At 67.7% G+C, this 229,790-nt stretch carries 204 protein-coding genes and 1 tRNA gene (1 of these 205 running past the window's edge); 102 read left to right on the top strand and 103 right to left on the bottom strand.

Going from position 1 to position 229,790, the window contains the following annotated elements; genetic code table 11:
- The 5 genes from gltB to AC1DW4_RS10065 form a co-directional block, all read right to left on the bottom strand.
- Positions 1–472, bottom strand: the 5' portion of a protein-coding gene (gene gltB, locus AC1DW4_RS10085) for a glutamate synthase large subunit (RefSeq protein ID WP_477017127.1). The gene continues 4,040 nt to the left of window position 1, outside the view; only the first 472 of its 4,512 coding nucleotides appear in the window; it begins with the start codon at positions 470–472; the stop codon falls past the left edge of the window.
- A complete protein-coding gene (locus AC1DW4_RS10080; RefSeq protein ID WP_477017126.1) occupies positions 469–1,899 on the bottom strand; it encodes an NAD(P)-dependent oxidoreductase in 1,431 nt (476 codons plus the stop codon). The genes gltB and AC1DW4_RS10080 overlap by 4 nt, the downstream gene beginning before the upstream one ends.
- A gap of 272 nt (positions 1,900–2,171) precedes the next feature.
- Positions 2,172–3,614 (bottom strand): efflux transporter outer membrane subunit, encoded by a 1,443-nt coding sequence (locus AC1DW4_RS10075; RefSeq protein ID WP_477017125.1) that lies wholly within the window; start codon positions 3,612–3,614, stop codon positions 2,172–2,174.
- The gene (locus AC1DW4_RS10070) at positions 3,611–6,868 is read right to left on the bottom strand and encodes an efflux RND transporter permease subunit (protein ID WP_477017124.1); all 3,258 of its coding nucleotides are present in this window, start codon (positions 6,866–6,868) and stop codon (positions 3,611–3,613) included. The genes AC1DW4_RS10075 and AC1DW4_RS10070 overlap by 4 nt, the downstream gene beginning before the upstream one ends.
- Positions 6,869–6,878: 10 nt before the next feature.
- Positions 6,879–8,093: an efflux RND transporter periplasmic adaptor subunit gene (locus AC1DW4_RS10065; RefSeq protein WP_477017123.1), complete on the bottom strand. Its 1,215-nt coding sequence runs from the start codon at positions 8,091–8,093 to the stop codon at positions 6,879–6,881.
- Positions 8,094–8,254: 161 nt separating this feature from the next.
- Here AC1DW4_RS10065 and AC1DW4_RS10060 point away from each other — a divergent pair, with 161 nt between their 5' ends.
- From AC1DW4_RS10060 to AC1DW4_RS09995, 14 genes are all read left to right on the top strand, one after another.
- The gene (locus AC1DW4_RS10060; RefSeq protein ID WP_477017122.1) at positions 8,255–8,824 is read left to right on the top strand and encodes a TetR/AcrR family transcriptional regulator; all 570 of its coding nucleotides are present in this window, start codon (positions 8,255–8,257) and stop codon (positions 8,822–8,824) included.
- 103 nt (positions 8,825–8,927) lie between these two features.
- Positions 8,928–11,324, top strand: coding sequence for a M1 family metallopeptidase (locus tag AC1DW4_RS10055; protein WP_477017121.1), 2,397 nt, complete (start codon positions 8,928–8,930; stop codon positions 11,322–11,324).
- Between the two features lie 50 nt (positions 11,325–11,374).
- Positions 11,375–11,854, top strand: coding sequence for a DUF6702 family protein (locus AC1DW4_RS10050; RefSeq protein WP_477017120.1), 480 nt, complete (start codon positions 11,375–11,377; stop codon positions 11,852–11,854).
- A 127-nt stretch (positions 11,855–11,981) separates the two neighbouring features.
- Entirely contained in the window at positions 11,982–12,134 is a 153-nt protein-coding gene (locus AC1DW4_RS10045) for a hypothetical protein (RefSeq protein ID WP_477017119.1), read from the top strand.
- Between the two features lie 100 nt (positions 12,135–12,234).
- Positions 12,235–13,974: a dihydroxy-acid dehydratase gene (ilvD, locus tag AC1DW4_RS10040; RefSeq protein WP_477017118.1), complete on the top strand. Its 1,740-nt coding sequence runs from the start codon at positions 12,235–12,237 to the stop codon at positions 13,972–13,974.
- A 3-nt stretch (positions 13,975–13,977) separates the two neighbouring features.
- A complete protein-coding gene (gene ilvC / locus AC1DW4_RS10035; RefSeq protein ID WP_477017117.1) occupies positions 13,978–14,988 on the top strand; it encodes a ketol-acid reductoisomerase in 1,011 nt (336 codons plus the stop codon).
- 26 nt (positions 14,989–15,014) lie between these two features.
- Positions 15,015–16,736 carry an acetolactate synthase 2 catalytic subunit gene (ilvG, locus tag AC1DW4_RS10030; RefSeq protein ID WP_477017116.1) on the top strand — a complete coding sequence of 574 codons (1,722 nt, stop codon included), beginning with the start codon at positions 15,015–15,017 and terminating at the stop codon, positions 16,734–16,736.
- Positions 16,736–17,002 (top strand): ACT domain-containing protein, encoded by a 267-nt coding sequence (locus AC1DW4_RS10025; protein ID WP_477017115.1) that lies wholly within the window; start codon positions 16,736–16,738, stop codon positions 17,000–17,002. Before ilvG ends, AC1DW4_RS10025 begins: the two co-directional genes overlap by 1 nt.
- A complete protein-coding gene (locus AC1DW4_RS10020; protein ID WP_477017114.1) occupies positions 16,999–18,216 on the top strand; it encodes a 2-isopropylmalate synthase in 1,218 nt (405 codons plus the stop codon). Before AC1DW4_RS10025 ends, AC1DW4_RS10020 begins: the two co-directional genes overlap by 4 nt.
- The gene (gene leuC / locus AC1DW4_RS10015; RefSeq protein WP_477017113.1) at positions 18,203–19,675 is read left to right on the top strand and encodes a 3-isopropylmalate dehydratase large subunit; all 1,473 of its coding nucleotides are present in this window, start codon (positions 18,203–18,205) and stop codon (positions 19,673–19,675) included. The genes AC1DW4_RS10020 and leuC overlap by 14 nt, the downstream gene beginning before the upstream one ends.
- On the top strand, positions 19,668–20,258 hold the full coding sequence (gene leuD, locus AC1DW4_RS10010; protein ID WP_477017112.1) for a 3-isopropylmalate dehydratase small subunit: 591 nt from the start codon (positions 19,668–19,670) through the stop codon (positions 20,256–20,258). Before leuC ends, leuD begins: the two co-directional genes overlap by 8 nt.
- The gene (gene leuB, locus AC1DW4_RS10005) at positions 20,258–21,358 is read left to right on the top strand and encodes a 3-isopropylmalate dehydrogenase (protein ID WP_477017290.1); all 1,101 of its coding nucleotides are present in this window, start codon (positions 20,258–20,260) and stop codon (positions 21,356–21,358) included. Before leuD ends, leuB begins: the two co-directional genes overlap by 1 nt.
- A gap of 192 nt (positions 21,359–21,550) precedes the next feature.
- Complete coding sequence (locus AC1DW4_RS10000; RefSeq protein WP_477017111.1) at positions 21,551–22,903, top strand: ammonium transporter; 1,353 nt, start codon at positions 21,551–21,553, stop codon at positions 22,901–22,903.
- A gap of 84 nt (positions 22,904–22,987) precedes the next feature.
- Entirely contained in the window at positions 22,988–23,674 is a 687-nt protein-coding gene (locus AC1DW4_RS09995; RefSeq protein ID WP_477017110.1) for a TorF family putative porin, read from the top strand.
- A 49-nt stretch (positions 23,675–23,723) separates the two neighbouring features.
- On the opposite strand, the gene AC1DW4_RS09990 is transcribed toward AC1DW4_RS09995, so the two are convergent.
- On the bottom strand, positions 23,724–25,346 hold the full coding sequence (locus AC1DW4_RS09990) for an alpha-amylase family glycosyl hydrolase (protein ID WP_477017109.1): 1,623 nt from the start codon (positions 25,344–25,346) through the stop codon (positions 23,724–23,726).
- Between the two features lie 180 nt (positions 25,347–25,526).
- Between AC1DW4_RS09990 and AC1DW4_RS09985 the strand changes: the two genes are divergently transcribed.
- Both AC1DW4_RS09985 and AC1DW4_RS09980 read left to right on the top strand, forming a co-directional pair.
- On the top strand, positions 25,527–26,822 hold the full coding sequence (locus tag AC1DW4_RS09985; RefSeq protein ID WP_477017108.1) for a sugar MFS transporter: 1,296 nt from the start codon (positions 25,527–25,529) through the stop codon (positions 26,820–26,822).
- Positions 26,823–26,922: 100 nt separating this feature from the next.
- On the top strand, positions 26,923–29,217 hold the full coding sequence (locus AC1DW4_RS09980; protein WP_477017107.1) for a glycoside hydrolase family 3 N-terminal domain-containing protein: 2,295 nt from the start codon (positions 26,923–26,925) through the stop codon (positions 29,215–29,217).
- Here AC1DW4_RS09980 and AC1DW4_RS09975 read toward each other — a convergent pair.
- Entirely contained in the window at positions 29,204–30,100 is an 897-nt protein-coding gene (locus tag AC1DW4_RS09975) for a WecB/TagA/CpsF family glycosyltransferase (RefSeq protein WP_477017106.1), read from the bottom strand. The genes AC1DW4_RS09980 and AC1DW4_RS09975 overlap by 14 nt on opposite strands.
- Before the next feature lie 143 nt (positions 30,101–30,243).
- On the opposite strand from AC1DW4_RS09975, the gene AC1DW4_RS09970 reads away from it, so the two are divergent.
- The gene (locus AC1DW4_RS09970) at positions 30,244–31,422 is read left to right on the top strand and encodes a TMEM43 family protein (RefSeq protein WP_477017105.1); all 1,179 of its coding nucleotides are present in this window, start codon (positions 30,244–30,246) and stop codon (positions 31,420–31,422) included.
- Between the two features lie 4 nt (positions 31,423–31,426).
- Here the strand turns inward: AC1DW4_RS09970 and AC1DW4_RS09965 are convergent, their stop codons facing one another.
- From AC1DW4_RS09965 to bchF, 16 genes are all read right to left on the bottom strand, one after another.
- Positions 31,427–32,212 carry a DUF2189 domain-containing protein gene (locus AC1DW4_RS09965; protein WP_477017104.1) on the bottom strand — a complete coding sequence of 262 codons (786 nt, stop codon included), beginning with the start codon at positions 32,210–32,212 and terminating at the stop codon, positions 31,427–31,429.
- A 125-nt stretch (positions 32,213–32,337) separates the two neighbouring features.
- Positions 32,338–33,297, bottom strand: coding sequence for an alpha/beta fold hydrolase (locus AC1DW4_RS09960; RefSeq protein WP_477017103.1), 960 nt, complete (start codon positions 33,295–33,297; stop codon positions 32,338–32,340).
- 27 nt (positions 33,298–33,324) lie between these two features.
- On the bottom strand, positions 33,325–34,542 hold the full coding sequence (gene hemA, locus AC1DW4_RS09955; RefSeq protein WP_477017102.1) for a 5-aminolevulinate synthase: 1,218 nt from the start codon (positions 34,540–34,542) through the stop codon (positions 33,325–33,327).
- A 25-nt stretch (positions 34,543–34,567) separates the two neighbouring features.
- Positions 34,568–35,392: a putative photosynthetic complex assembly protein PuhE gene (gene puhE / locus AC1DW4_RS09950; RefSeq protein ID WP_477017101.1), complete on the bottom strand. Its 825-nt coding sequence runs from the start codon at positions 35,390–35,392 to the stop codon at positions 34,568–34,570.
- Between the two features lie 2 nt (positions 35,393–35,394).
- The gene (acsF, locus tag AC1DW4_RS09945) at positions 35,395–36,516 is read right to left on the bottom strand and encodes a magnesium-protoporphyrin IX monomethyl ester (oxidative) cyclase (RefSeq protein WP_477017100.1); all 1,122 of its coding nucleotides are present in this window, start codon (positions 36,514–36,516) and stop codon (positions 35,395–35,397) included.
- Positions 36,513–36,800 carry a hypothetical protein gene (locus AC1DW4_RS09940; RefSeq protein WP_477017099.1) on the bottom strand — a complete coding sequence of 96 codons (288 nt, stop codon included), beginning with the start codon at positions 36,798–36,800 and terminating at the stop codon, positions 36,513–36,515. The genes acsF and AC1DW4_RS09940 overlap by 4 nt, the downstream gene beginning before the upstream one ends.
- Entirely contained in the window at positions 36,797–37,270 is a 474-nt protein-coding gene (gene puhC / locus AC1DW4_RS09935; RefSeq protein WP_477017098.1) for a photosynthetic complex assembly protein PuhC, read from the bottom strand. Before puhC ends, AC1DW4_RS09940 begins: the two co-directional genes overlap by 4 nt.
- Before the next feature lie 24 nt (positions 37,271–37,294).
- Positions 37,295–37,984: a photosynthetic complex putative assembly protein PuhB gene (gene puhB / locus AC1DW4_RS09930; RefSeq protein ID WP_477017097.1), complete on the bottom strand. Its 690-nt coding sequence runs from the start codon at positions 37,982–37,984 to the stop codon at positions 37,295–37,297.
- Positions 37,981–38,754, bottom strand: coding sequence for a photosynthetic reaction center subunit H (puhA, locus tag AC1DW4_RS09925; RefSeq protein WP_477017096.1), 774 nt, complete (start codon positions 38,752–38,754; stop codon positions 37,981–37,983). Before puhA ends, puhB begins: the two co-directional genes overlap by 4 nt.
- A 24-nt stretch (positions 38,755–38,778) precedes the next feature.
- Positions 38,779–40,206, bottom strand: coding sequence for a BCD family MFS transporter (locus AC1DW4_RS09920; protein WP_477017095.1), 1,428 nt, complete (start codon positions 40,204–40,206; stop codon positions 38,779–38,781).
- 50 nt (positions 40,207–40,256) lie between these two features.
- Positions 40,257–40,967 (bottom strand): magnesium protoporphyrin IX methyltransferase, encoded by a 711-nt coding sequence (gene bchM / locus AC1DW4_RS09915; protein ID WP_477017094.1) that lies wholly within the window; start codon positions 40,965–40,967, stop codon positions 40,257–40,259.
- Positions 40,964–41,872: a ferredoxin:protochlorophyllide reductase (ATP-dependent) iron-sulfur ATP-binding protein gene (bchL, locus tag AC1DW4_RS09910; RefSeq protein ID WP_477017093.1), complete on the bottom strand. Its 909-nt coding sequence runs from the start codon at positions 41,870–41,872 to the stop codon at positions 40,964–40,966. The genes bchM and bchL overlap by 4 nt, the downstream gene beginning before the upstream one ends.
- A gap of 9 nt (positions 41,873–41,881) precedes the next feature.
- Positions 41,882–45,655 carry a magnesium chelatase subunit H gene (locus tag AC1DW4_RS09905; protein WP_477017092.1) on the bottom strand — a complete coding sequence of 1,258 codons (3,774 nt, stop codon included), beginning with the start codon at positions 45,653–45,655 and terminating at the stop codon, positions 41,882–41,884.
- Entirely contained in the window at positions 45,630–47,195 is a 1,566-nt protein-coding gene (gene bchB, locus AC1DW4_RS09900; RefSeq protein WP_477017091.1) for a ferredoxin:protochlorophyllide reductase (ATP-dependent) subunit B, read from the bottom strand. The genes AC1DW4_RS09905 and bchB overlap by 26 nt, the downstream gene beginning before the upstream one ends.
- Positions 47,195–48,517 (bottom strand): ferredoxin:protochlorophyllide reductase (ATP-dependent) subunit N, encoded by a 1,323-nt coding sequence (locus tag AC1DW4_RS09895; RefSeq protein ID WP_477017090.1) that lies wholly within the window; start codon positions 48,515–48,517, stop codon positions 47,195–47,197. The genes bchB and AC1DW4_RS09895 overlap by 1 nt, the downstream gene beginning before the upstream one ends.
- On the bottom strand, positions 48,514–49,164 hold the full coding sequence (bchF, locus tag AC1DW4_RS09890; RefSeq protein WP_477017089.1) for a 2-vinyl bacteriochlorophyllide hydratase: 651 nt from the start codon (positions 49,162–49,164) through the stop codon (positions 48,514–48,516). The genes AC1DW4_RS09895 and bchF overlap by 4 nt, the downstream gene beginning before the upstream one ends.
- A gap of 349 nt (positions 49,165–49,513) precedes the next feature.
- On the opposite strand from bchF, the gene AC1DW4_RS09885 reads away from it, so the two are divergent.
- From AC1DW4_RS09885 to AC1DW4_RS09860, 6 genes are all read left to right on the top strand, one after another.
- Positions 49,514–50,398 (top strand): cobalamin B12-binding domain-containing protein, encoded by an 885-nt coding sequence (locus tag AC1DW4_RS09885; RefSeq protein ID WP_477017088.1) that lies wholly within the window; start codon positions 49,514–49,516, stop codon positions 50,396–50,398.
- Positions 50,399–50,429: 31 nt separating this feature from the next.
- Positions 50,430–51,854 (top strand): transcriptional regulator PpsR, encoded by a 1,425-nt coding sequence (gene ppsR / locus AC1DW4_RS09880; RefSeq protein ID WP_477017087.1) that lies wholly within the window; start codon positions 50,430–50,432, stop codon positions 51,852–51,854.
- 174 nt (positions 51,855–52,028) lie between these two features.
- On the top strand, positions 52,029–52,943 hold the full coding sequence (chlG, locus tag AC1DW4_RS09875; protein WP_477017086.1) for a chlorophyll synthase ChlG: 915 nt from the start codon (positions 52,029–52,031) through the stop codon (positions 52,941–52,943).
- Positions 52,940–54,265, top strand: a complete 1,326-nt coding sequence (locus AC1DW4_RS09870; protein WP_477017085.1) for a BCD family MFS transporter — start codon at positions 52,940–52,942, stop codon at positions 54,263–54,265. Before chlG ends, AC1DW4_RS09870 begins: the two co-directional genes overlap by 4 nt.
- Positions 54,252–55,469: a geranylgeranyl diphosphate reductase gene (locus AC1DW4_RS09865; RefSeq protein ID WP_477017084.1), complete on the top strand. Its 1,218-nt coding sequence runs from the start codon at positions 54,252–54,254 to the stop codon at positions 55,467–55,469. Before AC1DW4_RS09870 ends, AC1DW4_RS09865 begins: the two co-directional genes overlap by 14 nt.
- A 10-nt stretch (positions 55,470–55,479) precedes the next feature.
- The gene (locus AC1DW4_RS09860) at positions 55,480–55,731 is read left to right on the top strand and encodes a hypothetical protein (RefSeq protein ID WP_477017083.1); all 252 of its coding nucleotides are present in this window, start codon (positions 55,480–55,482) and stop codon (positions 55,729–55,731) included.
- A gap of 62 nt (positions 55,732–55,793) precedes the next feature.
- Here the strand turns inward: AC1DW4_RS09860 and AC1DW4_RS09855 are convergent, their stop codons facing one another.
- Entirely contained in the window at positions 55,794–56,327 is a 534-nt protein-coding gene (locus tag AC1DW4_RS09855; protein WP_477017082.1) for a c-type cytochrome, read from the bottom strand.
- Between the two features lie 109 nt (positions 56,328–56,436).
- Complete coding sequence (locus AC1DW4_RS09850) at positions 56,437–57,726, bottom strand: DUF3422 family protein (protein WP_477017081.1); 1,290 nt, start codon at positions 57,724–57,726, stop codon at positions 56,437–56,439.
- Between the two features lie 91 nt (positions 57,727–57,817).
- Between AC1DW4_RS09850 and bchI the strand changes: the two genes are divergently transcribed.
- Entirely contained in the window at positions 57,818–58,828 is a 1,011-nt protein-coding gene (gene bchI / locus AC1DW4_RS09845; RefSeq protein WP_477017080.1) for a magnesium chelatase ATPase subunit I, read from the top strand.
- Complete coding sequence (locus AC1DW4_RS09840; RefSeq protein WP_477017079.1) at positions 58,825–60,606, top strand: magnesium chelatase subunit D; 1,782 nt, start codon at positions 58,825–58,827, stop codon at positions 60,604–60,606. The genes bchI and AC1DW4_RS09840 overlap by 4 nt, the downstream gene beginning before the upstream one ends.
- A gap of 7 nt (positions 60,607–60,613) precedes the next feature.
- Here AC1DW4_RS09840 and AC1DW4_RS09835 read toward each other — a convergent pair whose 3' ends face one another.
- Positions 60,614–60,781: a hypothetical protein gene (locus tag AC1DW4_RS09835; protein ID WP_477017078.1), complete on the bottom strand. Its 168-nt coding sequence runs from the start codon at positions 60,779–60,781 to the stop codon at positions 60,614–60,616.
- Positions 60,782–60,864: 83 nt separating this feature from the next.
- Between AC1DW4_RS09835 and bchO the strand changes: the two genes are divergently transcribed.
- Positions 60,865–61,761: an alpha/beta fold hydrolase BchO gene (gene bchO / locus AC1DW4_RS09830; protein ID WP_477017077.1), complete on the top strand. Its 897-nt coding sequence runs from the start codon at positions 60,865–60,867 to the stop codon at positions 61,759–61,761.
- Positions 61,762–61,871: 110 nt separating this feature from the next.
- Here bchO and AC1DW4_RS09825 read toward each other — a convergent pair whose 3' ends face one another.
- Both AC1DW4_RS09825 and crtD read right to left on the bottom strand, forming a co-directional pair.
- Positions 61,872–62,753, bottom strand: coding sequence for a hydratase (locus AC1DW4_RS09825; protein ID WP_477017076.1), 882 nt, complete (start codon positions 62,751–62,753; stop codon positions 61,872–61,874).
- Positions 62,754–62,788: 35 nt separating this feature from the next.
- Positions 62,789–64,291, bottom strand: a complete 1,503-nt coding sequence (gene crtD / locus AC1DW4_RS09820; protein ID WP_477017075.1) for a 1-hydroxycarotenoid 3,4-desaturase CrtD — start codon at positions 64,289–64,291, stop codon at positions 62,789–62,791.
- An 87-nt stretch (positions 64,292–64,378) separates the two neighbouring features.
- On the opposite strand from crtD, the gene AC1DW4_RS09815 reads away from it, so the two are divergent.
- The 13 genes from AC1DW4_RS09815 to AC1DW4_RS09755 all read left to right on the top strand — a co-directional run bounded on the left by AC1DW4_RS09815 (position 64,379) and on the right by AC1DW4_RS09755 (position 78,127).
- A complete protein-coding gene (locus tag AC1DW4_RS09815) occupies positions 64,379–65,473 on the top strand; it encodes a methyltransferase (protein ID WP_477017074.1) in 1,095 nt (364 codons plus the stop codon).
- 99 nt (positions 65,474–65,572) lie between these two features.
- Positions 65,573–66,496, top strand: a complete 924-nt coding sequence (gene bchC / locus AC1DW4_RS09810) for a chlorophyll synthesis pathway protein BchC (RefSeq protein WP_477017073.1) — start codon at positions 65,573–65,575, stop codon at positions 66,494–66,496.
- Positions 66,493–67,485: a chlorophyllide a reductase iron protein subunit X gene (locus AC1DW4_RS09805; RefSeq protein WP_477017072.1), complete on the top strand. Its 993-nt coding sequence runs from the start codon at positions 66,493–66,495 to the stop codon at positions 67,483–67,485. The genes bchC and AC1DW4_RS09805 overlap by 4 nt, the downstream gene beginning before the upstream one ends.
- Before the next feature lie 5 nt (positions 67,486–67,490).
- Complete coding sequence (bchY, locus tag AC1DW4_RS09800; protein WP_477017071.1) at positions 67,491–69,014, top strand: chlorophyllide a reductase subunit Y; 1,524 nt, start codon at positions 67,491–67,493, stop codon at positions 69,012–69,014.
- 64 nt (positions 69,015–69,078) lie between these two features.
- Positions 69,079–70,557, top strand: a complete 1,479-nt coding sequence (bchZ, locus tag AC1DW4_RS09795; protein WP_477017070.1) for a chlorophyllide a reductase subunit Z — start codon at positions 69,079–69,081, stop codon at positions 70,555–70,557.
- A gap of 141 nt (positions 70,558–70,698) precedes the next feature.
- Positions 70,699–70,839 (top strand): light-harvesting antenna LH1, beta subunit, encoded by a 141-nt coding sequence (gene pufB / locus AC1DW4_RS09790; RefSeq protein WP_477017069.1) that lies wholly within the window; start codon positions 70,699–70,701, stop codon positions 70,837–70,839.
- A gap of 82 nt (positions 70,840–70,921) precedes the next feature.
- Complete coding sequence (gene pufA, locus AC1DW4_RS09785) at positions 70,922–71,092, top strand: light-harvesting antenna LH1, alpha subunit (RefSeq protein ID WP_013270447.1); 171 nt, start codon at positions 70,922–70,924, stop codon at positions 71,090–71,092.
- Positions 71,093–71,218: 126 nt separating this feature from the next.
- On the top strand, positions 71,219–72,043 hold the full coding sequence (gene pufL / locus AC1DW4_RS09780) for a photosynthetic reaction center subunit L (protein WP_477017068.1): 825 nt from the start codon (positions 71,219–71,221) through the stop codon (positions 72,041–72,043).
- Between the two features lie 14 nt (positions 72,044–72,057).
- The gene (pufM, locus tag AC1DW4_RS09775; RefSeq protein ID WP_477017067.1) at positions 72,058–72,978 is read left to right on the top strand and encodes a photosynthetic reaction center subunit M; all 921 of its coding nucleotides are present in this window, start codon (positions 72,058–72,060) and stop codon (positions 72,976–72,978) included.
- Between the two features lie 291 nt (positions 72,979–73,269).
- On the top strand, positions 73,270–74,961 hold the full coding sequence (locus tag AC1DW4_RS09770; RefSeq protein ID WP_477017066.1) for an alkaline phosphatase family protein: 1,692 nt from the start codon (positions 73,270–73,272) through the stop codon (positions 74,959–74,961).
- A gap of 113 nt (positions 74,962–75,074) precedes the next feature.
- Complete coding sequence (pyk, locus tag AC1DW4_RS09765) at positions 75,075–76,511, top strand: pyruvate kinase (RefSeq protein ID WP_477017065.1); 1,437 nt, start codon at positions 75,075–75,077, stop codon at positions 76,509–76,511.
- A gap of 180 nt (positions 76,512–76,691) precedes the next feature.
- Entirely contained in the window at positions 76,692–77,726 is a 1,035-nt protein-coding gene (locus AC1DW4_RS09760; RefSeq protein ID WP_477017064.1) for a DNA adenine methylase, read from the top strand.
- Positions 77,727–77,779: 53 nt separating this feature from the next.
- Positions 77,780–78,127: a hypothetical protein gene (locus tag AC1DW4_RS09755; protein WP_477017063.1), complete on the top strand. Its 348-nt coding sequence runs from the start codon at positions 77,780–77,782 to the stop codon at positions 78,125–78,127.
- 4 nt (positions 78,128–78,131) lie between these two features.
- On the opposite strand, the gene AC1DW4_RS09750 is transcribed toward AC1DW4_RS09755, so the two are convergent.
- The 5 genes from AC1DW4_RS09750 to AC1DW4_RS09730 all read right to left on the bottom strand — a co-directional run bounded on the left by AC1DW4_RS09750 (position 78,132) and on the right by AC1DW4_RS09730 (position 81,796).
- Entirely contained in the window at positions 78,132–78,731 is a 600-nt protein-coding gene (locus AC1DW4_RS09750; RefSeq protein WP_477017289.1) for a ribonuclease HII, read from the bottom strand.
- Positions 78,732–78,769: 38 nt separating this feature from the next.
- Positions 78,770–79,357 carry a DNA-3-methyladenine glycosylase I gene (locus AC1DW4_RS09745; protein ID WP_477017062.1) on the bottom strand — a complete coding sequence of 196 codons (588 nt, stop codon included), beginning with the start codon at positions 79,355–79,357 and terminating at the stop codon, positions 78,770–78,772.
- Between the two features lie 78 nt (positions 79,358–79,435).
- Entirely contained in the window at positions 79,436–80,425 is a 990-nt protein-coding gene (locus AC1DW4_RS09740; RefSeq protein ID WP_477017061.1) for a ferritin-like domain-containing protein, read from the bottom strand.
- Positions 80,426–80,540: 115 nt separating this feature from the next.
- The gene (gene ygfZ / locus AC1DW4_RS09735) at positions 80,541–81,350 is read right to left on the bottom strand and encodes a CAF17-like 4Fe-4S cluster assembly/insertion protein YgfZ (protein WP_477017060.1); all 810 of its coding nucleotides are present in this window, start codon (positions 81,348–81,350) and stop codon (positions 80,541–80,543) included.
- A 29-nt stretch (positions 81,351–81,379) separates the two neighbouring features.
- A complete protein-coding gene (locus AC1DW4_RS09730) occupies positions 81,380–81,796 on the bottom strand; it encodes a hypothetical protein (RefSeq protein ID WP_477017059.1) in 417 nt (138 codons plus the stop codon).
- Between the two features lie 117 nt (positions 81,797–81,913).
- On the opposite strand from AC1DW4_RS09730, the gene AC1DW4_RS09725 reads away from it, so the two are divergent.
- A complete protein-coding gene (locus tag AC1DW4_RS09725) occupies positions 81,914–82,864 on the top strand; it encodes a glycosyltransferase family 9 protein (RefSeq protein WP_477017058.1) in 951 nt (316 codons plus the stop codon).
- Between the two features lie 42 nt (positions 82,865–82,906).
- Positions 82,907–84,241 (top strand): dihydroorotase, encoded by a 1,335-nt coding sequence (locus tag AC1DW4_RS09720; RefSeq protein WP_477017057.1) that lies wholly within the window; start codon positions 82,907–82,909, stop codon positions 84,239–84,241.
- Here AC1DW4_RS09720 and AC1DW4_RS09715 read toward each other — a convergent pair.
- Genes AC1DW4_RS09715 through AC1DW4_RS09705 form a run of 3 tightly spaced genes read right to left on the bottom strand, consistent with a single transcriptional unit; the run spans position 84,238 to position 87,019 of the window.
- On the bottom strand, positions 84,238–85,197 hold the full coding sequence (locus AC1DW4_RS09715; protein ID WP_477017056.1) for a DUF6999 family protein: 960 nt from the start codon (positions 85,195–85,197) through the stop codon (positions 84,238–84,240). The genes AC1DW4_RS09720 and AC1DW4_RS09715 overlap by 4 nt on opposite strands.
- A complete protein-coding gene (locus tag AC1DW4_RS09710; RefSeq protein ID WP_477017055.1) occupies positions 85,194–85,877 on the bottom strand; it encodes an iron-containing redox enzyme family protein in 684 nt (227 codons plus the stop codon). Before AC1DW4_RS09710 ends, AC1DW4_RS09715 begins: the two co-directional genes overlap by 4 nt.
- The gene (locus AC1DW4_RS09705) at positions 85,877–87,019 is read right to left on the bottom strand and encodes a beta-ketoacyl-ACP synthase III (RefSeq protein WP_477017054.1); all 1,143 of its coding nucleotides are present in this window, start codon (positions 87,017–87,019) and stop codon (positions 85,877–85,879) included. The genes AC1DW4_RS09710 and AC1DW4_RS09705 overlap by 1 nt, the downstream gene beginning before the upstream one ends.
- 118 nt (positions 87,020–87,137) lie before the next feature.
- Between AC1DW4_RS09705 and AC1DW4_RS09700 the strand changes: the two genes are divergently transcribed.
- Entirely contained in the window at positions 87,138–87,518 is a 381-nt protein-coding gene (locus AC1DW4_RS09700) for a VOC family protein (RefSeq protein ID WP_477017053.1), read from the top strand.
- Here the strand turns inward: AC1DW4_RS09700 and AC1DW4_RS09695 are convergent.
- On the bottom strand, positions 87,515–88,666 hold the full coding sequence (locus AC1DW4_RS09695; RefSeq protein ID WP_477017052.1) for an acyltransferase family protein: 1,152 nt from the start codon (positions 88,664–88,666) through the stop codon (positions 87,515–87,517). The two genes, AC1DW4_RS09700 and AC1DW4_RS09695, sit on opposite strands and share 4 nt — an antisense overlap.
- A 119-nt stretch (positions 88,667–88,785) precedes the next feature.
- Here AC1DW4_RS09695 and fliQ point away from each other — a divergent pair, with 119 nt between their 5' ends.
- From fliQ to flhB, 3 genes are read left to right on the top strand one after another with little or no spacing between them, the layout of a single operon-like run.
- Positions 88,786–89,049: a flagellar biosynthesis protein FliQ gene (gene fliQ, locus AC1DW4_RS09690; protein WP_013270426.1), complete on the top strand. Its 264-nt coding sequence runs from the start codon at positions 88,786–88,788 to the stop codon at positions 89,047–89,049.
- A 7-nt stretch (positions 89,050–89,056) separates the two neighbouring features.
- Positions 89,057–89,836, top strand: a complete 780-nt coding sequence (gene fliR / locus AC1DW4_RS09685) for a flagellar biosynthetic protein FliR (RefSeq protein WP_477017051.1) — start codon at positions 89,057–89,059, stop codon at positions 89,834–89,836.
- On the top strand, positions 89,829–90,917 hold the full coding sequence (gene flhB, locus AC1DW4_RS09680; RefSeq protein ID WP_477017050.1) for a flagellar biosynthesis protein FlhB: 1,089 nt from the start codon (positions 89,829–89,831) through the stop codon (positions 90,915–90,917). The genes fliR and flhB overlap by 8 nt, the downstream gene beginning before the upstream one ends.
- 16 nt (positions 90,918–90,933) lie before the next feature.
- Here flhB and AC1DW4_RS09675 read toward each other — a convergent pair whose 3' ends face one another.
- The gene (locus AC1DW4_RS09675; protein ID WP_477017049.1) at positions 90,934–92,148 is read right to left on the bottom strand and encodes an FAD-binding domain-containing protein; all 1,215 of its coding nucleotides are present in this window, start codon (positions 92,146–92,148) and stop codon (positions 90,934–90,936) included.
- A 121-nt stretch (positions 92,149–92,269) separates the two neighbouring features.
- Here AC1DW4_RS09675 and cckA point away from each other — a divergent pair, with 121 nt between their 5' ends.
- The 3 genes from cckA to AC1DW4_RS09660 all read left to right on the top strand — a co-directional run bounded on the left by cckA (position 92,270) and on the right by AC1DW4_RS09660 (position 95,821).
- The gene (gene cckA, locus AC1DW4_RS09670) at positions 92,270–94,348 is read left to right on the top strand and encodes a cell cycle histidine kinase CckA (RefSeq protein ID WP_477017048.1); all 2,079 of its coding nucleotides are present in this window, start codon (positions 92,270–92,272) and stop codon (positions 94,346–94,348) included.
- A gap of 154 nt (positions 94,349–94,502) precedes the next feature.
- Positions 94,503–95,108 (top strand): hypothetical protein, encoded by a 606-nt coding sequence (locus AC1DW4_RS09665; protein WP_477017047.1) that lies wholly within the window; start codon positions 94,503–94,505, stop codon positions 95,106–95,108.
- Positions 95,109–95,173: 65 nt separating this feature from the next.
- Positions 95,174–95,821: a L,D-transpeptidase gene (locus tag AC1DW4_RS09660; protein WP_477017046.1), complete on the top strand. Its 648-nt coding sequence runs from the start codon at positions 95,174–95,176 to the stop codon at positions 95,819–95,821.
- A gap of 195 nt (positions 95,822–96,016) precedes the next feature.
- Here AC1DW4_RS09660 and AC1DW4_RS09655 read toward each other — a convergent pair whose 3' ends face one another.
- From AC1DW4_RS09655 to AC1DW4_RS09625, 7 genes are all read right to left on the bottom strand, one after another.
- The gene (locus tag AC1DW4_RS09655; protein WP_477017045.1) at positions 96,017–96,574 is read right to left on the bottom strand and encodes a CarD family transcriptional regulator; all 558 of its coding nucleotides are present in this window, start codon (positions 96,572–96,574) and stop codon (positions 96,017–96,019) included.
- Positions 96,575–96,879: 305 nt separating this feature from the next.
- Positions 96,880–97,221 (bottom strand): ferredoxin FdxA, encoded by a 342-nt coding sequence (gene fdxA / locus AC1DW4_RS09650; protein WP_477017044.1) that lies wholly within the window; start codon positions 97,219–97,221, stop codon positions 96,880–96,882.
- A 163-nt stretch (positions 97,222–97,384) separates the two neighbouring features.
- On the bottom strand, positions 97,385–97,678 hold the full coding sequence (locus tag AC1DW4_RS09645; protein WP_477017043.1) for an RNA-binding S4 domain-containing protein: 294 nt from the start codon (positions 97,676–97,678) through the stop codon (positions 97,385–97,387).
- Entirely contained in the window at positions 97,675–100,158 is a 2,484-nt protein-coding gene (locus AC1DW4_RS09640) for a helicase-related protein (protein ID WP_477017042.1), read from the bottom strand. Before AC1DW4_RS09640 ends, AC1DW4_RS09645 begins: the two co-directional genes overlap by 4 nt.
- Positions 100,159–100,235: 77 nt before the next feature.
- Positions 100,236–100,835 carry a DsbA family protein gene (locus AC1DW4_RS09635; RefSeq protein ID WP_477017041.1) on the bottom strand — a complete coding sequence of 200 codons (600 nt, stop codon included), beginning with the start codon at positions 100,833–100,835 and terminating at the stop codon, positions 100,236–100,238.
- Entirely contained in the window at positions 100,832–101,566 is a 735-nt protein-coding gene (locus AC1DW4_RS09630; RefSeq protein ID WP_477017040.1) for an SDR family NAD(P)-dependent oxidoreductase, read from the bottom strand. The genes AC1DW4_RS09635 and AC1DW4_RS09630 overlap by 4 nt, the downstream gene beginning before the upstream one ends.
- A gap of 39 nt (positions 101,567–101,605) precedes the next feature.
- Positions 101,606–102,043, bottom strand: coding sequence for an ABA4-like family protein (locus AC1DW4_RS09625; protein ID WP_477017039.1), 438 nt, complete (start codon positions 102,041–102,043; stop codon positions 101,606–101,608).
- A 245-nt stretch (positions 102,044–102,288) separates the two neighbouring features.
- Between AC1DW4_RS09625 and AC1DW4_RS09620 the strand changes: the two genes are divergently transcribed.
- A tRNA-Arg gene (locus AC1DW4_RS09620) sits at positions 102,289–102,365 on the top strand.
- A 5-nt stretch (positions 102,366–102,370) separates the two neighbouring features.
- Here AC1DW4_RS09620 and AC1DW4_RS09615 read toward each other — a convergent pair.
- A complete protein-coding gene (locus AC1DW4_RS09615; RefSeq protein WP_477017038.1) occupies positions 102,371–102,787 on the bottom strand; it encodes a DUF983 domain-containing protein in 417 nt (138 codons plus the stop codon).
- Positions 102,788–102,898: 111 nt separating this feature from the next.
- Between AC1DW4_RS09615 and AC1DW4_RS09610 the strand changes: the two genes are divergently transcribed.
- Positions 102,899–105,814, top strand: coding sequence for a tetratricopeptide repeat protein (locus AC1DW4_RS09610; protein ID WP_477017037.1), 2,916 nt, complete (start codon positions 102,899–102,901; stop codon positions 105,812–105,814).
- A gap of 10 nt (positions 105,815–105,824) precedes the next feature.
- Here the strand turns inward: AC1DW4_RS09610 and AC1DW4_RS09605 are convergent, their stop codons facing one another.
- The 3 genes from AC1DW4_RS09605 to AC1DW4_RS09595 form a co-directional block, all read right to left on the bottom strand.
- Positions 105,825–106,103, bottom strand: coding sequence for an HU family DNA-binding protein (locus AC1DW4_RS09605; RefSeq protein WP_298162342.1), 279 nt, complete (start codon positions 106,101–106,103; stop codon positions 105,825–105,827).
- 115 nt (positions 106,104–106,218) lie between these two features.
- Entirely contained in the window at positions 106,219–107,001 is a 783-nt protein-coding gene (fliP, locus tag AC1DW4_RS09600) for a flagellar type III secretion system pore protein FliP (RefSeq protein WP_477017036.1), read from the bottom strand.
- 203 nt (positions 107,002–107,204) lie between these two features.
- Positions 107,205–107,474: a FliO/MopB family protein gene (locus AC1DW4_RS09595; protein ID WP_477017035.1), complete on the bottom strand. Its 270-nt coding sequence runs from the start codon at positions 107,472–107,474 to the stop codon at positions 107,205–107,207.
- Between the two features lie 179 nt (positions 107,475–107,653).
- Here AC1DW4_RS09595 and AC1DW4_RS09590 point away from each other — a divergent pair, with 179 nt between their 5' ends.
- Genes AC1DW4_RS09590 through fliE form a run of 3 tightly spaced genes read left to right on the top strand, consistent with a single transcriptional unit; the run spans position 107,654 to position 108,811 of the window.
- On the top strand, positions 107,654–108,070 hold the full coding sequence (locus tag AC1DW4_RS09590) for a flagellar basal body protein (RefSeq protein ID WP_477017034.1): 417 nt from the start codon (positions 107,654–107,656) through the stop codon (positions 108,068–108,070).
- Complete coding sequence (flgC, locus tag AC1DW4_RS09585; RefSeq protein ID WP_477017033.1) at positions 108,067–108,501, top strand: flagellar basal body rod protein FlgC; 435 nt, start codon at positions 108,067–108,069, stop codon at positions 108,499–108,501. Before AC1DW4_RS09590 ends, flgC begins: the two co-directional genes overlap by 4 nt.
- A 10-nt stretch (positions 108,502–108,511) precedes the next feature.
- Positions 108,512–108,811: a flagellar hook-basal body complex protein FliE gene (gene fliE / locus AC1DW4_RS09580; RefSeq protein ID WP_477017032.1), complete on the top strand. Its 300-nt coding sequence runs from the start codon at positions 108,512–108,514 to the stop codon at positions 108,809–108,811.
- 8 nt (positions 108,812–108,819) lie between these two features.
- Here fliE and AC1DW4_RS09575 read toward each other — a convergent pair whose 3' ends face one another.
- Complete coding sequence (locus AC1DW4_RS09575; protein ID WP_477017031.1) at positions 108,820–109,209, bottom strand: HesB/IscA family protein; 390 nt, start codon at positions 109,207–109,209, stop codon at positions 108,820–108,822.
- Between the two features lie 62 nt (positions 109,210–109,271).
- Here AC1DW4_RS09575 and AC1DW4_RS09570 point away from each other — a divergent pair, with 62 nt between their 5' ends.
- From AC1DW4_RS09570 to AC1DW4_RS09530, 9 genes are all read left to right on the top strand, one after another.
- Positions 109,272–110,450 carry a deoxyguanosinetriphosphate triphosphohydrolase gene (locus AC1DW4_RS09570; RefSeq protein ID WP_477017030.1) on the top strand — a complete coding sequence of 393 codons (1,179 nt, stop codon included), beginning with the start codon at positions 109,272–109,274 and terminating at the stop codon, positions 110,448–110,450.
- Between the two features lie 78 nt (positions 110,451–110,528).
- On the top strand, positions 110,529–111,281 hold the full coding sequence (locus AC1DW4_RS09565; protein WP_477017029.1) for an SPOR domain-containing protein: 753 nt from the start codon (positions 110,529–110,531) through the stop codon (positions 111,279–111,281).
- A gap of 4 nt (positions 111,282–111,285) precedes the next feature.
- Positions 111,286–112,332: a beta-N-acetylhexosaminidase gene (gene nagZ, locus AC1DW4_RS09560; RefSeq protein WP_477017028.1), complete on the top strand. Its 1,047-nt coding sequence runs from the start codon at positions 111,286–111,288 to the stop codon at positions 112,330–112,332.
- 42 nt (positions 112,333–112,374) lie between these two features.
- Positions 112,375–113,205, top strand: a complete 831-nt coding sequence (locus AC1DW4_RS09555) for a segregation and condensation protein A (protein WP_477017027.1) — start codon at positions 112,375–112,377, stop codon at positions 113,203–113,205.
- Positions 113,202–113,858, top strand: coding sequence for an SMC-Scp complex subunit ScpB (gene scpB / locus AC1DW4_RS09550; protein WP_477017026.1), 657 nt, complete (start codon positions 113,202–113,204; stop codon positions 113,856–113,858). The genes AC1DW4_RS09555 and scpB overlap by 4 nt, the downstream gene beginning before the upstream one ends.
- Before the next feature lie 79 nt (positions 113,859–113,937).
- Positions 113,938–114,216, top strand: coding sequence for a hypothetical protein (locus AC1DW4_RS09545; protein WP_477017025.1), 279 nt, complete (start codon positions 113,938–113,940; stop codon positions 114,214–114,216).
- A 157-nt stretch (positions 114,217–114,373) separates the two neighbouring features.
- Positions 114,374–114,499 carry a type B 50S ribosomal protein L36 gene (ykgO, locus tag AC1DW4_RS09540; RefSeq protein ID WP_008263184.1) on the top strand — a complete coding sequence of 42 codons (126 nt, stop codon included), beginning with the start codon at positions 114,374–114,376 and terminating at the stop codon, positions 114,497–114,499.
- 158 nt (positions 114,500–114,657) lie between these two features.
- Positions 114,658–114,933, top strand: a complete 276-nt coding sequence (gene gapR / locus AC1DW4_RS09535) for a nucleoid-associated protein GapR (protein WP_269514654.1) — start codon at positions 114,658–114,660, stop codon at positions 114,931–114,933.
- Positions 114,934–115,088: 155 nt separating this feature from the next.
- A complete protein-coding gene (locus AC1DW4_RS09530; RefSeq protein ID WP_477017288.1) occupies positions 115,089–115,346 on the top strand; it encodes a hypothetical protein in 258 nt (85 codons plus the stop codon).
- Here AC1DW4_RS09530 and AC1DW4_RS09525 read toward each other — a convergent pair.
- The gene (locus tag AC1DW4_RS09525; protein WP_477017287.1) at positions 115,343–115,951 is read right to left on the bottom strand and encodes a TetR/AcrR family transcriptional regulator; all 609 of its coding nucleotides are present in this window, start codon (positions 115,949–115,951) and stop codon (positions 115,343–115,345) included. The two genes, AC1DW4_RS09530 and AC1DW4_RS09525, sit on opposite strands and share 4 nt — an antisense overlap.
- A 76-nt stretch (positions 115,952–116,027) precedes the next feature.
- Here AC1DW4_RS09525 and AC1DW4_RS09520 point away from each other — a divergent pair, with 76 nt between their 5' ends.
- On the top strand, positions 116,028–117,143 hold the full coding sequence (locus AC1DW4_RS09520; protein WP_477017024.1) for an aldo/keto reductase: 1,116 nt from the start codon (positions 116,028–116,030) through the stop codon (positions 117,141–117,143).
- Here AC1DW4_RS09520 and AC1DW4_RS09515 read toward each other — a convergent pair.
- From AC1DW4_RS09515 to AC1DW4_RS09500, 4 genes are all read right to left on the bottom strand, one after another.
- Positions 117,140–119,905, bottom strand: coding sequence for a TonB-dependent receptor (locus tag AC1DW4_RS09515; protein WP_477017023.1), 2,766 nt, complete (start codon positions 119,903–119,905; stop codon positions 117,140–117,142). The two genes, AC1DW4_RS09520 and AC1DW4_RS09515, sit on opposite strands and share 4 nt — an antisense overlap.
- A 180-nt stretch (positions 119,906–120,085) precedes the next feature.
- Positions 120,086–121,531 carry a sigma-54-dependent transcriptional regulator gene (locus AC1DW4_RS09510; RefSeq protein WP_477017022.1) on the bottom strand — a complete coding sequence of 482 codons (1,446 nt, stop codon included), beginning with the start codon at positions 121,529–121,531 and terminating at the stop codon, positions 120,086–120,088.
- Between the two features lie 124 nt (positions 121,532–121,655).
- Entirely contained in the window at positions 121,656–123,443 is a 1,788-nt protein-coding gene (locus AC1DW4_RS09505) for a DUF4153 domain-containing protein (protein ID WP_477017021.1), read from the bottom strand.
- Between the two features lie 42 nt (positions 123,444–123,485).
- Entirely contained in the window at positions 123,486–123,971 is a 486-nt protein-coding gene (locus tag AC1DW4_RS09500) for a DUF1203 domain-containing protein (RefSeq protein WP_477017020.1), read from the bottom strand.
- Between the two features lie 102 nt (positions 123,972–124,073).
- Here AC1DW4_RS09500 and AC1DW4_RS09495 point away from each other — a divergent pair, with 102 nt between their 5' ends.
- The 7 genes from AC1DW4_RS09495 to AC1DW4_RS09465 all read left to right on the top strand — a co-directional run bounded on the left by AC1DW4_RS09495 (position 124,074) and on the right by AC1DW4_RS09465 (position 129,962).
- Positions 124,074–125,882, top strand: coding sequence for a M3 family oligoendopeptidase (locus AC1DW4_RS09495; RefSeq protein ID WP_477017019.1), 1,809 nt, complete (start codon positions 124,074–124,076; stop codon positions 125,880–125,882).
- Positions 125,883–125,953: 71 nt separating this feature from the next.
- On the top strand, positions 125,954–126,229 hold the full coding sequence (locus tag AC1DW4_RS09490; protein ID WP_477017018.1) for an aa3-type cytochrome c oxidase subunit IV: 276 nt from the start codon (positions 125,954–125,956) through the stop codon (positions 126,227–126,229).
- A gap of 126 nt (positions 126,230–126,355) precedes the next feature.
- Positions 126,356–127,495, top strand: coding sequence for a Re/Si-specific NAD(P)(+) transhydrogenase subunit alpha (locus AC1DW4_RS09485; protein WP_477017017.1), 1,140 nt, complete (start codon positions 126,356–126,358; stop codon positions 127,493–127,495).
- Positions 127,495–127,836: an NAD(P) transhydrogenase subunit alpha part 2 gene (locus AC1DW4_RS09480; RefSeq protein ID WP_477017016.1), complete on the top strand. Its 342-nt coding sequence runs from the start codon at positions 127,495–127,497 to the stop codon at positions 127,834–127,836. The genes AC1DW4_RS09485 and AC1DW4_RS09480 overlap by 1 nt, the downstream gene beginning before the upstream one ends.
- Positions 127,833–128,138 carry a hypothetical protein gene (locus AC1DW4_RS09475; protein ID WP_477017015.1) on the top strand — a complete coding sequence of 102 codons (306 nt, stop codon included), beginning with the start codon at positions 127,833–127,835 and terminating at the stop codon, positions 128,136–128,138. The genes AC1DW4_RS09480 and AC1DW4_RS09475 overlap by 4 nt, the downstream gene beginning before the upstream one ends.
- Positions 128,139–128,148: 10 nt before the next feature.
- Positions 128,149–129,564 (top strand): NAD(P)(+) transhydrogenase (Re/Si-specific) subunit beta, encoded by a 1,416-nt coding sequence (locus tag AC1DW4_RS09470; RefSeq protein WP_477017014.1) that lies wholly within the window; start codon positions 128,149–128,151, stop codon positions 129,562–129,564.
- Positions 129,561–129,962, top strand: a complete 402-nt coding sequence (locus tag AC1DW4_RS09465; RefSeq protein ID WP_477017013.1) for a hypothetical protein — start codon at positions 129,561–129,563, stop codon at positions 129,960–129,962. Before AC1DW4_RS09470 ends, AC1DW4_RS09465 begins: the two co-directional genes overlap by 4 nt.
- A gap of 42 nt (positions 129,963–130,004) precedes the next feature.
- Here AC1DW4_RS09465 and AC1DW4_RS09460 read toward each other — a convergent pair whose 3' ends face one another.
- The 4 genes from AC1DW4_RS09460 to AC1DW4_RS09445 all read right to left on the bottom strand — a co-directional run bounded on the left by AC1DW4_RS09460 (position 130,005) and on the right by AC1DW4_RS09445 (position 133,140).
- Entirely contained in the window at positions 130,005–131,318 is a 1,314-nt protein-coding gene (locus AC1DW4_RS09460) for a UDP-glucose dehydrogenase family protein (RefSeq protein WP_477017012.1), read from the bottom strand.
- 101 nt (positions 131,319–131,419) lie between these two features.
- The gene (locus tag AC1DW4_RS09455) at positions 131,420–132,043 is read right to left on the bottom strand and encodes a DUF1190 domain-containing protein (RefSeq protein WP_477017011.1); all 624 of its coding nucleotides are present in this window, start codon (positions 132,041–132,043) and stop codon (positions 131,420–131,422) included.
- A gap of 8 nt (positions 132,044–132,051) precedes the next feature.
- Positions 132,052–132,465 (bottom strand): DUF350 domain-containing protein, encoded by a 414-nt coding sequence (locus AC1DW4_RS09450; RefSeq protein WP_477017010.1) that lies wholly within the window; start codon positions 132,463–132,465, stop codon positions 132,052–132,054.
- 12 nt (positions 132,466–132,477) lie between these two features.
- Complete coding sequence (locus AC1DW4_RS09445) at positions 132,478–133,140, bottom strand: YjfK family protein (protein WP_477017009.1); 663 nt, start codon at positions 133,138–133,140, stop codon at positions 132,478–132,480.
- 95 nt (positions 133,141–133,235) lie between these two features.
- Here AC1DW4_RS09445 and AC1DW4_RS09440 point away from each other — a divergent pair, with 95 nt between their 5' ends.
- The 3 genes from AC1DW4_RS09440 to AC1DW4_RS09430 are packed head-to-tail and all read left to right on the top strand — an operon-like array spanning position 133,236 to position 135,841.
- Positions 133,236–133,910 (top strand): YjfI family protein, encoded by a 675-nt coding sequence (locus AC1DW4_RS09440; protein ID WP_477017008.1) that lies wholly within the window; start codon positions 133,236–133,238, stop codon positions 133,908–133,910.
- A 14-nt stretch (positions 133,911–133,924) separates the two neighbouring features.
- Positions 133,925–134,668: a PspA/IM30 family protein gene (locus AC1DW4_RS09435; RefSeq protein ID WP_477017007.1), complete on the top strand. Its 744-nt coding sequence runs from the start codon at positions 133,925–133,927 to the stop codon at positions 134,666–134,668.
- Positions 134,669–134,680: 12 nt separating this feature from the next.
- The gene (locus tag AC1DW4_RS09430) at positions 134,681–135,841 is read left to right on the top strand and encodes a glutathionylspermidine synthase family protein (protein WP_477017006.1); all 1,161 of its coding nucleotides are present in this window, start codon (positions 134,681–134,683) and stop codon (positions 135,839–135,841) included.
- Positions 135,842–135,881: 40 nt separating this feature from the next.
- Here the strand turns inward: AC1DW4_RS09430 and AC1DW4_RS09425 are convergent, their stop codons facing one another.
- From AC1DW4_RS09425 to AC1DW4_RS09395, 7 genes are all read right to left on the bottom strand, one after another.
- Entirely contained in the window at positions 135,882–137,936 is a 2,055-nt protein-coding gene (locus AC1DW4_RS09425) for an LVIVD repeat-containing protein (protein WP_477017005.1), read from the bottom strand.
- A gap of 23 nt (positions 137,937–137,959) precedes the next feature.
- The gene (locus AC1DW4_RS09420; RefSeq protein WP_477017004.1) at positions 137,960–138,649 is read right to left on the bottom strand and encodes a DUF305 domain-containing protein; all 690 of its coding nucleotides are present in this window, start codon (positions 138,647–138,649) and stop codon (positions 137,960–137,962) included.
- A gap of 81 nt (positions 138,650–138,730) precedes the next feature.
- Positions 138,731–140,260, bottom strand: coding sequence for a UxaA family hydrolase (locus AC1DW4_RS09415; RefSeq protein ID WP_477017003.1), 1,530 nt, complete (start codon positions 140,258–140,260; stop codon positions 138,731–138,733).
- 38 nt (positions 140,261–140,298) lie between these two features.
- Positions 140,299–143,670: an error-prone DNA polymerase gene (locus tag AC1DW4_RS09410; RefSeq protein ID WP_477017286.1), complete on the bottom strand. Its 3,372-nt coding sequence runs from the start codon at positions 143,668–143,670 to the stop codon at positions 140,299–140,301.
- Positions 143,671–143,675: 5 nt separating this feature from the next.
- A complete protein-coding gene (locus tag AC1DW4_RS09405) occupies positions 143,676–145,241 on the bottom strand; it encodes a Y-family DNA polymerase (RefSeq protein WP_477017002.1) in 1,566 nt (521 codons plus the stop codon).
- Positions 145,132–145,920: an ImuA family protein gene (locus AC1DW4_RS09400; protein WP_477017001.1), complete on the bottom strand. Its 789-nt coding sequence runs from the start codon at positions 145,918–145,920 to the stop codon at positions 145,132–145,134. Before AC1DW4_RS09400 ends, AC1DW4_RS09405 begins: the two co-directional genes overlap by 110 nt.
- 91 nt (positions 145,921–146,011) lie before the next feature.
- Positions 146,012–147,811 carry an IlvD/Edd family dehydratase gene (locus AC1DW4_RS09395; RefSeq protein ID WP_477017000.1) on the bottom strand — a complete coding sequence of 600 codons (1,800 nt, stop codon included), beginning with the start codon at positions 147,809–147,811 and terminating at the stop codon, positions 146,012–146,014.
- Between the two features lie 161 nt (positions 147,812–147,972).
- On the opposite strand from AC1DW4_RS09395, the gene AC1DW4_RS09390 reads away from it, so the two are divergent.
- On the top strand, positions 147,973–148,728 hold the full coding sequence (locus tag AC1DW4_RS09390; RefSeq protein WP_477016999.1) for a FadR/GntR family transcriptional regulator: 756 nt from the start codon (positions 147,973–147,975) through the stop codon (positions 148,726–148,728).
- Between the two features lie 5 nt (positions 148,729–148,733).
- On the opposite strand, the gene AC1DW4_RS09385 is transcribed toward AC1DW4_RS09390, so the two are convergent.
- The 10 genes from AC1DW4_RS09385 to AC1DW4_RS09340 form a co-directional block, all read right to left on the bottom strand.
- On the bottom strand, positions 148,734–149,603 hold the full coding sequence (locus AC1DW4_RS09385) for a rhamnogalacturonan acetylesterase (protein ID WP_477016998.1): 870 nt from the start codon (positions 149,601–149,603) through the stop codon (positions 148,734–148,736).
- A 35-nt stretch (positions 149,604–149,638) separates the two neighbouring features.
- On the bottom strand, positions 149,639–150,700 hold the full coding sequence (gene pelA / locus AC1DW4_RS09380; RefSeq protein ID WP_477016997.1) for a pectate lyase: 1,062 nt from the start codon (positions 150,698–150,700) through the stop codon (positions 149,639–149,641).
- On the bottom strand, positions 150,697–151,569 hold the full coding sequence (locus tag AC1DW4_RS09375; protein ID WP_477016996.1) for an aldose 1-epimerase: 873 nt from the start codon (positions 151,567–151,569) through the stop codon (positions 150,697–150,699). Before AC1DW4_RS09375 ends, pelA begins: the two co-directional genes overlap by 4 nt.
- Positions 151,566–152,420, bottom strand: coding sequence for an SMP-30/gluconolactonase/LRE family protein (locus AC1DW4_RS09370; protein WP_477016995.1), 855 nt, complete (start codon positions 152,418–152,420; stop codon positions 151,566–151,568). The genes AC1DW4_RS09375 and AC1DW4_RS09370 overlap by 4 nt, the downstream gene beginning before the upstream one ends.
- A gap of 3 nt (positions 152,421–152,423) precedes the next feature.
- Positions 152,424–153,866: an aldehyde dehydrogenase family protein gene (locus AC1DW4_RS09365; protein ID WP_477016994.1), complete on the bottom strand. Its 1,443-nt coding sequence runs from the start codon at positions 153,864–153,866 to the stop codon at positions 152,424–152,426.
- 63 nt (positions 153,867–153,929) lie between these two features.
- A complete protein-coding gene (locus AC1DW4_RS09360) occupies positions 153,930–155,363 on the bottom strand; it encodes a sugar porter family MFS transporter (protein ID WP_477016993.1) in 1,434 nt (477 codons plus the stop codon).
- Between the two features lie 44 nt (positions 155,364–155,407).
- Positions 155,408–156,166, bottom strand: a complete 759-nt coding sequence (xylB, locus tag AC1DW4_RS09355) for a D-xylose 1-dehydrogenase (RefSeq protein WP_477016992.1) — start codon at positions 156,164–156,166, stop codon at positions 155,408–155,410.
- Positions 156,163–157,290, bottom strand: a complete 1,128-nt coding sequence (locus AC1DW4_RS09350) for a fumarylacetoacetate hydrolase family protein (protein WP_477016991.1) — start codon at positions 157,288–157,290, stop codon at positions 156,163–156,165. The genes xylB and AC1DW4_RS09350 overlap by 4 nt, the downstream gene beginning before the upstream one ends.
- A gap of 64 nt (positions 157,291–157,354) precedes the next feature.
- A complete protein-coding gene (locus AC1DW4_RS09345; protein ID WP_477016990.1) occupies positions 157,355–158,359 on the bottom strand; it encodes a LacI family DNA-binding transcriptional regulator in 1,005 nt (334 codons plus the stop codon).
- 61 nt (positions 158,360–158,420) lie between these two features.
- Positions 158,421–161,429, bottom strand: a complete 3,009-nt coding sequence (locus AC1DW4_RS09340) for a DUF6298 domain-containing protein (protein WP_477016989.1) — start codon at positions 161,427–161,429, stop codon at positions 158,421–158,423.
- A gap of 220 nt (positions 161,430–161,649) precedes the next feature.
- On the opposite strand from AC1DW4_RS09340, the gene AC1DW4_RS09335 reads away from it, so the two are divergent.
- Both AC1DW4_RS09335 and AC1DW4_RS09330 read left to right on the top strand, forming a co-directional pair.
- Positions 161,650–163,143 carry a pectate lyase gene (locus tag AC1DW4_RS09335; protein ID WP_477016988.1) on the top strand — a complete coding sequence of 498 codons (1,494 nt, stop codon included), beginning with the start codon at positions 161,650–161,652 and terminating at the stop codon, positions 163,141–163,143.
- 58 nt (positions 163,144–163,201) lie between these two features.
- A complete protein-coding gene (locus AC1DW4_RS09330) occupies positions 163,202–164,824 on the top strand; it encodes a family 43 glycosylhydrolase (RefSeq protein ID WP_477016987.1) in 1,623 nt (540 codons plus the stop codon).
- Positions 164,825–164,957: 133 nt separating this feature from the next.
- On the opposite strand, the gene AC1DW4_RS09325 is transcribed toward AC1DW4_RS09330, so the two are convergent.
- From AC1DW4_RS09325 to AC1DW4_RS09300, 6 genes are all read right to left on the bottom strand, one after another.
- Entirely contained in the window at positions 164,958–168,392 is a 3,435-nt protein-coding gene (locus tag AC1DW4_RS09325) for a TonB-dependent receptor domain-containing protein (RefSeq protein WP_477016986.1), read from the bottom strand.
- A gap of 220 nt (positions 168,393–168,612) precedes the next feature.
- Complete coding sequence (locus AC1DW4_RS09320; protein WP_477016985.1) at positions 168,613–169,935, bottom strand: MFS transporter; 1,323 nt, start codon at positions 169,933–169,935, stop codon at positions 168,613–168,615.
- A 64-nt stretch (positions 169,936–169,999) separates the two neighbouring features.
- Positions 170,000–171,505: an aldehyde dehydrogenase family protein gene (locus AC1DW4_RS09315; RefSeq protein ID WP_477016984.1), complete on the bottom strand. Its 1,506-nt coding sequence runs from the start codon at positions 171,503–171,505 to the stop codon at positions 170,000–170,002.
- A 43-nt stretch (positions 171,506–171,548) separates the two neighbouring features.
- Positions 171,549–172,418 (bottom strand): bifunctional 5,10-methylenetetrahydrofolate dehydrogenase/5,10-methenyltetrahydrofolate cyclohydrolase, encoded by an 870-nt coding sequence (locus AC1DW4_RS09310; RefSeq protein ID WP_477017285.1) that lies wholly within the window; start codon positions 172,416–172,418, stop codon positions 171,549–171,551.
- Positions 172,419–172,420: 2 nt separating this feature from the next.
- Complete coding sequence (purU, locus tag AC1DW4_RS09305; RefSeq protein WP_477016983.1) at positions 172,421–173,281, bottom strand: formyltetrahydrofolate deformylase; 861 nt, start codon at positions 173,279–173,281, stop codon at positions 172,421–172,423.
- A gap of 28 nt (positions 173,282–173,309) precedes the next feature.
- Positions 173,310–174,191 (bottom strand): methylenetetrahydrofolate reductase, encoded by an 882-nt coding sequence (locus tag AC1DW4_RS09300; RefSeq protein WP_477016982.1) that lies wholly within the window; start codon positions 174,189–174,191, stop codon positions 173,310–173,312.
- Positions 174,192–174,297: 106 nt separating this feature from the next.
- On the opposite strand from AC1DW4_RS09300, the gene AC1DW4_RS09295 reads away from it, so the two are divergent.
- Positions 174,298–175,041: an alpha/beta fold hydrolase gene (locus AC1DW4_RS09295; RefSeq protein ID WP_477016981.1), complete on the top strand. Its 744-nt coding sequence runs from the start codon at positions 174,298–174,300 to the stop codon at positions 175,039–175,041.
- Positions 175,042–175,067: 26 nt separating this feature from the next.
- Positions 175,068–176,468, top strand: coding sequence for a syringate O-demethylase (gene desA, locus AC1DW4_RS09290; protein ID WP_477016980.1), 1,401 nt, complete (start codon positions 175,068–175,070; stop codon positions 176,466–176,468).
- A 22-nt stretch (positions 176,469–176,490) separates the two neighbouring features.
- Here the strand turns inward: desA and AC1DW4_RS09285 are convergent, their stop codons facing one another.
- The 8 genes from AC1DW4_RS09285 to ligK all read right to left on the bottom strand — a co-directional run bounded on the left by AC1DW4_RS09285 (position 176,491) and on the right by ligK (position 185,790).
- Positions 176,491–177,288 carry an IclR family transcriptional regulator gene (locus tag AC1DW4_RS09285; RefSeq protein ID WP_477016979.1) on the bottom strand — a complete coding sequence of 266 codons (798 nt, stop codon included), beginning with the start codon at positions 177,286–177,288 and terminating at the stop codon, positions 176,491–176,493.
- A 63-nt stretch (positions 177,289–177,351) separates the two neighbouring features.
- Complete coding sequence (locus AC1DW4_RS09280) at positions 177,352–177,756, bottom strand: nuclear transport factor 2 family protein (RefSeq protein WP_477016978.1); 405 nt, start codon at positions 177,754–177,756, stop codon at positions 177,352–177,354.
- Between the two features lie 54 nt (positions 177,757–177,810).
- Positions 177,811–180,237, bottom strand: a complete 2,427-nt coding sequence (locus tag AC1DW4_RS09275; RefSeq protein WP_477016977.1) for a TonB-dependent receptor — start codon at positions 180,235–180,237, stop codon at positions 177,811–177,813.
- Between the two features lie 79 nt (positions 180,238–180,316).
- Positions 180,317–181,921 carry a benzoylformate decarboxylase gene (gene mdlC, locus AC1DW4_RS09270; protein WP_477016976.1) on the bottom strand — a complete coding sequence of 535 codons (1,605 nt, stop codon included), beginning with the start codon at positions 181,919–181,921 and terminating at the stop codon, positions 180,317–180,319.
- A 135-nt stretch (positions 181,922–182,056) separates the two neighbouring features.
- On the bottom strand, positions 182,057–183,190 hold the full coding sequence (locus AC1DW4_RS09265; protein WP_477016975.1) for a cobalamin-independent methionine synthase II family protein: 1,134 nt from the start codon (positions 183,188–183,190) through the stop codon (positions 182,057–182,059).
- On the bottom strand, positions 183,190–184,071 hold the full coding sequence (locus AC1DW4_RS09260; RefSeq protein WP_477016974.1) for an amidohydrolase family protein: 882 nt from the start codon (positions 184,069–184,071) through the stop codon (positions 183,190–183,192). The genes AC1DW4_RS09265 and AC1DW4_RS09260 overlap by 1 nt, the downstream gene beginning before the upstream one ends.
- Positions 184,068–185,123: a 4-oxalomesaconate tautomerase gene (locus AC1DW4_RS09255; RefSeq protein WP_477016973.1), complete on the bottom strand. Its 1,056-nt coding sequence runs from the start codon at positions 185,121–185,123 to the stop codon at positions 184,068–184,070. Before AC1DW4_RS09255 ends, AC1DW4_RS09260 begins: the two co-directional genes overlap by 4 nt.
- On the bottom strand, positions 185,116–185,790 hold the full coding sequence (ligK, locus tag AC1DW4_RS09250) for a 4-carboxy-4-hydroxy-2-oxoadipate aldolase/oxaloacetate decarboxylase (protein ID WP_477016972.1): 675 nt from the start codon (positions 185,788–185,790) through the stop codon (positions 185,116–185,118). The genes AC1DW4_RS09255 and ligK overlap by 8 nt, the downstream gene beginning before the upstream one ends.
- Positions 185,791–185,886: 96 nt before the next feature.
- On the opposite strand from ligK, the gene AC1DW4_RS09245 reads away from it, so the two are divergent.
- The 17 genes from AC1DW4_RS09245 (at position 185,887) to AC1DW4_RS09165 (ending at position 205,633) form a co-directional block, all read left to right on the top strand.
- Complete coding sequence (locus AC1DW4_RS09245; protein ID WP_477016971.1) at positions 185,887–187,092, top strand: LysR family transcriptional regulator; 1,206 nt, start codon at positions 185,887–185,889, stop codon at positions 187,090–187,092.
- A gap of 56 nt (positions 187,093–187,148) precedes the next feature.
- Complete coding sequence (locus AC1DW4_RS09240; protein ID WP_477016970.1) at positions 187,149–188,030, top strand: NAD(P)-dependent oxidoreductase; 882 nt, start codon at positions 187,149–187,151, stop codon at positions 188,028–188,030.
- Positions 188,027–189,052 carry an amidohydrolase family protein gene (locus AC1DW4_RS09235; RefSeq protein ID WP_477016969.1) on the top strand — a complete coding sequence of 342 codons (1,026 nt, stop codon included), beginning with the start codon at positions 188,027–188,029 and terminating at the stop codon, positions 189,050–189,052. The genes AC1DW4_RS09240 and AC1DW4_RS09235 overlap by 4 nt, the downstream gene beginning before the upstream one ends.
- Positions 189,049–189,462, top strand: a complete 414-nt coding sequence (gene ligA / locus AC1DW4_RS09230; RefSeq protein WP_477016968.1) for a protocatechuate 4,5-dioxygenase subunit alpha — start codon at positions 189,049–189,051, stop codon at positions 189,460–189,462. Before AC1DW4_RS09235 ends, ligA begins: the two co-directional genes overlap by 4 nt.
- Positions 189,462–190,349, top strand: coding sequence for a class III extradiol dioxygenase subunit beta (locus tag AC1DW4_RS09225; protein ID WP_477016967.1), 888 nt, complete (start codon positions 189,462–189,464; stop codon positions 190,347–190,349). Before ligA ends, AC1DW4_RS09225 begins: the two co-directional genes overlap by 1 nt.
- Positions 190,346–191,290 (top strand): Gfo/Idh/MocA family oxidoreductase, encoded by a 945-nt coding sequence (locus AC1DW4_RS09220; RefSeq protein ID WP_477016966.1) that lies wholly within the window; start codon positions 190,346–190,348, stop codon positions 191,288–191,290. The genes AC1DW4_RS09225 and AC1DW4_RS09220 overlap by 4 nt, the downstream gene beginning before the upstream one ends.
- A 19-nt stretch (positions 191,291–191,309) precedes the next feature.
- On the top strand, positions 191,310–192,536 hold the full coding sequence (locus AC1DW4_RS09215) for an MFS transporter (RefSeq protein ID WP_477016965.1): 1,227 nt from the start codon (positions 191,310–191,312) through the stop codon (positions 192,534–192,536).
- A gap of 198 nt (positions 192,537–192,734) precedes the next feature.
- Positions 192,735–194,219 (top strand): carboxylesterase/lipase family protein, encoded by a 1,485-nt coding sequence (locus AC1DW4_RS09210; protein WP_477016964.1) that lies wholly within the window; start codon positions 192,735–192,737, stop codon positions 194,217–194,219.
- Positions 194,220–194,229: 10 nt separating this feature from the next.
- Positions 194,230–195,003 (top strand): SDR family NAD(P)-dependent oxidoreductase, encoded by a 774-nt coding sequence (locus AC1DW4_RS09205; RefSeq protein WP_477016963.1) that lies wholly within the window; start codon positions 194,230–194,232, stop codon positions 195,001–195,003.
- The gene (locus AC1DW4_RS09200) at positions 195,000–195,917 is read left to right on the top strand and encodes an ROK family protein (RefSeq protein WP_477016962.1); all 918 of its coding nucleotides are present in this window, start codon (positions 195,000–195,002) and stop codon (positions 195,915–195,917) included. Before AC1DW4_RS09205 ends, AC1DW4_RS09200 begins: the two co-directional genes overlap by 4 nt.
- Positions 195,918–195,988: 71 nt before the next feature.
- Positions 195,989–196,789, top strand: coding sequence for a helix-turn-helix domain-containing protein (locus tag AC1DW4_RS09195; RefSeq protein ID WP_477016961.1), 801 nt, complete (start codon positions 195,989–195,991; stop codon positions 196,787–196,789).
- A gap of 10 nt (positions 196,790–196,799) precedes the next feature.
- Complete coding sequence (locus AC1DW4_RS09190; protein WP_477016960.1) at positions 196,800–197,540, top strand: FadR/GntR family transcriptional regulator; 741 nt, start codon at positions 196,800–196,802, stop codon at positions 197,538–197,540.
- A gap of 108 nt (positions 197,541–197,648) precedes the next feature.
- On the top strand, positions 197,649–199,769 hold the full coding sequence (locus AC1DW4_RS09185) for a TonB-dependent receptor (RefSeq protein WP_477016959.1): 2,121 nt from the start codon (positions 197,649–197,651) through the stop codon (positions 199,767–199,769).
- Positions 199,770–199,791: 22 nt separating this feature from the next.
- Positions 199,792–201,195 carry an FAD-linked oxidase C-terminal domain-containing protein gene (locus tag AC1DW4_RS09180; protein ID WP_477016958.1) on the top strand — a complete coding sequence of 468 codons (1,404 nt, stop codon included), beginning with the start codon at positions 199,792–199,794 and terminating at the stop codon, positions 201,193–201,195.
- On the top strand, positions 201,192–202,157 hold the full coding sequence (locus tag AC1DW4_RS09175) for an alpha/beta hydrolase (protein WP_477016957.1): 966 nt from the start codon (positions 201,192–201,194) through the stop codon (positions 202,155–202,157). Before AC1DW4_RS09180 ends, AC1DW4_RS09175 begins: the two co-directional genes overlap by 4 nt.
- Before the next feature lie 19 nt (positions 202,158–202,176).
- Positions 202,177–203,511: an MFS transporter gene (locus AC1DW4_RS09170; RefSeq protein WP_477016956.1), complete on the top strand. Its 1,335-nt coding sequence runs from the start codon at positions 202,177–202,179 to the stop codon at positions 203,509–203,511.
- 82 nt (positions 203,512–203,593) lie between these two features.
- Positions 203,594–205,633 (top strand): TonB-dependent receptor, encoded by a 2,040-nt coding sequence (locus tag AC1DW4_RS09165; protein ID WP_477016955.1) that lies wholly within the window; start codon positions 203,594–203,596, stop codon positions 205,631–205,633.
- A gap of 73 nt (positions 205,634–205,706) precedes the next feature.
- On the opposite strand, the gene AC1DW4_RS09160 is transcribed toward AC1DW4_RS09165, so the two are convergent.
- On the bottom strand, positions 205,707–206,138 hold the full coding sequence (locus tag AC1DW4_RS09160) for a DUF488 domain-containing protein (protein ID WP_477016954.1): 432 nt from the start codon (positions 206,136–206,138) through the stop codon (positions 205,707–205,709).
- Positions 206,139–206,242: 104 nt separating this feature from the next.
- On the opposite strand from AC1DW4_RS09160, the gene AC1DW4_RS09155 reads away from it, so the two are divergent.
- Positions 206,243–207,910 carry an amidohydrolase gene (locus tag AC1DW4_RS09155; protein WP_477016953.1) on the top strand — a complete coding sequence of 556 codons (1,668 nt, stop codon included), beginning with the start codon at positions 206,243–206,245 and terminating at the stop codon, positions 207,908–207,910.
- 5 nt (positions 207,911–207,915) lie between these two features.
- Here the strand turns inward: AC1DW4_RS09155 and AC1DW4_RS09150 are convergent, their stop codons facing one another.
- The gene (locus AC1DW4_RS09150) at positions 207,916–208,506 is read right to left on the bottom strand and encodes a type II secretion system protein GspJ (RefSeq protein WP_477016952.1); all 591 of its coding nucleotides are present in this window, start codon (positions 208,504–208,506) and stop codon (positions 207,916–207,918) included.
- A gap of 32 nt (positions 208,507–208,538) precedes the next feature.
- Between AC1DW4_RS09150 and AC1DW4_RS09145 the strand changes: the two genes are divergently transcribed.
- Positions 208,539–209,294, top strand: coding sequence for a hypothetical protein (locus AC1DW4_RS09145; protein WP_477016951.1), 756 nt, complete (start codon positions 208,539–208,541; stop codon positions 209,292–209,294).
- Between the two features lie 10 nt (positions 209,295–209,304).
- Here the strand turns inward: AC1DW4_RS09145 and AC1DW4_RS09140 are convergent, their stop codons facing one another.
- From AC1DW4_RS09140 to gspL, 4 genes are read right to left on the bottom strand one after another with little or no spacing between them, the layout of a single operon-like run.
- On the bottom strand, positions 209,305–210,528 hold the full coding sequence (locus AC1DW4_RS09140; RefSeq protein ID WP_477016950.1) for a type II secretion system F family protein: 1,224 nt from the start codon (positions 210,526–210,528) through the stop codon (positions 209,305–209,307).
- The gene (gene gspE, locus AC1DW4_RS09135) at positions 210,528–212,015 is read right to left on the bottom strand and encodes a type II secretion system ATPase GspE (protein WP_477016949.1); all 1,488 of its coding nucleotides are present in this window, start codon (positions 212,013–212,015) and stop codon (positions 210,528–210,530) included. Before gspE ends, AC1DW4_RS09140 begins: the two co-directional genes overlap by 1 nt.
- Positions 212,012–212,503 (bottom strand): type II secretion system protein GspM, encoded by a 492-nt coding sequence (gene gspM, locus AC1DW4_RS09130; RefSeq protein WP_477016948.1) that lies wholly within the window; start codon positions 212,501–212,503, stop codon positions 212,012–212,014. The genes gspE and gspM overlap by 4 nt, the downstream gene beginning before the upstream one ends.
- Positions 212,500–213,558, bottom strand: a complete 1,059-nt coding sequence (gspL, locus tag AC1DW4_RS09125) for a type II secretion system protein GspL (protein WP_477016947.1) — start codon at positions 213,556–213,558, stop codon at positions 212,500–212,502. The genes gspM and gspL overlap by 4 nt, the downstream gene beginning before the upstream one ends.
- A gap of 176 nt (positions 213,559–213,734) precedes the next feature.
- On the opposite strand from gspL, the gene gspG reads away from it, so the two are divergent.
- The 5 genes from gspG to gspD are packed head-to-tail and all read left to right on the top strand — an operon-like array spanning position 213,735 to position 218,033.
- Positions 213,735–214,199, top strand: coding sequence for a type II secretion system major pseudopilin GspG (gene gspG, locus AC1DW4_RS09120; protein WP_477016946.1), 465 nt, complete (start codon positions 213,735–213,737; stop codon positions 214,197–214,199).
- Positions 214,199–214,693: a GspH/FimT family pseudopilin gene (locus AC1DW4_RS09115; protein ID WP_477016945.1), complete on the top strand. Its 495-nt coding sequence runs from the start codon at positions 214,199–214,201 to the stop codon at positions 214,691–214,693. The genes gspG and AC1DW4_RS09115 overlap by 1 nt, the downstream gene beginning before the upstream one ends.
- Entirely contained in the window at positions 214,690–215,073 is a 384-nt protein-coding gene (gene gspI, locus AC1DW4_RS09110; protein ID WP_477016944.1) for a type II secretion system minor pseudopilin GspI, read from the top strand. The genes AC1DW4_RS09115 and gspI overlap by 4 nt, the downstream gene beginning before the upstream one ends.
- Complete coding sequence (locus tag AC1DW4_RS09105; protein WP_477016943.1) at positions 215,070–215,972, top strand: type II secretion system protein N; 903 nt, start codon at positions 215,070–215,072, stop codon at positions 215,970–215,972. Before gspI ends, AC1DW4_RS09105 begins: the two co-directional genes overlap by 4 nt.
- A 9-nt stretch (positions 215,973–215,981) precedes the next feature.
- The gene (gspD, locus tag AC1DW4_RS09100; protein ID WP_477016942.1) at positions 215,982–218,033 is read left to right on the top strand and encodes a type II secretion system secretin GspD; all 2,052 of its coding nucleotides are present in this window, start codon (positions 215,982–215,984) and stop codon (positions 218,031–218,033) included.
- Here the strand turns inward: gspD and AC1DW4_RS09095 are convergent.
- From AC1DW4_RS09095 to AC1DW4_RS09065, 7 genes are all read right to left on the bottom strand, one after another.
- Positions 218,030–218,743 (bottom strand): hypothetical protein, encoded by a 714-nt coding sequence (locus AC1DW4_RS09095; protein WP_477016941.1) that lies wholly within the window; start codon positions 218,741–218,743, stop codon positions 218,030–218,032. The two genes, gspD and AC1DW4_RS09095, sit on opposite strands and share 4 nt — an antisense overlap.
- Before the next feature lie 147 nt (positions 218,744–218,890).
- Positions 218,891–221,542, bottom strand: coding sequence for a TonB-dependent receptor domain-containing protein (locus AC1DW4_RS09090; protein ID WP_477016940.1), 2,652 nt, complete (start codon positions 221,540–221,542; stop codon positions 218,891–218,893).
- Between the two features lie 80 nt (positions 221,543–221,622).
- Positions 221,623–223,143: a hypothetical protein gene (locus AC1DW4_RS09085; RefSeq protein WP_477016939.1), complete on the bottom strand. Its 1,521-nt coding sequence runs from the start codon at positions 223,141–223,143 to the stop codon at positions 221,623–221,625.
- Positions 223,144–223,401: 258 nt separating this feature from the next.
- Positions 223,402–224,232 carry a type II secretion system minor pseudopilin gene (locus tag AC1DW4_RS09080; protein WP_477016938.1) on the bottom strand — a complete coding sequence of 277 codons (831 nt, stop codon included), beginning with the start codon at positions 224,230–224,232 and terminating at the stop codon, positions 223,402–223,404.
- Between the two features lie 72 nt (positions 224,233–224,304).
- On the bottom strand, positions 224,305–225,618 hold the full coding sequence (locus AC1DW4_RS09075; RefSeq protein ID WP_477016937.1) for an alpha/beta hydrolase family protein: 1,314 nt from the start codon (positions 225,616–225,618) through the stop codon (positions 224,305–224,307).
- Between the two features lie 25 nt (positions 225,619–225,643).
- Positions 225,644–228,784, bottom strand: coding sequence for a TonB-dependent receptor domain-containing protein (locus AC1DW4_RS09070; RefSeq protein ID WP_477016936.1), 3,141 nt, complete (start codon positions 228,782–228,784; stop codon positions 225,644–225,646).
- Positions 228,785–228,829: 45 nt separating this feature from the next.
- Positions 228,830–229,790, bottom strand: a 961-nt coding sequence (locus AC1DW4_RS09065; RefSeq protein WP_477016935.1) for a cation:dicarboxylate symporter family transporter, incomplete at its 5' end; no start/stop codon positions are given.

Genomic DNA, 229,790 nt, shown 5'->3' with positions numbered 1-229,790 from the left:
GCTCGATCTCGGGCCGGGTCGCATCGGCCTTGGAGCCGACGACGGCGAGATCGATCGGCGTCTGACGCCAGCCATAGATTGAGAAGCCGGCGCGCAGCACCTCGGTCTCGACGATGGCCCGGGCACGATCCTGGGCCCCCAGGTCGGTGCGGGGCAGGAAGATCTGGCCGATGGCGATGGGGCCTGGGCGCAAGGTCTGGCCGATGATCCGGACCTGTTCGGCGAAGAAGGCCTGGGGCGCCTCGACCATCAAGCCCGCCCCATCCCCGGAAAGCCCGTCGGGATCGACCGCGCCCCGGTGGGCGACGTTCTTCAGCGACTTGATCGCCAGTTCGACCACCTCGCGGCGCGGCACACCGTCTATGGCGGCGACCAGGCCGACGCCGCACGCGTCCTTTTCCGACGAAGGCTCATAGGCGTGGGCGTCGATCAGGCGCTGACGGTCTTGTTGATACTGTGTCAGCCAGGTCATGCGGCCTGCTCCTGGGTGCGGGCCTTCAGATAGCGGTCGATCTCGGCGGCGGCGTCCTGACCGTCGCGAACGGCCCAGACGACGAGGGAGGCGCCACGCACCGCATCGCCGGCCGCATAGACGCCGGGCAGGCTGGTGGCGAAGCCCGAGCGGGCGGTGGCCACCGTGTCCCATTCCGTCAGCGACAGGTCATCGTGATGGGCGGCGAACCTTTCGGGCTCGAAGCCCAGCGCCTCGATGACCATGTCGGCGGGCAGGTCGAAGTCGGCGCCGGGGACGGCGACGATGTCGCGGCGCTTGCCGAATTCGGGTTCTGACAGGGTCATGCGGGCGGCGCGGACGGCGGACACCGACCCGTCTCGCGACATCAGGGCCTTGGGTGCGGCGAGCCATTCGAAGCGGATGCCTTCTTCCTCGGCATTGGCGACCTCGCGGGCCGAGCCGGGCATGTTCTCGCGGTCGCGTCGGTACAGGCAGGTGACCGAGGCCGCGCCCTGACGGATCGCGGTGCGGACGCAGTCCATCGCCGTATCGCCGCCACCGATGACGACGACGTTCCGGCCGCGCGCGTGATGCCAGGTATCGTTGTCCGCCTCGCCGAGGTCCCGGCGGTTCTGGTGGATCAGGAAGTCGAGGGCGGGGATGGTGTCGTCGGGGCCAGCGCCGGGAACCTGCAACGCCCGCGCCTGATAGACGCCCATGGCCAGCAGCACCGCGTCGTGCTTCTCGCGCAGTTCGGGAAGGGTGATGTCGGTGCCGACGTCGCAGTTCGTGACGAAGGTAACACCGCCGTCGATCAGGCGATCGATCCGCCGCTGGACCGCCCGCTTCTCCAGCTTGAAGCCGGGGATGCCATAGATCAGCAGGCCGCCGGGACGGTCGTGGCGATCATAGACGGTGACCTGATAGCCCTGTTCCCGCAGCCGGTCGGCGGCGGCCATGCCGGCGGGACCGGCGCCGACGATGCCGACGCTCTCGGCCCGCTCATGCAGCGGCCGGATCGGCTCGACCCAGCCGTTGTCGAAGGCGGTATCGCCGATGAAGGCCTCGACCGAGCCGATCGTCACGGCCTCCCAGCCCGACTGGTTCAGGGTGCAGGAGCCTTCGCACAGACGGTCCTGCGGGCAGATGCGGCCGCAGATCTCGGGCATGGTCGAGGTGGCGGAGGCGATCTTCCACGCTTCGCGCAGCTCGTTCTCGGCCGACAGGCCGAGCCAGTCGGGGATGTTGTTCTGCAACGGACAGGCGGTCTGGCAGAAGGGCACGCCGCAGTCGGTGCAGCGTCCGGCCTGGGTCTCGAGATTCTCGGGCGTCGGTTTGACGATGATCTCGCCGAAATCCTGCACGCGCACGGACGCCTCCGCCTTGGGCAGGCGGCGCGGTTGAACGACGAACCCTTGGGGTCCGGATGGGCCTTTCTGTTGCATGGCAACATATAACGACAAGCCAGGCCGTCAGCGCAAACGATTTCCCCGTTCTGGGTCGGATCATGCGTCATGAGCATGAAATGTGCGCGTCATAGGGACGGGGCGCCGTTTTCGTCTCCCCGCTGCGCCGAAGGCGTGGGGAGTGGCTCGTAGCGAAGCGAAGACACGGAGGGGTTCTTGCAGCGTGCACGAAGACCCCCTTCGTCAGCTCGCAAGGGCTCGGTGCCACCTCCCCATTCGCGAAGAGGCGAACGGGGAGGAGACGCGGCTCCTCAGCCTTGGTTCCAGCCCCCGGCCAGCGCCTTGAACAGGGCGATCTGGTAGGTGGTGACCAGGGCGTCCGACTGGGCCAGGGCGGCATCGGCCGAGGCCTCTGTGCGCTGGGCATCGAGCACGGTGAACAGACTGTCGGCCCCGGCATCGAACCGCAGGCGGGCCAGGCGCGACGCATTGGCCGCCTGATCCCGGGCCTGGGTCAGGGCCGCGCGGCGGTCCAGCTCGTTGGCGTAGTTGGTCAGGGCGGTTTCCGTCTCTTCGAGCGCGGACAACACCGTCTGGTCGAAGGTGGCCAGCGCCGCGTCGGTGCGGGCGTCCGCCGCCTCGATCCGGGCGCGAGCCGCCAGCACGTTGGGGAAGCTCCAGCTGATCAGCGGTCCGAACGAGAACCGGTAGGAGCTGTCGTCCGAGAGGTCCGAGGCGTCCAGCGCCGTCGAGCCGATCGACCCGCCCAGGGAGATGGTCGGAAACAGGGCGGCGGTGGCCACGTTCACGCGGGCGGCGGCGGCGGCCAGATTGCGCTCGGCCTGGCGGACATCGGGGCGCCGGGCGAGCAGGGCCGCGCCGTCGCCGACCGGAATCGGCTGGGTCAGTTTGGGTGGACGCTGACAGGCGCGGGCGGCTGTACTGGCCTCGGCCGGGGTGACGCCGGTCAGGGTGGCCAGGCGGAACAGGGCCCCGTCGCGCTGGGCCCGCAGGCTCGGCAGCTGGGCGCGGGTCGAGGCCAGCTGGGCCTGGGCGCGCGAGGTGTCGAGCGCCGTGCCGGCTCCGCCTTCCAGCAGGCGCTGGGTCAGGTCGGCGGTGTTCTGCTGCAGGCCCAGGGTGCGCTCGGCGACCGCGATCTGGGCATTGGCCGAACAGGCGTCGGCATAGGCGCGGGTGGTCTCGGCGGCGACGGACACGCGGATGATATCCAGCGCGGCGGCCTGGGCATCCGCATCGGCGCGGGCGGCGCGGATGGTGGAGGCGACGCGGCCGAACAGGGCGATCTCGTAGGAGGCGTCGAGGCCGACGTCATAGATGTCGATCTCGGGCGCATCCTGACCGGCGGGCAGGCCCACGGCGGTGGCCGACGAGGACTGGCTGCGCGTGGCCGAGGCCGAGGTGTTGGTGGTCGGCAGCAGGCCCGACCGAGCTTCCGACAGGCTGGCCCGGACGGCCCGCAGATTGGCGACGGCGGCCTCCAGCTGGTTGTTCTGCGCGAAGGCCTGTTCGATCAGGCCGTCCAGGGTCGGGTCGGCATACAGCCGCCACCAGTCGCTGCGCGCCTCGGCCGAGGTGGTCGCGCCGGCGGCGGACCCGAGTGGAGAACTCACGAAGGCACCCGACGCGAGGGGGGGGAGAGTGGCGTCGGGCGCCTTCGGCCCCACCGCGCACGCCGCCAACAGGGCGGAGGCCGCGCAGGCGGTCAGGAGGGGGGAAAGACGGGTCGAGATCATGTGGCGTCTCCCGTGCGGGGTGCCGAAGGCACCGGGCCGGAGGGGGCGTTGACGGGTGGGTGGTCCTGACCATGCAGGTCGGTCTTGGATGGGCTGTGCGGGATACGCGCGGCCAGACCCCGGCAGATCACATAGAAGACCGGCGTGAACAGCAGGCCGAAGACCGTCACCCCTATCATGCCGAAGAAGACCGCGGCCCCCAGCGATCGGCGCATCTCGGCCCCGGCGCCCTCGGCCAGCACCAAGGGCAGCACGCCCAGGATGAAGGCGAAGGAGGTCATCAGGATGGGCCGCAGGCGGATGCGGGCAGCCGCGACGGCGGCGTCCCAGCGGTTCATGCCGTGCTCCTCCTGCTGCTTGGCGAACTCCACGATCAGGATCGCGTTCTTGGCCGCGAGCGCGATCAGCACCACCAGCCCGACCTGGACCAGGATGTTGTTGTCGAGCCCCAGGGCGTTGACCCCCAGCATGGCGGCCAGCAGACACATCGGCACGATCAGGATGACGGCCAGCGGCAGGGTGAAGGCCTCGTACTGGGCGGCCAGCACCAGGAAGACCAGCAACACCGCGACCACGAAGATGATCGTCGCGCCGCCCGCGGCCTGTTTCTCCTGATAGGCCAACCCGGTCCATTCGTAGGAGAAGCCGGGGGGCAGGGCCTTGGCCGCCATGTTCTCCATGATCGTCAGGGCGGAGCCGGAGGACACCCCGGGCGCGCCCTGACCTTGCAGCTCGGCCGCCGGGAACAGGTTGTAGCGGACGATCCGCGACGGACCCGAGCTTTCGCGCAGCGTGGCGACCGAACCCAGGGGCACCATGGCCCCCGAGGACGACCGGACCTTCAGATTGCTGATGTCGGCCATGTCGTCACGGTAGGCGGGTTCGGCCTGGGCGACGACGCGGAAGGTCCGGCCCAGCATGTTGAAGTCGTTGACGTAGGACGAGCCGAGATAGATCCCCATGGTCTCGAAGACGGCCGAGGGCTGGACGCCCATCATCAGGGCCCGGTCACGGTCGACGTCGGCCTCGATGCGGGGCGAACCGGTGTTGTAGGTCGAGAAGACCTGGGTGACCTCGGTCGGAGCCTGGGCCGCCGCGCCCATCATGGCGAAGGTGGCACCCTCCAGCGCGCCATAGCCGGCGGCCGAGGTGTCCTGGATCATCATGGCAAAGCCGTTGCCGGTGCCCAGGCCCTGAACGGCCGGGGGCGCGATGACGAAGATGTTGGCGTTCTGGATGCCCGAGGCGGCCCCGGTGATCGCGCCGGCCAGGGCCGTGGCCGTGGTCTCGCGCGTCGTCCGGTCCTCATAGTCGTTCAGGCGAACGAAGATGGTCGCGGCGTTGGACCCGAACGAAAAGCTGGTGCCGTCCAGACCGGCGAAGGCCACGGTGCCGTCGACACCCTCGGTGCCCTCGATGACCTTGCGGGCCCGGTCCATGACCGCGTTGGTGCGCTCCAGCGACGACCCGGCGGGCAGCTGGACGACGCCGATCAGGAAGCCCTGGTCCTGGTCCGGGATGAAGCCGGACGGCGTGTCGATCAGCCGCCACGTCGTCAGGCCCAGCAGGCCAGCATAGATGATCAGCATGACGGCCACTGTGCGGACCAGACGACTGGTCACGCGACCATAGCGGTCGGACAGCCAGTCGAAGCCCTCGTTGAACTTCCGGCCGGCCCAGCCGGCATAGTAGCGCGCCTGACCCAGGCGCGTCCGGGGCCGGGCGGCCTCCTCATCGTGATCCTTGTGCGGCTTCAGCAGAAGGGCCGCCATGGCCGGGGACAGGGTCAGGGAGACGAACAGCGAGGTCACCGAGGCCGCCGCGATGGTCACGGCGAACTGGCGATAGAAAATGCCCGGTATGCCCGGCACGAACATGGTGGGGATGAACACCGAGACCAGCACCAGGCCGATGGCGATCAGGGCCCCGGACACCTCCTGCATGGACTTGTAGGCGGCATCCTTGGGCGACAGGCCCTCTCGGACATATCGCTCGACGTTCTCGACCACGACGATCGCGTCATCGACCACGATCCCGACCGCCAGCACCAGCGCCAGCAGGGACAGGGAGTTGATCGAATAGCCGAGCGCCAGCTGCACCGCGAAGGTGGCGACCAGGGCGATCGGGATGGCGACGATCGGGATGATCGCGGCGCGCCACGACTGCAGGAAGATCAGGACGACCAGCACGACCAGGATGACCGCCTCGATCAGGGTGTGCTGAACCGACTCGACCGAGGCCGCGACGAATTCCGTCGGGTTGTAGGGAACGCCGATGTCCAGGCCTGCGGGGGCTTCGGTCTTCAGCTTCTCGACCTCGGCCAGCACGCGGTCGGCGGTGCCCAGGGCGTTCGCCCCCGGCTGCTGGACGATGGCGATGCCGACCCCGCGGACCCCGTCGAAATAGCCCTGGATGCCATAGTCCTGCGCACCCAGTTCCACCCGCGCGATGTCGCGGATACGGGTCACGCGACCGTCGGCGTCGGTCTTGACGGCGATGTCGGAGAATTCTTCGGGGCTCGACAGGCGGCCCTGCACCTGGATGGGCTGCTGGAAGGCGGCGGCGTTGGTGGCGAACGGCGGCTGGCCGATCGACCCGGCGGCGGCCTGGATGTTCTGGCCGCGCAGGGCCGTGGTGATGTCCGACGCATTCAGACCGCGCGCGGCGGCCTTGGCCGGATCGATCCAGACCCGCATCGAATAGTTGCCGCCGCCGAAGATGGTGACGTTGCCCACGCCCTCGATCCGCAGCAGGCGGTCCCGCAGGGTCGAGTTGGCGTAGTTGCCGATATAATCGCTGTTCAGGCTGCCGTTTGGCGAGGTCAGGCCCAGGATCATCAGGAAGCCGGATTCCTGCTTGTTTACGATGACGCCGACCTGGCGCACGGCTTCCGGCAGGCGGGGCTCGGCCAGGGCGACCCGGTTCTGGACCAGCACCTGGGCGTTATCCAGATCGGTGCCGGGCTGGAAGGTCACGGTGATGGCCACCGTTCCGTCCGAGGTCGAGGACGAGGACAGATACAGCATCCCCTCGACGCCGTTGACCTCCTGCTCGATCGGCGCGGCCACCGTCTCCGCCAGGGTTTCGGCCGAGGCACCGGCATAGGCGGTGTTGATGGTGATCGTGGGCGGCGCGATGTCCGGATACTGCGCCAGCGGCAGCAGCGGATAGGCGAAGATGCCGACCAGCGTGATGAACACCGACAACACGGCCGCGAAGATCGGCCGGTCGATGAAGAAGCGCGAGATGTTCATGCGTCGGGCCTCAGTCGCCGATGGCGACGGATTGAGTCAGGGCGGCGGCGGAGGTGCCGGTCGCGGCGGGCGGCGCGGTGGTGACCGGCACGGTCTCCTGACGCGGCTGGCGGGCGATCCGGCCGTTGGTCGGCTTGACCTTCATGCCCGGCATGGCGCGCTGCAGGCCGTCGATGATGATGCGATCCGTCGGCCGGATGCCGGATCGGATGACCCGAAGGCCATCGACCAATGGTCCCAGCTGGACCGGCGTCGGCGTGACCGAGCCGTCGGCGGCGACCACCGAGACGACGCGGCGGGCCTGATCCGTGCCGATGGCCGAATCCGGCACCAGCAGGGCGTCATAGGCTCCGGCTCCGGCGACACGGCCTTGCGCGAACATACCGGGCTTCAGGAAGCCGTCGGCGTTGGGGATGACGGCGCGCAGGCGGATGGTGCCGGACGCCGGATCAATGGCGTTGTCGGTGAAATCCAGCGTGCCGGAACGGGTGAAGTCGCTTTCGTCCTGAAGCCGGATGCGGACCGGAGCCGAGCGACCGGCCCGCGCGTCGCGCTGGTATTTCAGCAGCAGGGCCTCGGACCCCTCGAACACGAAATAGATCGGCGAGGACGAGACGATCGTGGTCAGCAGGTCGCCGGCGGACGATCCGCCCGCGACGACATTGCCCGGATCGACGCGGCGATCCGAGACGCGGCCAGACGCCGGGGCCGTGACGCGGGTGAACTCCAGGTCCAGCTGGCGGGCACGGACGGCGGCCTGGGCCGATGCGACGGCGGCCTCGGCCTGCTGAACGGCTCCGCGATTGGTGTCGACCTCGGCCTGGCTGACGGCCTGGCTGGCCAGCAGCCCTTCGGACCGGGTCAGGTTGGTGCGGGCCAGCGACAGCTGGGCCTGCGCCTGGGTCAGGGCCGCGCGGGCGGCGGCCAGCTGGGCCTGGGCTGGACGAGCATCCAGGGTGAACAGCAGCTGGCCACGCCGGACGTAGTCGCCGTCACGGAAGTGAACCGCCTGGACGAAGCCGCCGACCCGCGCGCGAACCTCGACCTGGCTTGTGGCCTCGAACCGGCCGGTGAAGTCGTCCCAATCGACGACGCGTTCGGCCAGCGGCACGGCCACGGTGACGGGTGCCGCCGGGGGCGGTCCCTGGGCCTCCGATCGTTGCGAACAGCCATAAAGCGCGCCCGTCACGAGGACGGACACGGCGACAATCTTCAGCCTGCGCATGCGCGCACTCTCCCGGTTGGGTAGAAATCCCTGTCATGGCGCGACCGGATGCATGTGGGGGAGCCACGGTCATCGCCTGTTGACTTAGATGCGGTGAACGGCCTTGCTTGTCAACAGACGATGACATGTCCATAGAGGGGGTGGGGCTAAAGGAGATCACATTGAGTTTCGTCGCCTGCCATCGACCGCGAAACGCCGCCGCCACGCGAGAGGCGATCCTGAGCGCCGCGACTCGTCAGTTCACGGCCGAAAGCTACGATCAGGTCGGCATTCGCGACGTTGCGGGCGAGGTTGGCGTCGATCCGGCCCTGATCTCCCGCTACTTCGGATCCAAGGAGGAGCTGTTTCGCGCGGTCATCGACGACTGCGGTAGCGGCACCGACATCACCGAAGGCGACCGGGCCACGTTCGGCGAGCGGATCGCGGACGACATCGTCTATGGCGAGCGCAAGGAGAGCAAGCTGGCCTGGCTGCTCCTGATGCTTCGCTCTGCGTCCTCGGCCAAGGCGTCCGAAGTGATCCAGAAGGCCTGCACCGAATCCTTCTATCAGCCCTTCACCGAGTGGATGGGCGGTCGCGACGCGGCCGTGCGCGTCCGGATGGCGGCGGGGCTGATGATGGGCATGACCGTAGGCCGCGATCTTGTGGGCGGCATGCAGTTGACGCCCGAGGAATGCGCCAGTCTGAAGACCCGCCTGGCCAGGGTCCTGCAGGATCTCGTCGACGAGTGATCCGCCGACGCACATTGCCATTCCGTAATCCAGTGGTGCTTGCGCCGCGTCGTTCGATCCTTAAGGTCGGGACCGGCTGTTTCGGATACTGACGGGGTTGCGGATGCGTGGATTGTTTCTGGCGGCGATGAGCCTGGTCGCGGCCCTGTCGGCCGGTGCCGCCTTCGCCCAGGTCAGCGTCGGGCCGGTCCAGCAGACCACCGGCACGTTCGAGGACAAGTTCCGCCAGTTCGAAGGCGAGGACTGGCCCAGCCCCACTGACTATCGCGCCGCGTCCGGCGCGCCCGGCTTCCGCTACTGGCAGCAGAAGGTCGATTACGATATCGACGTCTCGCTGGACGAGCCGACCCGGACCCTGACCGGTACCGAGACCGCCACCTACACCAACAACTCGCCGGACCGGCTTGGCTATCTGTGGCTGCTGCTGGACCAGCAGAACTATCGGCGGGAATCGATCGCCGAACGCACCCGCACGGTCGGTGACGCGGCCACCGTCAGCGCCAATGAGGTCCTGCGCGTGCAGCGCTTCCAGGAATGGGAGGGTGGCTTCAACGACCTGAAGATCACAGGTCCCGACGGCCAGAACCTGACCTATACGATCACCGACACACTGCTTCGCATCGATCTGCCGCAGACGCTGGGGACAGGCGAGAGCTTCACCTTCACCATCTCCTTCACCCTGCCTTTGCCCGAGACGAACGTGGTCGGCGGGCGATCCGGCTATGAGTGTTTCAACAAGGCGTGGGAGGACGGCAACTGCATCTTCCTGGCCGCGCAGTGGTTCCCGCGCCTGGCGGTCTATTCCGACTATGAGGGCTGGCACCAGGCGCAGTTCCTGGGGTCCGGCGAGTTCACGCTGGAGTTCGGCGACTACGACGTCTCCATCACCGCTCCCTCCGATCACGTCGTGGCCGCGACGGGCGAACTGGCCAATCCCGAAATCCTGTCCGAAGCCCAGCGCTCGCGCCTGGCCCAGGCCCGCACCGCCGACGAGCCCGTCTATATCGTCACCCCGGCCGAGGCCGCTGCGGCCGAGGCCTCGCCCGCGCGATCAGGCACCCGCACCTGGCATTTCGTGGCCGACAATGTCCGCGACTTCGGCTGGGCCGCCAGCCGCAAGTTCGTGTGGGACGCCATGGGCGTGGATCAGGATTCCGCCGAACATCCGGTCGTCATGGCCATGTCGTTCTATCCGAAAGAAGCGCGCCCGCTGTGGGACGCCTATTCGACCAAGGCCATCGCCCACACCCTGGACGTCTATAACCAGTTCGCCCTGACCTATCCCTATCCGACGGCGCAGTCGGTCAACGGTCCGGTCGGCGGGATGGAATATCCGATGATCACCTTCAACGGGCCGCGCCCGGTGCGAGGCGACGACGGGTCCCTGACCTATACCGAGCGCGCCAAGACCGGCCTGATCGGCGTCGTGATCCACGAGGTCGGCCACACCTATTTCCCGATGATCGTCAACTCCGACGAGCGTCAGTGGACCTGGATGGACGAGGGGCTGAACAGCTTCCTGCAGTTCGAGGCCCAGAAGCTGTGGGATCCGGACTTCCCCTCGCGCGGCGAGCCCCGCGATATCGTCGAATACATGATCAGCCAGGACCAGGTGCCGATCATGACGCAGTCGGATTCCCTGCTTCAGTTCGGCAACAACGCCTATGCCAAGCCGGCGACGGCCCTGGTCATCCTGCGCGAGACCGTCATGGGCCGTGATCTGTTCGACCGGGCTTTCCGCGAGTACGCCCAGCGCTGGATGTTCAAGCGGCCGACGCCCTACGACTTCTTCCGGACCATGGAGGAGTCGTCGGGCATGGATCTGGACTGGTTCTGGCGCGGATGGTTCTACACCACCGACCACGTCGACATCTCGCTGGACAACGTGGTGCGCGTGAACCTGCAATCCACCGACCCGGACGAGCGCGCCCGGGCCGACCGCGAGCGGTTCCAGCAGCAACCCGTCAGCCGCACCGCCGCCGTCAATCAGGAGGCCGGCATCCAGACCGTCATCGAGCGCGATAGCGGCGTGCTGGACTACTACGACGAAACCGACGCCTTTACCGTCACCGCCGCCCAGCGCCGCGACGCCGCCTCGGCCGCCGCTCGGGCCGACGCCGACCGCCAGCGCGCCCAGGGGTTCCGCGACAACATCTATCGCATGACCTTCTCGAACGTCGGCGGACTGGTCATGCCGGTGATCGTCAAGATGACCTTCTCGGACGGCTCCAACGAGACGGTCCGCATCCCGGCCGAGATCTGGCGTCGCAATAGCCAGCGGGTGATCTGGCAATACACATCGCCCAAGACCCTGGTGTCGGCCGAACTGGACCCGCTGTGGGAAACGGCGGATTCGGACCGCTCCAACAACGGCTTCCCGCAGTCGATCGTGCCCTCCGTCGTGCCGCTGGCCCCGGTGGGACCGCAGGGTCAGAACCGGATGCGCGACGACGATCGTCGGGTCAGCCCCGACAGCCTGCGCACCCGTCCGGCCTCGTGATGGCGGGTGCGGGCTTCAGGATCGGGCGACGCGCGCTGATGGGCGGGCTGATGCTCATGGGCGGTCTGATCGCCGCGCCCGCCTCTGCGCATCGCGGCCATGCCGGGCTGACCGTGGTGGAGATTGATGCCGCGACGGGTGCGGTGCGGGTCACCCACCGCTTCTATGCCCACGACGTGGAGCCCGCCCTGGTCTCCATCGCGCCCGAGGCCCAGCCGTCGCTGGACGACCCCCGGGCTGTCGCCGATCTGGAGGCCCACCTGGGCGCGCGTTTCCGGCTGGACGTCGATGGTCACGGCGTGGATCTGACGCATGACGACACCCTGCTGGCGGGGGACACGGTGCGCGTCGGGTTCTCGGGCATCGCGACGGCCGAACCGGCGGTGCGCGCTGTCACCGTGGATCTGGATTTCTTTCCCGGCGTCTTCGACGACATGGAGCAGCAGGTGAATGTGCGCACCGGGGGTGTGACCCGCACGGTCCTGTTCCGTCCCAACTCGGCGGTGCAGACGGTGCGCTTCGGAGGCTAACCCTACCGCAAGGGTCGAAATTGCCCTGTAAGCGGCCATCGCGTCTTTTTTTGGAAATTTTTACCGGTTTGCGGTTGTGCGGCGCAGCGTTCTCTGCGCTTATGTCGGGGTAGCCAAGGAGGCGGCCGTGAGCCACTCGACCCGTCACACCCCGATCCGTTCGACCGCCCGTGCGGTCGCGACCCCGCGCGCCAATGTCGCGCCCGCTGCCCTGGCCACCCTCATCCTCAGCGTACTCGTACTCCTGCTCTCCGGAGCGGCGTGGATGCAGCTGACCTGAACCCAATCAAAATCAGGACCGCAAGCCGCCACCCGCTCCCGCAAGGAAGCGGGTTTTTTCATGCCCGAAGCAGACCCCTCTTTCAGATCGCTCCGCTCCCATGACGCAAGATTTCACCCCGGAAGACACCGCGCCTTCACCCCGGCGACGTAGCGCCGCCGTGACCGGTGGAGCCAACCGCGCCGCCGCCCGCAGCTATCTGCGGGCCGCCGGCATGGACGACGCCGATTTCGACAAGCCGATGATCGCGGTGGTCAACACCTGGTCTTCGGTGACGCCGTGCAACATGCACCTGGACCGTCTGGCCAGGGACGTGCGCGCCGGCATCGTCGCGGCGGGCGGGTTTCCGATCGACTTCAACACCATCGTCGTCACCGACGGCATCTCGATGGGCACGCCGGGCATGAAGGCTTCTCTGATCTCCAGAGAGGTCGTCGCCGACTCGATCGAGCTGGCGGTCCAGGGGCACCAGCTGGACGGCGTCGTCTGCATCGTCGGCTGCGACAAGACGATCCCGGCGGCCGCCATGGCCCTGGCCCGGATGGATATCCCCGGGCTGGTCTATTACGGCGGCACCATCATGCCGGGCCGGATCGGATCGGCCGAGATCTCGATCCAGGACGTGTTTGAGGCGATCGGTGCCCATGGCGCGGGCACCATCGACGACGCGCAGCTGAAGATCGTCGAGAGCGCGGCCTGTCCCGGCGCCGGAGCCTGTGGCGGTCAGTTCACCGCCAACACCATGGCCATGGCCCTGTCGATGATGGGCCTGTCGCCGATGGGGGCCAACGACGTGCCCGCGGTCGATCCCGCCAAGGGTGCCGAGGGTGAACGCTGTGGCCGCATGATCGTCGAGCGGGTCTTCGCGGGCGACACGGCGCGGAAATACATCACCCGCGCCAGCCTGAAGAACGCGGCCGTCGCGGTTTCGGCGTCGGGCGGATCGACCAATGCGGTCATGCACCTGACCGCCATCGCGGCCGAAGCCGGTATCGAGTTCGGCATCGAGGACTGTCACCAGGCCTGCGCCGAGGCCCCGGTCATCTGCGACCTGAAGCCCGGCGGCCGCTTCCTGGCCTCGCACCTGTATGCGGCGGGCGGCACGCGCCTGGTGGCCCAGCGACTGGCGACGGCCGGCAAGATCGTGAACACGCCCACCGTCAGCGGTCGCAGCCTGTTCGCCGAAGCCGCCGAAGCAGAAGAAGCGCCGGGCCAGCAGGTCGTGACAACCATCGACGCCCCGGTCATGGCGCGCGGCTCCTATGCCGTCATCCACGGCGACCTGGCCCCCGAGGGCGCGATCATCAAGCTGGCCGGCCACGCCATCGACGTGTTCGAGGGCCCCGCCTGCGTGTTCGATTCCGAGGAAGACGCTTTCCACGCCGTTCAGGACGGATCGGTCGGCGAGGGCGACGTCATCATCATCCGCTACGAGGGGCCCAAGGGCGGGCCGGGCATGCGCGAGATGCTGCAGGTCACGGCGGCGCTGAAGGGCCGTGGCGTCCAGAACGTCGCCCTGCTGACCGACGGCCGGTTCTCGGGGGCCAGCTATGGCTTCGTCGCCGGGCACATCTCGCCGGAAGCCGCCGTGGGCGGGCCGATCGCCCTGGTCCGCGACGGCGACATCATCACGATCGACGTCACCAACCGCCGCATCGACGTGGCCGCCGATCTGACGCTGCGCCGCGCCGCCTATTCCATTCCGCCCCTGAAGCCCGCGACCGGCGTCTTCGCCAAATATCGGGCCCAGGTCGCCTCGGCCTCGCAGGGTGCCGTCACCATTCCCAACCCGCCGCCGGCTCAAGTTCCGGTCCACGCCAAGCAAACCCAGGAAGCCTGAGCCATGCAAATCTATACCAACGACGATATCCGTCCCGGCGCCATCGCCGGTCAGCGCATCGCCATCATCGGCTACGGCTCGCAAGGGCGCGCCCATGCGCAGAACCTGAAGGAGTCGGGCCACGACGTGATCGCGGGCGTTCGTCACGGCGGCAAGGGCTGGAGGCATGCACAGGCCGACGGCATCGTCACCGCCGAGCCCGCCGATGCCGTCAAGGGCGCGGACATCATCGCCATCCTGACCCCCGACATGGCCCAGGCCGAGATCTACAAGACGGTCATCGAGCCCAACGCCAGGAAGGGCGCAGCCATCCTGTTCGCCCACGGCTTCTCGATCCTGTACGGCCGCGTCGCGCCGCGTAAGGACATGGACGTGATCCTGGTCGCGCCCAAGGGTCCGGGCGATCTGGTCCGTCGCGAATACGCACGCGGCCGCGGCGTCCCCGCCCTGTTCGCGGTCGAGCAGGACGCGACCGGCAAGGCGCGCGACCGGGCCATGGGCTATGCCAAGGGCATCGGCGGCGCGACCGGCGGCCTGCTGGAAACCTCGTTCAAGGAAGAGACCGAGACCGACCTGTTCGGCGAACAGGCGGTCCTGTGCGGCGGGGCCAAGGAACTGGTCATGGGCGGGTTCACCACTCTGGTCGAGGCCGGCTACCAGCCCGAGATCGCCTACTTCGAATGCATGCACGAGCTGAAGCTGATCGTGGACCTGTTCTACGAAGGCGGCATCACCAAGATGAACGAATTCATCTCCGAGACGGCCAAGTGGGGCTCGGTCTCGTCGGGTCCGCGCGTCATCAACGCCGAGACCCGCGCGCGCATGAAGGAGATCCTGAACGAGATCCAGGACGGCACCTTCGCCCGCGAATGGATCGCCGAGAACGAGGCTGGTAAGGGTGCCTACGATGCTCTGGTCAAGGCCGACGGCGATCATCTGATCGAGTCGGTCGGGGCGGGCCTGCGCGAGCGCATGGCGTGGCTGCACGCGCCCAAGACCGCCGAAGCGGCCTGAACGCGCGAGAGCCTGAGTACACGCTGATGACCGCCGCCGCCGCCCTGATACCCACGACCGACACCGCGCCCCGGAGCGGTGCGCGGCTGCTCGTCCAGACCCTGGAGCGGCTGGGTGTGGACGTGGTGTTCGGCTATCCCGGCGGCGCAATCATGCCGGTCTATGACGCCCTGACCGGTTCGGGCCTGAAGCATATCCTGGTCCGTCACGAGCAGGGCGCCGCCTTCGCCGCCGACGCTTATGCCCGGGCGACCGGCAAGGTCGGGGTCTGCATGGCGACCTCGGGTCCGGGGGCGACCAACCTGATCACCGGCATCGCCAATGCGATGATGGATTCGGTGCCGATGGTCTGCATCACCGGCAATGTCGCGACCCATCTGATGGGCACCGACGCCTTTCAGGAGATCGACATCCTGGGCGTCACGCTGCCGATCGTGAAGCACTCGTGGGTCGTTCGCGACCCGGCCGACGTGCCCGCCGTCATCGAGGAAGCCTTCCACGTCGCGCGGTCGGGTCGGCCGGGTCCTGTGCTGGTCGATCTGCCCAAGGACGTTCAGGTCGGCATGACCTCGGACGACTTCGGCTTTCATTATCCGAACGATATCGCGCCGCTGGACCACGCCGCCATCGCAGAGGCCGAGACCCTGATCCGCGCGGCCGAACGCCCGCTGATCTACATCGGCGGGGGGATAAAGATCGCGGGTGCCGTCGAGGCGTTGCGCGACTTCGCCGAGCGGACCGGCATCCCCTCGGTCTCGACCCTGAACGCCCTGGGATCCGTCCGTACCGACGCCCCGGGCTTCCTGGGCATGCTGGGGATGCACGGCACCAGGGCCGCCAACGAGGCGGTGCAGGACAGCGATCTGCTGATCGTCTTCGGTGCCCGGTTCGACGACCGCGCGACAGGCAAGCTGAACGCCTTCGCCCCCCATGCGAAGGTCGTCCACTTCGACATCGACCCGGCCGAGATCGGCAAGCTGCGCGCCGTCCACGTCCCCGTCATCGGCGACCTGAAGGCGGGCCTCGAGGCGCTGACCGCCCGCGTCGCCACCTCGCATCTGGCGATCGATCCCTGGATTATCCGCTGCACGTCGTCGGCCAGACGCAACGCCTTCCGCTACGACGCGCCGGGCGAGGGGGTCTATGCGCCCGCCCTGCTGAACGAACTGTCCAAGGCTGCGGGCGACCGCTTCGTCGCCGCCTGCGACGTGGGCCAGCACCAGATGTGGGTAGCCCAGCACTGCGAGTTCGCCTGGCCTGAAGCGCACCTGACCTCGGGCGGTCTGGGCGCCATGGGCTACGGCCTGCCCGCCGGCCTGGGGGCCAAGATGGCGAACCCGGACGCCCACGTGGTCACCATCTCCGGCGACGGCAGCTTCATGATGAACATCCAGGAGCTGGCGACCCTGCGCCGCTATGGCGTCGCGCTGAAGATCGTCCTGCTGGACAACGCCAGCCTGGGCCTGGTGCGCCAGTGGCAGGAGCTGTTCTTCGCCGAGAACTATTCCGAGGTCGATCTGTCGGACAATCCCGACTTCGTCGCCGTGGCCCAGGCCTTCGGCATCGAGGCCTTCATGATCGACCGTCGGGATCAGGTCACCGACGGCATCGCCCGTCTGCTGGCCGCGCCGGGACCGTGCCTGATGCACGTCCTGATCGACCCCAAGGAAAACGTCTGGCCGCTTGTCCCCCCGGGCAAGTCCAACGGCGAGATGATGCACGACACGCGCTTCGAAGGAGACATGTGATGACCGACACCATCCAGATCCAGATCGACCGGGCCGACGGCTCGCTCCAGCGCCTGATCGGTCTCGTGGAGCGTCGCGGTTTCCATATCGACGGCATGTCCCTGTCGGACGAAGGCGCGATGCGCCGGGTTCAGCTGCAGGTTCGCGGCCGTGACGCGGGCCGCTGCACCGAGAACCTGGGCCGCCAGATCGACAAGCTGATCGGGGCGACGCGGGTCGGCTTCGCACCGGTCGCCTACGCCTATCGGGACAGTGTGGCGGCATGACCTCCGAACCTCGAGTACCGCACGATCCGAATCGCGTGGTGGTCTTCGACACCACCATGCGCGACGGCGAACAGGCCCCGGGCTTCTCGATGTCTCCGGCCGACAAGGTCCGCATGGGCCGCCAGCTGAAGGCCCTGGGCGTCGACGTCATGGAGGCCGGTTTCGCCGCAGCCTCTCCGGGGGACGAGGACTGCATCCGCGCCGTGGTCGGCGAGATGGCCGAGGACGACTCCGGCCCGGTGTTCTGCTCTCTGTCGCGCTCGAACGAGGCCGACATCGACGCCTCCTATCGCGCCCTGCGGGGAACGAAGCGCCGGCGCTGCCACGTCTTCATCGGCACCAGCCCGATCCATCGTGCCGCCAAGCTGAAGATGACGCCCGATCAGGTGCTGGCCCAGGCCGTGCGGTCGGTCGAATACGCCCGCACCCATTTCCACGACGTCGAGTTCTCGGCCGAGGACGCGATCCGCACCGAGCCGGAGTTCCTGGCCGAGGTGCTGGAGGCTGTCAGCGCGGCGGGGGCCTCGACCCTGAACGTGCCCGACACCGTCGGCTATGCCACGCCGGACGAGATCGGTGCGCTGTTCCGGTTCCTGATCGCGCGGATCAGGCCGCGCTCCCCGCACGTCGTCTTTTCGGCCCACTGCCACAACGACCTGGGTCTGGCCGTCGCCAACAGTCTGGCGGCGATCGAGGGCGGGGTGCGGCAGGTCGAATCGTCCATCAACGGCATCGGCGAGCGGGCCGGCAATGCGGCGCTGGAAGAGGTCGTCATGGCGCTGCGCACGCGCGCCGAACGCTATGGCGTCACAACGGGCATCGACGCGACCAGACTGCTCGAGACCAGCCGCCTGCTGAGCGAGATCACTCATTCTCCGATCGTGCGCAACAAGGCCATCGTCGGCATCAACGCCTTCGCTCACGAGGCCGGCATCCACCAGCACGGCATGTATGCCGATGCGCGGACGTACGAAATCATGCGTCCCGAGGACGTCGGCTTCTCCGGCAGCTTCTTCGTGCTGGGCAAGCACTCGGGCCGCACGGCGGTGCAGAAGCGGGCCGAGGTCCTGGGCTATCCCCTGGTCGGCGACCACCTGACCGACGCCTTCGCCGCGTTCAAGACGCGCGCCGACGAGATCGGCGAGATCGACGACAAGGCGCTGATCGCCATCTGCACGGCGACGCAGAGAAGGGCCGAGCATGTCGCCGCCTGACTCGCGCGCGGCCCGCACCCTGTTCGACAAGGTCTGGGACCGGCACGTCGTCGTGCCCGAAACGGCTGAGACGCCGGGCGTTCTCTATGTCGATCTGCATCTGGTCCACGAAGTCACCAGCCCCCAGGCCTTCACCGAGATCGAGGCGCGGGGCCTGAAGGTGCGGCGTCCGGACCGGACCTTCGCCACGCTGGATCATTCGACGCCGACGCTTCCGGCCGGGCTGAACGGGCTGAAACCTTATGTCACCGCCGAGGCTGAGGCTCAGGTGCATCGGCTGGAGGCCAACTGTGAAAGGCACGGCATTTCGCTGGCCGGATGGGAGTCTTCCGAGCGCGGGGTGGTCCACGTCATGGGGCCGGAGCTGGGCCTGACCCAGCCGGGCATGACCGTCGTCTGCGGCGACAGCCATACGGCGACCCACGGCGCCTTCGGGGCCCTGGCCTTCGGCATCGGCACCTCCGAAGTCGGCCATGTGCTGGCGACCCAGTGCCTGTTGCAACGCAAGTCCAAGGCCATGCGCGTGACCGTGAACGGCGCCCTGACGCCCGGCGTCTCGGGCAAGGACGTGGCGCTCGCTGTGATCGCCCATCTGGGCTTCGGCGGCGGCACGGGCTTCGTCATCGAATATGCCGGCGAGGCGGTCCGGTCGCTGGACATGGAAGGGCGAATGACCCTGTGCAACATGTCGATCGAGGCGGGTGCCCGCGCGGGCATGATCGCGCCGGACGCCGTGACCATCGACTGGCTGCGGGGACGCAAGCACGTCCCCGTGGACTATAAGGCGAAGGCTGCCGAGTGGCTGACGCTGGCGACCGATCCGGGCGCGGTGTTCGACGCGGAAGTGACGCTCGACGGTGCCGCCATCCGCCCGATGGCGACCTGGGGCACGACGCCGGACGCCGCTTCTCCCATCGGATCGCGTGTGCCGGAGCCACGGTCGGACAGCGACCGCAAGGCCCTGGCCTATATGGGCTTCGAGGCCGGGCAGGCGACGACCACTCAAGCCGTCGATGTCGTGTTCATCGGCAGCTGCACCAACGGCCGTCTGTCCGACCTGCGCGCGGCCGCCCAGGTGCTGCGCGGGCGCCAGGTGAAAGCCGGCCTTCGCATGCTGGTCGTGCCGGGCTCCGAGGCGGTGCGTCGCGACGCGGAAGCCGAGGGCTTGCACACCGTCTTCACCGAGGCCGGCGCGGAATGGCGCATCCCGGGCTGTTCGATGTGCATCGCCATGAACGGAGACATCGTCGCGCCAGGCCAGCTGGCCGTGTCGACCTCGAACCGCAATTTCGAAGGCCGTCAGGGCAAGGGCGCGCGCACCATCCTGGCCAGTCCGGCGACGGCGGCGGCCTCGGCCGTGGCCGGGGTGCTGACCGATCCGCGCGTCTATCTGGAGGAGGCGGCCTCCCTCAAGCAGTCGAGCGCCGCGCGCGAGACGGTAGGGAGCTACAATGCCTGAGCCGCTGAAAGTTCTCACGTCCCGGACCCTGGTCCTGACCCAGGCCAACATCGACACCGACCAGATCATTCCGGCGCGGTTCCTGACCACGACCGAGACGACCGGCCTGGGGGCGAAAGCCTTCTACGACTGGCGTTACGAGGCCGACGGCTCGGCGCGGCCCGAGGCGGTGCTGAACCGCATCGATCCCGCCGACCACCGCATCCTGGTGGCCGGCGACAATTTCGGCTGCGGGTCGTCGCGCGAGCACGCGCCCTGGGCGCTCTACGACTACGGATTCCGCGCGGTGATCTCGACCTCGATCGCCGACATCTTCACCTCGAACGCCCTGAAGAACGGCTTCCTTCCCGTCGTCGTCGATCTGGCGACCTGGGAGGATCTGGTCGCCAATCCCGAACAGGTCGTCACCATCGACCTGGAGGCGGGCGAGGTCCGTCGCGGCAACCATCCGCCGGTCGCCTTCACCGTCGAACCCTTCGCCCGCCAGTGCCTGCTGGACGGCGTCGACACGCTCGGCTGGCTGCAGAAGTCCATGCCCGCCATCGAAGCCTATGAACGAACTCACTTTCCGGAGACAGCATGATGTCCAGCCCCAAGTCCTACACCATCGTCCTGTTGCCCGGTGACGGGGTCGGCCCAGAGGTTACGGCGGCGGCGCGCGACGTACTCCGCGTCATCGGCGACTTCTATGGCCACAGCTTCACCTTCGCAGAGCATCTGATCGGCGGCGCGGCGATCGATGCGACCGGCGATCCCCTGCCGCCCGAGACGGTCGCCGCCTGTCAGGCGGCGGATGGCGTTCTGCTGGGCGCGGTGGGTGGGCCCAGATGGGACGGCGGCGCGCGGCGTCCCGAAGAAGGTCTGCTGGGTCTGCGCAAGGTCCTGGGTCTGTTCGCCAACCTGCGTCCGTTGCAGGTCTCGCCCGTCATGGCGCACCGGTCGCCGCTGAAAAGGGAGATCGTCGAGGGCGTCGATCTGATCGTGGTCCGCGAACTGACGGGCGGGGTCTATTTCGGCGAGAAGACCCGCACCGACACCATGGCTTCGGACCTGTGCATCTACAGCGTCGCCGAGATCGAGCGCGTTACGCGCGCCGCGTTCAAGATGGCCCTGCAACGTCGCGGCAAGGTCACCTCGGTGGACAAGGCCAATGTGATGGAGACCAGCCGGCTGTGGCGCGAGGTCGTGACCCGCATCCACGCCGAAGAATTCCCGCAGGTGACGCTGGAGCACGCCCTGGTGGACTCCATGGCCATGCATCTGATCCGCAAGCCCCGGGACTACGACGTCATCCTGACCGAGAACATGTTCGGCGACATTCTCTCGGACGAGATTTCGGTCCTGGGCGGATCGATCGGCCTGCTGCCCTCGGCGTCGCTGGGCGAATCCGGCCCCGGCCTGTTCGAGCCGATCCACGGGTCCGCCCCCGACATCGCGGGTCAGGACCTGGCCAATCCGGTCGGCACCATCCTGTCGGCGGCGATGATGCTGCGTAACAGCCTGCATCTGGAGGACGAAGCCTCGTCCATCGAGGCGGCGGTGGCGGCGGTTCTGGCGGCCGGCGCGACGACGGCGGACCTGGGGGGCGCACTCGGCACGCGCGCGGCGGGCGAGGCCGTCATCGACGCCATTCGGGCCATCCACTGGGCCGCCGCCCACCGCGTTCAGATGCACTGGGGTTAATGATTTCGTCATATCGCCGTCATGTGAAAACATGATGCGCTGCGGGATGGCGGCGCGCACTATTCTACCGGTTGGCAGTGTGTAAACTACGACACGCACACGAAAATTGCGCCGAATACCCCTGAAGCCCTTGCGTCGATCAACGTTGCGGTAAACAGTTCGCAACTGCGAGATCACACAGGGGATGCATTCATGTCGCAGTTCTTCAATCGACTACCGGGGGTGCTTGGCCTCCTCCTGCTGACGGCGGCGCTGTTCTACGCGGGGGGCGCGTTCGCCCAGGATGCCGCCGCGCCCGCGCCGACCCTGCTCGGCCATCAGGCCGCGCTTGAGCTCGATGGAGCCGGCACCGCCTGGCTGGGCACTTCGACCGCGCTCGTTCTGCTGATGACCCTCCCTGGTCTGGCGCTGTTCTACGGCGGCATGGTGCGGCGCAAGAACGTGATCGCCACCATCACCCAGTCCGTCGGCGTCTTCGCCGTGGTGACCCTGGTGTGGTTCCTGGCCGGCTATTCGATCGCCTTCGGCGTCAACGCCGATCCGGCGCTCCAGCCCTACATTGGCGGATTCGACGCTCTGTTCCTGAACGGCGTGACCATGCAGACGGCTCACAGCCTGTTGCCGGGGATCCCGGAGTTCCTTTTCATCTCGTTCCAGATGACCTTCGCCATCATCACGCCGGCCCTGATCACCGGAGCGTTCGCCGAGCGGTTCAAATATTCCGCCCTCCTGCTGTTCACCGCCCTGTGGTCTCTGCTGGTCTATGCGCCGATCGCCCACTGGGTCTGGGGCGGTGGCTTCCTGGGCAGCGCGGGCGTGCTGGACTTCGCCGGGGGCGCGGTCGTTCACGTCAACTCGGGCGTGGCGGGTCTCGTCTGCGCGATCTTCCTGGGGCGCCGCAAGGGATACGGCACCGAGCCGATCGTGGCCCACAACCCGGTCCTGACCATGATCGGCGCCTCGCTGCTGCTGGTCGGCTGGATCGGCTTCAACGCGGGCTCGGCCGGGGCCGCGAACGACCTGATGGCCGTGGCCCTGCTGAACACCATCCTGGCCGCCGCCGCCGCCGCCCTGACCTGGAAGATCGTGGAAGTCATCGAGAAGCGTAAGGTCTCGCTGATCGGCATGTTGTCGGGCGTCGTCGCCGGTCTGGTGGCCATCACCCCGGCCGCGGGCTTCGTCGATCCCAAGGGCGCGGTGATCATCGGCCTGATCGCCGGGCCGGTCTGCTACATCTCCTCGGTCTGGATCAAGAAGCTGCTGCGCTACGACGACAGCCTGGACGCTTTCGGCATCCACGGCGCGGGCGGCCTGCTCGGGGCTTTGCTGACGGGCGTGTTCGCCACGACCGCCATCAACAGCCTGTCGGAAGGGGCCAACATCCCGACCCAGGCGCTTGGTCTGGCCTGGACGATCGCCTATTCGGCGGTCGGGACCTTCGTCATTCTGATCATCTGCAAGTTCACCACGGGCCTGAGGGTCACAGATGCTCAGGAAGCGGAGGGTCTGGATACGACCCTGCATGGCGAAGCGCTGGAAAACTGATAAGCTTGACCATACCGGGCGCGGCATCAGGGTCGCGCCCGGTCAAAAAAAGAAACTCATCATCCTCTCGAGAAGGGCCAACCCATGAAACTGAAAATGACCTCTGCGGCCATCATCGCCGCCCTCGCCGCGGTGTCCGCAGCCGGCACCGCCTCCGCCCAGGACGCGACCTTCGCGTTCAACATCGCCGGCACGACCGACTACCGCTTCCGTGGTGTCAGCCAGACGGACGAAAGCCCGGCGCTGTCGGCCGGTGCCGACGTGACGGTCGGCAGCTACTACGCCGGCGTCTGGGCCTCGAACGTCGATTTCGGCGATGAAACCAACGCCGAAATCGATCTGTACGGCGGCTATCGTACCGAACTGGGCGGCTTCGCCGTCGATATGGGCGCCATCGCCTATGTCTATGTGGGCGAACCCAACAAGGCCGCCTACAACTACGTCGAGGCCAAGCTGGCGATCTCGCGCGCGTTCGGTCCGCTGACGGCCGGCGTCGCGGGCTACATCTCGCCCGACTTCTTCGGCGTGGACGAGGTCGCGACCTATGTCGAGGCCAACTATGCCTATGCCGTGACCGACAAGCTCTCCATCTCGGGTGCGGTCGGCGAGCAGTTCCTCGACAAGACCGACGACTACGTCACCTACAACGTCGGGGCCTCCTATGCCCTGACGCCGAACCTGATCGCCGACGTGCGTTACGTCGACACCGACCTGGATACCGGCGGAATCGTCAACGACACCGTCACGGGTACGATCAAGGTCGTATTCTAGGAAAGCCTGCGACCCTCTCTCAGGGCATGAGAGGGGGTCGCATCCGCCTTCAGGGAGGCGGGGCCAGGATCAGACCCGCCATCGGGGGCAGAGTGTCAAAGGGCCCCTCGGCTGTGTTCACCCTCTCGATCGCGGTCCAGCCCGACGGCGGGTCCCACGCGACCGCGGCCCGCCCGAGATTGAACGCGCAAAGCAGCCGTTCGCCGTTGACCTCGCGACGGAAGACCAGCAACCCGTCGGCCCGCGACTCGACAATCGTCATCGTGCCGGTCCGCAAGGGCGGATGCTGCCGACGCAAGGCTATGACCCTGCGGGCCAGGTTCAGCGTCGATGCCGGATCATGCGACTGGGCCTCCACAGCCAGCGACTGATGACGCGGATCGACGGGCAGCCAGGGCTCGACGGTGGAAAATCCCGCGAACGCCGCCTTGGGCCGCCAGGGCATCGGCGTGCGTGCGCCGTCTCGGCCCAGTGTCTCGGGCCAGTTGGCGATGGCCTCGGGATCCACCAGCCGGTCGAACGGCACATCGGCCTGTGGCAGCCCCAGTTCCTCGCCCTGGTAGACGAAGACATTGCCGCGCAGGCACATCAGCAAAAGCAACGCCATCTCGGCATAGGCCCTGGGGTCCCGCCCCTGGGCCCAGCGCGAAACCGCGCGCGGCGCGTCGTGGTTCGAAAACGCCCAGGACGGCCAGCCCTCGCCCGGCGTTCCCGGCCACATCGCCGGTCCCTGCTCGACCAGGGCGGGGGTCAGGTCGGGCGCATACAGATACAGAAACCCATAGGCCGAATGCAGCCGATCGGTCCCCTCGGTGTATTCGTGCATCTCCTCGTTGGCGCGCTCGCCCGCGACCTCGGCCACCATGAACCGGTCGCCATAGCCGTCGGTCAGGGCGCGAAGTCGGTTCAGGAAATCCAGGATCTCCGGCTGGGACTGATTGTGGATGTGCTGCTGGAAGTCGAACGGGCGGGTCCGCTTTCCGGGGGTCAGGACCGGCGGGTTATCGGTCAGGGCGGCGTCGTGGATCGAGAAGTTCAGCGCGTCGCACCGGAAGCCGTCGACGCCCTTGTCCAGCCAGAACCGGGCGGCGTCCAGCAGGGCGTCCTGCACCCCCGGCAGGCGAAGGTTCAGCTGGGGCTGCTCCTTCAGGAAGTTGTGCATGTAGTACTGGCCGCGTCGGGCGTCCCAGGTCCAGGCCGGGCCGCCGAACACCGACTGCCAGTTCGACGGCGGCGAGCCTTCCGGCTTCGCATCGGCCCAGACGTACCAGTCGGCCTTGGGGTTGTTGCGGTCCTGACGACTGGCCTGAAACCAGGCGTGCTGGTCGGAGGTATGGGCATAGACCTGGTCGATGATGACCTTCAGGCCCAGGTCGTGGGCGCGGGCCAGCATGGCGTCGAAATCGGCCATGGTGCCGAAGATCGGATCGACCCCCACATAGTCCGACACGTCGTAGCCGAAATCCTTCATCGGCGAGGTGAAGAACGGCGACAGCCAGATGCCGTCGACACCCAGAGACGCGACGTGGTCCAGATGGGCGGTGATCCCGGGCAGGTCACCGACGCCATCGCCGTTGCTGTCGGCGAAACTGCGCGGATAGATCTGGTAAAGCACCGCGCCGCGCCACCAGTCGGCGGGGTCGGACGACGGGACGGTGGCATCGTGGGTCATGGCCCACAGTGTCAAACCCGCCCGGGCGCGTCGAGCCGTCCGGCCGTGTCGCACCGAACCACTTTTGGTTTCGGACCGAGAGAACTTGCTTTACCCACGACGCGATCCGGGTGACGCAGGGTTGATGTAATCGGTTACGGGCGATCAACGCCCGCCAGGAAGCGTAAAGGTCAGGCCGCCATGAGCACCCACGACTCCGTTGATATCGCCCCGCGCAGGGGCACGGGCCTCGCCTTCGGTTATGTGACGACGCTTTTCTTCGCCTGGGGATTCGCGACCTCGCTGATCGATCCGCTGATCGCGGCGGTCAAGAAGGTGTTCGAGCTCAGCTACACCGAGGCGTTTCTGACGACCTTCGCCTGGTTCATCGCCTATGGGGTCGCGTCGCTGCCGGCCGCCGCCGTGCTGGCGCGGCTGGGCTATAGCCGGGCGATCATGGCCGCGCTGGCGACCATGGTTCTGGGCTGTCTGATCGTGCCCTTGTCGACGATGGCGGACTTCTATCCCGGCATCCTGCTGGCCCTGTTCGTGATCGCCTCTGGGGTGACCCTGCTGCAGGTGGCGGCCAATCCGCTGGTCGCCGAGCTGGGCTCCAAAAAGAGCTCGCACTTCCGCCTGGTGTTCTCGCAGGCCTTCAACTCCTTCGGGGCGACGGTCGGGCCGTGGCTGGGGTCGCACCTGCTGCTGACCGGCGGGGTATTCGCCGCCGGTGCGGTCGTGACGGCGGCGACGCGGGGCCAGTCCATGCGCAGCATCGACCTGGCCTTCCTGGCCCTGGGGGCCTTCTTCGCCGTGGTCGCGGCCTTCATCTTTTCGGCGCGAAGGCAGATCAATGCCGCCGCCCCCGCCAGGACCGAGGGTGCCGCCTCGCTGATCTCGGCCCTGCGCTCCCCCTGGGCCCTGTTCGGCTGCCTGGCCATCTTTCTCTATGTCGGGTCAGAGGTCGCGATCGGCTCGATGCTGACCAACTTCCTGGCCAGCGACAGCGTGCTGGGCCTGTCGCTGGAGGCGGCGGGCAAGATGCTGGTCTTCTACTGGGGCGGGGCCATGATCGGCCGCTTCATCGGCAGCGCGGTGCTGCGCGTGGTGCCCGCCGGCGTCCTGCTGGCGATCTGCACCGTGGTCGCCGCCGTCCTTTGCGTCGTCGTGATGCGGACCGGCGGCGGCACGGCGGCCTATGCGGCCCTGGCCATTGGATTTTTCAACTCCATCATGTTCCCGACCATCTTCACCCTGACGCTGGAGCGGTCGTCGGCCCCGGCCTCCGCGACCTCGGGCCTGCTGGTGTTCGGGATCATCGGCGGGGCCGTCCTGCCGCTGATCTCGGGCAAGATCGCCGACGGTTCGGGCGGGGTGCTGAACCCAGCCTTCGTCGTGCCTCTGATGGGCTATGTGGCCCTGACCATCTTCGCCGTCGCCGCCGCACGCACCTCTGCGCGCGGCGAAGTCGCGACGCCGGTCGCCGGCGGACACTGATCACACGTGGATTCGCAGAAGTTCTCGGCCGTGCCTGCATCCCTGATGACAGTGTGGAGCGCCTTCTGTAAGCGGTTACAGCCATGACGGAGCCCGCCAAATGTCCGATCGCCGGACCCAGACGTCTCGTCGCGCCATGCTGACCGGCGCGCTCGGAATGGCCATCGTGGGTGGGTTGATGGCGGCCCCGCGCCGTGCCGCGGCCCAGGTCGCGGCCGACCTGGATCGGGTCGATGCCCTGATCGCGCGCATGACGATCGAGGAAAAGGCGGGTCAGCTGAATGTGCTGGCGGACCCGTTCCGGTTCCGGCCCCAGAACGTCAATCCGCTTGACGGCCAGGGCGACCCCGCGCGCATGACGCAGATGATCAAGGACGGCCAGGTCGGCTGTCTGTTCAATGGGGTTGGGGCCGAGGCCGGGCGTCGGATTCAGCAGATCGCGGTCGAGCAGACGCGTCTGGGCATTCCGTTGCTGTTCGCCGCCGACATCATCCACGGGCTGAAGACGGTCTTCCCGGTTCCCCTGGCCGAGGCCGCCGCCTTCGATCCCGAGCTGGCCATGCGCACCGCGCGCGCCGCCGCCGTCGAGGGGGCCGCATCCGGCATCCATCAGACCTATGCTCCCATGGTCGATGTCGCACGCGACCAGCGCTGGGGCCGCGTGGTCGAGGGGGCGGGCGAAGACGTCTGGCTGAACGAGGTCCTGGCCGTCGCCCGGGTGAAGGGCTTCCAGGGCGACCGGGGTCTGTCGGACCGTGATGCGCTTCTGGCCACGCCGAAGCATTTCGCCGCCTATTCCGCCGCGCTGGGGGGGATGGACTACAACACCACGGACATGTCGGACGCGACGCTGCGGGGCACCTTCCTGCCGCCGTTCAAGGCCGCCTTCGACGCCGGGGCTCTGTCGGTCATGACGGCCTTTAATGACATCAACGGGGTGCCGGCGACCGGCAACCCCTATCTGCTCACCCGGATCCTGCGCGAGGAATGGGGTTTCGCCGGCTATGTCGTCACCGACTATACGGCGGATCAGGAGCTGATCGCCCATGGTTTCGCCGCCGACGGCCGCGACGCGACCCGCATCGCCCTGATGGCCGGCGTCGATGCCTCGATCGTCTCGGGCCTGTTCCTGGAGCATATCCCCGGCCTGGTCGCCTCGGGCGAGGTGCCGATGGCGCGGGTGGATCAGGCGGTTCGGCGCGTGCTGATGACCAAGGCGGCGCTGGGCCTGTTCGACGATCCCTATCGCGGCTGCGATCCGGAACGCGAGCGCGTGCTGGTCGGCGCTCAGGCGCACCGCGATCTGGCGCGCGAAGCCGGGGTCAAGTCCATCGTCCTGCTGAAGAACGATGACGACCTGCTGCCGCTGAAGACTTCGGGCCAGACGATCGCCCTGGTCGGGCCGTTCGCCGACGACAAGGACGTGTTCGGCCCCTGGACCATCTGGGGTGACGAAAGCCGACGGGTCTCGTTGGCCGAGGGGTTCCGCGCCGCCATGGAAGACGCCGACGCGCTGACCGTGGTGCCGGGGTCGAACGTCGAGACCGCCTTGTCCGGCGGGATCGATGCGGCGGTGCGCGCGGCGACCGAGGCTGACGTGGTCGTGCTGGCGCTCGGCGAAAGCAGCCGGATGTCGGGCGAGGCCCAGTCGCGAACCGAGATCGACATTCCCGCGCCCCAGCGCGCCTTGGCCCAGGCCGTGCGCGCCACCGGCAAACCCGTCGTCGTCCTGCTGCGCAATGGCCGGGCGCTCGACCTGACCGGCCCGGTCGCCGATGCCGATGCCATCGCCGTCACCTGGTTCCTGGGCGGAGAGATGGGCCATGCCGTGGCCGATGTCGTTTTCGGCAAGGTCTCGCCGTCCGGCCGCCTGCCCGTCAGCTTTCCCATGCGCGGCGGTCAGCAGCCCTTCAGCTATGACCACAAGGCGACCGGCCGTCCCGCCGATCCGACCCTGGCGACCCAGGAATACACCGCGCGCTATCGCGACATCGCCAATGTCGCCCGCTATCCGTTCGGCTACGGCCTGACCTATGGCGACCTGCGGTATGGTGAGGTCACCCTTTCCAGCCCCGACCTGGCCTGGGACGGATCGGTCGAGGTCTCGGTGGATGTCACCAATGCCGGCGACCGCGCGGTCGAGGAGACGGTGCAGCTCTACATCCACGACCGGGTCGCTTCGCTGACCCAGCCCGTCCGGCGCCTGCGCAATGTCCAGAAGCTGACGATCGGGGCGGGCGAGACGGCGAAGGCGCGATTCACCGTGGATCGCAGCCAGCTGATGTTCATCGGCGCCGACAGCAAACCGACGGTCGAGCCGGGCCAGTTCCACGTCTGGGCGGCCTCGTCGGCGCAGGCGGGCGAACCGGCGGTGCTGACGCTCAGCCCCGCCTGAATCGCGCCCGGATCGCGGTCGCGACGTCCCCCACGATCAGGTCCGCCAGGCCCCACGGCTCGATCAGATAGCGGGTGGCGAGCCGCCGGGGGTCCTTGACCAGCCGGTACAGCCACTCCAGCCCCAGCGGTCCCATCCAGCGCGGCGCGGCGCTCTGGACCCCCGCCTCGTAGTCGAAGGCGGCACCGACCGAAAAGATGACCGCGTCCGGCAGGGCGTCCAGATTCTGGCCGATCCACACTTCCTGACGCGGCATGCCCATGCCGACGAACAGGATGTGCGGCTTGAAGGCGGCGATCTCGGCCAGCACGGCCGCAGTTCCGGCCGATCCGGGCGCGGCATCGAAATAGCCGTCGCGCACGCCGATGGTCGTTCCGGGATAGAGGGTCGTCAGCCGCTGACGCGCGGTCTCGGCGACGCCCGGCGCGCCGCCCAGATACATCACCCGCCAGCCCTTGCGATCGGCCAGGCTCCAGAAATGATCGCGCCAGTCCAGATAGGTGCAGCGGTGAAAGGCGCGCCCGTGCACGCCCAGCATTCGCGCGAAGGCGATCAGCGGGGCGGAATCGACCTCCACCAGATCGGCCCGGTCGTAGAAAGTCGCCATCGCCGGATCGCGCCGGATCAGGTTCAGACTGTTCAGATTGTGGTTGGCGACGACGGCCTTTCGGCCCTCGGTGACCCAGGTGTCGACGTGGAGCAGCACCTCTTCGGGGCGAACCAGATCCATCGGCTGACCCAGCAGGCGTACGCGCTCTCGGGCGCGCCGTGCGGTGCGGATCGGGCGGCGCGCGTGACCTCGCCGATCGGGCAAGAGAGCGGCGTCCATGACGTCGTGGGCCTGGGGCGACAGATCGACCATGCCGCACATTGGCCCGAACATCCTCAAGGTCTGGTGATCGGACAGGCTTAACCGGGTCTGACGGTCAGTTTCGATCAGGCGATGGCCGCTGTGCGGCCACGGCCAAGCTGCTATAGCGAGGCTCTGCCGGTATCGCCGGTATCGACTTTGCTCGGGGGGGCATCATGCCGGATCAGATCACCAAAACCACGACCACCTCGTGGTTCAGCCGCGTCGGCTCGGCCTTCGCGGGCATCGTTGTCGGCCTGGCCCTGATCGTCGGCTGCGTGATCGGCCTCGCCTGGAACGAGGGCAATGCGGTCAAGACGGCGCGCGGCCTGACGGAGGGCGCGGGCTTGGTGATCGAGGCTCCGGCCACGCCGATCCAGCCCGCCAACGATCAGAAGCTGATCCATGTCACCGGCGACGTCGCCGTGACCGCGCCGCTGGAGGATACCGAGTTCGGCGTCACCGGCACCGGCGTGAAACTGGTCCGGAACGTCGAGATGTATCAGTGGACCGAGGAATCCAAGAGCGAGACCCGCACCAAGCTGGGCGGCTCCGAGGAGACCGTCACCACCTATACCTATTCCAAAAAGTGGTCGGCCAGCGCGGTCGATTCCAGCGCCTTCGCCGAGCCGGCCGGCCATGAAAACCCGGAAATGGCCATCGAGGCCGTGACCGTCTATGCGCAGGACGCGACGCTTGGGGCCTTCAACCTGGACGACAGCGTGCTGAGCCAGGTCGGCGGCGAACAGCCCCTGCCCCTGAACGCCACGAACGAAGAGGCCATCCAGGCCGCCGCCGGTCAGGGGCGGACCCTCAGCGTCGCCCAGAACCGCATCTATGTGGGTGAGAACCCGTCCGTCCCGGCCATCGGCGATACGCGCGTGTCCTACGGCCTGACTCCGGCAGCGGAAATCAGCGTCGTGGCGCGCCAGAACGGCGACGACTTCCTGGCCTATCGCACCCGCAACGGCTCCGAGATCCTGCTGGTTGCCGACGGCGACGTCCCGGCCGGCGACATGTTCCAGAGCGCGCAGGACGCCAACAATCTGATCGCCTGGATCATCCGCGTCGTCGGCATGGTGCTGCTGATGGTCGGTTTCGGCCTGATCCTGGCCCCGCTGGGTGTGATCGCCGACGTCCTGCCGCTGGCCGGAACGATCGTGCGGATGGGGACGGGGCTGATCGGCTTCGTGCTGGGACTGATCGTCGGCACGGTGACCATCGCCCTGGCCTGGCTGGCCTTCCGCCCGGTCACGACCATCATCATCCTGGCCGTCGGCGGCGCGATCGCCTTTGCCGTCTACCGGTTCGGGCGCGGGCGGGACAAGAAGAAGCAGGCGGCCGCGGCGGCCTGACGGCTCACCGTTCGACCATCCGCGTGTACAGGTGCCAGGTGGCATAGCCGAGCACCGGCAGCACGATGGCCAGGCCGATGAACAGCGGGATCGAGCCCAGGATCAGCAGCCCGGCGACCCGCAGGCCCCAGGACACCACGGCCCCCGGGTTGCGGCTGACCGCTCGGATCGAGGTGCCGACGGCGGTGCCCGCGTCGATCGGCTTGTCCACCACCATGGGGAAGGACACCAGCGTCAGGAACACGGTCAGGACGGCGAAAACGGCCCCGACCAGATTGCCGACGATCACCATGGTCCAGCCCTGTGGGGTCGAGAACAGCTGCTCGAACCCGCCGACGATCGTCATCGGCCCGACCTGGGCAAGGGTGGCCTGGTAGATCACCCATGCCGCCACGATCCACGCCACGAAGAAAACCAGAGACATCAGGGTCAGCATGAACAGCGGCGTGCGGCTGCGCCCGTTCAACGGATCGAAGAAGTGAATCCAGCTGGAGTCGATGCCGGCCTCTCGCCGCCGGGCGATCTCATAGAAGCCGGCCGCCACCGCCGGTCCCATGACCGACAGACCGGCCACCAGCGGGAAGAAGACCGGCAGCAACCGGTCGTTCAGCGCGACGACGGCCGCCAGCAGACCCAGCACCGGATACAACACCGCCAGCACCAGCACGTCGCCCCGCTTGGCGTTGAAATCCTTCCAACCCTCCGACAGCGCCCAGTTGATGTCCGCCTCCGTGATCCGGCGCACACCGGGTGCGGCGGTCGGACGGGGGGTGACGGGAATGCTGGACATGACAGGCTCCGTGGCGCGGGGACGGCGGTTTCGGGTGGGCGAACTCTCGGGTCAGATTACGAACAGGAACTGGATACGTTACGCAAAGCTAGTCCCGAGCCCGGCGCCGCGCCACCGTCATGCGCTCACGGCTTGGTGATCATTCCAGGTTCGGGCGGCGTCGCGAGCAAGAAGGCGCGCACCGGCGGCAGGGACCGGGCCGGAGCCTCTTCCTGCGGCAGGTGGCCCAGGTCGGGGAAGGACACCAGCCGCGCGTCGGTCAGTTCGCGTCGGTAGTCGGCGGCATTGGCGATCGGGATCATCCCGTCCTTTTCGCCCCAGACCAGCAGCACCGGGGCCTGAATCCGCCGCAGCATCGGCACCGGGTCGCGCAGCACCGTCTGCTCCATCCGGTCCAGCATGGCCTGTCGCGCACCGGGGGCCAGCATCAGGTCGCGGTACCGGGTCACGGTCGGCTCGGTCAGCGCTGCAGGGTCGGCATAACCCACGGCGATGTTGGACCTCAGCATCCCCCGCGGCAGGACGTAACGCATCGCCTGCATGATGAAGGGCACGTCCGGGGCCTTGCCGTATTCGAACCCCGGGCTGGCGAAACCGTCGGGCGAGACCAGCACCAGCCGGTCGACCCGCTCCGGGTGCTCGGCCGCCATCGTCCAGGCCAGTCGTCCGCCGACGGAGTTGCCGACGAAGGACGCCTTTGGCACGCCCAGCCGATCCATCATCGCCAGCAGCAGGGCGATGACGTGATCGTCGGTATAGTTCCTCGTCGGATCGGGCGGCGACAGGCCCGAACCCGGCAGGTCCAACCGGATGACGCGCAGGTCGTCGTCCAGCGCCTCGGCCCACGGCTCCCAGGTGTGGAGGCTGGAGCCGAAGCCGTGGATCAGGATGACGGCGGGCGCATCGCGGGGACCGGTGTCGCGCACATGCAGGCGGGTGTCGCCGACCTGGATCATGTCGGTGGGGCGAGCCAGATACAGGCGCTCAAGGTCGGCCCGTGGCTTGTCCGGCGCATAGAGCCACGCGCCCAGCCCCACCACGGCAAGGCCGATAACGATCAGGGCAGCACGCAGAACCGTCTTCATGCGGTCCCGGTCGCGGCCATCAGGGGATCAGGCGGCGACGGCCGTGCGGGCCAGGGCGCAATGGCCCCAGATCTCGGACAGGGCATCGATCAGCCGGTCGATGTCGCCGTCGTCGTGCACCGGCGACGGCGTGATCCGCAGCCGCTCGGTGCCCAGCGGCACGGTCGGATAGTTGATCGGCTGCACATAGATGCCGTGATTTTCCATCAGCCAGTCGCTGATCATCTTGCATTTGTGGGGGTCGCCGACCATCACCGGGATGATGTGGCTGTCGTTGGGCATGTGCGGGATGCCGGCGGCGGTCAGGCGATCGCGCACGCGGGCCACGCGGTCCTGGTGCCGGGCGCGTTCCAGCTCGGACGCCTTCAGGTGCCTGACGCTGGCGGCGGCCCCGGCCGCGACCGCCGGGGGCAGGGCGGTGGTGAAGATGAAGCCGGAGGCGAAGCTGCGGACGTAATCGCACAGCGCGTTCGATGCGGCGATGTATCCCCCCATGACGCCGAACGCCTTGCCCAGCGTGCCCTCGATGACCGTGATCCGGTCCATCAGGCCTTCGCGCTCGGCCACGCCGCCGCCGCGCGGCCCGTACAGGCCGACACCGTGGACCTCATCCAGATAGGTCATGGCCCCATGCTTCTCGGCCACCTCGACGATCTCGCCGATCGGGCCGATGTCGCCGTCCATGGAATAGACGCTCTCGAACGCCACCAGTTTGGGCCGGCCCGGCTCGATCTGCGACAGCAGCTCGTCCAGGTGCGCCGGATCGTTATGGCGGAAGACCTTGTATTCGGCCCGGCTGTGGCGAATGCCCTCGATCATCGAGGCGTGGTTGCAGGCGTCCGACAGGACCACGCAGTTCGGCAGCCGTGCCGCCAGCGTCCCCAGAGCCGCCCAGTTGGAAACATAGCCCGAGGTGAACAGCAGGGCCGCTTCCTTGCCGTGCAGGTCGGCCAGCTCGCGCTCCAGCAGGACGTGGTGATGGTTGGTGCCCGAGATGTTGCGCGTGCCGCCGGCCCCGGCGCCACAGCTGTCCAGGGCGTCGTGCATGGCGCGCAGCACATGGGCGGACTGGCCCATGCCGAGATAGTCGTTGGAGCACCAGACGGTGACCTCATCCGGACCGTCGCCGTGCTTCTTGGCCTTGGGGAAGGCCCCGCGTTTACGCTCCAGTTCGGCGAACACGCGGTAGTTGCCGGTGTCACGAAGGGCATCCAGCTCGGTCTGGAAGAAGGTTTCATAGTTCATGGCGGAGGTCCCCCAGGTCATTTTCTTATGGATGTTCGTTGATCGGCTTGCCGGAGGTCGCCAGTGCGACCTGGACGACGGGTTTGGGTTTGGTCACATCGCTGCGGCGCAGGGCCCAGCCCCACAGCGCCTGATCGGGCGACGGCAGCATCAGGAAGCCGTGTTCCAAGAGGCCCAGCGCGGCCAGCATGAACATCAGGGCATAGCCGACCTGTGCCCCGCCCGTGCTGGACAGGGCGGCGTCCCCCAGCAGCAGGGTGACCACGATCGACAGACCCAGCGACAGAGGGAACAGGGCGTTGAACCGCGCGCGCCGGAAATAGCTCTGCAGATACTTCAGCCCGCTTGGCAGGAAGGTGATCGGCGGATTGGGCACGCCCAGGAAGATGTTCAGCTTGGTCGACAGCCGCATGCCGAACAGCAGCAGGAAGGTCAGGGTGCCGGTCTGGTTCGGCTGGCCCCAGGTCAGGGAGACGAACAGGACGGCGGTCAGGGCCAGGGCGATTTCGTGATGGATCACGGTCTCGGCCGAGACGGTGAACCGCTTCCACCCTTGCGCCCCGAACGGGCAGGCGGTGCGCCTGGGCCCCGTCAGCTTGCCCATCAGAAAGCCCATCTCGTGCCAGCCCCACACGACCAGGGCGCAGCCGAAGGCGACATAGGCCCCGGTGACCGAGGCATCGCGCGCGGCGATCATCAGCCCCGCCGTCGCGGCCGCCGCGACCACGGCGTAGAGGCCCAGGCTCCACCCGAAAGTGGATCGCGGCAAGCGCACCAGCCACAGGATCGCACCGGTGGAGAACCACCAGACGAGCGCCGCGATCAGAAGAGGCTGGACGAAGACCGACATGACTACCAGGTCGGCTCCATCCGCACGTTCGCCGGCAGAGGGTGCTTGTCGACCGGCAGGAAGTAGAGCTGCGCCAGGGTCGCCCCCGCCTTCAGCACCAGACCGAACCGCTTCAGCCCGCCGAACAGTCCACCCCGGGCCTTGGCCTCTGCCATGGCATCCGAGGTCAGACGCAGGCGTTCCATCCCGGCCCGGAAGCGCGGATCGTCGGTGCGCAGGGTGACCGGATAGACCTGTTTCGAGATCTCCGAACAGATGCGGAAGACCTCGTAGTCATAGTCGGTGATGTCGACGCCCAGCGCCTTGTGGAAGGCGGGGCGCATGTGGTCGCGGACATACATGGTCGCGTAGACGCTGAGCAGGAAGAACCGGATCCACCAGACGTTGCCGCCGCTCAGCAGCTTGGGATCGTTGCGCATGATCAGGGCGAAGGCCTCGCCGTGCTTGAACTCGTCGTTGCACCACCGTTCGAACCACTGAAAGATCGGGTGGAAGCGCTTGTCCGGGTTCTTCTCCAGATGGCGGTGGATCGCGATGTAGCGGGCGTAGCCGATCTTCTCCGACAGATAGACGGCGTAGAAGATGAACTTGGGCTTGAAGTGGGTATATTTCTTGACCTTGGTCAGGAAGCTCAGGTCCACGCCGATCTTGGCGTCCTTCAGCGTGTCGTTGATGAACCCGGCGTGGCGGCTCTCGTCGCGGCTCATGTATTTGAACAGGGCGCGGATGTCGGGGTTCTGAACCCGCTTGGCGATCTCGGCGTACAGGACGCAGCCACTGAACTCGGACGTCAGGGACGACACCAGGAAGTCGGTGAACTCCTTGCGCAGATCGTCGGGCAGGTTCTCGATGATGCCGTCGAAGGCGGCGTCGCGCTTGAAGTGGTCGCGGTTCACGTCGGCCGCGAACTCGGCCATCAGGGCGTCCCACTGGGCCCGCACCGGCGACACGTCGATGCGGTCCAGGGCGGCGAAGTCGGTGGTGTAGAACCGGGGGGACAGGACCGTGTCCTCGGTCGCCAGCTTGAAGGAGCTTTCGGAGTTGACCTTCTGGCGCGCGGCCTCCCGGCGCAGGGCGGCCAGGCCGGGTGTCTCTTCATAGGTGTCGAAGGATACGGCGGTCACAGGGTCCTCCGGGGGGTGAAGCTGACTTCGTACAGCTCGTTCATTTCAAAGAAGCCGGCGCAGGTGCGCGTCCAGACGCGCTCAAGGAACGACGCCCGGCGCAGCGTCGCCATGCGGCGGAAGGTCCGGCGTTCACCGAAGGCGACATGGATCGGATCGCCGTGCACCTGCACCGCGTCGCCCGGGCGGATCACGGGATCGCCGTCCAGGGCGACATGGGCGTGCAGGCTCTCGTCGGAATGCTCGACCTCGACCGTGCAGGGGATGTGGACCAGGCGGTTCATGCCACGGTTCCGGCGCTGGCGGGGACAGGCGCGATCAGACTGATGAAGTCCTCGCGATTGGTGGGACCGAAGGCGTTCAGGTTCAGCGTCCGGCCCGTGGCCAGATCCTGGATGGTCACCGCGCCGTCCGACCATTGGCTGACGCGGAACGGTTGCTCTGACCCCAGGCCCCGGGACCGCCGATCGCGGACCAGGCTGCGCAGCACGCCGCGCACGAACCCGCCCGAGGCGGTGGGGATCATCCGGTCCGGCACGCCGGGCGCGACCACGCGCACCGCGCCGCCGGGCACGTCATAGAAGCTCAGATCCTCGGTCCGCGTGACCTGGGCCACGCGCGGGACCTCGACCATGGCCGGGGACCCGATCAGCCCCAGCCGCGTGCCGCCCACGACGACGAGCGTTGACCCGACCAGCAGGAACGCCGCGATCAGCGGAGCCTTGGGGAAGGGTTTATCGTCGAGGGCGGACATGGGCTTGGCTTTCTTTCTTCGGGCTCAGGCGGCGGCGGGCTGACCGCCGGACGCCTGAGACGCGGACGGACGGGCGGCGCGGGCGCGAGGGGCTTCGGCGACGAAGGGCCGGTCGGCGGCCGAGGCGGCCAGCTGCAGTTGCAGGCTGAGGCGTTCGGCGACGGCGGCGGCGTCCGGCAGGGCGCGCATCATCGGTTGCGGATTGACGAACGACCAGGGACGGACGTGCGGCCACAGGTGCGGATAGGCGATCTTGGCGTCCCCCGCGAGACCCATGGGGATGTCGCCCACGCCCTTGCCGTCCAGCTTCAGCCCGGCCGAGGCGACCGCCGCGTACGGAATGTTGAAGCATTTCGACAGGGCCACGCCGTGGCGCAGCACGAACCGCTTGTTGGTCATGGTGTAGACCGTCGAGCGGGCCGCCAGCCAGGCGTAGAAGGTCAGCAGGCCGATCGCCATGGCTCCGGCCAGCAGGGTGACGACACCCGACCCGATGGCCCGGGCCAGGGATGCGCCCGTCGCCAGACCGTCGCCGACGTTCCACGCCGCCAGGATACCGAAGTATCCTCCGACCAGGTGGGTGTGCAGCGCCGTGCGGGCCAGGGTGCGCCAGTCGGGCGCGCCCTGCCACAGGATGTGCTCGCCGGCCGGCAGCTGGCCGGGAAGGCCGCGGACGGGTTCGCCCGCGTGTTCGTTCGGACCGAGTTCGCTCACAGCCAGGGCTCCTGACGGTCACGCGTCGCATAGAGGTGCCCGCCGCCGTAGTATCCGACGATCCGCTCCTCCTCGTACAGGGTGACTTGATCGGCACTCTCTGTGCCAGGGACGTCGGCGAACTGGGACGCCGTGATGGCGCGAACCTTGACCGCGCGAGCCCCGCCGTCGACGATCGCCATGGTCATCGGCAACAGCACCTTGCGGGCTCCCACAGCGACCTCCAGATAGCGGATCAGCTGCTCGGACCGGTCGACCCAGATGTCCGAGACCTCCCCGGCCTTCAGACCGTCGCAGCCCAGGACGGCCAGACCGCGTGGGTCGGTGTCATGGCTGGACACCAGGAAGTCGGCGGCGATCCGCAGGGGCACAATGCGCGGCGTGCCCTCGATCGTCAGGTCCGGATACTTCGGACGATCCGCGTATCCGCCCGGCCCGATGCCGTCGATCAGCGGGTTGCCGGTCGGCTCGATCGGGGATCCGTCGGTCATGGCGCTGCGACGCGCGGCCAGCTGGCGGGTGTCGCGATTGTCGTCGCGCGGCAGGGTGCGGGTGCCGTGGCCGTGGGGCAGGATGAAGGTCTTCGGCTGGGCCGTGAAGAACAGGCCGCCCAGGGGCTCCTTGCGTCCGGTCACGTCGTCTTCCAGCGGATAGCCCTCCCGTCGATCCTCGCGGCGCAGGTAGAAGACCAGGCCGGCGAAGAACAGGAAGAAGGCGATGAGGCAGAACTCGGCCGCATCGAAATCACCAAAGAGGTAGGGACTGTCCATGTCAGGGTTTCCTTATGAACCGGGTCAGGCGGGCAGGTCGGCGAGGCCGAACCTGGAGGTTTCGGAAGCAGGCTTGGTGGTGGCGGGCACGTAACGGGCCAGGGGTCCGATCGCGATCAGGGCGGCGAACAACAGGCCGATCTCGAGGTGGTAGACAACGGCATAGGAGGTGGCCGGCGCGCTCATGGCGGTGCCCAGCGCGCCGGTGGCCGACAGGTGGGCGACCAGGTCGCGCAGACCCCCGCCGACGAAGATGGCCAGGCCCACAGCCGTGGCCTGAACCGCGCCCCAGGCCCCCAGCGCGATGCCGGACTTGCCGTCCTTGGCCAGGGCCATGGCGGAGGTCAGGGTGCCGACCGAGAACAGGCCCCCGCCCATGCCGATCATGAAGACGCCGAGGCAGAAGACGGGGATCAGCGACAGGGCGCCGCCGCCGATCACGCAGACGAAGGCCAGGATGCCCAGGACCATGCCGTGTCCGGCCAGGCGGTGCGGCTCGCCGCCCTTGCCCAGCTGGCGGGCGGCATAGGCCAGACCGGCCAGGGTGCCCGCCGACCACAGGGCGGTCAGCGACGTCGTCTGTCCGACCGACAGGCCCAGGATCTTGCCGCCATAGGGCTCCAGCAGGACGTCCTGCATGCTGAACGCGGCGGCTCCCAGACCCACGGCGACCAGCAGGCGGCTGGCGCGGCCCCCGGCCGAGAACTCGGCCCAGGCTTCCCTGAAAGGCGGGCGGGGCTTGTCCTTGGCGGTCAGGGCGAAGTTCTGCGATTCCTGTTTCCACAGGGCGGTCATGTTCAGCACGATGGCCAGGACGCCCGCGCCCTGAACCACGCCGACCAGCTTGACCTCCTGGAAGTCGGCCAGGACCAGACCCATCAGCACGCCCGAGATCAGCATGCCGACCAGCAGCATGACATACAGCAGCGCCACGACCCGGGGCCGCGCATGCTCGGGGGCCAGGTCGTTGGCCAGGGCCAGACCGGCGGTCTGCGTCGTATGGATTCCGGCCCCGACCAGCAGGAAGGCGACCATGGCCGCGATGTGGCCGATCCACTCGGCCCCCACGCCATGTCCGCCACTGATCAGCAGGGAGAAGGGCATGATCGCCAGGCCGCCGAACTGGAGCAAGCTGCCGAACCAGATGTAGGGACCCCGGCGCCAGCCCAGGTGCGACTGGTGCGTGTCGGACTTGAAGCCGATCAGGGCGCGGAACGGGGCGAACAGGAAGGGGATGGCGACCATGGCCGCGACCAGCACCGCCGGCACGTTCAGCTCCACGATCAACACCCGGTTCAGGGTGCCGGTCAGCAGCACGGTGGTCATGCCCACCGAGATCTGGAACAGCGACAGGCGCAGGATGCGGCCCAGCGGCAGCTCGGTCGTGGCGGCATCCGCAAAGGGCAGACAGGCCGTTATCAGCCGCGCCCATTGGGCCCGGCTGTCGCCCATTCCGGCCTTTTGGGCAGACCTTTCGGCCATCCTTTGCAGAAGCAGCTCGTTCAGCACCGGATCATCTCCAGCGCCTGCGACGTATAGAAACCACCCTGGACCCGGCGGCTGCGACCGACCGACTGGCCGGGCAGGGCGGCGAGGCGGCGCGCCAGGGCGTCGATCCTGGCGGGCGCGATGGCCGGGGCGCGATCGGCGCGGGGGAACAGCTTGCCCATGCCCAGCATCAGCATCAGAGCGGGGGTGCGCGGCGTGACCGTGAAGATCACCGACTTGCGGGTCCGCTGGCCCAGAGCCTGGAGCACGCCGACGATGTCGTCGGTCGGATAGTGGATCAGGCTGTCCATCGCCACGACGTGGTCGAATGTGCCCAGATCGGGAGACATCATGTCGCCCGCGCGCCAGTCGATGGAGCCCTTCAGCCCCGACGGCGTCCGCTCCTTGGCGATGTTGACCAGGCTGGCCGAGACGTCGATGGCCACGACGTCGGCTCCGCGCCGCGCGGCCTCGACCGCCAGGGCCCCGGTGCCGCAGCCGGCGTCCAGCACCCGAACGCCCGTCAGGTCGTCCGCCATCCACGACAGCAGCACGCCCCGCATCTCGTCGCGCCCGGCCCGCACCGTCGCGCGGATCTTCGATACCGGCGCGTCACTGGTCAGCTGCGCCCAGGCGTCCAGCGCCGTACGGTCGAAATATTCTTCCAGCCGTCCGCGATACTGGTCCCAGGTCGGGGTGGTGCGGGTCTCGAGCGTGGCGGTCATTGATCGAACCCCAGGAACTCGAAGATGTCGCGATCGCGCATCGGTTCGGCCTCGATGGCCTCCATGCCGTCCCACAGCGACTGGGCCAAGCGCATATATTCAGCCTTGGCGGCCTCCAGTTCGTCCGAACCGTCCATCTCGAACACGACGGACTTCTTCAGGCGGCTGCGGCGGATTTCGTCCAGGTCGCGGAAGTGGGCGATGCGCTTCAGGCCGATCGCGGCGTTGAAGCGGTCGATCTCGTCGGTGCCGGAGGACCGGTTGGCGATGATGCCGCCCAGGCGCACCTGATAGTTCTTGGACTTGGCCTTGATGGCCGCGACGATGCGGTTCATCGCGAAAATGCTGTCGAAGTCGTTGGCCGTCACGACCAGCGCCCGCTCGGCATGCTGCAACGGCGCCGCGAAGCCGCCGCAGACCACGTCGCCCAGCACGTCGAAGATCACCACGTCGGTGTCTTCCAGCAGGTGGTGTTCCTTCAGCAGCTTGACGGTCTGGCCGACGACATAGCCGCCGCAGCCGGTGCCGGCCGGCGGTCCGCCCGCCTCGACGCAGCGCACCCCGTTGAAGCCCTCGTAGACATAGTCCTCGGGGCGCAGTTCCTCGGAGTGGAAGTTCACCGTCTCCAGTACGTCGATGACGGTGGGAACCAGGCGCTTGGTCAGGGTGAAGGTGCTGTCATGCTTGGGATCGCAGCCGATCTGCAGCACCCGCTTGCCCAGCAGGCTGAACGCGGCCGACAGGTTAGAGCTGGTTGTCGACTTGCCGATCCCGCCCTTGCCATAGACGGCGAAGACCTTGGCCGAGCCGATGTTCAGCGTGGAGTCCATCTCGACCTGGACCGATCCGGCACCGTCCGGCGGACGACGCTTCAGGGTCTGGGGCATTTCGAGGGTGATGCTCATGATGTGTCCTTACGCCGCCACAGCGGGGCTGAGCCCCTCGAGGCGGTCTTCGAGTTCGTCGGCGGCGTCGCGCAGCGCCTGCAGCGTCGCGGCATCGGGGGCCCAGTAGGCGCGGTCCGAGGCTTCCAGCAGCCGGTTGGCCATCCGGGCGGAGGCCTTGGGGTTCAGCGTGGCCAGCCGCTCGCGCATCGCGGCGTCCAGCACGAAGGTCTCGCTGATTTCCTGATAGACCCAGGGCTGGACGTCGCCGGTCGTGGCGGACCATCCCAGCGTATTGGTCACCTGGGCCTCGATGGCGCGAACGCCCTCGGAACCGTGCTTCAGCTGACCCTCGAACCAGCGCGGGTTCAGGACGCGGGTGCGGGACTCTAAGGTGACCTGTTCGGCCAGGGTCCGGACCTTTCCCTCGCCCTGCGTCTGGTCGCCGATGTAGACCGGCGAGGCCACACCCCGCGCGCGCTCGGCCGACTTGGCCACTCCGCCCAGGGTGTCGACGTAATGGTCGATGGTGGTGACGCCGAGGTCGACCGAATCGAGGTTCTGATAGGCCAGGTCGATGCCGGCGAGCGCGCTGTTCAGCAGGGCGGCCTGTCTCATCGGCTTGCCGTTGCGGCCATAGGCGAAGCCCTTGCGGCTCTCGAAGGCGTCGGCGAGTTCGCCCTCCTCGGTCCAGGCCCCCGAGTCGATCAGCGAGTTGACCGAGGCCCCGTAGGCCCCCTCGGCATTGGAGAAGACGCGCAGGGCGGCCGTCTCGAAATCGCAGCCCAGCTTGGCCTGATGCTCGAGGGCGCGCTTCTTCACGAAATTCTGGTCGATCGGCTCGTCGGCCGTGGCGGCCAGCCAGGCGGCGTCGGCCAGCATCTTCATTTGCAGTGGCAGCAGGTCGCGGAAGATGCCGGAAACCGTGGTCACCACATCGACGCGCGGACGGCCCAGCTCTTGCAGCGAGACCAGTTCGGCGCCGCACAGGCGACCGTAGCCGTCGAAGCGGGGGCGCGCGCCCATCAGGGCCATGGCCTGGGCGATCGGTCCGCCTTCGGACTTCAGATTGTCGGTGCCCCACAGCACGATGGCCATGGATTCCGGCAGCGCGCCGGTTTCGAGCTTGTGCTTGGCCAGCAGCCGGTCGGCCTGGCGCATGCCGTCGGCCACGGCATAGGCGCTGGGGATACGGAAGGGATCGAAGCCGTGGATGTTGCGGCCGGTCGGCAGCATCTCGGGCGTGCGCAGCAGGTCGCCGCCCGGCGACGGCATGACGTATCCGCCGTCCAGCGCCGCGATCAGGGCTTCCATCTCGGGGTTGGACGACAGCGAGACATTGGTGGCGTGCAGGTGGCGGAACAGCTCGATCCCGGCGGTGTCCGAGCTCAGCCCGCTGATGCCAAGCGCCGTCCGCGCGTCCGCCCCGTCGACCAGGGCCTGAACCGCTTCGCGGCCGGGCTTGGGTCCCTCGCGCGCCTCGGCGACGGCCAGCAGCAGGTCGATGCGCTCGTCGCTGCTGAAGGGCTCGCCCAGCACATGCAGGCCGTTGGGGATCAGGGTCTGTTCCAGCTCCTGAAGCGTGGCGATCAGGGCGTTGACGCGGGCGTCGTCTGATCCGTCGATCAGGGCGATGTGCAGGGTCTCCGCGGCCTCGAAGATCAGCGGGTTCAGGGCGGCCCGTTCGGCCGAGGCCTCGACCTCGGTCGCGCGCCAGCGATCGACCAGGGCCTTCAGGTCCAGCAGGCCTTTATATAGACCCGCGTCGTTGATCGGCGGGGTGATGTAGCTGATCAGGGTGGCGTTCGAGCGCCGCTTGGCGATCATGCCCTCGGACGGATTGTTGGCGGCGTACAGATACAGGTTCGGCAGGTCGCCGATCAGCCGGTCGGGCCAGCAGGCCTCCGAGAGGCCGGTCTGTTTGCCGGGCATGAACTCCAGCGCGCCGTGGGTGCCGAAATGCAGCACGGCGTGGGCTCCGAAGTCCTCGCGGATCCAGCGGTAGAAGGCGCTGAAGGCATGGGTGGGCGCGAACCCGCCCTCGAACATCAGCCGCATCGGGTCGCCCTCGATGCCGAACGGCGGCTGCAGGCCGACGAAGACGTTGCCGAACCGCGCGCCCAGCACGAACAGGTCCGAACCGTTGGTCAGCGACTTGCCCGGTGCCGGGCCCCAGACCGCTTCGATGTCCTTCAGCCAGCGTTCGCGCATCACATGCTCGTTGGCCGGGATGCGGACGTGGACGTTGCCGTCGGTGCCGTAACGGACGGCGTTGCCTTCCAGCATGACCTCGCGGAGCGCCTCGACGCTCTCGGGGACCTCGACGGTATAACCCTCGGCCGCCAGACGGATCAGGGTCTTGTGCAGACTGGCCCACACCGACATCTGGGCGGCCGTTCCGGCGGCCCCGGCGTTGGGCGGGAAGTTGAACAGGACCGCCGCGATCCGGCGCTCGGCACGCTCCGAACGGCGCAGGGCGATCATCTTCTCGACGCGCTGGGCCAGGGTCCCGGCGCGCTCGGGGCAGGCCACCATGGCCTTGGCGTCCATGCCGGGGAAGGTGCAGCGACGAACGCAGCCGGTGCAGGGCGCGTCCGATCCGTCGGTGCGACCGCCGAACATCATCGGCGCGATGCCCCCGTCCAGTTCGGGGATGGCGACCATCATCGTGGCCTCCAGCGGCAGCAGGCCCTGATCACCCGCGCTCCACTGCTGGAACGACTGGAACTCCAGCGGGTGGGCCGAGACGTAGGGCACGTCGAACTTGCCGAGCGCCACGGCCGCGGCCGACGAGTCGTTGTAGGCGGGTCCGCCGACCAGCGAGAAACCCGTCAGGTTGATGATGGCATCGACGCTGGGACGGCCGCCCCGCATGAACATCGCGTTCATGGTCGCGCGGGCGTCCAGGCCATTGGCGAAGGCGGGAATGACCCGCAGGCCCCTCGACTCCAGCGCATCGATGACGCCGTCGTAGTGGGCCGCGTCGCCGGCCAGCACATAAGAGCGCAACACGACCAGGCCGACGGTGCCGCTGTGGCCGGTATGGCTCGGCAGGGCATCGGGGCTCACGGCCATCCGGGCCGCCACGCCTTGACCCATGCGGGGGTGGTAGACGCCTATTTCCGGATACTCGACCGGGGCGGCGGCCTTCATGGCGCCGCGCAAGGCCCGCCGTTCGCCGTCGGCATAGCGATCCACCAGATAGCGGACCATCGACGCCATGTTCTCGGCCGAGCCCGACAGCCAGTACTGCAGCGTCACGAAATAGGCGCGCACGTCCTGCGCGGTCCCGGGGATGAAGGCCAGGATCTTGGGCAGGCGGCGCAGCATGGCCATCTGCTTCTCGCCCGGCGCGCCGCCCGTCGCCTTGGTGTTTCCGCGCAGCTTCTTCAGCATCGCCAAGGGGCCCTTGGTCGAACCGTCCATGCGGTACGGACCCATCTTGGTCAGCTTCACGACCTCGGCCGCCGACATCATGCAGACCATGGCGTCGCAGGCTTCGTTGCGGGCCTTCAGCGCCGGCAGGACCATCTGGACGTGGTCGTCGACGAACAGCATGGAGGCGATGACGATGTCGCCGGTTTCGATGTCAGCGAGGCAGGCGTCGAGCGCCCCCTGATCGCTGCCCCATTCGGAGGCCGCATGCAGGGCGATGGTCAGTCCGGGGACAGTCCGGCGCAGTTCGGCCTCGGCCTGTGCCACCGCGCCGGCCAGGTGGTTGTCCAGGGTGACGATGACGACTCGCACCTGTGACGTCGCCACGATGGGGTTCGAGGGATCAGCGGCTGTAATGCGATTTCGCATCGTACAGCGTCTCCACCCCGATGGTCGCCAGGCCGTGCTCGGCGGCGAAGCGTTCGGTGTTCTTTCTGGCCTTGCCGCGCACGAAGAAGGGGATCTTCTTCAGCTCGGCCTCGGCGTCTGGGGCCCATTGAATCTCGGACGAGACGGACGAAACTTCCGTCGAGGCCACGGTATCGGCCGTGACCGGGGTGGCGGCGCGCGGCGACTGACCACCGTGCCCGCCCAGGTGCGAGGCACCCGCCTCGTCCGAGAACTCGAAATCGTCGCGGAACATGTGCAGCAGGTGCTCTTCCAGCCCCATGACCAGCGGATGCACCCAGGTGTCGAACAGGACGTTGGCCCCCTCGAACCCCATCTGGGGCGAGAAGCGCGCGGGATGGTCCTGGACGTGGAAGGGGGCCGAGATCACGGCGCAGGGGATGCGCAGCCGCTTGGCGATGTGGCGCTCCATCTGCGAGCCCAGCACCAGTTCGGGCTGCAGCGCCGCGATGGCGTCCTCGACCTCCAGATAGTCGTCGGTGATCAGGGCGGTCAGACCCAGGTCGGCAGCGGCGGCGCGGACGTCGCGGGCGAACTCGCGATTGTAGCAGCCCATGCCGACGACCTCGAAGCCCAGCTCCTCGGACGCCACGCGGGCGGCGGCGATGACGTGGGTGGCGTCGCCGAACACGAAGACACGCTTGCCGGTCAGATAGGTCGAATCGACCGAGCGCGACCACCAGGGCATGCGCGACGGGACGCCGTCCAGCACGGGCGCGGGGTCCAGGCCGGTCAGGGCGCAGACTTCGTTGATGAAGTCGATCGTCGCGCCGTAGCCCAGCGGCACCGTCTTGACCGAAGGCTGGCCGCACATCTTTTCGAGCTGCTTGGCGGCCTCGCCGGCGATCTCGGGATAGAGGACGACGTTGAAGTCAGCGGCCCCCAGGCGAGCGATGTCGGCGGGCGTGGCGCTCAAGGGCGCGGTGACGTTGATGTCGACGCCCATCCGTTCCAGCAGCCGGGTGATCTCGACCACGTCGTCGCGGTGGCGGAAGCCCAGCGCCGTGGGGCCCAGGATGTTGCAGACGGGCTTGCGACCCGCCATCGGCGTGCGCTCGACGGCGGTGGTCAGGTGGCGCACCAGCTGGCGGAAGGTCTCGGCCGCGCCCCAGTTTTCCTTCTTCTGATAGCTGGGCAGCTCCAGCGGAATCACCGGGATCGGCAGGCCGATGGCCAGGGCCATGCCGGCCGGATCGTCCTGGATCAGTTCGGCGGTGCAGGAGGCGCCGACGATCATCGCCTGGGGCTGGAAGCGGGCGTGGGCGTCGATGACGGCGGTCTTGAACAGCTCGGCCGTGTCGGTCCCCAGGTCGCGGGCCTGGAAGGTCGTGTAGGTGACGGGCGGGCGCTTGCCGCGCCGCTCGATCATCGTGAACAGCAGGTCGGCGTAGGTGTCGCCCTGGGGCGCGTGCAGGACGTAGTGCAACCCTTCCATCGCCGTGGCGATCCGCATCGCGCCGACGTGGGGCGGGCCTTCATAGGTCCAGACGGTCAGCTGCATCAGACAGCCCTCCGACGGATCGGGACGATGGCGTCGGACAGCCTGTCCTGGCGGTTCATGGGGCGGGCGAACAGCTCGGCTAGATCGGCCGCCTGGTCGAAGCCGTGGACCGGCGAGAAGACCAGCTCGATCGACCATTTGGTCGTCAGGCCTTCCATCTCCAGAGGGTTGGCCAATCCGAGGCCGCAGACGGACAGGTCCGGCCGGGCGGTGCGGCAGCGGTCCAGCTGGCGATCCACGTCCTGGCCTTCGCTGAGCATCGTCGAGGACGGCAGCAGCGCCAGCTCCTTGTTCAGGTGCGTGCGGTGCAGATAGGGCGTGCCGACTTCCAGCGGCATCATGCCCAGCTCGCGCGACAGGAACCGCGCTAGCGGCACTTCCAGCTGCGAGTCGGGGAAGAAGAAGATCGACTTGCCTTCCAGGGCGGGCCGGACCTTTTCGAGCGCGCGGGCGGCGCGTTCGCGGCCCGGCGCGACGACCGAGCGGAACAGCATCTCGTCCACACCGAACGCCACCGCCGCCGCGTGCAGCCAGTCGGTCGTGCCCTCGGCCCCGAAGGGGAACAGGGCGTCCAGCCGGACCGCGCCGCGATCCTCCAGCGCCCGCGCCGTATCGCCCAGGAAGGGCTGGGCCACCAGGAATCGGGTATTGGGGCCGACGCTGGGCAGGTCGGCGATCTTGCGGGCCGGCAGGGCGTCGACGCGGTCGATGCCCATGGCGGCGAACAGGCGGCGGAACTGGTCCTCGACCACGTCGGGCAGGGCGCCGACGATCAGCAGGGATTGCGCCGCATCGGCCGGGGCCTCGGCCATCTGTGGGACCAGGGCGGCCAGGCAGGCGTCCTCGCCCTGGGTGAAGGTCGTCTCGATTCCGCTGCCGGAATAGTTCAGGACCCGAACGTTGGGGCTGTGCTTTTCGGACAGCCGACCGGCGGCGCGCGACAGGTCCAGCTTGATGACCTCCGACGGGCACGATCCGACCAGGAACAACAGCTTGATGTCGGGACGGCGCGCCACGAGCCTGTCCACAACGCGGTCCAGCTCATCGTTGGTGTCGGTCAGGCCGGCGAGATCCTTCTCCTCCATGATGGCGGTGGCGAAGCGCGGCTCGGCGAAGATCATGACGCCGGCCGCCGACTGGATCAGGTGGGCGCAGGTGCGCGAGCCGACGACCAGGAAGAACGCGTCCTGCATCTTGCGATGCAGCCACACGATTCCGGTCAATCCACAGAAAACCTCGCGTTGTCCCCGTTCGCGCAGAACCGGCGCGGTGGCGCAGCCGCCGATGGCCGGGGCCGCTTCGAGGGCGAAGGCCTCGCTCACGCGGCCACCATCGTCGATTTGGCGGGCGCTTCCAGACGCGCCATCCGCAGTTTCCAGATGAACTGGACCGCGTTGACGACGTAGGTCGCATAGGCGGCGAGGGCGAGAATGAGCTGCTCGCGCGGCGATCCGATATGCAGCAGCACGGCGCCCAGATAGGCGGTGTGCAGGGCCAGGACGAGCATCGAGAACACGTCCTCCCAGAAGAAGGACGGAGCGAACAGGTAGCGGCCGAACACGACCTTTTCCCAGACCGCGCCGGTGACCATGATGGTGTAGAGAAGCGCCGTCTTGATCAGCACCGAGACGGTTGCGGCAAATGCGCCCTCGCCCGTGCCCAGATACCGCAGGACCAACACCACACTGATGCCGAAGGCCAGGAACTGGACCGGGGCCAGGACGCCCTGCACCAGGGTCCAGACGGTGTTGTCGCGGCGCGCGCGTTCTTCGGGCGTATACAGTGGACGGGTCACCATGCTGATGCCCGCGCCGACGTCCGAGACACTGTGCTGACCGGTGTGCGCGGTCCACGGACAGGGGGCCACGCGGTCGATCAGGCCGCTGAAACGCCGGCTGAGCAGGCCCCGGACACCTCCTGAAGAAGCACCGCCGTGGCCGTCTGAATGGTGGATCGCGCTCGATGACATCGACCGACTCCGGTCGCCCCCCGATAGAGGCGATAACGAAACCTAGGTCCGTCGCCGGGCATGTGTCAAATAGATTGGACGTAAATCTAGATTGACACTTCAGTCTTAACCGCAGGGTTGACTCGGCACGGGATCGGTGGACCCAATGTCGCTTGTAAGTGGAAGTGACGTGCGTGCGTGGATTGCCGAAGACCCATTGAGATCGCCGTTCAGGCGACGGGTCCGGACCAAAGCGCGAGACGATCCGGGGGCCTCTCCCAAGAGGCGCTCGGTTGGATGAGGAAACACTTCGCCGGGTGGATGGGGATCACGCCTGACGTAAGAAATCACGCTCCGGGGAGGAGGGTCGATGGCCTACGTTCATCGCGCTGAAGGCGCGCCAGATCGGACCCCGCCACCCACGGGCGACGGCGACAATGTGGTCCGCTTCAGGCGCTCCGAGTTCGGAACGTCCGGCGTTCCCTCTCCGATCGATCTGGCTCAACTGATCGAGGGCGAGATCATTCCCCGCCTGCTCGCCGCCCATCAGAACGGCGGCCCCCACGAAGTCATCCCCATGAACCTGGGTGTCGTCGATCCGGCCGAGCTGGAAAGCTTCGCGCGCCAGACGATGACGCTGGAGCTGCCAGCCCTCGTCGATCAGGTCGAGCTTCTGGTGCGCCGCGGCGTGTCCGTGGAGGGGATCTATTTCGACCTGCTGTCTCCAGCCGCCAAGTTGCTGGGCGAATGGTGGGAGCGGGACGTCTGCACCTTCGCCGACGTGACGGTCGGCCTGTGCCGCCTGCAGCAGCTGGTCTACGAATACGCCGATCGCGTCCATGTCGAGGGCGGCGGCGGCGACGGCCGCACGGCCCTGTTCGCCCTGACGCCTGGCGACCAGCATTCGCTCGGACTCATCATGGTGGTCGAATATTTCCGCCAGGCCGGCTGGCGCACCGTCTGCATGCCCGACGCCACGGCCCGTGACCTGGAGGAGATCGTCCAGACCGAACGGTTCGATCTGATCGGCTTCTCCATGGCCAACGAACGCTGGCTGGAACCCCTGACGCCGCTGATCGCCCGGCTGCGCGCGGTGTCGCGCAACGCCTCGGTCCGGGTCATGGTCGGGGGGCGCGCCTTTGCCCAGAATCCCGATCGCGTCGCGCTGGTCGGCGCCGACCAGACCGCCGGCGATGCCCGCGAGGCGGTTCAGACCGCGGCGCGGCTATTCGCCTCCACCCACTCCGCCGCTTGATCAAGCGCCACCGGACCCGTAATGGCGATAGATGACCATCCTTTCGTCCCCGTCGGTCACCATACCGTTTCGGCAGCCGAAGACGGCGCTTGAGGGACTGACGGCGGAGACGACCGCCGGAGTGGTGGCCGCTGCCAGCGACATCGCACTGGTGCTGGACCGCGAGGGGATCGTTCGGGATTTGTCGGTTTCTTCCAGCGACTTGGCCCGCAACGGCATCGGCGACTGGTTGAACCAATCCTGGATCGAGACGGTCACGGGCGAGAGCCGCCACAAGATTTCAGAGATGCTGGCCGACGCCGTTTCGGGCAAGCCGGCCCGCTGGCGAGAGGTCAATCACCCCGCCGACGACGGCGACGTTCCGATTCGCTATTTCGCCTTCAGCGCCGGTTTCGATGGCCGGGTCATCGTTCTGGGCCGCGATCTTCAGGGATCGGCCGTGCTTCAGCAGCGATTGATCCAGGTCCAGCAGTCGGTGGAACGCGACTATCTGCGGCTTCGCCAGGCCGAGGCCCGCTATCGGCTCCTGTTCCAGAGCGCGGCCGAGGCTGTGCTGATCCTCGACGCGCCCACCCGCAAGATCCGCGAGGCCAACCCCGCCGTCGGCCGGATCGCCGGTCGCGATGACGGCACCGTGGTCGGCCAGTCCTTCACGGCGCTGCTGGATGCGGCCAGCATCCCGGCCGCGATCGACCTGCTCGACGGCGCCACCAGCAGCTCGGGTAGCCAGGCCATCAAGGTGAAGCTGGCCAATGGCGAGACCTGCTTGTTGTCCGCCTCGATGTTCCGCCACGACCGGACCTCGTCGCTGCTGGTGCGACTGACCCCCGATACCATCGCCCAGGGTATCGACCCGAACGCCACCCTGACGGCAGTCCTCTCGCGCATTTCCGATGCCTTCGTCGTCACCGACACCGACCTGCGCATCCTGACCGCCAACCCGGCCTTCCTGGATCTGACGCACCTGGCCAGCCGGGAGGAGGCGACCAACCTGCCGCTGGAACGCTTCCTGGGGCGGCCTCAGATCGATTTGAAGATCATGTTGGCGCAGTTGAAGGACCACGGGGCGCTGCGCAACTTCGCCACCGTCATCCGCAGCCAGTTCGGCGATCAGGAAGATGTTGAGGTCACCGCCGTCGTGGTCCCGGACGATGTTCAGCCGACCTACGGCTTCAGCATCCGCAACGTCGCCCGCCGCATGGCCCCGACGCCCGTCGCCCCCGCCATCGGTGGCGCGGTGTCGCAGTCGGTCGAGCAGCTGACGCACCTGATCGGCCGTGTCCCCATGAAGGATATCGTGCGCGAATCGACCGACCTCATCGAGAAGCTGTGCATCGAGGCGGCCCTGACCCTGACCTCGGACAACCGCGCTTCGGCCGCCGACGTCCTCGGCCTCAGCCGCCAGAGCCTGTATTCCAAGCTGCGCCGCTACGGTCTGGGCGACCTCGCCGACTGATCTGATCCTGCGACCGATTCTGTCGCAGGGCTGCGGTAGAGTGCGGACCGTCGATCGCGCCGTTCTGTGTCGGTTGGAGAAGTAGAAGTCGGTTTTTCGCTCTCTAACTCCCGCTTGACGCTTCGGACTGTCAATCCAGATTGACACTTCTTGCTGTCCGGTGGACGGTGGCCCATGGCCAGCACGCTCGATACGCCTTCGATTTCCGTGCCCTCTCCGGCTGCCGTGCTGGAGCTGTTCAAGCCCGTCACATGGTTTCCCCCGATGTGGGCCTTCATGTGCGGCGTCGTCTCGTCGGGCATGCCGTTCCAGGGGCGCTGGCTGTTCCTGATCGCGGGCATCGCCCTGACCGGACCCCTGGTCTGCGCCACCAGCCAGGCCGTCAACGACTGGTTCGACCGCCACGTCGACGCGATCAACGAGCCGAACCGGCCGATCCCGTCCGGCCGCATTCCCGGCCGCTGGGGCCTCCATATCGCGGTCATCTGGACTGGGCTGTCCGTCTTCGTCGCGGCCCTGACCGGCCCCTGGGTGCTGGGCGCGACCCTGCTGGGTCTGGCCCTGGCCTGGGCCTACAGCGCGCCTCCTTTTCGGCTGAAACGGGACGGCGTGGCCGGGCCCTTCGCCGTCGCCCTGTCCTACGAAGGCCTGACCTGGTTCACCGGCGCGGCCGTCATGGCGGGCGCGCTGCCGCATGCGCCGGTCCTGATCCTGGCCGCCCTCTACAGCTTCGGGGCCTACGGCATCATGGTCCTGAACGACTTCAAGGCGGTCGAGGGCGACCGGCTGCTGGGCCTCAAATCCCTGCCGGCCGAGCTGGGCACTGACGCCGCCGCGCGCATCGCCTGCGCCGTCATGGCCGCGCCCCAGGTCATTGTCGTGACCCTGCTGTTCGTGGCCTGGGACCGTCCCTGGCACGGCCTGGCCGTCGGGGCGCTGGTGGCGATCCAGTTCGGACTGATGGCCCGTCTGCTGGGCGATCCGAAGAAATACACACCCTGGTACAACGCCACGGGCACCACCCTCTATGTCATCGGCATGCTCGTTTCGGCCTTCGCCGTGCGTGGCCTCATCGGAGCGGGCGCATGACCCAGAAACCTCTCGGCTGGCTTGGCATCGTGCGCCTGGGTCTGGTCCAGACCGCTCTGGGTTCCATCGTCGTCCTGACCACCTCGACCCTGAACCGCGTCATGATGGTCGAGCTGGCACTGCCCGCCGTCCTGCCGGCCGCCCTGGTCGCCTGGCACTATGCGGTGCAGCTGTCGCGGCCGCGCTGGGGCCATGGATCGGACGGCGGCGCGCGCCGGACCCCCTGGATCATCGGCGGCATGGGCGTCCTGGCCATGGGCGGTCTGCTGGCCGCCAATGCCACGGCCCTGATGAGCGGGTCGCCGGTCATGGGCATCGTCCTGGCCATCATCGCCTTCACCCTGATCGGCGCGGGCGTCGGCGCGTCCGGCACCTCCCTGCTGGCGCTGCTGGCCACGCGCGTCACCCCGACCCGTCGCCCGGCGGCGGCCGCCATAACCTGGATCATGATGGTCATGGGCATCGCCGCGACCGCCGGGATCGCGGGCGGGATGCTGGATCCCTTCTCGATGCAGCGGCTCGCGACCGTGTCCGGCGTCGTCTCGCTGGGGGCCTTCCTCCTGACGCTCGCCGCTGTCGCCGGGGTCGAGAAGACGCCCGAGGTCGCCGCCGAACCGGCCGAACCCAAGGTCGATTTCAAGGTCGCCTTGACGGAAACCCTGGCCGACCCCCAGGCCCGGCGCTTCACCCTCTTCGTCCTGATCTCCATGATCGCCTACAGCGCCCAGGACCTGATCCTGGAGCCGTTCGCCGGTCTGGTGTTCGGCATGACGCCCGGCCAGTCGACCCAGATGTCGGGCATGCAGCATGGCGGCGTCCTCCTGGGCATGATCCTGGTGGGGGCGGCGGGCGGCTTCGTCGGCGGGCGTGGTCAGGGCTGGATGCGCGGCTGGACCCTGGCCGGTTGTGGCGGCTCGGCCCTAGCGCTCGCAGCGCTGGCGATCGCCGCGCGGGTCGGACCGGGGTGGCCGATCGCGCCCACGGTCTTCGCTCTCGGCTTCTTCAACGGGGTCTTCGCCGTCGCCGCCATCGGCTCGATGATGGCCCTGGCGGGGCGGGGCAAAGGCCGCCGCGAGGGCATCCGCATGGGTGTCTGGGGCGCGGCCCAGGCCGTCGGCTTCGGGGCGGGCGGCTTCTTCGGGGCCGTCGCCGTCGACATCGGCCGCCGGATTTTCGCTCAGGACGCCAGCGCCTTCGGCCTCGTCTTCGCCGTCGAGGCTGGTCTGTTCATCGCTTCGGCCGTCATCGCCGCCCGAATGGGTGCCGGTGCTCCGGCCCCTTCCTCAATGCCTCAGATCGGAGCCCGCCATGTCCAGGCCTGAACCCGGCATCGTCGCCGAGACCTTCGACTGCGTCGTGGTCGGGGGCGGTCCCTCCGGCTCGACCGCCGCCCGCCATCTGGCGTCCCAGGGTCGCACCGTCCTGCTGCTGGATCGCCAGGGCCGCATCAAGCCCTGCGGCGGCGCCATCCCGCCCCGGTTGATCAAGGATTTCGACATTCCCGACAGCCTGATCTGCGCCAAGGCCAACGAGGCGCGCATGATCGCCCCCTCCGACCGGCGCGTGCATATGCCGATCGAGGGCGGCTACGTCGGCATGGTCAACCGCGAGGCCTTCGACGAATGGCTGCGCGCCCGCGCCGAAAGCGCCGGGGCCCAGCGCCGCACCGGCACCTTCGACCGCATCGAGCGCGAGGCCGACGGTTCGGCCCTGGTCCTGTACCGCCCCGCCGGCGCGGCCAAGGACTCGCCTCCCATCGCCGTCCGTGCCCGGACCGTCATCGGGGCCGACGGCGCACGCTCCAACGTCGCGGCCCAGGCCGTGAAGGGGGCCGACAAGCAACGCTACGTCTTCGCCTATCACGAGATCATCAAGGCCCCGGCCACAGGCACCGCCGACTTCGAGGCCCACCGTTGCGACGTCTGGTATCAGGGCAATCTGTCGCCCGACTTCTACGCCTGGATCTTCCCGCACGGCGACACCGCCTCCATCGGTGTCGGTTCCATGCAGAAGGGCTTCTCGCTGCGGACCGCCGTGACCGCCCTGCGCAACGTCGCCGGCCTGACCGACTGCGAGACGGTCCGTACCGAGGGCGCGCCCATTCCGCTGAAACCCATGAAGCGCTGGGACAATGGCCGGGACGTGGTCCTGGCCGGTGACGCGGCCGGGGTCGTCGCGCCCGCGTCCGGCGAAGGCATCTACTATGCCATGGAGGGCGGGCGTCTGGCCGCCGAGGCGGTCGAGGCGACCCTGGCCACCGGCAAGCCGGCCGCGCTCCGATCCGCCCGCAAACGCTTCATGAAGGCCCATGGCAAGGTCTTCATGGTGCTCGGGATCATGCAGCATTTCTGGTATCGCTCCGACAAGCGGCGCGAGCGGTTCGTCGGTCTGTGCGATGACCCCGACATCCAGGAGCTGACCTGGCAGGCCTATATGAACAAGGAGCTGGTCCGGGCCAAACCCGCCGCCCACGCCCGCATCTTCTTCAAGGACATGGGCCACCTGCTGGGCCTGCGCCCGGCCTGATCGAAACAGCATGAGCGGTTTCTTCGCCAGCGGTCACGCCGTCGATCTGATCCTGGTCATCATGGCGATCGAGGCGGGCGTCCTGCTGGCCACCCGCCGCATGGTACCCTACGCCCTGCTGCTGGTCTTCGGACCGGGCGTCTGCATCCTGCTGGGTGCCCGCGCCGCCCTGGTCGGGGCCGACTGGTGGTGGATCGCGCTCGCGCTCGCCGCCTCCTTCCCCCTGCACCTTCTTGACCTGCGTCGTCGCCTTTCGCGCTGACCCCAAACGAAAAAGGCCCCGGCGTTTCCGCCGAGGCCCATATCTTCAAGTGATCGAAGCGATCAGGACTGCGTCTTCAGATAGGCGATGACGTTGGCGCGGTCCTGCGGGTTCTTCAGCCCGACGAAGCTCATCTTCGTGCCGGGGATGTAGGCGCGCGGGTTTTCCAGGTATTCGAACAGGGTCTGCTCGTCCCACACCTTGCCGCTGTTCTTGTTGGCGGTGGAATAGTTGTAGCCCTCGATGATGCCCGAGTGGCGGCCGACGACGCCGTGCAGCGACGGACCGACGCGGTTCACACCGGCTTCGATCGCATGACAGGTGCGGCATTGCGCGAACGTGCGCTGACCGGCAGCGGCGTCGCCCGTGAAGCTGGCGAACTGCAGGGTCGCGCCGGGCGCAGCAGCCGGAGCAGCGGCAGGCGTGGTGGCGGGTGCGGTCTCGGCCGGGGCTGTCGCCGGTGCCATGGCATCGGCGGCCGGCGCGGCGGCGGTGTCCGCGGCGGGCGCGGGAGCAGGCTCGGAGCCCTTGGAGCAGGCGGACAAGCCGAGCAGGGCACTTGCGGCCACCATGCTCACGATACCAAAACGACGCATAAACAGCTCCCTGGATTATAGTTGGGCTGAGAATAGACCCGCCCCTCTTGCTGTCAACTGCGGTGGACACCCCGAGGTTCCTCCAAAGCACAGTCATAGCGCCGCAGGCTCAGTGTTCCTTTTCCAGCCGATGCCGCCACGCCGACAGTCCGACCCAGACGCCCAAAGCCAGGACGGGCGCGATGATCCCCTGGGCCATCGTCGCATCGAACCGATGCCAGACGTGCTCGATCGCCTTCAGCGGAAAGCCCAGCAGGCCGATGGCATAGTAGGCGATGGCCACGGTCGAGAACCCCTCGACCGCCTGCTGCAGCTTCAGCGAGGTGCCTGCGCGCCGGTCCATGGAGGCCAGCAGGGCCGCGCTGGTCGCCTCGGCGGCCACCTCCACGCGGGTATTCAGCATCTGGGCCATGCGCGCGATGCGGTCGATGGTGGCCCGCTGGCGTTCGGCCACCGCGTCGCAGGTGCGCATGGCCGGGTCCAGACGGCGCTGCATGAACTCGCCCAGCGTCAGCAGGCCCTCGATATGATGTTCGCGCAGCATCTCGATCCGTTCGCGAACGATGCCGTGATAGGCGGCCGCCGCGCCGAACCGGAACCCCGTCCGCCCAATCAGGGCCTCTGTCTCCCCCGCCAGCCCCGACAACTGGTCCAGCAGCAGTCGGTCCGCCTCCGGGTCCGAATCCTCCGACAACCGGTGCGCCAGTTCCGCCGCGCGCCGTTCGATCGCCGACAGCTCGCCACTGGCCTGCCCCGCCACTGGAAAGGCCAGAAGCGCCATCAGGCGATAGGTCTCGATCTCGAGCAGCCCCTGAACCAGCCGCCCGGTCAGGGCCGCGTCTCCCGCGTGGGCCAGCATCAGGAACCGGGTCATCCCCCCGGCGTCGGGCCGGAAGTCGGTCAGGGCGATGGCCGCCCCGTCCGCCAGACTGGCGCCGACCGCCTCCACCCCGAACAGGGCGGCGGTCGCCTTTTCATCGACGGCGGGCCAGACCTCCAGCCGGGTCGCGACCAGCACCTCGCCCGGCATCTGCGACAGCCAGTCTTCTGGCACCAGGTCCAGCGCCGTTTCCGCGAACGGAGCGGTGCCGGTCGGGGTGCGAAAAAAGGTCCAGGTCGACAGCTCGGTATGCCGTTCCCAGCGCAGCCGCCACATCCCGGCATCCAGGGCACACCACCGCGCCTTCGGACCGGGTTCGGACTGGCCCAGCCGACGGCACAGGGCGGTCATGTGTTCGCGATCGCGCGCCTCTCCGTCCTGTCCGGCCAGGGTGGCGATCCGGGTGACCAGGGCGGGGCCGACCAGGGGGGTGAACGGCCGGGCGTGGGCCTCGGCCAGCAGGGCGTCCCGCTGGGGATGGTAATGCCAGCTTCTGGCGGACCCGGACACACTGGCCATTTCGTCCCCCATCGCATCCCTCGCCCCACCGCGACGCGTTGACCCGAACGGTCATGCATGAAACCGTAACTGTCAAACGGATTGGACACTGATGCGCGTCGTCTTCCCCTTCTCGGCCATCGTCGGTCAGGCGGACATGAAACAGGCCCTGCTGCTGGCGGCGGTGGACCGCACGCTGGGTGGGGTCATGGTGTTCGGCGACCGTGGCTCGGGCAAGACGACCGCCGTGCGCGGTTTGGCCGCGCTGCTGCCCGCCCTGCCGGTGATCGCCGGATGCCGCTTCAACTGCGAGCCGGATCGCCCCAGTCCCGCCTGTGACGGCGTCTGCAAACACACCGGCGTCGGCACCACCCCGTCACCCGTCGTCGATATGCCCCTGGGCGCGACAGAGGACCGGGTCGTCGGCGCGCTGGATCTGGAACGCGCCCTGACCCTGGGCGAGAAGGCGTTCGAGCCGGGGCTGCTGGCGCGCGCCAACCGGGGCTTCCTCTACATCGACGAGATCAACCTGCTGGAAGACCACCTCGTCGATCTGTTGCTGGACGTGGCCCAGTCGGGCGAGAACGTGGTCGAGCGCGAGGGCCTCAGCGTCCGCCACCCCGCCCGCTTCGTCCTGGTCGGCTCCGGCAATCCGGAGGAGGGCGAGCTGCGACCCCAGCTGCTGGACCGGTTCGGCCTGTCGGTCGAGGTCCGCACCCCTGACTCCCTGGCCGAACGGGTCGAGGTCGTGAAGCGCCGCGACGCCTTCGACCGCGACCCCGAAGGCTTCGCCAAGGTCTGGAAGTCCAAGGACGCCGCCATCCGCAAGAAGGTCGCGGCCGCCCAGACCCGGCTGGATGCGATCGTGGTGCCTGATGCGGTGCTGGAGATGGGCTCGCGGCTGTGCATGGCGGTCGGGGCCGACGGTCTGCGCGGCGAACTGACGCTGCTGCGGGCCTCTCGGGCCAAGGCGGCGCTGGACGGCCGCGAGACGGTGACGGAGGCCGACCTGCGCCAGATCGCGCCCATGGCCCTTCGCCATCGACTGCGGCGCGGACCCCTGGACGAGCAGGCCTCCACCGTCCGCATCGAACGCGCCATGGACGAGCTGCTGGCGGCATGACGCAATCAGCGGCCCAGGATCGTTGGGCCGACGCCATGCTGGCCGCCGCCCTGCTGGCCGTCGATCCGGGCCTGGGCGGCGTCGTGGTCCGGGCCGGACCGGGGCCGACGCGCGACGCCTGGCTGACCGGATTTCGCGCGCTTCACACCCCCGACACCCCGTGGCGACGCATGCCGCCGGGCATCGGCGACGAGCGACTGCTGGGCGGACTCGATCTGGCGGCGGCGCTCGGTTCTGGCCAGCGGGTTCTTCAGCGCGGTCTGCTGGCCGAGGCGGACGGCGGGGTGGTCATCGCCCCCATGGCCGAGCGGATGGCCACGGGCACGGCCGCGCGTCTGGCCGGGGCGCTGGAGGATGGGGCGGTCCGCGTCGAACGCGAGGGGGTGGCCGAGCGGCTTTCGGCCCGCTTCGTGCTGGTGGCGCTTGACGAAGGCCTCGACGACGAGGTCCCGCCCGAAGCCCTGATGGAACGTCTGGCCTTCCGCATCGAACTGGACACCATCGGCCACCGCGACGCCCTGCCGATCAGCGCCACCCCCGACGACATCGCCGAGGCCCGTACCGTCCTGGCCGAGGTTGCGCCGCCGGGGGAGGACGCCATCCACGCCCTCTGCGCCGCCGCCGATGCCCTGGGTGTCTGGTCCCTGCGCGCGCCCCGGCTGGCGCTGCGCACCGCCGCCGCCCTCGCCGCGCTGGAGGGCCGCGATGTCATCGAACGCGACGACCTGTCCACCGCCGCCCGCCTGGTCCTCAGCCCGCGCGCCACCCGCATTCCCGCACCGCCGGAGGTCGAGCCCGATACCGCCGAGGCCGAGCCGGAACCCGACGACGCCGACACGTCCCAGGACACACAGGCCGAAGGCGAGGACGACGGGCCTGACGACACCGATCAGGGGGAGGGGGCTCTCGACGACATCGTGCTCGAGGCCGCGCGCGCCGCCTTGCCCGAAGGGCTGGAGGCGCTGTGGCTGTCGACGGGGTCGGTCTCCCGCGCCGCGCCCGCCCGATCCGGGGCCTCCGGCGCGCGCCTGCCCGCCGCCAGGCGAGGCCGCCGCATCGGCACCCGGCCGGGCCAGCCCGACGGATCGGCGGGCCTCGATCTGGTCGAGACCCTGAAGACGGCCGCGCCCTGGCAGCGCCTGCGCGGCAAGCGGATCGGATCTGCCGGACCCTTGCGCGTGCGCCGCGATGACTTCCGTGTTCGCCGCTTCGAGCAGCGCTCGGAATCGACGGTGATCTTCGTGGTCGATGCCTCGGGCTCGGCGGCCCTGCAACGGCTGGCCGAGACCAAGGGCGCGGTCGAACTTTTGCTGGCCGAGGCCTATGTGCGTCGGACCCAGGTCGCGCTGATCGCCTTTCGGGGGCAGGGGGCCGACCTGCTGCTGCCGCCGACCCGATCTCTGGCGCGGGCGCGACGGTCGCTGGCCGAACTCGCCGGAGGGGGCGCGACACCGCTGGCCTCAGGATTGGAGGCCGCCGCCATGCTGGCCGTGGCCGAACGCGCCAAGGGACGGACGCCGCTGCTGGTCTTCATGACGGACGGGCGTGGCAACATCGCCCTCGACGGCGGGGCCTTCCGCACACGGGCCGAGCAGGACGCGCTGAACGCCTGCCGCCGCATCCGTGCCGCCGGCCTGCGGGCCGCCCTGATCGACATCTCGGCTCGCCCGCGCGGCGAGGGGGCGAAACTGGCCGAGGCCATGGGCGCGACCTTCGCAGCCCTGCCCTATGTCGAGGCCGGCCGCGTCCGCGATGTCGTCCGGTCGATGGAGGGCTGACGTGGCCTCAGCGACGCTCGTCCGTGCGAACCTCGGCGATGGCCCCGTCGGGAGATTTTTCCATTGGATGCCGGTTGGCGGGCTTCTTCTTGAACATCACCATGCCGATGATCGCGGCGAGCGCGACGATGATCAGGGTGGCGAGGGCGAGCATGGGAATGATGCTGTCGTTCATGGGGCCAGGGCTCCTTCGGACCAGTATGTGGGCGATGCCGATTCAATCGCGTGCCGCACACCGATGTTCCGTAAGGTGAAGGTGTGAGCGACCGTCCGGACTGGAATGTCGACGGACGTGACTGGCCCAATCGCGCCGCCAGCCGGTTCGTGACGGTCGGCGACCTGCGCTGGCATGTGCAGGTCTCAGGTCAGGGGCCTGTGGTCCTGCTGCTGCACGGGGCCGGTGCCGCGACCCACAGCTGGCGGGATGTGACTCCCCTGCTGACCGACCGGTTCACGGTCGTGGCACCGGATCTGCCGGGCCAGGGCTTCACCGCCATGCCCCCGGACCACGGTCTGTCCCTATGGTCCATGGCGCGGCGCACGACGGCCCTGATCGAGGCGCTGGACGTCCGGCCGGCGATCGTGGTCGCCCATTCCGCCGGGGCCGCGATCGCGCTGCGCATGTCGCTGGACGGCCGGTTCGGCGACGCGCCGATCATCGCCGTCAACGGAGCGCTGCAGCCCTTCGCGGGGGCCGTCGCGCCCCTGTTTCGGGGGCTGGCCCTGGGGTTGTTCGTCAATCCGCTGGCGGTCCGGCTGTTCGCCGCCGCCGCGCGAGACCGGAGCCGCGTCGCCCGCCTGATCCGAGGTACCGGGTCGATCATCGACGACCGGGGCATCGACCTGTATCATCGTCTGCTGAGGAAGCCCGGCCATATCGAGGGCACACTGGGCATGATGGCCAACTGGGACATCTCCGACATGCTGCGATCCCTGCCGCAGCTTCAGGCCGACCTGACCCTGGTCGTCGGCTCGCGCGACCAGGCCGTGCCGCCCTCGGTCGCCGAGGACGTGCGTGCATCCCTGCCAGGGGCCGACATCGTAGCTCTTCAGGGTCTGGGCCACCTGGCGCACGAGGAACGGCCGGATCGCGTCGCGGCCATCATCGCAGCCGTCGCGGCATCCCACGGCCTGCTGACGGGAGAGACGGCATGAGTGGCAAGACCGCCTTCTTCATCGAACTGGTTCTGGTCCATGGCGGGGTGCTGGCCTGGGCCATCTGGGAACTGACGTCCCTGCGCCGCTCCCAAGCGAGGGATCGCGAGCTAGCCGCGGAGCGAGCGCGGCATGCGGAAGGGCAGCATCGCCCGAACGAAGGGTGACCTGAGCCGTCCCAGCGACAGGCTTTCGTGCACGCCCTGACACGCCTCGCCCAGCAGATGGGTCCGCAGCATCGAGCGCGAATAGAAGGGCGTGTCCTCCCAGGTCCGCTCCACCGACACCGGCCGGTCGGCGTCGGCCCGCGTGTGACGCGGCATCTTCCACAGGGTCGGCGGCAGGGGGGCGTGGGGCGGCGGCTCGACCGTCTCGGGAACCCCGTGCCGGTCGAACCTCAGGGCCAGCGAAAGGGCCGATCCGTCCTTGCGCTTCAGATCATACAGCACCGCACTGTCGGTCTTCAGATGCGCCCGTGACCAGTCCCAGACCTCGAAGGCGTCTTCCAGTGGTTCGGTCCCGCCGTTGGTGTCCAGGTAGCCTTCGCCCGTCCACGACAGGCCAGGGTCGTCCAGCGTCACCTCGACATGGGCGCGCGGGGCGATGGGCCGCCAGACGTGCCTGCCCGCCGCGTCCAGCGGAAAGGCCGTGCCGTTGATCGCATGGGGCGTGACCCGCACCGTGCCGCGCAGGGCCTTGGGGATCATCGGCGTCGGCGGCACCGGCGCGGTGATCTCGTCGATGCGGATGACCAGGTCGTCCCCGTCCCAGCTCAGGCTGCTGGGGCCGATCTGGATGTGGCGCGCCTCGCGCATCGTCTGACCGGACGGCCGCTCGGTCATCGTCCAGCGCTGGCTGTCGGGGCCATAGAAGGCCACGTTGAGCGCGCAGTGATTCTCGGGCCTGCCTCGCCCCGACCAGGCGTACCAGGGCGAGAAGACGCTACCGACGAAGGCGATAATGGTCAGGCCGTATCGCCCGTCCGCGCTCATCGCATCGACATACCACCAGGCGTAGCCGCCGGGATTTACGCTCGCGTCGAAGCGCGGTCCGCCATGACGGCCGAGGCCGCAGAGCGCCCCGACAGGGCCGCCATCGGCACGCCGGCCCCAGGGTGCGTCGCACCCCCGCAGAGATAGAGTCCCGGCATCCGCGTACGGGCTCCGGGCCGCCGAAAGGCCCCGTCCCAACTGTGCCCCGCCCTCCCGTAGAGCGCGCCACCCGTCGCCGGAAAGCGCCTCTCGAAGGCGTCGGGCGTCGTGATTGCCATCGTCCCGGGGCGGGGGTCCAGGCTGACCCCGCAGCGCTCCATCGAGCGGAAGGTGCGCGAGCGACATGTCTCGATTTCCTCAGTGGAATAGGTGTGGGTGTCGCCGTCGGGCGGCGCGTTGACGATGGCGAACAGGCGTTCCGGCCCGCTCGTCGGGGCGGGGCCGTCGCCGTCGGCCCGGTCCTGGGCGCAGACATAGACGGTGGGGATTGCGGGCATTCGCCCGGCGTGCAGGGCGTCGAACTCGGCCACATAGTCAGGCGAGAAGAACAGGTTGTGCCGCACCAGCGGGGCCGCGATGTCCTCGGCCGTGAAGGCGAAGGTCATGGCCGACAGCGATCGGGTCCTGGGCGGTGTCGGATTGACGGCCAGCGATGCGTCGGCCCCGAAACAGCCCGCCGCCACCGCCGCCGGATCGGCGTTGACGATGATGGCATCGGCCGCGATCCGCTCGCCGGACGCCAGCTCGATCGCCGATGCCCGGCCGCCGTCCTGCACGATGCGGCTGCAGGTCTCGCCATACCGGATCGTCCCGCCGAGGGTGCCGACCAGCCCGGCCAAAGCCTCCGGAATCCTTTGCATGCCGCCCTCCACCAGCCAGACGCCCTGCTGCTCCACATGGGCGATCAGCATCAGGGTCGCAGGGCTCTTGAACGGCGAGGCCCCGCAATAGGTGGCATAGCGCCCGAACAGCTGGCGCAGGCGCGGGTCCTTGAAGTAGCTGCCGAGCTCCGACCACATGGATCGATAGGGCATGATCGACCACTGGTCGGCGGGGCGATGCAGCCCGATGTCCAGCGTCAGCCCGAAAATACTGGGCTTGGCCTTCTTGATGAAGGGGTCCTCCAGCACCCGATAGATCAGCGCCGTGCGCTTGGAGAAGGCCCGGAACCGCCTGGCCTCCGCCGCCCCGGCCAGGTCGCCCACCGCCTCCACAGATCGTTCCAGATCGGCGAACAGGTCGAAGGTCGAACCGTCCGGCCAGCTGTGCCGCGCCAAGGTCTCGGATCGCCGCACGCTCAGGTGATCGTCCAGCGAGGCACCCGCCGCCGCGAACAGGGCGTCGAAGACCCAGCGCATGGTGAAGACCGTCGGCCCCGAATCGATGCCGACCCCGTCGGTATGGATCTCGGACAGCTTGCCGCCGGCGCTTGCGCACCGCTCGACCACGGTCACGTCCATGCCCCGCGCGCACAGGTCCACGGCGGCGCTCAAACCGCCGATCCCCGCACCGATGATGACGACCCGGTCGCCTGGCATTGTCATGTCCTGTTGACACGACACTAAAGGTGTCCACCCTTCTTGACACAAGGTCTTTCGTGTCGCGTCTACCGTCCGGAGCAGAATGTGAACCTCGGTGACCGCTGGCGCGCCTGGCGAAACGGCCTGATCGGCGATCCGGGATTCCAGCGCTGGGCCGCGCGGTTTCCGCTGACCCGGCCCGTGGCGCGCCGCCGCGCCCAGGCCCTGTTCGACCTGTCGGCGGGCTTCATCTATTCCCAGATCGCCCAGGCCTGCGTCCGCTCCGGCCTGCTGGACCGCCTGTCCAAAGGCCCTGCCACGGTCGCCGACCTGTCCACCATCGTCGAGCTGAATGCCGAGGCCACCTTGCGCCTCCTCCGCGCCGCCGTGGCGTTGAAACTGGCCGAGCCCGCCGGTCTCGACCGCTATGGCCTGGGTGTCGAAGGCGCGGCCCTGTTGGGGGCCCCGGGCGTCGCGGCCATGATCGAGCATCATGCCCTGCTCTATGCCGACCTCGCCGATCCCCTGGCCCTGCTGAGGCGCGGAGGCGGGGGCGGGGCCCTGGCCGGCTATTGGCCCTATGCGGACGGTGAAACGCCGGACCCGCAGGCGGCCGCCGCCTATTCACAGCTGATGTCGGCGTCCCAGGCCATGGTCTCGAACCAGGTGCTGGATGCCTACGATGTCTCGCGCCACGGCCGTCTGATGGATGTCGGCGGCGGGCAGGGGACCTTCCTTCGCGCAGTCGCCGCCCGCGCGTCCCGGCTGGACCTGTCCCTGTTCGACCTGCCCCCCGTCGCCGCCCGCGCCCGCGATGCCTTCGCCGCCGACGGCATCGCGCTGGACGCCACCGGCGGCAGTTTCTTCGACGATCCCCTGCCGAAGGGCGCCGACGTCGTCAGCCTGATCCGCATCCTGCACGACCACGACGATGGGCCCGCACTCGACATTCTGCGTGCCGTCCGGGCCGCGCTAGAGCCGGGCGCGACCCTGCTGATCGGTGAACCGTTCGCCGCCGAGCCAGGAGCCGAGCGCGTCGGCGACGCCTATTTCGGCATGTATCTGCTGGCCATGGGCTCCGGTCGCCCTCGCCCGACACGCGAAGTGATCGGCATGTGCCGGACCGCCGGATTCTCGACGGCCCGTCGGGTTTCGACCGCCATGCCGATGATCGCCGGGCTGGTTGTCGCCCGCGCTTGACCGTCAAAAGTGTAATCAAGATTTGACAACCAAAACTGTCAATCTAAGCTGACACTCGGGAAGGACGCCTATGGGGGCGCGCATCCCGAAGGCGATCCGATGAACACCTTGGCTGTCGTCCTGGAGGAGCCCCGCCATCTGGCGCTTCGCCGACTCGACCTGAAGCCTGCCGGTCCCGACGACGTGGTGGTCGATGTGGACTGGAGCGGAATCTCGACCGGAACCGAACGCTTGCTGTGGGACGGGCGCATGCCCCACTTCCCCGGCCTCGGCTATCCGCTGGTCCCTGGATACGAATCGGTCGGCCGGGTCGTTGATGCCGGGGAAAATGCACGGGATCGGATCGGTCAGCGCGTCTTCGTCCCCGGATCGTCCCACTTCATCGACGCGCGCGGCTTGTTCGGCGGTGCCGCCAAGACCCTGATCACGCCCCAGGCCCGCACCGTCACCCTGCCGGACGGTCTGGAGGACCAGGGCGTCCTGCTGTCGCTTGCGGCCACCGCCTATCACGCCATCGTCGGCGGCACGGCTCCGGACCTGATCGTCGGCTACGGCACGCTCGGTCGTCTGTTGCTCCGCATCACCGAGGCCATGGGCCACGAAAAGCCGACCGTCTGGGAGACGAACGTCACCCGCCGCAATGGCGTGGCCATCCACCCCGACGCCGACGACCGCCGCGACTATCGCAGCATCTATGACGCGTCGGGTGCCGAAGACCTGATGGACTTCCTGGTCGCGCGTCTGGCCCGCAGCGGCGAGATCGTGCTGGCCGGCTTCTATGAGGCGCGGCTGTCGTTCGCCTTCCCCATGGCCTTCATGAAGGAGGCGCGGTTCCGCATCGCCGCCGAGTTCAAGCCGGAAGACGTCGCGGGCGTCACCGCCCTCATCACCTCGGGGCACCTGAGCCTCGACGGACTGATTACCCACCGCATGGCGGCCTCCGAAGCGAACGACGCCTATCCCGTCGCCTTCCAGGATTCCGACTGCCTGAAAATGATCCTCGATTGGAGGAACTGCGCATGACCATCACCCTGATTTCCCACAAGGCGCTCCGCGAAGAGGCCAAGCAGGAGCCGGATCCCGTCCACACGGGCGAGGTCACCAAGGAAACCCAGATCATCGCCATCTACGGCAAGGGCGGATCGGGCAAGTCCTTCGCCCTGTCGAACCTCAGCTACATGATGGCCCAGCAGGGCAAGCGTGTCCTCCTGATCGGCTGCGATCCCAAGTCCGATACGACCAGCCTGCTGTTCGGCGGCAAGTCCTGCCCGACCATCATCCAGACCTCGGCGGCCAAGAAGCTGACCGGCGAAGAGGTCAAGATCGAGGACGTCTGCTTCCAGCGCGACGGCGTCTTCGCCATGGAGCTTGGCGGACCCGAGGTCGGTCGCGGCTGCGGCGGACGCGGCATCATCCACGGCTTCGAGCTGCTGGAGAAGCTGGGCTTCCACGACTGGGGCTTCGACTACGTCCTGCTGGATTTCCTGGGCGATGTGGTGTGCGGCGGCTTCGGCCTGCCGATCGCGCGTGACATGTGCCAGAAGGTCATCGTCGTCGGGTCCAATGACCTGCAGTCGCTCTACGTCGCCAACAACGTCTGTTCGGCGGTCGAGTATTTCCGCCGCCTGGGCGGCAACGTCGGCGTGGCCGGCATGATCATCAACAAGGACGACGGCACCGGCGAAGCCGCCGCCTTCGCCGAGGCCGTGGGCATCCCGGTCCTGGCCTCGATCCCGGCCAACGAGGACATCCGCAGGAAGTCCGCCAACTATCAGATAATCGGCACGCCCGACTCGGAATGGGGCAGCCTGTTCGCCGGTCTGGCGGAAGCCGTGTCGCTGTCCCTGCCGCAGCATCCCAAGCCCTTGACCCAGGACGGCCTGCTGGGCCTGTTCGATCCGGACACGACCGGCGCGGCCGTCACCCTGATCCCGGCGAGCCAGAGCGACATGCGCGGCGTCGACTTCGTGCCCAAGGCCTCGCTCGAAGTCATCTACGACGAGGCGGTCTGAAGATCATGGCCGACGGTCCCGCCCCCATCGCCAACGACCACGCCGCAGAGCCCGTCTCGCTCGATGGCGGCTGCCACGGCGGCAAGGCCGAGCTGACGGCGGCGGCGTCGAAGGCCGGCAAGTCCGAGGTTCTGGCCCGCTACGCCAAGGACTATCCGGTCGGCCCCCACGACCAGCCGCAATCGATGTGCCCGGCTTTCGGGTCCCTGCGCGTCGGCCTGCGCATGCGCCGCACGGCGACGATCCTCTCGGGCTCGGCCTGCTGCGTCTACGGCCTGACCTTCACCAGCCACTTCTACGGTGCCCGCCGCTCCGTCGGCTATGTGCCGTTCAACTCCGAGAGCCTGGTCACCGGCAAGCTGTTCGAGGACATCCGCGAGGCGGTGTTCCAGATGGCCGATCCGGAGCTCTATGACTCCATCGTCGTGACCAATCTGTGCGTGCCCACCGCGTCCGGCGTGCCGCTGCAATTGCTTCCCAAAGAGATCAACGGCGTCCGCATCGTCGGCATCGACGTGCCGGGCTTCGGCATCCCGACCCACGCCGAGGCCAAGGACGTCCTGGCCGGTGCCATGCTCAACTATGCGCGCAAGGAGGTCGAGGCCGGCCCCGTCGCCGCGCCCAAGGAACGCTCAGACAAGCCCACCGTCACCCTGCTGGGCGAAATGTTCCCCGCCGATCCCATGATCATCGGCCGGATGCTGGAACCGATGGGCCTGGCCGCCGGACCGGTGGTCCCGACACGCGAATGGCGCGAGCTGTATTCGGCGCTGGACTGCGCCGTCGTCGCCGCGATCCACCCTTTTTACACCGCCAGCGTGCGCGAGTTCGAGGCCGCCGGTCGCAAGGTCGTGGGCTCCGCCCCCGTCGGTCGCGACGGCACCGCCGCCTGGCTCCAGGCCATCGGCGAGGCCTGCGACGTGCGCCAGGGCCAGATCGACGGCATCAAGAACGCCATGCTGGGTGCCATCGGTGCCGCGCTCGCCGCCACCCCGATCAAGGGCCGCATCGTCGTCTCCGGCTATGAGGGCTCCGAACTGCTCGTCGCCCGCCTGCTGATCGAGAGCGGCGCCGAGGTCGAATACGTCGGCACCGCCTGCCCGCAGACAAAGTGGTCGGACCCTGACCGCGAATGGCTGGAATCCAAGGGCGTCACCGTCAACTACCGCGCCTCGCTGGAACAGGATCTGTCGGCGGTCGATGCGATCAAGCCCGACCTCGCCATTGGCACCACGCCGGTGGTCCAGCACGCCAAGGCGCTCTCGATCCCGGCGCTGTATTTCACCAACCTGATCTCGGCCCGGCCCCTGATGGGACCGGCGGGCGCAGGCTCGCTGGCCCAGGTCATCAATGCCGCCATCGGCAACAAGGCCCGGTTCGACCGCATGACGTCCTTCTTCGAGGGCGTGGGCAAGGGGGATACCGCCGGCATCTGGTCCGAGACGCCCGTCGCCCGGCCCGAGTTCAAGGCCCGCTACGCCAAGCTTCAGGCTGCGGCGGCCAAGGCCGAGGAGCACGTCGGCACATGACGCTGATCCTCGATCACGACCGCAGCATTGTTGGTTTGCGCGATTATTCGCAGCGAGGGGCCGCATGACCCTCATCCTGGATCATGATCGCGCGGGCGGCTACTGGGGCGCGGTCTACGCCTTCACCGCCATCAAGGGCCTTCAGGTCATCATCGACGGCCCGGTGGGCTGCGAGAACCTGCCGGTCACCTCGATCCTGCATTACACAGACGGCCTGCCGCCGCACGAACTGCCCATCGTCGTCACCGGCCTGGGCGAGGACGAGCTGGGCCGCCATGGCACCGAGGGCGCGATGAAGCGCGCCTGGCAGACGCTGGACAAGGATCTGCCCAGCGTCGTCGTCACCGGCTCGATCGCCGAGATGATCGGCGGCGGCGTCACGCCCGAGGGCACCAATATCCAGCGCTTCCTGCCGCGCACCATCGACGAGGATCAGTGGCAGTCGGCTGATCGCGCCCTGACCTGGCTGTGGACCCAGTTCGGGCCCAAGAAGATGCCGCGCCCGCGCCCTCTCGCCGAGGGCGACAAGCCCCGCGTCAACCTGATCGGCCCGATGTACGGCGTGTTCAACATGCCGTCCGACGTCGCCGAGATCCGTCGCTTGATCGAAGGCATCGGATGTCAGGTTAACATGACATTCCCGCTCGGCAGCCACCTCGCCGACGTGCGCAATCTGGCCGACGCCGAGGTCAACGTCTGCATGTACCGCGAGTTCGGGCGCGGCCTGTGCGAGGCGCTCGAGAAGCCTTACCTCCAGGCCCCGATCGGTCTGGAATCCACGACCCTGTTCCTGCGCCAGCTCGGCGAAATGACCGGCGTCGATCCCGAGCCCTTCATCGAGCGCGAGAAGCACACGACGATCAAGCCGCTGTGGGATCTGTGGCGTTCGGTCACCCAGGACTTCTTCGCCACCGCCAGCTTCGCCATCGTCGCCAACGAGACCTATACGCGCGGCGTCAGGAAGTTCCTGGAGGACGACCTCGGCCTTCCCTGCCAGTTCGCCATCTCGCGCGTCGCGGGCACCAAGTCCGACAACGCCGAGGTCAGCCGACTGATCCGCGAGACCAAGCCCCTGGTCCTGTTCGGCAGCATCAACGAGCGGATCTATCTGGCCGAGGCGTCGCAAGGAGCGGCAGGCGGCTTTGGCCCCTCCGGCGTCTGGGTGCCGGCCTCCTTCCCCGGTGCCGCGATCCGCAGGCACACGGGCACGCCCTTCATGGGCTACGGCGGCTGCACCTATCTGGTCCAGGAAGTCTGCAACGCCCTGTTCGACGCCCTGTTCAACATCCTTCCCCTGGCGTCGCAGATGGACAAGGTCGAGCCGACGCTGGCCCGTCCCCACGCCGAACTGCACTGGGAGGAGGCCGCCGCCGACGAACTGGAAAAGCTCGTCGCGTCCCAGCCCATCATCGTTAGAATTTCCGCGGCCAAGCGCCTTCGGGACACGGCCGAACGCGCCGCCCGTCAGGCCGGGGAGGACCGGGTCACCCTGGACCGCCTCTATGCCGCCAACGCCATCGTCCTGAACGGGAGGGCCGCGTGATGCGCCGCCTGACCCAGATCGGACCCGCCTTCCTTCGTCCGGCTCGTCCGGGCGGCGGAAACGACCACGGGACTTCCCCGTGGTCGAAGACTAGCTCCAACGAAAGGAGTAGCGATGTCTCATCTACCTGACGAAAGACCAGTGGGGTCCCTCACCGGACTCACGCCAGAAGCGGCCAAGGAATTCCACGGCCTCTTCATGACCAGCTTCATTGCTTTCACGGTCATTGCGATCGTGGCGCACGTTCTGGTCTGGTACTGGCGTCCCTGGCTGGGGGCCTAGGTCTCCACTTTACTTTGTCGTCGTGGGCTAATCCTGCGTCGTCGCCAACAAAGCCGGACACCGGCTATGGAGGACTACAGTTATGTGGAGAATTTGGCTCCTATTCGATCCCCGTCGGGCGCTGGTCGCGCTCGCCGTCTTCCTGTTCACCCTGGCTCTGCTGATCCACTTCATCCTGCTCAGCTCGCCTCGGTACAACTGGATCGACGGTGCTCAGGCCACACCCGCTGCGGCTTCTGCCGCCGCACCCTAACGGGCGTTCTACCGCTGATGCGGCGCGCGGACGGAGACGGAGCAATCCGGTTTCCGTCCACGCGACCGCGATCGCGATCGCAAAAAATGTCCAGCTCGCGGGGCGAGATGAAGGACGGAGACGGTCATGGCCTTACTGAGTTTTGAGCGAAAATACCGGATCAGGGGTGGCACCTTGATCGGCGGCGACATGTTCGATTTCTGGGTCGGGCCGTTCTACGTCGGCTTCTTCGGTGTCACGACGGCCTTCTTCGCCGCGCTGGGCACCGCGCTGATCTTCTACGGGGCGTCGCTGGGCGACACCTGGAACCCGTGGCTGATCACCATCAATCCACCCGACATCAAATACGGCCTGTCCCTGGCGCCCCTGCGCGAAGGCGGCATCTGGCAGCTGGTCACCATCTGTGCGGTCGGGGCCTTCAGTTCCTGGGCGCTGCGAGAGGTCGAGATCTGCCGCAAGCTGGGCATCGGACTGCACGTCCCGATCGCCTTCGGGGTCGCCATCCTGGCCTATGTGACGCTGAACGTCGTCCGGCCCTGGTTGCTGGGTTCGTGGAGCGTCGGCTTTCCGTACGGCATCTTCAGCCATCTGGATTGGGTGTCGAACACCGGCTACCAGTATCTGAACTTCCACTACAATCCCGCGCACATGATCGCCGTGAGCTTCTTCTTCACGACGACGATGGCGCTGGCGCTGCACGGTTCGCTGGTTCTGGCCGCGACCAACCCCGGCAAGGGCAAGCCGGTGCGCCAGCCCGAGCATGAGGACACCTTCTTCCGCGACTTCATCGGCTATTCGGTCGGCACCCTGGGCATCCACCGGGTCGGCCTGTTCCTGGCGCTTTCGGCCGGGTTCTGGAGCGCGGTCTGCATCATCATCAGCGGACCGGTCTGGACCGCGGGCTGGCCCGAGTGGTGGGACGGCTGGCGCAACCTGCCGATCTGGCAATAGGGGAGGGGGGAACCATGTCCGCCTATCAGAATATCTTCACCCAGGTTCAGGTCCATGGTCATCCGGAGGTCGGGGTTCCCGGCGACTCCATGGACGACTGGCGCGTCGGCAAGCCGTTCTTCGTCCACCTGATCGGACGGATCGGCAACGCCCAGATCGGCCCCATGCATCTGGGCTGGACCGGCGTCATCTCTCTGCTGACCGGGTTTCTGGCCTTCGAGATCGTCGGCCTGAACATGTTCGCGTCCGTCGGCTGGAACCCGGCCGAGTTCGTCCGGCAGCTGCCGTGGCTGGGGCTGTATCCGCCTCCGCCCGAGCAGGGTCTGAACATCTTGCCGCCGCTTAACCAGGGCGGCTGGTGGCTGATCGCCGGTTTCTTCATGACCACCTCGGTCATCACCTGGTGCATCCGGTCCTATGTCCGGGCCAAGGCGCTGGGTCTGGGGACCCACACCACCTGGGCGTTCGCCTCCGCCATCTGGCTCATGCTGGTGCTGGGCTTCATCCGCCCAATCATGATGGGCAGCTGGTCGGAAGCCGTGCCGTTCGGCATCTTCCCGCACCTGGACTGGACCGGCGCCTTTTCGATCACCTACGGCAACCTGTTCTACAACCCGTTCCACTGCCTCTCGATCGTCTTCCTGTATGGCTCGACCCTGCTGTTCGCCATGCACGGCGCGACCATCCTGGCCACCAGCCGCTACGGCGCGGAACGCGAGGTCGAACAGATCACCGATCGCGGCACCGGTGCCGAACGCGGGGCCCTGTTCTGGCGCTGGACCATGGGCTTCAACGCCACGATGGAATCCATCCACCGCTGGGCCTGGTGGTTCGCCGTCCTGACCACCCTGACCGGCGGCATCGGCATCCTGCTGACGGGCACGGTCGTCCCCAGCTGGTACGACTGGGCCATCGCGCACAACTACGCACGGTAGTTGCCCCACAACGGCAATCCAGAGGGCGCGTCGGGTTTAACCCGCCGCGCCCTTTGCGCGTCTGGACTCCCCTTAATCCGCTCATCCTGGCGAAAGCCGGGATCCAGTTCTGTCGCGAGGCAGGGCGTTGGACTGCGGTTCGTCGTCTCGGCAGGCAGACTTCGCCCAAAGCACTGGATCCCGGCTTTCGCCGGGATGAGCGGGAGGTGGGTGACGTGCGACGCGTCATCGTCTTTGATCCGTAACATCGGCGGTCTATGCGGGGGCTCCCTCGAACGATCCGGTGTCGCGATGTCCCGTCTGCTGGCCAGTGCCTGCGTCCTCCTTGGCCTATGCCTGCCGGGCACCGTCATGGCCCAGGGCGCGGCGAGCGGTCGCGAACAAGCTGTCGCGAGCGACAGCGCCCCCTCACTCGTCGTCACCATTGTGATCGATCAGTTCAGCGCCAATCTGTTCAACCAGTATCGCGGCCGGTTCACCGGCGGCCTCCGCACCCTGGCCGATCAGGGGCTTGTCTACGCCAACGGCTATCAGGCCCAGGGCATCACCAAGACCTGTCCCGGCCACGCCACGGTGCTCAGCGGGGCCTATCCGACGACCGTGGGCATCCCGTCCAATGAATGGATCGACCCGGTGAGCGGCCTTCAGGTCTATTGCCTGGGCGCTCCGCAGAACACTCTGGCCGACGGCGGCCCTGGCGAGAACGGGCGGGTCGGCCCCGACAACATCCGCGTGACCATGCTGCCGGACTGGCTGAAGGCCGTCAGCCCGCAGAGCCGCGTCTATGCGGTGTCCGGCAAGGACCGCGGAGCCATCAACCTGGCCGGCCACCATCCTGATGGGGCCTTCTGGGTGCTGGAAGGGTTCGGCCTGACCACATACGTCGAACCCGGCCAGACGGCCGAGGAGCGCCTGCGTCCCGTCGCCGATTTCAACACGGCCTATCGCGCGCGCTTCGCCGCGGATCCTGTCGGGCGCTGGACCTACCAGCATGACTATTGCCGCAGCCTGAAGGCCGACAGCACGCTGTACGGGCAGGTGCTGCACGCCGACCTCCCCCCCGAGCATTACAATCTCGAAGACTCGCCCGCCCTGGACGAGACGACCTTGGCGGCCGCCACTGACGTTCTGGAACGGCAGCAACTGGGTCGTCGCGGCGTCACCGACATGCTGGGCGTCAGCCTGTCGGGCACCGACAAGATCGGCCACGCCTATGGCACGCAGGGACCGGAGATGTGCGAACAACTGCTGCGGATGGACGAGGCGCTGGGCGCGTTTCTGGACAAGGTCGCGGCCGTCCCGGGCGGCGCGGTCGTCGTCCTGACCGCCGACCACGGCGGGTCGGATTCGCCGGAGCGGATGGCCGAGCGCGGCGCGCCCGCCGGCCGCAACGACCGCGACATGCTGCCCCGCATCAATGCCACCCTGCAGTCTGAGTTCGGGCTGATGTACGCGCCGCTGCAGAGCGGCGCGACCGGCCTGATCGTGGCCGGCGCCGACCACATCCTGCTGCCGCCGGCCCAGCGGGCTCCGATCGTCGCGGCGGCGGTGACCCTGCTGAACCAGGAGCCGGACGTCGCGCTCGCCGTCGCCACCACCGATCTTCTGGCCGATCCCATGCCTGCCCGCGACGTGGAGCCCGAGGCCCTGTCGGTGCGCCAGCGCCTGCGGCTCAGCGCCGTGGCCGACAAGGGGGCCGACATCATGGTCGCCTACGCCCCCTATCTGACGGGACAGACCCGTCCCGGTGGGGCGATCGCCAGTCACGGCTCGGTCTGGGATTACGACCGCCGCGTGCCGATCATTTTCTGGCGTCCGGATGGCCCGTCGCAGGAGCGGTTCTGGCAGATTCGCACCGTCGACATCGCGCCCAGCCTGGCCAATCTGATGGGCATCGCACCGGCGGCCACGGTCGAAGGCCTCTGCCTTGACCTCAGCGTCTATGGGGCACCGGCCTGCCCGGCGGTCGAGCCGGCTCGGTAACAGCGACTCACTTCCTGTTTCCCTGGCCGGAGCCGGTCTGACGCCGCGCACGTTTCGTGGCACAAGGCGTTCGGGAAACGATGCCGGCCAATGCGCCGGACCAGGTGAGACACATGATCAGAGCACGCCGCGCGCGCATCGTCGCCACTCTGGGCCCGGCCAGCCGCGCGCCCGGCATGGTCAAGCAGTTGGCCGAGGCGGGTGTCGATGTCTTCCGCCTGAACTTCAGCCATGGCTCGCACGAGGATCACGCCGCCGCGCTCAAGGCGGTGCGCGGGGCCGAGATCGCCCTGCAGCGCCCGCTGGGGGTGCTGGCCGACCTGCAGGGACCGAAGCTTCGTCTCGGCCGGTTCGCCAATGTCGAGATCGACGTGAAGCCAGGCCACAGGATGCGCTTCGATCTGGACCCGACGCCCGGCGACGCGACGCGGGTGCAGATGCCCCACCCGGAGATTTTCCGCGCGCTGCGCACCGGCATGCTGCTGCTGCTCGACGACGGCCGCGTGCGTCTGCGCGTCGGCGAACGCACCGACGACTGGGCCGATGTGACGGTCGAGAGCGGCTCCAAGCTCAGCGACCGAAAGGGTGTCGCGGTGCCCGAGGCCGTCGTTCCCGTCTCGGCCCTGACGCCCAAGGACCGCGAGGACCTGGCCTTCGCCCTGCGTCTGGGCGTCGACTGGGTGGCGCTCAGCTTCGTGCAGAAGCCCGAGGACATGGCCGAGTTGAAAGCGATCGTGAAGGGCCGCGCCGCCTGCCTCGCCAAGATCGAGAAACCCCAGGCCCTGGCCGACCTGGATGCCATCCTCGATTACTGCGACGGCGTCATGGTCGCGCGCGGCGACCTGGGCGTGGAGATGGATCCGGAGGAGGTCCCGGTCGCCCAGAAGCGTATCATCCGCGCCGCCCGCCAGCGTGGCGTGCCCGTGATCGTGGCCACCCAGATGCTGGAATCGATGACCGCCTCGCCCGCGCCGACGCGGGCAGAAGCCTCCGACGTCGCCAATGCCGTTTACGAGGGCGCGGATGCCCTGATGCTGTCGGCGGAGACCGCCTCGGGCGACTACCCGCTGGAGGCCGTGGGAATCATGAGCCGGATCATGGAGCGGGTCGAAGCCGATCCCCTGTGGCCCAGCCTGATGGACGCCGAGCATGCCGGCATGGACGACATCGACGCCGACGCCCTGGTCGCTGCGGCACGCAAGGCGGGCGAAGCCCAGTCCACCGCCTGTATCGTCATCTTCACCACGCTCGGCGGCACCGCGCGCCGCATGTCGCGCGAACGCCCGCTGCAGCCCATGCTGGCCCTGACGCCAAAGCCGGAAACGGCACGCCGTCTGGCCCTGGTGTGGGGCCTGGAGCCGCGCCTGGGCAAGGAGCCGACCAGCCTGGAAGACGTAACGGACGACGCGGTCAAATCGGCGATGCAGTACGGCCTGGCCCAGCCCGGCCAGCGCGTCCTGATCCTGGCCGGCACCCCCTTCGGTGCCCCGGGGGCTGCGAATCTGCTGCGACTGGCGCATGCTCCGGCCAAGAAGGCGAAGAAGGACTGACCCTCTCCCATAGTGAGAGGGCTTGAGCGCACGATCACACCAGTGATCGTCCTGGCGCGAAAGGGTGAGGGGACCGATGTCGACGATCAGCCACCGTAACCCCTCACCTGACCGCGCCAGAACGACGGCTGCGCCGCCGTGCGCGATCTCCCTCTCCCGCTGGGAGAGGGAGGCTTTTCGATGATCAAATACCTCGGCTCGAAGCGCGCCCTCATCGACCCGATCACCTCGGCGGTGCACGCCCTGCTGCCGAACGGCGGCCATGTCTGCGACCTGTTTTCTGGCACCGCCCGCGTCGGCCATGCGCTGAAGGGGCAGGGGTTTCGGGTCTGGTCCAACGACCACAACGCCTATGCCGCGACGCTCGCCACCGCTTATGTCCAGGCCGACCGCGATCGCTGGCACGACAAGGCTACCGCGGTCCTCGCCGACCTCGCCACCACACCCCCCGCCCCCGGCTGGTTCACGAAAGCCTTCTGCGAGGACGCCCGTTACTTCAGCCCGGCCAATGGCGCCCGCATCGACGCCATGCGCGACCGGATCGAGACCATGGGGCTGGAGCCGGAGCTGCAGGCCATCGCCCTGGTCGCCCTGATGGAGGCCGCCGACCGGGTCGATTCCACCGCCGGTCTGCAGATGGCCTATATGAAGTCCTGGGCCACGCGCGCACTCAAGCCGCTGGAACTCCGCATGCCCGCGCTCCAGCCCGCCGTCGCCGCCGGACCCTGCCGCGCGACCCAGGGCGACGCGCTGGACATCGCCTCGGCCTTCGACGGGGATCTCGTCTATCTGGACCCGCCCTACAACCAGCATTCCTACCTCGGGAACTACCATGTCTGGGAAAGCCTGATCCTGTGGGACAGGCCCGAAACCTATGGCGTCGCGAACAAGCGGATCGACGTGCGGACGCGCAAGTCCGCCTTCAACTCCAAACCCGGGATCGGCCCGGCGCTGCAAGCGGTGATCGAGGCGATCCGCGCCCCTCATTTGATCGTCTCGTTCAACGACGAAGGCTATCTGAGCCGCGATCAGCTGGTCGCCATGCTGTCGGTGCGCGGACCGGTGCGGGTGATCGAGATCCCCCGCCCGCGCTACGTCGGGGCCCGCATCGGCATCCATAACCGCAGGGGCGAGAAGGTCGGGGCCGTGGGGCGGCTGCGCAACGTCGAATATCTGTTCGTGGTCTCGGACCGGGCCTCGGCCCTGGCCGCTTGACCCGTCAACGGCCGCGAGTCTCTATGGCGACCCAGACCCATCGAGGCGCGATCGTGACCACTCCCGAAGGCCCGAATGAGGACGCGACGCCGGTCGAGATCGCCCATCCCGGCGTCTTCTCGGGTCCGCTCCACATGCCCGCCCCGCAACCCTCGGCCCGCACGGTGACGGAGGCGTATCAGACCGCCGCGTGGCGCGCGCCCGCCGCGACCCGCTTCGACGGACGTCCGGCCAACGACTTCCTGACCCGCGCCGAAGCGTTCGTGCCTGTTCGGACTTATGCCGCCCCGGCGTCTCAGGCGTCGATCGAAAAGGGGCCGGCCGGTTGGCTCACCTTCGCCGTTGGAGCCTGCGTCGCCGCGCTGCTGGGCGCGCTGGTCGGCGGCATCCTGTCGGTCTGAAAGCTCAAACCTCCAGCAGCGCCCGGATCGGGGCCCACGTCCGGCGGTGGATCGGCGAGGGTCCCATCGCCTGCAGGGCCTGCGAATGGACCGGCGCATTGTATCCCTTGTGACCCGCGAAACCGTAGCCTGGATACAGACCATCCATCTCGACCATCACCCGGTCCCGCGCCGTCTTGGCCAGGATCGAGGCCGCCGCGATCGACAGCGATAGCCCGTCGCCGCCCACCACCGTCTCCACGTCGCAGGGCAGCTTGAACCGATAGTTTCCGTCCACCAGCGCGGCGACCGGCGCGACATGTAGCGCCTCGATCGCCCGACACATGGCCAGGCCGGTCGCATGCAGGATGTTCAGATCGTCGATCTCCTCGACCGAGGCGAAGCCGACGCCCCAGGCCACGGCCCGGGCCTTGATCTCGCCCTCCAGTTCACCCCGCCGCGCCGCCGTCAGGGCCTTGGAATCGTCTATGCCGCTGGGCAGATCGTCCAGGTTCAGGATAACCGCCGCCGCCGACACCGGCCCCGCCCACGGCCCGCGCCCCGCCTCGTCCACGCCGCAGACCGGCCCCCCGACCCGCTGGACCAGCAGGGTCTCCAGCGCCATCGTCGGAAACGCGCGCGTCGTCTTGGGGGCGGGGGTCTTCACGACCGCGCCATACCCCGAACCTCGGCGTGGCGAAAGCACTCCACGCCGTGATCGTTCACCATGCCGGTCGCCTGCATGAAGGCATAGACGATCACCGGCCCGCAGAAGCCGAAGCCCCGCGCCTTCAGCGCCTTGGACATCGCCACCGATTCCGCCGTCTGCGTCGGCCGTGCCGCGCTGTCGGGCCAGGCGTTCTGGATCGGCGCTCCATCCACGAACGACCACAGCCAGCCTGCGAAATCCTCGCCCCGGTCCCGCATCGCGACGAAGATCCGCGCCCCCCGGATGGTCGCATCGATCTTGGCCCCCGACCGCACGATGCCCGCATCGGCCATCAGCCGCGCCCGATCCGCCTCGTCATAGGCCGCGACCCGGTCGGGATCGAAGCCGTCGAACGCCGCCCGGAACGCCTCGCGCTTCTTCAGGATGGTGATCCAGCTCAGACCCGCCTGGAAGCCATCCAGCACCAGCTTTTCCCACAATGCCCGCGCGTCGCGCTCGGGCACGCCCCATTCCGTGTCGTGATAGGCGACGTACACGGGATCGGTCCCGCACCAGGCGCAGCGGGTGTGCGATTCGGTCATGGCACGAGCATACGCCCCGACACCAAAAAACCCCGCCGGTCGCGGGGACCGGCGGGGCGTGGAAGGGTAAAGAAGCGATCAGGTCGAGCGGAACGTGCCGTTCAGACCGGCGGGGAAGAACCCGCCACTGGTCGTGCCCGCCGCCGGGTTCAGATAGACGATGTTCAGCACCTGCTGGGTCGAACGGCTGAAGGCGATGCCGTTGGCGTCCGACGGGAACAGGTTCGAGGCCGCCGCATTGCCGGTCCCGGTCGGGCTGATGCCCTGGTCCAGGTCCGAGGTGCCGTCCAGGCTGTCGCGCGCGTTGGAGATGGCGTCGGCATTGGCGCGCAGTTGCGGGGTCGGGCCGGTCGGGATTCCCTTGGCGTACAGGGCCGTGCGCACGATGCCCGCGTGATAGGCCTCGGCCGCCAGGATGCCCGCGGCTGCTTCCAGATAGGTCTTGTTGGTGATCAGCGGCGACGCACCCTTGTAGGCCGAGACGCCGACGTCCTCGAAGATGAACGCCCCCAGCAGGAAGGCTTCGTCCGAAGCATAGGGGTTGAACGCCTGTCCCGCGCCGACCAGTCCGGCCGCCCGCGCGGCGTTGGAGAAGGCCCCGTTCGGATTGGTGCCGCTGATGTCGATGGCCGGCTGGGCCACGGCCAGGGTGCTCAGCACCTGACGCAGGAACCTGACGTGGGCGATCTCGTCCTGAGCGATCTCATTGGCGTACTGGCGCACGACCGGGTCGGTGAAGTTCACCTGCGCTCCGCCGGTGACGGCGCCTTGCGTGCCCGTGCCTGTCAGATCCGAGGCGGGCAGGCCGACGCCAAACGCGGCAAAGGAATAGAACTGGGCTTCCAGATACTCCAGGTTCAGCGCGAAGTTCAGCACGTCGTTATCGACATTGGCCGTCGGCGCTGCCTGGGCGATCGCGGTATCGCTGTTGCTGGAGCAGGCCCCCAGCACGGCACCTGCCGTGGCCCCGACGGCAAAGCCACCGGCGGTCTTGAAGAACTTGCGGCGTTCGTTGCGTCGCTCCACGCGCTGATCGAGCGCGCCGAGAATGATATCGGTCTTGGACATGGATTTTCCTCCGGGGCGATGCCGCTTCCGAAGACAGATACTCATGGCTCGCTAAGTCGGTTTCAGCTTGACCGTGAAACCGCCAAATCTTCACAATCCAGCCAAGGCTGCAAATTCAGCCCTCGCCGACCCGCACCCCCGCAGCGGGCATCCACTGCGGCCGGGCGATTGCGACCTCACGCCCGTCAACCGTCAGTGGGCCGCCCAGCCGGTCCAGCCGCATCAGCGCCATCGCGACTCCGTCCCGACCCGTCATCACCTCGCCGGCGCGCAGGTCGCCATTCAGCACCTCGGCACCCGGCTCCGGCGCCGGACCATCGAAGGTCAAAGGCAGCATCCGCTTCTTGATCTCACCCCGCCGCTTCATGCGCGACGTCGTCTCCTGGCCCACGAAACAGCCCTTCTGGAAATCGATGCCGTTCAACAGGTCGAAGTTCGCCTCGATCGGATAGGTCCGGTCCGACCCCGCATCCGCCGCCGGATCGGGCACCCCGACCGACAGGCGGTGCGCGTCGTAATCGACCTCGGTCGCATCCGCCGCATGATCGCCGATCGCCCGGCCTCCCATCCCGCCCGTCCGCGGATCGACCACAAACCCCGTCGCCACCCCGGGCCAGCTTGCCACCACCGGCCGGTCGTCCGCCGCGATCTCGACCTGCGCTCTCAGCTTGTATATGGACAGCCGCCCCATCAGCCCTTCGCGCCGATCCGCCCCCACGTCCAGCACCACGCCGCCCGCTTCGCCCCACAGGAACAGGTCGAACAGCAGACGCCCCGGTGGCGACAGCATGGCCCCGAACTTCAACTCTCCGTTCGAAAGCGTCTCCACATCCTGGGTCAGCAGATTGTGCAGGAACGGTTTCGCATCCGGACCGGTCACCCGGATCAAGGCGCGGCTGTTCAGACGGGCGATGCGATCGGTCATGGGATATAGATAGGGGCTGCGGTGCCGTTCTACAGGCACGTGCCCCAAGTTGGTGTGCCGGGACGGGCGACCAAGGCATCTATACTACGGCTCAACTCGACCGGATTCGTCTGACCCAGACTTTCGAACATCTGCAGCGCGTCACCTTGGCACAGCACCGCTTCCGGTGCGCCGACGTTGGCCTGCTCTGTTTTGAACCGTGCAATTTCCTCAGGCGTCAGCTTTGAGTTAGCCCGGACGTAGTCGTCCAGTCTTTGAACGGTGCGGCGCAGTTCCGCCTGGTTCTCCGGGAAGCGTTCTGGTGCACAGCGGCGGCCAACCTCCTCGATCAGACTGTAGATGGCCCAAGCGCAGATGACGCCCTCGCCGGGAGGCGCTTCTCGCGTAACTTGGGGCGCAGGGGCAGTGGATGCCGCGACTATCGGCAGGGTGAGGATGCTTGCCATCCAGACGGATCGAACCTTCACAGTATCCCCCGCTCGTTCAGGGCGAACTTACGCAGCTGTCGCAAGAATACGACCCCTGTGGCGCGGAGGAGCAGAGAATCCGTATACGGTCTACCCATGAGTGCCCGCTTTCCCATCCTGTACATCGCCGAGGCCGACGCAGAGGCCGCCGTCCTGTCGTCGGGCGTGCTGGCCTATCTGGTCGACAGCCTGCCGGATGCGGCCTTCACGATCGTCGGATCGGCGGCCTCCGCGCCTCTGTTCGCCGATACGCCGCGCCTGAAGCAGCTGATCGTGCTGGACAAAACCGGGCGCTGGGACTGGCTGGGTCTGTGGAACCAGGTGCGCGATACCCGCTGGGGTCTGGTCGTCGATATGCGGGGCACCCGGTTCTCCGAACGCCTACGTCGCCTGAAGCGGGCCGTGCGCGGCCCCGACCAGCCCGGCCTGCATGCCGTCGAGGCCGCCGCCCGCGTCCTGCAACTCGACGAGGTGCCCAGCCCCCGCCTGTTCCTCGGCGAGGACACCCGCGCCGCCGCCGACGCCCTGATCGGCTCCGATCCCGCGCCCATCCTGGCCGTGGGTCCGGGCACGGACTGGATCGGCACCCGCTGGCCGGCCGAACGCTATGCCAAGGTCGCCGGACCTCTGCTGGCCGATGATGGCCCGCTCGCAGGGGGTCGGCTGATGATCGTGGGCGAGGAGGCCGACCGCGACCTGGCCCACACCATCCGGCTGGCCGTGCCCCGTACCCGGGTGATCGAGCTGCAGGGCAAGCTGACCCGGCTCCAGACCGCCGCCGCCCTGTCGCGGGCCAGCCTGTACATCGGAGCGGACTCGATCTGGACCCAGCTGGCGGTCGCGGCGGGCGTGCCGTCGGTCGGTGTCTACGGCCCCTCTGATGATGCCCGCATCGGCCCCTGGAAGGGCGTCTCGATGCGCGGCGAGCGCTCGCTGGAGGAGTTCAGGGCCATCGACCCGCGCCTGAACCAGCACATCCACCACATGCTGGGCCTGCCCGCCGACCGTGTCCTGAGGGCCGCGCGCGGCTTGCTGGCCAAGGCCTGACGGGACTATTCAAACCCAGCTCCTCCTGACCCGGACCCTTCGATGACCCAGACCTATGACCTGATCGTCCGTGGCGGCGAGGTGGTGAACCACGCAGGGCGAGGTCCGGCCGACGTCGGCGTCATCGACGGCCGCATCGCCTTCGTCGGCGACCTGTCCCAGGCCTCGGCCGGACAGACGGTGGACGCCTCGGGCCTGACCGTCCTGCCCGGCGTCATCGACACCCAGGTCCACTTCCGCGAACCCGGCCTGGAGTGGAAGGAAGACCTGGAGACCGGCTCCCGCGCGGCCGCCCTGGGCGGTGTCGTCGCCGTGTTCGAGATGCCGAACACCGAACCCAACACGACCGACCCCGACACCCTGGCCGACAAGCTGGCCCGCGCGCGCGACCGGATGTGGACCGACCACGCCTTCTACGTCGGCGGCACACACGCCAACGCCGATCACCTGGGCGAGCTGGAGCGCCTGCCCGGCTGCTGCGGGGTCAAGGTCTTCATGGGGGCCTCGACCGGCGATCTGCTGATCGCCGACGACGACGGGGTGCGAAAGGTGCTGAACGCGGTGTCGCGCCGCGCCACCTTCCATTCCGAGGACGAATATCGCCTGGCCGAGCGTCGGCCCCTGGCCCGCACCGGCGACTGGACCAGCCACCCGGAGGTCCGCGACGCCGAAAGCGCCATCCAGTCCACCCGCCGTCTCGTCCGCCTGGCGCACGAGACCGGCAAGCGCATCCACGTCCTGCACGTCTCGACGGCGGAAGAGATCGCGTTCCTCGCCCACCACAAGGACGTCGCCACGGTCGAGGTCACGCCCCAGCACCTGACCCTGGACGGAGACGAGGCTTACGAACGGCTCAAGGCCTATGCCCAGATGAACCCGCCGATCCGCAATGCCCCTCACATCGCCGGGTTGTGGCGCGGTATCGACCAGGGCGTGGTGGACGTGCTCGGCTCCGACCATGCCCCGCACACCAAGGAGGAAAAGGCCCGTCCCTATCCCGCTTCGCCGTCCGGCATGCCGGGGGTCCAGACCCTGGTGCCGGTCATGCTGACCCATGTGGCGAACGGCAGGATGAGCCTGGAGCGGTTCGTGGACCTGACCTCGTCCGGGGCGCAGCGCGTGTTCCAGACCGCGAACAAGGGTCGCCTGGCCGAAGGCTACGACGCCGACCTGACCCTGGTCGATCTGAAGGCCAAACGCGTCATCACCCACGATCAGCAGGCCAGCCGCTGCGGCTGGACCCCGTTCGACGGCTTCGAGGCGACCGGCTGGCCCATGGCCACCATCGTGCGCGGCCGGGTCGTCATGTCGGACGGCGAGCTGATCGGCACCGCCCACGGCCGCCCGGTCAACTTCCAGGAGGCGCTGACGACCTAGGCCAGTTCCGGCCCGCCCGTCGGATCGCGCGGATCCAGCGGCAGCCCAGCTGCCTGTCGGGCCTTCAGCACGCGCAGCCAGCCGTGCATGGCCTCGCAGTCCAGCCCGTGCATCATCAGCCGGAACCCCGCCTGCAGTGTCGACAGGGTCACCAGTGGATGCCCGTTCTTGACGAAATGCATGTGGTAGTCGGTGCCCAGGATGCGCCCGATGTAGATGCCGACGATCTCATCCAGCTGCAGCGAATGGCTGGCCCGCATGAAGTCGGCGCGGGGCAGCATCACGGCATACAGCGGGGTGTAGAACTCGACCGCCGTCTGGATGTCGATCTTGTTCAGCGGCCCGGTCGGAAACCGCTCGAACGCCGGCTCGATGTCCGACAGCATCGAGAAGTCGACCACCTGGGGCGGCGTGATCTCCTTGCCCGCCGCCCGCAGCGCCATGTTCAACTCGATGATGAAGTTGAAGATGTTCAGGTCGTGCTGGAGAAACACATTGTCCTCCAGATCCTTCAGCGTCAGCGGCTTCAGCGGCACCGTCTTCACCAGCGCCGGATCGACCCCCGCATTGGCTTTCAGGAACGCCAGCAGCTCGGTCCCGACGTGGAAGTGGCGCAGGATCAGGGTGTTGCACTCGGGCGACCCGAACGTCCGCAGGCCCCAGTGGATAGACCTGTGCAGCAGGCCGTTCAGGTTCGGATAGCGCGGCGAAATCGCCCGCAGCACCTTCACGACGCAGAAGAACAGGAACACCAGCGGCCGGGACACCGGAAACAGCCACCGCCGCGACCACGACCGCGCGCCCAGCAACAGCGCCCGCTTGGCCTGCGGATCGATCGGCAGGGAGTGATCCAGATACAGCGCCAGCCACGGGTCGGGATCGCCGGCGTCATAGCGGCGCGCGTCGAACGGATCGGTCTTCCACTCCGCCGTGTCGCCGCCGTCGGACAGGCTCAACGCTCGATCTCCTCGATCTGCAAGGCATAGAGACGGGCGGTGACCCGGGCCGTCATCACGATGCGTTCGGCCACGGCGGCGTCGGGCAGAACCATCCGCAGCATTTCCTCGAACTCAGCCATGTGCTCGGCGTCGTTCTCGCCGTGATACAGCAGGAACCGCACCGCCTCGTCGGGCAGGGCCAGCCGTTCCTTGACCAGCCGGCCCCAGGGCGCGGCCTTGATCGAACCCAGTCCTTCGATCACGAACATGGCCCCCAGCAGGCCGAACGGGTCCGGTTTCGACGCCTCATGGAACATCCAGGCCGACAGGGCCTCGGACCCCACGTTCTTGGGAGCTGACCGGATGACCTCGAGGTCCCCGCCGGAACAGACGAAGTCCGCCTCCAGCAGCCGAAAGTCCCGATGCTCGGTCACCGCGTGACGCATCAGGGTCGAGCGTAGTTCCAGATGGCTCTCGCCGACGTTCGAAGCGGCGCGGCTCATCCACAGCGCGCCATCTTTGACCTGCTGACGCAGGTTGATCAGGAACAGCTGATAGTCGGCCAGTTCGAACCGCCCGCGCGTAAGCTTGCGGATCAGCGGCGTCGCCTCCAGCCGCTGTTCGAACTCGGCGAAGACCACCGCGAGTTTCCGCAGGGTGTCGGCCACCTGGTCATCCACGCGTGTACCGTCAGCCATCACACCACCTCGCACATCATGAACCCGACCATCGCCCGTCCGCTTTCGGGCACGATCAGCAGCACGCGTTCGCCGCGCTTGGCCCGTCCCGATCGCATGAATTCATCCAGCATGACCCAGATCGAGGCCGCACCGATATTGCCGACGGTGGCCAGGTTCGAGAACCATTTCTCCTCGGGGATCATGGCGGCGGTGCTCTTCAGAACTGACACGATCTCCTCGCGCAGCGAGCGGGCCGAATAGTGGCACAGCAGGTGATCCACGTCGTCCGGCACGATCCGCCCGCTGTCGACCTTCTCCAGCCAGACCCCGATCCAGGCGCGGATGACGATCTTCAGCAGTTCGAAATCCTGAACCAGCGCGATCGAGCCAGCCGCATGCGCCGCGACCGGTCCGGCATGGCTCCAGGCGGTCTTCATGTCCGCGCGGTCGGCGAAGGTGGAGCCGGCCCACATGCAGGGATCGAACCGCCCGGCCAGCGAGGTCAAGTCGATCCACTCGATCTTCAGCGACAGGCCGTCAGGCCTGGGTTTCGGCTCCATCACCACCGCGCCCGCTCCGTCCGACAGGGTGAATCGCAGGAAGTCCGCCTCGACCCTCGCCCGTCCCTTGGCGTCCAGCAGCGCTGTGCCCTCATAGAACTCGGGCCGAAACCAGCGTGATGAGAACTCGCCCGCCGCCGCCACCGCGACCTCGGCCTCTCCGGCCCGGACCTGCAGCCACGCCCCCTTGGCCGCCATCAGGGCGGAGGCGCAGACGGACTGATAGCTGGCGATCTCGATGGCTCCGGCACCCAGTTCGGCATGCACCGCGCTGGCATGGCCGGGCACGATGTAATCGCCCTGCGTCGTCGCGGTGGCCAGATGCTTGAGGTCGCCGACCGACAGGCCGGCATCGTCCAGCGCGGCCCGCGTCGCCTCTGCGGTCATGGAGGCGTTGGAATGCAGCGGCACGCCTTCTGCTGTCAGGGCATAGTGGCGCGTCTCGACACCGTTCCATCGCAAGGCCCGTCGTCCGACCGCCGAACTCCGCCCGCCGATCCGGCCAATGACGTCCTCCATCGCGTCCACGCCGACGGGCTCGCCGGGCAGGAAGGCCCCCGTGCCGGTGATGTAGACGTCGCGCAGCAGGCCTTCGGACATCGCTCATCCCTGCCCCGATTGGCCACCTCGCCGCAAGCCGACGAAGCCTGACGCGCGCGTGATCGGAACGCCGAGACAGGGCCGGACGCTATCAGGACGAAGCCAGAGGATCACAGCCATGCTCAAAGCGAAGAATTCCGCCGCCATCGTCGCCGTCCGCGACATCGCCCGTGCCCGTGCCTTCTATGGCGAGACCCTGGGCCTGAACCTGGCTCCGGACAGCGAAAACGACATCACCGTCTTTCAGACCGGCGACACGCGGCTGGTCGTCTATGTCTCGGAGTTCGCGGGCACCAACCAGGCCAATGCGGTGGTCTGGGGCGTTGGCGACGAGATCGAGAGCATCGTCGCCGACCTGATCGCCAAGGGCGTGGCCTTCGAACGCTACGACCTTCCGGACGCGACGTTCGAGAACGGCATCCACCGGATGGGCGATTTCCGCGCCGCCTGGTTCAGGGACCCCGACGGCAACATCCTGCACATCAACAGTGGCAACTAGCCTTCCAGCGACACCACCGCGCCCGCCTCGACCGGCCGGCGGCCCTGACGACGGCGCGACAACCAGGTCTTGATGGCCTTCTGCATCGGCTGGTCGATGGCGGTGTGGAAGGCGAAGGCGAAGATGAAGGCCGCCAGCACGCCCCCGACCCACAGGCCCCACTGGACCGGCGTCGACAGGGCGAACTTGGCGATCATGACATTGGCCACGCCGAACCAGGCGATGCGCACGACCTCGTTGGTGATGAACATCGAGAACGACACCATGCTGGCCTTTTCGATCAGCTTGGAGGGGCGCAGCACCGGGATCGCCCCAGCCGCCAGGATGATCAGCGAGATGAAGACGAGCGAGATCAGGGCGTTCTTGTCGAAGGCCTGAACGACCGCCAGCCCCACCGCCGCCGACACCCCGACGATCCGGGCCAGGCGCGGTGCGATCCAGACCCGCTCGGTGAAGGCCGCCAGCCCCATGCCCAGGATGAACAGGGGCAGGGCACGCGCGAAGCCGAACTTCATCGGCATCTGATAGACGGGATAACCCAGCCAGGCCTGCGTCGCCGCGTTGGCAAGCAGATAAAGGCCAATGACGCCCAGCAGCGCCGTCCACGGCCCCAGCCGCTTCAGACCGGTCAGGATATAGGGAAACAGGACATAGCAACCGACCAGGGCCGAGATCGACCAGCTGGGCGCGTTCCAGCCCAGACCGCCATGCACCCCGAACGCCTGCGTCAGCGTCAGCTGGGCCGGCAGCTGGTCCCATGCGAACCACTCGGGATTGCGCGGCGCGACGCCGGCCACGGCGCTGATCAGCACCAGGGCCACCAGCGACAGCCCCATGATCAGATGGGCCGGATAGACCCGGAGGAACCGTTTCAGGAAGAAGTCGCCCGGCGACATCGACCCGCGCCCGACCGCCGGACCATAGACCCGCATCAGCACATAGCCCGAGTCGATCAGGAAGAAGTTGGTCAGCAGGAACCCGCCCCGCTCGAACACCGGATGCAGGGCCTCCGCCAGGGGCACCGGACCCGCCGCCTGGAAGTGATGCAGGATGATCATCGAGGCCACGATGAAACGCAGCGCATCGAGCCACCCGCCTCGAGCGATCGGGGGTGTCTCGTTTCGGGTCGAAATCGCGCTCCAGGCCATCGGAAACCTCTCTTCGGAGGCGAATTCCGCAAGGACCGGGCCAGCGGCCGATATCGCTAACGCGGCATTAACCACGGTCCCGGCATTTTCTGCCCAGTAGCCTTTGGGACCTGACACACATGAGCGGCGCTGAAGTTCTGGACGTGGGCCGCGACGCCATCTGGTTGACCGTGCAGCTGTGCGCGCCGGTCCTGATCGTGGGACTGGTCGTCGGCGTCGGCATCGGTCTGTTTCAGGCCCTGACCCAGATCCAGGAACAAACCCTGGTCTATGCCCCCAAGATCATCGCCATCTTCGTCAGCCTGCTGCTGTTCCTGCCGCTGATGGGCGGGCTGCTCGGCGCCTTCATGCGCACGATCGCGGCGCGCATTTCAGGGATGTAGGGTCGGCGTGGACCCCTACGCCACCGCCGATCAGATCTGGGCCGGCGGGCTGATCTTCGCCCGCATCGGCGCGATCCTGCTCAGCCTGCCGGGCATCGGTGAATCTTATGTGCCGCCGCGCATCCGGCTGTCGCTGGCGCTGGTGATTTCGCTGGCCCTGTGGCCGGTGGTGGGCAACCTGCTGCCCGCCTTGCCAGAGACCATCGGCGGCATGGTCGGCTGGATCCTGCGCGAGGTGGTCACCGGCCTGATGATCGGCGCGATCCTGCGGGCCTTCACCGGGGCGCTGGCCACGGCAGGAGAGATCGTGTCGCTGCAGACCACGCTCAGCTTCGCCCAGACCACCAACCCGCTTCAGGCCCAGCCGGGCGCGACCATCTCCGCCTTCCTGATGATCCTGGGGACCGTGCTGGTCTTCGCCACCAACACCCATCATCTGTTCATCGCCGGACTGGTCGGGTCCTATGAGCTGATCGCCCCGGCCCGGCCCCTGGTCATGGGCGACTTCACCGAGCTGGCCATCCGCACCATCGCCGACAGCTTCATGCTGGGGGTGCAGCTGGCCGCCCCCGTCATCGTCTTCGCCCTGATCTTTAACCTGGCGTCGGGCCTGGTGGCGCGGGTCATGCCCCAGTTTCAAGTCTTCTTCGCCGCCGCCCCGCTCAGCGTCATCCTTGGCCTGTCGATCTTCGCCCTGTCGCTGGGGGTGATGGGCACGGTCTTCATCGACCGCTACCGCGCCCTGGCAAATCTGTTCGTCTCAGGCAACGGGGGCGGCGTTGGCTGACGACGCCGATCCCGAGTCCAAGACAGAAGAGGCGTCTCCTCAGAAACTCGAGGAGGCGCGAAAGAAGGGCGACGTCGCGAAATCCGCCGACGTCGCCCCGGCCCTCAGCCTTCTGGCCGTGACCGCCGTCCTGATCATGGGCGGCGGCTATTTCGCCACCAATATGGCCCAGGGCTTTCTGCCCTTCATCGCCGCGCCCCATGCCATGCTGGGCGGTCTGGAGGCGGGCGGCGGGGTGGAGATCGGGGCGCGGGTTCTTTGGGTCGCCGCGCCCTTCCTGGGCACGGTGATGCTCGCGGCCATGCTCGGCGGCGTGGGCGGCAATGTCGCCCAGTCGGGCCTCGTCCTTTCGGCCGAGAAGCTGAAGCCCAAATGGGACAAGCTCAGCCCCATGGCCGGCTTCAAGCGCATCTTCGGCCCCGACGGCCTGATGCAGTTCGCCCAGACCCTGATCAAGCTGATCGCCGTCGGCGTCATCTGCTGGATGGTGCTGAAGCCCCACGCCCGCCAGTTCGAGACCATGGCGGCCATGTCGCCCCTGACCATCCTGCCGCTGGCGCGCGACCTGATGATCGCCCTGATGAGTTCGGCGCTGGTGTTCCTGGGCCTGACGGCGGGTGGCGATTTCATCTGGCAGAAGATGCGCTTCGCCAAGCGGATGCGGATGTCCAAGGAGGAGCTGAAGGAGGAGTTCAAACAGTCCGAGGGCGACCCTCACGTCAAGGCCAAGCTGAAGCAGATCCGCATGCAGCGCAGCCGCCAGCGGATGATGCAGAACGTGCCCAAGGCCACTGTCGTCGTCACCAACCCGACCCACTATTCCGTCGCCCTGCGCTATGAGGCCGGCGATGCCGCGCCCGTCTGCGTGGCCAAGGGCGTCGACGCGGTCGCCATGAGGATCCGCGAGGTGGCGCGCGAGCACGACGTGCCGATCGTCGAGAACGTCCCCCTGGCCCGCGCCCTCTACGCCGCCGTCGACATCGACGAGACCATCCCGCGCGAGCATTTCGAGGCGGCCGCCAAGGTCATCGGCTTCGTGATGAAGAAGCGCCAGCCGGGCATGCGGCGTCCGCTGAACTAACGGACTTTGCGGCCGACTAGATGTGAATACCTTCAGCGAGCAGGGCGGCGGGCGCGCGTTCCTTGAACTTGAAGAACCCCTTGGTCGCCAGCGGCCACAGCCGGTCGTCCCACGATCGGCGAACGCGGGTCAGGGCGATGCCCTGTTCCGCCAGGGCCGCCTCCAGCCGCTCCAGGGCATCGGCGACCGGGCCCACGGGCGCTTCCAGCACGACCACCTGATCGACCCCGGTGTTCCTGGCCGCGCTCGACACAGCGTCGGGTGACAGCGTCGGCGTGACACCCACAGGCCGGTCGAAGTGCGCTGCGCAGCGGGTGGCAGCATCCTCTGCCGCCGTAGCCACGAACCGGACCGCCGTATCGCCCCACGGCCACGGCGACTGCGCGTCGCCACACGCCGCGACCAAAATTGCTTCCGGTCGCCAGGCGAAGGGGAAGACGCTTTCCGGGTTCAGGTCGTCACCCGTTACCAGCAGCAGGCTCCGCCCCATCGGCGGCGATGTGCCCAGCAGCGCGAGCGGCCGCGCCCCCGGCAGCGGGTCCTCGCTCAGCGGCAGGGCGCGGGTCGCCAGCCCCTTGGGTCGAAACCGTCCGCTGGTGAACCGCTCGATGTTGTCCGCCTCCGCCAGATAGGTCTTGCCCACCGTCTGCAGCCCCGCCACCCAGCGCCAGGACAGGGTGTTAGACGCTGGATCGCCGTCCAGCAGGTGGCGCAGGAAGAAGTCAGCCCCCAGCGCCCACGGCAGCCCCAGGGTGAAGACCCAGATCGAGGCGAACCACATCCGCGTGTGGTTGTGCAGATAGCCGGTCTCGACGAGCTCCCGCGCCCAGTCGTCGAACCCCTCGATGCCCGTCGTCCCCGCCTCGGCGGCGGCGACCGCCTTGGCCAGGCCTGATGATCGCGGCGCGTCTCGCTCGGCCTGAAAGCGGGTCCAGACCTCGGGGTTCATCTGCAGCCAGCCCTTCCAGTAGGTCCGCCACAGAACCTCCTGGATGAATTTCTCCGCGGCGCGGGGGCTTTGGCGTTCCAGAACGGCCGAAACCACCTCGTGCTCGGTCAGCAGGCGATGCCTCAGCCAGGGCGACAGGCCCGAGACCGCCTGCCGTCCATCCGGATCTGCATCGGTGTTGCGCCCCATGGCATAGGCCTGGCCCGCGTGCGGCGCGAAGGCGGCCAGCCGCTGAAGCCCTGCGGCACGCGTGGGCGGAAGGCGATCGAGAGGGTCGTGCATGACCTGCGCCATAGCGCAGGCCCGCCCTTTCCGGACTGCGGCCTATGGCGCGGGGCCGCGATTTCGCACCCCTGTCGGATCGCGCGTATGCTTTCACTCTGCGATTCGCGGGAGCGACCCCATGACGACAACCGGCCCGACCCGCTCCAGCCCGCCGGTCGACATCACCCTGATCCTGATGATCGTGGGCTTCGCGGTCGCCGTCGCCGCCCTGGCGTGGCCGATGTTCCGCGCCGCCCCGGTCGCCACGCCACACATGATGCTGATGGTCGCCGTGACGGGCGTCGCCCTGCTGGGCCTGTTCGCCTTCGGCAGGATCGAGACCCGCAAACCCGCGCGGCCCGACGGCGATGTGGCGGTCGAGATGCTGGACGCCATGGCCGAACCGGCGGCCCTTGTCACCGCTGCGGGCCAGATCCTGGCCTTCAACGGGGCCTGGGTGTCGCAGAACGGCGCGACTGTGGCCCTGCCCAGGGCCCAGTCCGCACAGGCGCTGTATATGGCCTTCGCCCAGGCGCGCTCCGGCCATCAGGGCCGCGCCATCGTCACCATCGGCGAGCGAGAGATCGAGGTCCTGATCGGCCAGGCCGGGCAGGGGCGTTTTCTGGTTCGCGAGGCCCCCGAGGCGACGCTGAGCGCCTCGCCGCCGCCGATCGCTTCCAACGCCTATGTCGCCCAACCGGGTGAAGGTCGGGCCATGGCGGCGGGCGCCCCGTTCGGCTCGGCGGTCATTGGCGGTGACGACCTGTTCGCCGGTCGGGCCGAGGATGCCAACCCCGCGCTCGCCGTCCTGACCGGACCCGCCGCGGCCCGCGACGCCGCTTTCGGCCATCTGTTCGACCCGACCGGCGTGGTCGAGGCGCGCGAGCGGATGGCGGCGGGCTCGACCGGCCCCATCGAACTGGTGGCCCGCGCCCATCCCGACCGGATGCTGCACCTGTATGTCGCGCCCGAGGGCGACAAGCGCCGCGTCTGGCTGTTCGACGTCTCGACCCAGAAGTCGATGGAGCTGCAGCTCAGCCAGGCCCAGAAGATGCAGGCCGTGGGCCAGCTGGCCGGCGGCGTCGCTCACGATTTCAACAACCTGCTGACGGCCATTCAGCTGCAGCTGTCCGAGTTGCTGGAGCGCCACCCGGTCGGCGATCCCTCCTATGACGGCCTGAACCAGATCCGCCAGACCGGCATCCGCGCCGCCGATCTGGTGCGCAAGCTGCTGGCCTTCTCGCGCAAGTCCACCGTCCGGCGCGAGCGGCTGGACGTCGGCGAATTGGTCGGGGAGTTCGCGGTCCTGCTGCGCCGCCTGCTGCGCGAGGACGTGCGGCTGGAGACCGATTACGGCCGCGACCTGCCCGTCGTCCTGGCTGACAAGTCCCAGCTGGAGACCGCGGTGATGAACCTGGCCGTCAACGCCCGCGACGCCATGCGCGGCGTGGTCGAGCCCGGTGCCGGCGTCGTCACCATCCGCACCCTGCGCCTGACCCAGGATCAGGCCCGGACGCTGGGCTGGCGTGACGCGCCGGACGGCGACAGCGCCCTGATCGAGGTGTCCGACACCGGCCCCGGCGTCCCGCCCGAGCTGCTGGACAAGATCTTCGAGCCCTTCTTCACGACCAAGGCGGTCAACGAGGGCACCGGCATGGGTCTGGCCACCGTCTATGGCATCGTCCAGCAGGCGGGCGGCCATATCGGCGTGACCAATCTGGAGGGGGCCAACTCGCAAGTCAGGGGAGCCGCCTTCCGCATCTTCCTGCCCGCCGCGACCGAACAGGAACTGACCGAGGTCGCCCCGGTCGAGGTCAAGGCCAAGGCCGCCCCGCGCGACCTGTCCGGCAACGGCCGCATCCTGTTCGTGGAGGACGAGGCCGCCGTGCGCGGCATCGCCGCCAAGCTGCTGCGCCAGCGCGGCTATGAGGTCATCGAGGCCGCCGACGGCGAGGAGGCCCTGATCCTCGCCGAGGAATGGGCGGGTCAGATCGACATGCTGATCAGTGACGTCATCATGCCGGGCCTGGACGGACCCAGCCTGCTCAAGAAGGCCCGGCCGTTCCTGGGCGACGCGCCGGTCATGTTCATCTCGGGCTACGCCGAAAGCGATTTCTCCGACCTGCTGCAGGACGAGGTGGGCGTGTCCTTCCTGCCCAAGCCGCTGGACATCAAGACCCTGGCCGAGCGGGTCAAGCGAGAGTTGCAGGGGGGCTAGGTTCGGCCTGGAACGGGGTGCCGCTTACGCCCGGGCGGTAGACAGTCGGGAATGGTTAATATAGCCGTGGTCAGGCGGGTCGTCGGCCTCCCTCCAGGTTTCGCCTGTTGGGGGAAAAGCGAATCCTCGCAGAGACTTGAGCGGGAGTCGCGGAATGGATCCGATCACTTCGATGGTGGCCGCCATGCTGATCTCCGGTGCCGTTGCGCCAGCGGACGGCCATGGCTGCTCCGAAGCGCCTCACTACAGTGACGTCCCATGCGCCTGCACGCGCGAGGCCGTTTTTTACGGCCCCTGGACCGGTGGGGGTGGCTACACGCCTCCGGGCGGCTGGGGACCTCCCGTCACTGTCCCGGCCGGCCCGCCGATCTATGTGACCTCGCCTGGCGCGCGGGTTTACGGTCGTCCGATCGAAGTCGCAGGCCCCGTCGTCTATATTTCGGGCCCACCGGTCTATGTGGACGCTCCGCCGATCCGCATCGCGCCGGCCCAGATCTACGTCCAACGTCCGGAAGTCCATGTGAACCCGTCGCAGATTTTGGTCGAGCCGCCGGAGGTCCATTTCTCGGACTGCGCCGACGGCACGGTCTGCACGCCTGTCGACGGCGACGTGCGCACGCTGGCCCGCGAGACGACTCCGCCGCCGGTGGGCGAATCCGCTGTGCTGTCGTCACGGGTGTCGCCACCCCCTCCGCCGCCACCTCCGGCACCCCCGGCACCCGTCGTCCCGTTCTATCCGCCTAAGCAGGACCGGAACTGATTGTGGCGTCCGAGGCCCTCGTGCGGACGACGGCACAGACGGGCGGTCCTCCCACCTGGAGCCTGATGCTTCGGCGAGGGGCAGGCACTGCTGCACTGGCTCTGACGGTCGTCTTCGCCGCTTCCTCCACGGCGGCCGCACGACCGCATCCTGCACTGAACCCGGCGGACGCCGTCGAACAGGGTGCCTCGCCCGCTGTTCAACAGTTGAAGTCGTGGGTTCTCCAGACCGGCGACAATCAGGGCTTGCCCTTCGTTCTTGTCGACAAGGTCAACGCCCAGGTCTTCGCCTTTAACCGAGACGGGCTTTTGCTGGGGGCCACACCGGTCCTGTTGGGTCTGGCGCGAGGCGACATCGCACCGCCCGGAATCGGCGATCGCCCCCTGTCCGCAATCGGGCCAGAAGACCGCATCACGCCGTCGGGGCGGTTCGTCGCCTCGACCGGCGAGAACCTGAGCGGGAAAAGCGTGCTCTGGATCGACTATGCCGGCGCGCTCTCGCTGCATCCCGTCGTAACGGGCCGGCCGGCCGATCGTCGCCTGCAGCGCCTGACCTCGCCGACCTCCGATGACAACCGGATCTCGTACGGGTGCATCAACGTTCCGGCCGCCTTCTTTGAAGGGATCATCGCACCGACCTTCAAAGGCACAGCCGGGATCGTCTACATCCTGCCCGAAGCGACCCCGATCGCGGAGGTCTTCCCCGGGGTCTGACGGGCTGTCGGACGATGGTGCCACCGGGACGCCCGGCTGTAGTGGCACGCCTTGAGTGTCGTGATGGGGCGGCTTTCACCCCAGGCACGGTGCCAGGCCCAAGGGCCTATTCGCCGCTTGTCGGTCCTCCGCCCGCCCAAAGAAAAAGGCCCGGTGTTTCCACCGGGCCTCATCCATCTGCGATGACCTGAACGATCAGGCCGCTTCGGCCTCGTCCTCGTCGGCGACTTCGGCGGCGGGCTGGTTGGCCTTCTTGGCGCTCAGCGACTTGGACAGCAGCTGGACGGCGGCGTCCTTGTCGATGCGGTTGGCGGCGGCGACCTCGCGGGCCATCCGGTCCAGCGCCGATTCATACAGCTGACGCTCGGAATAGGATTGCTCCGGCTGGCTGTCCGCCCGGTGCAGATCGCGCACGACCTCGGCAATGCAGACCAGGTCGCCCGAGTTGATCTTTGCCTCATACTCCTGGGCGCGGCGGCTCCACATCGTGCGCTTGATGCGGGCGCGGCCCTTCAGCGTGGTCAGGGCCTTGGTCACCACGTCTTCCGACGCCAGCGAGCGCAGGCCCGCGGTCTTGGCCTTCTTGGTGGGAACGCGCAGGGTCATCTTCTCGTGGTCGAAGGTCACGACATAGACCTCCAGCGACATGCCGGCGACTTCCTGGACCTCGACGGCCGCGACCTTGCCGACCCCGTGGGCCGGATAGACGACGGCGTCGCCGACCTTGAATTCCAGAACGCTCTTGGTGGTCATGTCATTCCTTTCCCGGACGCAAGGGTCGGGCGAACCGAGAACGCGACGACGAACGGCTCCACCGCCCGGCGACGAGGTCACCGGTGGAAAAAGCTTCACTCGTCAGTCGTGGAAACGGATCACCGAACCTCTGGCCGACCCCGTCGCCATGGACGGAGTTCTGTCGCAAACGCGGGCGGTGCGTGAAATACGCATTCCGCCCGACCCAATGTGAAGGAACATATCACAAAACGAGGCAATTTCAAAACGTCACGCGCGAGATGCTCCGGGCACCGCACATTATGACCGCAATGCGGCGACGACCGTCAGGAGCCCTTGCCGGGCTCGGTGCTGAAGTATTTCTCGAACTTGCCGGTCTCGCGCTCGAACTGCTCGCGGTCGGCCGGCGGGGTGCCCTTGACCGTGATGTTGGGCCAGACGCGCGCATACTGCGCATTGATCTGCAGCCACTTGCCGTCGGGCTCGTCCTCGGTGTCCGGCTTGATGGCATCGACCGGGCATTCCGGCTCGCACACGCCGCAGTCGATGCACTCGTCCGGCGCGATGGCCAGGAAGTTCTCGCCTTCGTAGAAGCAGTCCACGGGACAGACCTCGACGCAGTCCATGAACTTACATTTCACGCAGGCGTCGGTGACGATGTAGGTCATGGGCGGCGAAATCGGTGATCTGAAGGGTGGGCCGGACGCTCCGGTGGAGCCGTTCGGACATGACGGGGCCGGGCGCGGCTGTCAACCGATCGCGCGGTGCCGCATCGGCGCATAATGCTGCTCGATCCCGATAGCTCGGCTGTCACCCGATCCCGCCCCTGCATCATTGTCCGATCCGGGGTTCGTCGAGCGGCAGATACAGGGCGCGCGCCTCGGCGGGCGGACCGCGTCGGTCGCCGATCCCCTCGACGCGCACGGAGGTGATCCGGCCGTCGCGGGCGAACACGATCTCGTCGCCCAGGTGAACGACGCGGCTGGGCTTGTCCAACCGGGTCTGACGACCCTGGTGCGTCAACCGCACCGCACCGCCCTCCACCAGGGCGGCGGCCAGCGACCGGGTCTTGGCGAACCGGGCGCGCCACAGCCAGATGTCGACGCGAACGCTCTCTCCGCTCACGTCGCGCCGGCCTTCCTGCGGCGGGTGCGCTTGCGACGCGCGGGTGCGGCTCTGGCTGTCAGTTCAGCCAGCTTGGCGAACGGCGAATCCTTCACGATCGTCGCGACCTTGCCCTCCCGATCCGGCATATGGGCGCGGACGACCTTCAAGGCCGCCCAGATCGCCTTGGCGTCACCAACGGTCCAGCCCAAAGCCCGCAGTGCCTCGTCGGACAGAGTGCCCCTGGTGTCACGCCGCAGCGTCTCGGCCCGTTCCAGATCCTCGACCGGCACGGCCCAGCGACCGGCCGCCCGGACCCCGAACGCCGACAACGCCCGCATCGACGGGGCGGGGATGGGCAACAGGGTCAGCCGCCCGGCCTTGGCCCGGAACGGCTCGGTCGCGGCGAAGGCCTGGGCCAGGGCGCGGGCGCGGGGCTTCTGCGTGCCCGGCAGCCAGACCGAATGGGCGCCGACCCGGATGGCGAAGGTCTTGATCGTGCGGCGTTCGACCTGGCTCAGGGCCGCCAGATCGCGTTCGACGTCGCGCCGGTCGATGATGCCGCCGGCCTCGACCAGACGAAAAGCGATGCCGCGCGGCAGGCCCTTCAGCGCCCCGCTCTCGATCGCGGTCTTCAGCCGACGCAGATCGCGCAGCGCCCGACCCGCCTCTGACGCCAGCCAGGCTTCGATCCTTCGCTGTGCCCGGTCCCGGGTCGCCTGCGGACCCAGATCGCCGATCAGGCGGACACGCGGGCTGAACGGTTCAGCGTTGATGATCTTAGCCGCCAGCGCGCCCGCCCACAGCACGTCGCCCTCGGGCGTGACCGAGAAGGCGTCTTCGCCGTCGCTCGCCAGCCTGCCCAGCCGCCGCGCTATCTCCGGCCCGACGGCCCGCAGGGCGGCGGTCTTCAGCGTCTTGTCGGCCAGCGCTGAGCCCCCGGTCGCCAGGGCGAACCGCACCCCTTCCAGATGGCCGACCGCCTCGCCGTCGACGGTCACGATGCCATCCTCCGCCACCTCGGCCATGGTGCCTTCGCGGTCGTGGAGGGACCGCATCAGGGCGGTGGTCTTGCGGTCCACGAACCGCGCCGTCAGCCGCTCGTGCAGCACGTCCGACAGCCGGTCCTCCAGCGCCCGCGTCCGCTCGCGCCAGCCCTTTTTGCCGTCCAGCCAGTCCGGCCGGTTGGCGATGTAGGACAGGGTGCGCACCCCCGCCAGCCGCGCCGACAGCTGGTCGATCTGGCCGTCGTCGCGGTCCACCTCGGCGAAGCGCGGCATGAACCAGTCGTCGGTCAGCCGGCCCCGCTTGCCGGTCAGGGCGTGAAACACGTCGCGCGACAGCCGCAGATGCTCTTCCAGCGTCGTCTTCTGGAAGTCGGGCAGCTGGCAGGCTTCCCACAGCCGCATGATGGTTCCGCGCGACCGCCCGATCCGCTTGACCTCGTCGTCCTGCATCGCCCGCCGCAACAGGGTCTCGTCCAGCGCCTGTCCGGTCAGCTTCAACCCCGGCACGCCCGGCGTCTGGACCAGGGACCGCAGCAGGTCGGGCAGGGTGTCGAAATCCAGCCGTGCATTGCGCCACTCGATCGCCTGGATGGGATCGAAGCGATGATCGACCACCTGGTCGACCAGGTCCTCGTCCAGCTCCTCGGCCTCACCCGTGACGCCGAATGTGCCGTCGCGGACATGGCGGCCCGCGCGGCCCGCGATCTGGGCGATCTCGTGCGCATGCAGCCAGCGGGTCCGCCGGCCGTCGAACTTGCGCATCCCGGCGAAGGCGACGTGGTCCACGTCCATGTTCAGACCCATGCCGATGGCGTCGGTGGCGACCAGGAAGTCCACCTCGCCTGACTGGAACAGCGCCACCTGGGCGTTGCGGGTGCGGGGACTGAGCGAGCCCATCACCACCGCTGCCCCGCCGCGCTGACGCCGGATCAGCTCGGCGATGGCGTAGACTTGCTCGGTCGAGAAGGCGACGATGGCGCTGCGCCGGGGCAGGCGGGTCAGCTTCTTGGACCCGGCATAGGTCAGGTTCGACAGCCGTTCGCGCGTCACGATCTCCACATCGGGGATCAGCCGCTTCATCAGCGGGGCCATGGTCGCGGCCCCCAGGAACATGGTCTCGAACCGACCGCGCGCGTGTAGCAGGCGACTGGTGAAGACGTGGCCGCGTTCCGGGTCGGCGGCCAGTTGGATTTCGTCGATGGCCAGGAACTCGACCTCGCGTTCCAGCGGCATGGCCTCGACCGTGCAGACCCAGAAGTGGGGGCGGGGCGGGATGATCTTTTCCTCGCCCGTGATCAGGGCGACGGCATTCGCTCCCCGCAGCCTGACGATCCGCTCGTAGATCTCGCGCGCCAGCAGCCGCAGCGGCAGGCCGATCATGCCCGACGCATGGCCCAGCATCCGCTCGACCGCCAGATGGGTCTTGCCGGTATTGGTCGGCCCCAGAACCGCGACGACACGGGACGGGGCGAGGCCGGTCGGGCGATCGCTCATGATCTCAATAAGGTGGCGATTCGCCTGGGGTTCCTCAAGTCATTCCTCCCCCGCTGCGCTTCGCTTGCTGGGGAGGATCAGCCCAGCATCTCCTCGACCTGCCCCAGCCGTTCCTTGCCGAAGAACATCTCGTCGCCGACGTAGAAGGTGGGCACGCCGAAGGCCCCGCGCTCGACGGCGGCCGCCGTGTTGTCGGCCAGCGTCGCCTTGACCGCATCGGTCTGGGCGGCGGCCAGGATCGCCTCCGCATCGAGACCGGCATCGGTCAGGACCGATGCCAGAACCGCTGGATCGCCCATCGCCAGCCGCTTCTCCCAGAAGCCCGCCGACACCGCCGTGACATAGGCGTCGAAATCCGGACCCGGCGCGACGGCACAAAGGCCGCGCATGGCGGTCAGGCTGTTGATCGGAAAGTGCGGGTTCATGCGAAACCGGGTCAGTCCGTGCCTTGCGATGAAGCGCCGGATTTCCAGCATCTCGTAGTCCATCTTGCCCCGGACGCCGCCGAACGCGACCATCGGGGCTTGGTTGCCGGTCGCCTTGAACAGTCCGCCCAGCAGGCAGGGGATCAGGTTGATCGAGGCCCCGGTCCGTTCGGCGACCCGCTTCAGCGCATGATGCGCGAAATAGCCGTTCGGACTGGCGAAATCGAAGATGAAGTCGATGGTCTTGGTCACCAGGTTTCCTTCCACGGCCGCAGGTCCAGCTCGAACGTCCAGGCGCTGCGTTGCTGGTTGTGCAGCCAGACGTAATTCTTCGCGATCTCGTCGGGCTTCAGGATCGCGTCCTCGTCCAGCAGGGCCTGGATATCCGGCGCGATGGAGCGGGCGAAGACGCCGTCGATCATCCCGTCCACGACGACATGCGCGACGTGGATGCCCTGTGGCCCCATCTCGCGCGCCAGGCTCTGGGCCAGCTGACGTAGCGCCGCCTTGGCCCCTGCGAAAGCCGAGAAGCCCGCGCCGCCGCGTGTCGAGGCGGTCGCCCCGGTGAACAGGATCGTGCCCTTTCCACGCGGGGCCATGACGCGCGCCGCCTCGCGTCCCGTGAAGAAGCCGGACAGGGCCGCCATCTCCCAGACCTTGGAATAGACCTGGGCCGTCGTGTCGATGACGGGAAACCGCACGTTCGCCCCGATGTTGAACACCACCACCTGCAGCGGGCCGATCTCGGCCTCGATCCGGTCGATCAGGGCGATCATCTCGGCCTCGATCCGGGCGTCGACGCCGAACGCATGGGCCTCGCCGCCCTCTGCGCGGATGGACGCGGCGACGGCCTCCAGCTGATCCAGGTTGCGCGGCCTTCGCGTGATGCAGACCGCCAGGCCCTCACGCGCAAAGGCCCGCGCGATGGCGGCCCCCACGCCATCCCCGGCACCGACGATCAGGCAGGCTGGCTTCAGTGGCATGGTCGGCCTCCGTGAGGCAGAGACCGTTTCATATCGAAACTAAGTCGTCAACGCGCCTGTGCGACGACCGAACACCGCCCGCGCGGCCAAATAGACCAGCAACCCCACCGGCCCCGCCATCAGCGTCAGGAACAGCACCGGCAGCATGGCCCAGTGCGGCACGCCGCGGCGACCGGCGTCCTCGATCGCCCAGGATCCGACCCACAGATCGAAGGCCAGATAGTGGACCCAGCCGACCAGAACGGCGCGAGGCTGGCTGAAGCCCTCGGCCAGGCCCGACAGCGTGGTCAGGTCGCCGCCCAGCCCGCCGCTCGCGACCGCCTGAACCAGCAGCGCCGCATAGGTCACGGCCAGCGCAACCGCGATGCAGCGGGCCGCCGAGATCACCAGGGCTCGCCTGAGCGGAGCCAGCGCCAGCACGATCCAGCCGATCAGGGCGATCGTGTTGGCGATGTTGAACAGCGTATCGAGAGTCATCGGCGGCTCCTTCGGCCCGGAGCTTAACAGGCGGATGGGACTCAGCGGAACAGGGACGAAACGAATCAGGACCGAATCAGTGACATCGCCTGATTCAGGATTTGTTCACCCCAAGATATTGTATCTTAAGGCCGATTAACCACAAGCGAGAAGCGAGCGGTGTCGAGGGTGAAGACCGGACGAACGGGGCGAAATCGCAGCGCCATCTTTCCCGCTGCGGCGCGACCCGCTAGGACGCGGCCAACGGCTCCGTAGCTCAGCTGCATAGAGCAAGGCTTTCCTAAAGCCGAGGTCGGGGGTTGGAGTCCCTCCGGGGCCGCCACGCCATCATTTCCACTTCGATCCCTCGCCGTGGCCGCCGATGCTTTCCCATTCGGGCGGCGCGGCCTTGTGGACGTATTGCTCGGACACCAGCCAGCCCTTGAACGGTCGCAGGACCAGCAGGCACGCCGCGGCGATCAGGGGGAAGGTGAAGGCGAAATGGACCCAGATCGGTGGGTGGACGGTGAACTCGAACGCCATGAAGGCCATCATCCCGATCACCCCGATCGCCGACATGGCGAAGAAGGCCGGGCCGTCGGCGGGCTCGGCGAAGCTGTAATCCAGCCCACAGACGGGGCAGGCCGGGCGGATGGTCAGATACCCCTGCAGCAGCGGACCCTTGCCACAGCGCGGACAGCGGCAGCGCAGCCCGGTCGAAAGCGTGGACAGCCTGGGATATTCGGGGGCGGCGGGCGGTGACATCTTGGGCTCCTGACGTCCTTCAAATCGGCCTTATCCCGCAACGCATCAAGGGTGGATCGGTCACACCCCGTTAACCGCGTCTAAAGAGCGCCCGCGCGAGTGTGCGCGCGTATGGCCGCTGCCCGCTCCAGGACCGCGATAGCAAGAACCACGGTGGCGCTGGGCGCGGCCGGGACGATCGCGTTCGCCCCGATCGCCGGGGCGGTTCCCGCGATCGCCCAGGAGGTCAGCGCGGCGCTCGACCCCGTCACCATTCGCATCGGCGCCAACCCGGGCTTCACCCGCCTGGAGTTCGCCGGCATCGTCGGTTCCCGTGCCCGGGTGCGCCGCGACGGCCAGAGCGTGGTCGTTCGGATCGGCGCCACCGCCGCCCCGGATGTCAGCCGCCTCAAGGTTGATCCGCCGCCTGGCGTCGAGAAGGTCGAAACGCGGTCCGCCCTCGACGCGACCGAGCTTGTCCTGACCCTGGCCGAGGGCGCGGATGCACGCTCCGGCTCGGCCGACGGAGCGGTCTGGCTGAACCTGTACCCCGCCGGCTCGACCGCTGCGGCCGCGACCCAGGCGAACGCGGTACCTGCCGGTGGCGCGGTCCCCGTCACGGCGACGAAGACGGGCCAGCAGGTCGCGCTCAAGTTCGACTGGGCCGCGCCTGTCGGGGCTGCGGTCTTCCGGCGCGGGGCGGCCGTCTGGATCGTGTTCGATACCGCCGCGCGCATGGACCTGGCGCGCGCCACGGACCTTGGCACGGGGCGTGAGGCGCGCTGGGCGGTCGGCCCCGACTACACGGCTATGCGGATTAGCGTGCCAGAGGGTCAGGCTGTAACGGCGGCGGGGCAAGGCGCGGCCTGGACGGTCACCATCGGCGGAACGCCGGGGGCTGCGACCGGCGTGGACGTCACCCGCGACGACCCCACCGACGCCGCCATCGTCGCCCGTATGGCCGGGGCGACCAAGGCGATCTGGCTGACCGATCCCATGGTCGGCGACCGGTTCGCGGCCGTTACGGCGCTGGCTCCCGGCAAGGGGTTCGGCGACCGCCGCGCCAGTGTCGACGTCACCCTGTTGCCGACGGCACAGGGTCTGGCGGTCGAGACGCCCACCGACGACCTGTCGATCAGGGCCGAGGGCGACCTGGTCACCCTGACCCGCCCCGGCGGTCTTCTGCTGTCGCCGCCGTCCGACGCCCTCGACGCCGCCGCGCCCGATGTGGACGCTGGTCCGCGCAAGGCCGCCTTCCCATCGCTGATTCTGTCCGACTGGGCTGATGCGGGGTCCGAAGGCTTCGCCGCCCGCTATCGCAAGCTTCAGGATGCCGCGGCCCAGGAGACCATCGCCTCCACGGACAATCCCCGCAGCCCCATCGAGGCGCGGATGGCCCTGACGCGGTTCCTGGTCGGCAACGGCCTGGGCTTTGAGGCCATCGGGGTCGTCAACGCCCTGATCGCCCAGACCCCGGCCATGCAGGGCGAACCCGAGGTGCGCGGCCTGCGCGGTGCGGCCCGCGCCTCCATCGGCCGTCTGGAAGAGGCGACCATCGACTTCTCCGCCGGCACCCTGGCGGGCGATCCCGCGACCAAGGTCTGGCAGGGCTATATCGCCTCCGAGCAGGGCGACTGGGCCGCCGCCCGCACCGCCTTCGCCGGCGGGGCCTCGGTCATCGACCAGTTCCCGACCGTCTGGCGCGCGCGGTTCGGGGCGGCCCATGCCATGGCGGCGCTGGAGACCGGCGACCTGACCGCCGCGCGCGCCCTGCTGGAATACAGCTTTTCCCAGAATGCCCCGGCCGCCGACCAGCTGACCGCCCGTCTGGTCCAGGCCCGGCTGTTCGAGCTGGACGGTCAGAGTGACCGCGCCCTGGCCGTCTACAAGGCCATCGGTCGCGCCCCGCTGGACGGCATCGCCACCCCCGCCAAGCTGGGCGTGATCAAGATCGAACTGGCCAAGGGCACGCTGACGCCGGTCGATGCGGCGGCCCAGCTGGAGCAGCTGAAGTGGCGCTGGCGCGGCGACGCGACGGAGCTGGCCGTGATCCGCACTCTGGGCGGTCTCTATCTGTCGCAGGGTCGCTACCGCGAGGCGCTGGACACCCTGCGCGGCGCGGGCAAGCGGCTGGGCGATCTGCCGGGGGCGGTGGAGCTTCAGTCGGACCTGCAGAACGCCTTTCGCGCCATGTTCCTGGACGGGGCGGCCGACGGGCTTCAACCCGTTCAGGCGCTGGCCTTGTTCTACGACTTCCGCGACCTGACGCCCGTCGGGGCCGACGGCGACGAGATGGTGCGCAGGCTGGCGCGTCGCCTGATCGACGTCGATCTGCTGGACCAGGCTGCCGAACTTCTGAAACACCAGGTCGACGAGCGTCTGGAAGGCGTCGCCAAGGCCCAGGTCGCGACCAACCTGGCCACCGTCTATCTGATGGACCGCCAGCCGGAGAAGGCGCTGCAGGCCATCTGGTCCTCGCGCACGACGCTGTTGCCGACCGCCCTGAACGCCGAGCGCCGCGCCCTGGAGGCGCGCGCCCTGATGGACCTGGGGCGCTACGACCATGCGCTGGAAACCCTGGCGGACGATCAGTCGCCGGCCGCCAAGGATGTGCGGGCGGAAATCTTCTGGAAACAGGAAAACTGGGCCGGGGCCGCTGCCCTCTATGAGCAGCGCCTGGGCGAGCGGTTCAAGGACACGGCCACGGCCCTGACACCGGACGAGGAAAGCCGCGTGATCCGGGCGGGCGTCGGCTACTCGCTGGCCCGGGATGCGGCGTCGCTGGCCCGGCTGTCGCGCAACTATGCGCCGTTCGAGGCGGGGGCCCGGTCGGGGCCGGCGCTGCGGATCGCGCTGGACGGTCTGGATGGGATGGAAGGCGCGGCGAGCGCCCAGGACTTCGCCGGGCTGACCGCCTCGGCCGATACCTTCGCCGGCTGGGTCGCCCAGATGAAGGCGCAGCTCAGAGACAGAACGGGCGGGAATCGTGCTGCCACGACGCCCGCCCCAACTGCACCTCAGGCCGCCGCGAGACCCGCTGGCGGCTAGGCTTTCAGTCCTACTTGTTGACGGCGTCCTTCAGCGGCTTGGACACGCGGAAGCGCACGGCCTTGGAGGCGGCGATCTTGATGGTCGCGCCTGTGGCCGGGTTGCGGCCTTCGCGGGCGGCGCGGGCAGCGGTGTCGAACACGCCCAGATTCGAGATGCGAACGTCGCCGCCGCCAGTCAGCGACGAGTGGATGTTCTTGACGATGGCTTCCAGCACGCGGCCGGCGTCGGCCTGCGAGACACCGGCATCCTTGGCGACGGCGGCGATGAGTTCAGCTTGGGTGGTCATAAGGGTCGTTTCCCGAAAAGCTCGCTCGATTCCCGAGCGATGACGGGGGGATCAACACGCCTTTTGCGCGACTTTGCAAGCGCCATCGGCGCGGAAAGCCTTTCAGGGTGGGGATTTACCCGGCCCCCGACGCCTGTCGGAAGCTCTCGACCAGGCTTCCCGCGACCAGCCGCCACCCGTCCACCAGCACGAAGAAGATCAGCTTGAACGGCAGGGAAATCACCACCGGCGGCAGCATCATCATGCCCATGGACATCAGCACGCTGGCCACCACCAGATCGATCACAAGGAACGGAACGAAAAGAAGAAATCCGATCTCGAACGCCTTCTTCAGCTCACTGATCATGAAGGCCGGGGTGACGACTCTCAGGGGCAGGTCGGCGGCCTGCGTCGGGGCCTCGATGCGGCTCAACCGGGTGAACAGCGCCAGGTCCCCCTGGTCCACCTGGGCCAGCATGAAAGTCTTCACAGGTTCCGAGGCCAGATCGAACGCCTGGGGCAGTTCCATCTGCTGATCCATCAGCGGACGGATGCCCGAATCATAGGCGTCCTGCCAGGTCGGGGCCATGACGATGGCGCTCAGGAACAGGGCCAGCGACACCAGAACCGCGTTCGGCGGCGACTGCTGCATGCCCAGCGCCGTCCGCAACAGGCTCAGCACCACGATGATCCGCACGAAGCTGGTGGTCATGATGACGATGGACGGGGCCAGCGACAGCACGGTCATCAACCCGACCAGCTGCACCACCCGTTCGGTCAGGCCCGCGCCGGTGCCGAGGTCCAGATTGATCGCCGCCCCGGACTGCGCCGCCGCCGCCGCGTCCTGGGCGAAGGCCGCGATCGGCCAGGCCAGACAGATCAGGGTGGTCAGCAGGGACAGCTTAAGGGCGCTGATCAATTCGGCGCGTGTGGGGATCTGGAACCAAGAACACGTATCCTCCCCGTTCGCCTCTCGGCGAATGGGGAGGTGGCTCGGAGGTGAAACCGTAGAGACGGAGGGGTTCTTGCCGCCCACAGAACCCCTCCGTCTGTTCGCAAGCGCTCGCATCCACCTCCCCAACGGCCAAGCGGCCGACAGGGAGGAGACGATGTCCTCCCCCCTCACTTCCCGTCCCCCCGCGGCTCGATCAGCTCGCGCCCTTCGCCCAGCAGGATCAGCCGCTCCTCGTCGTCGATCTTGACCAGGACCAGCCGCCGCGCGGGGTCCAGCACCAGGGTCTCGACCACAGTCATGCGTCGCTCGCCGCGTTCGGCGCTGAGCTTCGCCATGATCTGGGGCGCATAGCGACGCGCCGCCCAGGCGGCCAGGCCGATCAGGCCCAGGGTGAAGGCGAGGCCGAAGATGGCGCGCGCGAGATCGAGGAAATTCATGCTGTGGCGGCCCCGGATAGCCGGAGCGTGATCCCGAAAAGTGTCAGCGGTTTTCGGACGAGATCACGCTCCAAACCCAGGACGCAGCCTTAACGATCAGGGTTAACGCCGCGTTTAGATAACCCCCTGTTAACCACGCAGGCGGCATTTTCTGCCTATACCTCACGAGGACGATCCCGATGGGCGTCGCCGACATACCGCTGCTGGGCCAGATCAAGGGCCGCCTGTCGTGGCTGGACGAGCGCCAGCGCGTCGTGGCCCAGAACGTCGCCAACGCCGACACGCCCGGCTACGTCGCCCGCGACCTGAAGGCCCCGACCGACTTCGCGGCCGCGCTCAGGGACGGCGGGGGCCTGGGCATGACCCGCACCAATGCCGCCCACATGCCGCCCGGCGGTCCGAACGGCGCGCCGGTCGCGCGTTTCACGTCCAGCGCATCGCCGGATTCGGAGACGACGCTGGACGGCAACTCGGTGGTCGTCGAGGAGCAGATGCTGAAGATGGCCGAGAGCCGCATGGCCTATGACGCCGCCATCGGCTTGTATCAGAAGTCGATGTCGATGCTTCGCCTCGCCGCGAAAGTGCCCGGCAGATGACCGACCCCGTGAATGGCAGGAACGGCGCGCCCAGGAACACCGCCATGGCGGTCGCGGCCTCGGCCCTGACGGCCCAGCAGTCGCGCATGCGGATCATCGCCGAGAACATCGCCAACGCCGAATCCACCGCCCGCACGGCCGGCGGCACTCCCTATCGCCGCCAGATTCCGGTGTTCGAGGCGCGCAACATCGACGGCGCGACCGGCGTGTCCCTGGCCGAGGTCCGTCCGGACCAGAGCGACTTCCGCCGCGAATACGACCCATCGCACCCCGCCGCCGACGCCGACGGCTATGTGCTGCGCCCCAACGTCGACAGCCTGATCGAGTCGATGGACATGCGCGAGGCGCAGCGGGCCTATGAGGCGAACCTGAACGTCATCGAGACCGCGCGGACGATGGAAAGCCGCACCCTCGACATCCTGAAAAGATAGGACGTAAGCGATGAATCCCTTGATGGCGGCGCGGGCCTATGCGGCCACCCAAGGCACCGGCGGAGCGAGCGCGGGCGCGGCCGTCGCGGGTGGTCCCGACTTCTCGCAGATGCTGCAGGGCGTCATGGGCGACATGACCAGCCAGACCCGCGCGGCCGAGACCCAGATGACCCAGGCGGTCCAGGGCCAGGGCTCCATGATCGACATGGTCACCGCCGTCTCCAGCGCCGAGGCCTCGCTGGAAACCGTCGTCGCCGTCCGCGATCAGGTGATCCAGGCCTACCAGGAAATCATGCGGATGCCGATCTAGGGCGAAGCCTATATCGAGAAACTGACCCCGCAGCCACAGCTGGTAGCCGCGTTCGGATTGCGGATCACGAACTGGGTGCCGGCCAGTTCGTCGACCCAGGCGATCTCCGACCCCTTCAGAAACGGCACCGAGACCGGATCGATCAGGGCCGCCTGACCCGCCGTCTCGATGCGGAGATCGTCGGCCTCGCCCGTCTCGACCAAGTCGAGCCGGTACTGGAAGCCCGAACACCCGCCGCCCTCGACCGCGACGCGTAGCAGGACGGGATGACCCTCGGCCTCGCCCAGCTTCGCCAGCCGCTTCGCCGCGCTGTCGGCCAGCACGATGCCCTCAGGCGCGCGGGTCGCCAGGGTGAAGGTCGGGGCCGGATCGGCAGAGGGCGATTGGACGCTGGTCATGGTGCCCTATATGAGACCGCGAGAGCCGGTTCGCAAAGGCCGGACGGATGAAGCCTGACCCCGTGAGCCACAATCGCCTGCGCAGCCCCTATGCCGAGACGCCCGAGGCCTCGCGCGGGCGGCTGATCCCCGAGCCCCCCAGCCGTACTCGCAGCGCCTTCGCCCGCGACCGCGACCGCATCATTCACTGCACCGCCTTTCGCCGCCTGAAGGAAAAGACCCAGGTCTTCGTGGCGCATGAGGGGGACCATTATCGCACCCGCCTGACCCACAGCCTGGAGGTCAGCCAGATCGCCCGGTCCCTGGCCCATGCGCTGGGGCTGGATCAGGACCTGGCCGAGACCATCGCCCTGGCCCACGACCTGGGCCACCCGCCCTTCGGCCATGCGGGCGAGGACGAGCTGCAGGCGCAGATGCAGGCATGGGGCGGGTTCGATCACAACGTCCAGACCTTTCGCGTCGTGACCGACCTGGAGGTCCGCTATCCCGCCTGGCGTGGGCTGAACCTGACGTGGGAAACGCTGGAAGGCGTCATCAAGCACAATGGTCCGGTCACGCACCGGCTGGACGAACCGGCCTGGAAGGCGATCGCCGACTATGCCCGGGGCTGGGACCTGTCGCTGGACGGCTTTGCCTCGCTGGAGGCCCAGTGCGCCGCCATCGCTGACGACATCGCCTACAACAACCACGACGTGGACGACGGGGTGCAGGCCGGTCTGTTCACCCTGGCGGACCTGGCCGACGTGCCGCTGATCGGACCTGTGCTCCTGGCCACCCGCAAAGACTGGCCCGACGTCGACGAGCGGATGATCCGGCTGGAGGCCGTGCGGCGCATGATCGGCGTCATGGTCGATGACGTGCTGGCCGAGACCACACGCCTGCTGACCGAGCACCGCGTCGCATCGGTTCAGGATGTGCGGACCGCGCCGCGCGCCCTCGTCCAGTTCTCGCCCAGCATGCTGGCCGACCTGGGGGTGCTGCGCCGGTTCCTGTACGAGCGGATGTATCGCCACTACCGCGTCAACCGCACCCGCAGTCAGGCCCGGCGCATCCTGGCCGAGATGTTCCAGCTGTTCATGGCCGAGCCCGAGGTCCTTCCCAGCGAATGGGCCTTCGCCGCCGAAGGCAAGGAGGCGCGCCGCGCCCGCGCCGTCTGCGACTACATCGCCGGCATGACCGACCGCTATGCGATCGGGGAGCACACCAAGCTGTTCAACCTCGACATCGGCCTCGATCTCTGATTCTACGAAAGGCCAGGGCAGGCTAGGCTGGGCGGCCGCCGCATCGATTCGCGCCCGGTCCGATGGAGACGAAACGCCATGTCCCACGACGATGACCACCGTCCCCGCGAACGCGGTGCCTACACGCCCCCGACCGATGACGATCTGCCGTTCAACCGGGGTGGCTTCGACGCGCGACGCGGTCCGCCCGCCAAGGCCCCGCCCGTCACCCTGATCGTCAGCGCGGGCGTCCTGCTGGTCCTCATCATCGCCGTCGTGCTGTTCTATCGCTCGGGCCTGCGATCCTCGAACGACGCTCCGCCGGCGATCGGGACGCCCGTGGCCCAGATCCGGGTCGCCCCGACCGAAGATGCCCAACCGATCGATCCCGAGGCCGGCGTGGGCCTGTACGATCAGGCCGAGGACACGACCACGGCACCAGCCTTCACGCCCCCGCCCGAGACGCCCCAGCCCCGGCCCCTGCCGCGCCCGATCGAGGCCGCGCCGGTCACGCCACCTGCGACCCGGCCCGCGCCGACACCGACGCCGACGCGGCCCGCCCCTACGACCCAAGCCACGACCACACCTGCTGCCTCCGCCAACGGCGCGGGCGGATCGGCCGCCGTGCAGATCGGGGCCTTCTCCTCGACCGCCATCGCAGACCGCGAATACGCGGCCATGGCCGCCCGCTTCCCCCAGTTCGCCCGGAACGCCACCAAGCGGGTGCAGGAGGTGACGGCGTCCAACGGATCGACCGTCTATCGCACCACCTTCACCGGCCTGAGCGCCGAGGATGCCCGCAGCTTCTGTTCGGCGATCAAGGCCGGCGGCGGCGACTGTCTGGTGCGATAGGGCCTTGGCCACCGCCGCCATCTACGGCTGTTCCGGGCTGGTCCTGACCGAGGACGAACGCGCCTTCTTCGCGGATGCCCAGCCCTGGGGCTTCATCCTGTTCCGGCGCAACGTCGACAGTCCCGAACAGGTACTGCGCCTCACCGACGCGCTGCGTCACAGCGTCGGCCGGGACGCACCGGTGCTGGTCGATCAGGAGGGTGGACGCGTCCAGCGGCTGGGGCCGCCGCACTGGCCGAAATACCCGCCCGGCGACGCCTATCTGAAGGCCACCAACGACGCGCTGACGGCGCGCGAGCTGGCCCGCCTCGGCGGTCGGCTGATGGCGCATGACCTGAAAAGCGTCGGCATCAACATCGACTGCGCGCCCGTTCTGGACGTGCCGACGGCCGGTGCCCACGACATCATCGGCGACCGCGCCTATGCCCAGGATCCGGCCGCGGTGACGCAGCTCGGCCGGGCGGTGGCCGAGGGGCTGCTGGCCGGCGGTGTCCTGCCGGTCATCAAGCACATGCCCGGCCACGGCCGGGCCTTCGCCGACAGCCACAAGGAACTGCCGACGGTCAATGCAGGTCTCGAAGCCCTGGACGCCTGGGACTTCGCCCCGTTCAAGGCCCTGTCCGACATGCCGATCGGCATGACGGCCCACATCGTCTTCACCGCCATCGACCGGAAGCACCCCGCCACCCAGTCGAAGAAGGCGATCAAGCTGATCCGCGAACATCTGGGCTTCGGCGGCCTGCTGCTGTCCGACGACCTCTGCATGAACGCCCTGTCCGGCACCCTGACGGAGCGGGCCGAACGGTCGCTGAAGGCCGGATGCGACCTGGTCATCCACTGGAACGGCGATATGGCCCAGATGCGTCAGGTGGCCGAGGGCGTGGGCAAGCTGAAGGGCAAGGCCCTGCGCCGCGCCGACGCCGCCCTGGCCCGCATCGTCCATACGCCCGAGCCGCTTGATGTCTTCGAGGCGCGCGGCCGGTTCGACGCCATGCTGGCCGGGCGGCTTACGGCGGCCAAGGGCCCGGACGTGGGCGAGGCGCAAGCATGACCCGGCGTCAAGCAGCGCGACCGCGCGTCAGGCCCCACTAGGATGTCCGAAGGCTTCCAGCCCAACCTGGATTTCACGGCGGCGGTCGAGGTCGACGACCGTGATGCCTTCGTCGTCGATCTGGACGGCTATGAGGGTCCGCTGCATGTCCTGCTGGCCCTGGCGCGAAACCAGAAGGTCGATCTGCTGAAACTGTCGATCACGCGGCTGGCCGAACAGTATCTGGCGTTCGTGCACGAGGCGCGGCGTCGCAACTTCTCGCTGGCGGCCGACTATCTCGTGATGGCGTCCTGGCTGGCCTATCTGAAGTCGCGCCTGCTGCTGCCCCGCACCGACAAGGGCAAGGGCGACGAACCCCCGGCCGAGGAAATGGCCGCCGCGCTCGCCTTCCGCCTGCAGAAGCTGGAGGCCATGCGAAAGGCGTCCGACGCCCTTCAGGCCCGGCCCCAGCTGAAGCGCGACGTCTTCATGCGCGGCGACCCCCAGGCCACGGTGATCGTGCCGTCCGACCGGATCGACGCCAGCCTGTATGAACTGATGGCCGCCTATGTCGGCCAGCGCCGCCGCGAACAGGCCCGCCACTACAATCCGGGCCAGAGGGTGGAGGCCTATCCTCTGGAGGAAGCCCGCGACTGGCTCAGAGACATCCTGCCCCGGCTGTCCGAATGGACTCCGCTGGAGCGCGTGGCCCCGGTGCGGGACGGGGAGGGGCCTTCGCAAGCCTCGCTGACCGCCTCCACGCTTTCGGCCGGCCTTGAACTGGTCAAGGAGGGCGCGATGGACGTGCGCCAGGAAAAGGCCTTCGACGAGGTCTGGCTGAAGCGGCGGGGCGAGGGACCGGGCCAGGGTCAGCCGCTGGAGCTGACGCCGTGAGCGGCCTGACCTTCGCCCCCGACGAGGCCGAGATTGAACGGCGGGTGGAGGCCCTGCTGTTCGCCGCCGCCGGGCCTCTGTCGGCCGCCGACATCGCGCGTCGCCTGCCGGAGGGCGCCGACGTCGGACGAGCCATCGCCGCGCTGCGAGCCCGCTATGAGGGCCGGGGGGTCGAGCTGGCCTGCGTCGCCGACCGCTGGGCGTTCCGCACGGCGGCGGACCTGTCCTTCCTGATGACCGAGGAGCGCGAGGAGCCGCGCCGCCTGTCCAAGGCCGCGCTGGAGACCCTGGCCATCATCGCCTACCACCAACCCGTCACCCGGGCCGAGATCGAGAGCGTGCGCGGCGTGTCGATCTCTCGCGGCACCCTCGATCTGCTGCTGGAGATGGGGTTCGTGCGGTTGCGGGGACGCAGGCGGACGCCGGGACGGCCGGTCACCTATGCGACGGCGGACCGCTTCCTGGAGCATTTCGGCCTGGCCAGCCTGCATGACCTGCCCGGCGCGGCCGAGATGAAGGCGGCGGGGCTGCTGGATCTGTCGCTGCCGACCGGGTTCGAGGTGCCCAATCCGTCCCGGTCCGGCCCGGACGAGGAGGATCCCATCGAGGACGGCGACGCCCCGGAGTTCGCCCAGGATTTCGTCGGCGACTGACTGCCGCAGCCGCCGGAACGCAACCCTTGTTCCGGCTTGGCCGTTTGTGAGCGAACGCCGATCAAACCGAGGAACGACCATGCGCATCCTGACCGCCGCTTCCGCCGCCGCCATCACCGCCTTCGCCCTGGCCGCCTGCCAGCCCGCCGCCGAGGAAAAGACCACCGCCGCCGAGCCGCAACAGCCGATCGAATCGACCAGCGCTCCGGCCATGGGTGGTCCGACGGAACTGCCCCGGGACGGCGGCGTGACGCCGACGCCGGAAGCGATGGGGGGCGCTTCGGCCGCCGATGTCGGGGCCGCCGTATCACCGGACCAGGCCGCCGTGCTGGGTGGTGGCGAACAGAACAAGCAATAGGCCTGTACGGCTTGACGTAGGCAGGGGGCGTGGCTATACGCACGCCTCCGCCGCTGGGGCTTCCTCGCGGCTTTTCTGTTTTCGTTTTGCCTCTAGCCTGCGCTGAAGCAGCGAGCCGCCGAGCGGCGAGCGTTAGCGCCACCAAGGATTTCCGACCATGAAGGTCCGCAGCTCGCTCAAGTCGCTCAAGACCCGTCACCGCGACTGCAAGGTCGTGCGCCGCAAGGGCGTCGTCTTCGTGATCAACAAGACCGACCCGCGCTTCAAGGCGAAGCAGGGCTGACGCCCGGGCGCTAACGCGCGCGACGCGGTCGTGCGCTTCTTGAGCGCAGGATGGTCTATCCACAGGTCGCGGGCTTTGTCCGCGACCTTTTTCGTGTCCGGCGTTGAGCCGCCATCGCCGACGTGGTTAGCGTCCGGCTCATTTCCGGAGAGACTGTTTTGGCTGACGACGCTTCCTTCGACGCCTCCCCCGACGTTCTGAACTCGGCCGCCCAGGGCCGTCTGCGCACGATCATCGAGCGCATCGAGCGCCTCGAAGAGGACAAGGCCGCGATCATGGCCGATCAGAAGGAGGTCTTCGCCGAGGCCAAGGGCGAGGGCTACGACGTCAAGATTTTGCGCAAGGTGATCCGCATCAGGAAGCAGGACAAGGCCAAGCGCCAGGAAGAGGACGCCATCCTGGACCTGTATCTGTCGGCGCTCGGCGAGATCTGATCCTGAAGCGGACGCCCATCCAGGGCGGTCCGAAGGGCCAGTCTGGCCCACTCAAGCGCTCGACCGGCTTCAGGCCCGGCTCCGGGTTTCAAGCCAAGAACAAACCCGCGCCAAGCCCGTTCGAGGCCGAGCGTGAGGCTGCGCGTCGCAAGGCCCTGAACGCGCTCAAACGCGCCAAGCGCGCCGCCGACAAGGCGGGCATCGCCCTGTCCGAATGGGAGGGCGAGTTCATCGAGGGCGTGTCGGATCGCATCAAGACCTATGGCCGCGCTTTCGGCGACCCGGAGAAGGGCGCGCCGGGCCAGGCCTTGTCGTCTTTGCAGGGCCGAAAGCTGAAGGAGATCACCATGAAGGCGAACGGCGAGGAGCCGAAGCGCCGCTGGGCTCGCAGGAAGCCCGACGCCGAACGCTAATCCGGCCACGCCTTCATGGCTTCGGCGACGACGCGCAGCAGCTTCTCGCGCGACGCACCGTCCCGGGCCAGGGTCGACAGCCCCTGGGTCATAGCCATCATGTGACCGGCCAGCGCGTCGGCGTCCGTGTCGGCAGGAAGGGCGGCCGACGCGACGTCCGTCTGGATCCGCTCGCGCAGGGCCGCTTCGATGCCATGACGGATCGTGGCGATCTCGGCTTGCAGGTCAGCGGCGGCAGGCGAACAGCTGAGCGTCGAGGTGGCCAGCAGGCAACCGGTCGGCGTCGTCTCGCCCGTGAATCCCTCGGCCGAGGCGGTCAGCAGACGCTCGGCGGCCGCGCGCGCGGACGGTGCCGAAGCGATCGCGGCTTCCGGCGGTTCGCCGGACAGATAGAGCGCCACCGTTTCACGGAAGAGCCGTTTTTTGTCGCCGAACGCGGCGTAGAGGCTGGGCGGGGTGATGCCCATGGCGGCCGTCAGATCGGCGATCGAAGTCGATTCATAGCCGTGCCGCCAGAAGGTCAGCATGGCTGCGTGCAGGGCCTGATCCCGGTCGAACGACAGCGGGCGTCCAGCCTTTCGGCGCGTCAGAACCTCGACTTCCATAACTATCAATATGAAACACTTGACCGGCGTCGGCAAGGGCGGCTAGGCGTTCCATAGCATTCACTAGGAAATATCCATGTCGCTCTCCGACTTTCGCACCCTGGGCCGTTCGGGTCTGGTCGTCAGCCCTCTGGCACTGGGCACCATGACCTTCGGCACGGCGCGGTGGGGCCTGGGAGAGGAAGGGTTGCGGGAGGTATTCGATGCCTATGTCGAGGCGGGCGGCAACTTCGTCGACACGGCCGATGTCTATTCCAGCGGCCGCAGCGAGGAGATGGTCGGCGACTTCATCGCGTCGCGCGGCCTGCGCGACCGGATGGTCGTGGCGACCAAGGCGGGATTCGCCGCCGGGTCCGGCGCGCACAACGGCGGTGCCGGGTCGCGCCATCTGCACGCGGCGCTGGACGGTTCGCTGCGGCGGCTGAAGACCGACTATGTCGATCTGTACTGGCTTCACGTCTGGGACGGCGTGACCCCGGCGGAGGAACTGCTGGAGACGATGTCCGGGCTGATCCGGGCGGGGAAGGTCCGCTACTGGGGCCTGTCGAACACCCCGGCCTGGTATGTGGCCAAGGTGGCGACACTGGCGGCGGTGCGCGGCATGCCCGGACCGATCGCCCTGCAATATTTCTATTCCCTGGCAAACCGCGACGTCGAGGACGAGCACGTTCCGCTGGCCGCCGAGTTCGGCCTGGGGCTGCAGCCCTGGAGCCCGCTGGCCTACGGGTTGCTGACGGGGAAATACGACCGGGCGACCGTAGAGGTGGGCGCTCCTCGGCCGGGAGGTCTGCCACGAGATGCCGCGACGGGGACGGAACGGCGGCCCGAAGACGACAAGCGACTGGACGGGGCCAATCCGTTCGGAGACAGCCTGTTCACCGAGCGGAACTGGCGCATCGTCGATGAGCTGCGTCGTGTGGCGGACGAGGCTGGACAGACGCCGGCGCGCATCGCCCTGGCCTGGGTGATCGGCCGGCCAGGCGTCGATTCGACCCTGATGGGCGTCAGCAGGGCGTCGCAGGTGACCGACAACATCGCGGCGCTGGACGTCATCCTGTCGCCCCAGCACCGCGCGGCCCTGGATGCCGTCAGCGCGCCGGAGCCGCGGCTGATCTATGGCCTGCAATCGCGCGAGATGCGCCGCCAGGTCGTATTCGGCGGCGCATCGGTGCGGGGGTGGGGCGAGATCTAGAACAGGATCTTGCGGAACGTCAGGCTGATGACCCGACCCTGGGGGTCGAGGTAGTCGGGCTGGTAATTCAGCGCCAGATCCCCCGTCGAGGAGCGAACATCCTGGCGGCTGTCGAACAGGTTCTGGATACCGAGGTTGATCCGCGAACCCTTCAGCCACGGGAACTTCGCCACCAGGTCAGGGCGCGATGACAGGTCGGCGAAGACGTTCAGGTTGACGGTCGTCTGCGATCCGAACGTCAGATCCGATCCACCGAGGCCGCCATCGACGCGCGTGCCTTCCACCCAATTGGCGTTGACGAAGGCACCCAGACCGCTCTTGAACACACCGCCCTGAACCTGGACCTCATTGCGGGCCGTACCGCCACGGGACCCTGTGGCCGCGCCGTTCAGCAGGTCGAGCGTCGGCAGGGTATCGGCGATCACGATCTGATCGGTGAAGCGATAGGTATGGTAGATCGACAGGTTGAAGCGGCCTTGGCCCGGCTGTCCTCCGCCGAATCCGCCGCGCCCGCCACCCCCGCCGAATGCGATCGCTCCGCCGCCGGGGCCGCCTTGACGACCCTGACCGGCACCGCGGGGCGGACCACCTTCACCGCCACGCCGTCCGCCACCGCCCAGACCCGCCAGACCCCCGGCGCCTGGAGCGCCGGCGGCGGGAGGCGTCGGGGTGCCGAAGGCGCGCGAGAAGTTGAAGCCGGTGCGCAGCTCCTCGCGGCGGGTCTCCGCATAGTTCAGAGGGCGAGCGTCGATCGAGATCAACTGCCCCCCGGCGTCCCGCGTGAAGCGCGACGGCAGGGCCGCTTCCAGGTCGGGTGTAATGGTCGGGAAGGCGCTGATCGCGTTCTCGATCGTGGTGCTGGTGTAGTTGGTGCTGACGCTGAAATCGGTGGCCGACCACGGCTTGAAGTTCAGACCGACCTTCCAGACGTGGCGGTTGTCGGCGTTCAGCCCGGCGTTGCCGCCGTCGATGCGATTGACCAGGACCGTCTGGCCGGTGCGGAAGTCGAACACGGGCGAGTTCGGCGTCGTGACGACCGGATCATTCAACTGCTGGATCGTCGGCGCGCCCTCTTCGTCGGTATAGCTGACGATGACGCTGAAGGGATCGGCTGGTACCCAGTTGAACCCGCCACCCAGGGTCGTCAGGCCACCGAAGTCCGAGGCGCGGTCATATCCAGCGTTGAAGTTGATCGACAGGTCGCCCAGAAAGCCCAGGATCTCGCGGCTGGGGTCCGAGATCGGCAGGGTGAAGTTGGCCAGGCCATAGGCCCGGTCGCGACCGATCGAACGGGCGCTGAAGACGCCGGAGCGGGTGCTTTCCGAATCGAGCGTGCGGGTGTCGCCACCCAGTTTCAACGTCATGTTCAGACCCCCGGCAGGAGCTTCGAACAGGTCGCCGCTGAGCACGCCCTCGACGTTGCCGCCGCTGGCCACCGAGTTCGCGCTGTCAACCAGTCGAGTGAAGCTGCTCGGCACCAGGGCACCGAAGGGGTTCAGGATTCCGGCCGTCACGGCAGCCTGGGCGGCGGTGCTGCTCAGGCCCCGTCCCGTGGTCGTGTCGGTCTCCACCCGGTCATAGGCCCCCGACAGCGACCAGCGATAGTCGCCGATATAGCCGTCAAGAAGCAGGCCCAGATTGCCGGTCAGGGTTTCGTTGTCGCGGGTCACCGCACCCGGATCGGCGATGTAGCGATAGACGGCCACGTCTTGCGAGAACGGCGACCCGTTTCGTCCGGCCGGCGCCTGAAGCGTCACGCCGGGCAGACCCAGATAGCTGAAGCTGGTGGTGTCGTTCAGGTTCAGACTGACCGTGCCCTTGATGGTCTCGTTCAGGTCTCGGGCCCAGGAGGCGGTCAGGCGGGTGGTGTCCCCGCGGGGCAGCAGGGTGCGATACGCCCCCAGGTCGCCGGTGCGCGGCGTGTTTGCCCCGGCCGCGAACTGGGCCAGCGTCGGGTTCGCGACGCCGGGATTGGCGGCGACGGTCACGGGTGTGCCCGCCAGGGTCGACAGGGCGGGGTCGATCTGGACGCCGTAGGGAATACCCGCGACGTTGCCGATCAGATCGAACGGCTGGGACCCCGGCGAGCGGGTGATGTCGCGCTCATCCTCAAACAATGCGGTGTTGTGGGTCCGCTCCAGTTCGACGTTCCAGCGGTCTCGAACGTTGACCTGGAAGGCGCTGACCTGGGCCCCGGTGGTCGTGCGTCCGCCTTGCGACGGTCCGCTGACGCGCCCCTGCAGGGAAGCCTGACGGAAATCGGCCTTCAGGATGATGTTGACCACCCGCTGGTCGGCGGCGAACCCATAGGTGAGGGCGACTTCTTCCGGCAGAATCTCGAACCGCTCGATGGCTTCGAACGGGATGCCGCGGATCTCCTGAAAGCCGGAAGTGCGGCGACCGTTCAGCAGCACGACCGGACCGCCGTCGCCGCGCCCGCGGCCGCTGCGGGTCAGGGGTTCGACCGCCGCCAGCAGTTCTGCGACGTTCGTCGCGCCATAGGCCGCCAGCTGTTCCGAGCTCAGGGTGATGTCGGGCTCGATGTCGCCGCGCACGCTGCCGCGCGGTTTGGTTCCCGTCACCGTGACGTCGAGGCCGCTTGTCGCCTCGCCGTCGTCCGACGCCGGCGCGCCGGAGGGCTGGGCGTCCTGTTCTTCCTGCGCGGTCGGGTCCGAGGCTGTCTGGGGCGGAACCGTCTGCACGGGCGCAGTCTGAAGGGCGCCCGAGGCGAGGGCGTAGAGCAGGGCTGCGGCGATGGTCATGAACAGGTCCGGACAGAACGAGGAAAACACCCGACGTCTTCAGGCCGGCGCGATGCGCGGCCCTGTCCGGCGGTCGTTGTTATACGGCCCTGCTATCTGTATCCGTCGCGGCGTCAATGAGGCCAAATGTGTCGGTGACACGTCCGGGTTGAAACATGCGGCCCATCGGCCACAGTGTGATCAGGACGCTTCCTTCAACGCCCCTTCCAGCCCCTGTTCGCGGACCTTGCGATACAGGGTGGACCGACCGATGCCGAGGCGACGGGCGATCTCGGACATGTGGCCGGCATAGACCTCGATCGCGTGCTGGATCAGGTCGCGCTCGATGTCCTCGAGCGTCCGCAGATGGCCCCGGTCGTCGAGGATCTTGATCGGCTGGTCGGGCAGGGGCGGCAGGTCGGCGTAGTTCATGATCGCGGCCGAGGGCTGGGCCTCGGTCTCCAGCGGCATGGCGACGCCCGAGATGGCCGGGAAGTCGTGCGGCTGAAGGAAGGGCGCGTCGGCCAGAACGATGGCGCGATAGATGGTGTTCTCCAGCTGGCGCACGTTGCCGGGCCAGTCGAAGGCGGTCAGCAGGGCCAGGGTCTCGGGCGAGGCGCCGGCGATCCGCTTGCCCTCCTCGACGTTGAAACGGCCGACGAAATGATCGATCAGGGCCGGGATGTCCTCGCGCCGTTCGCGCAGGGACGGAGCCTCGATCGGGAAGACGTTCAGGCGATAGAACAGGTCTTCGCGGAACCGGCCCTCGGCGACGGCGCTCGACAGGTCGCGGTTGGTGGCCGAGACGATGCGGACGTCGACCTTGACCGCGCGCTTGGCCCCCACCGGGTCGATCTCGCTCTCCTGCAGGGCGCGCAGCAGCTTGACCTGCATGTCCAGTGGCAGCTCGCCGATCTCGTCCAGGAACAGGGTGCCGCCGTTGGCCTCCATGAACTTGCCGAGGTGTTTGTCGGAGGCACCGGTGAAGCTGCCCTTCTCGTGGCCGAACAGGATCGACTCGACCAGATTGGCGGGCAGGGCACCGCAGTTGACGGCCACGAACGGCTTGCCGGCGCGGTCGGAGGCACCGTGCAGGGCGCGGGCGATGACTTCCTTGCCGACGCCGCTCTCGCCGGTGATCAGGACGGGGATGGACGATTTGGCGGCGCGGGCACCGAGCTGTTTGACCATCTGCATCGGGCGACTGTCGCCGACCAGATCGGCGAAGGTGACGCGGCCGGCGACATGCTTCTTCAGCCGGCCGACCTCGGCGGTCAGCTGCGTCAGCTGGAGGGCGTTGCGGATGCCGACCAGGATGCGTTCGGGGCTGGCGGGCTTGATGAAGAAGTCCTGGGCACCGGCCTGCATGGCCTTGACCACGGTCTCGATGCCGCCGTTCGCGGTCAGGACGATGACGGGGGTGGTGACACCGGCGGTGCGGATCTCGGCCAGCGCCTCCATCCCGCTCATGCCAGGCATGACCAGATCCAGCAGCACGACGTCGGCACCGCCGCCCTTGGTCAGGCGATCGATGGCCTCGCCGCCGCTCTCGGCATGGGCGACGATATAGCCTTCACGATCCAGAACCGCCTGAACGAGGCGGCGCTGGGTCGGATCGTCGTCGACCACCAGAACGGTCTTTGCCATTGGGCACCCTCATCGCCGGATCGGCCGTCGCACAGGCAAGCGCGACTGGCTCGTTTCGGGACGGTTTTAGGCAGGTTGCGGTGAAGATCGGGTTTGGGGGCGTGGTGTGCGGGCGGTTAACAGCTCAACACTTGGGCGGTTCGAGAACGACGAGATCCGCAGGCACGCCGCTGCCGGTATCCAGCGCCGGGCGATGGTTCGCTCCTGCCCTGAGTTTGCCTTGACGCAACAGGTCCCGGGGATCGACAGGGGCCTGGCCCTGGCACACCACGGGCGTGAACCTGCCCTGCAGCCAGAAGGTACCGTATTCGGCGTCCTCGCTGAACAGCGTGATGCCGTCGGCTTGGGCCATTAGAATGTCGCCCTCGGGAAAGCCGATCGCGGGGCCGGTGACCGCAAGGCAATCGCCGTCGGCACGGCAGGTCGCCCTTGGTTCGTCGGGGCCGCCGACGATCTGCAAGAAAGCCTCGGGCAGGGCGGGCGAATTCGCAAGCGTGGCGACGACGGGTTTGAAGTCGGTGTCGGTCGTCGTTTCGGGTGTGACGGCTTCGGTCTGCGCCGCCCTGGCGCGATCGGCGATGGCGGGATTGTCCGAAGCGGCGAGCCTGGCAAGGGCCGCGCGCCCGGCCTTGCCGCTGTCGTTCCACAGGAAGGCGTAGTCGAAGGCTTCGGGTGAGACCTTGTCGGCCTTCAGTCGGGCGACCTGATCTGTGACCGACAGGCGCGACGGGTCGGCGATCGGCGTGAACAGCGCCAGGATCGTCAGCACGACCATCACTGCGGCACCGATGTTCGTGCGCTCCAGCGGCTGCATCCAGTCGCCCTTCGACCAGAAGGTGCGCAGGGCGGCATAGCCGTATCCCCCCGCATAGGCCGCGCCGACGACCGTGCAGGCGATGGCGATGATCCGGTCGGGCGTCAGGCCATGCTGACCGATCCGCAGGCTAAGCCCCCAGAAGGCGATCAGGATCAGGGGGGTCAGCAGAACCGAGGCGACGCGGACGGCGATCCGGAGCGCGGCGGGCGGCAGGTTGTCGTCTCGGCCGTCCTGATAGGCGGCGTTGATCAGGACGACCAGAAAGCCCGCCGCAGCGAGGACCAGGGCCGTCGCGCTGCCGGTCTGCCACAGGCCGTCGAGCCCGGTGAACGGCAAGGCGGCCAGGAAGCCTCCGACGAGCACGGTCAGAACCAGCAGCAGCCAGGACAGCAGCATCAGGGCGACAGTGCGCACGCCGCGGATCAACCCGTCGCGCACGTCCGTCAGCTGAACCGCCGTCGCGAAGGCGAGGCCCGTCAGGGGCAGGGAGAACCAGGCCTTCTCCAGCAGGTCACCCAGGAAGCTCAGGCCGATGATGTTGAACAGGGCGGCACCCAGGAACAGCAGCAGCCAGAACGCCCCCGCGAACCCGATCGACAGGACCAGCTGCACACCCGCCATCCAGGCCGCGTCGAAATAGGCCGGATAGCCGGCGATCGGGCGACGTTCGCGATCCGCCGGCACGACCAGATGGTGGGCGATGAACAGCGCTGCAGCTCCGAATGCGAACAGCGGAAAGGTCGCCTGCAACCCCTCTCCCGCCGTTTGCCGCGCGATGTCGTGCCAGGCCAGCAGGGCCAGGGCGATTCCCGCCACCAGGCTCCAGACGCCATAGACGACCAGCCTCAGCTTGCCGACACCCGCCAGCAGCACCGCCGGCAGGAAAAGCACGACCAGCAGGGCCGGCGTGAACAGTTCGGGATGCCGTTGCGACCAGCTCGCGTCGCCGCCTTCGGCTGCCCGCACCAGCAGATACAGCAGGATGCCCTGCGCCAGTCCGATCGCCAGACGGGCCAGACCGGTAGCGCGCCGGTCGCCCGCGTGGCCCAGATCGTCCCGCCCCGCCCCGGTCGTGGTCATCGCTTCGATCGTCATGGTCAGCCCCGTTTGAGGCGCATCTGACCCGAAGCGGTGCGGCTAGGGAAGCGATGGTTCCTGACGGACGGCCCGGGCCAGATAGCATCCGCGCCGCGCCGTATGAATCTGGACCTGATCCACGGCGGGGTCGGCGAACCAGTGATGCAGCCGCGCGTCCAGATCGGTTCCTTCGACGAGGTCGGCGTCCAGCATGATGGCATCGGCATCGAACGCACGGGCCGACAGCAGGCGGCGCGACAGCTGTTCGGGGACCGCGTCCACCAGCGGGGCGGCCTGCCTGGCGGCCTCCCGCACAAAGACCGGGCCACCCTGGCGATAGGGCGAGGTCTCGTCCGGCAGATGCACATGGTGGACCAGGATCAACGCCTCGCCCGGCTCGGCGTCGATCAGGCTGACGCGGCATGGGGCGCTGTGCGGCGCATCCGCGATCATCCGACGGGCGCCGATGGCAATCAACGCATCGTCGTCCAGCGTGAAAAGCGCACGGAACGGCGTCAGGGGCAGGGCCTCGATGCGATAGGTCATGGCGTCGTCTCCGTGTGACCACCGATATGAAGCCATCGGTCACAGGCGTCTGGCGGGTTTCGGACGTTGCGCCGCGCGGCCGACGACCCCACAACGAGGGGCATGAACGCCCCCTTCAAAGCCCCGCCCCATTCCAGTCCCGCCGAGCCGCCCCTGTGGGATCTGTCCGACCTGTATCGGTCTCGCACGGACACCAGGATCACCACCGACCTGGAGGCGGCGCGGCTCGCGGTATCGGAGTTGAACGCGCTTCAGGGTCGGTTCATCGCCGCGCGGTCCGACGCAAAAGTGCTGGGCGCGACTCTGGATGGAGCCATCCGCCTCTACGAGCAGGCCAGCGAGCGTCTCGGATCTCTCGGGGCCTATGCCTTCCTCGCCGCCTCGACGGCGCGCGACGATGCTGGCGCGCAAGGGTTCGAGGCCGATCTGCGCGAGAAGATCACCACCATCGCCACGCCGACGGTCTGGCTGACGCTGGAGATCAACCAGCTGGACGAGGCCGAGATCGAGGCGGCGCTCGCGGCCGATCCCGACGCAGCGAAATGGCGACCTTGGTTGCGCCGGGTCCGGGCGATGAAGCCGCACGAACTGTCCAGCGAGCTGGAAACCTTCATCGCCGAGCGCATGCCCATCGCGGCCCAGTGGCCGCGACTGTTCGACGAGACCCTGGCGGCGCTGCGGGTCGAGAGCGGCAAGGACAGCCTGACCCTGTCGGAGGCGCTGAACCAGCTGTCCGATCCGAAGGAGGCGAAGCGTCGCAGCGCGGCCGAGGGGCTGAACACGGCGCTGGCCGCGCGGACCTCGACGCTGGCGCTGGTGCTGAACACCGTCGCCGCCGACAAGGCGATGGAGGACCGCTGGCGCGGCTTCAAACGGCCCGCCGACAGTCGCCACCTGGCCAACGAGGTCGACGGCGAATCCGTGGACGCCATGGCCGACGCGGTCGCGGACGCCTATCCGAAACTGTCGCACCGCTACTATGCCTTGAAGGCCAGGGCGCTGGGCAAGACGAAGCTGGACCAGTGGGATCGTAACGCCCCGCTGGAGACCTCGGCGCCCCGTGGGTTCGACTGGAAACAGGGCCGTGAGCTGGTGCTGGAGAGCTTCGGTGATCTTGGGTCCGAATTCTCAGACCGCGCCAGCCGCTTCTTCGACCAGCCGTGGATCGACGGCCGGGCGCGGGCCGGCAAGCAATCCGGCGCCTACGCCCACCCGGTGACGGCCGACCGTCACCCGTATGTCTTCCTGAACTGGATGGGCGAACGGCGCGACGTTCTGACCCTAGCCCACGAACTCGGCCACGGCGTACACCAGACGCTGGCGGCCGAGAAGGGCACGCTGCTGGCCGATACGCCGCTGACCCTGGCCGAAACCGCCTCGATCTTCGCCGAGGGGCTGACCTTCGACCGCCTATTGGCCACCGCACCGAAGTCGGAACAGCGCGGCCTGCTGGCCGGGCGGATCGAGGACGGACTGAACACCGTGGTGCGCCAGATCGCCTTCCATCGGTTCGAGACCCGGTTCCATGACGAGCGGGCCAAGGGCGAGGTTTCGGCCGACCGCCTAGGCGAACTGTTCCTGGAGGAGATGGGTGCGTCCCTGGGTCCGGCTGTGACGCTGAACCCCGGCTATGAGACCTGGTGGAGCTATGTCAGCCACTTCGTCCACTCGCCCTTCTACGTCTATGCCTATGCCTTCGGCGATCTGCTGGTCGCGGCCCTGATGGAGACACGGCGAAAGGACCCGGACGGGTTCGCGCCCCTATATCGCGAACTACTGGCCGCCGGCGGGACCAGGACCTACGTCGAGGCTCTGGAGCCGTTCGGCCTGAACCCGCGCGACCCCGCCTTCTGGACTATCGGTACCCGGCGGCTGGAATGGATGGTCGATCAGTTCGAGGCTCTGGGCTGATCGCGGCTTGAGCCGACGCTCTCTATCGCTATAAGTCCCGCCAAATCGCATTTCACGACCGGACCCCTCCCATGGCCGAACACCACCACGACACGCCGAACGACGCGGCCGACCACGACGCCCAAGCCTATATCCACGGCACGATGACGGTAGAGGAACAGACCCAGACCTGGGAACTGTTCCAGGTGCTGGCCAAGTGGGGTTCGTTGATCATCGCCTGCATCCTGCTGTTCCTGACCCTGGCCTTTCAGCCGGGCGGCAGCATCGTCGGTGGCCTGATCGCCGCCGTGGTCGTGGGCGCGGCCGGCTTCTTCTTCCTGAAAGGCGGAAAAGCCGCCTCGCACTAAGCGAGGGCGCAATCGCGCGTCACAGGTCGCTCGCGGCTTGAGCATGTACGCCGTAGCGTTCGCCTTTGACGGCATCGCCCTGCAACGCCTAACGTCGATCCATCCGCTTCGGATGGGGAGATTCGCTTGGCCGTTGCCATCGCCGTGACCCGGGAACGCCGTGAGGGCGAGACGCGCTGCGCCGTCACGCCCGAGACCGTCAAGAAACTGATCGCGCTCGGTGCATCCGTGACGGTCGAGGCCGGCACCGGCCTGGGGGCCGCCATTCCCGACAGCGAATACACCGACGCTGGTGCCTCGGTGAAGCCGGACACGCGAGCCGTGCTGGAGGGCGCCGATCTGGTCCTGAAGGTGCGCGGACCGACGGCGCAGGAAGTCAGCGCCATGAAGCCCGGCGCGGTGGTCGTCGCCATGCTGGACGCCTATCGGGAAAAGGACACCGTCGCGGCCATGGCCGGGGCCAATGTCACGGCCTTCGCCATGGAGTTCGTGCCCCGGATCACCCGCGCCCAGGTCATGGACGCCCTGTCGTCCCAGGCGAACCTGGCCGGATATCGCGCCGTGATCGAGGGGGCCTACGCCTATGGCAAGGGGTTCCCGATGATGATGACGGCGGCGGGCACGGTCGCCCCGGCCAAGGTCTTCATCATGGGCGTCGGCGTCGCGGGTCTGCAGGCCATCGCCACGGCCCGGCGTCTGGGCGCGGTGGTCACGGCCACCGACGTGCGCCCGGCGACCAAGGAACAGGTCGAGAGCCTGGGCGCCAAATTCCTCGCGGTCGAGGACGAGGAGTTCAAGAACGCCCAGACGGCCGGGGGCTATGCCAAGCCGATGTCGCCTGAATATCAGGCCAAACAGGCGGCCCTGACCGGCGAACACATCAAGAAGCAGGACATCGTCATCACCACCGCGCTCATCCCCGGCCGCGCCGCGCCGGTCCTGGTCAGCGCGGAACAGGTCGCGTCGATGAAGCCGGGCAGCGTGCTGATCGACCTGGCCGTCGAGGCGGGCGGCAATGTCGCGGGGTCGAAACCGGGCGAGGTCGTGACGACGGCGAACGGCGTCAGCATCGTCGGCTACACCAACCTGCCGGGCCGGATCGCGTCTGATGCGTCGAGCCTTTACGCCAAGAACCTCGTGGCCTTCACCGGGCTGCTGATCAAGGACGGCGCGCTGTCGCTCGATCTCGAGGACGAGATCCTGAAGGCGTCGGTGGTGACGCACTCCGGTTCAGTTGTGCACGAAGGCCTTAAGGGAGCAGCCTGATGGAACACGTCGATCCCACCGTCTTTCGCCTGGCCATCTTCGTGCTGGCGATCTTCGTCGGCTACTATGTCGTCTGGTCGGTGACGCCGGCCCTGCACACGCCGCTGATGGCCGTGACCAATGCGATCTCCAGCGTCATCATCGTCGGCGGCCTGATCGCGGCGGCGGCCGTATCGGGCGATGTCGCCGGGCCGAACGCCTGGATCGCCAAGGGGGCGGGCGTGGTGGCCGTGACCCTGGCCAGCGTCAACATCTTCGGCGGCTTCATGGTCACCCGGCGGATGCTGGCCATGTACAAGAAGAAGGAACGCCCGGCCAAGGTCGAGGTCAAGGCGACGTGATCCACGACGTCTTCAACCTGTCGCCCGGCTCCATCGCCTGGACTGCCTCGTGGATCGCCACGGGCCTGGGTCTGGCCATGTGGCTGTGGAGCTGGCTGGGCGAGAAGAACGCGATCCAGAAGCTGCGCTGGCGCGACTGCGGCGTGGTCATGCTGTTCTCGGGCATCCTGACCCGGATCGTGGTGCAGGATCGGCCGATGATGGCATGGGACTGGGCCATGGTGCTGCTGGGCCCGCTGTTCATCGCCGCCGCCCTTTGGCGGCTGGCGCGGACGGCGCAGGGCGTGACGGAAAGACTTTGAGGGGAATGGAATGAACGCATCGATCGCGGCCCTTGCCTATCTGGCGGCGGGCGTCCTGTTCATCCTGTCCTTGCGCGGGCTGTCCAGCCCGGAGACGAGCCGTCAGGGCAATACCTTCGGCATGGTCGGCATGGCCATCGCCGTGGGCGTGACCCTGCTGACGCTGGGCACCACCGGCGCGCTGGATCCCGTGACCCTGGCCCTGCTGGCCGGCGGGGTCATCGTGGGCGGCGGGGGCGGGGCCTTCATCGCGTCCAAGGTCAAGATGACCGACATGCCCCAGCTGGTCGCGGCCTTCCACTCGCTGGTCGGGATGTCGGCCTGTCTGGTAGCGGTGGGAGCGGTCTATGCGCCGGAGGCCTTCGGGATCTCGGACGGGGCGGGCGGCATCAAGGTGCAGTCGATCGTCGAACTGGCCCTGGGCGTGGCCATCGGGGCTATCACCTTCACCGGGTCGGTCATCGCCTTCGCCAAGCTGAACGGCAACATGAGCGGCGCGCCGATCATCCTGCCGGCGCGGCACCTGATCAATATCGGCCTCGCTTTGGCGCTGGTGCTGCTGATCGGCCTGCTGATCGGGTCTGGCGGCACGGCGGTCTGGGCGTTCTGGGGCATATTCGCCATCGCCCTGATCCTGGGCGCGACGCTGATCATCCCAATCGGCGGGGCCGACATGCCGGTCGTGGTGTCGATGCTGAACAGCTATTCCGGCTGGGCGGCGGCGGCGCTGGGCTTCACGCTGGAGAACATCGCCCTGATCATCACCGGGGCCCTGGTCGGGTCGTCGGGCGCGATCCTGTCCTACATCATGTGCAAGGCGATGAACCGCAGCTTCATCAGCGTGATCCTGGGCGGCTTCGGCGGCGACGCTGGGCCGGCTGGCGAGGCCCGCGTCGAGACCCGCCCGGTCAAGCAGGGCTCGGCCGACGACGCCGCCTTCATCATGAAGAATGCGTCGAAGGTCATCATCGTCCCCGGCTATGGCATGGCGGTGGCCCAGGCCCAGCATGCCCTGCGCGAGATGGCCGACAAGCTGAAAGAGGAGGGCGTTGAGGTGAAATACGCCATCCACCCCGTCGCCGGCCGCATGCCCGGCCACATGAACGTCCTGCTCGCCGAAGCCAACGTCCCCTATGACGAGGTGTTCGAGCTGGAGGACATCAATGCCGAGTTCGCCACCGCCGACGTCGCCTTCGTCATCGGGGCCAACGACGTCACCAACCCGGCCGCCAAGACCGATCCGACGTCGGCCATCTATGGCATGCCGATCCTGGACGTCGAAAAGGCGGGCACCGTCCTGTTCATCAAGCGCGGCATGGCGGCGGGCTATGCCGGGGTCGAGAACGAGCTGTTCTTCCGCGACAACACCATGATGCTGTTCGCCGACGCCAAGAAGATGGTCGAGGGAATCGTGAAGGCGCTGTGAGCTCGCAGGCCCGAACCTATGTCCGGTTCGTCTGCTTTAGATCCGTCGGTAAGCAGCGCAGCCGCCTCGGGCTGTTCAAGGCGATCGATGAAGCGGTCGAGAGCGAACATGCGCCCAGCTGGGCAATCGTCGAGGCCCGAACGATCGCATCGTGGTTCAACGACCATCTCGCTATTCCAAAGGTTTTTTCAGTAGGTGGGCATAAGGGCTTCGGCCAGCCCGGCCTGTCATGGTTCAAACCGGCGGCCAGCGATCATATTCGTCAGATGCACAGGCTGAAGCTGGCCCTTGAAGCGTGCGGCGTTCACGTCGATGTGCTGACGACCCGCGATCCCGGACTGATCGTCTGGCAGGACGAAAACCAGTTGGTCGCCGAACCGCGAGGCCGCAAGTTTTGAAGCACTGGATCCCGGCTTTCGCCGGGATGAGCGGGGAGGGGACTAGGGCTTGCCGATCCCCACATATTCCATGCCGTCGGCCACCACCTCGTGCGCGCGATAGACGTTGCGCAGGTCGATCATCAGGGGCCTCGCCATCGTCCCGGCGATGCGGCGCAGGTCCAGGGCGCGGAACTGGTCCCATTCGGTCAGGATGACCAGGGCGTCGGCCCCATCGGCGGCGTCATAGGGGCCGTTGACGAAGGTGGTGCCGGCCAGCATGTGGCGGGCCTCCTTCATGCCTTCGGGATCGAACGCCTTGACCGTGGCACCCATGGCCTGGAGGGCCGGAATGATGGCCAGGCTGGGGCTGTCGCGCATGTCGTCGGTGTTCGGCTTGAACGTCAGGCCCAGCACGCCGACCGTCTTGCCGGCGATATCGCCGCCCGGACCGGCCATGGCGGTGCGGATTTTCTCGGCCATGGCCAGTTTGCGCGCATCGTTGACCTCGACCGTGGTCTCGATCAGGCGGATCGGCGCGCCATACTGCTGGGCCGTGCGGACCAGGGCGATCGTGTCCTTGGGAAAGCACGAGCCGCCATAACCGGGGCCGGGGTTCAAGAATTTCGAGCCGATCCGGCCATCCAGACCGATGCCCTTGGCGACCTGCTGCACGTCGGCACCGACCTTTTCGCACAGGTCGGCGATCTCGTTGATGAAGGTGATCTTCATCGCCAGGAAGGCGTTGCCGGCATATTTGATCAGCTCGGATGTCCGGCGCTGGGTGTAGACGACCGGGAACTCGTTGAGGCTCAGCGGGCGGTACAGCTCGGCCATGACCGCCTTGGCCCGTTCGTCCTCGACGCCGATCACGACGCGGTCGGGGCGCTTGAAGTCCTCGATGGCCGCGCCCTCGCGCAGGAACTCGGGGTTGGAGACGACGGCGAACTGGGCGTCGGGATTGGCGCGGCGCATGATCGCCTCGACCTCGTCGCCCGTGCCGACCGGGACGGTCGATTTGGTGACGATGACGGTAAAGTCCTGGATCAGGCCCGCGATCTCTTCGGCGGCGGCATAGACGTAGGAAAGGTCGGCGTGGCCGTCGCCGCGCCGGGTCGGGGTGCCCACGGCGATGAACACGATCTCCGCATCACGGATGGCTTCGGACCCGTCGACGGTGAAAGACAGACGGCCGGCCCTGACGTTGTCGGCGACGAGTTGGTCCAGTCCCGGCTCGAAGATCGGGATCTCGCCGTTATTGAGGCGCTCGATCTTGGATGGATCTTTATCGACGCACACGACCGTGTGGCCGAAGTCCGCGAAACAGGCTCCAGACACCAGGCCCACATAACCGGTGCCGATCATGGTCACGCGCATCGTTCAATCCCGCTCAGCCCCAAGGTAAGGCCGCCCGTCATGGTGCACCGCCGAGAGCGATGTCAATGACATGGGCTGGGGTTGATGGCTTTGCTGAACGCTCAGCCCCCGAAGCCGCGCCCGCCGCCCCCAAAGCCGCCGCGCGAGACGACGGTCGTGCGGCTCTGCACCCGGCTGGGCGCCTGACGGGCGACGTCGGTGCCATAGTCGCGGCCGTTCGCGACCTGCCGCCCCGTGCGATAGTCGCGCCCCAGATAGCCGCCGCCGTAGCCGTTCTGATAGTTGCCGTCGCGGTCGCGATACAGCGGGCCGCCGCCGCGATAGCCGCCGCCGTTCAGCAGCTGTCCGATCACGAACCCGGTCACCAGAGGCGTGAAGAACGATCCGCCCGATCCATTCGGGCGACACTGGTCCGGACCCCAGGCCCCCTCGCATTCGGACCGGGTGGCATAGCGTGGGGCCGTCTGCTCGGCCTGGGCCGTCGCATTGGCATAGCCGGCGTCGCATTCGGTGTCGGAGATGTCGTTGGCGGCCTTGCACTCGTCCAGCGAGGTGTAGGCCAGGGCCGGTTCCGGCGGCGGGGCGACCTGGGGCGCGCCACAGGCGGCCAGCGAGAAGCTGGCCGTGGCCATCAGGCTGGTGACCTGCAGCGTGCGCGACCGCTTCAGGCGGCGCATGGTGGTGGTTTCGGCGGGTTTCGTCTCGGGGATGGGGGTGTCGGTCATGGTCGCGCTCACGTCGTCATGCAGGCGGCGTTCAGCAAGCCGACGCAGATGGAAATGGACGCCAGATAGATGGAGGCCGCGATCTCTCCGGCCACGATCCGCTCCGACAGATTGCGAAACGCCAGGCGGCTGACGACGACGAAGGCCATGATCTGGATGACCCCGGCCAGCAGGGCCCAGGCCGCGAACTCCATCAGGCTGACGGTGTGCGACAGGGCTGAGGCCAGCGGCAGGACATAACCGATCAGGGCACCACCGAGCGCAATGGCGGCGGCGGGATTGCCCGCCCGGATCAGGTCGCGCTCCCGATAGGGCGTGACCCACTGGTAGATCAGCTTGAAGGCGATGGTGAACACGCCCGCCGCCAGGAAGGCGATGAGGAAGGCCGTGGCCCCGGTCTGGAAGGCGAACCAGTCGAACATGCGTTTTCTTTCCTAAGCGGTGAATTCGGCCATTTCGAGGGGGATGCCGACCATGACCTCATGACTGATGTCGGCCGATTTTCCGGAGGCCTTCTCGGGCTCCATCTCCAGCGCCAGCATCAGTTCGCGCCCGCCCGCCAGATCGCGCGCATACAGCATGCAGGTCTGGAAGATGCGGGCATAGGGAACGGTCGCGGTTCGGCTGTCCCAGATCGTCTCCCACAGGGTCACGGGCGGCTGGCGCGCGTCGCTCTCGGAAAACCAGAAGCGGGGATAGGAGGGCAGCTCCTCCGGCGTCCCATCGAACACCGGCTCGCTCAGCCGGTCGGTCCACAGGCGACGCTCGCGCGCGCCGGGCGGATAGGCGCTGGTCCAGGGGATGAACAGGCTGAAGTCATAGGCCTCGGCCCCCGAGGCGTCGTCGCTCATGGCCTGCAGCATCACGTGGTCGTCTGTGTAGAAGCGATGGACGTGCTGGCCGCTGTCGAGCGCGATGGACCCTTGCGCTGTGATCTCCAGCGCATCGGTGTCGAGGTTGAAGACCGTCTCTGGCTGTAGTCGGCGCCAGGCCAGCGGATCGAGCGATACGGTCCGACCCACGGTGATGTTGCGCACCACCGCCAGCCGATTGGTGGGTTCCGGAGCAGGCTGTCCGCCGAACAAGCGCTTGAACATGGACCGGTCTTTACGCCGCATCGATCGCGGCCACGACCGAAATTCGCATTCCGCTTGTCGAACGTCAAGTGTTCATGTTACGCGTTACATGCAACATGATCGATGTCGTCAACAGTCCTGGGTCTTCGTCCGGCACGGATCGTATCCGCGCGTGGCGACAGGCGCGTCGCGACGCAGGCATGATCAAGCTGGAGTTCTGGGTGCCGCAGGGCTGCAAGGACGACGTACGCGCCGCCGTGCATGCGATCGTCACGGACTCGACGCGGGGTCCCGCGCTTGCACCGCGCCGCCGGCGCCCCACCTCACTATCCTCAACCGGAGCCGATCCTCACATGGACGCCGTCATCGAAACCGCCTGGACCGTGCCGACCATCAAGGCGGCCCTGGAAGACTCATCCTTGGTCCGCGAGGGCGAAATGACCGCCAGGGTGCTCGAGGGGGCCGATCCGGTCCTGCTGGTCACGATGCACGAGTTCGGTGACCTGCCGATCTATCTGTCGGTGGGCGGTGCCCAGATCGTGGTCTCGGTTCTGCTGTGGCCCGTGGCGGAGCAGGCGGACACCGCCCGGTTCAACGAATTCCTGCTGAAGGCCCAGCGCGTCGTGCCCCTGTCCAGCTTCGCCATCACCACCGTCGACAATCAGGACGTCTATGAGCTGATCGGCGAACTCTCGTCCAAGACCACGCTTCAGACCATCGTGATCGAACTGCGCACCTTGGCCGAGAACGCCATCGACGCCACGTCCCTGCGCGAAACCTTCGCCGCCTGAACCGGAGATCCCTCATGTCCATGCTCTCGAAACTCTCCGCCCTGTTCCGCGGCACCGCCCATGACGCGGCTCAATCCGTCGTCGATCAGAACGCCCTGAAAATCCTCGACCAGGAAATCCGTGACGCCGACACCTCTCAAGGCAAGGCTCGCGACGATCTGGCCGGTCTGGTCGCGCGTCGCCGGATGGCCGAAAGCGAGATGGCCTCGTTCCGGGATCAGATCATCAAATACGAAAGCTCGACCCGCGCCGCCCTGGGGCAGGGCAAGACCGATCTGGCGCGCGAGGTCGCCGGTCGTATCGCTGAGCTGGAATCCGAGATCGCCACGCGCGAGCCGGTGATCGAGAACATGAAACAGGCCGAGGCGCGCCTGCGCACCGCCATCGCCTCGACGGACCAGAAGATCGAGACCCTGCGGCGCGAGATCGACATCGTGAAGGTCAATGAATCGGTGCAGCGGGCCCAGACCTCTGTCGCCCTGCAATCCGCCGGTGCCCAGTCGCGCATCGGCTCGGCCGCTGACAGCCTGCAGCGCATCAAGCAGCGCCAGGCCGTTCAGGAAGAGCGTCTGCGCGTCGGCCAGGAGTTCGAGGACAAGCGCACGGGCGCCGATCTGGACGCCAAGCTGAAGGAAGCGGGCATCCTGCCTGGGCATTCGTCGGCCGATGACGTTCTGGCGCGCTTGACCCAGGCCGAGGTCACGGTCGTGACGCCGCGTATCGGACAGTCGACGCCAGGCGAGAAAGAGCCGGGCTGACGGCTCGCTACCATGCAACGCATCACCCTTCCCGAACGTCCCGACTGGCAAGCCAGGGCCGAGGGGCTGGGCTTCACCTGGCACCACGACTCGGGTGAGGCCTACTGGGACGACGCCACGGCCTACGAGTTCTCTCTCGCCGAGATCGAGGACGGCATCGAGGCCCCGACCGCCGAACTGCACCAGATGTGCCTGGACCTCGTCGACGAGACGGTGAAGTCAGAGCGTCTGATGGGTCTTCTGGAAATCCCGGAAGCCCTGCGGGACTATGTCGCCGACAGCTGGAAGCGGGGCGATCCGTCGCTGTATGGCCGGTTCGACTTCGCCTTCGACGGGCGGGGACCGGCCAGACTCTACGAATACAACGCCGACACCCCCACCTCGGTATACGAGAGCGCCGTGTTCCAGTGGCTGTGGCTGGAGGAGCGGATGGCGGACGGGTCGATCCCTGCGGGCACCGACCAGTTCAACAGCCTGCACGAAGCGCTGATCGCCCGGTTCCGCGCCATCTTCCCAATGGGCGGCTTCGTGCATTTCGCCTCGGATCCCGACTTCGTCGAGGACCGCCAGACCGTGCGGTTCCTGGAGGATCTGGCCCGCCAGGCCGGGCTGGATCCGAAATTCGTGGCCATCGGGGACATCGGGCTGAACGCCGACGGCCGGTTCGTGGACGAGCAGAACTGGCTGATCCAGGCCATGTTCAAACTGTATCCGTGGGAACAGATGCTGCGCGACGACTATGCCGAGCCCCTGCCGACGGCGGAGATCACGGTGCTGGAGCCGGCGTGGAAATCGATACTGTCCAACAAGGGCATCCTGCCGCTGCTGTGGGAGCGCCACGCGGGCCATCCCAGCCTGCTGGAAGCCTATTTCGAAGACGACCCGAAGGCCTCGGCCCTGTCATCGGCGCATGTAAGAAAACCCCTGTTCTCGCGCGAGGGAGCCAACATCGACATCGTCGAGCCGGGGCGCACCGAGCGCGGTCTGGACGGCGGCTATGCTGGCCGTGCCATCCTGCAGGCGGTGCACGAAGCGCCTTTGTTCGACGGTCGGCACGTCATCGTCGGCAGCTGGGTCGTCGGCGATCAGCCAGCCGGGATCGGTCTGCGCGAGGATGCCGGCCGGATCACCAGCAACCGCTCGCGCTTTGTCCCGCACATGATCCGCGACTGAGTCTGTCCCGCGACCGTGGTCGGTCGCGGGACAGCCAGGTTCAGCCCGCGCGGCGCTGGTAGATGCCGACCAGCGCCAGCATCCGCGCCTTGGTCGCGCCGTCGGCCGTCTCCGCCGCTGAGGTCAGGCTCGTGGCCAGTTCCGTTAAGGCGTTGCGGTCCGCGCGCCGGCCCGCACGCCAGTCATCGACCGACGCTCTGGCCCGGGCCAGAAGCGCCGTAATGTCGGTTGCCGAAGTGGCTTTCAGGTCCGCCTCGATCGCAACCATCATCTCGGGCGTGATCTGTCCTTCCGAGAGCGGAACGACCTGAGCCAGCGTCATCGCCTCGATCTGGGGCAGGAAGGGCGCCGATGAAAGGGGCGGAATGTGTTTATCCAGGATGGCTCGACCCTGCGGATTGGCGAGCAGATCCTTGATCGAGCTGTCGATCGTCACCGGTGCCGCGACCGGCACACGCGCGATCTGATCGAGGTAGGCGGTGGCGACGTCGGGGCTGTCGGCCCACTCGACCTTTTCCTGGGTCTGCGGGTTGATGACGTCGTCGCGAACGGCCTCGGCAGCTGCGATCTCGGCGGCGGACAGATATTCGCTGGGGACCAGCTTGAGCACGTCCAGACCCCGCGCGATCTCGCTGGCGTAGATGCGGCCGTTCATCCAGTAGGCCGACCAGTCACCGCCGACGACCAGGCGCTCGGCCTCGATCGGGCCGCGGTCGAAATAGGCGATCTCGATGGGCTTCTGCGCGTCGGTGAAGTCCATGATGGAGATGCCGCCCTGATACCAGGCCTGGACCATCAGGTCGCGGCCGGGCACCGGGATCAAGGAACCGTTGTGCGCGACGCAGTTCTCGGTCGCGCCTTGGGGGGCGGGCAGCTTGTGGAAGGTCTGACCCTTCAGCGTGTCGTTCTCGATCGTCGAGACGAGGTCGGCGCCCCAGTTGGAGGGCGAATCGGCGGTGCAGCGCGCGCCTATGCCGCCGCTCCATTCGTCGGTGAATACGACCTTGTCACCGGCGTTGTTGAAGGTCGCCGAGTGCCAGTAGGCCATGTCCGGATCGAACATCTCCGAGATTCGCTTGGGGTTCTGAGGATCTGAAATATCCAGCAGGATGCCGTTGCCGCTGCAGGCTCCGGCCGCGCGGTTGATGGCTGGATAGACGGTGATGTCGTGGCACTGGTCGGTCTGGGCCGTCCGCTGGCTGGCAACGCCCGATGCACCGCCGCCCCACAGGCCCGCGATGGCACCGGTGGTGCGATCGGCGAAGATGCGGGGCCGGTTCACGATCGCGGCGTCTTCCGGGTGGTCCAGCGGCACCCTGATCACGTCGATCGAAAACAGGGCCGTATCGGCATTGGCGCTGGGGTCTCCGGCGCTACAGGAGGCCAGCTCCGCCGTGGGGCGCACACCGGCGGTGCCGGAGTTATAGATGTAGAGCACGTTGCGGTCGCGCGGGTCCGGGACCTGGGTATGGGTGTGCGAACCCCGGCAGGTCTGGACGGCGGCGATCTGGCGTGGATTGGAGATGTCGCTGATGTCGAAGATGCGGATCCCGCGGAAGCGTTCGGCGTTGACGTCGCCTTCGGCGTCCGCGGTGCCGCAGTCCAGGCGGGCGCGGTTCTGCTCAACCGACATAAACAGCAGGTTGCCGTGGATCGACAGGTCGCCCTGACCGCCCGGGCAGACGACCGACAGGATCAGCTTCGGATCGCCTTCGCCCGTCACGTCATAGGCATTGAAGCCGTTGAAGTTGCCGACGAACAGCCGCCCGTTCGACATGGCCATGTCACTGTTGGACAGCGCCAGAGGACTGAAGCGCGGCTTGGCGGGAGGTCCGTCGTTTGCCGGGGGCGTCGTCCCGGGCGCAGGGCGGGGTGCGGGGGAGAACAGGGCTTCCGGGTCGAAGAACCCGGGCGGAGGGGCTACCGCGTGTTCAAGCTCGAGACCAGACGCTGCTTCACCGGCATCGCGCAGACCGGGCGACAGCGTCGTGCGGGCGTCAGGCACCAGCGGCTGGATCTGGGCCATGGCCGGTGCCGCCGTCAGGAACAGGGCAAGCGCGGCGACGGAGGAAAGCAGGGGGCTACGCAGGGTCATGGCCGTTCCTTCGGGTTCGGGTTTCAGAGTTCAGACAGAATGGACTGCATGCGCAGGATCTCGGACGACTGGTCCGCGACGACCGAGTTGGTGAAGTCCGACAACAGTGGGTCCTGGGCGGCATCGGGCTGGGTCATCAGGGCCTGGACCATGTCGAGCGCGCCCTGGTGGTGCTGGATCATGCCCTGCAGGAATAGCCGGTCGAACGCGGGCCCCTGGGCGGCGGCCAGCGTCTGCATCTGATTGGGCGTCAACATTCCAAGCATCAGCGCCGTATCGCCGGGGGCCGTCATGGGCATGGCGTGGTTCATGCCGGTCGAATGATTCATGCCGTCCATGGTGTGGCCCGCATGCATGCCGGCCATCTCCAGGGACTGGCCGCGATCGGTCAACCAGTTGCGCATCAGGTCCATCTCGGCCTGCTGGCTCAGGGCGATGCGCTGCCCCAGCAGCTTGACCTGGGGGCTGGACCCTTGCGCCTGCAGCAGTTCGACCATCTCGACCGCCTGGGCGTGGTGGACCAACATGTGCTGCAGGAATTGGACGTCGCCGGGGGTGAAACTGGTGCGGCTGAGTTCGACCGCTTGGTCTGCTGTTATGGTGCGTGACGGGGCACCCGGCGCGCCCGGATGGAAGATCGGTGGCGTCTGGGCAGCCTGCGGCGCGCCGATGACCACCGCCAGAACAACTCCAAAAAGCAGGTTGAAGATCATGCCACTCCCGTCGTCCGGACGGTCCGGATCGAAATCAGACTAGTGGCGCGGAACGGGCAGGGGCAAGCCGCAATTTCGCCATCACATGACGGCGCCGATCCGCCACGGTTGAATCTCGTCCTCTCCGAAGCCTAAGGCCTCGCTGCGGGAGGGGTGGCCCGATGCGGTCCGGATCATCAGCTCGAAGATCCGCTCGCCCATCTCGGGGATCGATACGCCCGCCGATAGGATTTCCCCGCAGTCCAGATCCATGTCGTCGGCCATCCGCCTGTACATGGCCGTATTGGTCGCCAGCTTCAGGCTGGGCGCGGGCTTGGCGCCGAACACAGATCCTCGACCGGTCGTGAAGCAGATCAGATTGGCTCCGCCCGCGATCTGGCCCGTCGCCGACACCGGGTCATATCCGGGCGTGTCCATGAAGACGAGGCCGGACGCGGCCACCGGCTCCGCGTAGCCGTAGACGGCGTTCAACGGTGATGAACCCGCCTTGGCGACCGCGCCCAAAGATTTCTCCAGGATGGTCGTCAACCCGCCCGCCTTGTTCCCGGCCGAGGGGTTGTTGTCCATCGATCCGCCGGTCGCGGCGACATGACGTTCCCACCAGCCGATGCGCCCCATCAGTCGCTCGGTCACGGACGGGGCGGCGGCGCGGCGTGTCAGCAGATGCTCGGCCCCGTAGATTTCCGGCGTTTCGCTCAGGATCGCTGAGCCACCTTGGGCGACCAGCAAGTCTACGGCGTGGCCCAGTGCGGGGTTGGCCGTCACGCCGGAGTAGCCGTCCGATCCTCCGCACTGAAGACCGACGACCAGACCAGACAGGGGCTGAGGCGTGCGTGTCAGCGCATTGGCCGCCGATGCCATCGCCATCATTCGCTCGATGCCCGCCGCGATGGTGGCCGAGGTGCCGCCCTCGCCCTGGATGGTCATGGCCGACAGGGCGTCGCCGGATGCCAGCCCTTCGGCATCCGCCAGACCGGACAGCTGGTTGGTCTCGCACCCCAGGCCCAGCATCAGCACGCCTGCGACATTAGGATGTCGCGCATAACCCGCCAGGGTGCGACGGAGCACATCCATGGCCTCGCCCGAGGACTCCATCGCGCAGCCCGAGCCATGGGTCACCGCCACCACGCCGTCGATGTTGGGATAGCCGTCGCCCAGCCGCGCCTCGACCTCGCGCGCGATCCGCTTGGCGACCATGGCCGAACAGTTCACCGAGGTGACGACGGCCAGATAGTTGCGGGTGCCGACCCGGCCGTCGGCGCGGAGGTAGCCCTGAAACGTGTGGCCCCGGTGCGTCGTGGCGGGCCGGGGCATCGTATCGGCCAACGCGACCCGTGTCGTGACGTCGCCCATGCCGAGATTGTGGACGTGGACCCAGTCACCGGTCCTCACCGCTTTCGTGCTGGCGCCGATGACCTGACCGTATTTCCGCAACGGGCTGCCGGAGGGCAGGTCGCGTAGGGCGACCTTGTGTCCAGCCGGGACCGATTCGCGGACGACCACGTCGTTCAGCACCATTTCGCCGATCTCAAGCGCGCGGACGCAGACGGCGACGTCGTCGTCGGGATGCAGGCGCAGGGCGGCGAGAGGCGTCGGCTTGTGTTGGGTCATGCGTCAGAATACCGGCCCTCGCCGGTCAGGGCGACCACTCAATGAAAGTCGCGCGAGGCGGGCAGGACGCGCACGTCACGCGGATGCCGTCCCGTGGGATGACGTGGCGGCTGGGGGCGGACGATCTCGTCGGCGCGCGACAGCTGGATGTCCACCGCGTGATCCTCGGACAGGCGGGCCAGTTCGGCGGACCGGTCGATGACGCGCCGGGCCACGACGTGAACCACCCCCTCGGGGCTTTTCTCCAGCACCCCCTCGACCTCCATCAGGCGCGATCCCATGACCTCGCGGCGGAACTGTTCGAACATCCGGGCCCACAGGACGACGTTGGTGACGCCGGTCTCGTCCTCAAGCGTCACGAAGATGGCGTTGCCCTTGCCCGGTCGCTGACGCACCAGAACGACGCCCGCGACCCGCACGATCGACCCGCCGCGTCTGTCCAGGGTGGCGGCGCATGTCACGATCCGTTCTGCTGCGAAAACGGTACGCAGAATGGCCATGGGGTGGGCCTTAAGCGACAGGCGGAAGGTCTGGTAGTCGGCCGCGACATGCTCGCCCAGCCGCATCGAAGGCAGCCGGGCGTCGGGCTCGACGCCCAGTTCGCGGGCCCCGCGCCCTCGCGCCTCGGCGGCGGCGAACAGGGGCAGGGCATCGTCGTCGGGCAGCCGACGCGCCGCCCACAGCGCCTCTCGCCGATCCATGCTCATCGACCGGAAGGCGTCGGCGTCGGCCAGCTTGCGAATCGCGGTGCCCGGCAGGCCCGCGCGCCGGGCCAGGGTCTCCAGATCGGGGATGGCGGGGTCCCTTGTCGCGACCAGGGCCGTCGCCCAGTCCTCGCGAAAGCCGTCGATCTGGCGAAAGCCAAGACGCAGGGCCAGATGGTCGGCCGGCCCTTCCAGGCCATTGTTCCAGTCGCTGTGCGAGACGTCGATAGGCAGCGTCTCGACGCCGTGCTGCTGGGCGTCGCGCACGATTTGGGCGGGGGCATAGAAACCCATCGGCTGGCTGTTCAGCAGGGCGCAGGCAAAGGCGGCCGGATGGTGATGCTTGATCCAGGACGAGATGTAGACCAGCAGGGCGAATGACGCGGCGTGGCTTTCGGGAAAGCCATAGGAGCCGAAGCCCTTGATCTGATCGAAGCAGCGCTGGGCGAACGCAGGGTCGTAACCCCGCTCGATCATCCGACCGACCATCCGGTTCTCATAGGTGTGCAGGGTGCCGTCGCCCCGGAAGGTGCCCATGGCCTTGCGCAGCCCGTTGGCCTCCTTGTCGGTGAACTCGGCCGCGACCATGGCAACCTTCATCGCCTGTTCCTGAAAAAGCGGCACGCCCAGGGTCTTTTTCAGGACGACCTTCAATTCATCCTGCGGATAGTCCGGCCCCGGGTGGGAATAGTCCGGCTGCTCCAGACCGTTGCGGCGTCGCAGATACGGATGGACCATGTCGCCCTGGATCGGGCCGGGCCGGACGATGGCGACCTGGATCACCAGATCGTAGAGCCTGCGCGGCTTCAGGCGGGGCAACATGTTGATCTGGGCCCGGCTCTCGACCTGGAACACGCCGATGGAATCCCCCTGGCACAGCATGTCGTAGACGGCCGGATCATCCTGCGGGACCGAGGCCAGGTCGTGGTCCACCCCGCTGTGGTCGCGCATCAGATCAAACGCTTTTCGGATGCAGGTCAGCATGCCCAGCGCCAGCACATCGACCTTCATCAGGCGCAACTCGTCGATGTCGTCCTTGTCCCATTCGATGAAGGTGCGGTCCGGCATGGCGGCGTTACCGATGGGGACCATCTCGTCCAGCCGGTCCTGGGTCAGGATGAAGCCGCCGACGTGCTGGGACAGGTGGCGCGGATGGTTCAGAAGCCGCATGGCCATGGCGACCGCGCGGGCGATCATGGGATTGGTGGCATCCAGCCCCGCCTGTTCGACATGGCGTTCGCTCATCTCCGAGCCCCAGCTGCCCCACTGGCTGCCGGCCAGACGCGCGGTCACGTCCTCGGTCAGGCCCAGGACCTTGCCGACTTCGCGGATGGCGCTCTTGGGGCGATAGCGGATGACGGTGGCGGCGATGCCCGCGCGGTGACGGCCATAGCGTTCGTAGATGTGCTGAATGATCTCCTCGCGACGCTCATGCTCGAAATCCACGTCGATGTCGGGCGGCTCGCCCCGGTCTTCCGACAGGAAGCGTTCGAACAGAAGGTCGGATTCCATCGGATTCACCGAAGTGATTCCGAGCACATAACAGACCGCCGAGTTGGCCGCCGAGCCCCGGCCCTGACACAGGATGCCCTTGTCGCGGGCCACCCGCACGATGTCGTAGATGGTCAGGAAGTACGGAGCGAAAACAGCCTTGCGGATGAAGACCAGTTCCTTGGTCAGCAGGTTGTGGACCTTGGTGGGCACTCCGTCGGGATAGCGGCGGTCCGCATGCTTCCAGGTCAGGTCCTCCAGCCAGGCCTGGGCCTCCCAGCCGGGCGGGACGGGCTCTTCCGGATACTGGTAGCGCAGCTGCTCCAGGTCGAAGCCAACGCGCGCCAGGAACGCCTCGGTCTGGGCCATCGCCTGGGGCGTGTCGCGGAACAGGCGGGCCATTTCTGCTGGTGATTTCAGATGCCTTTCAGCATTGGCGTTCAGCAGACGCCCGGCCGTCTCGATGGTCACCCCTTCGCGGATACAGGTCACCACGTCCTGCAGATCGCGCTGCTCGGCGTCGTGATACAGCACGTCATTGACGGCCAGCAGGGGAATGTCGGCCCCTTCGGCCACGGCCTGCAGGCGGGCGAGCCGTCGCCGGTCGTCGCCGCCACGCCCCATGACGGCCCCTAACCAGGTTGAACCAGGGGCCGCAGCCCCGACCTGATCCAGAACGGACGCCAGCCGGTCCAGCCGCCGGTCGGGCATGACGATCAGCAGCAGCTCTTCCGGGGAGGCCAGCAGGTCGCGCAGGCCGATCTCGCACTGGCCCTTGATGGCGCGACGGTTGCCCACGGTCAGCAGACGGGTCAGCCGTCCCCATCCGGCACGGGTCGCGGGATAGGCCAGGATGTCGGGCGTCCCGTCGTTGAAGACCAGGCGAGCTCCGGTCGCCAGCTTGAAGGATGCGGCGCGTCTTTTGACCTCTTCCGACAGGGCGGGGTCGTTTGCCGGGTCTTCGACATAGGTCACCTCGCCCGGGCCCGAGCCGTCGCGCATCACGTCTGGCGGCGACAACCCGTCCTCGCGCAGGGCCTTCAGGGCGCTCCAGGCACGGACGACCCCGGCCACGGTGTTGCGATCCGCCAGACCCAGCCCGGAATGGCCCCTCAGGATCGCGGTGGCCACCAGTTCCTTGGGATGCGATGCGCCGCGCAGGAACGAGAAATTGCTGGACGTCGCCAGTTCGGCATACTCGCCGGGCGGGTCGATCACGCTCATGCGAACAGGCCGTGGATGAACCAGCGGGGTTCGGCCGTTTCGCCGTACAGACCCTGGCGGAACAGCCAGAAGCGGCGGCCCTCGCTGTCCTCGACGCGGTAATAGTCTCGCGTGCGCTGGTCGGGCGCGCGCCACCATTCGCCGGCGATGCGCTCGGGACCTTCGGACCGCACGACCTGATGCAGCACCCGCCGCCAGCGGAACCTTAAGGGAGAGCCGTCCGGGACCTCGGCCAGGGTGTCGACCGGCTGGGGCGGGTCGAACATCTGAAGCGGACGAAGCGGTGGATCGTCGGGATCGGGCTCGTGCCATTCGGCCTCTGGCTCGGCCACGCCACTGGGCAGCAGACGCGAGGCCCGCTCGGGCATGTGCGAGCCGAAGGGCTGAAAGCTCAGCACCGATTCCGGTCCCAGTCGCGCCGCCAGCCGGTCGATCAGATGTCCGACTTGCTCGCTTTCGGGCCGTTCGCCCTCCAGGCCGGCCTGTGTCGGGGCGATCGGTTCGGTCCAGGGCACGGCCAGACGCATCTGGTCGAAGCCGAACCCCGGATCCAGCGGATGGGCCAGCGCGCCCAGACGTTCCTTGAACAGTCGGTGCAGGACGGCGGGGTCGCGGCTGGGCTGGCCGGTGCGGATCGAGACCCGGCGGACATGGCCGTCCAGCCGATAGAAGAAGACCTCGAAAGCCCGCCCGCCCCGGCCCCTCTGATCCAGCTGATCGACGGCGTCGGCGACCAGGTCATGGAACACCCGCTCGACGTCGTCCTGGCTCACGATGGGCTCGACCAGGATGCGATCGGCGACGCAGGCGGGCACGGGACGATGCGGGGTGATGCGGACATCCTCGTCGCCCAGAACTCTCGCCAGTCGGGCGGGAAAGTCCGTTCCGAACCGGGCGGCCATGGGCGCACGCGGCCGGTCGTCCAGATCGGACAGGTGTTTCAGGCCCGCGCGACGCAAGGCGCGCTCATCCGGCTCGGCCAGTTCGAGCGCGGCGACCGACAGGCGTCGAACGGCCGTGCGAGCCTCCTGTCCAACGAACAGACCGCCGGGGCCGAACCGCGCCAGCGCCCGTGCCGACTGTGGCGTGTCGGCGAGCGCCCATCGCAGGCTCAGCCCGATCCCTGCGGCGCGTCGCTGGGCCGTCCGGACCAATCCGGCTTCGTCGCCGAACAGGTGGGCGCAGCCGCTGACGTCCAGCATCAGGCCGTGCGGCGGGTCCAGCGCGATCATCGGCGTGAACCGCCCGAAATCCTTCAGCACCCGCCGCAGCAGGCTGGCGTCGGCGTCAGGATCGTCGGCGACGGTCCTCAGATCTGGCGTCCGCGCCCGCGCATCGGCCAGCGTCATGCCGGGGGACAGGCCCAGCCCAGACGCCGCTGGATCGACCGCCGCCAGCCGCAGTGCGCCCTTGACCTTCTCGACCATGACGACCGGTCGCAGATCGGCGGCGTCAGGCGACGCGGCGGTCGCCCGTTCCCCACGTCGCAGGCGTTCGTTCGGCAGCCATGGGAACCACAGCGCCAGATACCGGCGACCGCTCGAGGAAAGCCCGGCGTTCACGGTCCCACTCCATGATCCAGGTTTGGGGTTCGACCCCACCGCGGTGACGCAGCAGGGTCGCGGAAAAAGACGGTCGGCCTGGCGCTCCGGCTTCCAGAGGAATGGAAGGGGCCGCGCCGATGGACCACCGGCTCAGGGCCGCGCTGGGGGCCGGAGCCGCACCGGCCCGTGCCAGGAACAGGGTCGCAGTCCCCGATTGCGCGGCCAGGGACAGGCGTCGACTGGCGGTCAGGGTCATGGCCTTGGCCTCGCCCCAGGCGCTTAGCAGGACCGCGCCGACCGCCGGGCTGCGCAGGGCCTCTTCGCCCACGGCCAGCAGGGTCTGGATGTCGGTGACGCGGACCAGAAGGACGTCTTTAGGCCTGACCCCCATTTCATGCAGGCCGGGTCCGTGCGGCGTGCCGGTCTCGGTCTCGACCAGCTGGTGGAGGACCCAGACGATCGGACGCCCGCGCGCGGCTCTCACGGCCAGCCCCAGCCCGAAGGCGTTCAGTGGCACGGTATCGGCGGGCGCATGGGCGTATAGGTCATGAACCGCGCGCGGTTCCAGCCTGTCCAGAAGGCCCGGATCGCCAGATGAAAAGACCGTTCGGGCACGTTGGGGCCGCGACCGGTCGAGCCTGGCCAGCCCCGCTCGCAGGGCGATCAGTCGCTGTTCCTTTTCCTCTATGTTCCTCATTTGTTCTATATGCCACCCGACGGGCCGGGAGAGTCAAGCGGCATATGGAACGGACGGTTTCGGCGTCGTGGACGCTTCGCGAAACGGTCGATCAGTGGTTGTCGCGCGGGTTGCCGAAACGGTCGATTATGCGGTGGTATTTGATCGCGGGCTCCAGCACGGCACCGGTCGCGAGCTGGCCCACAGTGGCACGCTGAAGTTCCTGCCAGGGCGTCTGCGACGGCGGCACCTGAAATCCTCCCGCGGCCTCGAGTGTCGCACGTCGTTCCGACAGTTCACCATCGGAAATCAGCACATCGACCCGGCAGGTGTTCAGATCGACCCGTACCGGATCGCCAGTCCGTAGCAGGGCCAGGTTCCCGCCCGCCGCCGCCTCTGGCGAGGCGTTCAGGATCGACGGCGATCCCGACGTCCCCGACTGACGCCCGTCGCCGATGCAGGCCAGGGCGTGGACGCCCTCGCGGATCAGGTGCGCGGGCGGGCGCATGTTCACGACCTCGGCCGCCCCCGGATAGCCGACCGGCCCGGCCCCGCGCATGAACAGGATGCTCTTTTCGGTGATGCCGGTCGCGGGGTCGTCGATGCGGTGGTGGTAGTCCTCGGGTCCGTCGAAGACGACGGCGGGGCCTTCGAAGGCGTTCGGGTCGGCGGGATCGGACAGGTAGCGCTCGCGGAACTCGGCGGCGATCACGCTGGTCTTCATGATGGCGCTGTCGAACAGGTTGCCGGACAGGACCAGGAAGCCCGCATCCTCGACCAGCGGGTCTTCCACGGTGCGGATCACGTCCGGCAGCACGATTTCGGCCTTCCGGCAGTTGTCGCCGATCGTTCGGCCATTGACCGTCAGGGCCTGCTCCCGGATCAGGCCCTCGCGCATCAGCTGGGCGACCACGGCGGGTACGCCGCCGGCCTGGTGGAAGTCCTCGCCCAGATATTTGCCGGCGGGCTGCAGGTTGACCAGCAGGGGCACCGCATGGCCGTGGGTCTGCCAGTCCTCGATCGGCAGATCGACGCCGGAATGGCGGGCCAGGGCGGTGATATGGACCGGCGCATTGGTCGAGCCGCCGATGGCGGAGTTGACCACGATGGCGTTGTGGAAGGCGTCGGCCGTCAGGATATCGGAGGGCTTCAGGTCCTCGTGCACCATCTCCACGATCCGCTTGCCGGTCAGATAGGCGACCTGCGGCCGCTCGCGATAGGGGGCGGGGATGGCGGCCGAGCCTGGCAGGGACATGCCCAGCGCCTCGGCCAGGGAATTCATCGTCGAGGCCGTGCCCATGGTGTTGCAGTAGCCGACCGAGGGGGCCGAGGTCGCGACCAGGTCGATGAAACCCTCATAGTCCAGCTCGCCAGCCGCCATCATCTCGCGGGCCTTCCAGATGATGGTGCCGGACCCGATCCGCTCGCCCTTCAGCCAGCCGTTCAGCATCGGCCCGACCGACAGGGCGATGGCCGGGATGTCGACGGTGGCGGCGGCCATCAGGCACGCCGGCGTGGTCTTGTCGCAGCCGATAGTCAGCACGACGCCGTCCAGCGGATAGCCGTACAACAGCTCGACCAGGCCCATATAGGCCAGGTTCCGGTCCAGCCCTGCCGTCGGCCGCTTGCCGGTTTCCTGGATCGGGTGAACCGGAAACTCCATGGCGATGCCGCCCGCCTCGCGGATGCCCTCGCGGACGCGCTTGGCCAGTTCGATGTGGTGGCGATTGCAGGGTGCGAGGTCGGACCCGGTCTGGGCGATGCCGATGATCGGCTTGCCGGAGCGCAACTCCTCAAGCGTCAGGCCGTAGTTCAGGTAGCGCTCCAGATAGAGCGCGGTCATGTCAGGGTTGTCGGGATTGTCGAACCAGGCACGGGAGCGGAGCGGTCGCTGGGGTGAGGAGGTCATCATTCGCATCCGCCGGGGCCTCCCATCCTTCCAAAGTCGAAGCATGGGGCATTGAATAATATCATCATACAAATGATGATCGTCTTGTCGCCAGGGTTTTTAGGTTTGCCTTCGGTGAGGCGCACCGCTTTCCGTCCAGGAGCGGACCGTATAAAGCGAATTCCATGACGGCTGCGCTTCCTCACACGAGCCTCTCGGCCAGCGGTCGCGGTCTGGGCCAGACGATCTCCAGCCACGACCAGATCGTCCGATCGCTGGGCCAGGATATCCTGGCCGGCCGTATGGTTCCGGGAGACAAGTTGCCTGGCGAAGCGGAATTGCTGGTCCGTTTCGGGGTCTCGCGGACCGCTCTGCGCGAGGCCCTGAAGACGCTGGCGGCCAAAGGCTTTCTGGTCGTGAAGACGCGCGTCGGAACCAAGGTCACCGACCCCTTGCGCTGGAACCTGTTCGACAGCGAAGTGCTGGCCTGGCAGGTCGCCAATGGCATGGACGCGCAGTTCCGACGGCATCTGGCGGAGGTTCGGCGCGGTCTGGAACCGGCCGCTGCGGCGCTGGCTGCCCAACGCCGGAGCGACGAAGACTTGGCGGGAATGCGCGCGGCGGTGGAGGCCATGCGACGTGAGCAACAGTCTGAATACGCCTTCGCTCAGGCAGACCTGACGCTGCATCTGCGCATCGCAATGGCGTCCGGCAATCCGCTGATGCGGTCATTGGCCAGTGTGATCGAGACTGCACTGCTGGAGGCCTTCACCCTTAGCCCGCCGACACGCAGCGAGGCGCTGCATCGCGAGACCGTCGATCTGCACGAACGGATCGTGGATTGTATCGAGGCGTCGGACGCAGAGGGAGCCGCCGCCGCCATGCTCGCCGTGATCGACGCCGGTTACAGGCGCGTCGAAGCCGAAAAGGACGGTCGCTGACGGCGTCAGGGCACCAGACTGCGTCGCAGTTCTGGAACGGCGATCATCAGGTCGCGGGTGACCAGGGCAGCGAAGAAGTCGGCTCCACCGCGGCCCAGGTGCGTGTAGTCGAACGCCGTCTTCGCCTGGCCCACGGGTTCCACGCTGGCGTTGATCTGGGCCTGGGTGGGCGGCGGCGGTGGAGTGGCTGCGGTGGGCACCGGCGGAACCGGATTTGCGGCGATGGTCGTGCCGGTCAGCATGGCGGCCGCGACCTCGGGCGATGGCGCGGCCTGGGCGAACCGGGCGGCCAGGGTCGGGCCCATGGCCTGGACCGCCGCGACGCTGGCGGCGTTCAGGTCCACCAAAGGCGTATTGGTTTCGGCGGCCACGGCACGGGTGGCCGCCGCCCATGGCTCGAGATCGTTCTGCAACTGGCCATCGACGAACTGGCGCCTCGTCAGAGGTGTGAGGAGGACTGGGATGGCCCCACGTGCCCGGGTCTCGGCGACGTAGCGGCGCAGGTTGGCGGGAAATTCGGTGGCGAGGTCGGTGGATCGACCCGGCTTGCCCGGCTGGTCGTTGTGGCCGAACTGGATCAGCACATAGGTGGCGACGAAGCCGGGCGTGGACATCTCCGCCAGGGCCAGATCCCAGGAGCCCTCGACGATATAGCTGCCGCTGCTTCGGCCCCCACGCGCCAGGTTCACGCAGGCGACGAAAGAGGTGACGTGGTCCGAGCAGAAGCTGGGACCCCATCCGCCGATGACGGCCGTGGTGGAGTCCCCCACCAGAATGATCTTGGACGCAGAAATGGGGCGGGGCACCTCGGGGGGTGTCGCGGAGGGCTGGGCTGACAACTGAAGCATCAAGGCGGCGGCGATGGACGCGAACATGGGCGGGCCTCGTCTGTAGCTGAAGAGTTGAGAAGTCAGGACAGGCCGACGCGGCGACGCCAGGCGGGATAGTCGTCGCTCAGAAGGGCTGCCGGCCAGGTGCCATAGTAGCGGTAGCCCATGCGGCGCTCGCGCTCGATATCCGTGACCTCGTCATGCGCGACGCTGTCGCGGCCCATGAAGATCGGGCGGTTGGTCTCCAGGGCATAGAACCGGGCCCACATCGGAGGGGCTTGCGGATCGGCGACGACCTGATAGTCCGCCGCGCCGTCGGGCGCGGTGATGGGCTGCAGTCGTTTGCCGCGAACGGCGCTGGCCTCGAACCAGCGCACGGCACCCTCCACGGCGGCGATGACCGCCGGCGACGGGTCTTCTATCGACATCAGGAAGCGCGTGATCCCCACGCTTTCATTGCCCGACAGCGAGGCCGGCTCGAACGCGCGGGCCCAGGCGGGCTGCAGCGTGGTTTCGTCGTGCTGCGCGCACCAGACGGTCAGGACGCCGTTCTGGCGCACCTGGGTGGACAGGATCGTCTCGATACCCTTGGCCACCGCGGCGCCCGCCTTGGCGCGCCTGTCGGCGTCCACGAACCGATAGGGACCGGCGCCCGCCGCGATGTCGCGCAGCAGGACCATGATCCGCACCATGGCGTCATCGTTGTAGGTGATGTGGGTGTAGTAGCCGGGCCGCAGGGGATAGAACTGCGGCCAGCCGCCGTTCGGATACTGGGCCGCCAGGGTGTAATCTAGACCCCTGTCGAAGGCCGCGCGATCGGCGGGCCTTTCCCCTGCGGCGATCACGCGGCCCAGAAAGGCCAGCGGCAGGGTGGTGCCCTCGTTGTCGAACGTGTTCTTGGAGCCTTCGTCGACCGGCACGACGTCGGGCGGCACGGCCAGCGAGGTGTTCTTGGGCCAGCCGCCTTCGGGCGACTGATGGGCCACGACGCTGTCGGCGATGGCATGGGCCTCGGCCGTCGCATACCACGCGGCGTCCCGCTTCACGATCTGGCTGTTCCATGCGGGCGTCTGAGCCAGGACGGGGGAGGCGAACAGGGCGCTCAGGCCAAGCGCGATCAGCAACCAGCGGCGGGCGATCATGGGTGGTCTCCGATTGGGACGGCGTCGATCCGCATCGACATGGACAGGGTCTGGCCCGACGTCAGGACGACCAAACCGGCGTCCTCCTCGGCGGGGGCGTTGTGGGCGTTCGGGCGATGCGTGACGGGTTCGATGCAGACGAAACCGGTGTCATTCGGTGCGTAGATCTGCACCCATCGGGCATTGGAGGACGCGCTCATGCGAACCTCGTGCTCGCTGTGCACGATGCTGGCCTGTCCGGACCAGTCGGCATAGGCGTTGTCCACGAACGGAGCCGACGTCACCGTCGCGCCCTCGGACCAGTCCATGACCTCGGTCGCCGGGACCAGGCGTTCGGGGATCTGGTCGGTACCATTCGCCCAGACCCGCCCTGCCGAGACCGTCAGCACCGTCCCGGGACCGGTCTGGAAATAGGGATGAAAGCCGAGGCCGGCAGGCATCGGCGCGACGTCCTTGTTGGTGATCCCCAAGGTCATCTCCAGTCCATCCGCGTTCAAGCGAAGACTGTGCGATGCGCTCCAGGCCCATGGCCAGTCGGAGCTCGCTTCGGTCGCCAAGGCCAGATCGACGGCGTCCGTCCGTCCATCCAGCACCTTCCAGGGTCGCCGCCAGCCGACACCGTGAATGGCATGAGGCTCGAAGCCCGGTGTCGGGGGGAGAGCGATCTGACGCCCTTCGAACGCGAAGGCCGCGCGGTCGATGCGATTGGCATAGGGGATCAGCGGAAAGCTGCCGGTCTCCAACGGCCCCCTAGCACCCTGGGGGGCTGGCCGCAGGACGTCGCGGCCGCGCCATGTCAGTCGTGTGATCGCCGCGCCGATGTCCGGCCGGACCGACAGCGCCCAGTCGCCGTGCGTCAGCTGGATCACAGCCTCACCCGATGCTGGGGCAGGCCCGGCGTATCGACCCGAACGCGGAAAAGGCCGCCCAGCGTGGGCTGCTCGGCGCGCTTGTCGGCGTTGTTCAGCCAGGCGGTGGTGCAATACAGGTCGCGCAGATCGTCGCCTGCGAATGCGGCCTTGGTCACGGTCTGGACAGGGAAGCGGATCGTGCCGAGCGGCTCGCCGCCAGGTGAGAACCGCGCCACGCCCCAGCCATTGAACAGGCCGACGTGCAGCACGCCCTCGACATCGACGCTGGGACCGTCGGCGAACCCGTCGGCAGTCTCCGCGAACAGCCGCTTGTTGCCAAGCTCGCCGTCGGCATGGTCGAAGGCGAAGATTCGCCTCGTCGTCGTGTCGTGGTGATAAAGCGTGCGGCCGTCGGGGCTCATCGCCGGGCCATTGGTGACGCGATAGCCGTCGTCGTGGCGGACGACCTTGCCGTCGGAGAACCGGTACAGCGCCCCCGATATGGTCGCTTCGCTGTCGTCCATCGATCCGAACCAGAGCGAGCCGTCCGGTGCCACGAAGCCGTCGTTGAGGCGGTTCTGCGGGCGGTCCTCCTCGACCCGAATGATCAGGTCGAACTCTCCCGTGTCGGGGACGAAGCGATACAGGCCCCCTCGCACGCCGCAGACCAGCGACCCGTCTTCGGCAGGAAGGGCGAATCCCGTCTGGTCCGGCGTGTCCCACGATGCCTTGGCACCATCATCTACGCCGTAGCGATGCAGTTGGCGGCCCTTGATGTCGACGAACCAGACGGCGCGGCGCGGGGCGTCCCAGACCGGGCCTTCGCCCAATTCCGCCCCGATATCCCATATCAGTTCCGGCTCCGACACGCGTCAGCTCCAGGAGTAGGCGGTCTTGGTCTGGGTGTAGAACTCCACGGCAGCGAAGCCCTGCTCGCGCGCGCCGTAGCTGGAGCCTTTCGAGCCCCCGAACGGGACGTGATAATCGACGCCGGCGGTGGCCAGGTTGACCATGGTCATGCCTGCGCGGGCACGGCGCTGGAAGTCGCGGCCGTGCTTCAGGCTGGTGGTCACGATGCCAGCTGACAGCCCGAACTCGGTGTCGTTGGCGACGGCGAGGGCTTCCTCGTAGTCTTTCACGCGGATGGTCGAGGCGACGGGGCCGAAGACTTCCTCGGTGTTGATGCGCATGGCCGGATCGGTGTCGGCGATCAGCGTCGGCTGGACGTACCATCCGGGGTTGGCGAGCGTCAGGCGCTCGCCGCCGGTGACGATGCGACCGCCGGCTTCGCGCGCGACGTCGATGTATCTGTAGCTGGTCTCCATCTGCGCCTCCGACACCGCCGGGCCCATCTGGGTGGTTGGGTCCAGCGCATCACCGACACGCAGCGCCGCGACCTTCTCGGCCAGCAAGGCGACGAAGCGATCGTGGATTCCGTCGGTGACGATCAGACGGCTGGAGGCGGTGCACCGCTGCCCGGTGGCGAAGAACGACCCGTCCAGCGCGATGGCGACCGCGCGCTCCAGATCTGCGTCGTCCAGCACGATCAGCGGGTTCTTGCCCCCCATCTCGAGCTGCACCCGCGCCTGCCGCTTGATCGCCCCCAGGGCCACGCCCGCGCCGACACTCTGCGATCCGGTGAAGGACAGGCCGTCGACGTCCGGGTGATCGACGATCGCCTGACCCACGCCGCCGCGCCCGATCACCAGGTTGAACACCCCCTTGGGCAGGCCCGCCTCGACCAGGATGTCGGCCAGGGCCGAGGCCGTCGCCGGGGTCGGTCCGGCGGGCTTCATCACCACGGTGTTGCCGAAGGCCAGAGCCGGCGCGGCCTTCCACGCCGGAATGGCGATGGGGAAGTTCCACGGCGTGATCAGGCCATAGACGCCGACCGCCTGGCGATAGGTCTGGATCTCGACCCCGGGCCGTACGCTGTCCAGGTTCTGGCCGTGACGACGCAGGGCCTCGCCGGCGAAATACTTCAGGATTCGACCGGCGCGGACGGTCTCGCCGATGCCTTCGGGCAGGGTTTTACCTTCTTCGCGCGACAGCAGACGACCCAGCTGTTCACGGCGCTCCATGACCAGTGTCCCGGCGCGGTCCAGGACGTCCGAGCGGACCTCGGGCGAGGCCTCCGACCAGGCCGGGAAGGCGGCCTTGGCGGCAGCGACGGCGGCATCGACCTCGGCCTGTCCGCCATCGGGGGTGCGGGCGACGATCTCGTTCGTATTGGATGGGTTGTGGCTCTCGCTCGGCCTGGCCACGTCCGCGCGCTCGCCGTCGATCAGGTGGCTGAGGTTCAGGGTCTCGGTCATGGTCGTCCTCGTAGTGAATGACCAGCGATGGGGGGAGCATCGCCGGGGAGGGGAAGTCGTCGATCAGCCGGTCATGTCTTCCAGCTCGCGACCCCGGGTTTCCTTAACCCAGGCCTGAACGAGGAAATAGGAGACCAGCGCGCTGGCGGCATAGAAGCCGTACGTCGCGGGCAGACCCAGCCCGGCCGCCATGGCCGGGAAGCTGACCGAGATGGCGAAGTTGGCGATCCACTGGGCAAACCCGGCCACCGCCAGCGCCGATCCGCGCATCTGGTTGGGGAACATCTCGCCCAGCATGACCCACATCACCGGACCCCAACTGAGATTGAAGAAGACGACATAGGCATTGGCAGCAACCAGGGCGATCAGGCCGACCTGATCCGGCAGGTGCACTGCCCCGTCGATCGTCTGGGCCTGGGAGAAGCACCAGGCGACAATGGCCAGGGTGACGAACATCCCGGCCGAGCCGATCAGCAGCAGCGGCTTTCGACCAATCCGGTCGATCATGGCGACGGCGGCCAGGCAGGCCAGGATCGACAGGGTGCCAGAACCGATGTTGATCAGCAGGGCGTCGTTTTCGGAGAAGCCCACCGACTGCCACAGGGTCGCGCCGTAGTAGAAGACGATGTTGATCCCGACCAGTTGCTGGAACACCGCCAGGATCAGTCCGGCCCAGACGATCGGGCGAACCTTGCGGGTGGCCGGATCAAGCAGGTCGCGGAAGCTGGGCTTGTGGTCGGCGGCGAGGGAGGCGCGGATCTCGGCGACCTTGCGCGCGCCGGCCGTCGGGCCGAACAGCTTGGACAACACGGCCTGAGCCTGGGCGTCCCTGTTCTTGACGACCAGGAAGCGGGGGCTCTCGGGAATCAGTAGCAGGGCTGCCAGATAGATGGCGGCGGGTATGACCTGCAGCCAAAACATCCAGCGCCAGGCCGGGAAGCCCAGCCAGAACTCGGCGGTAGAACCACCCGCCGTCGCCGCCAGCGCATAGTTGGCGACGAAGGCCCCGGTCAGGCCGGTGATGATCATGATCTGCTGCACGCTGGACAGACGTCCCCGCATCGACGCCGGCGTGACCTCGGAGATATAGGCCGGTGTCAGGACGCTGGCCGCGCCGACGCCGAGGCCGCCGATGAAGCGGGCGATGATGAAGTGGGCCGAGCTGTCCGCCGCGCCGGCCCAGAAGGCGCTGACGATGAACAGGGCCGCGGCGATCAGCATGACGGTCTTGCGTCCGATCAGGTCGGCGAGCCGCCCCGCCGCGAAGGCGCCGAATGCACAGCCGAGCAGGATGGCCCCGACGTTGAACCCGGTCCCCAGCGCCGACAGGTTGAAGGCGCTTTCCAGCCCGTCCTGGGTTCCGTTGATGACCCCGGAATCATAGCCGAACATGAAGCCGCCGATGGTCGCCACCGCGACGATGAGGGCGATAAAGGCCATGTTGACCTGGTCGCTGCCCGCGATATCGGGGCCTGATCCGCCTGTCGGTCCTGCCATTCTCGTGTCCTCCGTTTGAGCTCTGACGGCCCGTTTGGTTTTGATCAGCGCCAGCCGGCGTCGACGAAATATTCGTGGCCCGTGATGAAGCGGGCGTCGTCCGAGGCCAGGAACATCGCCAGGGCGGCGACGTCCGACGGTTCGATCCGGCCTTTCAGGCACTGGGCTGCGACTATCTCCGCCTCGCCTTCCGGCGTGTACCATTTCATCTGGCGCGGCGTTTTCACATTGCCGGGGACGATGCAGGCGACGCGGACGCCGTCGACGCCGAGCTCCCGCGCCAAGGCCCGCGTCATCCCCTCGATCCCGGCCTTTGCAGTCTCGTAGATCGACAGGTCCGGCAGACCCAGATGCCAGCTGATCGACCCCAGGTTCAGGATCACGCCGCGACCTCGCTGCCTCATCCCCGGTGCCACGGCCTGGGCGGCGAAATAAAGGTGGCGAAGGTTCACCCCGATGCGGTCGTCCCAATAGGCGGGTGTGACCTCGGACAGGGTGTGCCGGTCGTCGTTCGCGGCGTTGTTCAGCAACACATCGATGGGGCCGTGCTCTGCGATGATGTCGGCCAACGTCGTTTGGAGGACGATCAGGTCCAGCAGATCGCAGGGTCTAAAGATCGGAGCCGGGGTGCGATCCGAAAGGGCGGCGGCCAGCGCCTCCGACTCGTCCTTGGCGACGTCAAGAAAGACCACGCGAGCTCCCTGGCGCACGAACCCTTCGGTCAACGCAGCCCCGATGCCGCTCCCACCGCCCGTGACGACGACCAGCCGGTCCTTCAGCGAAGGATAGACGGCTCCACTCACAGCAGGCCTCGTCCGGCGAGGTTGGTCATCAGGGCCGAGATACCGAACGCCCAGGGCGGCGCATCCTCGCAAGCCGAGACCCGGTTGCGAAGCACGCCCAGCTTTGGCGACGACACGCAGACCTCGTCGCCCGTCTTGTGTGTGAAGCCCTCACCTGGCGCCTCACGGTCATCGATCGGCGCGAACATGGTGCCGAGGTAAAGCGCGAATCCATCCGGATATTGGTGCGCCGACATGGCCTGCGCGACGAGGTCGAGTGGATCGCGGCTGATCAGGCGCATCGACGACTGGCCCGACATGACGAACCCGTCCTGGCCCGTGACCGTCAATGACACGACGGCCTTGCGCACATCGTCGATGCCGAAGGTGTCGTCGAACAGACGGATGAACGGTCCGACGGCGGCGGAGGCGTTGTTGTCCTTGGCCTTGCCAAGCAGCAGGGCCGAGCGACCTTCGATATCGCGCAGATTCACGTCGTTGCCCAGCGTCGCGCCGACGACGCGCCCGGCCGCATCGCAGACCAGCACGACCTCCGGTTCCGGGTTATTCCAGGCGCTGTCGGATCGCACGCCAACGAGGTCGCCCCAGCCGACGGAGGCCAGCACAGGGGCCTTGGTGAAGATCTCGGCGTCCTTGCCGATGGCGACTTCCAGGTACTGGGACCATAGCCCTTCCTCGATCAGGATCATTTTCAGGGCGTCGGCCTCGGGCGAGCCCGGCCTGACCGCCGACAAATCCGCCCCGACCCGTTCGGCCAGGGCCGCGCGGATGGTCTGGGCCGCGCCGGCATCGCCGCGTGCGCGTTCCTCGATCACGCGCTCGACGGCCGATACGGCGAAGGTCACGCCGGACGCCTTCACGCACTGGAGGTCGAGCGGCGACAAAAGGCGGGGCAGGGTGGACGTTTCATCAAGGCCAAGCGCCTGGAGATCACCGAGGCGGGTCCCGTCCATCGAAGCAGTCTGGCTCGATGCGATCGCCCGGGAGGTCGTCGCGCCCGTCCGGGATATGTCGAACACCTCGCCGCCCTTGATCAGGACGGGCGTCGGACCTTCATGCAGAAGCAGACGGCCCAGGAACGTCCCTTCACGCCAGTCTTCGGGCATGTCGTCGATCAGCTTCACGCGTGCCTCCGTCCACGTTCTGTCGACGTGGTAGCGCTAACATGGACAGGTCCATGGCCGGCTGTCAATCGGGCGCGGGTCCGGTGCTGTCGCGAAGGATGAGCCGATGGGGGACCGGACCGGGCGTCTTTCCCGGGCGGGCCAACCGGATCGCCGCCTCGTGCGCCATGTCGGCTGCGGGCTGGCGGATGGTCGTCAGGGTCGGCCAGGAACTGGCGGCGACATAGGTATCGTCAAATCCCGCCACGGACACATCGCCGGGCGCGTCGAGGCCCGCTCCGTGGACCGCCGCCAGCGCTCCCGCCGCCATGTCGTCGTTGCTGGCGAAGATGGCGGTGGGCCGTGGCGTCCGCGCCAGCAGGCGGCGCGCCGCCTCCAGGCCCGAGCGGTAGGTGAAGTCGCCCGCCTCCACCGACAGGCGCACGCCAGCGACCGATGCCACGGCCTCTTCGGCCCCCGCGCGACGTTCCGCGCTGGCGCTCTGATCGCCTCGCCCCTGTATGAAGCCGATGTCGCGATGGCCGAGCGACACAAGGTGGCCGACCATTTCTGTGGCCGCAGCCCGATCATCGACGCGAAGGCTGACCACGTCATCGGCCAGGCTGGGCGCGGCCAAGGCAACGGCGCGAAGTCCCGCTTTGGCGATGGCCTCCAGCGTCGCAGCGGACTCGCCCAGCGGCGGCGGCACGATCAGCCCCTGTGCCCCGCCCGCCGCCAGCCTCGATACAGCCAGCCGCTCGGCGACGGGATCGCCCGCTTGCGAAGGTTCGATCATCAATAGCAGGCCCGCCGCACGCGCGCCCGAAAGGGACCCTGCCAGCACTTCTGCCAGATAGGCGTTGCTCGGGTTGGCATACAGCAGACCGATCCGGCCGGCTCCCGCGCGCGCCAGGATGCGAGCGGCCGGGTCTGGGGCATACCCGATGTCGGCGATGATAGCCTCGACCTTCGCGCGGGTTTCGGGTCGCACGCGGACGCTGTCGTTGATCACCCTCGAAACGGTCATCGGCGAGACACCGGCCAGTCGCGCGACGTCGCCGATGGTCGGCTTGCGATCGTCGTCCGTCATCAAGGCTCCCGGCGGGGCTGGATCGTCCGCCGCCGGAAGTCGCGACATTTGATCGCCCACGTCAAGGTGTTGTGCGAGTCGGCCTCAAGCTCACGACCCATGGGCCTTCCTCAAATCCTGGCGGCGGGGACAGGAGACGTTCGCCGCTGTCTACGGTGGTCTCGACGGGTGAATCCGCTCCGGGACGAAGCCATGTCGCGATCATCCGCGCGCGAAGCGGCACGCTGAGCGGCACGGTGTTCCCCTCCATGCTGAACACCAGACTGGCACCCTCCTGGGCACTCGAGGCCCATTGGCTGGACGTCGGCCGCACCAACGCGGGATCGGGCCGCAGCGCCGCGCGCTTGTCAGGAGGCAGCGTCGCTTCGATCCGGCGGCTCAACTCCGGGAAGTCGTCGTCGATGCCGATTAGCGCGATGTTCGGCAGGCGGTCGCGGTATTCGCGATAGGCGCGATATCGCATCGCCGGTGTCGATTGCCACAGGGCGCGGCGCAAGGCCCCGGGATCGGCTACGCCCGCCAGGTCGGCTTCGGTGGCGATGGCGTCCACCTGTTCGCGCGGCGCCTTGTTCAGTCCGCCTTCGACCGCGAACAGCGCCCCGTCGGGGCGATAGACCCAGTTGTGAAAGCCGATGGCATCGATGCTGCGCGATCGGACGGGGTCATCGAGGATCGCGTCCATCTCGGCCTTGGGCACCTCCAGCGCGACCCAGACGGATTGCCCCGTCTCGCTCTCCCATTCGGCGATCGTGTCGAGCCAGAACTGCACGAACGACAGTGGGCCCGTGTATTCCGGGTCCAGGCCGAAGATGACGTTCGGTCGTCCCTTCAGCGCCTCCAGCGTATGGCGGATGTAAAGCCTGTGAAGGTCGCGCCGTAGAGGGTCGGACACGTCCCAGAAGGTCTCCGCCGCCGGCCGCTCGTCGGGCAGTCCCGTGGCCTGCAGCGTGTTCGTCGGCCGCCAGGGGAAGTCGACGTAGTGGGCCCGGCTCTCCAGCAGCCAGTGCTGCAGATAGAGCTTGTGATACAGCACGATCCCGCGTCGCTCGGCCAGATCGGCGAAGGTCGTCAGTCGGTCGAAGAACCACGGATTGAACCGCGTCAGGTCGTATTTGCTCAGGCCGTCCCAAGCGCGGCCCTCTCCGCTGCGCGCCCACGGCATCTCCATGAAGGGGCCCCAGACCTCGCCGTCGGCATGGCTCGGGGAGCCATAGAAGTCGTGATCGACCCGACGCCGGTCGTACCAGAGACCATAGTTGTGCACGACATAGTCGCCGGTCGTCAGGCTGTCGGCCAGTTGCTCCAGATCGTCGGTCAGCCCGATGCCCTCCAGTCCCGGGGCGAAGCGCGTCAGGGCCGGGCCGAACGCCGGGGCCAGGGCCGGCACCATTTGCGCCTGGAAGAATGAGAATCCCAGGCGATGTCGCAAGGCGGGCTGGCCCTCGATCAGGAACTGGCCGTCCACCAGCGTCAGGGGATGGCTTTCGGTCGTCGGACGCGTCTCGGCGACGTAGGCGGCGACGTCGCTTTCGGACAGTCGGGGCGTGGCGGCGGGGACCGGGGGTGCCGTTGACGGGTCGAGCGCGGCGAGTGCCGCCGGACCCAGGCGCGCCTCCAGTTGAGCACGATACAAGCTGGCCGGCGTCTGGGGCTGTGCGCGGAAGAAGTCACGACCGGGCGCGATGCGGGGGTCCTCGATCGCCCCGTCGCCGCTCAGTTCGCCCCGGCAGCCGATCGCAAGGTTCTGCGCACCCGGCGGGCTGCGCACCTCGACATCACTGGCCTCGCAGTTCCAGAGCAGCGAGTTGGCCGCCGACCAGCCGACGCCCTGGCCGTCACGGCCCCGGTTGGTCAGGTTCAACGCATTGCCGTCCACCCGCACGCTGTCGAACAGCACGCCGCTGGCCCAGCTTTCCAGAGTGCCGCTGTCGCCGTGAGCCTCCTCGGATCGGCAGTCGAGAAACACATTGGGTCCCGCCGCTGCATGTCCGAATCCGAAGTCGTGGATGCCGTCACGGCTTTGGCAGCGTACGAATAGCGTCTGTTGCCCGGCGGAATAGAAGACCCGCCGCCGCAGTCCGCCGATCTCGGACACGGGCTCTGACGCAGACACATCCTGCACCGTGATCCGGCGACTGGTCGCGCCCAGGTCGACGACCGAACTGACGAAGCCTTCGGCGGCGACGTCGCGAACCCAGCCATCCTCGACGGCGTCCACGGATATGGCGAACCAGCTATGGTCTTCGTCCGCCGGTCGGGCCGGATCAGAGCGGGAGATCACGCTCAGATGTTCGACGCCCACCTCGCGAAGGCGATCCGCCGAGGGCCCGGCGCTCAGAACCGCCTCACCGGCACCGATGGCCAGGGTCAACGGGGCATCGACGACGACCATGTCGCCCTCGATTGCGACGACGATCCGATCCCAGACGACATCGCGCGAACCGGGCACCCAGTTCAGTCGCGTCTCCGGCCGCCAGCCGACGAGTGCGTCCATGCCGAGACTGGCGATCCACGCTGCGGTGCTCGGCCGCCGGATGACGACCGTATCGCCGACGGTCAGGCCTCGCGCGCTGTTCAAGGGAATGCGGACACCGCCGAGCGGGACGGCACTCACAATCGGTCGCGGATCGATCGCTGCAATCCCCGCGCGGGCCGGATTGTCGATGCGGATCAGGGCGCGGCGATCGTGGCCCGTCGCGACCAGGCGCGTTCCGGCCGGGTCGCTGCCCACACCGCGCAGCACGACCCCGCCGACGCCGATCCGGATCTGTCCCTGGATCTGATACTCGCCTGCGTCGAGTTGAACGACGCCGCGCAGACCGTCCGGACCCTGCGCCAAACGCTCGACCGCACGCACGCCAGCCATGACGCGGGCCGTGTCGTCGCCCGGTCCAGGGCTGACGAGGACGGTCGCGTCGGGCTCAGGCAGGCGGACCCCGCCGTCTCGATATCCGGCATGGGAATAGTCGACGGGCAGGTCTCGCCATTGAAATGACGGGACCGGGGTCTGCGCATGGGCAGCGCCGGCGACGCACCATGCCGCCGATGCGATCAGACCCCACCCCCTCATGCCGCGCTCCCTAGATTTCCACTCAAAAGTATTATTATATCATCAGTCAGAAATGGGCCATGCATCAAGCGCCGACGAAGATCGGGGACCCTGACGCCGGAGGATGGATCCCATGTTGACGCGGCGAACCTGGTTGATCGGTGCCTCTGTCGCACCCTTGGCCGGAGCTGTCGGAGCATGGACAACACCGCCTGTCGAGCGCGAGGCCGTGGCGGACGCGATGCGTCGAGTCACGGCCTTCATGACCGAGCGGGTGTCGACGCGCGGTGGCTACGTCTGGTCGTACCTGGCCGATTTCTCCAGACGCTGGGGCGAGATGGAGGCCGGGCCCAGTATGATCTGGACCCAGGCCCCGGGCACGCCGGAAATGGGGCAGGTCTTCCTCGACGCCTACCACGCCACGGGCGAGTCGATCTATTACGAGGCGGCCGCGCGCGCCGCGGACGCGCTGATCGCGGGACAGCATCCCAGCGGGGGGTGGAATTACATCATCGATTTCGACGGCGAGGGTTCGCTTCGCCGCTGGTACGAAACCATCGGGCGCAACGGCTGGCGGCTGGAGGAATTCCAGCACTATTACGGCAACGCCACGTTCGACGACCATGCGACGGCGGAATGCGCCCGCTTCCTGCTTCGGGTGCATCTGGAGAAGAAGGAACCGCGGTTCCTTGCGGCCGTCGACAGGGCGATCGATTTCGTTCTGGCAAGCCAGTATCCAAACGGCGGCTGGCCACAGCGCTATCCCCGAGCGGGCGAGTTCACGAACCACGGTCGGCCCGACTATACCGGCTTCATCACCCTCAACGACGAAGTCGCGGAAGAGAATATCGGACTGCTTCTGCTGGTTCTCCAGCAGCTGGGCCAGGAGCGGGTTCGCGCGCCGCTGATCCGGGCGATGGAGCTGATGATCGACCTGCAGCAGCCGCAGCCGACCCCCGGTTGGGCGATGCAGTACACGCCGGATCTGAAGCCGGCGACGGGGCGCACCTACGAGCCCGCCTCGATCACGCCCCACGGTACGGCGGCGGCGGTCGGTCAGTTGCTCGATTACTACGCTCTGACCGGCGACCCGAAATATCTGGCCCGGGTCGGTGAGGCGATCGACTGGCTCGCCAGTGTTGAACTTCCGCCCGAGCGGTGGACGGCTGATGGCCGGAACTTCCACCGCAACTACGAGCCTGGCACGGGTCGACTGATCGCCACGCATCGGCGCGGCTCCAACGCCCAGAACGGAGAATACTGGTCCGACTTCGATATCGAGGGCATGGCGCCGGAAAAGCACATCGACGTCGCTCGATTGCGGGCCCGATACGAAAGGGCGAAGGCCCTGACGCCCGAACAGGCGACGCGAGACTCGGTGCTGTTCGGACGCGGAGAGACACTGCTGCCGCCCTATGTCGTCACTCGGGCCGTCGGTGGGTCGGACCTGAACGTCACGGCGGCCGCCGCGCGTGCCGACGCCGTCGGCGATCTGGTCGCCGGGCTGAACGATGACGGCTGCTGGCCCCAGGAACTGCGCACGACCAGCCATCCCTATCGGGGCGACGGGCCGCCCGCGCCGCCGCCCGGTTTCGTCGATCGCGGCCAGGTCGGCGATGACTGGGACACGTCGCCCTTCACCGAGCCTACGGGCCCCATGGGCATTTCCACCGGCCTGTACATCAACAACATGAGCCGGTTGATCGGCTATCTTCAAGAGACGCGGGCGGCCTGATCGAGCCCGCCTGCCAATCCTTCATCGTCCATTCGCCGTGTATCACTCGAGGTTGCCCATGCCATTCATCCACCGTCGTGCCGCCCTGTCGGGTCTTCTGGGCGGGGTCGCCCTGACCGCGGTCTCGGGGCGTTCGGTCCTGGCCCAGAGCAACCAGGACGCCGCGCCCCTGGGTCGCGAATGGGCGCATATGCGCTGGGCGCGGGGCATCGAGAACCAGAGGAAGGCCGACTTAGGCGACGGCACGTTCCTGAACCCGATCATGTCGGGTGATCACCCGGATCCGTCGATCCTGAAGGACGGCGACGACTACTACATGACGTTCTCGTCGTTCGAATCCGTGCCGGGGATCCACATCTGGAACTCGCGCGATCTGGTGAACTGGCAGCCGGTCGTAGCGGCCCTGACGACGAACATCGGTTCGGTCTGGGCACCGGAGCTGTGCAAGCACGGCGACCGCTATTACGTCTATATCCCGGCCCGTTTTCCCGACTATCGATCCAGCTACGTCATTCATGCCGACAAGATCGAGGGGCCGTGGTCCGAGCCGATCGATCTGAAGTTGCCGAACCGCATCGATCCCGGACACATCGTCGGCGAGGACGGCAAACGCTATCTGTTCATGAGCGGTGGCGACCGGGTCCGACTGACCGACGATGGCCTGGCGACCGACGGCGAGCTGGAGCACGTCTACGACCCCTGGCACTACCCGGAAGACTGGATCGTCGAGGGCTTCGCGCCCGAGGGTCCCAAGGTCATGCGGCGGGGCGACTATTTCTACATGATCACCGCGGTCGGCGGCACGGCCGGTCCGCCCACCGGCCACATGGTGATCGCCGCGCGGTCGCGGTCGATCCACGGGCCTTGGGAGAACTGCCCGCACAATCCGATCGTGCGCACCGTCTCGGGGGCCGAGAAATGGTGGTCGCGCGGGCATGCGACCCTGGTCGAGGGTCCGGCGGGCGACTGGTACATGGTCTACCACGGCTATGAGAACGCCTACTGGAGCCTGGGCCGCCAGACCCTGCTGGACCCGGTCGAATGGACAGACGACGGCTGGTTCCGCGCGAGGGGGGGCGATCTGGCGACGCCTCTGCCGATCCCGGCGGGCGGCGAGGCGGTGCCGCACGGGATGGCCCTCTCGGACGACTTCACGACCGACAAGTTCGGTATCCAGTGGGGTTTTTACGATCCGAAGGCGGACGAGAAATCACGCCTGACGCGCGCCGACGGCGTGCTGCATATGCGCGCAAAGGGCACGGCTCCCAGCGACTGCTCGCCCCTGACCTTCGTGCAGGGGGATCAGGGCTATGTGCTGGAATGCGAGATCGAGATCGATCCGGGCGCCGTCGCCGGCCTGATCCTGTTCTATGATCGTCAGCTTTACGCCGGGCTGGGCTTCGATCCCGCGAAGTTCGTCACGCATCAGTATGGAATCGAGCGCGGACGCCCGGACCACACCTATGGTTCGCGGATGCACATCCGCCTGACCAACGCTTTTCAGAACGTCTATTTCGATACGTCGAGCGACGGCGTGACCTGGAAACGGTTCGACCGGGGCATGGAGGTGTCCGGCTATAATCAGAATGTCCGCGGCGGTTTCATGATGCTGCGCCCCGCCATCTATGCGGCCGGCGAGGGCGAGGCCCGCTTCCGGAACTTCAGATACCGCGCGCTTTAGGCGATCGAGAGCGACTGAAGGAAAGAGGGCGGGTCCGCATCGCGGGTCCGCCCTAAATCTGTGTTTCGGCCAATGAAAAGGAGCGCCGGTCGAAACCGGCGCTCCCGTTCTGGTCTGGATATCGCCAAGCGCTCTAGAAGACGGCGCGCGCCCCGATGAAGAACTGGCGACCGGTCGAACCGTAGTTGGTGGTCACGCGATCGTCTGCGTAGCCCCAGCGGTTGGTCGTCTGGTTGGTCAGGTTCAGCGCTTCGGCCGTCAGGGTGACGATGTCGGTCAGCTTGTAGGTCACCGAGGCGTCGACGTTCAGCGTCTTCTCGCTGCCCAGGAAGTCGTTGACCAGGGGCGAGTCCGAGAACCCCGGATCGGTGGTGCCCGAGGCGATCGGGTACTGGGTCACGTAATCCGCGCGATAGGCGGTCGAGACGCGGGCCGAGAACTTGGGCACTTCGTAGAAGATGGTGAAGTTGAAGGCGTCGGGCGAGGCCCCCGTGAACGGACCCACGCCCGTGACCAGCGGAGCTGGCGTCAGGATGTAGTTCAGTTCCGATTCCAGGTGCGTGTAGTTGGCCTGGATGCCCAGGTTCTCGAAATACCAGGGCAGGAAGGTCAGGTTCTGCTGATAGTTGACCTCGACACCCCGGATGTAGCCGCCCGGAGCATCGCGGAACTGACGGATGCCAAACGGACGGTCCGCGTTGATGTAGTCCACCTGGTTCTGGGCGTTCTGGCGAGCGGCTGCCGTCTGGGTCGTGTCGGCGGCCAGGGCTTCGAACTCAGCCCGCAGCTCGGCGATGGCGGCGGGGTCCAGGATCGAGGACAGGGTGCCGTCACCCACCAGCGTCTGCGGGAAGGATTCGACTTCCTTGTCGAAGATGGCGACCGAGAACAGCGCGTCGGGCTGGAAATACCACTCGAAGCTAAGGTCGTAGTTGGTGGCGGTGAAGGGCGACAGTTTCGGGTTGCCGATCGTGATCGCGCCGCCGGTGGTGGCGCCCAGGCCGTTCGGCACCGTGAAGGCGGTGACGCTCGGGGCCAGGTTGCCCAGCAACGGACGCGACATCACCTTGGCCACGCCAAAGCGGATGATCATGTCGTCGGCGACCTCATAGGCCAGGTTCATCGACGGCAAGGTGTTGTCGTAGTCGTTGTCGGCGCTGATGGCCCGGCCGCGGTTGGTGAAGCCTGACGAGTCCACGCCCGTATAGGCCTGACGCACGCCGACGTTACCGCGCAGATCGCGCCCGAACAGCGGGAAGTTGAAGTCGGCCTGCAGGAAGTAGCTCTTGTCGGTCTCTTTGATCTCGAAGGTCTGGGCGAAGTTGAACTTCGTCGAGATGCGCCAGTCGTTCCACTTGTTGACGCAGTTGCATTCGAAATCGAACAGGTTGCGGAAGGCGTCGAGGTCCGGCGCATAGAAGCTGGTGGGCGTTCCGGCCGGCAGGTCCAGACCTTGGCCGAAGGTGTGGACGGCACCGACCTGACCGATCGTGGCACCGGCCTCCAGCAGGCTGGGGTTCAGGGTTTCACGGGCAGACTCGCGCTGCAGGGCGGTCGTGAAGAAGGTGTAGCGCTTGCGCTGGAAACCGGCCTTGATCGTCACATACTCGTTGGCGTCCCAGGCGAAGTCGATGTTGCCGCCTTCGTAGTGGTTGTCCACGGTCCGCTCGAAATAGCGGATCGCCGAGAACCCTTTGACGACGTCCCAGCTGGCAGGATTGGCGACGTCGAAGCCGAAGTTCAGCGACGGCATGTCGCCGCCACCGCGGGCGTCATAGACGAAGTAGCCGTCGCCGGCCGCGCCCGAGCCCGAGTTCAGTCGGGTGAACTCGACCAGCGAACCCTGCGACTTGTTGACCGAACGGCTTTCGCCGTAGATTGCCTGCATCCGCAGGGTGTCGCTGAACTCGTGCTGCAGGTTCACCGTGCCTTGCTGGAAGAAGGTGGTGTAGCGCGCCTCGTCGGCCGCCGAGCGCATGTCGACGTTGCTGAGGACCAGATAGTCGGCGTTGGCCCCGGTGGGGCTGAGCGCAGCGTCGATCAGTCGGATGCCGGGACGGCCGATGAGCGCGTTCCGGATGGCCAGCCCTTGCGAGTCGGCGATGTAACCGCGCGACGAGGGGCTGTTGTAGTAGTCGAACGGTTCCAGGTTGTTGGGGTTGAAGCTGAAGCCCGACAGCGTTCCAGGGACCGGGGTGGTACCGTAGATCTGCTGACCGCAATCGATGCCGGCCAGGATGGCGGTTTCCGCACGGGCGTTGCAGGTCGCATAAAGGGCGCGCTTCTGGGCGGCGGTTCCGGCTGCGGTCGCGTTCGACAGCTGATAGGTCGCCTGGTTAGCGGTGCCTTGGGTGTTGTTGCGGTTCAGGCCGACCGGAACGATCTGGTAGTTGGTCGAGATCTGGTCCAGCTGTGAATAGACGCCGTCGAAGCTGATCGTCGTCCGCTCGCTCGGACGCCACTGCGCCGAGAAGGTCAGGCCGGTCCGCTCCTGATGCAGATCCTGCTGGTTCAGGGTCGGCAGGGCGGGGATGCGCACGAGCGAGCCGGGCGCGATCGTCGTACCGGCGGCCGTGCCCGTCGCATTGGTGTTGCGCAGCGTCGAGCCGATCGGGCTGTTGATCAGCGCATAGGCCGTCGGGTTGGAACCGCGCAGGGCGTCGCAATACGAGATGTTGGTGATGTTGACGCCGGGGATGACGCCGTTGTTGCAGGACGTGCCCGTTGGCGCCGCGAAACCCTGGCGGGTCTGGATCTGGGTGCCGGCCGCGATGTTCGGCGTGCCGGCGAAGGTCGCGCCGCGGTAGGTGTAGTCGGACTGACCGGCCTGGCGCTGGTAGCTGTCGATCGTCTGGTCGCGCTTGTTGAAAGCGGCCGAGGCCAGGATGCCGATGTCGCCGATGCCGTCGAAGTGCCAGCGATCCGAGATCAGCGCCGCGACGCGCGGACTGTTGGTCTCGCCGTTCTCGTAATAGGCGTCCTGGGCCGAGAAGGCGATGCGGCGGTCGGAATAGTCGAGCGGCCGTCCGGTCTGCAGATCGACCGTGGCGCCCAGGGAGCCTTCTTCGGTCTCGGCCGAAGCGGTCTTCTGGACCTTCAGCGAGTTGAACAGCTCGGAGGCGAAGGTGTTGAAGTCGAAGCCGCGGCTGCGGTTCGGGCTGTCACCCGCGATGGAGGCGCCGGCGGTGGACAGGGCCTCGACCCCGTTCAGACGCACGCGTGTGAAGTCACTGCCCAGACCGCGAACGGTGATGGTGCGGCCTTCACCGTTGTCGCGATCGATCGACACGCCCGGCAGGCGCTGCAGAGATTCGGCCAGGTTGGCGTCCGGGAAGTCGGCGATGTCCTCGGCGTTGATCGCATCGACCATCACGTTGGCGTTGCGCTTGGTCGCCAGGGCGCTTCGAAGCGCGCCGCGAATGCCCGTGACGACGACTTCGTCGACCTGGGATTCATCCTGCGGCGCGGGTGCCGTCTGGGCCCAGGCACCGCCGGCGGTCGCGAGAGTGAACAGAAGAACGCCGGTTGATGCGGCGGTGCGCAGATGGCGCAGATGTGCTGTCGTCATAGTTTTCAAACCTCCCCTGTTCGACCCTCTCCGGAGTCTGAACCCGGCCCCTCGGCCAAATCACACAGTCGATGATACCGGTGTCATTTTGACATAACGATCGCCGTGCCTGCCTACCGAATAGTATGACGAATGTCGGTTGGCAAGGGTCTTCGGCCGATGCCCGGCGTTCCTGCGGCTTTTGGCCGTCAGGACGTCGATCTCGACAGCGGCCATGCGCTCAGTTTGACGCAACCGGGGCGGCGGCCCGGATTCGGCCTCCGGCTGCGAAAAGCAGGGCGGCTGAAACCGTCGCGCTCAGACCCAGGATGATCGAGACCAGTGGCAGGGACCACCCTGCCTGGAACAGGAAACCGGCCAGTACCGGGGCCAGGGCCGAGCCGCCGCGCCCCAGACCGATGACAAAGCCCGTGGCGGTGGCGCGCAGTTTGGTCGGGAAGGACTGAGCCACGATGGCATACAGGCCGACGATCGGTGCGTTGGTGAAGAAGCCGGCGACGGCGGCCGCGATCGAAATCTCCTGAAGCGTCTCCCAGCCGCGACCGAAGGCGATGACGGCTACCGTCGAGCCCAGCATGAAGATGATGGTCAGGGCCGTGACCCGGGCCTTCAGCGTCGCCAGGCCCAGTGTCAGGGCCCCCAGCGATCCGCCGATGCTCGTCCAGACCAGGACGCCCGCAGCCGTGGGGGGCGTGTAGCCCATGTCCACCACGATCTTCGGGATCCACTTGATGATGTAGTAGAAGGTGATGATGTGGAAGAAATAGGCCAGTCCCAGCAGGATCACGAGAACGGCGAACTGCTTGGAAAACAACAGGGACATGCCGGCGCGAGGCTTCACCGCCGGGGCGTCGGGCAGGGCATCGACGGTCGGGTGTCCCATCCGGCGCAGGGTGGTGTTGATCCGCTCCAGCGCGCCCTTGCCGCGGCGCTGCATCTCGAAGGCGATCGACTCCGGCACACGCCACAGGATCAGTGGCACGAAGATCAGGGTCATGACCCCGCCCAGTATGAAGACCGCAGGCCAGTCGTAGACCTTCAATAACTGGCCTGAGATCAACCCGCCGATGACCGACCCGATCGGATACCCGGCCGACATCAGCACGACACACAGCGCACGGCGCCTTGCATTGGCGGCCTCGGCCACGGCGGCGTTGATGGAGGCCAACATCCCCCCGATGCCCAGGCCCGTCAGGACGCGATAGAGCGACAGGGTCGTCAGGTCGTGGGCGGTCGAAGCGGCGAACATCCCGCACGCCATGACGAGCAGACAGCCCAGGATCGTCCGGCGACGCCCCAGAACGTCGGCCACCCCGCCCAGGAAGAACGACCCTAAAGCCATGCCGATCAGTTCCATCGACAGGACGATACCCAGGGCGGCGCGATCAATGCCCCATTCACGAACGATGCCGGGCGAGGCATAGCTGATCGACAACACGTCGAAGCCGTCGAGCGCGTTCAACCCGACCATCAGCAGGACCGCGGTCCACTGGAACCGCGACATCGCGGCCTTGTCGACGATGTCGCGTGGGTCCGTTGCCATGGTCTTCACTCCCCTTTACGGCCGCTGAAGGGCCGTTTCACAATCGATATCAGAGTTTTCGCCGTCACAACTGGACGATGACGGATTTCAGCTCGGTGTAGGCCTCGACACCCGGCCGACCGTGCTCTCGGCCAAGACCGGACTGTTTGTAGCCGCCGAAGGGCATGGCCGGGTCGATGACCGAATGGCAGTTGCCCCAGACGGTGCCGGCCTTGATCCCGGCCGCCAGCCGATGCATCGCCGACAGGTCTTTGGTCCAGATGCTGGCCCCCAGGCCAAAGGCGCTGTCGTTGGCGTGGCGCGCCACTTCGTCCAGATCGTCGAACCGCTGGGCGACGACGACAGGGCCGAAGATCTCCTCCTGCACCACGCGCATCTGGGGCTTCACGTCCACCAGGACGGTCGGCTCGATGTAATAACCCTCGGAGCCCAGCGTCCCACCGCCGATGGCGACGGAGGCACCGGCCTTCTTGCCGTCGTCGATGTAGGCCATGACACGCTCGAACTGATCCTGGCTCACGACCGGGCCCATGTGCCCGGTGGGGTCCAGCGACGCGCGGGGCGACCAGAAGGCGGCCTGTTCGGACACCTGTTCGATGACCTGATCGAAGACGTCGCGGTGGGCATAGATGCGCGATCCGGCCACGCAGATCTGACCGGCGTTGAAGAAGATGGCACCGGCCGCCCCGGCACCTGCTGCCGCCAGGTCGGCGTCGGGCAGGATGACGACCGGCGATTTTCCGCCCAGCTCAAGCGTGACGTGCTTCAGCGTGTCGGTGGCGGCGCGGTTGATGACCTTGCCGATCTCGGTCGAGCCGGTGAAGGCGATCTTGTCCACGTCGGGATGGGTGGTCAGACGGGCACCGGCCGTGTGGCCATTGCCCGTGATGATGTTGACGACCCCGGCCGGGAAGCCGGCCTCTGCGATGAGGTCGCCCAGTCGCAGCGCGGTCAGGGATGTCTGTTCGGCGGGCTTCAGCACGACGGTACAGCCGGCGGCCAGGGCGGGCGCGATCTTCAGCGTCGCCATGACCAATGGGAAATTCCACGGCGCGATCAGGGCCGCGACGCCGACGGGCTCACGCCGGACGTAGGCGTGAAACGCCCCGACGGGCAGGGAGGCGGGCAGGGTCGTCTCGGACGAAATCTTGGTCGCCCACCCGGCCATGTAGCGCAGCATGTCGATGGCCGAAGGGATGTCGGCGGCGGCGGCCATGCCTTTGGGCATGCCATTGTCGATGGCCTCGAGCTCGGAGAACTCATCGGCATGAGCCTCGATCAGGTCGGCCAGCCGGTGGATGCAGCGCTCGCGGTCCAGCGGACGCAAGGTGGTCCAGCGACCGTCGTCGAAGGCGCGCCGGGCGGCCGCGACAGCCCGGTCCACGTCGGCGTCGGAGGCGTCGACGAAGCGGCCGATCTCGCGCGCGTTCGACGGGTCGATGATCGGAATGGTCGCGCCGTGGGTCGAGGCCACCCACTCATTGTCGATGAACAGGGCCGGGGCACGGGCGATGGCGCGCTTGGCGTCGCCGGAATAGTCGCGCTGGGTGAAGGGGCTCATGTCGTTCATCGTTGCGTTTCCTGGGGGCTATGCGGCCGGTTGGATCCAGTCGTCAGGGCTGAGGGGGTAGGGCGGCGCGGGCGGCCTTTGCGGTATTGGACAACAGACAGGCGATGGTCATGGGCCCGACCCCGCCGGGGACGGGCGTCAGCCAGGCGGCGTGGGCGACCTCGTCGGCGGCGACGTCACCGACCAGCCGCGACCGCCCATCGGCATCCTGGACCCGGTTGATGCCGACGTCGATGACGACGGCCCCGGGCTTGACCCAGTCGCCGCGCACCAGACCGGGGCTGCCGGCCGCGACCACCAGGATGTCGGCGCGGCGCGCGATCGCCGGCAGGCCGCGCGTCAGGATGTGGGTCACGGTGACCGTGCATTCGCGCTCCAGAAGCAGAAGCGCGACGGGCTTGCCGACGATGTTGGACTTGCCGATCACCACGGCGTTCAGCCCGCGGAAGTCGTCGATGACCCGTTCCAGCAGCATCATGCAGCCCAGCGGCGTGCAGGGGATCAGGCCGCCGCCGGTCGACAGGCGCCCGACGTTGACCGGGTGGAAGCCGTCGACGTCCTTGGCCGGGTCGATGGCGTCCAGCACAGCGGCGGCGTCGATCTGGGGCGGCAGGGGCAGCTGGACTAGGATGCCGTGCACCGCCGGGTCGGCATTCAGCCGGGCGACGAGGGCCAGCAGCGTGGCCTGATCGGTTTCGACCGGCAGGCGGTGTTCGATCGAACGCATGCCGACGCGGCGGGTCTCTGCCACCTTGCGCCCGACATAGACCAGGCTCGCGGCATCCTCACCGACCAGGACGACGGCCAGGCCGGGTGTCACGCCGTCGGCGATCAGGCCGGCGACCTCATCGGCCACCCTCGCGGTGACCTCGGCGGCGATCGCGCGCCCGTCCAGGATGGGCGCGGTGTCGATCATCAGTCGCCGAAGACCACGGTCTTGGAGCCGTTCAGCAGGACCCGGTCCTGAAGGTGGAAGGCCACGGCGCGGGCCAGGACCCGGCGCTCGATATCGCGGCCCTTCCTGACCAGATCGTCGGGCCGATCGACGTGGGTCACCGCCTCCACGTCCTGGGCAATGATGGGCCCTTCGTCCAGGTCGGCGGTGACGTAGTGGGCGGTGGCACCGATCGACTTCACGCCGCGCGCATGCGCCTGATGATAGGGCTTCGCGCCCTTGAAGCCCGGAAGAAAGCTGTGGTGGATGTTGATGCAGCGGCCGGACAGATAGGCCGACAGGTCGTCGGACAGCACCTGCATATAGCGCGCCAGCACGACCAGTTCGGCCCCCGTCTCCTCGACGATCGCCTTGATCTGCGCCTCCTGTTCGGACTTGGTCTCCTTGGTGACCGGCAGGTGATGGAAAGGCGCATCGCCGATCAGCGAGATCTTCAAGACCTCGCGCGGATGGTTGGAAACGATGCCGACCACGTCCATGGGCAGTTCGCCTGTCCGATTGCGATACAGCAGGTCACCCAGGCAGTGATCGAATTTGGATACCAGCAGCAGCACCTTGCGGCGCTCGGCGGTGCTGCGCATCGACCAGGTCATGGCGTGGCTGTCGGCCAACGGCCTGAAAGCAGCATGCAGGTCCTGCAGGTCGACGCCGCCGTCCACCAGTTCGAAAAGCACACGCATGAAGAAACGGCCGGAATCGCGGTCGTTGAACTGCTGGGCTTCCTGGATATTGGCCCCGCGCTCGAACAGCAGACCGGCGACCTTGGCGACGAGACCCGGCTGGTCGTCGCATGACAGGGTCAGAACGCAGATGTCGGACAAGCTTTGGATCCCCTCAGGCGTGCGGCGCTCAGCGGCCGTGTTTGCTGGCGTAGTCGCTGACCCATTCGGCGGTCTTGGCGATGCCGCCGAACGGATAGAAATGCAGGCTCAGATCGCCATGCCGGAGCGGGTCGATCCGGGCGGCCAGATCGCCGATCAGGCGGTCGGGACCGGCGGAGCCGATCAGCTGGGTGATCGACAGGCCATAGCGGCTCATGACCTTGGCCGAGGTGCCGACGCCACAGCGGGCGGCGAATCGCATGAGCGTCTTGATGCCGGCCGGTCCCGGCACGCCGATGCGGATCAGCGCGTCGATGCCGTGGGCGCGGACCTGTTCGACCCAGTCCACAATGGGGTCGGGGTCGAAGCCGAACTGCGTCAGGATGGTCATGGAGATGCCGAGTTCGCCCAGGGCGTCACGCTTGTCGAACATGGCGCGCCACAGCTTGTCCCCCTCAATATCGGGATGACCTTCGGGATATCCGGACACGCCGACGCTCTCCAGGTTCAGACCGGCCAGCATGCCGGACTTGATCAGCGACAGGGCATCTTCATAGGGGCCTTCGGGCACCGGCGGGTCGCCCGCGACGACGAACAGGCGCTTGATCTGCGCATCCGCCGCCAGCCGTTCAAGGAAGGATCGCAACTCGGTCTCCGACGCGATGCGTCGCGCCGAGATGTGGGGCGCCGGGTCGAAACCCAGGGCGCGGACGCGCACGGCGGCGTGCAGACGGGCTTCGAAGGTCTCTCCCGGCAGGAAGGCGATGGCGATCCGGGTGCCCTGCGGAATGAAGCGGGCGGCTTCCTCCAGCGAAGGGACGTCCTTGGCCGTCATCTCCAGCGAAAAATGGCGCAGCATGCGGCTGGTCGCACTGCCAGTCGGCGTTTCGGCGTCCGTGAGCATGTCCATGGATGCGTCCCTCGAGCGTTTCCCGGGTCAGTTCGTCTGACCTCTAGCGACGCCTCATTTATTCGTATAGATGAACTTTTCGAGGATGTGAAGAGAAGGAGGGGCCATGTCGGGATCGCGCGCTGCGCCGCTTCTGCTGCTGCCCGGCCTGCTGTGCGACGCTCGCATCTGGCCGCGCTCGGCCCTAGAACTGACCGTTCCCGTCAATGCGCCCATGGGGTACCGATCGGCTGATACACTGGCGAAAATGGCTGCGATCGCTCTGGAGAACGCCCCTGAGCGTATCTCGGTGCTCGGCCATTCGATGGGCGCGCGGGTCGCGCTGGAGATCGTGCGTCAGGCTCCCGAACGTATTGAGCGACTGGCCCTGGTCAGCACCGGTGTTCATGCCCCGAAGCCGGGCGAGGCCGCTGCGCGTCAGGCCCTGCTGGACCTCGGTCGGAGCGACGGCGCGAACGCGCTCGTGGATCGCTGGCTACCGCCGATGGTGGCTCCAACGAGCAGGAATGACAGCGCCCTGATCGATCCGCTGCGGGCCATGTGCGTTCAGTCCGGCGTGGACACCTTCGCCGCCCAGATCAACGCCCTGCTGACCCGACCGCCGGTCGAGGATGTGCTGGCCTCCATCGCTTGTCCGACCCTGGTGCTGGTAGGGTCCGAAGACGAGTGGAGTCCACCCGCGCAGCACCGCGCCATCGCAGACGCTATACCCGGCGCCGAACTGGTCGTCGTCGAAGGCAGCGGCCACATGCTGCCCGCCGAAGCGCCGCAAGCCTTCACCGACGCTGTCCGCCGCTGGCTGGCGTCCAACCCCGTCCCGGCCTCGAGGGCCGAGCATCAAGCCGCCTGAACAAGAAACGAGAGAGAGGAAACCCCATGACCGCCAAGAGCCTGCAGGACGTCCTGAACGGCGTCACGAACATCCCCGACTTCCTGCGCAACCAGCAGGCCGGTCCCAACGCCTATCCGGGCGTCCCCGGCGAGTTCAGCAACTGGCGCGACGAGCAGATCGCCTGGCAGCAGACCTGCGTCCTGTTCAATCAGAGCTACCACATGGTGGACCTGCTGGTGGAAGGCCCCGACGCCCTGGCCATGCTGAGCAGCCTGGGCATCAACAGTTTCAAGGGGTTCCAGGTCGATCGCGCCAAGCAGTTCGTGCCGGTCAGCCATTCCGGCCACGTCATCGGCGATGTGATCCTGTTCTATCTGGCCGAGAACACCTTCAACATGGTGGGCCGCGCCCCGACCATCGAATGGGTCGAGTTCCACGCCGCGACCGGCGGCTGGGATGTCCGCGTCGCCCGTGACGAGCGCACCGCCGTCCGTCCCGATCCGCAGAACCGCAAGTCGTACCGGTACCAGATTCAGGGTCCGAACGCGATGAAGCTGATGGAAAAGGCGCTGGGTGCAGCCCCGCCGGACCTCAAGTTCTTCCACATGACGCACCTGACCATCGGCGGGCGCACCGTCCGGGCCCTGCGCCACGGCATGGCCGGCCAGCCGGGCTTCGAACTGTTCGGGCCGTGGGAGGAAAAGGACGAGGTCCACGCCGCCCTGGTCGCCGCCGGTGCAGACTTCGGACTGAAGCTGGTCGGGGGGCGGACCTATTCGTCCAACACGCTGGAATCCGGCTGGATTCCGTCGCCGCTGCCGGCCGTCTACACCGGTGAAGAGATGCGCCCCTATCGCGAATGGCTGCCGGCCACGAGCTATGAAGGCAAGGCGTCGCTGGGCGGCAGCTTCTATTCGGACAACATTGAGGATTACTACCTGACGCCCTGGGACCTGGGGTATGGCCCCTTCGTCAAGTTCGACCACGACTTCATCGGCAAGGACGCGCTCGAGAAGAAGCAGGCCGGGCCGCACCGCAAGAAGGTGACCCTGGCGCTGGAGAGCGAGGACGTCATCCGCGTCATGAGCTCGCAGTTCCAGAAGGGCGACCGCGCCAAGTTCTTCGAGTTTCCCTCTGCGGTCTACACCATGCACCAGTTCGACCGGGTCCTGGGCGCGGGCGGCAAGGATGTCGGCCTGTCGACCTGGGTCGGCTACAGCGCCAACGAAGGCCGCGGCCTGACCCTGGCCATGCTGGACGAGGAACACGCCAAGCCCGGCACGCAGGTCACCCTGTTGTGGGGCGAGGAGAACGGCGGATCGAAGAAGCCCACCGTCGAATGTCACGTCCAGACGGAAATCCGCGCGACGGTCAGCCCCGCGCCATACTCGGAAGTGGCGCGCGACGCCTATGCCGACAGCTGGCGCACGCGTCAGTTCGCTTAAGGATCGATCAGGGGCCGGCGGTTCAGACCGCCGGCCTCGCTTCGATGTTTCCCAGGGCAGTGGCACCCGTGTCCGGGTGCTCCAGAAGATCGACCGCCCGCTCGATCAGATCGATCGTCGTCGCTTCCATCTCCGGCGTGAAGCGGGCGAGGGGGATGGCGACGCTTATGGCGCCGACGGCGCGTCCCTTTGACATGACCACCTTGGCGATGCCGTGGATTCCCGGGGTATGTTCTTCACGCGTGCGGCCGATGCCGGTGCGGCGGATTTCCGCCAGTTCGGCGCGCAGGTCCGCTTCCTGCGTGACGGTGCGACCGGTGAAAGCCGCGCGCTCCGACTCCGCGAAATACTCGGCCAGGGTCGGCTCGTCATAGGTCGCCAGGATGGCCTTGCCGGCGGCGAAGGCGTGCATCGGCGCGTGCTGGCCCACTTCCAGCGTATATTTCAGGGCGTGATTGCCGATCTCGCTGACAGCGGCTTCCACCTCATGACCCTTGGGGACAAAGAAGCCGGCTGTCTCGTTGAGGCGCACCTTCAGGGATTTGACGATGGGTCCGGCAAGCTGGACGACCGTATCGGCGGACTCTCTGGGCTGCAGGCGGACTAGACCCTCGCCGGGCCCATAGCGGCGCCCTGTCCGTTCCACGTAGCCGCGATCGGCGAGGGTATTGAGCAGATAGGACAGGCTGCTGACGGGAATGGCCAGGGCGGTGGAAATTTCGTGGGCTGCCAAAGGGCGTCCCTGGGCCACCAGCAGCTCGAGGATGTCGAGCGTCCGCATGGCGGACTTCACGGTCGAGGAGGGGGCGGTGTCAGTCATGGCGTCCTGGCCCCAATGATCGGTCGCTGTCGGGCTGACAAGGGGTCTTGCGTGTTGCCGAGCCTAGCCGGGGGTTGAAAACGTCAGCGCCCCGCGTCGTTCCGCGAACAGCCAGCGGCCGTCGATCCGCGTGAAACGATCGCGATAGGTGCCGACCAGCGGGAGTTGGTCGGGGGCAGTGAACAGCAGCATCGCACTGGTGGCCGAGGCTGTATCCGCGTCCTCGACGTTCACCACGATGTTGGCGCAGACGTGCTGGGTCTTTCGTGGTGGCCGAGATGTGAAGGCGGCCAGCAGTTCGGGATGGCCGACGATGGGCGTATCGGGCGCGGTTGGGCGGGTCATCAGCCCATCCGGCGCATACAGGGCGACGACCTCGTCCCAGCGGGCCTGGTCGTTCAGCATCGCATACAGGTTGATCAGACGCGCGCAGGCCCATTCGATGCTCAGACGCTCGGTGTCGTTCATGACCGTCCTCGAAAAGAGATGGCCCGGAGCGGGGGTCCGCTCCGGGCCGGGACATCAGAACTTGTAACCGATGCTGACGCCATAGGTACGCGGCGGCAGATAGGTGACCCCGATCAGGCGACCGGTGGCCAGGGCGAAGGTCGAGGAGCGGATGTCTTCGTCCCCGATGTTCTTGACCCACAGCTGGCCCCGGATCGCGCCGTCCCCGCTCTCATAGACCAGAGAAGCGTCATAGACGGTGTAGGGGTCCGAGCTCTCGATATCCCGCTCGAACTCCGAGAAGAACACCTGGCTCTTGTGCGAGACATCGCCCTGCAGCATCAGCGACCCGTCCATCGGCATGGCGAACGGAAGGTCCAGCTCGCCGTGCAGGCTCCAGGCCAGATCAGGCGTGTTGCGGACCTTGTTGCCTGCCAGCTGAAGGTTGCCACCGCCCGGCGCGCCGAACGCGGTCGGATCGGGGTTGGTCACGGCGTTGTAGGGCGTGCCGCCTGCGACGTTCTGCGGGGCCAGCGGATCGATCGTCAGATAGTCGTCGAACGTCGCGTCGGTGTAGGACAGGCCGCCCGAGAACCGGAACACGTCGGTCGGACGCGCCGAGAACTCCAGCTCCACCCCGTTGGCCGAGGTCTTGGCCGCGTTCTGGAAGATCGTCGTATAGCCCGTGGGGCCGCCGGAGATCGTCTTGTTCAGCTGCAACCCTTCCAGCTCGTAGGAATAGGCGGCGGCGTTCACGGTAAGGCGCTGGTCCAGCAGCGTCGCCTTGACCCCGACTTCGTGGTTGGTGATGGTTTCCGGATCCACGATCGTGGTGGAACCCGAAGCGTTCTCGCCCGAACCGGCTTTGAAGCCTTCCGAGTAGGTATAGTAGAGCAGCAGGTCGGGATTGACCTCCCACTGGACGCCGACTTCAGGCGTGAAGTCCTCGAAGGTGCGCTCGGTATGGGTGCCAGCCGCCGTCGGGTTCAGCGTCGGCAGGTGCTGGTTGGGTGCCGTAGGGCTGTAGCGGATCACGATGCCAGGGTTTTCCGACGTGACTTCTTCGTGGCTGTAGCGGCCGCCCAGCTTGATGCTGAGGCCTTCCAGCCCGGGGGAGATCATGCCCAGGTCGAAGTTGGCCTGGCCGAAGATGGCATAGGCCGTCGTTTCCAGGTTGGAGTGGGTGCAGACCCGCTTGGGCGTGATGATCGCCGATCCGCCGGTCGTCCCGCCCGCGTCGTAGCCGCAGAGCTGATAGGCCAGGTCCAGCGGGATGTTGTCGCGCACCAGAATGGCCGGCGCCTGGGCGTTGCCCGAGCGACGCTTGAAGCCGACGCTGTCTATCGGGCTCTGCTGCTCGTTGAAGTAATAGGCACCTAGCACCGCGTTCACATGGTCGGTGTCGTAGTTCAGCTGTAGCTCGTTCGAATACTGGTCACTGTCGATCCGCCGCTCCTGGATCGTGCTGGCCAGACCGTTGAGCGACGGCTCGTTCTGCACCGCCGACAGGTCGAGGTCTTGGAACAGGGCGGATTTAAAGCTGCGGAAGTTGGCGATGTTGGTCAGTGACAGAGTGTCGCTGATGTTGGCCTTCAGCGTGGCGGTGAAGGCGTAGGACTCCGTCTGGGTGCCAGGTTGATCCTCGCTGGCCAGATCGCGCGGGTTGGTGGCGTAGCCGCCGACGCCCAGGGGGGCCAGACGGGCCACGCCGGGGAAGCTGGCGCGCAGATAGTGGACGGCCCCCGAGCTGTCGTCCTGACGGAAATACTCGCCCGACAGCAGCAGGCTGACATCCGGCGTGAAGTCGAAATTCAGCTGCGCGCGGATCATCCGGCGGTTCAGGTCGTCGACGTCGGCGCCCGTCACTGGGTTTGAGCCGAAGCCGTCGCGCTGTTCGGTCTTGCCGGCGACGCGGAACTGGATGCCGTCGGTGATCGGACCGCCTATGGCGACCTCGCTGACCAGGGCGTTGTAGTTGCCGAAGGTCAGGCGACCGTAGCCCTCCATGACGTCTGACGGCTTGGCGCTGATGACGTTGATCGACCCGCCGACGGCGTTACGCCCGTACAGGGTGCCCTGGGGACCGCGCAGGACCTCGACGCGCGCGATGTCGAACAGTGAGGTCAGCTGGGCCTCGGCGCGCGCGACATAGGCTCCATCGACGTGTAGGGCGACGCCGGTCGAGCTGCCGGTGGTCGAGGTGTTGGCGCCGACGCCGCGGATGAAGATCTTGGCCTGGTTGAAGTCGTTGCCGAAGTTCACCGACGGCACGATGGTCTGCAGGTCCTGCAGGTTGTTGACCTGGGCATCGCCCAGACGTTCCTCGCCCAGAGCGGTGACCGCGATGGACACGTCCTGGATCGATTGTTCGCGACGCGCCGCCGTGACGATGATGTCATCGACTGACGAAGCCTCTGGCTGGGTCGTCTGGGGCGGTGCGGTCTGCGCATGCACACTGGTCGAGGCGAGCAGCGCCGCGAGCGTTCCGATTACGATTCTCATGATTGGATCCTCCCTTTGATGTTTTTTGTCGTGTTTTTGTCGTGTTCTTATCGTTGTCCGGCCCACGGCGGCCGGTGGCTCAGTCCGCCGTGATCACCACCTCCAGAAGCCTGGGCCCCACGCCCTGGAAGAGATCTTGTATGGCCGCGTCCAGCGCGGCGGGGTCGGCGACCCGTGTCGCCGGGACGCCTTGGCCCTGCGCCAGCGCGCAGAAGTCGAGGCCGGGCAGGCGGCTGCCCACCGCCTCCATCCCGAACAGGCCGGCGAAATGCTCAAGCGCGACGTAGCCGCCGTTGTTGACGATCAGGAACCGGACATCGAGCGCGTGCTGGGCCGCGGTCCACAGGCCCTGGATCGCATACATGGCCGAACCGTCGCCCAACAGGCACAGCACCGGGCGGTCGGGCCGGCCCATGGCGACGCCCAGCGCAGCGGGCAGGCCGTGGCCCAGGCCGCCGCTGGCGCAGGTATGGAACTCCTCGTCCGCGCGGACCCGGTAATAGTCGTGCAGTGGTCCCCGCGTGCTGGGGGCCTCCTCGACGATGGCGATGCCCGTGGGCCGCAGGGTCTCAAGTCGCGCCATCAGCAGGGCGTCGGTCAGGCGATCGGTTGCCGGAGCGGGCAGGGCGGCGCGTGCACGCGGCATGGCGCGTGGCCGGTCGGGTGCGACCTGCGCCAGGTGGGCGATGGCGCGGGTGACGTCGCCGGTGATGGCCAGACCCAGGGGCGCGCGGGCCGCCATGGCCGGGTCGTCGACGATCTGGACCAGGTCCGCGCCCTCTGGCGCGAACGGACCGAAGCCCTCGACGTGGAAGGTGAAGACGGGCGCGCCCAGCACCAGCACCAGATCATGGCCGTCCAGCGCCTCCACGATCGCCTCGCGCGAGGCGGCCAGGAAGCCGGCGAACAGGGCATGGTCTTCGGGGAAGACGTTCCGCGCGGCCATCGGCGCGGCCCATACCGGCGCGCCATGACGCTCGGCCAGTGAAACTAGGGCTTCCCGCGCGCCGTCGCGGGCCACGCCGGATCCTGCGACCACGACCGGGCGATGCGCGGCAGCCAGCAGACCGGCGGCCTCTTCCAGCAGCGCGGGATCGGCATCGACGCTGCGGCTGACCCGGGCGGGCGTGATCGGTTCGCAGGGCTGTTCCCAGTCGTCGATGGGGATGGAGACGAACACCGGGCCGCATGGGGCCTGCATGGCAATGTGGTGGGCGCGGGCGATGGCCAGGGGTACGTCCTGCGCCCGGGCTGGCTCGATCGCCCATTTCACGAACGGACGCGGAAACTCGGTCGCGCGCTCGGCGTAAAGGAAGGGCTCATAGGGCAGGATCGAGCGGGCCTGCTGGCCAGCCGTGATCACCAGTGGGGTCTGGTTCCTGAAGGCGGTGTAGATATTGCCCATGGCATGGCCCACGCCCGCCGAAGAGTGCAGGTTGACCAGGGCCGCTCGCCCCGTAGCCTGGGCGAACCCGTCCGCCATGCCGACGGCTACGGTCTCCTGCAGCGCCAGCACATAGGACAGCTCCGGCGGCAGGTCCCGGAACATCGGCAGTTCGGTGGAGCCCGGATTGCCGAAGATGGTGGTCAGGCCGAGGTCCGTCAGCAGCTTGTGAACGGCGTGACGCACCGTCGGGCCGTCGCTCACGCGCAGGGCATCGACACGCAGCGCGCGGGCCGTCATCGGGCCGAGCCCGCCCGAGCGTCAGTGCGTATGGTGCCGACCCGAAAGGTCACGCCGCTGCCTCCCCGATCTGTCTTTTCCTATATGTGAAAAGTTCAGAAGAGTGAAATAGCCCATTGTTAGCCGACTCGCAACTCACCCCCGGGCCGCAGCCAGATCGGCCCCTTCGCGCAGGGCGGCGAGTTTCATCCAGCAGACGGCCGGGTCGATCTTTCCGTAGCCGGCGAAGGTGCCGAACCCGCAATCGGTGCTGGCGACGACCCGGTCCGCGCCGACGATGGCGGTGAACCGCTCGATGCGCTGGGCGATCAGCTCGGGGTGCTCCAGATAGTTGGAGCAGGTGTCGATCAGGCCGGGGGCCAGGATCTTGTCGTCCGGAACTCCTGCGTCGCGCCACACCGTCCACTCATGCTCGTGGCGCGGATTGGCCGCCTCGAACAGAATGGTCGCGGGCCGGGCGGCCAGGATGATCGACATGATCCGTTCCAGCGGGATGTCGTGGTTGTGCGGACCTTCGTAGTTGCCCCAGCAGATGTGCATCCGCATTTTCTCAGGGGCGATATTGGCCGTGGCGGCGTTCAGCGCCTCGACGTTCGCTTCGATGGTCTTCAGAAACCCCGCCTCGTCCATGTCCTGGTAGCCTGTGTGGCGCGACATCGCCAGGTCGGGACAGTCCAGCTGCAGCTCGAAGCCGGCATCGACGATGGCCTCGTATTCCGGCCGCATCGCGTCGGCCAGGTCGGCCAGATAGGCCTCATGGGTTGGGTAGAAGGCGTTGGCCTGGAAGGCGGTGATCAGACCAGGAGACGCCGAATTCATGAACGATCGCGTGCCGCCGCCATGGGCCTCCAGTGCGGTCCGGAAGCGGCGGATGTCGTCATGCAGCGGCTGCAGGTTCACCAGCTTCACTTCGCCGGTGCACGAGGCGCGCGTGAACTCCTGCGCCCCCATGATCCCCGCCAGCTTCTCGCGAAACTCGGGCAGGGGCGCGAGGTCCAGCGCCGGCTTCCTGGGGCTGTCGCCGCCGAACCCGGACAGCCGCTCGATGATGTAGGTCGAATAGCCGACCTTGCCGAGCTCGCCGTCGCTGACGATGGTGACGCCCGCCTCGACCTGCTTTTTGACCGCTTCGTTGACCGCCGTCTGGACCGATACGTCGAACGCGTCGGCGTCATAGGGTTCGCCGTGATCGCGGGCCAGCAGCAGGGGCGTCAGCTCGGGGCCGCGCGGCAGGCTGCCGACATGGGTCGTGGCGATCGTCGTGGCCATCAGTCGCTCCAGTAGAGGCGGGTCGGGTTGTCGATCAGCAGCTTTCGCTGAAGCTCTGCGGTCGGCGCGATCCGCGGGATGACGTCGACCAGGGCGCCGTCGTCGGGGATGCGACGTTCCATGTTCGGATGCGGCCAGTCGGTGCCCCACAGGCAGCGGTCGGGATAGGCCTCCACCAGGGGGCGGACGGCTGCGACGAAATCCTCCCACGGCGGATCCTGCGGCGACAGCCTGTCCGGACAGGTGGCCTTGAAGTGGATGTCGGCGCGGCTGTCGAGCAGGGCGCGGAAGGCCCGCATGTCCTCGCCGTCCGGCCCCTGGGTCACGTCCGGTCGGCCCATGTGATCGATGACGATGGGGACGGGCACGGCGTCCAGGAAGGGCCTCAGCTCGGCCAAAGTATCCGCCTCGAAATAGACGACGACGTGCCATCTGGCGGGCAGACGGGCGGCGACGTCCAGAAATTTGTCCTTGGGCGCATCATCGACCAACCGCTTCAGGAAGTTGAAGCGCACGCCGCGAATACCGCCCTCGTGCAGCGCCTGAAGGTCCGCGTCGCTGATATCGGGATCGACCACGGCCACGCCGCGCGCCTTGCCGTTCGACGCCGCGATGGCGTTCAGGGTCGCGCCGTTGTCCGTGCCGTGGCAACTGGCCTGGACGATGACGTTCCGGGAGAAGCCCAGCCGGTCGCGCAGGCTGAACAGTTGCTCCGGGCCCGCATCCTGCGGTTTGTATTTGGCCTTGGCGCTGAAGGGAAAGCGCTCGGCAGGGCCAAAGACATGGCAGTGGGCGTCGATCGCGCCCTCTGGCGGCTGAAAGCGGGGCACGGACGGGTCGAGCGTCCAGCTGCGGACGCGGCCGTCTGCATCGACGCTCATGCGAACACCTTTCCGTCCATCAGCTTCCGGGCCGTGCGCAGAAGGGCGGCGGAGACGACGGTGCCGGCCGGCTCTGTTTCGAGAACGCAGGTCATCTCGCCGGTCGGGTGCTCCACGGACAGGGTCTTTCGCGAGCCGGTGGGAACGATGGCCACCTGGGCGGCCGGCGAGCCGTCGAGCAGGCAGGCGGTGGCGACGCTGACCGCCCCCAGCACGCCGACGCTGGCATGGGCACGCTTGGGAATGAAGCTGCGCACGGTGACTGCGCCACCCTGACGCGGGGCGGCGACGAGCATTATCTTGGGCACCGAGCTGTCGGCGACGTCGCCCAGGTTCATCATCGGCCCGGCCTGCAGCCGGATGGCCTCGATCTTGGCTTTCAGCTCAGTCGCGGCATCGAGCGTGTCGCGGTCCTCGTAACCGGTCGCGCCCACCGCATCGGCCCGCATGACGACACAGGGCATGCCGTTGTCGATCAGGGTGCAGGCGACGCCGTCGATGACGTCCACGGTATTGCCGGTCGGGAGAAGGGCCCCGCACGACGATCCGGCAGTGTCCCTGAACTCAAGGGGGATGGCCGCGGCGGTGCCGGGCACGCCGTCGATCCTGACCTCGCCGTCATAGGTGACGATCCGGCCGGGTGTCGCCACCGTAGCGACGGCGATCTGGCCCGTGTTGGCCATGAAAATCGCGACCGGCGTTTCGTCGCCCGCCGCAGCGACCAGGCCGCGTTCGATCGCGAAGGGCCCGACTCCCGCCAGCATGTTTCCGCAGTTCTGGGCGTCGGTGACCGTCGGCTGATCGACGAAGACCTGCAGGAACAGATAGTCGACGTCGACGCCGTCGCGATCCGACCTGGACACCACCGCGACCTTGGACGTCAGCGGATCGGCCCCGCCCATGCCGTCGATCTGGCGCGGGTCGGGCGACCCCATGATCCGCAGCAGGAAGGCGTCGCGCGCGCTGACGTCGGCGGGCAGATCGTCGGCGAGAAAGAAGGCCCCCTTGGACGTCCCGCCGCGCATCCACATGCAGGCGACGCCCTTACTCATAGCGCAGGCCCATGGCCTCCAGCTTTCCGCGCATGTCATAGATGTCGAGGCCCAGCTCGCCAGCCGCCAGGCGCGCGCGCTTGGAGGTTTCATTCGCCTCGCGGGCACGACCGGCTTCCAGCACCTTGGCCGCATCCACCCGGCGCACGACACAGACGCCGTCGTCGTCCGCCACGATCACATCGCCCGCCTCGATCGCCGCCCCGGCACAGACGATCGGCACGTTCACCGACCCCAGCGTCGCCTTGATGGTCCCTTGCGCAAATACGGCCTTTGACCAGACCGGAAAGTTCATTTCCGTCAGGTCGCGCACGTCGCGCACGCCTGCATCGATCACCAGCCCCCGGCACCCCCGCGCCTGGGCGGATGTGGCCAGAAGGTCGCCGAAATACCCGTCCTCGCAGGGCGAGGTCGGAGCCAGGACAAGAATGTCGCCCGCCGACAACTGTTCGATCGCGACGTGCAGCATCCAGTTGTCGCCGGGCGGCGAGGAAATGGTCACGGCCGATCCCGCGATGCGCGCACCGGCATAGATCGGGCGCATGTGCGGGGCCAGCAGTCCGATGCGCCCCTGAGCCTCGTGCACCGTGGCGACGCCCAGAGCCGCGAGACCGTCGATGACCGCGGCATCCGCCCGTTCGATCTTTTGAACCACCCGACCGGCCATGCGCGTCTCCCTGCCTCGATCGCGGTGATGGAGAGGGGGCGGAAGAGGGGCAATTCGCATTTGTGTCCGACCGATAAGTTTTTACGATAGATGGTCATGGCCCTGTCCCCCTTCGATCTTAATCTTCGGCACCTGCGAGCCCTCGGCGTGGTGATCGCGCGCGGCGGGATGACCGCAGCTGCCGACGCGGTCGGTCTGTCCCAGCCCGCCCTGACCCAGGGGCTGGCCAAGCTGGAGGCGCGCCTGGGCGTTCGTCTGCTGATGCGTCAGCCAAATGGCGTTCGCGCCACCGAAGCCGGCCAGGTTCTGGCCGAGCGGACCGACCGGGCCTTCGTTCAACTGGCCGAAGCGGCGCGGCAGGCGGGTCGCAGCGGCTTTGCCCGGCCCGAACAGCTGGTCACCGCGACCCAGCTTCGCGCCTTTCTCGCCTTGGCCGACGCAGGCAGTTTCGTCGCGGCGTCGAGGGCGACGGGCCTGTCACAGCCCGGTTTGCACGCAGCGGTGCGCGACCTGGAGCAGATCTGTGCCGTGCCCATCGTCGAGCGACAGGGGCGAGGGGTCGTCCTGACAAAAGCAGGACGACGACTGGTGCGCGGCGCGCGGCTGGCGCGGGCCGAGCTGGCCGCCGCCCTCGTGGAGATCCTTCCCGGTGGGGGTGGCGACGCCAACCGCATTACGATCGGGGCTATGCCTCTGTCGCGCGCGATTCTGCTTCCCGAAGCTGTCGCAGGCATGGTGGCGACAGAGCCGGACTTCCAGATCGACATCGTCGACGGGGCCTGGCGCGAGCTCGTCGATCCACTGCGCGACGGGGTCGTCGACATCATGGTCGGTGCCCTGCGCGAGGAGACGCCCGTCGATCTGGTGCAGAGTCCTCTGCTGCAGGACCGTTTGATGGTCGTGGGCCGGGCCGGTCATCCGCTGGCGGGTGATCCTGCGCCGGACCGGGAAGCCCTGGCCCGTTACCCGTGGGTGATCGGCCGTCCCGGATCGCCGTTGCGCCTCCTGTGGCACGCCATGTTCGCGGGCGGACCGGTTCCGGCCGCACCGGTGGAGTGCGGTTCCGTCACCGCCATCCGGGGAATCCTGCGCCAGAGCGATCTGCTGACCCTGCTTTCGCACGATCAGGTCGCGCTGGAGATCGACGCGGGCGTGCTGGCACCCATCGGCCCGGCTCGTCTGGAGACGGTGCGAACGATAGGCGTAACCACGCGGATCGACTGGCGACCGACCCCCTCACAGGGTCGATTTCTGACCTTTCTTGAGACCGCGGCATCCGCATCGTTTCAGGAAATTGAATAGGCCGCGATCTCTATTGAATTGCCTGCCGCAACCTCCGCCACGATAGCTGCCGCTCCATGATGTCGTCCGTTTCAACTGTCGGGTTCGGCGAGGCCGCCTCGGCCTTCGCGCAGAGCTGGGTCGCCTCCGGCCTTGCCGTCCATGCCTACGACCGCAAGACCGACAAGCCGGAGACGCGCGTCGCCAAGCAGGCCGACTTCGAGCGCGTCGGTGTCCACGGCTGCGGCACAGCGGCCGATGCGGTTGCGAGCGCCGACCTCGTCGCCTGTCTCGTCACCGCCGACCAGGCGACGGCGGCGGCGCGCGAGGCGGCCATGACGATCGCGCCGGGGACCTTGTGGCTGGACATGAACAGCGTGGCCCCGGACACCAAGCGGACGGCTGCCCGCGTGATCGAGGCCGTGGGGGGCCGCTACGTCGATGTCGCCGTGCTGTCGCCGGTTCTGCCGAAGCGCCTTACCGCGCCCCTGATGGTCAGCGGGCCCCATTCGACCGAGGCGACCCGGCGACTGGCCGACCTGGGCTTTACAGACATCACGGTCGTTGATGGCGGCGTCGGTGCGGCGGCAGCGGTCAAGATGATTCGCTCGATCATGGTCAAGGGCATCGAGGCCCTGTCGGCCGAACTCGCCATCGCGGCCGACCGCGCGGGCGTGACCGAGGCCGTCGTCGCATCGCTCGACGCCAGCTGGCCGGGGGCCGATTGGGGGCACAGGCTGGACTACAATCTGGATCGCATGATGGTCCACGGGCTGCGTCGCGCGGCGGAGATGGAGGAGTCGGTCGCCACGCTCGATTCACTCGGCGTCGGATCGACCATGACGCGGGGCACGGTCGCCCTGCAGCAAAGCCTGGGCGCGCTCGGCATCGATCCGCCGGACGGACTGACAGCCAAGCTCGCGGCCCTCGCGCCGGTGCAGAAAGAGGCTGCGGCATGAGCCTGGTCATCGACTGCCACGGTCACTACACGACCGCCCCGCCGCAACATGACGCCTGGCGCGACGCGCAGAAGGCGGCGTATCGAAGCGGCGAGGCCGCGCCGCCGTATCCCGCAATCACCGACGACGAGATCCGCGAGACGATCGAGCAGAACCAGCTGAAGCTGCTGAAGGAGCGCGGGGCCGACCTGACGATCTTCAGCCCGCGCGCCTCGACCATGGCCCACCATGTCGGCGATGAGGCGGTCTCGCTGGAATGGGCACGGGTGTCGAACGACCTGATCGCGCGCGTCTGCGACCTGTATCCGGAGACCTTCGCCGGCGTCTGCATGCTGCCGCAGAGCCCCAAGGCGGACCTGACCGGTTCGATCGCCGAATTGCGTCGCTGCGTGACCGAACTGGGCTTCATCGGGTGCAACCTGAACCCCGATCCCGGTGGCGGGCATTTCACCGCCCCGCCCCTGACCGACCGGTTCTGGTATCCGTTCTATGAGGCGATGGTGGAACTGGACGTGCCGGCGATGATCCACGTTTCTGGATCGTGCAACCCGGGCCTGCATGCGACCGGGGCCTTCTACATCGCCGCCGACACCATCGCCTTCATGCAGTTGATCCAGGGCGACCTGTTCAAGGATTTCCCGACGCTGAGGCTGATCATTCCCCACGGCGGCGGGGCCGTGCCCTATCACTGGGGGCGCTACCGGGGTCTGGCCGATATGCTGAAGCAGCCGTCGCTCGATACCCACCTGATGAACAACGTCTTCTTCGACACCTGCGTCTATCACCAGCCGGGCGTGGACCTGCTGGCCCAGGTGATCGAGACCAAGAACATCCTGTTCGGGTCAGAGATGGTCGGTGCGGTGCGCGGAATCGATCCGCAGACCGGCCAGTATTTCGACGACACCAAACGCTACATCGACGCCGCTCCCATCACGGCCGAGCAGCGCCATGCCATCTTCGAGGGGAATGCGCGCCGCGTCTTTCCGCGCCTCGACGCCAAGCTGAAGGAGAGAGGGCTATGACCACCGCCCCGACCGACATCCATGCCTATCTGGCCGAGATGGACGACATTCCCGGCACCCTGGTGTTCACCGCAGCCCGCGCGCGTCAGGGGTATCACCTGAACCAGTTCGCCATGAGCCTGATGAAGGCCCCCAACCGAGAAGCCTTCAAGGCCGACGAGCGGGCCTATCTGGACCAGTGGCCAATGACCGAGGAGCAGAAGCAGGCGGTGCTGGATCGCGACTTCAACCGATGTCTGGCGCTGGGCGGCAATATCTATTTCCTGGCCAAGCTGTTCTCGACCGACGGCAAGAGCTTTGCCCAGGCGGTCTCGACCATGACCGACATGAGTTTCGAGGATTACACGGCAATGATGATCGCCGGCGGCCGCTCTCCCATCGGCCAGCGCTCGATCAAGGAGAAGACCTGATGGCCCGCATCACCGCAGGCGTGGCCTGCAGCCACATTCCCGCGCTCGGCGTCGCGGTCGATTTCGACAAGACCGAGGAAGCGTACTGGAAGCCCGCCTTCGCCGGGTTCGACTGGACCCGCGCGTGGGAGAAGGCCGAGAAGCCGGACGTGGTCATCCTGGTGTTCAACGACCATGCGACCGCGTTCGACATGAAGTTCATCCCGACCTTCGCTATCGGTTGCGCCGAAAGCTTCACCCCCGCCGACGAGGGCTGGGGACCGCGTCAGGTGCCCGTGGTCCAGGGGCATCCGGATCTGGCCTGGCACATAGCCCAGTCGTGTATCCTCGACGAGTTCGACATGACCATTATCAACGAGATGGAGGTCGACCACGGCCTGACGGTCCCGCTGTCGATGATGTTCGGCAAGGTCGACGCCTGGCCGTGCAAGGTCATTCCGCTGGCCGTCAACGTCGTCACCTATCCGCCCCCCTCGGGCAACCGCTGCTGGGCCCTTGGCGAGGCAATCGCCAAGGCCGTCGCCAGCTATCCCGAGGACCTCAACGTCCAGGTCTGGGGAACGGGCGGCATGAGCCACCAGCTGCAGGGACCGCGCGCCGGTCTGATCAACAAGGAATGGGACAACCGGTTCCTGGATCAGCTGGTCGGTTCGACCGACGCGCTCCGCCGCATCCCGCACATCGAATACCTGCGCGAGACCGGCTCCGAAGGCATCGAGATGGTCATGTGGCTGATCATGCGCGGGGCCATGGGCAAGACGACAGAGATGCTGCACCGGCATTATCACGTGCCGGCCTCGAACACGGCGGTCGGTCATATCGTGCTGCGGCCGGTCGCGGACAGTGACGCCGCCAATGCCAACGATGCAGAGGGCGTCGCCGCATGAAGATCGCACTGGCAGGAGCAGGGGCCTTTGGCGAAAAGCATCTGGATGCGCTGAAGCTGATCGACGGTGTCGAGGTCGTCAGCGTCGTCGGCCGCACGCTGGAGGCCACCCAGAAGGTCGCCGAGAAATACGGCATCGGGCACGCGACGACGGAGCTGGACGAGGCGCTGGCGATCCCGGGTCTCAACGCGGTCATTCTCGCTACGCCGACCCAGCTGCACGCGGCTCAGGCCCTCGCCTGTTTGAACGCGGGCAAGCACGTTCAGGTCGAGATCCCGCTGGCCGACAGTCTCGCCGACGCCGAGGCCGTCGCTGCCCGCGCCGCCGAGACCGGTCTGGTCGCCATGGTCGGTCACACGCGGCGGTTCAATCCCAGCCACCAGTGGGTGCACAACCGCATCAGGGCGGGTGAACTGAACATCCAGCAGATGGACGTCCAGACCTATTTCTTCCGCCGCCGGAACATCAACGCCAAGGGCGAGCCGCGCAGCTGGACCGACCACCTGCTGTGGCACCACGCGGCGCACACCGTCGATCTGTTCGCCTATCAGGCCGGGCCGATCGTGGAGGCCCACGCCATGCAGGGGCCGATGCATCCCGAGCTGGGCATCGCCATGGACATGTCGATCCAGCTGAAGGCCGAAAGCGGCGCGATCTGCACCCTGTCGCTCAGCTTCAACAACGACGGGCCGCTGGGCACCTTCTTCCGCTATATCGGCGACACCGGCACCTATCTGGCCCGCTACGACGACCTGTTCACCGGCAAGGAAGAACCCGTCGATCTGACCGGCGTGGCCGTGTCCTCGAATGGCATTGAACTGCAGGACCGCGAGTTCGTCGCCGCCATCCGGGAGGGCCGCGAACCGAACGCCAGCGTGGCCCAGGTCCTGCCCTGCTACCGCGTTCTGGGCGCGCTGGAGCGGCAGCTGGCGGGCCGATGAGGCAACGGCTGGTCGTTCTTTGACGCAGACGGCCGACGGCGCACCGAAACTGGGTCGGGGGCTGCTGCTTCTGATGTCGGTCGCCATCTGCGCGACGGCATCGAACCTCTATTACAATCAGCCGCTGCTGCCCCTGATCCGCCAGACCTTTCACCTGCAGGACGGGGTGGTCGGTCTGGTCCCGGCCGCGTCCCAGTTCGGCTATGCCCTGGCGATTCTGCTGATCTCTCCGCTGGGCGACACGATCCCGCGTCGCACGCTGATCGGCTATCTGTCCGTGATCCTGTCGCTGGCTCTTCTTGCGGTGGTGTTCGCGCCCAGCTTCTGGGTTTTGGTCGCGGCCTGTTTCGCCATCGGACTGGGCGGCAACATCACCCAGCAGTTGATCCCGTTCGGGGCCTCGCTGGCAAAGCCGGAAATGCGCGGCCAGGTCATCGGCACCCTGATGACGGGCCTGTCGATCGGTCTGCTGCTGTCGCGAACCATCAGCGGAAGCCTGGCCGAGTATTTCGGGTGGCGCGGCGTCTTCCTGGCCGCGGCGGGCGTGGCGGTGACGTTCGGCGTCCTGTTCCAGTTTGTCCTGCCGCGCAATACACCGACCGTGAGCCTACGCTATCCGGCTCTGATCGCCTCGATGCTCGGCCTGGTGAAACGCCATCCGCTTCTGCGAGAAAGCGCCCTGACCGGCGCGTTGTGGTTCGTCTCGTTCAATGCCCTGTGGGCCACTGTGGCGATCCATGTGACCGCACAGCCCTTCGTCTATAGCGTGCAGCAGGCGGGACTGTTCGGTCTGGTCGGGCTCGCGGGGATACTGGGTGCGAGGGTCTCCGGCCGGCTGGTCAAGCGGGTCGGCCCGCAACGGCTGATCACGGTCGCCCTGCTGCTGATCATCGCCGCCTTCGCGGTCCTGTTCGTCTGGGGCAACACCCTGGGCGGCATGATCGCGGGCGTCGTCCTGCTGGACCTCGGGGTGTTCGGGGCGCAGATTCCCAACCAGGTTCGCGTCTTCTCGATAGACCCTGACGCGCAGAGCCGCATCTACGCGGTCTATATGCTCAGCTACTACAGCGCGGCGGCCGTTGGATCCGCGCTGGGGGTCAAGGTTCTGAGTCTGGGCGGATGGTCGGGATTGTCCGTCATGGGCGGCGGTTTCGCGGTCGCGGCCTGCCTGCATCACCTCTGGCGCGGTCGCGGCCGGATTGCGGCGATCGGGGTCGAACAGGCGGACGCCTCGGCCAGGAACTAACCGCCCAAAGGCCCACGACCAGGACGGATTCCGCCCGGCCAATCCCGGGGCTGACGGAGTGGGGTTCGGCCATCGGCCGCAGACCTGATCGTTCACGAAGTGGACACCCTGCAAGGTGTGAGTGTCGAACGGCACAGTCGCCGGGCTTCCGCAATGACCGCCGATCGCTGCACTATCGGCGCTTTCCATGGGGCGCATATGGCCGACCACACAGTTGTTCGAATCGGATCCGGCGACGTGCGCGGATCGCGTCATGCATTCGGGTCGCGGTTCCTGGGGATCCCTTATGCGGCCGCCCCCATCGGCGATCTTCGTTTCGCGCCGCCCACGCCACACGCGCCCTGGGACGAGGTTCGTGACGCCATCGTGCATGGGCCGACCGCGCCCTATCAGCTAGCCGAATTCGATGCCCTCGATCTGGCGCCGCTGGTCGGCGAAGGCTGGATCCAGGGCGACGACTATCTGAACCTGAACATCTGGACGCCCGACGAGACGGCCTCGGGTCTGCCCGTGCTGGTGTTCATCCACGGCGGGGCCTGGACCGGCGGGTCGGGCGCGGCGCCCGTGCACGACGGCGCGGGCTTCGCGCGGGACGGCGTGGTCTGCGTCACCATCAACTATCGCCTCGGCATCGATGGCTTCCTGCCCATACCCGGCGTGCCGACGAACCTGGGACTGCGCGACATGATCGCGGCGTTGCAGTGGATTCGGCAGGAGATCGCGGCCTTCGGGGGCGATCCCGCGAACGTCACCGTGGCGGGGGAATCGGCCGGAGCCATGTCGATCGGCGATCTCGTCGTCTCGCCTCTGGCCAAGGGGCTGTTTCGGCGCGCGATCATCCAGAGCGGACACGGATCGATGGTCCGGTCGATCGCCACCAATCGCAAGGTGGTGAACAAGCTGGCCAGGATGCTGGGCGTGCCGGCGACCCGGGACGGTTTCCGCACCGTGTCGGCCCAGGCCGGGCTGGACGCGCTCGCCAAGGTTCAGATGCCGGCCGCCAAGCTGGACCTGCGCGACGCGCGGGGTCGGGAGCCGGCCTATGGGCTGAGCAAATTTCTTCCCGTCTTCGGCGACGATCTGATCCCGGTTCCACCGCTGCAGGCACTGGATCAGGGAGCGGGTGCCGAGATCGACGTGCTGATCGGCACCAATCTGGAAGAAATGAACATCTATCTCGTACCGACGGGCGTGAAGGCCAAGATCAACGGTCTCTTGGCCTGGTTCATCCTCGGCAAGGTCGAGCCCAGGGCAGGGCGAATGCTGAGGGCCTACAAACGCAGGAGCGAGAAGGCGGGGGAGCGCTTGGCTCGGGTCCTGACCGACCTCGTGTTCCGCTGGCCGGCACGGGTGTTCGCGGCGCGGCACAAGGGAAGGACGCATTTCTACGAGATGGGCTGGCGCTCGCCGGCGTTCCGCGGAGAGCTCGGGGCCTGTCACGCCGTGGAGATGCCGTTCGTGTTCGACACCCTGGCGACGGGGGCGGGCCCCAAGGGCTTCCTGGGCGAAAATCCGCCGCAGGATCTGGCCGACCGCATCCACGCGATCTGGGTGGACTACGCCCGCGACGGCTCGGCGCCGTGGCCGGAGTATGAATCGAACACGCGACAGGTCTATCGCCTGGACCTGGGCGAGGCGGTGCGCGATCCGGACATTCCCGCCGCCGACCTTTGGCGGGAATAGGGGCGTGGGCATGTATCTGGAACGCTTTCGCGTCGCCGATCGCGTCGCCGTGGTCACGGGCGGAGCCAGCGGCATCGGCCTTTCCTGCGCCGAGGCGCTGGCCGAAGCCGGTGCTCGCGTGGTCGTGGCCGACCTGAAGGCGGAGGTCATCGATCAGGCCGTCGCGGCCCTGACGGCCAAGGGTCTGGCGGCCGAGGGCGTCGTCATGGACGTGTCCGACGCCGGGGCGGTCGGGCGGGCGGCGGACGAACTGGTCGCACGGCTGGGCCGCGTCGATATCCTGGTCAACAACGCCGGCATCGCGCGCAGCGAAATCGCGGCCGAGGCCATGGAGGACGAGCGCTGGCTGAACGTCCTCGACATCAACCTGAACGGCACCTTCTGGTGCGCGCGCGCCTTCGGCCGGCACATGCTGGCGCGAGGGTCGGGCAGCATCGTCAATGTCGGGTCGATGAGCGGCTTCATCGTCAACCGGCCCCAGGGCCAGGCGCACTACAACGCGTCCAAGGCGGCGGTGCATCAACTGACCCGGTCGCTGGCGGCGGAATGGGGCGCACGGGGGGTGCGGGTCAATGCGGTGGCCCCGACCTATATCGCCACCCCCCTGAACGCCTTCGCCGATCGCGAAGCCCCGATGTACAAGCGGTGGATCGACTCGACGCCGATGGGGCGGTTGGGCGAACCCGAGGAGGTCGCGTCCGTGGTTCTGTTCCTGGCGTCCGACGCGGCCAGCCTGATGACCGGATCGATCGTCCTGGTCGACGGCGGATACACCTGCTGGTGAGCGCGGCAGGAGCACTGGTCGCCGGTGTCGAGCTGGGCGGGACCAAATGCGTGCTCGTCCTGGGCACGGGACCGGACGACATCCGGGCCGAGGCCCGCATCGCGACGACCACGCCGGTGGAGACCCTGGACGCGATCGACGAGGTGCTGCGACGCTGGCAGGCCAAACATGGATTTCAGGCGGTGGGCGTGGCCAGTTTCGGCCCGATCCAGCTGGACCCCACCTCGCCCGACCACGGGCGCATCGTCAATACGCCCAAGCCCGGCTGGTCGGGGGCGAACGTGCTGGGGCGGGCGCGGCGGTGGGGCGTGCCCATCGGCTTCGACACCGACGTCAACGCCGCCGCCTTCGCCGAGGGACGCTGGGGCGGGGCGGTCGGTCTTTCGTCCTTCGCCTATGTGACCGTCGGAACCGGCATCGGAGTGGGGACCATCGTGGAAGGTCGCTCGATCCGGGGACTGGGCCACACCGAGGCCGGGCATCTTCGGGTCGGACGGCTCGCGGGAGAGGTCTTCGAAGGTGTCTGTCCATTTCATGGCGATTGCGCTGAGGGGCTGGCCTCCGGTCCATCCATCGCTGCGCGGGCGGGATTTCCAGCCGAGACCCTCCGGCGCGGCGATCCGGCCTGGGACGAGCCCGTGTTCGTGCTGGCGGCGCTGATGCACAACCTGGTGCTGACGGTCGCGCCGCAACGGATCCTGATGGGCGGCGGCATCGGCATGGGACAACCGCACCTGTTGCCGCGCATTCGCGCTGCGCTGGTGGACAGCCTGGCGAGCTATGCCCAGGTGCCAGAGATCGCCGCTGCCATACAAACCTTCCTCGTCAATCCGACCCTCGGCCACCGCGCGGGTCCGATGGGGGCCCTGGCCCTGGGGATCGCCGCGCATGACGCGGCGGCAAGACCTATCTGAGAGGTCTTGCCAAACCTGTCTGATAGGTCCAACCTCTGCCTAGCTCTCGAAGAAGAGCGAGGGAGAACGCCGTGGCCCAGACCAATGTGGTTCCAATCGGACCGCCCCATTCGATCATCGTGTCGCACGAAATGACCATCGTCCGCGGCCGGGGTGTCCTCAGCCCCACCGCGATCCCGGACCAGGCCATGGCCGTGGCTTTCGACATGAGCGATGCCAGCCCCAGTCTGACGCTGGTCGGGCGCGCCGGCGTGGCCACCCTGCTGAACCAGGCGGAGGCGGGCCTGCGCGTCGTGCTGTTGCTGGCACCGGCGGTCGTGGACCGGATCGACGGCGGTGTTCGCCCGGGCGCGGAGACCAACGAGACCTATTACCTGCCGTGCGAACTGCGGGCGATCGCTCTGGCGGTCCGCGACTGCACCCGGCGCGGCGAGGCGGCGGAAATCTATCTGGCGGCCAAGAGCATCGAGCTGGTCTATGAGACCTGGGCGGCGCTGGACCAAGGTGCATTGACCTCGATGGCGTCCGGTGACCTGACCCAGGCAGACAGCCGCCGGATCGCTGCCGCCCTGACCCTGATCGAGGCGCGTTGGCACGAAAAGCTGTCGCTGGACGCGGTCGCGGCGGAATGTGGGCTGAACCGCGAGAAGCTGACCCGGGGATTCCGTCAGGTGTTCGCCTGCTCGGTCGGCGAGGCGTTGACGGCGCGTCGCCTGACCGAGGCCAGTCGCATGCTGCTGACCACCGACCTGCCGGTGTCGTCGGTCGGCTACGAGAGCGGCTACATCAACAATGCCAGCTTCGCCCGGGCGTTCGGGCGGCGGTTCGGGGTGTCGCCTTCGGATTTCCGTGCCCGGCATCTGGCGGCCTGAGGATCGAGCGATGAGTGTGACGGATTTTCAGGATCGCGCTCCCGCGAGCGACGCCGAATCCCGCGTGGACTTCGCCATCCGCGCGGTCGGCGACCACATCCGCGAGAACGGCCTGCGTGTCGGCGACAGCCTGCCGGGCGAGGGCTATTTCGCATCCAGCCTGGGTGTCAGTCGCGCGGTCATGCGCGAGGCCTTCGGGGCGATGGCGGCGTTGCGCCTGATCGACGTCGGCAACGGGCGAAAGGCGCGGGTCGGAGCCATCGACGGCTCGATCATCGCCACCTCCATGGACCATGCCGTCAGCACGGCCCAGATCACCGTCGCCCAGATCTGGGATGTGCGCCGGACCATAGAGGTCAAGACGGCCGCCTTGGCGGCGGCCTGCCGGACCGAAGCCGAAGCCGTTCAGATCGTCAGTCTTGCCGAGGCTCTTGCCGGTTCCCGCGATGACCTTGCCGCGACGACGCGCATCGACATTGCCTTTCACGAAGCCATCGCCAAGGCCAGCCACAACGCCCTGTTCGTCCAGATCGTGGCCTCGTTCGCGCCCCTGATGGAGGTCGCGGTTCCGGCGGCCTGGCGCACGCGAAAGGCCGGCCTGCACCCCGACGTCATGCTGGACCGTCACCGCCGAATCGCCGAGGCCATTCGGCGGGGCGACGCGGACGCAGCCGCCGCCGCGATGGACGACCATTTCGACGCCGCGATCCATAGCGATCTGGTCGGCATGGATCGGCGGAGTGCCAACTGATCCTTCCGATCGGCATAGCTTCCGACCTTTCAGATAGGTCGATCCTGGCCTACCCCTGAATGCAACAGCGACCGGGACAATTCCGGCGCAACCCGAGGGGGAACCAGGATGCGCTTCAAGATACTTCTCGCCACCAGTGCCGCCGCCATCGCGCTGACGTCCGGCAATGCCTTCGCTCAGGACAGCCAGTCCGAGCCCACCGCCAGCCAGGTCGACGACGTGGTCGTCACGGCCCGTAAACGCGAAGAACGCCTGCAGGACGTGCCGATCGCCGTCACCGCCGTCTCGGGCGATACGCTGGAGCGCGAACAGATCAACCTGGTCAAGGACGTCGCCGCCCTGACCCCGGGCCTGAACATTTCCTCGGATGCGGTCGGTCGCGCCTTCCTGTCGATCCGCGGCGTTGGCACCACCCTGATCGACACGGTCCAACCCGGCGTCGGCATCTTCATCGACGGCATTTACCAGCCGAACACCTCCTATCTGAACAGCCCGGTCGTGGATGTGGAACGGATCGAGGTGCTGCGTGGCCCACAGGGCACCCTGTTCGGCAACAACACCCTGGGCGGTGCGATCAACGTCATCACGCGCGCCCCGACTGACATCTTCGAGGGCCGCGCCACGGCGAGCTACGCCGGACCGGACAACTACCAGACCTATGGGGCCAGCATCAGCGGCCCGATCATCGAGGGCTCGCTGCGCGGTCGCCTGGCCGCCAGCTATCACAGTCAGGACGGGTTCTCGGAGAACACCCTGGCCGGTGGCGATGCCCGTCCGCTGGAGACGGAATCGGTCAACGGCACCCTCGTGTGGCAGGTGCCCCAGGCCCAGCGCCTCGAGATCAGCCTGAACGCCTACTACAACCGCGTGACCGGTTCCCAGACCGCCTATTCCCGCTCGACCGGGCCGACCGTCTATGTCGAGGATACGCGGCTGAACCAGAACTCGATCGCCCAGTACGACTACTCGGGCGTCAACGCCAAGCTGGTGGCCGACCTGGACACCAAGACCACGATGACCGGCATCCTGGCCTATGACAAAAAGGAAGGCCGGGCGTCGGGCGACGGCGACTTCGGCCCCGTGCCGATCATCAACGTCGTGGACGGCCGCAACGACCGCGAAACCTACACCGGCGAGTTCCGCTTCGACACCGCCTGGTCGGACCGCCTGTCGACCCTGATCGGCGTTTTCGCCAACCACTCGACCAGCACCGACAACGTGTCGCGGACCATCGACCTGGGCCTGCTGCTGGGTGCTGCGCCCGCTGGCGTCGTCGTCGTCCCCAGCGTGACCAGCCAGACCGACGAGCTGCAGTCGCAAGCCATCTATGCCAACGCCTTCTATGACCTGAGCGACACCCTGGAGCTTTCCGCCGGCATCCGTTTCGACCATCAGGAGGTCAAGGTAACAGGCCGCGGCCGATACACCGCCGACGAATGGCAGCCGCGCGTGACCCTGTCTCAGCACTGGACGCCGAACCACACCTCCTATGCCTCGATCTCGCGCGGCTTCCGGGGTGGGGGTGCCAACACGCCGGGTGCCCCCAACCCGTTCTGGCAGGGCGACTCGGTCTGGACCTACGAGGTCGGCGACAAACTGACCAACGACAGCCGCACCCTGACCGTCAATACGGCCGTCTACTACAACGACTACAGCCACTATATCGGCCAGAATTCGCTGACCCCGGCCCTGGTCGCGGTCAACCTGAACACCGGCGACGTGGAGGCCTATGGAGTCGAGGTCGAAGGTGTCTGGTCGCCGAACGAGGTCTTCCAGTTGCGCGGCGGCGGCACCTACAACCACGCCCGCATCACCGACGATTCGGAATACCGGGCCGTCATCGGCACGGGCCTGGCCTCGGATCGCATCCTGTTCCAGCCGGACTGGCAGGGCTTCGTGACCGCCAGCCTGACCTATCCGGTCGGTCCTGGCGAACTGCACACCGACCTGACCGCCAGCTACAAGGGCGAGCGTGTGGGATCGAGCCTGAGCCCCACCTTCGCCCCGACCCTGGAGGGCTACACGGTCGTCAACGCCAACGTGGCCTATGAGTGGGACAACTACACCGTGGCCGTATTCGCCACCAACCTGCTGGACGAGGATTACTACGACTCGTACCTCGACAAGTCTTTGCTGGGGGCCTTCGGGTTCCCGGCGGCAGCGGTCAGCGACCTGGGCATTACCGGGGATGGCCGTCGGGTCGGCGTGCGTCTGAACGCGCGGTTCTAGGGCCGGCGGACGGAGTAGCGTCATGAGCGCCTTGCCGACGTCGTTTCAGTCCCAGGTCTTGCCGAGCGCCATGCTCGGCGGGCTGCGGGCGATCTTCGGAGATCGCCTGCACCTGGGCGAGGCCATGCGATCCCAGCACGGCGCGTCCGAAAGCCATTTCGCGACGGTCATGCCCGATGCGGTCGTCTTCGCCCACTCGACCGAGGAGGTCGTCGCCCTGGTGCAGCTTTGCGTTCAGCACGGCGTGCCGGTGATCCCCTACGGCGCCGGCACCTCGATCGAGGGCAACACCACGCCAACACGCGGCGGTGTGACCGTCGATCTGTCCGAGATGAACGCCATCTTGCAGGTCAATGCGGAGGACGCCGACGTCACGGTCCAGGCCGGTGTGCGTCGCGAGCAGTTGAACGAACACCTGCGTGACGTCGGTCTGTTCTTCCCCATTGATCCGGGAGCCAACGCCACGATCGGCGGAATGGCCTCGACCCGGGCATCGGGCACCAATGCGGTCCGATATGGCACGATGCGTGAGGCGATCCTGTCCCTGCGGGTCGTGACGCCGGACGGACGCGATATCCGTACCGCGCGTCGTGCCCGCAAATCGGCGGCCGGCTACGACCTGACCCGGCTGATGATCGGAGCGGAGGGGACCCTCGGCATCATCACCGAAGTGACCCTGAGGCTGCACGGCATCCCCGAGGCCATCCTGTCGGCGGTGTGCAGTTTCGACAGCCTGTCCGGCGCGGTCGATACGGTGGTGCAGTCGATCCAGCTTGGGGTTCCGCTGGCCCGGGTCGAGATCCTGGACGACGTCCAGATGAAGGCCGTCAATGCGTGGTCGAACCTCGATTATCCCGAGACGACCACCCTGTTCTTCGAATTCCACGGCTCCGAGGCCTATGTCCAGGAACAGGTCGAGACGGTCTCGGCCATCGCCGCGGACAACGGCGGGTCCGCCTTCCAGTGGTCCAACCTGCCGGAGGAACGCGCCCGGCTGTGGAAGGCCCGGCACGAGGCCTATTACGCCGCCGTCGGTCTGCGAAAGGGTGCCGTGGGCTGGGCCACCGACGTCTGCGTGCCGATCAGCCGCCTGGCCGAATGCATTCTGGAAACCAAGAAGGATCTGGCGCTGGCCACCATTCCGGCGACCATCCTGGGTCATGTCGGCGACGGCAACTTTCACGTCGTCTTCGTGCTGGACCCGAACCGGCCCGAAGAGGCGACCGAGGCCGAGGCCTTGAACCACAGACTGGTCCGTCGCGCGCTCGATATGGACGGCACCTGCACCGGCGAACACGGCATCGGTCTGGGCAAGCAGGACTGGCTGGTGGAGGAACTCGGCGACGCGGTCGAGATGATGCGGACGATCAAGCGCGCCATCGACCCGCAGAACCTGTTCAATCCCGGCAAGATCTTCAGCCTGTGACGCGGCCGACGAACACCCGGCGTCTGGTCGACCCCGCGCTGCTGAACCTGCTGGACGCCTGGCCGCAGGTGGATCTGGCCGATGACCTCCTGCAGATCATCCGCGGCGTTGATCGCATGCCGATGCCGGAGATCAGCGAAGCGGCACGCGCGGTACGGCTGGAACGCCGCTCCGCGCCAGGCCTGAACGGAGCCCCGGACGTGGGTCTGCTGGTCTATCGGCCCGCGCAGGACGCAGGTCCCGTCGGCTGCATCTACCACGTCCATGGCGGCGGCTATGTGATCGGCAGCGTAGATGCGCAGGAGGCCATGCATCGCGCCATGGTCGCGCAGTTGGGCTGCGTGATCGTGACGGTCGACTATCGCCTGGCGCCTGAGACGGTGTTTCCGGGCGCGATCGAGGATTGCTATGCGGGTCTGGCCTGGACCTTCTCCCAGGCAGGCGATCTCGGTATCGACGCCGCCCGGATCGGCGTGATGGGCGAGAGCGCGGGCGGTGGGCTGGCGGCGGCGCTGGGGCTGATGGCGCGCGATCGGGGCCAGCACGCGCTGGCGTTTCAGCATCTGATCTACCCGATGCTCGACGACCGGACCTGCACCCATCCCGACCCGCATCCTTACGCGGGCGAGTTCATCTGGACGCCGCACAACAATCGCTTCGGCTGGGCCGCTCTGCTGGGCCAGGAGCCGGGCGGCGAGGGGATCAGTCCCTATGCGGCGGCGGCGCGAGCGGACGACCTGACCGGCCTGCCGCCGACCTTCATCTCCACCGGGGCGCTCGATCTGTTCCTGGAAGAGGACATCGAATACGCGCGGCGGCTGATGCGCGCCGGCGTCCCGACCGAACTGCACGTCTATTCCGGTGGCTTCCACGGTTTCGACTTCGATCCGGCCGCCGAGATATCGGCCAATGCGCGGCGCGACAGCCTGAACGCCCTATCCCGTTTTCTGAAGGGCGCCTGAGCGCGCCGGAGGCCTGACCATGGCGATCCTGACAGTCGATCCGACGCCCGGCGACGCGCTATCGCGGGTGATCAACGACCAGCCCATTCGAAAAACGGCTTGGCGGGCCGTGATGCTGGTGTCCCTGATCGTCCTGGTTGCAGGGATCGTGCGTCTGGCCTTCTCCCCCGTGCAAGAGGCCGCCAAGCTGGAGTTGGGGCTCAGCGATTATCAGATAAGCCTGATCCAGGGCATCGCCGCTGCCCTGCCGGTGGCGGTGCTCGCCATCCCGCTGGGCTGGCTGACCGACCATTCGAAGCGTACGCGGCTGATGAAGATCCTGGGTCTGTGCTGGACGGTCGGCATGATCAGCACGGCCTTCGCAGGCGACTTCTACAGCCTCTTCGTCGCTCGCATGCTGGCGGGCATCGGGACCATGAGCGTCATCCCTCTGGCGGTTTCGCTGCTGTCGGACCTTTCGGTGCCGGCGCAGCGCGGTCGGGCGATGCTGTTCCTGGGCATGGGCAATACGCTAGGGCCGGCGCTGGCCTTCGTGGTGGGCGGCGTGCTGTTCACGGCCTTCTCCGGAAACCTGGATCTGCCGGGCCTGCAGCTTTCGGCATGGCGCGAGGCGTCGCTGGTTCTGGGTGCCGTCAGCGCCCTGGCCATGCTGGTGCAGTTCATCATCCGCGAGCCTGCACGTCACGAGGTGGAAAACACCAGCAACGATCTGGGCCTGATGCTGAAGGCGCTGGGCCGTCGGTGGAAGTTCCTGCTGCCGCTGTTCGTCGGTCAGATCAGCGTGGTTATGGCCGACGCCGCCGCGGGCGTCTGGGCCGTGCCGGTCATGCAGCGCGATCTGCTGCTGACGACGGGCGAGGCGAGCGGGCTGCTGGGCGGTATGCTGCTGATCGCGGGCGTTCTGGGTCCGGTCATCGCCGGCTTCGTCGCCGATCGAGGCCACAAAAGCTCGATACGGGGCGGCATTCTGATGGGAGCGGTCGTGGCCGCGGCCGTCGGCGTTCCTGCGGCGATCTTCCCGATCATCAGCTCGGTCCCGGCGTTTGCGCTGGTCCTGTTCCTGTTGCTGGCGGCCGGCTCGATCACCGGCCTGGTCACCGCCACCGCCATCGCCGTCCTGGTCCCTAACGAGGAGCGCGGCGTCTGTCTCGGGGCCTTCATGATCCTGGGGTCGCTGGTCGGTCTGGGCATTTCCCCGATCCTGGTGACCCTGGGCAGCCGGGCGCTGGGAGGCGAGCAGCACCTGGGCCTCGCGCTGGCCGTCGTCGGCGTCGGTGCGGGTCTGATCTCTCTGATGGGCTTCGTCGTCGCTATGATGAACGCCCCCGCTCCGATCGCCGAAGTCGCGCCCTGAACCGCGATCTCGTCGATACGTCACGACTTGACGACATGTGATGTTATCTCATAACACTTGATCTCATCGTTATGAGGTCGCCATGTCCGCTGTCCGCTCCGCTCTCGCCTCGAATCGCGCTCTGCTTTTGGCTGCGGCCGGCTGGACCGTGCTCGGGGGCACAGCGTTCGCTCAGACGGCGCCTCGAACCCAGGCTGACACCCTTGACGACGTGGTTGTCACCGCGACCCCCTATGGCGTGAGCCAGCGCGCCTCCGTGATCGCCACCGATATCGTGGACGAGCAGGCGCTGGCCGTGGCACCCGCGCAGTCGCTCGGAGACATGCTGGCCAGCCAGCCGGGCCTGCGCTCCAACAGCTTCGCCCCGGGCGCAAGCCGCCCGGTGATCCGCGGCCTGTCGGGTCCGCGCGTGCAGGTCCTGTCCAACGGCATCGGCCTGATCGACGCCTCCTCGGTGTCGCCCGACCATGCCGTGGCCACCGACCCGGCCGAGGCCAATCGCATCGAGGTGGTGCGCGGACCCTCGACCCTGATCTATGGCGGTTCGGCCATCGGCGGTGTGGTCAACATCATCGACAACCGCATCCCGACCGAACAGCCTGAAGGTGGCGTCGACGGTGTGATCTCGACCCAGGCCTCCAGCGTCGATGACGGACGCTCGATCTTCGGTCGTCTGACCGTCGGCGCCGGTCCGTTCGCCTTCAATATCGACGGCGTCAAGCGCTCGACCGAGGACTACGACATCCCGTCGCCGGCGCGTTCGGCGCGACTGGCTGATGCGGACGGCGATCCGCGCGGTCCGGGCGGCACCCAGCCCAACTCCTACACGGAGCTCGAGGCCTGGGGCGTCGGCGGCAGCTATATCGGCGATCAGGGATTCCTCGGCGCCTCCTACAAGGAGACGGACAGCGAGTACGGCACGGTCGCCGAACCCACCGTCTTCATCCAGTTGCATCAGACGCGCGAGGACGTGCGCGGCGAATACCGCTTCGACCAGGGTCCGTTCAGCGCCCTGCGCGGCAACTTCGGCCACGCCGAATATACCCACACCGAGTTCGAGGCACCGGGCCAGCCGGGCACCATCTTCAACTCGGACGGCGAGGAAGGCCGCGTCGACCTGGTCCAGCGCGAGCGCGACGGCTGGAACGGCGCGATCGGCGTTCAGGCCCTGAAGCGTAACTTCGCGGCGATCGGTGCCGAGGCCTTCGTGCCAACGACCGACATCGAGGAGCAGGGCCTTTACACCGTTCAGCGTCTGGATCGCGGTTCGATCGGCTTCGAGGGCGGTCTGCGCTTCGACCGCCGGACGCTGACCGCGACGCCTCTGGGTACGACGACGGAGCTCCAGCGCGAATATGACAACGTCTCGGCCTCGGCCGCCGTCTTCGCGCGCCCTGCGCCCGGACTGTTCGTGGCGCTGAGCCTGGCCCACAACGAGCGCGCGCCGTCCGAGGTCGAACTGTTCGCCGACGGGGTCCACATCGCCACGGCGGCCTACGAGACGGGCGACGTCACCCTGGACACCGAAAAGGTCAATACGCTGGAGGCGACGGTCCACTATGACGCCGACCGCTTCACGGGCGACCTGCACCTCTACGGCTCGCGGTACGACGGCTTCATCGATGAACGGGCGACCGGAGTCCTCTTCAACTATGACGGAGAGGATTTCCCGATCTATCGGTTCGTGCAGACGGCTGCGGACTTCTACGGCTTCGAGGCCGAAGGCTCCTATGCCCTGTGGGAGAGCGGGGAGCGCAAGATCGCGATCGAAGGTCAGGCCGACTATGTCAAGGCCGACACCGACCTGGGTCCGGCGGCACGCATTCCTCCATACTCGATCACCGGCCGTCTGGCCTGGACCTCGACCCCGTTGGACGCCAGCGTCGAGGTGCGCCATGTCGGCGAGCAGGACGAGGTCACCGACAACGAACTGCCCACCGACGGCTACACCCTGCTGAACCTGGCCGCCGCCTGGCGTCCGCTGGCGGATCGGAACGTCACCCTGTTCGCCGAGGCCCGGAATCTGACCGACGAGGAAGCGCGCGAGCACGTGTCGTTCCTCAAGGACATCGCGCCCCTGCCGGGGCGGAACTTCCGCGTCGGCGTGGCCTACCGCTTCTAGGCGGCCAGAACACCGTCACGCCGGCAGGGCCGCATCCGATCCCGTCGGTCTCGGCTTCGCCAGGCTCGGGCGCCTACAGGTTCACCACCTCGAACCCGTCCTGGGCCGCCAGCTGTTCGGCCAAGACGGCGCGGTGACAGCCTGCGTGATCGGCTTCGAAGCACAGCAGGGCGACGCGCCTCTCGGTCGCCAGCGTCCTCAGTTCGGCTAGCTGAAGCTGCGACGCCGTTTCGGCCAGGTGATCGGCGAAGATCGCCCGCATTTCGCGGATGTAGCCCTTCTTCGCCGCCTCCCGTCCGGCCTTCGGCGTGCCGAGCGCCCGCAGGTGCAGATAGTCGATGCCCTGGGCCCGCAGGCTTTCGCCCAGGATGGTCTTGGAAAAGCCCGCCCGGCGGGACGCCGCCACGGCGCGCACATCGACCAGGGTCTCGACCCCCGCCGCCTTCAGCCGCCCGATGACGTCGCCTTGCGTCGCCGCCTCGTATCCGATGGTGAACAGTTTCATCGCCGCCATATGGGAACGGACCGGCCCGCGACCAGCGGAGCCTTGACGCGCCCGGCCCGGCGCGGTCGAACACGGGGTCCGATCTCCGCCAACACCGGTGCCCCATGCTTCGCTCGTTCCTGACCGCCGCCGCCTTCGCCGCCCTCGCCCTGCCGGCCAGTGCCCAGGATCTGGTGATCCGGGGCGGCACGATCCATACCGGCGTCGAGGCCTCGCCCACAGCCGAGGTCGTCATCGCGCGCGACGGGCGCATCGCCTATGCCGGATCCGCCGCCGATGCGCCTTCGATCGAAGGACTGCGGGTCATCGACCTGAAGGGTGCGACCCTGTTCCCCGGCTTCACAGACGGCCACGCCCATCTGGACGGCATCGGCTGGCGCGAGCTGACGCTGAACCTGGAAGGATCGACCTCGGTCGCGGATGCCATGGCCCGACTGACGGCATGGGCAGACGCCCATCCCGACGGTGTCATCGTGGGTCGCGGCTGGATCGAGACGCGCTGGCCCGAGAGCGCGAACGGAGCCCGCTTCCTGACCGCCGCCGACCTGGATGTTGCAGCCCCCGGCCGGGTGGTGCTGCTGGAGCGCGCCGACGGGCACGCGGTGACGGCCTCCTCCGCGGCGCTGGCGGCGTTGGGGATCGACGCGGGCACCGCGGCCCCGTTCGGCGGCGACATCCTGAAAGGCGCGGACGGAAAGCCCACAGGCATGTTCGTCGATGCGGCGACCAGCCTGCTGGCCCCGCTGATGCCCCAGGCCGATCCGGAGCAGACGCGTCAGGCCTATCGCGCCGGCTTCCGGGTCGAGGCCGCCTACGGCTGGACCGGCGTGCATTTCATGAGCGCGCCGTGGAAGGACATCCCCCTGCTGGATGCCATGGACGCGGCGGGGGAGGCCCCCTTGCGGGTCTACAACAGCGTCACGCCCGACGGCGCCCAGGCCCTGTTCGCCTCGGGTCCCCGCCAGACGCCGGACGGGCGGGTCATCACGCGCGCCGTCAAATACTACGCCGATGGCGCGCTGGGGTCTCGCGGGGCCGCCTTGTTCGCCCCCTATTCCGACGCGCACCAGACCACGGGCCTGATGCAGATCACGACGGACGAGATCGTGCCGCTGTACGAGCAGGCGCTGCGCTCCGGCATCCAGGTCGCCACCCACGCCATCGGCGATCGGGGCAATGCATCGGTGGCGGAATGGTACGCGACCGCGCTGGAGGCTGTGCCCGCCTCGGAGCGCCCGAACGGAGCCGACGTGCGGCTGCGGATCGAGCACGCCCAGATCCTGCGGCCTTCCGATTACCACTGGTTCAAGGATCTGCCGATCATCGCCTCGATGCAGCCCAGCCACGCCATCGGCGACTTCCATTTCGCGGCGGCCCGGCTCGGCGACGCACGGCTGGACGGGGCCTATGCCTGGCACAGCCTGGTCGATCTGGGCGTCATCGTGGTTGGCGGATCGGATGCACCGGTCGAGCGGGGCGATCCCCTGATCGAATTCTATGCCGCCGTCGCCCGACGCGACCTGGAAGGGTTTCAGGGCCCGGACTGGCGACCGAACGAGGCGGTGGACCGGGCGACGGCTCTGAAGATGTTCACCCTGTGGCCCGCCTACGCCAGTTTCCGCGAAAGCGAGCTCGGCACGATCGAGGTGGGCAAGCGGGCGGACTTCACGGCTTTCGACATCGACCTGATGACGGTGCCCGAGGCGGACATTCCGCACGGCCATGCCGTCCTGACGGTGGTCGACGGCAAGGTGGTCTTCCAGCGTCCCTGACGGGATCAGGGCGCGGCCTGGGCGGCCGGGGGAGCCTCCATCAGCGGAATGGAGGCGACCCGTCTGAGGGTCGCGCCGGGCCGACCGTCCAGTCCGTTCAGGGTCAGGTCCAGCGCGACGGCGGTGACCCCGTCGATCGGTTCGACGATCGCCCTCGGTGTCGCGGTCGTGGGCGGTGGCGGCCAGGCATCGAGCCATTCCCCGCGTCGTCGGTGAAACGTCCAGCGCACGGCGGAAACACCTTCGATCAGCGTCTGCCGGCGTTCGCCCGCCGCGCCCGCCACGGTCCGGGTCAATGTGCTCCCCTCCAATGCGTAGCGCACATTGACGATCTGGCCTGACAGGTTGGTCTTCTGCAGCGACAGCCCATCGGCCGACCCGGCCAGTTCCCCGGAAATCTGGTCCAGATCGGTCGAGACCACCAGCATGGCTCGCTGGATTTCCGCCATCCGCGACAGGCGCGTTTCGGTCGCGCCCTGCGTCCTCAGCACCCCGTCCAGCAGGGTGAATCCGGCCAGGCCGATCAGGGCGAACAGGGCCATGGCGATCAGGACTTCGACGAGGGTGAAACCCTGGCGCGACCGGGCGCGCTTCATGCTATGCGGCGATGAACGCCGGAGAGAGCCCCATGATGAAGGTCTGGAGAACGCGAGACGGCGAGGACGGTCGGGCCGGGGGCGCATTTCAGTTCGAGCGTCTGGCGGTGCGCGTCACCCGCTGGCGCGTGGTGCTGGCGGGCGTCGCGGCCGGAACATATGCGCTGGGCTTGATCGCCATGGCCCCTTCCGAGATCATCGTGAAACGCTCTTCGAACGGCGAGCGGCAGGCGGTCGGCACGGTCTGGGCCGGCGAGCGCGCCATGCCGGGCGGGTTCGGCGCGGGCTGGGCGCTGATGCCCTTCGCGTCGATCCTGCATCTGTCGGCGGCCGAGCGGATCTCCCTGCGGGGACCGGATACCGACGCCTCGACCCAGGTCCTGGCGCGTCCGGGAAGGGTGCTGATCCGCGATCTGGAAGGGACTGTGTCGATGCGGATGCTGAACGCCGTGGCTCCCGGCCTCCCGTTCACCTGCTCGCCCGTGATGCGGCTGGAGGTCGAGGAACTGGCGTTGAAGGGCGCGCCGGCGGGGGCGGGACGCATCCTGACCGGACCGGGCGACTGCGCGGCGACCGGCGGCGCGGCGACGGCGATCGCGCCCCTGACCGGGGCGGTGACGGCCGACGAGGGTGCGTCGAGCGTCGTCTTCACGCGCGCGGGCGGGACCGAGCCGGTGCTGAAGGCGCGGGTCCAGGCGGACGGGACCCTGACGGCTTCGGTGGAGCCGGGTGGCACAGGCCTGTTGCCGGGCATCGGCGCGCCGATGTCGATCGATACGAAGCTGTAGAAGGCTTCGCTCACAACCCCGCCAGATTGTTGAGGTTCACGATCGGCATCAGGATGGCCAGCACCATCAGCAGCACGATGCCGCCCATGACCAGCAGCACACCGGGCTCGACCAGCGACACCAGCGCCTGAACGAGGCCGTCGAGTTCCTGCTCCAGATCCTGCGCGGCGCGTTCTAGACCGTGGCCCAGCTTGCCGGACTGTTCGCCCGCCGCGACGATGGCCAGCAGCAGCGGTGGAAACACGTCGGCCTCGGCCATGGCGCGCCGCAGGGAGGCACCCTCGCGCACCCGGGCCGCCGTCAGGAAGGCACGCTCGCGGGCGAAGCGGTTGGGGGTGACGGCGGCCGAGGCCTGTAGCGCCTCCACCAGCGGCACGTCGGAACGGACCAGGGTCGCCAGCGATCCGGCGAAGCGCGCGGCGTTCAGGTGCTGGACGAAGGTGCGAAAGGGCGGGGTCTTCAGCAGGAACTCGGCGAAGCGGCGGCTGTTCGTGGGCACCGCCAGCCAGCGGTTCCAGGCGATGGCGGCGACAGCGATGGCGATCAACACATAGATGCCGAAGGCCTGGACGAAGGCGGACAGGGCGATCAGGGCGCGGGTCAGGAAGGGCAGTTCGGCCCCGCGCGATACGAACACCTTCACGATGTCGGGGACCACATAGACCATCATCAGGGTGATCATCAGCAGCGACACGACCGCCAGCAGGGCGGGATAGAGCAGGGCCAGCTGGACCTTGCGTCGCGCCTTTTCCTGGTTGCCGACGAACTCGGTCAGGTGGGCCAGGACGGTCGCCAGCTTGCCCGACTGTTCGCCCGCCGCGATCGAGGCCCGGTAGAATTCGGGGAAGACCTTGGGGTGGCGGGCCAGGGCCGAGGCGAAGCTGCGCCCTTCCAGGATGGCGGCGCGGACGTCGGTCAGGACCACGCCGATCGGCTGGCCCTCGGTCTGCTGGGCGGCGATCCGCAGGGCCTCCTCGATGCGGATATCCGAGCCGATCAGGGTCGAGAGCTGGCGGGTCACGGCCGACAGGGTCTTGGCGCTGATGCCCCGCTGGAAGATGACGATGCCCTTCGACAGATCGGTCTTGCGGCGTTCCCCCGCGAGGGCCACGCCGGTGGGCAGCAGGCCCCGGTCGCGGACCAGCTGGCGCGCCCCCACGTCGGAGGCGGCCTCGAGCGTGCCCTTGTGGGGCTTGCCCTCGGTGTCGACCGCCTGGAAGGCATAGACGGGCATCAGGCGTCTTCCCGGACCACGCGCGCGACTTCCTGCACCGAGGTGTCACCGGCCAGGGCTTTGGCGGCGCCGTCCTCGAGCAGGCCGGGGCCGCGCTGGCGGGCCAGACGGATCAGGTCGGCCTCGGCCATGCCGTCATGGATAGCCTGCTGCATCTCGGCGTCGATCTCGATGACCTCATAGACGCCGAGACGACCCTTGTAGCCCTCGCCCCGACATTCGGGGCAGCCGACGGGGCGGAAGATGCGGGCGCCGACGGGGACCACGCCGCCGGTCAATTCGCTGTCGGCCTGCGTCGCCTCGGCGGGCGACTTGCAGTGCGGACACAGGCGGCGGACCAGGCGCTGGGCGATAAGGCCGGACAGCATGGGAGCCAGCAGATAGCGTTCGACGCCCATGTCGATCAGCCTCGTTACGCTGCCCACCGCCGTGTTGGTATGCAGGGTCGACAGCATCAGGTGGCCGGTCATGGAGGCACGCACGGCGACCTCGGCTGTCTCGTGGTCGCGGATCTCGCCGACCATGATGACGTCGGGGTCCTGACGCAGGATGGCGCGCAGGCCCCGGGCGAAGGTCAGGTCGATGCGGGCGTTGACCTGCATCTGGCCGATGCCGTCCAGGGCGTATTCGATCGGGTCCTCGACCGTCATGATGTTGCGGCGGCGATCGTTGAGGCGCGTCAGGGCGGAATAGAGGGTGGTCGTCTTGCCGGAGCCGGTCGGGCCGGTGACCAGGATCACGCCGTGGGGCCGGGTGATCAGGCGCTCGAAGGTGTCGAGGTCGCGCGGGCTCATGCCCAGCTGGGCCAGGTCCAATGAGGTCGAACCCCGGTCCAGCAGGCGCAGGACGACCCGCTCGCCGTGCTGGGACGGGATGGTCGAGACGCGGACGTCAACGTCCAGGCCGCCGATGCGAAGGGTCACGCGGCCGTCGTGGGGCACGCGTTTCTCGGCGATGTCCAGGCGGGCCATGACCTTGATCCGGCTGACCAGCAGGGGGGCCAGGGCGCGGGCGGGTTCGAGCACCTCGCGCAGGACGCCGTCGATGCGGAAGCGGACGATCAGCCGCTTTTCCTCGGCCTCGATATGGATGTCGGAGGCCCCGTCGCGGATGGCCTGGAGCAGCAGGGCGTTGATCAGGCGCACCACCGGCGCGTCGTCACGGCTGTCCAGCAGGTCGTCGACGGCGGCGGCGTCCTCGGCCAGGGCGGCCAGGTCATCTTCGGACGCGGCGAAATCGGCGGCGGGCGCGGCCTCGCCTCCCGTCTGTTCGCGAAGGGTGGCGTCGAAACGGTCGTCGTCCACCGCCTCGAAGGCGATGGCACCACCCGCGACGCGGCGCACCTCCAGCAGGGTCTCCAGCGTCGCCGAGCGACGGTGAAGGCAGATCAGTCTGTCGCCGCCAGTCAGGATCATGGCTCCACGCCGCCGGGCGAACCCGTACGCGAGAGGGGTGGGGGCGATGGTGATGTCTTCGGCGAGGCTCATGGCTGGACCCGCGCAGATACGTTGACGACGCCCGGCTGGCTGCCCCGGTCGATGCGGACGGCGGACAGCGTCGCGCCCGAGGCCTCCAACCCGGCCAGCCACGGAACGACGCTGTCGTACCGGGCCTCGGTCACCGTGACGGTGGCACCGTCGCCGTCGGGGGTGACGCTGGCGGGAACGATGCCGAAGGTCGCGGCCTGGGCCGGGATCGCGGCTTCCAGTGGCCCCGAGAGCCCCGGCGTCGTGGCTCCGACCGGACCGGCGGTACGAACGCGGACCATGACGGTCTCATAGGCGGCGATGCGACCGATGGCGGTGGCGCGGGCGTCCAGCAACGGCTGCAGGATCAGCAGCCACAGCACCGCGACAGTCAGAAAGCCGCCCAGCACGGCCAGAAGAATCTGCTCGCGGCGGGACCGACCGGCGTACCATGCCGTGGCGGCGTCGAGAGCGGGAGAGGCGCGGTTCAGGATGACGGGGGCTTTCATCCGGCCGCTCCCGTCGCGACCTTGAGCGTGGCGTTCAGGCCATTGGTGGCGGTGGTCGCGTCCACGCCGGACGGCGCGCCGCTGGCGGTCAGGCCGGTCGCGGTCAGGGCCTGGACGGCGCGGTCCAGGGTCGCGGCATCCGAGACGACGACGCCCAGGTCGAGACTGCCGGGGCTGTAGGTCGCGCTGTTGAAGGCCACCGCCCCGGCCCCGGGCAGAGCTCCGGACGTCTGGGCGAGAAGGCGGGTAAAGGGACGAACGCCGGACCCGGCATTGGGCACGATACGGTCGGCGGCGGCGATGATGTCCTCGTCCGGCGTGGTGGCCGGAGCGACGGCCTGCAGGACGGCGCGCGCCTCGGTCTCTTTCCTGTCGGCCATGCGATCGAGCAGGAAGGTGTCGAGACCCAGCAGGGCGATATGGGCGACGACGCCAAGGCTGGCCACGAGAGCCAGGGTTCGCAACGCCGAGGCGGAGGTGGCGCGGGTGGCGGCATAGGCGCCCTGGCGCAGGTCCAGCGGAGGCAGGATAATGGCGGGTTCGCCCAGGGCACCGAGGTGGACCGACTCGGCTTCGACGGCTTCGGCGAAGGCTGCGGGCAGGGCGTCGCCCAGCGGGATCAGACGCGGGTGACCGGCGACGGTCCAGGCCCCTTCCAGCGATGACAGCGGCAGGGCGAACCCGCCGCCGGTGTCCGTGCGGACCAGGCAGCGCTCGCCGTCCGCGCGCACGACCCAGGCACCTGCGGGCGGCAGAGGCAGGGCCAGGGCGTCCGGCATCAGGATCGCGGGATCCAGGTCGGCCTCGGCCAGCAGGGCGACCCAGGCCTGCATCCGGGCATGGCGGACGACGCCCGCGATATGGCGGCGCGGTGCCACCTCTGTCCCCAAGGCAAAATGCAGGGTCGCCAGCGGCTCGGCGACCGCATCCTCCAGGGCGAAGGGCAGGGCGGCGATGCGCTGCGCGCGGGTGGCAAAGGGGAGGTCGACCGGGAGGGTCAGAACGTCTTCGGACGGCACCAGAACCGTGGTGGGTCCGGAATAAGATCGGTCCACTGCCAAGATTCTGTCATCGACAATACGCCATAAGCCATGACTTGGAAGGTTCGAACGGACAGGTCGGCCGAGCATCGGGGGAACTCTGTAGAATGGCGTGGCTGCAAGGCGCACCCCGGTCTATAGCAGCCAAAATCCACCTGTCGCCACTGCCCGCGTTGATGAGAAAAAGTGTCATGATTACTTTGTCGGAACGTCATCCAGCGGCGGCGCGACGCCGGAATCGCCGGGCGGGACTGACACTGGTCGAGATGATCGTGGTGCTGGCCATCATCGCCGTGGTCGCGGTCCTGATCGTGCCCAACGTGATCGGCCGCCCGGACCAGGCGCGGGTGACGGTGGCCAAGACCGATCTGAAGACGATCGCCACCGCGCTGCGGGTCTATCGCCTGGACAATGGTGATTATCCGACCACGGAACAGGGCCTGCAGGCCTTGGCGACCAGGCCGACCTCGCCGCCCGAGCCGATGTCCTATGCGGCCGACGGTTATCTGCCCGAGGTGCCGACCGATCCGTGGGGCAAGCCCTATATCTACCGCAGCCCGGGGACGGGTGGAGCCTACGACCTTCTGTCCTACGGCAAGGACGGCAAGGAAGGCGGCGAAGGGCTCGATGCCGATCTGAGCGACAAGACGCGCTGATGGTCCGTGCCGGGGCACACATCGGCGGCGTTCGCAGGGTCCATCGGTCGGGCATGACCCTGGTCGAGATTCTGGTCGTCCTGGCCATCGTCGGCGTGATGGCGGGGGTCGTGACCCTGGGCGTCGGCCTGGGCGATCGCGGACTGGGTGTCGAGAGCGAGGCGAACCGGCTGGCCGATCGGCTGCGGCTGGCGTCCGACGAGGTGCTGACCACGCGACGCCCGCTGCAACTGTCCTTCGACGCCGAAGGCTACGGCTTCGTGCGCGGCGACGGTCAGGCGGACCGGGTCGTGGACGCCCTGGCCGAGCGGCACCGGCTGCCGGACGGCGTCCGCATGGTCGGACTGGGCGTAGCTTCGCCCGTGACGATCGATCCCGATGGAGCCCAGCCCGTGGCGGCGTTCGGCCTCGCCAAGGGCGACCGGCGCTGGCGTGTTGAGTTCGACGGGCTGAACGCGACGGCGACGCCCGTGGCTGTGGAGGCCGCGGCATGAGACGCGCCCGCTGTGACCGTCCTGGATATTCGCTGATGGAGGCGCTGGTGGCGCTGTTCATCCTGGCCATCGCAACCGTCGGCCTGACCCGGGCGACCCAGTCCCACGTCGATGGCGTGCGCGGCCTCGAGCAGCGGGTCGTCGCACAGTGGGTGGCAGAGAATCGGCTGGTGGAATTGAACCTTCGAGGCGGTGCGGTCTCGCCCGATGTATCGACCGTGCGGATGATGGATCGGAACTGGGACGTGCGGGTCGCGAGACGCGCGACCGACGATCCGGATCTGGTGGCCGTCGATGTCGCCGTGGGACCGCGCGGGACACGACAGGACCTGGTGCGCCTGTCCGGATTCGTCGATCGCCTGTCGGGCGCGTCGACATGAGCCCGGATCGTCGCGACGAGATCGCGCTGAGGATCGTCAGCGTCGCCGTCGTCGGGTCGCTGGCCCTGGCGCTGGCGGGACTGACCTGGCGGCTGACGGGGTGGGATGACGGACGCAGCGAGGTCGCCGTGGCCGACACCTTGCCGCCGTTAGGCGCGCCTGCGGGCGGGGCGGACACCGATGTCGCGCGCATTGTCGGGCTCGCGCCGTTCGGCGGTGGCTCGGAACTGGTAGGCGGTCTGCCGGCGTCCAGCCTCGGGCTGGTGCTGAAGGGCGTGCTCATGGCCTTCCCGCCCAGCGCTTCGACGGCCTTGATCGCGTTGGGCGACGGACCGGCCGCGATCTATGGCGTGGGCCAGTCGCCGGCCGGAAATGCGGTCATCGAGGCGATCGGCGTCGATCATGTGATCCTCAAGGTCGGGGAGGCGCGCGAGCGGCTGGATTTCCCAGCCCCCGTCGCGAGCGCGGTGCCCGCGGGCACCGCGCCGTCAGGCACCGGCATCACGGTAGCCCCTGTTGGATCGCCCACCCTTTCGCCGGAAGCCCAGGCCGCTCTGGCCAGCGCCTCGCCCATCTCGAGCGCCGCTGCCGCTGCGGCCGGTGCGACGGCGCGAGCGCCCGTCGCCTCGGCCGGGCCCGCGCCCGATGTCGGCCAGACCGCCGCCGCGCTCGGTGCCTCCGCGAGCGCCAGAGGCTATCGCATCGGCGCGAACCCCTCGGCCGAACTGCGCCGCTTCGGCCTGCAGCCCGGCGACGTCATCGAGAGCCTGAACGGCCAGCCCGTCGGCGATGCCGCAAACGACCAGGCGCTGATCAACCGCGCGCGCGAGGCCGGTCAGGCCAGCGTCGTCGTGGTCAGGGGCGGTCGCCGTCTCACCCTCAACTTTCCCCTTCGCTAGGAGCCCGGCGTGACCAAGTCCTTCCGCCTGACCACCACCTGCCTCCTGGCCCTGACTCTGGTCGCCGGACCTGTTGCGCCCGTGACCATGGCTCAGACCGTGGCACCCGCGCCCGTCGCGATGCAGGACGTGGTCATCAACATGCGCGGGGCCGACATCAAGGATGTGGCCGAACAGGTATCGCGCATCACAGGCCGCACCCTGGTGCTGGACCCCCAGGTTCAGGGACAGGTCAATGTGGTTTCGGCCGAACCCCTGAGCCGCAACGGCGTGTGGGAACTGTTCCTGTCCGTGCTGCGGACCTCCGGCTTCGCGGCCGTGCGCAGCGGTAATGTCTGGCGTGTCGTGCCCCAGGCGACCGTGGTGCAAAGCGGGGCGTCCGAGACCGGTGCGGCCGTATCGAACCAACAGATCATCACCCGATTGATCCGCCTGCGAAACCTGCCCAGCGACCAGGCGGTGCGGGCGCTGCGGCCGCTGGTGTCCTCATTCGGAGCGATCGAGGCCATCACCGAGCCGAACGGCGTGGTCGTGACCGACTATGCCGAGAATATTCGCCGGGTTCAGCAACTGGCGTCCAACCTGGACAGCGGCGGCGGCTCGAGCTTCGACAGCATCGCCCTGCGTTATGCCGATGCGGAGGCGGTGGCGGCCTCGGTCGGAGCGTTGCTCGGATCGGACGCCGGAGGACCGCGGGTCAGTGCGGATGCCCGCTCCAATGTCCTCCTGGTGCGGGGCGACGCCGCTGATATCGCCCAGGCCCGCTCGATCGTGGCGGCTCTGGACACGCCCGGCGGGGCGACCCCGGTGACGCGGGTCGTCCGTCTGCGGAATTCGGACGCGGAAGCGATCACCGAGATCGTCCGTGGCCTGCTGGGCGGGGAACCGTCGGCGACCAATCCGGTGGCGCGTTCGCTGCGTCAGGACACGGGTCTGGCCAGCCTCAGCGCGACGAACCGCGACGTCGCCGCCCAGGCCGCCAGCACTCTGTCGTCATCGGGTGAAGGGGGATCGACACCCCTGCCGGCGTCCGGCAACAGCGCGCGATCCGCCAGCTTTACCCTGGAGGGCGTGACGGTCCAGGCGTCGCCGGAGCTGAACGCCGTGGTGATGCGAGGGCCGCCCGCCACCGTGGAGATGCTGCAGGATCTAATCAACCAGCTGGACCTGCGCCGGGCCCAGGTGAAGATCGAGGTCGCCATCGTCGAGATCACGGGCGAACTGGGCGAACAGATCGGGGCTCAACTGGCCGTCGGCGGCGCCGTGCCCGCCGACGGCGTGATCGGCGGCACCAGTTTCTCCAATGCCGGCAACGACCTGGGCATCGTCCTGAGCGCGCTGGGTTATCCGGCCGGGCGGTTGCTGGGGCAGGGGCTGTCGCTGGCCGCGGGGTCGGAGGGCGATTTCGGTCTGCTGCTTCAGGCCCTGGGCACCAACAGCGCGGCGAACCTCCTGTCCGCGCCCAGCGTGACCGTGCTGGACAACGATCCGGCCGAGATCGTGGTCGGCCAGAACGTGCCGTTCCGGACCGGCAGTTTCGCCACCGACGGCAACTCGACCAATCCGTTCACCACCATCAGTCGCGAGGACGTCGGCCTGACGCTGCGGGTCATTCCGCGCGTGCACGAGGGTGGGGTGGTCAAGCTGGAGGTCAGCCAGGAAGTGTCGTCGCTGGTCACGACGAATGTGACGGGGGCGGCCGATCTCGTCACCAACCGCCGCAGCATCCAGACCTCGGCCCTCGCCGACGACGGCCAGACCATCGTGCTGGGCGGACTGGTCACCGACGACCGGATGTCCAACAACAGTCGGGTGCCGGGGCTGAGCAGCATTCCCCTGGTGGGCAACGCCTTCCGATCGCGCCGCGACAGCCAGACCCGACGCACCCTGTTCATCTTCCTGAAGCCCACCATCCTGCGCACGAGCGAGGATGTGGCGGCCTCGGCTCGCGAGAGTTTCGACCGGCTGCGCGCCGTCGAGCCGGCGCGCGTCGACCCCTCGCGCCCGGCGCCGATCGCTCGCGATCCCCGTCTGCCGGCCGAGGTCGACGACGTCTTCTAGAGGGGCGGGCGGGTCTCGAACCGGGGAATGACCAGGTCGGGATCGCCGTCGCCTGCATCCACCGAGGGGACGATGCTCTGGCGCTGATCGGTCAGGCGCAGCAGCGGCTCGGCGGCCGGTCCGGCGGCCCGGGATCGACGATAGATCGTCTGGCCGCCCAGCAGGGCCCCGGCTCCGGCGGAAGCTCCGGCGAAAAACAGCAGCAGCGCGCTCATGGCACCGTCCCACCAGCGGGCGCGTCCATAGACGGCGACGGGCGCGGACTCGGAAACGACACGGGCAGAACCCGTGGGCACGGCGGGTGAGGGAAGCGCCATCAACACGCCACCCCGGGCGATCAGGGCGGGCACATTGGCGCGCGGGACCAGGGCATAGGCTCCCGGTCGCGTGCGTATCAGGGCGATGTCCTGATCCAGCAAGGCCGTTCCGAAATCCTGCAGCAGGGCCGGGCCGGAATAGAGGCCATCGGCGAAGAAGGTGACGATCCCGTCTTCGATCGCCGGATCGACCTCGAGCTCATAGCCCAGCGCCGAAACGACAACGTCCCGGGCGGCGTCCGCGACCGGCGTCGCCGTGAAGCTGAAGACATAGAATTGCACCGGCTCGGCGGCGGTGGAGGTCATCGACGTGGCCGTCGGCACCCGCGCCGACGCGGTGTCTGGGGCCAGCATCAGAGCCATCAGAAGCAGTCCGGAGGCACGGGTCAGCATGGGTGCTCACTAACATGGGCTGGGCTGGACCTCCATCGGGCCAGACCGCAAAGTCCACTCGCGGCCTGGAGGCGAGGGTGGGCAGCAGCAAAAACGGCCGTCCTCCCGAAAGAGAACGGCCGTCGGTCTTGCAGGCGTCTTTGAGGTTTAGAAGCGGGCGGTCAGGCTGACCGAGGCGCTACGACCCAGCTCGTATTTGTTCACGCTGATCCGGCTGCTTCCCAGTTCCTGGAACTCGTCGTAGTCGGTCCGCAGCAGGTTGCGCAGTTCCAGGGCGAAGCCCAGGTCGTGGCCGGCCGCCGTGAAGTCCTTGCGGTACACGAAGTCCAGGAACACGCCTGGATCCTGGATCAGGTCCGGGTTGCCGGCGATACCCCGGGCGGAGATGCGCTCGGATACGTAGTTGACGATGATCGTCGCCTGAGACCGGTCCGTATCGTCTTCCCAACCCAGTTGCAGGTTGGCGACGTGCTCGGACTGACCTTGCAGGCGCGCGCCGTCCGTCAGCAGGTTGGTCGCCGCCTCGCCGACGCCCAGGTTCTGCTCGGTGCGGATGATGTCACCCGACCCGACCTGGATCTCGGAGTCGGAGTAGGTGTAGTTGGCCTGCACCAGCCAGCGCTTGTTGGCGATGAAGGACATGCCGTTGTCGGGGAACTCGAAGTATTTCTTGCCCTCGACTTCCAGGCCCATGATCGTGGCGCCTGGCGCGTTCAGGAAGGTCTGCTGGATCCCTTCCCCCGCCTGGATGGCGCTGGTTTCGACGGGGTTGGACAGATCCTTGTAGAACAGGCCGCCGGTCAGATACTGCTGGCTGGCGAAATACCATTCCAGTCGCGCATCGACGTTGATCAGCTGGGTATCGCGCAGGTAGCGGTTACCGATGAAGGTCCGGTCGGACTCGGTGTCGGTATAGGCCTGGGGCGCCAGTTCGCGGAACTGCGGACGACCGATGGTCTTGGACGCCCCGACCCGCAGCTGCAGGTCTTCGGCGAAGTTCCAGGTGACCGTGGCGGCCGGGAGCCAGTAGTCCTTCTCGATCGTCGAACCGATGGCGCGCGAGCCGCTGAACTGGTCGACCAGAACCACGTCCTGCTGGGCGTCTTCATAGCGCCAGCCGGCGGTGATGTTGACCAGCGGGATGATCTCGGCCTCGACCTGGGCATAGGCGGCATTGACCTGAAGCTCGCCCTCGTAGGCCCCGTTGGCGACGGTGTCTTCGGACAGGGTGATATACTGGCCGATGTTGAAGTCCGAGGTCAGGTAGTCGACGCGCGATTCCAGCTGGTCGGCCGTCAGCGTGCCCACGGGGACGAAGCGCAGGTCCCGGCGCTCCGAGCTGCGATTGTTGTCCGACGACGCGACCCCTAGCGTGAACTTGGCTTCGCGCTGGTCCGAGAGAGGCAGCACATAGCTGAGGTCCGCGCCGCCCGAGACGACGTCATCGTCCAGGGTGCTGAAGGAGATGTTCGGGTTGGTGCCGATGTTGTGCGAGATGTTGCCGGCGGCGTTGCGGCCATAACCGAACTGGGTCTCGTACGGTGCGTCGCGGGTGGTCTTGGCATAGGCCGCGCGCCAGTTGAACTCGATCCGGTCCGTCAGGGTGTGATCGCCCGACAGCTGGCTGGAGAACAGTTCGCGCTGGAACCACTCGGTGTTGTCGAAACGCCGGAAGCCGCCCGCAGCGTCGTCGAAGCCCTGAGTGATCCGGGCCTCCTTGGTCACGTTGCGGACGTACAGATTGGTCCACTTCAGCGTGTTGAACTCGTTGGTCAGGCTGAAGGCGGCCAGGGCGTTCAGCTTGATGTCGTTCTGGTTGGAGCGAAAATCGTAGTCGTTGGCGAGGACCAGGTTGCCGCTGTCGATGCGGCCCGTCTGGCGCACGCCTTCGCGTCCCCGCCAGCTGTTGTCGTAGCCGGCGACGAGCAGGGCACCGGCGGTGCCCAGGCCGGTTTCGGTCGATGCCCCGGTGGTGATGCGGAAGCTGCCGTTGACCGGCGTGACCTCCTCCTGGAGCAGGCGCAGGGGCGCGTTCTCGAGCGAGCGCGCGATGGTCGCGATCTCGGCGGCCGTATAGTTGGTCGAGGTGATGCGCTTGCCGGAGCGGAAGGCCAGGGCCAGTTCGCCTGGCACTTCACGCGTGCCGTCGTCGAAGCCGAGGAAGTCGGTGCGCGATCCGTAATAGATCAGTCCATCCTGACCGGTCGTCTCGGTGTTGCCACCGATCGAGGCGGTCATGTTGAAGAAGGGTTCGTTGGGCGTGTCGACCGTATGCAGGTCGATAACGCCGCCGCCGAACTCGCCCGGGAAGTTGACCGAATAGGTCTTCTGGACGGTCACGCCTTCCAGGATCTCGGCCGGGAACAGGTCCAGCGGCACGACGCGCTGCAGCGGTTCCGGCGAAGGCAGGGGCGAACCGTTCAGCAGGGCGGACGAATAGCGCTCTCCGAGGCCGCGGACGTAGATGAAGCGTCCCTCTACGATCGACAGGCCGGTGACGCGGGTCAGGGCCTCGGCCGCATTGGCGTCGCTGGTGCGGGCCAGGTCTTCCGACGTCAGGAAGGCCGCGACCTCGGGGCTCTGGCGGTTGGGCTCAGGGATGTAGCGGCCAAGGACGACGATCTCGTCGAGCTGGTTTTCCTGCGGCTCTTCGGCCTGCGCCTGCTCGGCGGGTGTCTGGGTCGTGGAGCCCGGGGCCTCGACGGGCGTCGGGGTGGATTGAGCGTATGCCAGACCCGGCGCGATCAACGCGCTGGTGGCCAGCAGAACCCCGCTCAGGGTCAGAGTGACGGTCTTCATGATCTGCGCCTTGAAGGGGATGTGAAGGGGGTAGCGAAAACGGGCGGCGTCCGTTGAGGAGCGCCGCCCGGCCTTCACGATCAGCAGTTGGAGCCGGCAGCGAAGCCGCAGGTCCAGCCCAGGTACCAGGTGTCGGTCGCGTTCCGCACCGCGCCGATGTAGGCGACGGTCTGGAAGTAGGGGTTGACGGCCGGGGCGTTCGTCACCGTGACGGCGTTTTCGTTCGCGCCGTTGATGAACGCCAGGCTCTGGTTGGTGAGCGTCGCGCCCGCCGGGGCGGTCAGCGTGGACGTGTAGTTCGGGTTGTTGTTGATGTTGGTGCCCGTGATGAACACTGCGGCCGTGGCGGCGGCGTTCACATTGGTGTCGTCCTCGTAAGGACGGGCACAGGAGAAGACCACCGAGCGGAAGATCGGGTTGTTCGCGACGGTCTGGGCATCGTCGATGTCCAGGCAGGCGGCGGCCGAGGTCGTCGGGTTGGTGAAGACCGAGTTGATGATGGTCGGGTTGGTGCCGGTGTTCAGAACGATCAGGCTGTCGGCGGCGACGGCGGCGTTGCGGCCGACGACCGTCAGGTTCGAGATTTTCGGAGCCGAGAAGTAGGTCGTGCCCGACGGGGCGGCCGACCACTCCAGGCCGCGGCTGCCCGAGGTCGGGATGGTCGGACGCTGGGTGACGATCGCGAACTGGACCGCCCCGCGCCAGCCGGTGTCGGTATCGATGCCGTCGTCGTCGGCGCCGGTGATCACGACGTGGTTCATGTTGACCGTGCCGCCGAAGATTTCGACGCCGTCATCCGACGAGTTGTACGACTGCCAGTATTCGACGGTCGTGCCCGAACCGACGCCGGCCAAGGTCAGGGACTGAAGCTCGACGTTGTTGAACAGCGGGAAGCCCGAGTATTTGATCTGGAAGTAGCGCATGCGGCCCGAGTCGTCGGTCGGGATGTTGCCGCCGTGCAGGACGTCGGGCGTACCCTCGGTCACGGCAACGCAGGCCTCGTTCGGCGCGGTGACACCGGCCGGGCAGTTGGCGATCGGCGCGCGGCCGGCGATCAGGACGCCGCCCCACTGCTGCTGCGACGAGCTGTTGTTGCGGCCCTCGATGTCGTCGGCGCTGGTGAAGATGATCGGGTTGGTCGCGGTGCCTTCGGCGAAGATCTTCGATCCACGGTTGATGGCCAGATAGTCGCCGGCCGCGCGAGCGAAGATCTTGACGCCCGGATCGATCGTCAGCTGGCCAGCCAGGCCGCCCGGAGCCGGCGAGGCCGGGTTGGCGCCGAGGTCGATGCCGACCTGGGTCTTCCCGCTGATGGCGTAGATCGTGCCGGCCCGGACCGAGAGCTGCAGATTGCCTGTGATGGTCGCGGGCAGCTGGCAGGCGCGCAGGGTGTTGTTGGCGACCGTGCCGATGTTGACCAATCCGGCCGGGCAGTCAGTGGCGGGAACGCCGTTGCCGGGCTGGACGACGCCACCGCCCGTGCCGCCGCCGGTTCCGGTGCCGAAATCACCCTCGCCGGGCGAGGCGACTTCGGCGGAGCCGCAGGCGGCCAGTGCCATCAGGGCCGAACCGGCCAGCAGTACCTTGGTCAGACGAAGCATCGGGCATTCCTCGCGTTAAATGTGCGGGTCGCCACGCGTCCGAACGACATCGTCCCAGCAACCCCGATGGCCGCTTTAAGGCCCGATTGCGATGTGTCGGTGACAGAAAATCGATGCTTTATTACAGTTCATCCTGATACGGATCAGATGAAGACAGATCATTCATGCAATTGTCGCGAACCGTTCTTTGCCGCCTTCAGAAATGGTCGATTGCAACGGCAGAAAGCCCGATCGTGTCCTGAGGGCCGCAGCCACATGCTAAACGCCGGGAATGCGATCCGTGACGACGACGTCGACGCCGCCGGCCGATGCCGTGCGTGTCAGGCGGCTCGTCACCACCTGTTCCACATCCCCGACAGAGACGGCCGTGACAGTGCGGAAATGATCCGACGTGTAGCCTGTGCCGGCCGGTGAACTTCCGACCGCCGCAAGGTCGGCTGGAACCAGGTAGCCGACCCTCTGCCTGTGGGCGATCAGCTCCCGGGCACGATCCGGGTCGTTGAGCATGAGGGCCAGCAAAGGCTCTCCGACCGTGTTCAGATTGATCTGCGAATCGGGGGGCAGGATCGTCACGAACGGCCGCAGCCGTGACAGCGCGTCGGCGGAAACGCCCGAGGCGATCAGCAATCGGTCATCCGTCAGCGGACCCGCGATCCGCACGACCGTGGCGATACGCACCAGGATTTCCGGGGCCACACCCGCCGATGCGCCGATGCGCTGAAACAGGTCGATCGGCCCGGATCGTCCGCCCGCCAGCGCGTTGAGATTGAACCGGGCCTGCTCGTCCTCGATCGTCAGGGCGAACCGTCCGCGCGGAATGGCGATCGAGGTCTGGGACAGGGCCGCCCATGGTTCGGTCAGATTGTCCGTCCCCGCCGCGACGACGCCGTCGCGCCGCAGGCTGGTGATGGCCGACAACTCGCCGGCGCGGGCATAGGCCGAGGCCTGCGCCACATCCCGCAGCCTGGCACTGCGCTGCAACTCGATGTCCTGCCCGGCGATCATGATGAGCACGGTGACGCTGGCCATGGCGACGACCAGGAGCACATTCAGCAGGATCATGCCTTCGCGGTCGGGCCGGCGTGCCATCGGATCGTCTCCTGATCTGGCGCACTAGACCCGGGTCTTCGCCACGGCAAGCCTGACGTTCGGCTGGGTGAACTACTGCTCTGCCAATCGGGGCTGGAAGTCGGGATCGATCAGACAGGGCTCGGCGAGCTGCGTGGCGAAACGCCCGCAAAGCACGGCGACCTGCGTCGCCGTCGGCCGCTCGCCCGTGTCAAGCCACTGGGTCATCGCCGAAAGCAGGGCGGCGTACTGGGGCGCGCTCAGGCGGCTGTGCAGCGCCTCGGTCGTGAAGACCTGGCTCAACAGGCGCGAGCGACCGGCCCCCGCCACCGTCCGTGCATAGATCGCCTCATGAGAGACCGAGACCGTGGGGTCGTAGCGCGCGTGCAGGGTGAGGGTCGGCAGGACGATGTTGCCGGTCAGGTCGGCGTCATAGGCGAGCGCCGCGACGGCATCCGGGTCCGCCTCGAACCGTTCGATGCCCTGGTTCAGGGCCACGTCGTCGTCCGAGCCCCGATAGGTGGTGCCGACGTTCGAAAAGGGGTTGCGGCTGTCCAGGCGCTCCCAGACCATGTCCTGGAACAGATTGGTCGCCCAGGCCAGATGGGCGACGAGGGTGTCGGCCGTCACACCCGTCACAGACAGGATGTTGCGCAACGCGTTCGCCTGCGCCGGGGTGCGGGCTTCGGGCGCGAGGCTGAGTCCGGTGCATTCCTCGACGCGGGCCGCCACGTCCGCGCGAGGCATGGAGGCCCCTTGGGGGAGGCCTTGCCACAGCGGGTACTGCGTCTCGGTCGGGCGGGGGTGGTTGTGACAGTAGAACTGGTAGACCGCCCGCAGGTCGGCGCGGAACGCATAGCCGCGCGTCCCGCCGGCCAGCAGGCCGCTGGTCAGGATGACCCCATCGTAGTTTCGGCTGCCGTCCGCTGCGACGGCATAGAGTTCGGCCGCCTTGGCGGCGACGTTGCCGCCCCAGGACTGACCATGCAGGATCGTGCGCTTCGGCCTGCCGAACCGGTCCCAGACGATCTGGCGCAGATCGTCGGTGTCGCGCGCGGCCATGCGCACGCCATAGCCACCGCGACGATAGGTGGATCCGGCCCAGGCATAGCCTTGGCTCACCATCATCGAGAACCGGTCCAGATCCTCGACCGGGTCGTCCCGCTGGGGCTCGCCCGTGCGCGGGCCCCCGTGGGCGTGGACGATCAGGGTCCCGTTCCAGTCTCGGGGATAGGCGACCCAGTACCAGGCGCCGTCGATTGTTCGGCCGGACGAGCAGACCGTGCCTTCGGGCAGGCTGGCCGGACAGGTCGCGGGCTCGGCCGCGATGGCCTGGGCCGAGGCGGATGTCGAAACACCCGCCCCCATCAGGCCGGTGAGGGCCAGGATCGAAAGGATTGCAGGCATCGTTCCCGGCCGTCGCGACATGGGCTCAGAACTCCTTGGCGAGACTGGCGTACCAGTAACGGCCGTAGGGGCGATAGAGCGAGCCCAGATAGCCCGACGAGGCCAGCGGTGGGGCTTCGTTTGTGATGTTGCGCACACCCAGGCGGATGCGGCTGTTGGAGGCGAGACCGGCGTCGTCCTCCCACTCGTACTGGCCGTACAGGTTCCCGGTGACCTGGCTTTCGACCTCCCAGGGGTTGCCGGCGGCATCCAGGAAGCCCGTTTCGTCCACGGCGGAGATGTACTGGGTGAAGGCTCCGAACTGCCACGGGCCCTGGCTCCAGGTCAGGGAGCCGGACAGACGCCATTCCGGTCGACCGTTCTGGGCCAGCAGGTCGCTGGAGTCGGGCAGGGGCGTGGCTGCGTTGATGATGCCGGTCGAGCGGGCGGCGTAGAGCTCATCCACCGCCGGACCGGCTTCGCGGCCGAACTTGATCAGCTTGGCGGCGTCGATATTGACCCGGAAATCGCCCCACGGCGTGCCGCGAAGCCGCCAGTTGAAGCCGATGTCCAGACCCTCGACGTCCTGGGGCAGCAGGTTCACGAACCGGTCGCTGATCGAGATGATCTGACCGGCCGGCGCGATGCCGGTGCCGGCGAACAGGGCGATGTCGTCGGCGTTGACCGGCGCGCGGGTCACCAACGGATTGGACCGCCCCTGAACCCGCTCGGCATAGTCGAGGACAACCGCGTTCGGGCCGCCGAACAGGCCGACGATCTTCTCCTGCTGGATCCGCCAGCGATCGACCGTGAAGGTGAAGCTGCCCCATTCGGCGGGCAGGAACTGCGGCTGGAAGACGATGCCGTACGACTGGTTCTTGCTTTCTTCCGGCTCCAGATCCGGGTTGCCCGAGACCAGCAGCGACGCACCGATCGCCCGCGAACACGCCCCGAACGTGGCGATGCGGCCGGCCCGCAGATCGGCCTCGCAGCGGATGTAGTCGGGGTTGGTGGACAGACGGCCGTAGGTGGCGGTGTTGACCTGTTCCAGGTTCGGGGCACGGAAGCCCTCGGAATAGGACCCTCGCAGGCGCAGCCCGTCGAAGATGTCCCAGGCAGCGGCGATCTTGGGTTTGGCCACGTCCCCGAAGTCCGAATAATGCTCGGCACGACCGGCGATCTGGACCTCCAGATTATGGACCAGCGGGATGTTCATCTCGGGAGAGACGATCGGCACGGCGAACTCGATATAGGCCGAGGTCACGGTGCGCTCGCCGTGCGTGTCCGGGTTCTGGCTGACGGCGATGACGTTCGACTGCTGGACCGCCCCGGTCACGGAATCCCGGAAGGGATTGGTACCGTCCAGATTGGCGTCGCGGTCGTCGTTCTGGGTCTCCTTGCGGGCCTCGAAGCCGAAGGCCACGCCGACGTCTCCGGCGGGCAGGCTGAACAGGTCCGCCCGCGAGACCTTGAAGTCGTACATCGCCAGGGTCGTCTTGGACTCCCGCTTCAGGCGGAAGGTGATGGCATCGAGCGCGGTCTGCGAACTGGGCGAACAGTCGCCGAAGCTGGGCTGGTTCACGCAGCCGCCGCTGAACGGGTTGTAGGCGTCCGGCGTCGACAGGGCGAGCGAAGCTTGCAGTGCCGTGGTGTTGACCGCGTCGGATTCGTCGACCGCCTCGGCCTCCGAATAGACCAGGGCGGTCTCCCAGTCGAAGCCGCGCCATTCGCCACGCAGGCCGGCAAGGGCGCGGGCCTGGTAGTTGCTGACGTCGACGTGCTGATAGCCCGCATCGACGAAACGGTACTGGTTCAGCGTGATGGCCAGCCCCTGGACCGGCACATTGGTCAGGCCCGAGATGCGATTGGGGTTCGTCTGGCCATTGGCGAAGGTCACCGGGCCGAACGGGTTCCAATAGTTCTGGGCGGGGATCGTCAAGGTGTTCAGGTTGATCACCGGCGGCTGGATCCGCTGGGTGTCGGCCGTGTAATAGCCCAGCTCTCCAAACGCTGTAATGTTGTCGGTCAGGTCGTAGTGGCCGGTCAGGAACAGGTTCAGCCGCTGGGTGTCGGGCTGGACCGTGGTGCCCGGCGCGGTGTCGAAGCGCAGGTCGCGCTGGACGCCATTGAAGTTCAGGGCACCCGAGCCCAGGCAGACATCGCCATTCGGGACCAGACAGCCGGTCAGGGCCGTGGGCTGGATGTGGAAGGCACCGGCGGCGGTCGTCAAGGCGGTCGTGCCGCGTCGGATCGCCGTCGTCGCCCCGACCACCGCCAGGTTGGCCCAGGCCCCGCGCGTGTTGCGGAAGTCCGGGGTCAGGCTCGAGGCGAAAGCCGGATCGTTGGCGAACAGGAAGCGCAGGTTGTCGGTGGCCGTGAACTGCTGGTCCTCGGCGCGCAGGGCGGTGCGGTCCGTATAGTCGATGAAGGCCGAAACGTTGCCGCGATCGAAATCCTTGCCCGCGAAGACGCCGATGTTGAACTCGCGCAGGTGGGTGCCTTCCGCCCCGCCGTACTGGGTGTTGATCTTCAGGCCGTCGAAGTCGTCCTGCAGCACGGTGTTGACCACGCCGGCTACCGCGTCCGCCCCGTAGATCGCGGCCGCCCCGTCCAGCAGGACCTCCAGTCGCTCCAGACCCGTTACCGGGATGGCGTTCGAGTTGTAGGACAGCACCGGCACCGTGCCGGTGTCGGAGGTGCCCTGGCTGGTCGGGTGCTGGACGATGCGGCGACCGTTCAGCAGAACCAGAGTATTGCCGACGCCGAGCGAGCGCAGGTTGACCGAGTTCACGTCGCCGCGCGCCGCGTTCGAGGTCTGCGGATTGTTGGCCGCGCTGAACAGCACGTCGCCCATTTGCGGGATGGAGCGCAGCAGGTCGTCGCCGTTGACCGCGCCGGTGGCCAGGATCTGTTCCTCGCTCAGCACCGTCACCGGCAGGGCGGCGGTCACATCGGCCCCGCGGATCTGGGATCCGACGACGACGATGTCTCCGACGGACGAGGCGTCCTGACCCTCATCGGCGGCCTGGTCAGCGATGGCCTGGGACGCCTGCGACAGCTGGGTCGTCGAGGGGACCTGTGCCGGGGTCTGTCGCGGGGTCTGGGTCTGGGCCCAGGCGGCGGGCGCGAGGCTCAGCAGGGCGGCGGCGGCGGTGGTCGCCAGCATCGCGGTCTTGATGGTGTTCATGTTCATCCTCCCAAAGTCTTTTTTGTTTTCAGGCACGCTAAAGGTTCAGTCCCTTGCCAGGGCCATGTCGTCGCCGGGTCCGGCGGCGGGGTCGGTTGCGGCGGCGAGCGGTCTTGGCTGGCCGTTCAGCGCCTCGCGCAGGGCGTCCCGGTCCAGTTCGCCTTCCCAGCGGGCCACCACGATGGTGGCCACGGCGTTGCCGATGAAGTTGGTCAGGGCCCGGCATTCGCTCATGAACCGGTCGATGCCCAGGATCAGCGCCATGCCCGCGATGGGCACCGAGGGCACCACCGCCAGGGTCGCCGCCAGGGTGATGAAGCCCGCCCCCGTGATGCCCGCCGCGCCCTTGGAGCTCAGCATCGCCACCAGCAGCAGCAGCACCTGGTCCTGCAGGCTCAGGTCGATGTTCAGCGCCTGGGCGATGAACAGGGCCGCCATGGTCATGTAGATGTTGGTGCCGTCCAGATTGAACGAATAGCCGGTCGGCACGACCAGTCCGACCACGGACTTGGAGGCTCCGGCCCGCTCCATCTTCTGCAGCAGGCTGGGTAGCGCCGCCTCCGACGAGGAGGTGCCCAGCACCAGCAGCAGCTCCTCCTTCAGATAGCGGATCAGCTTCAGGATCGAGAAACCGTTGGCGATCCCCACCAGCCCCAGCACCCCCACCACGAAGATGGCGGCGGTCAGATAGAAGGTGGCGATCAGGGCGATCAGATTGCCGATCGTGGCGATGCCATAGGCCCCGATGGTGAAGGCGAAGGCTCCGAACGCCCCGATGGGCGCGGCCTTCATGACGATGGCCACCAGCTTGAAGAAGGCGCTCGAGACGGCCTCCAGCAGGCTCAGCACGGGCCGGCCCGCATCCCCCACGCTGGCCAGGGCGATGCCGAAGATCACCGACACGAACAGCACCTGCAGGATGTTGCCGGTCGAAAAGGCGCTGACGAAGGTGTCCGGGATCACGCCCAGCAGGAAGCCGATCACCGTCGTCTCGTGCGCGGCGGTC

Source organism: Brevundimonas sp. P2_A6, assembly GCF_056404975.1.
The sequence above is the reverse complement of the archived record's forward strand: the minus strand, read 5'-3'. Positions and strand labels throughout refer to the sequence as shown.

Excerpts from the sequence above, each read along its gene's own strand:
- leuB (WP_477017290.1), top strand. The coding sequence starts at position 20,258 with ATGTCCAGCCCCAAGTCCTACACCATCGTCCTGTTGCCCGGTGACGGG.
- ykgO (WP_008263184.1), top strand. The coding sequence starts at position 114,374 with ATGAAGGTCCGCAGCTCGCTCAAGTCGCTCAAGACCCGTCACCGCGAC.
- cckA (WP_477017048.1), top strand. The coding sequence starts at position 92,270 with ATGACGACAACCGGCCCGACCCGCTCCAGCCCGCCGGTCGACATCACC.
- fliQ (WP_013270426.1), top strand. The coding sequence starts at position 88,786 with ATGAGCGGCGCTGAAGTTCTGGACGTGGGCCGCGACGCCATCTGGTTG.
- AC1DW4_RS09340 (WP_477016989.1), bottom strand. The coding sequence starts at position 161,429 with ATGAGGGGGTGGGGTCTGATCGCATCGGCGGCATGGTGCGTCGCCGGC.
- AC1DW4_RS09385 (WP_477016998.1), bottom strand. The coding sequence starts at position 149,603 with ATGTTCGCGTCCATCGCCGCCGCCTTGATGCTTCAGTTGTCAGCCCAG.
- AC1DW4_RS09760 (WP_477017064.1), top strand. The coding sequence starts at position 76,692 with ATGATCAAATACCTCGGCTCGAAGCGCGCCCTCATCGACCCGATCACC.
- pufL (WP_477017068.1), top strand. The coding sequence starts at position 71,219 with ATGGCCTTACTGAGTTTTGAGCGAAAATACCGGATCAGGGGTGGCACC.
- AC1DW4_RS09265 (WP_477016975.1), bottom strand. The coding sequence starts at position 183,190 with ATGGCCACGACGATCGCCACGACCCATGTCGGCAGCCTGCCGCGCGGC.
- bchF (WP_477017089.1), bottom strand. The coding sequence starts at position 49,164 with ATGTCATCGAGCGCGATCCACCATTCAGACGGCCACGGCGGTGCTTCT.
- AC1DW4_RS09940 (WP_477017099.1), bottom strand. The coding sequence starts at position 36,800 with ATGAACCGCCTGGTCCACATCCCCTGCACGGTCGAGGTCGAGCATTCC.
- AC1DW4_RS09665 (WP_477017047.1), top strand. The coding sequence starts at position 94,503 with ATGGATCCGATCACTTCGATGGTGGCCGCCATGCTGATCTCCGGTGCC.
- AC1DW4_RS09185 (WP_477016959.1), top strand. The coding sequence starts at position 197,649 with ATGCGCTTCAAGATACTTCTCGCCACCAGTGCCGCCGCCATCGCGCTG.
- flgC (WP_477017033.1), top strand. The coding sequence starts at position 108,067 with ATGACCGACCCCGTGAATGGCAGGAACGGCGCGCCCAGGAACACCGCC.
- AC1DW4_RS09870 (WP_477017085.1), top strand. The coding sequence starts at position 52,940 with ATGACCCAGAAACCTCTCGGCTGGCTTGGCATCGTGCGCCTGGGTCTG.
- AC1DW4_RS09860 (WP_477017083.1), top strand. The coding sequence starts at position 55,480 with ATGAGCGGTTTCTTCGCCAGCGGTCACGCCGTCGATCTGATCCTGGTC.
- AC1DW4_RS09740 (WP_477017061.1), bottom strand. The coding sequence starts at position 80,425 with ATGTCCAAGACCGATATCATTCTCGGCGCGCTCGATCAGCGCGTGGAG.
- AC1DW4_RS09280 (WP_477016978.1), bottom strand. The coding sequence starts at position 177,756 with ATGAACGACACCGAGCGTCTGAGCATCGAATGGGCCTGCGCGCGTCTG.
- AC1DW4_RS09720 (WP_477017057.1), top strand. The coding sequence starts at position 82,907 with ATGACCCAGACCTATGACCTGATCGTCCGTGGCGGCGAGGTGGTGAAC.
- AC1DW4_RS09180 (WP_477016958.1), top strand. The coding sequence starts at position 199,792 with ATGAGCGCCTTGCCGACGTCGTTTCAGTCCCAGGTCTTGCCGAGCGCC.
- AC1DW4_RS09630 (WP_477017040.1), bottom strand. The coding sequence starts at position 101,566 with ATGCCACTGAAGCCAGCCTGCCTGATCGTCGGTGCCGGGGATGGCGTG.
- AC1DW4_RS09285 (WP_477016979.1), bottom strand. The coding sequence starts at position 177,288 with ATGACTGACACCGCCCCCTCCTCGACCGTGAAGTCCGCCATGCGGACG.
- AC1DW4_RS09960 (WP_477017103.1), bottom strand. The coding sequence starts at position 33,297 with ATGAAGACGGTTCTGCGTGCTGCCCTGATCGTTATCGGCCTTGCCGTG.
- AC1DW4_RS09855 (WP_477017082.1), bottom strand. The coding sequence starts at position 56,327 with ATGCGTCGTTTTGGTATCGTGAGCATGGTGGCCGCAAGTGCCCTGCTC.
- ilvC (WP_477017117.1), top strand. The coding sequence starts at position 13,978 with ATGCAAATCTATACCAACGACGATATCCGTCCCGGCGCCATCGCCGGT.
- AC1DW4_RS09990 (WP_477017109.1), bottom strand. The coding sequence starts at position 25,346 with ATGACCCACGATGCCACCGTCCCGTCGTCCGACCCCGCCGACTGGTGG.
- AC1DW4_RS09235 (WP_477016969.1), top strand. The coding sequence starts at position 188,027 with ATGAGCCTGGTCATCGACTGCCACGGTCACTACACGACCGCCCCGCCG.
- AC1DW4_RS09090 (WP_477016940.1), bottom strand. The coding sequence starts at position 221,542 with ATGAAGACCGTCACTCTGACCCTGAGCGGGGTTCTGCTGGCCACCAGC.
- ligA (WP_477016968.1), top strand. The coding sequence starts at position 189,049 with ATGACCACCGCCCCGACCGACATCCATGCCTATCTGGCCGAGATGGAC.
- pyk (WP_477017065.1), top strand. The coding sequence starts at position 75,075 with ATGATCAGAGCACGCCGCGCGCGCATCGTCGCCACTCTGGGCCCGGCC.
- AC1DW4_RS10025 (WP_477017115.1), top strand. The coding sequence starts at position 16,736 with ATGACCGACACCATCCAGATCCAGATCGACCGGGCCGACGGCTCGCTC.
- AC1DW4_RS09565 (WP_477017029.1), top strand. The coding sequence starts at position 110,529 with ATGTCCCACGACGATGACCACCGTCCCCGCGAACGCGGTGCCTACACG.
- AC1DW4_RS09905 (WP_477017092.1), bottom strand. The coding sequence starts at position 45,655 with ATGCGAAATCGCATTACAGCCGCTGATCCCTCGAACCCCATCGTGGCG.
- ygfZ (WP_477017060.1), bottom strand. The coding sequence starts at position 81,350 with ATGACCGATCGCATCGCCCGTCTGAACAGCCGCGCCTTGATCCGGGTG.
- AC1DW4_RS09605 (WP_298162342.1), bottom strand. The coding sequence starts at position 106,103 with ATGACCACCCAAGCTGAACTCATCGCCGCCGTCGCCAAGGATGCCGGT.
- AC1DW4_RS10000 (WP_477017111.1), top strand. The coding sequence starts at position 21,551 with ATGTCGCAGTTCTTCAATCGACTACCGGGGGTGCTTGGCCTCCTCCTG.
- AC1DW4_RS09555 (WP_477017027.1), top strand. The coding sequence starts at position 112,375 with ATGTCCGAAGGCTTCCAGCCCAACCTGGATTTCACGGCGGCGGTCGAG.
- AC1DW4_RS09490 (WP_477017018.1), top strand. The coding sequence starts at position 125,954 with ATGGCCGAACACCACCACGACACGCCGAACGACGCGGCCGACCACGAC.
- AC1DW4_RS09145 (WP_477016951.1), top strand. The coding sequence starts at position 208,539 with ATGATGAAGGTCTGGAGAACGCGAGACGGCGAGGACGGTCGGGCCGGG.
- AC1DW4_RS09840 (WP_477017079.1), top strand. The coding sequence starts at position 58,825 with ATGACGCAATCAGCGGCCCAGGATCGTTGGGCCGACGCCATGCTGGCC.
- AC1DW4_RS09885 (WP_477017088.1), top strand. The coding sequence starts at position 49,514 with ATGGCCTACGTTCATCGCGCTGAAGGCGCGCCAGATCGGACCCCGCCA.
- AC1DW4_RS09150 (WP_477016952.1), bottom strand. The coding sequence starts at position 208,506 with ATGAAGCGCGCCCGGTCGCGCCAGGGTTTCACCCTCGTCGAAGTCCTG.
- crtD (WP_477017075.1), bottom strand. The coding sequence starts at position 64,291 with ATGCCAGGCGACCGGGTCGTCATCATCGGTGCGGGGATCGGCGGTTTG.
- AC1DW4_RS09725 (WP_477017058.1), top strand. The coding sequence starts at position 81,914 with ATGAGTGCCCGCTTTCCCATCCTGTACATCGCCGAGGCCGACGCAGAG.
- AC1DW4_RS09395 (WP_477017000.1), bottom strand. The coding sequence starts at position 147,811 with ATGATGACCTCCTCACCCCAGCGACCGCTCCGCTCCCGTGCCTGGTTC.
- AC1DW4_RS09160 (WP_477016954.1), bottom strand. The coding sequence starts at position 206,138 with ATGAAACTGTTCACCATCGGATACGAGGCGGCGACGCAAGGCGACGTC.
- AC1DW4_RS09965 (WP_477017104.1), bottom strand. The coding sequence starts at position 32,212 with ATGTCCAGCATTCCCGTCACCCCCCGTCCGACCGCCGCACCCGGTGTG.
- AC1DW4_RS09435 (WP_477017007.1), top strand. The coding sequence starts at position 133,925 with ATGTCCATGCTCTCGAAACTCTCCGCCCTGTTCCGCGGCACCGCCCAT.
- AC1DW4_RS10080 (WP_477017126.1), bottom strand. The coding sequence starts at position 1,899 with ATGCAACAGAAAGGCCCATCCGGACCCCAAGGGTTCGTCGTTCAACCG.
- AC1DW4_RS09415 (WP_477017003.1), bottom strand. The coding sequence starts at position 140,260 with ATGACCCAACACAAGCCGACGCCTCTCGCCGCCCTGCGCCTGCATCCC.
- AC1DW4_RS09070 (WP_477016936.1), bottom strand. The coding sequence starts at position 228,784 with ATGAACACCATCAAGACCGCGATGCTGGCGACCACCGCCGCCGCCGCC.
- hemA (WP_477017102.1), bottom strand. The coding sequence starts at position 34,542 with ATGAACTATGAAACCTTCTTCCAGACCGAGCTGGATGCCCTTCGTGAC.
- AC1DW4_RS09730 (WP_477017059.1), bottom strand. The coding sequence starts at position 81,796 with ATGGCAAGCATCCTCACCCTGCCGATAGTCGCGGCATCCACTGCCCCT.
- fliE (WP_477017032.1), top strand. The coding sequence starts at position 108,512 with ATGAATCCCTTGATGGCGGCGCGGGCCTATGCGGCCACCCAAGGCACC.
- AC1DW4_RS09225 (WP_477016967.1), top strand. The coding sequence starts at position 189,462 with ATGGCCCGCATCACCGCAGGCGTGGCCTGCAGCCACATTCCCGCGCTC.
- gspG (WP_477016946.1), top strand. The coding sequence starts at position 213,735 with ATGATTACTTTGTCGGAACGTCATCCAGCGGCGGCGCGACGCCGGAAT.
- AC1DW4_RS09445 (WP_477017009.1), bottom strand. The coding sequence starts at position 133,140 with ATGTTCAAGCGCTTGTTCGGCGGACAGCCTGCTCCGGAACCCACCAAT.
- gspE (WP_477016949.1), bottom strand. The coding sequence starts at position 212,015 with ATGAGCCTCGCCGAAGACATCACCATCGCCCCCACCCCTCTCGCGTAC.
- puhA (WP_477017096.1), bottom strand. The coding sequence starts at position 38,754 with ATGGACAGTCCCTACCTCTTTGGTGATTTCGATGCGGCCGAGTTCTGC.
- AC1DW4_RS09805 (WP_477017072.1), top strand. The coding sequence starts at position 66,493 with ATGACCATCACCCTGATTTCCCACAAGGCGCTCCGCGAAGAGGCCAAG.
- AC1DW4_RS09520 (WP_477017024.1), top strand. The coding sequence starts at position 116,028 with ATGTCGCTCTCCGACTTTCGCACCCTGGGCCGTTCGGGTCTGGTCGTC.
- AC1DW4_RS09525 (WP_477017287.1), bottom strand. The coding sequence starts at position 115,951 with ATGGAAGTCGAGGTTCTGACGCGCCGAAAGGCTGGACGCCCGCTGTCG.
- AC1DW4_RS09295 (WP_477016981.1), top strand. The coding sequence starts at position 174,298 with ATGTCGGGATCGCGCGCTGCGCCGCTTCTGCTGCTGCCCGGCCTGCTG.
- ppsR (WP_477017087.1), top strand. The coding sequence starts at position 50,430 with ATGACCATCCTTTCGTCCCCGTCGGTCACCATACCGTTTCGGCAGCCG.
- AC1DW4_RS09105 (WP_477016943.1), top strand. The coding sequence starts at position 215,070 with ATGAGCCCGGATCGTCGCGACGAGATCGCGCTGAGGATCGTCAGCGTC.
- AC1DW4_RS09710 (WP_477017055.1), bottom strand. The coding sequence starts at position 85,877 with ATGGCTGACGGTACACGCGTGGATGACCAGGTGGCCGACACCCTGCGG.
- gspM (WP_477016948.1), bottom strand. The coding sequence starts at position 212,503 with ATGAAAGCCCCCGTCATCCTGAACCGCGCCTCTCCCGCTCTCGACGCC.
- AC1DW4_RS09920 (WP_477017095.1), bottom strand. The coding sequence starts at position 40,206 with ATGGGCGACAGCCGGGCCCAATGGGCGCGGCTGATAACGGCCTGTCTG.
- puhE (WP_477017101.1), bottom strand. The coding sequence starts at position 35,392 with ATGTCGGTCTTCGTCCAGCCTCTTCTGATCGCGGCGCTCGTCTGGTGG.
- AC1DW4_RS09995 (WP_477017110.1), top strand. The coding sequence starts at position 22,988 with ATGAAACTGAAAATGACCTCTGCGGCCATCATCGCCGCCCTCGCCGCG.
- puhC (WP_477017098.1), bottom strand. The coding sequence starts at position 37,270 with ATGTCCGCCCTCGACGATAAACCCTTCCCCAAGGCTCCGCTGATCGCG.
- AC1DW4_RS09080 (WP_477016938.1), bottom strand. The coding sequence starts at position 224,232 with ATGGCACGCCGGCCCGACCGCGAAGGCATGATCCTGCTGAATGTGCTC.
- AC1DW4_RS09825 (WP_477017076.1), bottom strand. The coding sequence starts at position 62,753 with ATGAGCGCGGACGGGCGATACGGCCTGACCATTATCGCCTTCGTCGGT.
- AC1DW4_RS09190 (WP_477016960.1), top strand. The coding sequence starts at position 196,800 with ATGAGTGTGACGGATTTTCAGGATCGCGCTCCCGCGAGCGACGCCGAA.
- chlG (WP_477017086.1), top strand. The coding sequence starts at position 52,029 with ATGGCCAGCACGCTCGATACGCCTTCGATTTCCGTGCCCTCTCCGGCT.
- AC1DW4_RS09480 (WP_477017016.1), top strand. The coding sequence starts at position 127,495 with ATGGAACACGTCGATCCCACCGTCTTTCGCCTGGCCATCTTCGTGCTG.
- AC1DW4_RS09705 (WP_477017054.1), bottom strand. The coding sequence starts at position 87,019 with ATGTCCGAAGGCCTGCTGCGCGACGTCTACATCACCGGCACGGGGGCC.
- AC1DW4_RS09970 (WP_477017105.1), top strand. The coding sequence starts at position 30,244 with ATGCCGGATCAGATCACCAAAACCACGACCACCTCGTGGTTCAGCCGC.
- AC1DW4_RS09615 (WP_477017038.1), bottom strand. The coding sequence starts at position 102,787 with ATGTCACCGCCCGCCGCCCCCGAATATCCCAGGCTGTCCACGCTTTCG.
- AC1DW4_RS09495 (WP_477017019.1), top strand. The coding sequence starts at position 124,074 with ATGAACGCCCCCTTCAAAGCCCCGCCCCATTCCAGTCCCGCCGAGCCG.
- AC1DW4_RS09365 (WP_477016994.1), bottom strand. The coding sequence starts at position 153,866 with ATGACCGAGACCCTGAACCTCAGCCACCTGATCGACGGCGAGCGCGCG.
- AC1DW4_RS10020 (WP_477017114.1), top strand. The coding sequence starts at position 16,999 with ATGACCTCCGAACCTCGAGTACCGCACGATCCGAATCGCGTGGTGGTC.
- AC1DW4_RS09610 (WP_477017037.1), top strand. The coding sequence starts at position 102,899 with ATGGCCGCTGCCCGCTCCAGGACCGCGATAGCAAGAACCACGGTGGCG.
- AC1DW4_RS09240 (WP_477016970.1), top strand. The coding sequence starts at position 187,149 with ATGATGTCGTCCGTTTCAACTGTCGGGTTCGGCGAGGCCGCCTCGGCC.
- AC1DW4_RS09470 (WP_477017014.1), top strand. The coding sequence starts at position 128,149 with ATGAACGCATCGATCGCGGCCCTTGCCTATCTGGCGGCGGGCGTCCTG.
- AC1DW4_RS09590 (WP_477017034.1), top strand. The coding sequence starts at position 107,654 with ATGGGCGTCGCCGACATACCGCTGCTGGGCCAGATCAAGGGCCGCCTG.
- AC1DW4_RS09360 (WP_477016993.1), bottom strand. The coding sequence starts at position 155,363 with ATGGCAGGACCGACAGGCGGATCAGGCCCCGATATCGCGGGCAGCGAC.
- AC1DW4_RS09260 (WP_477016974.1), bottom strand. The coding sequence starts at position 184,071 with ATGAGCGTCGATGCAGACGGCCGCGTCCGCAGCTGGACGCTCGACCCG.
- AC1DW4_RS09115 (WP_477016945.1), top strand. The coding sequence starts at position 214,199 with ATGGTCCGTGCCGGGGCACACATCGGCGGCGTTCGCAGGGTCCATCGG.
- AC1DW4_RS09770 (WP_477017066.1), top strand. The coding sequence starts at position 73,270 with ATGTCCCGTCTGCTGGCCAGTGCCTGCGTCCTCCTTGGCCTATGCCTG.
- fdxA (WP_477017044.1), bottom strand. The coding sequence starts at position 97,221 with ATGACCTACATCGTCACCGACGCCTGCGTGAAATGTAAGTTCATGGAC.
- AC1DW4_RS10050 (WP_477017120.1), top strand. The coding sequence starts at position 11,375 with ATGCTCATGGGCGGTCTGATCGCCGCGCCCGCCTCTGCGCATCGCGGC.
- bchC (WP_477017073.1), top strand. The coding sequence starts at position 65,573 with ATGAACACCTTGGCTGTCGTCCTGGAGGAGCCCCGCCATCTGGCGCTT.
- AC1DW4_RS09320 (WP_477016985.1), bottom strand. The coding sequence starts at position 169,935 with ATGGCAACGGACCCACGCGACATCGTCGACAAGGCCGCGATGTCGCGG.
- AC1DW4_RS09390 (WP_477016999.1), top strand. The coding sequence starts at position 147,973 with ATGACGGCTGCGCTTCCTCACACGAGCCTCTCGGCCAGCGGTCGCGGT.
- AC1DW4_RS09420 (WP_477017004.1), bottom strand. The coding sequence starts at position 138,649 with ATGATCTTCAACCTGCTTTTTGGAGTTGTTCTGGCGGTGGTCATCGGC.
- AC1DW4_RS09700 (WP_477017053.1), top strand. The coding sequence starts at position 87,138 with ATGCTCAAAGCGAAGAATTCCGCCGCCATCGTCGCCGTCCGCGACATC.
- AC1DW4_RS09460 (WP_477017012.1), bottom strand. The coding sequence starts at position 131,318 with ATGCGCGTGACCATGATCGGCACCGGTTATGTGGGCCTGGTGTCTGGA.
- AC1DW4_RS10075 (WP_477017125.1), bottom strand. The coding sequence starts at position 3,614 with ATGATCTCGACCCGTCTTTCCCCCCTCCTGACCGCCTGCGCGGCCTCC.
- bchI (WP_477017080.1), top strand. The coding sequence starts at position 57,818 with ATGCGCGTCGTCTTCCCCTTCTCGGCCATCGTCGGTCAGGCGGACATG.
- AC1DW4_RS09325 (WP_477016986.1), bottom strand. The coding sequence starts at position 168,392 with ATGACGACAGCACATCTGCGCCATCTGCGCACCGCCGCATCAACCGGC.
- AC1DW4_RS09865 (WP_477017084.1), top strand. The coding sequence starts at position 54,252 with ATGTCCAGGCCTGAACCCGGCATCGTCGCCGAGACCTTCGACTGCGTC.
- AC1DW4_RS09850 (WP_477017081.1), bottom strand. The coding sequence starts at position 57,726 with ATGGCCAGTGTGTCCGGGTCCGCCAGAAGCTGGCATTACCATCCCCAG.
- bchB (WP_477017091.1), bottom strand. The coding sequence starts at position 47,195 with ATGCAGCTGACCGTCTGGACCTATGAAGGCCCGCCCCACGTCGGCGCG.
- AC1DW4_RS09750 (WP_477017289.1), bottom strand. The coding sequence starts at position 78,731 with ATGGCGCTGGAGACCCTGCTGGTCCAGCGGGTCGGGGGGCCGGTCTGC.
- AC1DW4_RS09335 (WP_477016988.1), top strand. The coding sequence starts at position 161,650 with ATGCGTCGAGTCACGGCCTTCATGACCGAGCGGGTGTCGACGCGCGGT.
- AC1DW4_RS09745 (WP_477017062.1), bottom strand. The coding sequence starts at position 79,357 with ATGACCGAATCGCACACCCGCTGCGCCTGGTGCGGGACCGATCCCGTG.
- AC1DW4_RS09575 (WP_477017031.1), bottom strand. The coding sequence starts at position 109,209 with ATGACCAGCGTCCAATCGCCCTCTGCCGATCCGGCCCCGACCTTCACC.
- ilvG (WP_477017116.1), top strand. The coding sequence starts at position 15,015 with ATGACCGCCGCCGCCGCCCTGATACCCACGACCGACACCGCGCCCCGG.
- leuD (WP_477017112.1), top strand. The coding sequence starts at position 19,668 with ATGCCTGAGCCGCTGAAAGTTCTCACGTCCCGGACCCTGGTCCTGACC.
- AC1DW4_RS09545 (WP_477017025.1), top strand. The coding sequence starts at position 113,938 with ATGCGCATCCTGACCGCCGCTTCCGCCGCCGCCATCACCGCCTTCGCC.
- AC1DW4_RS09980 (WP_477017107.1), top strand. The coding sequence starts at position 26,923 with ATGTCCGATCGCCGGACCCAGACGTCTCGTCGCGCCATGCTGACCGGC.
- AC1DW4_RS09640 (WP_477017042.1), bottom strand. The coding sequence starts at position 100,158 with ATGAGCGATCGCCCGACCGGCCTCGCCCCGTCCCGTGTCGTCGCGGTT.
- AC1DW4_RS09500 (WP_477017020.1), bottom strand. The coding sequence starts at position 123,971 with ATGACCTATCGCATCGAGGCCCTGCCCCTGACGCCGTTCCGTGCGCTT.
- AC1DW4_RS09245 (WP_477016971.1), top strand. The coding sequence starts at position 185,887 with ATGGCCCTGTCCCCCTTCGATCTTAATCTTCGGCACCTGCGAGCCCTC.
- AC1DW4_RS09655 (WP_477017045.1), bottom strand. The coding sequence starts at position 96,574 with ATGACCACCAAGAGCGTTCTGGAATTCAAGGTCGGCGACGCCGTCGTC.
- ilvD (WP_477017118.1), top strand. The coding sequence starts at position 12,235 with ATGACGCAAGATTTCACCCCGGAAGACACCGCGCCTTCACCCCGGCGA.
- AC1DW4_RS09625 (WP_477017039.1), bottom strand. The coding sequence starts at position 102,043 with ATGACTCTCGATACGCTGTTCAACATCGCCAACACGATCGCCCTGATC.
- AC1DW4_RS09695 (WP_477017052.1), bottom strand. The coding sequence starts at position 88,666 with ATGGCCTGGAGCGCGATTTCGACCCGAAACGAGACACCCCCGATCGCT.
- AC1DW4_RS09315 (WP_477016984.1), bottom strand. The coding sequence starts at position 171,505 with ATGAACGACATGAGCCCCTTCACCCAGCGCGACTATTCCGGCGACGCC.
- AC1DW4_RS09455 (WP_477017011.1), bottom strand. The coding sequence starts at position 132,043 with ATGACCGACACCCCCATCCCCGAGACGAAACCCGCCGAAACCACCACC.
- AC1DW4_RS09985 (WP_477017108.1), top strand. The coding sequence starts at position 25,527 with ATGAGCACCCACGACTCCGTTGATATCGCCCCGCGCAGGGGCACGGGC.
- AC1DW4_RS09425 (WP_477017005.1), bottom strand. The coding sequence starts at position 137,936 with ATGACCCTGCGTAGCCCCCTGCTTTCCTCCGTCGCCGCGCTTGCCCTG.
- AC1DW4_RS09430 (WP_477017006.1), top strand. The coding sequence starts at position 134,681 with ATGCAACGCATCACCCTTCCCGAACGTCCCGACTGGCAAGCCAGGGCC.
- AC1DW4_RS09275 (WP_477016977.1), bottom strand. The coding sequence starts at position 180,237 with ATGAGAATCGTAATCGGAACGCTCGCGGCGCTGCTCGCCTCGACCAGT.
- AC1DW4_RS10070 (WP_477017124.1), bottom strand. The coding sequence starts at position 6,868 with ATGAACATCTCGCGCTTCTTCATCGACCGGCCGATCTTCGCGGCCGTG.
- AC1DW4_RS09330 (WP_477016987.1), top strand. The coding sequence starts at position 163,202 with ATGCCATTCATCCACCGTCGTGCCGCCCTGTCGGGTCTTCTGGGCGGG.
- bchM (WP_477017094.1), bottom strand. The coding sequence starts at position 40,967 with ATGACCGCCACGCTCGAGACCCGCACCACCCCGACCTGGGACCAGTAT.
- pufA (WP_013270447.1), top strand. The coding sequence starts at position 70,922 with ATGTGGAGAATTTGGCTCCTATTCGATCCCCGTCGGGCGCTGGTCGCG.
- AC1DW4_RS09140 (WP_477016950.1), bottom strand. The coding sequence starts at position 210,528 with ATGCCCGTCTATGCCTTCCAGGCGGTCGACACCGAGGGCAAGCCCCAC.
- AC1DW4_RS09170 (WP_477016956.1), top strand. The coding sequence starts at position 202,177 with ATGGCGATCCTGACAGTCGATCCGACGCCCGGCGACGCGCTATCGCGG.
- AC1DW4_RS09300 (WP_477016982.1), bottom strand. The coding sequence starts at position 174,191 with ATGGACATGCTCACGGACGCCGAAACGCCGACTGGCAGTGCGACCAGC.
- AC1DW4_RS09440 (WP_477017008.1), top strand. The coding sequence starts at position 133,236 with ATGATCGATGTCGTCAACAGTCCTGGGTCTTCGTCCGGCACGGATCGT.
- mdlC (WP_477016976.1), bottom strand. The coding sequence starts at position 181,921 with ATGACGGCCCGCGCGCTGCGTGTCGATGCCCTGCGCGTGAGCGACGGC.
- ligK (WP_477016972.1), bottom strand. The coding sequence starts at position 185,790 with ATGGCCGGTCGGGTGGTTCAAAAGATCGAACGGGCGGATGCCGCGGTC.
- pelA (WP_477016997.1), bottom strand. The coding sequence starts at position 150,700 with ATGATCGCCCGCCGCTGGTTGCTGATCGCGCTTGGCCTGAGCGCCCTG.
- AC1DW4_RS09095 (WP_477016941.1), bottom strand. The coding sequence starts at position 218,743 with ATGCTGACCCGTGCCTCCGGACTGCTTCTGATGGCTCTGATGCTGGCC.
- AC1DW4_RS09255 (WP_477016973.1), bottom strand. The coding sequence starts at position 185,123 with ATGAGTAAGGGCGTCGCCTGCATGTGGATGCGCGGCGGGACGTCCAAG.
- AC1DW4_RS09205 (WP_477016963.1), top strand. The coding sequence starts at position 194,230 with ATGTATCTGGAACGCTTTCGCGTCGCCGATCGCGTCGCCGTGGTCACG.
- AC1DW4_RS09660 (WP_477017046.1), top strand. The coding sequence starts at position 95,174 with ATGCTTCGGCGAGGGGCAGGCACTGCTGCACTGGCTCTGACGGTCGTC.
- bchY (WP_477017071.1), top strand. The coding sequence starts at position 67,491 with ATGGCCGACGGTCCCGCCCCCATCGCCAACGACCACGCCGCAGAGCCC.
- AC1DW4_RS09165 (WP_477016955.1), top strand. The coding sequence starts at position 203,594 with ATGTCCGCTGTCCGCTCCGCTCTCGCCTCGAATCGCGCTCTGCTTTTG.
- AC1DW4_RS10055 (WP_477017121.1), top strand. The coding sequence starts at position 8,928 with ATGCGTGGATTGTTTCTGGCGGCGATGAGCCTGGTCGCGGCCCTGTCG.
- AC1DW4_RS09210 (WP_477016964.1), top strand. The coding sequence starts at position 192,735 with ATGGCCGACCACACAGTTGTTCGAATCGGATCCGGCGACGTGCGCGGA.
- desA (WP_477016980.1), top strand. The coding sequence starts at position 175,068 with ATGACCGCCAAGAGCCTGCAGGACGTCCTGAACGGCGTCACGAACATC.
- bchL (WP_477017093.1), bottom strand. The coding sequence starts at position 41,872 with ATGAGCATCACCCTCGAAATGCCCCAGACCCTGAAGCGTCGTCCGCCG.
- AC1DW4_RS09450 (WP_477017010.1), bottom strand. The coding sequence starts at position 132,465 with ATGTTCGACTGGTTCGCCTTCCAGACCGGGGCCACGGCCTTCCTCATC.
- AC1DW4_RS09515 (WP_477017023.1), bottom strand. The coding sequence starts at position 119,905 with ATGACCATCGCCGCAGCCCTGCTCTACGCCCTCGCCTCGGGCGCCCTT.
- AC1DW4_RS09220 (WP_477016966.1), top strand. The coding sequence starts at position 190,346 with ATGAAGATCGCACTGGCAGGAGCAGGGGCCTTTGGCGAAAAGCATCTG.
- leuC (WP_477017113.1), top strand. The coding sequence starts at position 18,203 with ATGTCGCCGCCTGACTCGCGCGCGGCCCGCACCCTGTTCGACAAGGTC.
- AC1DW4_RS10065 (WP_477017123.1), bottom strand. The coding sequence starts at position 8,093 with ATGCGCAGGCTGAAGATTGTCGCCGTGTCCGTCCTCGTGACGGGCGCG.
- AC1DW4_RS09085 (WP_477016939.1), bottom strand. The coding sequence starts at position 223,143 with ATGCTTCGTCTGACCAAGGTACTGCTGGCCGGTTCGGCCCTGATGGCA.
- AC1DW4_RS09975 (WP_477017106.1), bottom strand. The coding sequence starts at position 30,100 with ATGTTCGGGCCAATGTGCGGCATGGTCGATCTGTCGCCCCAGGCCCAC.
- AC1DW4_RS09155 (WP_477016953.1), top strand. The coding sequence starts at position 206,243 with ATGCTTCGCTCGTTCCTGACCGCCGCCGCCTTCGCCGCCCTCGCCCTG.
- AC1DW4_RS09345 (WP_477016990.1), bottom strand. The coding sequence starts at position 158,359 with ATGACGGACGACGATCGCAAGCCGACCATCGGCGACGTCGCGCGACTG.
- AC1DW4_RS09675 (WP_477017049.1), bottom strand. The coding sequence starts at position 92,148 with ATGCACGACCCTCTCGATCGCCTTCCGCCCACGCGTGCCGCAGGGCTT.
- bchZ (WP_477017070.1), top strand. The coding sequence starts at position 69,079 with ATGACCCTCATCCTGGATCATGATCGCGCGGGCGGCTACTGGGGCGCG.
- pufM (WP_477017067.1), top strand. The coding sequence starts at position 72,058 with ATGTCCGCCTATCAGAATATCTTCACCCAGGTTCAGGTCCATGGTCAT.
- gspI (WP_477016944.1), top strand. The coding sequence starts at position 214,690 with ATGAGACGCGCCCGCTGTGACCGTCCTGGATATTCGCTGATGGAGGCG.
- AC1DW4_RS09505 (WP_477017021.1), bottom strand. The coding sequence starts at position 123,443 with ATGACGATCGAAGCGATGACCACGACCGGGGCGGGGCGGGACGATCTG.
- AC1DW4_RS09835 (WP_477017078.1), bottom strand. The coding sequence starts at position 60,781 with ATGAACGACAGCATCATTCCCATGCTCGCCCTCGCCACCCTGATCATC.
- AC1DW4_RS09595 (WP_477017035.1), bottom strand. The coding sequence starts at position 107,474 with ATGAATTTCCTCGATCTCGCGCGCGCCATCTTCGGCCTCGCCTTCACC.
- AC1DW4_RS09510 (WP_477017022.1), bottom strand. The coding sequence starts at position 121,531 with ATGGCAAAGACCGTTCTGGTGGTCGACGACGATCCGACCCAGCGCCGC.
- AC1DW4_RS09400 (WP_477017001.1), bottom strand. The coding sequence starts at position 145,920 with ATGAGGAACATAGAGGAAAAGGAACAGCGACTGATCGCCCTGCGAGCG.
- AC1DW4_RS09075 (WP_477016937.1), bottom strand. The coding sequence starts at position 225,618 with ATGCCTGCAATCCTTTCGATCCTGGCCCTCACCGGCCTGATGGGGGCG.